This window comes from Halomonas sp. ND22Bw (genome assembly GCF_003011945.1).
In the GTDB taxonomy this organism is placed as follows: Bacteria; Pseudomonadota; Gammaproteobacteria; order Pseudomonadales; family Halomonadaceae; genus Halomonas; species Halomonas halophila.
Genome location: NZ_PXWD01000003.1, coordinates 1 through 226334, shown reverse-complemented (window position 1 = coordinate 226334; position 226334 = coordinate 1). Strand labels below are relative to the sequence as shown.

The following is a 226334-nucleotide window of genomic DNA, read 5'->3' as shown; positions in this document are numbered from 1 at the left end:
CAAGCGCGACTTCTACCATCGCTGGGCCTACGGCCGGGTCACCCGGCTGTTCTCGATCAGCGAGGCGACCCGCGCCCGCAATCTCGCGGCCTTCCCGCTGCCCGCCGAGCGCATCCGCCGGCTCTACCTCGGCATCGATCCGGCGCCCTACGTCGAGCGCCTCGCCGATGACGAGCGTGACACGCTGCGCGGCGAGCTGGGCGTGCCCGAGGGCGCGGTGGCGATCGGCCTGCCGGGGCGCATCACCCCGGGCAAGGGGCAGCGGGTGTGGGTCGAGGCGCTGGCGTCGCTCGCAGAAAACCGGCCCGATTCGGCCTGGCATGGCGTGATGATCGGCGGGCTGACGGCCGAGGAGGGCAGCAACGCGGCCTTCGTCGAGGCGCTGCGCGAGCGCGTCGAGGCGCTGGGGCTCGGCGCGCGGCTCACCTTCGCCGGCTTCCGCGCCGACCTGCCGCGCTGCCTGCAGGCGCTGGACGTGGTCTGCACGCCGTCGCGCAACGAGGCCTTCGGGCTGACGGTGATCGAGGCCATGGCCGCCGGCCGGCCGGTGGTGGGGGCGTCGAGCGGAGCGATTCCGGAGCTGGTGAGCCCGGACACCGGCCGACTGGCCGACCCCGAATCCCCCGAGGCCTGGGCCGCGGCGCTGGCCGAGCTGGTCGACGACGGCGCGCTGCGCGAGCGGCTCGGCGCGGCGGGCCGGGCGCGGGTGCTGGAGGACTTCACCCTGGCGCGCCACGTCGAGGCGCTGGTGGCGGAGTACGCCGGTCAGGCGGCGTCGCCGGCCTCGTAGCCGCGACGGATGGCGGCCATGGCGGGGGCGGCGTCGAACTTGGTCAGCGAGCGGGCCAGCCGTTCGAGGTTGGCCTCCTGCCACTGGCCGGGCGCGCGCAGACGGCAGCGGTCGAAGTCGATCAGCCACACGCTGTCGTCGTCATCGACCAGCAGGTTGCGGGCGTTGAGGTCCACGTGGTCGAGGCCGGCGTCGTGGAAGCGGCGCACCGTGGCGCCGACCCGGGCCAGCAGGGCGTCATCGGCGTCATGGAGCCGCTCGGCCAGGGCGCGGGCGCCGTTCAGGCGCACGGTGATCAGGGCGGCCTCGTAGCTGGGGCCGTGGCGTGTCGTGACCGCCGCCACCGGGCGGGGCACCGGCAGGCCGAGCGAGAACAGGTGGGCGGTCAGGCGCAGCTCGCGGAAGGAACGGCTGCGTTCGGCGCCGGTCCACAGGTAGCGCGATTCGCTGATCCTGGCCACCAGGCCACCGCGGCGGTAGGGGCGCAGCACCCACTCGGCATCGCCGGCGGCCAGGAACAGGCTGGCCCCGCGGCCGGGTGCCTCTCCGGTGACGCGGCCCTGCCGGCGCCAGTGGTCGGGATCGAAGGTGAGCGGGCCGATTTGTGGCGCCCCATCGGCGTCACATAAACTGTCCGCATCATATAAAATGTAAACCTTTCCCGTTTGAAGCGTTGCCAATCGCATGAAGCATCCTCTGCCCGCCAGCCCCGCCCATATCGGCGTGCTGCGCCTCTCCGCCCTGGGCGATGTCTGTAACCTGGTTCCGACGATCCGCGCGCTGCAGCGTCAGTGGCCCGATGCGCGCATCACCTGGATCATCGGCAAGGGCGAGCACAGTCTACTGGCCGGCATGTCGGGGGTCGAGTTCGTCGTCTACGACAAGGCCACGGGCCTGGCGGGGATGCGCGAGCTGTGGCGGCAGCTGGCGGACACGCGCTTCGACGTGCTGCTGCACATGCAGCAGGCGCTGCGGGCCAGCGTGCTCTCCCTGGGCCTCAAGGCCGACCTGCGCGTCGGCTACGACAAGGCCCGTGCCAAGGATGCCCAGCACTGGTTCACCCACCGCCAGCTGGCGCCGCACCCCCGCGCCCACGTGCTCGAGTCCTTCCTCGACTTCGCCCGGCTGCTGGGCGTCGAGGATCTCTCGCTGGCATGGGACATGCCGATCCCCGCCGCCGCCCGTGACGAGGCCGCGGCGCTGACCGGGGATGCGCCCTACCTGCTGATGAGCCCCTGCGCCAACCCGCGGCTGCGCAACTTCCGCAACTGGTCGGCGGAGGGCTACGCCAGCGTGGTCGAGCACGCCTGGGTCCAGCACGGCCTGAAGACGGTGCTGACCGGCGGTGGCAGCACCCAGGAGCGCGAGATGGGCAGCCGCATCCAGGCGCTGTCCCAGCCCGGCGCGGTGATCGACGCCATCGGTGGCTCCTCGCTCAAGGGCCTGCTGGCGCTGATCGACGGCGCCCGGGCGGTGGTGGCGCCGGACTCCGGTCCGGTGCACATGGCCAACGCCCTGAACACCCCGGTGGTCGGCCTGTTCGCCACCACCAACCCGGACCGGGCCGCGCCCTACTGCTGGCGCGAACACGTGGTGAACCGCTATCCCGACGCGGTGCGCCAGTTCCTGCACAAGGACCCCGAGACGCTCCCCTGGGGGCAGCGGGTCCGCCATCCCGACGCCATGTCGCTGATCCAGGCCGACGACGTCATTCGCCATCTCGAGGCGGTGCTGGACACCGCCGCGTCCCGTCAGGAAAGGGAGCCTTCCGATGAAGCTTGATCTGACCGCCCTGGAGCATTCCCGCCTGCTGGTGGTGGGCGACGTGATGCTCGACCGCTACTTCCATGGCGGCACCTCACGGATCTCGCCCGAGGCCCCGGTGCCGGTGGTGCGGGTCGAGGAGGCCGAGGATCGCCCCGGCGGCGCCGCCAACGTGGCGCTCAACATCGCCTCGCTGGGCGCGCGGGCGGCGCTGGCCGGCCTGGTCGGCGACGACGACAACGCCGACCTGCTGAGCCGCCGCCTCGAGGACGCCGGTGTGAGCACTCACTTCGCCCGAAGCGCCGACATACCCACCATTACCAAGCTCCGTGTGATGAGCCGCAACCAGCAGCTGATCCGCCTCGACTTCGAGCAGAGCCTCGGCGACGTGGACACCGGCCCGCTGGCGGAGAAGGTCGAGACGGCCCTGGACGCCGCCGACCTGGTGATCCTCTCCGACTACGGCAAGGGCACCCTGGCCGACGTCCAGGGGCTGATCGGCCGGGTGCGGGCCGCCGGCAAGCGGGTGCTGGTCGATCCCAAGGGCAGCGACTTCCGCAAGTACCGCGGTGCCAGCGTGATCACCCCCAACCTGGCCGAGTTCGAGGCCGTCGCCGGGCCCTGCCCGGACGATGCCACCCTGTCCGAGCGCGGCGAGGCGCTGCGCGCCGAGCTGGAGCTCGAGGCGCTGCTGATCACCCGCAGCGAGAAGGGCATGACCCTGATCCGCGAGGGCCACGAGCCGCTGCACCTGCCGACCCGCGCCCGGGAGGTGTTCGACGTCACCGGCGCCGGCGATACCGTGATCGGCGTGCTGGGTCTGGCGCTGGCCGCCGGCCACGGCTTCCCCGAGGCCATGACCCTGGCCAACCTGGCCGCCGGCCTGGTGGTCGCCAAGCCCGGCACCGCCACGCTGTCCGTCGCCGAGCTCTACACCGCCCTGCACGGCGACAAGCTGGCCGAATTCGGCGTCATCGCCGAGGCGCCCCTGATCGAGGCGGTGCGGGCCGCTCAGGCCCGTGGCGAACGGGTGGTGATGACCAACGGCTGCTTCGACATCCTCCACGCCGGCCACGTGGCCTACCTGGAGCACGCCCGCCGGCTCGGCGACCGGCTGATCGTGGCGGTCAACGACGACGCCTCCATCGGACGGCTCAAGGGACCCAAGCGGCCGATCAACCCGCTGGCTCGCCGCATGCAGGTGCTGGCCGGGCTGGGCGCGGTGGACTGGGTGGTGCCCTTCGCCGAGGACACCCCGCAGCGGCTGATCGAGGCGGTGCTCCCTGACGTGCTGGTCAAGGGCGGCGACTACCGCCCCGAGGACATCGCCGGCGGCGAGGCCGTGCGCGCGGCCGGCGGCGAGGTGCGGGTGCTGGGCTTCGAGGACGGCGTGTCCACCACGGCGATGATCTCCACCATCCTCGACCGCGAGGCCTGATGGCCGGCCACCCCTGGGTGCGGCGCGGCTACTCCGCCGCGCTGCTTGCGCTGTCGCCGCTGGTCTGGCGACGGGTGTGGAAGGAGAGCCTGCCCGGGCGCTCCCGCGTCGAGCGGCTGGGGCGCATCGTCGGCTCGCCCGAGGGCGCCCACAGCCTGTGGCTGCACTGCGCCTCGGTGGGCGAGGTGCAGGCCGCCCGGCCGCTGATCGAGGCCCTGGCGCGGCGTCATCCCGACCGCCGCCTGGTGATCACCACCATGACCGCCACCGGCGCAGAACGCGCCCATGCCGTCGCCGAACGCCTTCAGGGCGAGGCGCATACAGCCGAAGTGAGTCATCACTTCGTGCCGCTGGACTTCCCCGGCGCCGCCCGGCGTTTCCTCGATCGCCTGCGTCCCGATCTCGCCATCTTCTTCGAGACCGAGCTGTGGCCCAACCTGCTGGCCGGCTGCGAGCGGCGGGGCATTCCGGTGGCGGTGGTCAACGGCCGGCTCTCGCCGCGGGCCTTCCAGGGCTATCGTCGCCTCGGCAGGCTGATGGCCGAGGCGCTGTCTCACGTCAGCTGGCTGGGGGCCAAGTCCGAGGCCGATGCCGAGCGCTTCCGGGCGCTGGGCATGGCGGCGGAGAAGGCCGAGGTGACCGGCTCGCTCAAATTCGACCTGGCCCGTGATGACAAGGCCTTCGAGGTGAGTGAACGCTTGCGAACCGGGTTCGGAAAACGCCCGGTGTGGGTGGCGGGCTCCACCCACGAGGGCGAGGACGAGGCGCTGCTCGAGGCCCACGCGCGGCTGCGGGAGCGCTATTCCGAGGCGCTGCTGATCCTGGTGCCGCGCCATCCGCGGCGCTTCGAGGCGGCGGCCGAACTGTGCCGCCACGAGGGCATGTCGCTGGCGCGGCGCTCGCGGGACGAGGCGGTGACCGGCGAGATCGCGGTCTATCTGGGCGACACCATGGGCGAGCTGTCGGCGCTCTACGGTGCGGGCGATGCGGCCTTCGTCGGCGGCAGCCTGGTGCCGATCGGCGGCCACAACCTGCTGGAACCGGCCGCCATGGGCGTGCCGGTGCTGACCGGCCCCGAGCTCGCCAACTTCACCGACGTGGCCGAGGCGCTGCGCGAGCGCCAGGCACTGGTGGAGATCACCGATGCCGCGACGCTCGCCGAGGCGCTCGTGCGCCTGCTCGGCGACGCGGCGGAGCGGGAACGCCTCGCCGTGGCCGGTCGGGCGGTGGTCGAGGCCAACCGCGGCGCCCTGGCGCGCACGCTGGAAGGCCTCGAACGGCTTCTTTGATCGAAGTGAGCGCTCACTTCTTTGGCGGGGCGAGGCCGAGCCGGGGACCAACGGAAGCGAGGGGGTTTTGGCCATGGATGGCCAGCACCGGTCCTGCAAGCGGAGCAGGATGCGAGAGCGCCGCAGGGCCAAAGAAGCGCCCACGGATGGGTCTATAGCGCCCTCGCGCCGGTTTGCCCCGAGGCTCTCATATCACGCTTCTGGCGTTAGCCGCTCGACGCCCTGGTCGGTGCCCAGCAGCAGCACGTCGGCGCCGCGGGCGGCGAACAGGCCGTTGGTGACCACCCCGACGATGGCGTTGAGCTGCGCTTCCATGGCCACCGGATCGTCGATCATGAACTCATAGCAGTCGAGGATCTGGTTGCCGTTGTCGGTGACCACGCCCTCGCGGTAGACCGGGTCGGCGCCCAGCTTGACCAGCTCCCGGGCCACGTAGGAGCGGGCCATGGGAATCACCTCCACCGGCAGCGGGAAGTCACCCAGGCGCTTCACCTTCTTGGAGCCGTCGGCGATGCACACGAAGCGCTGGGCGCAGGCGGCGACGATCTTCTCTCGGGTCAGGGCCGCACCGCCGCCCTTGATCATCTGAAAGTGAGCGTTCACTTCGTCGGCGCCGTCGACATAGACGGGTACGGTGCCGACCTCGTTGAGCTCGAAGACGTCGATGCCGTGGCCGCGCAGGCGCTCGGCGCTGGCTTCCGAGCTGGCCACGGCGCCGCGAAAGTCGCCGCTCAGCGCGGCCAGCTGGTCGATGAAGCGGTTGGCGGTGGAGCCGGTGCCGACGCCGATCACCACGTCGCGCCCGAGCAGCGGGCGGATCTCGTCGATGGCGGCAGCGGCCACGGCGTCCTTGAGTTCGTCCTGGGTCATGGAGGGCTCGTCTGGCTGGAGGGTGGAAATGCCGCGCCATTATAGGCCATGGCGCCTCGCCGTGCTGGACGCCGTGCCGGCGCGAATGCTACCAATAGAGGTTCCCTCCGCGCCGCGTCACGCGGCCCCTCGCGCTACTATCGGAATGTCAGGATGCTCGAAGATACCGTCAAGAAGATTCTCCAGGCCCGGGTCTATGAGGCCGCCCGGGAAACGCCGATCTCGTCGGCTCCCTTCCTGTCCCGCCGATTCGACAACCAGATTCTGATCAAGCGCGAAGACCTCCAGCCGGTCTACTCCTTCAAGATTCGCGGTGCCTACAACAAGATGGCGCAGCTCAGCGACGAGCAGAAGGCCAAGGGCGTGATCGCCGCCTCGGCGGGCAACCACGCCCAGGGGCTGGCCATGGCCGCGAAGCAGATGGGGGTCAAGGCGGTGATCGTGATGCCGCGTATCACCCCGGAGATCAAGGTCGCCGCGGTGCGCGCCCGGGGCGCCAGGGTGGTGCTCAAGGGCGATGCCTTCGGCGAGGCCGCGGCCCACGCCCAGGAGCTGATCGAGGAACACGGCTACACCTACATCCCGCCGTTCGACGATATCGACGTGATCGCCGGTCAGGGCACCGTGGCGGTGGAGATCCTGCGCCAGAATCCCGGCCGGCTGGACGCCATCTTCGTGCCGGTGGGCGGCGGCGGCCTGATCGCCGGCGTGGCCGCCTACGTGAAGTACCTGCGCCCGGAGATCAAGGTGATCGGCGTGGAGTCCGAGGACAGCGCCAGCCTCAAGGCGGCCCTGGACAGCGGCGAGCGCGTGGTGCTGGACCAGGTCGGCGTGTTCGCCGAGGGTGTGGCCGTGGCCCAGGTCGGCGCGGCGCCCTTCGCGGTGATGCGCGACCTGGTGGACGACGTCATCACCGTCAACACCGACGAGATGTGCGCCGCCGTGAAGGACATCTTCGAGGACACCCGCGCGGTCTCCGAGACGTCCGGTGCCCTGTCGCTGGCCGGGCTGAAGAAGTACATCCAGCAGACCGGCGCCAGCGGCGAGACCCTGGTGTGCATCAACTCCGGGGCCAACACCAACTTCGACCGCCTGCAGCACATCGCCGAGCGCACCGAGCTGGGCGAGCAGCGCGAGGCGATCCTGGCGGTGACCATCCCCGAGCGACCGGGCAGCTTCAAGAAGTTCTGCCGCACCATCGGCAAGCGCATGGTCACCGAGTTCAGCTATCGCTATGCCGATCCCGAGCAGGCGCACATCTTTGTCGGGGTGCAGGTCAAGCCGGGCGGCGAGGACCGTCAGGCGGTGATCGACAAGCTGCGCGAGGCCGACTATCCGGTGGAGGACCTCACCGACAACGAGCTGGCCAAGCTGCACCTGCGCCACCTCGGCGGGGGCCGTCCCCAGGAACGCTTCGACGAGGAGGTCTATCGTTTCGAGTTCCCGGAGCGTCCCGGCGCGCTGATGAACTTCCTCACCCATCTGCCCCACGACTGGAACATTTCGCTGTTCCACTATCGCAACCACGGCGCCGCCTACGGCCGCGTGCTGGTGGGGATGCAGCTGCCGGAGGACGACCGCGGCCACGTCGAGGAGCACTTCGACGAGATCGGCTATCGCTACTGGAAGGAGTCGGACAATCCCGCCTATCGCCTGTTCATGGCGTGACCTTCCCCAAGCCGGTGAGTAAGCGGTCGCTTGCCCGCTGTGCTCGGCCATGACGGCGTTGTTTTTCCTCGTGCCCCGAGTATGACGGTTGTCATGCTCGGGGTCTTTCGCTAGGCTGTGGCCTCGTTCGAGACGCCTGGCCGAGCGCGTTTGCACGGTTCGTGTGCCCTCCTCGCGGTCGATCGGTCTAGAAACCGTGAACAAACGGTGTTCGATAAGGCAAATGTGCCTTTCGAGGCGATCTCGACGTCGTATAGTCGATAGCAGTCAACGTCAGCCGGCGCTCGGGAGATCCCCGAATCGCCGCCGTCACATCGAAGGGAGTCGACGATGAAGCGCAAGCCCGACCTGGTCATGATCCTGGTGCTGATCTTCGGTATCGGTGTCGTGGCGACCGGCTACGCCCAGGCGCTGGTCGGCCAGTAAGCGCCGCCGCCCAGGACGATTCCCGAAAAAAAGCGGTCGATGCTCAGGCATCGGCCGCTTTTTTCATGTCAGGAAGACCGTGAGGGCATCAGGGGCGCACCACGCGGCGATCGCTGACGATGGCGTCCAGCGGCACGTCCCAGGGCGCCACCGGCAGGCGCTCGACGCGCTGGCAGTCGTGGGCCAGGCCGATCAGGCGCGGACGCGGCCCGCTGCCACGGGTGAAGGCCAGGGTACGGTCGTAGAAGCCGCCGCCCATGCCGATACGCTGGCCGTCGTCGTCGAAGCCCACCAGCGGCATCAGGATCAGGTCCAGGGCCCAGGCCGGCGTGCGGCGGGCGCGATGGGCGCCGTGGCGGGTGCAGGGCTCCGGGATACCGAAGCGATTGGTCACCATCGGCGTGCCGGCGTGGTAGTGCACGAACCACAGGGCGTTGTGGGAAAGCGGACGCAGCACGGGCAGATAGACGCGGGCACCGCGGCCGTTCAGCCAGGGCATCAGGCGGGTCGGATCGATCTCGCCGTCGTTGGGCAGGTAGAGGGCCACGCGCCGGGCGCGCTGGACTTCGGGGAGATGCCGCAGGCGATGGCACAGTCGCCGGGCGGCCTGATATTGCTCTTGCGCGCTCAGCTGGCGGCGGCGACGGCGAAGGTCACGACGCAGGGCGCGTCGTTCGTCGTCTCTCACGGCGTGAGCGGCGGTGTCTTGCAGATCGGTCATGCGGAAAGGAGTTCCCCAGAGTGCCGCTGTCATTCTGGCCCTTGAACCCTGTGGTTCAAGGTGGGTGGCCGCAGCCGGACCGTCAGGCTTTCCGTCGCACGGACATGCACACGGGTCCGGACTAGCTGTTGGCCCCCTGGGTACTGCGCATAGGCTCGAGGGACTTAACGACTGGCGAACACCCCAGGGAACGTCTCTATCCTAGCAGAGCGAGGCCTACGTCCAAAGCGAAGAATCCTCAGCGCGAGGGCGCGTCGGCCAGCGCCTTCTCCAGGCGCGCGCTGAGCTCGCCGAGGCTCTTCTCGCCGGCGCGGCGCTCCTCGAGGGTCTCGAGCAGCTCGTGGGTGATGTTCAGGGCCGCCATGATGGCGACCTTCTCCCGGTCGACCACCTTGCCCTGGGCGTGGATGCCCTGCATGGCACGATCCAGGTAGCGGGCGGTACGCTCCAGCTTGTCGCGCTCTTCCGGCGGACAGGCGATGACGTACTGGCGCTCCAGCAGGGTGATCTCGGTGGTGGGCCGCGAGGCGTCGGTCATGGGGGGCTCCGGCGGGCCCGGACGAGCGCGCGGGATGCGGCGCCAAGGGGGCCCGATGCGTTAACATCGTGGGGTATACGTACGTCAAGTCACTATAAGAGAGCCGTTTGCGGCCGGTCAACGCGCCGCGCGGCCCTCGCACCGGATGGTCCCATGTCTCTGATCAACGAACGCCAGGATTTCTCCGACATCGCCGACACCTTCCTGTTGCACGGCAGCATGCAATCGCCGGCCTTCCTCGACGGCCGCCTGTGCGCCTCGCTGGCGCTGCACGACCTCAGCGCCGAAGGCTGGCTGGAAGTCGTGTGCCAGAACCTGGGCGTCGAGCAGCCTCGCGACGAGCCGTCCGCCGAGCGCCTGCTGGGATGGCGCCGCCAGACCGTCGAGGCGCTCTCGGCCAGCGAGATGAACTACGAGCCGCTGCTGCCCGATGACCTGTTCTCCCTGGCCGAGCGCGCCGAAGGGCTCAAGGACTGGACCCTGGGCTTCCTCGAGGTGATCGAGGATGCCGGCGACGCGCCGCGCAAGCAGTGGTCCGAGGCCCTGCGTGAGGCGGTCGACGACCTCAAGGGCCTGACCAACATCGAGACCGACCTCGATGACGACCCGGAGAACGAGAACGACCTCTTCGCCCTCACCGAGCACGCCCGCATGGCCGCCATGATGCTCTACACCGAGCAGCATCCCGGTCAGCCGCAGGTCGAGAAGGTCGACGACCCCGAGGCCTACACCAAGCACTGAGGCGGTCCGGGCCGCCGGCCCGGACCGCGAGATGTCCGGCCCCGCCGCTCGGCGGGGCTCCCGCCTGCCCGAGGAACTGCCATGCCGCCCGAGATCCTGCCTCGCCCCGCCGCCATCGGCGCAGCCGAATTCCGCGAGCGCCGCCGCCGCCTGATGGCCACGCTGCCCGACGATGCCGCCGTGCTGCTGCCCGGCGCCTCGCTGGTCACCCGCTCCGGGGACAGCGAACATGCCTTTCGTCAGAACAGCGACTTTCACTATCTCACCGGCTTCCCCGAGCCCGACGCCCTGCTGCTGCTGCTCCCCGGCCGTGACGATGGCGAGAGCGTGCTGTTCTGCCAGGATCGCGACCCGGAGATGGAAGCCTGGACCGGGCGCCGGCTGGGGGCGGAAGGCGCCGAGCGCGTGCATGGCCTCGACCAGGCCTTCGGCAACGCCGAGCGCGACGAAGCCCTCGCCGCGCTGCTCGACGGCCGCACCGCTCTCTACCTGCCGCTGGACGACAGCGAGGCGCTGCACCTGGCCGAGTCGATCCGCGCCGAGCTGCAGGCCGGGGCCCGTCGCGGCGCGCGGCCACCGCTGGCCTTTGCCGACGTGTCCGTGCGCCTGCACGAGCAGCGGCTGGTCAAGAGCCGGTCGGAGCTGGCGCTGATGCGTCATGCCGGCGCGGTCAGCGCGAAGGCCCACTGCCGGGCGATGTGCGCCTGTGCCCCCGGGCTGACCGAGTACCAGCTGCAGGCCGAGCTCGAGCATGAGTTCCGGTGGCAGGGCGGCAGCGGCCCGGCCTACGCCAGCATCGTCGCTGGCGGCGACAATGCCCGTGTGCTGCACTACATCGAGAACGCCGATGCGCTGCATGACGGTGACCTGGTGCTGATCGACGCCGGCGCCGAGTTCGACCTCTATGCCGGTGACATCACCCGTACCTTCCCGGTCGGGGGCCGCTTCGGCGAGGCCCAGCGCGCCCTCTACGAAGTGGTGCTCGGCGCCCAGCAGCGCGCCATCGAGGCCGTGCGCCCCGGCACCACCCTGGTCGCCATCCATCGCGGTGTGGTGCGCGATCTCACCGCCGGGCTGATCGAACTCGGCCTGCTCGAGGGTGAGCTGCAGGACTGCATCGAGAACGAGGCCTGGCGGCGTTTCTATCTCCACGCCACCTCCCACTGGCTGGGCCTCGACGTCCACGATGTCGGCCAGTACCGCCAGGACGGCGAACCGCGCCCGCTGGTGCCGGGCATGGTGCTGACCATCGAGCCCGGGCTCTACGTGCCCGAGGACGACGACATCCCCGCCGCCTATCGCGGCATCGGCATTCGCATCGAGGACGACGTGGCGGTGACCGAGGCAGGGCACGAGGTACTGACCGCCGACGTGCCCAAGCGGGTGGCCGATATCGAGGCGCTGATGGTCAAGGAATAACCGTTAGCAGGCTCTATAACAGGTATATTACGTAACGTACATTATGGAATATTGGCCGTGAATCGGCATTCCGGCGCCGCCCCAGCAGGGCGGCATAAGGAGCGTCGGCTGACAGGGCCGTCAGGATGAAGGTCGTGAGGATGAGGACCGTGATGACAGCCGTGATGAAAGAGAGGAGCCGGCCATGAGCGATCTGGGCGGGGGCGAGGCCCCGCGACACGTGGACATCGCCATTGTCGGCGGAGGACTGGTGGGCGCAAGCCTGGGCTGCGCCCTGGCACCGCTGATCGAGCGGCTGGGGCTGACGGTGGCGGTGATCGAGGCCGCGCCCATGACGGCGAAGCTCGACGCCCCCTGGCAGCCGAGCTTCGATGCCCGGGCGAGCGCCATCGCCCAGGGCTCGGTGGCGCATTTCCGCACCCTGGGGCTGTGGGACGGCCTGGCCGAGCAGGCCTCGCCGATCCGCCGCATCCACGTCAGCGAGCAGGGCCGCCTGGGCGCGACCCGGCTGAATGCCGAGGAGCTCGGCGGCGAGGCCCTGGGCCAGGTGATTCCCAATGCCTGGCTGGGACGGGTGCTGCACCGCCGTCTGGCCGAGCTGCCGCTGGACTGGCACTGCCCGGCCCGGGTCGAGGAGATCCGGCCCGTGGCCGGCGGTCACCGGCTGACGCTCTCCGACGGTGCCTGCCTCGAGGCCGGTCTGACGGTGCTGGCCGACGGCGGCCGCTCGGGCCTCAAGGAGCGCCTCGGCATCGAGAGCCGCGAGCGGCCCTACGATCAGGTCGCGCTGATCGCCGGCGTCGAGGTCGACCGGCCCCACGACGGCTGGGCCTATGAGCGCTTCACCGGCGACGGCCCGATCGCCCTGCTGCCGCTCAAGGGCCAGGCCATGGAGCTGGTCTGGACCCATGAGGCGGGGCAGGAGAAGGACCGCCTGGCGCTCTCCGACGGCGACTTCCTGGCCCAGCTGCAGCGCGCCTTCGGCGACCGCGCCGGGCGCTTCCGCCGGGTCGGCAAGCGCCACGCCTATCCGCTGTCTCTGGTCACGGCCCGGGAGACCACCCGGCCGGGACTGGCGGTGATGGGCAACGCGGCCCACGCGCTGCATCCGGTGGCCGGTCAGGGCTTCAACCTGGCGCTGCGCGGGGTGATGGACCTGGTGGCCGCCATCGCGGCCGGCGCCGCGCGCGGCGAACCCGCCGGCAGCGCCGCCACCCTGGGCGACTTCGAGACCCGCCGCAGTGGCGACCGCCACGACGTGATCCGCTTCAGCGACGGCCTGATCCGGCTGTTCGGGCTCGACAGCCCCCTGCTCTCCCATGCCCGGGCCGCCGGCCTGGTGGGGCTCAACCTGCTGGGGCCGCTGCGCCGGACCCTGGCCCGCCGCGCCATGGGAGTGGAGCGATGACCGAGGCGCCCGTGAAGGAGGACGACAGCGTGAAGGAGGAGGCGAGCGGCATGAACCGAGACGCGACGCCGGCCGGCGAGGCGATCATCGTCGGCGGCGGCATGGTCGGCGCGACCCTGGCCTGCCTGCTGGGCGAGGCCGGCGTGGCGGTGACGCTGGTGGACGCGCGCCCGGCGCCGCTGGACGCCGAGGCCGTGGGCCGCGGCCGCCCGGAGCGGCGGGTCAGTGCCCTGACACCGGTCTCCCAGCGCCTGCTCGAGGGGCTGGGCGCCTGGGCGTGGATGCAGGGCCGGCGCGTGACGCCCTATCGCGGCATGCGGGTGTGGGACGCCGAGGGCACCGGCGAGGTGGCATTCTCCGCCGAGGAGGCCGGCCTGCCGGTGCTCGGCCATATCGTCGAGAACGACGTGGTGGTGGCGGCGCTGGAATCGCGGCTGGCCGGCCTGCCGACGGTGACGCGGCGCTTCGGGGCCAGGGTCACGGGCCTCGAGGACGGGCCGGCGGGGCGTGAGCTGGTGCTGGAGGGCGGCGAACGCCTGAGCGCCCCGCTGGTGGTGGCCGCCGACGGCGCCCGCTCGCCGCTGCGCGAGCTGGCCGGCATCGGCGTGACGGCGAGGGAGACCGGCCATTCGGCGGTGGTGACCACGGTGCGCACCGCCAAGCCCCATGGCGGCGTGGCGCGCCAGGCCTTCCTGTCCGACGGCCCGCTGGCCTTCCTGCCGCTGACGGTGGAGGGCGACGATCATTACTGCTCGATCGTCTGGTCGACCACGCCGGAGCACGCCGACCGGCTCTGCGGGCTCTCTCCCGAGGCCCTGGGTCAGGCGCTGACCACGGCCTTCGACGGTAGGCTGGGCGAGGTCGAGGCGGTCGACGGCGCCCTGGCGGTGCCGCTGACCCAGCGCCACGCCGAGCGCTACGTGCTGCCGGGGCTGGCGCTGGTGGGCGATGCCGCCCACAGCATTCATCCGCTGGCCGGGCAGGGCGTGAACCTGGGGCTGATGGACGCGGCGGTACTGGCCGAGGAGCTCCTGACGGCGCGGCGGCGCGGCGTGGGGCCGGGCAGCGAGGCGTGGCTGTCGCGGTACGCGCGGCGCCGTCGCGGCGACAACGCCGCCATGCTGAAGCTGATGGATGGCTTCCGGCTGCTGTTCGGGGCCCGCCATCCGGCGCTGACCCTGGTCCGTAACCTGGGCATGTCCGGGGTCGACCGGCTGTCGCCGCTCAAGCGGTTGCTGATGCAGCAGGCGGCGGGGCACCGGGGGCGGCTGCCCGGCTCTTGTCGTTGAGGGCCCTTTGTCAGGCGCTGAAGGCGCTCGCCCTCCGCGGAAGGCTCCTGCCAATGAGAGGCTCTTTATGAGGCGCTGAAGGCGCTCGCCCTTCGCTAAGAGCTCTTCATGATTCGTGGAGGGCGCTTGTCGGGGCTGAGGGCTCTACGCCTGTCGCGCAGAGCCCTCGCCGTCTGCCGGGCGCGGCGCTAGCCATCGTCGGACGATTCGACCGTGGCCGCGGCGCCGCGCTCGCCCAGCACGTTCAGCGCCTTGAGCAGGTTGAGCGCCTCGCCGAGCTGGTAGTCGTCGCGCAGCCGCTCGCTCAGCTCGCTGCGGGCGTCCTTCTCGCCGTTGCCGGCCAGGTGGCCTTCCAGGTCGGCCTCGCGCACCCGCAGGCTGGTGTTGTCGGCGACCTCGAGGCGGCCGCGCACCACCTGCACGTCGGGCTCGATGCCCAGCGCCTGGATGGAGCGCCCGCTGGGGGTGAAGTAGCGGGCGGTGGTCAGCTTCAGCGCCTCGTCCTCGCCCAGCGGCATGATCTGCTGTACCGAGCCCTTGCCGAAGCTCTCGGTGCCCATCACCACGCCGCGGCGCTGGTCCTGCAGGGCGCCGGCGACGATCTCCGCCGCCGAGGCGCTGCCGCCGTTGATCAGGATGACCAGCGGCACGTCCGGTGCGGCGGTGTCGCGTCGGGCGGAGAAGCGCATGGCGCTGTCCGGCAGCCGGCCCTCGGTGTAGACGACCAGGCCGCTCTCGAGGAAGGCGTCGGCCACGTCCACCGCGGCCTGCAGCACGCCGCCGGGATTATTGCGCAGGTCGAGCACCAGGCCCTTCAGCGGGCCCTCGTCGCGCAGCGTCTCCAGGGCGTCGACGACCTGCTCGCCGGTGCGGGTCTGGAACTGGCTGACGCGCAGATAGCCGTAGCCCGGCGCCAGCAGCTCCTGCTTCACGCTCTCGGTACGAATGATCTCGCGTTCGATGGCCACCTCGCGCGGGGCGTTCTCGCCTTCGCGCATGATGGTCAGGCGGATCTCGGTGCCGGGATCGCCGCGCATCAGGTCGACGGCCTCCTGCAGCGACATGCCCTCGGTGGGGGTGTCGTCGATGCGCAGGATGATGTCCTGGGCCTGCAGGCCGGCGCGGGAGGCCGGGGTGTCGTCGATGGGGGTGATCACGGTGAGCTGGCCGTCGCGCTTGCCGACCTCGATGCCCACGCCGCCGAACTCGCCCTGGGTGGATTCCTGCAGGCTCCGGTAGGCGTCGGCGTCCAGATAGGTGGAGTGCGGGTCGAGTTCGCTGAGCATGCCGCGCATGGCGTTGCGCATCAGGGTGGCGTCGTCGACCTCCTCGACGTAGGCCCGCTTGATGCGCTCGAACACCTCGGCGAAGGCCTGGATCTCGGCCACCGGCAGGTCGTCGCCGGCCGGCTCGACGTCGGAGGCGGCCTGCAGGGGCAGCGGCAGGGTCAGCAGGGCGACCGGCAGCAGAACCGCCTTCAGGTGCCGCAGCGGGGCGTTCGTCGGGAACATGCGCTCTCTCGCGGTGTGTCGCAGATGGGTTTCCAGCATAGCGTGGCGGCGGACGCGATTGGAATAGCGTGGCAGCGGACGCTAATAAATGGTGTGGCAGCGGACGCTAATGAATGGTGTGGCAGCGGATGCTAATGAGCGGCGTGGCAGTAGACGCTAATGGAAGGGTGGAGCATCGGGCACGTTGGGAATCGTGCCCGTCGTTTGCCCGGCCGTTCTAGCGCCGGGCGATCCAGCGGTTGGGGTCGATGGGCTCGCCGTTGCGGCGCACCTCGAAGTAGAGCCCGGCGGACGACTGGCCGCCGCTGGCGCCCACCGCGCCCAGGGTCTCGCCGGCGCTGACTGCTTCGCCGACGCCGACCGCGAAGCGCTGCAGGTGGGCATGCAGGGTCATCACGCCGTCGCCGTGGTCGAGGATCAGCAGGTTGCCGAAGCCGCGCATCCAGTCGGCGAACACCACCCGGCCGGCGTGGACCGCCTCGACCGCCGTGCCCTCGCGGGCACGGATCACCAGGCCGTTGCGGTGCACGCCGTCGCCGCGACCGAACGACGAGGTCACGCTGCCCTGCACCGGCCACGGCAGGTCGCCCTGGGTGGCGGCGATGTTGGTGGAGGGCGGCGGCTGCTGCAGGCGCGCCAGGCGCTCCTGCACCTGGCGCAGCACCCGCTCGGCGTGGGCGCGGTCCTGGTCGAGTTCGGTCAGCCGCGCCTGCTCGCTGGCGAAGCGGTCGTCGAGTTTCGCCACCAGGGCTTCGCGCTCGTCGACCCGGCGGGCGAGCTCGGCGCCCTGTTCCTGCAGGGTCTCTGACAGGCGCGCCAGGCGATCGCCGCGCTCGTCGAGGGCCCGGCGATTGTCGGCCAGCGCCGCGTCGAGCCGCTCGAGCTCGTCGAGCCGCTGCCGGCGGGCTTCGGCGAGGCGGTTGAGGTAGGCCTGCAGGCGATCCAGTCGGGCCGGATCGTCCTGATTGAGCAGCAGCTTGAGCTGCGGCGTCGGCCCCAGCCGGTAGAGGGCGTCGAGCTGCTCCTCGATCGCCGTCAGCTGTGCCTGGCGCTCGTCCTCGAGGGCCTGGCGCCGGTCCTCGAGCGCTTCGACCTCGTCACGCAGGTCGCGCTTCTCGGCCTGGAGCGCGTCCAGTCGGGCATGGGTCTCGGCCAGGGCGGTCTCGACCTCGCGCAGGTCCTCGTTGGCGTCGTCCCGCGCGTCGCGGGTGGCGGAGAGGTCCTGGGTGGCCGCCTGGATGCGCTCGCCGATGGCATCCAGGCGCTGTTGCGCCTCGCGTTCGTCCACCGCCGCCGCCGGGGTGGCCAGGGCGGCGCTCAGCGCGGCGGCCATCACGAGGCCCGGCAGCCATCGCCGCCGGGCCGGGCAGCGCCGCCGGCTCACGCCTCGATCAGCACGCGGCCGGTCATTTCCTCGGGCACCGGCTGGTCCATCAGCGTCAGCAGGGTCGGGGCGAGGTCGCACAGCCGGCCGTCCTGGGCCAGGCTCAGCGGGCGCGGGCCGACGTAGATCAGCGGCACGTCGAAGGTGGTGTGAGCGGTCTGGGCGACACCGGTCTCGGGGTGGACCATCTGCTCGGCGTTGCCGTGGTCGGCGGTGATCAGGCAGGCGCCGCCGACCTTCTCGAGCGCCTCGACCACGCGGCCGAGGCAGGCATCGACGGCCTCGACGGCCTTGACCGCGGCGTCGAAGTCGCCGGTGTGGCCGACCATGTCGCCGTTGGCGTAGTTGCACACGATCAGGTCATGGGCGCCGGACTCGATGGCCTCGACCAGGCGGTCGGTGACCTCCACGGCGCTCATCTCGGGCTTCTCGTCGTAGGTCTTCACGTCCTGGGGCGAGGGCACCAGCACGCGGGTCTCGCCCTCGTACTCGGCCTCGCGGCCGCCGGAGAAGAAGAAGGTGACGTGAGCGTACTTCTCGGTCTCGGCGATGCGCAGCTGGGTCAGGCCGCGTTTCTCCATCACCTCGCCCAGGGTGTTGTGCAGCTCTTCCGGCGGGAAGGCGGCCGGGGCCGGGATGTCGGCGGCGTACTGGGTCATGGTCACCAGGCTGCCGCCGGCCAGCTGCGGGCGGGCCTGGCGCTCGAAGCCGGCGAAGTCGTCCTCGACGAAGGCGCGGGTCAACTCGCGGGCGCGGTCGGCGCGGAAGTTCATGAAGAAGGCGGCGTCGCCGTCCTCCATGCGCACCGGGGCGTCGCCGGCGAGAATGGCGGTGGCGGTGACGAATTCGTCGGTCTCGCCGCGGTCGTAGGCCGCGTCGAGGCCGGCCTCGGCGCTCTGGGCGGCGTGCTCGGCGGCGCCCTCGGTGGCCAGGCGATAGGCCTGTTCGACGCGGTCCCAGCGGTTGTCGCGGTCCATGGCGTAGTAGCGGCCGATCAGCGAGGCCACGTAGCCGTTCTCGGCGCCGACCAGCTCGGCGAGCCTGGCGTTGACGCGCTCGATGGAGGCGCGAGCGCTCTTGGGCGCGGTGTCGCGGCCGTCGAGGAAGGCGTGGACGTAGATGCGCGTGGCGCCGCGCTTGGCGGCCAGCTCGGCCATGGCGAGGATGTGATCCTCGTGGCTGTGCACGCCGCCCGGCGACAGCAGGCCCAGCAGATGCACGGCGCGGCCGGCCTCGGCGGCGGCATCCAGCGGGCCGGTGAGGATGGCGTTGTCGGCCAGCGCGCCGTCCTCGACGGCCTTGGTGATGCGGGTGAAGTCCTGATAGACGATGCGCCCGGCGCCGAGGTTCATGTGGCCGACTTCCGAGTTGCCCATCTGGCCGTCCGGCAGGCCGACGTAGCGGCCGTCGGTGTGCACCAGGGCGTGGGCGCGGGTCTCCCACAGCCGGTCCATCACCGGGGTGTCGGCGGCCAGGATGGCGTTGTCGGTGGGGTCCGGATTGTAGCCGTAGCCATCGAGGATGATCAGGGCCACCGGGCGGGGCGTCGGGGTCGAAGAGTCGGTCATGGGTCGAAGGCCTCGTGGTTGGGGCGGTACCGCCCTGGCCCTGTGGCCTCGGGCGGGGTCGCGACTTGCCTCTGCTTGCGGCATCATATCGCACGGTCCCGCCGGGCGTCATATCGCACGCCCTCGGCGGCCCCACGGCATCATGTATACTGGCGCCGCCGGCCCGGCCGGCTTTCGTTCACCGCGTACCCGAAGAAGAGTCTTTCCGAATCATGATCGATCAGCTGTTCGAATTCGTGCAGAACCACCCGCTACTGGTCGCCGCCTTCGCGCTGGTGCTGGTCGCCTGGATCGCCTACGAGATCCGCAGCGGCGGGGCCAACGGCGTGACCACCAGCGAGGCCACTCAGCTGGTCAACCGCGAGGACGCCGTGGTGCTCGACGTCCGCGACAAGAACGACTTCAAGGCAGGTCATATTGCCGGCGCCCGCAACATTCCGCAGAGCAGCCTCGACAGTCGCCTGGGCGAGCTCGAGAAGTACAAGGGCAAGCCGATCATCGTGGCCTGCAAGCATGGCCAGACCGCCGGCGTGGCGATGGCCAAGCTGACCAAGGCCGGCTTCGAGCGCGTCTACAAGCTCAAGGGTGGGATGACCCAGTGGCAGACCGACGGCCTGCCGCTGGTCAAGAAGTGATCGCACCCTCCTAACATTCCAACGACCAAAGGATTGCTTTCCATGGCGGAAGACAACAACCCGAACAGCGGCGCCAACGGCGAGGCCGCCGGCCAGCAGGACAAGCCCCAGGTGCAGTTCGCCCTGCAGCGCATCTACGTCAAGGACATCTCCTTCGAGGCGCCGAACTCCCCGGCGGTGTTCCAGCAGCCGTTCAAGCCGAAGGTCGGCCTGGACCTGAACACCACCCACCAGAAGGTCGGCGAGGATCTCTACGAGGTGGTGATCAAGGTCACCGCCCAGGTCACCCACAGCGAGGAGGGCACCACCTCCTTCCTGGCCGAGATCGAGCAGGCCGGCCTGTTCCGCATCGGCGGCATCGAGGGTGCCCAGCTCGACCATACCCTGGGCGCCTTCTGCCCGAACATGCTGTTCCCCTACGCGCGTGAGTGCATCGACAACCTGGTCAATCGCGGCGGCTTCCCGCCGCTGATGCTCTCGCCGGTCAACTTCGAGGCGATCTACGCCCAGAAGAAGCAGCGCGAGGCCCAGCAGCAGCAACAAGGCGAGCAGGCCACGCAGTAAGCGGCCGCCGCCGGCAGCATCGCGCCGGGGCAGAGCGGCGCGAGGGCATCCCCCTCGCGCAGGCCTGCTCCGGCGCGTATCGTTTCGACCGTCCTCAGGAGAGCGTTTCGTCCATGGCGATCAAGGCCCCCCGTATCCATGTCGATGCCGCGCTGACCGCCGGCGCCGACGTCGTCCTGCCGGAAGGCCCGGCACGCCACGTGGCCCGAGTGCTGCGCCTCGGCGAGGGCGCGCCCCTGAGGCTGTTCGACGGCCACGGCATCGAGGCCGAGGCGGTACTGGTCGAGGCCGGTCGCAAGCGCGTGGTGGCCCGCGTCGAGGCGCTCCATGAGGGCCGCGGCGAGTCGCCGCTGGTGGTGCACCTGGGTCAGGCGATCTCCAAGGGCGATCGCATGGACTACGCGATCCAGAAGGCCGTGGAGCTGGGCGTGGCCGAGATCACCCCGCTCTACACCGAGCACGGCGACGTGCGCCTCAAGGGCGAGCGCGAGGCCAAGAAGCTGGCCCACTGGCAGGCCGTGGCCGCCAGCGCCTGCGAGCAGTGCGGCCGCGCCACCGTGCCGCCGGTGCATCCGCCGGCGCCGCTCGCTGACTGGCTGGCCGGCCGCGACGAGGCGCTGCGCCTGGTGCTGCATCCCGGCACCCCGGGCGCGCTGGACCGCGAGGACGCCATCGCCAGTGCGGCGCTGCTGATCGGCCCCGAGGGCGGCCTCGCGGACGCCGAGATCGACGCCGCCACCGCCGCCGACTTCGCTGCCCTGACCCTGGGGCCGCGCATCCTGCGAACCGAGACCGCCCCGGTGGTCGCCCTGACGCTGCTGCAGGATCGTTTCGGCGACGTCTGAACCCCGTTCGCCCTTGCCCCCTCGCGCCCGGCGCCTTTTCCCGCCGTCGGGCCGCGCCCATAATGACGGCACACTCGCAGTGGAATCCCGATCATGTCCGACTCCCGCCGATCCGCCCCACGCGCGGCCCATTCCCGTCGTGAGCCCATGCGCCGCACCCGCGAGCCGCGAGCCAGCGTCGGCGAGGTCGCCTACCTGCCGGTGGTGAAGGTCAACGAGACCGGCGCCTTCCTCGACTGGGGCCACTCGCGGGACCTGCTGCTGCCCTTCGGCGAGCAGCGCTTCCGCCCCACGGTGGGACGCCGGGTGCTGGTGATGATCCGCGAGGATGACCGCGAGCGGCCCTTCGCCACCCAGCGCCTCGACCGCTACCTCGACGATCACGCCGAGGGCCTGGCCGCCGGCAGCGCCGTGGCGCTGGTGATCGCCGACCAGACCGATCTCGGCTACAAGGCGGTGGTCGACGGCCGCTTCTGGGGCCTGCTCTACCACGACGACGTGACCCGGCCGCTGCGCCGCGGCCAGCGCCTGGAGGGCCACGTGAAGCGGATCCGCGAGGACGGCCGCCTGGACCTGTCGCTGCTGCCGCCGGGCCCGGAGCGCCTCGACGTGGTCGGCGAGGCGGTGCTCAAGGCGCTGCGCGAGAGCGGCGGCTACCTGCCGCTCTCCGACGCCAGCCCCGCCGGCGAGATCAAGGCCCGGCTCGGGGTCAGCAAGAACGCCTTCAAGCAGGCCATCGGCCGGCTCTACAAGCAGCGCCGCATCACCATCGAGAGCGGCGGTATCCGCTTCGCGCCCGGCGGGGAGCAGGACTGAGCGCCTTGGAGTCCATGGCGGCCCTGCGGCATACTGCCAGCCATCATTCCCCGCCGGGATCGCCCGGCGCCGACGAGTAGAACGATGAGCCAACGCCCCCTCAAGGTCGGCGTGGTGATGGATCCCATCGCCGACCTCAGCTTCAAGAAGGACACCAGCCTGGCCATGCTGTGGGCCGCCCAGGACCGCGGCTGGTCGTTGCACTACATGGAGCAGGAAGACCTGTTCCTGCGCGACGGCCGGGCCCACGCCCGGATGTGCGACCTCGAGGTGTTCCGCGACGCCGAGCGCTGGTACGCGCTGGGCGAGGCCGAGGCGCGCCCGCTGGCCGAGCTCGACGTGGTGCTGATGCGCAAGGACCCGCCGGTGGACGGCCACTTCCTCAACGCCGTGCACCTGCTGGGCTTCGCCGAGCGCGAGGGCGTGCTGGTGGTGAACCCCACCCGGGCGCTGCTGGAGTGCAACGAGAAGCTGTTCGCCCAGCAGTTCCCGCAGTGCTGCGCGCCGACCCTGGTGTCCTGCCGCGAGACCGAACTGCGCGCCTTCCACGCCGAACACGGCGACGTCATCCTCAAGCCCCTCGACGGCATGGGCGGCAGCGGCATCTTCCACGTCCAGCCGGACGGCCGTAACCTTGGCGCGATCATCGAGACCCTCACCGAGGGCGGCCGGCGCCAGATCATGGCCCAGCGCTATCTGCCGGAGATCAAGGACGGCGACACCCGCATCCTGCTGGTCGACGGCGAGCCGGTCGAGTACGGGCTGGCGCGCATTCCCAGCGCCGGCGAGACCCGCGGCAACCTGGCCGCCGGCGGCCAGGGCGTCAGCCGCGAGCTGACCGACCGCGATCGCTGGCTGATCGGCCAGGTGCAGCCGATGATCCGCGAGAAGGGCCTGATGTTCGTCGGCCTGGACGTGATCGGCGACTACATCACCGAGATCAACGTCACCAGCCCGACCTGCGTGCGCGAGATCGACGACCAGCGCGGCACCGACATCGCCGGCCAGCTGATGGACGCCGTCGCCGACCGCCTCGCCGCGCGCCGGGGCTGACCCGGGAGACGCCACCGTGGCCGCCCCCGTCAACGACCCGATCCGCTATGCGCCGGTGACGCGCGCCTACCGCTACTGGCTGGCCTGGGCGGTGTCGCTGCTGCTGCATCTGGCGGTGATCGGCGTGGTGGCCAGCCGCCAGTTCGCCCCGGCGCCGCCGGAGCGCACCAGCCTCGACGTGGTGCTGGTGACGCGGCCCGCCGAGGCGCCGGTGGCGGCGGAGGCGCTGGCCGAGTCGGCCCAGCGCGCCGCCGGCGAGGCGGTGGAATCGCCGCCGGCGGAGTCCCGCGCCGCGCCCCGGGCCGAGTCGTCGGTACCGCCGGCGGAGGTCGAGCGGGCGGTGGATCCGGCCTCGCCGGCCGAGTCCGAGGCGCGTCCGGCACCGGAAGCGTCGGCCACCGCCGAGCGGCCGCGGCAGACGGCGCCCCCCGAGCCGCGCGAGAGTGCGCCCCGCTCGGCCGAGGCCACGGCCCCCGCGGCGGCCAGCGTGCCCTCGACCTCGGGCCGCGACCTGCTGGCCCAGGCCACCGCCAGCATCCGCGAGCAGGGGCTGTCCGCCGACTATGCCGGCGACGCCTCGGGGGCGGCGCGGCCGGCGGCCCAGAGGGCCGCCGAGGCGCGCTACATCGATGACTGGACGCGTCGGGTCGAGGACTACGGCAACCGCGTCCATCCGGCGCCGCCGGCGCTGGATGGCCAGCTGCGGATCCGCGTGGTGATCGGCCGCGACGGTCAGGTCAGGCGGGCGGAAGTGATACAATCCTCGGGACATTCCGAACTCGATCAGGCGGCCCTGGACACCGTCCACGGCGCCGCGCCGTACCGCCCCTTCGATGCGGGCATGGGCGAGCTGGACAGCCTGTCCATCACCCGCATCTGGCGGTTCGGCGAAGGTAACGATTACGGCGTGCGCTAGGCACCGGACGACGGCGCGCGCAGACACACGGCAGGCGCGCCCGATGCGCGCCGCCTTCCGCTGGGGAGCTCCATGCAAAGCTTGAAAAACCACTTCCTGATGGCGATGCCGCACCTGGAAGATCCCAATTTCGCCGGCACCCTCAGCTACCTCTGCGACCACGACGACAAGGGCACCATGGGCGTGATCGTCAATCACCCCATGGAGGAGCTGACCCTCGAGGCGCTGTTCGAGCAGCTCGAGCTCGAGTGCAGCACCAGCCCTCACCTGAGCGCTCCCGTCTACTACGGCGGCCCGGTGCACAAGGACCGCGGCTTCATCCTCCACGAGGGTGACAGCCAGCAGTGGGACTCCAGCCTGCAGGTGACCGACGACATCGCCCTGACCACCTCCATGGACGTGCTCGAGGCGCTGGCCGCCGGCCGCGGTCCGGAGAAGTTCCTGGTCTGCCTGGGCTGCGCCGGCTGGGAATCCGGTCAGCTCGAGCAGGAGCTGATGGACAACACCTGGCTGACCGTGGAGGGCCGTGCCGACGTGCTCTTCGAGGTGCCGCCGGAGCAGCGCCTGAGCGCCAGCGCCAATCTGCTGGGCGTCGATCTGAACCTGATGACCCGCGAAGCGGGCCACAGCTGACATGAAAGGAGCGGCCTGCGCTCGCTCAGGCGGCGTCGCCCGGAGGGACTCATGAGCGGTCAGCGCCTGATACTGGGCTTCGACTTCGGCACCCGGCGCATCGGTGTGGCGGTGGGCAACGAGCTCACCGCCAGCGCCCGGGCGCTGGAACCGCTGCCGGCCCGCGACGGCATCCCCGACTGGGACCAGATCGCGCGGCTGGTGGAGGAGTGGCGGCCCGACCTGTTCGTGGTCGGCCTGCCGCTCAACATGGACGGCAGCGAGAGCGTGATGAGCACCCGTGCGCGCAAGTTCGGCAAGCGGCTCTACGGCCGCTACGGCGTGCCCTGCGAGATGGCCGACGAGCGCGGCTCGACCCGCGAGGCCAAGAGCATCGCCCGGGAGGCCGGCCACCGCGGCAACTACCGCGAGGACAGCGTCGACGGCCTGGCCGCGGTGCTGATCCTCGAGGCCTGGCTGGCGCGGGCCGAGGGGCTGCCGCCGCGGCCCTGATCTTCTGCGCTCCCGCTCTTCCAACGGCAACGGGCCGGCATTCGCCGGCCCGTTGCCGTTTCTGGCGGCCTGTCTCGGTCCTTCCAGCCCGTCAGAACTGGGCGTCGTCCACGCCGACGGTCTTCGGCACGAACCAGGACACGTCGCGCAGGTCCTTCTCGATCTGGTCCTCGACCTGCAGCAGGGTGGCGAAGATCGCCATGCGTACCGGGATGCCGTTGTCGGTCTGGCGGAAGATCGCCAGGCGCGGGTCGCCGTTGAGGTCCACGTCCAGGTCGTTGGCATCCGGGCGGCTGTCGCGGGGCAGCGGGTGCATGACGATGGCGTGGTCGTTGACGCGCTGGTCCATGAACGCCTTGTCCACCGTGTACTCCCGCGACAGGCTGAAGCCCTCGCTCATCTCGGCGGTGAAACGCTCCTTCTGGATGCGCGTGGTGTAGACCACGTCGACGTCGGAGAAGTCGCTGGCCAGGCTCTCGCGGGTCTCGACCCGGTGGCCACGGGAGGCGACCAGCTCGATCAGGTGCTGCGGCATCTCCAGGCCGGGGGGCGAGACCAGGGTCAGGCGCATCGGGTCGTGGAGCGACAGCAGCTTGATCAGCGAGTGCACGGTGCGGCCGAACTTGAGGTCGCCGGTCAGCAGGATATGGGCGCCGGTCAGGGCCTTGCCGCGCCGCGCGAACTCCTTCTCGATGGTGTAGAGGTCGAGCAGCGCCTGGCTGGGGTGCTCGCCGGGGCCGTCGCCGCCGTTGATCACCGGCACGTTGGTGGCCTGGGCGAACTCGGCCACCGCACCCTGTTCCGGGTGGCGCATCACGATGGCGTCGCAGTAGCCGCTCATCACCCGGCTGGTGTCGTAGAGCGACTCGCCCTTGGCCATGGACGAGAAGGTGAAGCCGGTGGTGTCGCAGACGCTGCCGCCGAGCCGGCAGAAGGCGGTGTGGAAGCTGACGCGGGTGCGGGTGCTGGCCTCGAAGAACAGGTTGCCGAGCACCGCGCCCTCCAGCACCCGAGTGACCTTGCGGCGTTGGGCGATCGGCTCCATGCGCGCCGCCACGCGCATCAGGTGATCGACGTCATCTCGTGACAGGGAATCGACGGAGAGCAGGTGAGAACTCATGCGCGGGCCTCGGCTGGCGGTGGGGGTCGCGCGCTAGTGTACTCCGCGTGGCGGCTGGCTTCAGCCCTCCCGCGCCAGGATATCCTCGTCCGGCGCGGGCATCTGGGCGCACTCGTCGAAGACGCGCAGGGTGCAGGTCCGGCATACCTCCGGGTCCAGCGTCGGCACGATGGCGTCGAGCGCCTCCGCGGACGATTCGAAGAAGCGGTCCTCGCCCAGCCGGGCCAGGTCGCCGCGTCGGCGCAGCTCGTCGAGCACGGTGCCCTTGAGCGAACTGATCATCAGGTCGCCGCCCTGGTCGCGCAGGCGCTCGGCCTCCTGCAGCAGCAGCTCGACGCCGGCGGTGTCGATGAAGTTGATGCCCTTGCCGATCAGCAGTACCCGGGTGCCGGGCGCGGCGCTGAACACCCTCAGGCGACGCTGCACGTGGTCGGTGGCACCGAAGAACAGCGAGCCGTCGATGCGCAGCATCTTCAGTTGCGGGCACTGGGTGAGCTCGTAGCGGTGGACGTTGCGGATATGGCGGCGCGGATGATCCTGACGCGGCGCCACCTCCATCACCGTCGGCCGCGAGGTGCGCTTGAGGTAGAGCACCAGCGACAGCAGCACGCCGATGTAGATGGCGAACTCCAGCGCCACCAGCAGGGTGGCGGCGACGGTGGCCGCCAGCACCATCGCCTCGTGGCGGCTGGCGCGCACCAGCTGCACGATGTGCCGGGCGTCGATCAGGTTCCAGGCGATCAGCAGGATGCCGCCGGCCATGGCCGGCAGCGGCAGGTAGGCGGTGATGCCCGGGGCGAACAGCAGGATCAGCACCAGCAGCGCGGCGGCGAACACCGAGGCCAGCGGGGTGCGCGCGCCGGCGTCGTAGTTGGCGCCGGAGCGGGTGAAGGAGCCGGAGCTGGCGTAGCAGGAGAAGAAGCCGCCGACGATGTTGGACAGCCCCTGGCCGATGAACTCCTGGTTGCCGTCGATCACCTGGCGCGAGCGCAGGGCGATGGCGCGGGCGATCGACACCGCCTCGATCAGCCCCAGCAGGGCGATGGCGAAGGCGCCGGAGGTCAGGGTGCGCAGGCTGTCCGGCGACAGCTCGGGCAGCGTCAGCGGCGGCAGGGTACCGGGCAGGGCGCCGACCAGCGCGACGCCATGGCTCGCACCGTCCATCAGCCAGCAGGCCAGGCTGCCGGCGGCCAGGCCGAGCAGCAGGTGCGGGCTGCGGCGGTTGAGGCGCCGCGCGACCACCGAGGTGACCAGCGAGATCAGGCCGACGGCCAGCGCGTAGAGGTTGGTGTCCGGCAGCGCCCGGATCAGGCCGGCCAGCTCGACCAGGAAGCCCTGGCCGTCCACGTCGACGCCGAGCAGATGCTGCATCTGGCTGGTGGCGATCAGGATCGCTGCCCCGGTGGTGAAGCCGATCACCACCGTATGCGAGATGAAACTGACCAGGCTGCCGAGGCGCAACAGCCCCATGGCCAGCTGGATCACCCCGACCAGCAGGGTGACCGTGATCGCCGCGCCCAGGTACTCCGCCGGCGTCAGCGAGCCCAGGCCGCCGACCACGCTGGCCAGCACGATGGAGAGCGCCGCGGTGGGCCCCGAGACCATGTGCCAGGAGCTGCCGAACAGCGCGGCGACGGTGGCGGCGACGATGGCGGTATAGAGGCCGACTTCCGGTGGCAGGCCGGCGATGAAGGCGTAGGCGACGCCCTGTGGCAGCACCAGGATGGCGCCGGTGAGCCCGGCCATCAGGTCGGCGGAGAGCATCTTGCGGTCGAGGTCCCGGCCCCAGCTCAGGAACGGCAGGTAACGCGAGAGTCGGGACGCCATGGGGGAACCTCGAGTGTCGGGTGGATGGGAGGCGCTAGCCTAGGCAATGCCCAAAAGTGCCTGCGCTCGGCTATACGGCGTTAAACATCGGCTCAAAATGCTCATTTACCCCTCGTAAACTCCGCTTTCTCGCCAATGTTTGCCTTGTCTAGCCTTCGCTCGTCGACTTTGCGGGCATAGCCTATGGAAAAGTCGTTATCCTGAAAAACAAAATTTTTTGGCCTTCATGAACGGAAAAACCGAAGGTGGTCGCCCTGGATACTCAACTGCTGCAAACCTTCCTCGAGGTGAGTCGGCTGCGCAACTTCGGCCGCGCCGCCGAGAGCCTCAGCGTCTCGCCCTCCACGGTCAGCGCGCGCATCCGCCAGCTCGAGGCGCACATGGGCCTGGCGCTGTTCAGCCGCGGCCATCATCGCATCGGCCTGACCCCCGCCGGGGAGCGCATGGAGCGCCACGCGCGCTTCCTGCTCGACGCCTGGGAGCGGGCCTATGAGGACACCGCGCTCAGCGAGCGCCACCAGCGGCGGCTGGTGGTGGCCGGCGTCGCCAGCCTGTGGGACATCTTCCTCCAAGCGTGGCTCACCGACATCTATCGTGCCTACCCGGCGCTCGGCATCCGCGCCGAGGAGAGCACGCCGCTGCGGGTGGTGGAGAAGCTCGAGCAGAACATGATCGACGTCGGCTTCCTCTACGATACCCCGCGCCTCCGCGAGGTGGGCGTCGAGGAGGTGGCGACCCTTCCGCTGGTGATGGTGTCGAGCCGCCCCGGCCAGCGCGCCGAGCAGGCGGTGGGCGACGGCTACATCCGGGTCGAGTGGGGCACCGCCTTCGCCAGCGTTCACGAGGGCCACTTCCCCCAGCGGCTGCTGGCGCGGGGCCGGGTCAACAGCGGGCGCATCGCCCTGAACCTGCTGCTGACGTGCGGCGGGGCCGCCTATTTGCCGCGGGACATCGTGGCGCCCCACTGCCGGCAGGAGCGCCTGTTCCCGGTCGAGGACGCGCCGCCGATCGAGCTCAAGGCCTACGTGGCCTATCGCCTCCATGGGGAACATCGCGAGCTGATCCGGGAACTGCTCGGCAAGTTAAGGTGAGTGATCGCTCGCTTCGGCGGGAAGGGCGGCGCCGGCGCCCTCGTGCTTACCAGACGCCGAACAGGTAGCCACGCTCATGCGCCCTGGCCGTGTTCGTCTCGACGCGCTGGTTGCTGACCGTGACTCGCAGCTTACGATCCCGGAACCACGCGTTGAGGGCCGACTCCAGCTCACGGCATACCTCGGCATTACGACCTTCCGGCACCAGGTCCTGCAGTTCATCGGGATCATTCTGTAGATCGAAGAGCTGCGGGCGGTGATGCTCGTAGTGGACATACTTCCAGCGTGCGTCGGTGACCATGTAGGCCTTGGCCTGATCGGGGGGGAGCTGGAGGGCGAGGCGTGCCGGCCGCCAGGCGTAGTCCGACTCGCTGAAGGCATGGGTGCGCCACTCGCCGCCCTGGCCGTGCACCACCGGCTGCAGGGAACGGCCCTCGAGGCGATGGTCCAGCGCCTGACTGTCGCCACCGGCGGCATCGACGAAGGTGGGCACCAGATCGATGGCTTCCACCAGCCGGTCGTCGCGGCTGCCGCGGGTACCGTCGGCCTGGCGACGCGGGTCGACCACGATCATCGGGATGCGTGCGCTGGGTTCGTGGAACATCTCCTTCTCGCCCAGCCAGTGGTCGCCCAGATAGTCGCCGTGGTCCGAGGTGACGACGATCAGGGTGTTGTCCAGCTGTCCGCGGTCTTCCAGGAAGGTCATCAGGCGGCCGATGTGGTCGTCCAGCTGGGTGATCAGGCCCATGTAGGTGGGAATGACCCGCTGCCGGACTTCGTCCCTGGCGAACTCCCGGGACTCGGTGTGCTGCATGAAGGCACCGACCACCGGATGGGGAGAGGCGGCTTCCTGCGCCGAGCGGACGGCGTCCGGGATATCCTCGACCCCGTACATGTCGTGGTACGGCGCCGGGGCCATATAGGGCCAGTGGGGCTTGATGTAGCTGAGATGCAGGCACCAGGGGGTATCACCGGCCTCGTCGATGAAGTCCATGGCACGGTGGGTGGTGTAGGCGGTCTCGGAGTGCTCCTCGCTGACCCGTATCGGCCGATCGCAGTGGCGCATGTGCCAGCCGCTCAGGATGTTGCCGTCATCGTCTTCGGCGGAGTTGGCGTAGTCGTGCCAGGGGTTGCGGCTGTCGTAGCCCTGGCGGCGCAGATACTGGTTGTACCTGAGGTCGGGGTCGGCGGACTGGTCGGGATGCAGGCCATCGTCACGCTCGAAGGGCTCGAAGCCGCACTGGCTGACCAGCACGCCCCGCGAGGAGTCGGGCGAGATGCCCAGATGGGCCATGCCCTCGTCGTCGCGCTTCATGTGGGTCTTGCCGACCAGGGCGACCCGGTAGCCGTGCGGGCGCAGATGGTCGCCCAGGGTGCGCTCGTCGACCCGCAGCGGGACGTTGTTGTAGCTGGCGCCATGGCTCGCCGCATAGCGACCGGTATAGAACGACATGCGGGAGGGGCCGCAGACCGGGGCCTGGCAATACGCGCGGGTGAAGTTGATGCCCCGGGCGGCCAGGGCATCGATGTTGGGCGTGCGGATGCTGGGGTGTCCGTTGCAGGCCAGGTAGTCGGCCCGCAGTTGATCGGCCATGATGAACAGGATATTCGGCTGTTGGGTCATAGTGGGCCTGTTGAATGGCATCTGGGAAAATCGGTGCCTCTTACTTTCTGTTCAAGTGGCGGAGCCTGCAATCCAGCCTTTCACCAAATGAAATTCAAGGCCTGAACGAACCGGCGTCGCGCTCTGATGGGGCCAAGCCCTATGGGGAAAAGCCGGGACAGGAATGGCGATGTAACATTCCCCGATCAAGCCGGGATGGCTCGGCCGAGAAGGGGAAGGCGGGCATTACGGCCGGTTGGCGTCTTTATCCATGCGTGATGAACAAGGGTGAGATGAACAAGAAGATCAGAGCTCTGGCACGAGGCCTGGATGTGGTGGCGGCGATCAACGATGCGAATGGGCCCGTATCTCTCAGTGATTTACACCAGGCGACGGGCCTGGATAGAGCCACCATCCTGAGGATCCTGGCCACCCTGGAGGACAAGGGGTGGGTTTATCGGGGGATGGGAGACAGCCGGTATCGACTCACCTACAAGCTTCACGAGCTGGGCGGGCACGTCAGCATGGACGATGCCATCGCGCATGCCGCCGCGCCCGTGCTGGATGCCCTGCAGCAGCAGCTCGCCTGGCCGTCTGACATCTCCGTCTACGACGGTGACGGGATGGCCATCATCGAGACGTCACGGCGCAAGAGCGCCTTCGTCATCAACCGCGAAGTCGTCGGCTACAAGCCCAGCATGCTGCAGTCGGCCATGGGGCGGGCCTTTCTGGCCTACTGCGATGAACGGACCCTTAACACCATCCTCAGGCGTCTCCAGAAGCAGGGGGGAGAGGATGCAAGGCTGGCCGCCGATCAGCAGTATGTGGCCGAGACGCTCGGCAAGGTCAGGGAAAAGGGGTACGCGGTGCGGGATCCGAGCCAGTCTTCTCTGCCCTCCGAAACCTCCGAGGAGTTCCAGGCGATCGCGGTGCCCGTCATCGTGCTGGGGGATGTCCAGGCGAGCCTGAATATCGTCTGGATGAAGTCGGCCTACAAGGACGTGGCGATCGAGGATCACTTCTTCCAGTACCTGAAGCCCGCCGCCGAGGAGCTTTCCCGAATCTTCCATGAGCATGGCATCTATTGAGCCAGGCGAGGGGCGGCTCGATCGAGACAGGCCCGGGGGGCGTGGCGGGGAGGTTGCGGCCCTGCACCCGGCCATGACCGGGTGCAGGAAAGCCCTTACCGTGCCTCGGGAGGGATCAGGCTCTCGGGAATGTCGAGACCGATTTCCTCGTAGTAGCGGATGGCACCGGGATGGAGCGGCGTGTCCATGTCCTGGAAGACCGTATCGAGAGACAGGTTGCGCATCTGCGGCACCGCCTCCTGCTTCTCCGCCAGGTTCTCCCAGAAGGCCTTGGTGATCGAATAGATGGCGTCTTCCGGCATGTCCTTGTTGGTGGCCATGCCGATGGTCACGCCGATGGAGCGTGCCGGTTCGACGTTGACCTGATTCTCGCCATAGATGCCGGCGGGCAGTTCGACGACGCGATAGCCGGGCCGCTGCAGGACGCTCGCCAGTTCCCCTTCTTCCACCTCCGGGATGCTCAGGAAGCGAATCTGGTTGCTCATCGCGATCTGGGTCAGGGCCGGGCTGGGCGCCTGGGTCGGGTTGAAGTAGGCATCCAGATTGCCATCCTGGAAGCTTTGCGCCGCGGCATCCCAGCTGATGTTGACGGCCTCGTAGTCCTCGTCGGCCTTGTAGCCCGTGATGGCTTCGATGAGCGGCTCGACGGTCTTGCGGGCCTGGCCGGTCGGCGGGCCGGTGAAGACGCGCTTGCCCTCGAGATCCTCGTAGGTCTCGATGCCCGAATCCGCGAACACGACGCCATGATAGAGCCCCATCGGATAGTTGAAGAGCAGGCGCAAGTTGCCGTATAGCTCGGAGGCTTGGGGCAGCGTTTCGAACATGCCGGTGCCGTTTCGCATCAGGGCCGCCAGGCCCGGGGAGAAGCTGGAGGTGAACTGGGTCATCCCCCGGGCGGTGGTGACGGCCTGTTCGGTGCCGCTGCCGGTGGCGTCGACCTGAATCCTGTTATCCGTGTGGTTGTTCACGATATCCGCGAACACGGTCGAGACGACATAGGGCGAGCTGCCGGTGCCCAGCGTCTTCAGCCGGTAGTTCGACTGTGCCTCCGCTGCCTCGGGGCTCAGTCCGAGCAGTCCGCTCAGCAGAACGCCACCCATTAATGCCATGGTCGAAGCTTTCTTTTGCATTGCCATTCTTGCACTCCTTCTCGGGCTTTTCTTGTTCAAAGGGATTTTGACGGGGAGAGGCTGCTGCGTGATGCCGCAACCAGCGTGCCTGCTCCCAGCAGAGCGCCCACCACCTGCAGTGGCAGCAAGGGGGCCACGAGCGTGATGGACACGATGGCGGATATGGCCCACCAGGCCTGTCCCAGGACGCTGATCCTGGCGATCAGGTAGGCCGCCAGGGCGAGCCGGAGGATCGACCAGACGAACTCGACGAGCGAGAAGTCGGTGATCAGCAGCATCGAGGGGCTGTAGACGAACACGAACGGGGTCAGGAAGCCGATGAGGGCCAGGCGCCCCATGGCCGTCATGCCGATCGCCATGGGATTGGCTTGCGCGATGGGAGCCGCCGCGAAGGCGGCCAGCGCCACGGGGGGCGTGATGGCCGACAGTACGGCGAAATAGACGACGAACATGTGGGCCGCGATGGTGGGCACACCGAGGGCTTCCACCGCCGGCCCCATGATCAGGATGATGATCAGGTAGGCCGGAACGGTGGGCATGCCCATCCCCAGCACCAGGCATGCCAGTGCCATCAGCAGCAGCGAGAGGAACAGCGAGCCATCGGCCACGGCCTGCACCGATGAGGCGAAGCGCAGTCCCAGCCCCGTCAGGTTCATCACCGCGATGATGATGCCGACGGCCCCCACGGCGACCAGGATCGTGCCCCCCGCGTTGGCGCTGCTGCCGACGATGTTCAGCAGGGCCTTGAGGTTGCGGGCCCGGGGATTGAACAGCAGCCCCAGCGCCACCGCGGCGCCGATGGCCCAGAGCCCGGCCAGGGCCGGAGAGCGCCCCTGCATCATCATCACCACGATCAGGGCGAGGGGAACCACGAAGGCCGAGAGCAGCAGCCAGTCCTGACGGCTCAGGCTCGGCAGGGTGGCTCGATCGGGCGCCTTGATGCCCGCGCGACGCGCCTCGGCGCCGACGCTGGCGAACAGGCTGCCGTAGAACAGCAGGGCTGGAATCAGGGCCGCGAGGCAGATCTCCAGATAAGGAATGCCGGTCATGTCCGCCATGATGAAGGCGACGGCACCCATGATCGGGGGCATGATCTGCCCCCCGCTGGAAGCGGCGGCTTCCACGGCACCGGCGAAACGGGCGCTGAAGCCGCTCTTCTTGATCATCGGCATGGTGACGACGCCCGTCCCCACCACATTGGCCACGACGCTGCCCGAAACGGTGCCGAACAGGCCGCTTGCCATCACCGCGGCATAGGCCGCACCGCCGCGCAGCCGACCGAGGCTGCGCAGCGACAGGTTGAGCAGCACCTGGCCAATGCCCAGGGCCTCGAGCACGGCGCCGAAGATGATGAAGACCAGGATGGTGCTGGTGACCACGGCCAGGGGTTGACCGAAGACGCCGTCGAAGCTGTACCAGAAGGTCTGGAGCATCTCGGGGTAGGAAATGCCCGCATGACTGAGAAATCCCGGCAGGGCATCCCCGAAATAGGCATAGGCGCTCACCAGCAGGGCGACGATCACCAGCGGAACGCCGATGACGCGGCGCGTCAGCTCGAGCAGCGCCAGCATGCCCGCCAGGCCACACCAGAGGTCGAGCGGCTGGAGAAAGTAGAGCCCCGACTCCAGCCGCCCCGAGATGATGAAGTAGCGCCAGGCCGCGATGACGATCATCGCCACCAGGGCGATATCCAGGAGCCGCCGAAGGAGGGAGGCGGGCTGGCGCAGGGAGTGCAGCAGCAGGAACAGCGCGCCCAGGGAAAAGCCGCCGACGCGCACCAGCGCATCGTCGAACACGCCGTATTTTGCGGTATACAGGGCACCACCGATCAGCAGCGCCCCGACCAGGAACATCAGGGGGGTGATGAGCATCGTCAGCGGAGAACGGTCTCGGGGAGGAGCTGACATGGCGTTTTCCTCTTTCAAGTGTTTGTAATTATTGGTTTTTGTGTGGGATTTTCGTTTTGTGAAGATTTTAATATCCCCAACGTTAGGCAGGCTGGGGACGGGGCGCAATGCCGGTTTTCACAAGATGAAACAGGGGTGAGGGCGCCATGTCGTGTGCAGCGTCATCCGCTGTGAGTCTAGCGGCAATGGTGGCGAGCCGGCCGTCATGCCCGCTGCCGTGCTTCGCACGGCAGGGCAGCGATATCGGGCGCGTGCGCCCGGTATCGCCGAGGACGACAGGCGTCAGAAGCTGACGCTGATCCCCGTGGCCAGGTTGTCGTCGCTGTTCTGGTAGCTGGCGGCCTCGAGGAAGGCGTAGACCCGGTCATTGAAATGATGGCGGACGATGCCGGTGACGTTGCTGTTGTCGGCATCGCCCGGCTTGTCGTTCTCGGCGTAGCCGAGCGAGGCCGACCAGGCGTCGGTGAAACGCGCCGAGGCGTTCACGCCCCAGGCATCGAAGCCGCGGTTCGTGCCGTCGGCACGGTCGTCATTGTGCTCGTAGACGCCGCCGAGGCGGATCATGCCGAAGTCATAGCCGAGCCCGAAGGAGGTGCGGGTGAGGTCGTAGCCATCGCCCGCGGGCGTATCGATCCGGGTGTGGCCGATACCGGCATTCAGGGGGCCCTGATCATAGACCAGGCGCCCGGTCACCACGTCGAGCTCTTCGCCGTTATGGTTATCCGGCGTCAGAGCCGCAGCGATGAACCGGAAGCCGTGGAACTTGGGGGAGCCATAGGAGAGTACGTCCGTGCCTTGTTCAGACTGGCCGAAAATGGCGTTCTGACCCGTCTGCTTGTGCAGGCGGTTGTACTCGAAGGTATCGATGTTGCGATAGATCTGCCCCCAGAACCCCGAAGGGGCTCTCGGCTGCAATCCCAGGCTGCCGTAGTCGGTCAACAGAAAGACCCTGGCGGTGCGGACATAGATCTCGCCCTCTTCCTGGGCATGCGCCCCGGGCGTCCAGGTCTGGGCGTCCACCGAGTTGATGGCATTGGCGAAGTCGCCGACCAGCTCATAGCGGATACGCAGGTCGTCGTTGACCCGGTAGAGCCCATCCACGCCGGCTTCCGCCTTGAAGGCCCAGAGATCGCTGTCGCGATCATCGACGTCGAGGACGCCGCCACTCAGCGTGCCGGAGAAATGTGGCCCGGCGTGCGGTGCATCGGCCACGGCCTGGGCGGGCATCGTCAGGAAGAGCGCCAGGGGCGCCAGGGCTAGGCGTGTCGCGGTTGTCATTATGTATTCCCATGATGGCTGTTGTTGTCGTTGACATCGGGTGTCGCGGAGCAAGGCTCTGAAATAAGCGATCGTGGATCAATTCGCTTTTTCACTGTGTGAAAAAGCGGCGAGTCCACATGCCGTCATGGGCGAGAGGGTTTTGCCGTCGTGTCGCCGAGTGTCGGTGACATCGTGAACAAGAAGAGATTGCCGAGAGCCAATACGACTCTGCAGCAAGTGGTATCTGATCGAGCTTCAGTGAAGCCGTCTTGGGTTTTGTGCGAAAAGTTGGCGAGCGATGGCCAGGGCCAGGCCCGTTCCCGGCGGGCCAACGCACTTTCCACCTCCCTGTGGGTCGCAAGGTAAACATCGGTGAAAAGGCGGAGTTCACGTGGTGTCAATGAGGCCTTTGAGCCGATTTTTAACGCCGTATGGGCGAGCGCAGACCGTATTCGTACAGGACCCAAGACAAGCGTATCGCTTTTGATATTCCGCCATGCCTGACAAGGCTGGGCCGGCCATGTCTTCTCTTCCCTCGCCGCATCCGCGCGATGGTCTCCGGAGGTGTGACCTCGTTGTCGGAGATGGTTTCATCAACCATTTGATGCTGAAGGGAATTATTTCTTCACGGGGCCTGGGTGATGGCTGGCCGACGGGCCTTCTGCATGCCCGTTTCGAGGCCTTCGTATCGTGGAAACTCCGGGCCAGGTTGTCATGATCGACCATCGGAGGTCCCGAGGATGAATTGCCGATTTGTGCTAACGCCGGCGTCGACTGACACGCACTATGTCAGTCGATAAGAAGCTCCCGCTGAGGCTCGCCGGCCGTCATCTCGCTCGTCTCGAACCGTCGATGCCGCCAGCCCGATGCCCAGGAGCGAGTTGACGATGAGGCTCGGCAGCGCCACCCATCCACTGGCCGAGGGCCTGCGAGCTTCACACCCAACAACAAAGCGGAATTCCAGCATGGCCAACGATACCCGGATCGACTTCATCTATCTCTCCGAGCAGGACATGATCCGTGCCGGCGTCACCGACATGGCTGCCTGCGTGGACACCATGGAGGAGATGTTCGGACTGCTCTACCACGGCGACTACCGCATGGCCGGCCCCAACAACGATTCGCACGGCGCCATGATCATGTTCCCGGAAGATTCGCCCTTCCCCAACATGCCCAAGCCCACCGCCGATCGTCGCATGATGGCCATGCCGGCCTATCTCGGCGGCAGCTTCTGCACCTCGGGCGTCAAGTGGTACGGCTCCAATATCGCGAACAAGGAAAAGGGGCTGCCGCGCTCCATCCTCATGTTCACCCTCAGCGACGCCGATACGGCCGCGCCCCTGGCCTACATGTCGGCCAACCTGCTGTCGGCCTACCGCACCGGGGCGGTGCCCGGCGTCGGCGCTCGCCATCTGGCGCGCAAGGATTCGAAGGTCGTGGGCATCTTCGGGCCCGGCGTGATGGCGCGCACCTCGCTGGCCGCCTTCATCGCCGCCTGTCCCCAGATCGACACCGTCAAGGTCAAGGGACGTGGCAAGAAGAGCCTCGAGGCCTTCATCGAGTGGGTCCATGACAACTACCCGCAGCTCACCGTCCAGGTGGTCGACGACATCGAAGCGGTCGTGCGCGACTCCGACATCGTGACCTACTGTGCCTCCGGGGAAGTGGGCAATCCCGACGACTACCCGCTGGTCAAGCGCGAGTGGGTCAGCCCGGGCACCTTCCTGGCCATGCCGGCGCCGTGCAACTTCGATGCCGGCATGGAAGCGCCGGACGTGCGCAAGGTGCTCGACAACACCGGCCTGTACGAGGCCTGGTACGAGGAAGTCCCCAAGCCGGCTCACCACTGCATTCCGCTGGTCGGCATGAAGTTCATGGACATGATCGAGGAAGGCCGCTTCTCCGCCGATGGCCTCGAGGATCTGGGCGCGATCGTGGCCGGCGATGCCCCGGGCCGCCAGAACGACGACGAGATCATCATGATGTCGGTCGGCGGCATGCCGGTCGAGGACGTGGCCTGGGCCACCGTGGTCTATCGCCGGGCGATCGAACAGGGCATCGGCGTCAAGCTCAACCTCTGGGACACCCCTGAGCTCCGCTGAGACCAGGCGCAGGCTCCCCGGCCATCGCCGTCCGGCGATGGCCCCTTTTTCCATCCGATGACGTTACCGGGAGAGATCATGACCCATATCGTGAAGGTCAAGACAGGTTCGAAGTTCGAAACCCACGCCAGCTATTCGCGGCTGGTGGCCGTCGACAACTGGATCCTCGTGTCCAACACCGCGGGGCGCAACCCCGAGACCAAGGAGATCCCCGAGGACGTCAGCGAGCAGCTGCTGCAGGTCTTCGCCAACATCGAGACCGCGCTCGGCTCCGTGGATAGCGGCCTGGCCGACATCGTATCGGCGAAGATCTTCATCCAGAATCCGGCCGACACCGAGACCGTCATGACCCTCTTCGGCCAGAAGATGCGCGGCGTCGATCCGTCCATCACCGTGACCTGCCCGCCGCTGGGCTCCGAGGTCTACAAGGTGGAGCTGGAAGTGACCGCCTATCGTGGCGCCGGCCGCGCCGACGTGGAGCGGATCGACACCTCCGCCCAGTAAGGCGGCCGCTCGTTCTTGCCGCGGTGACCGGCCAACAGGGCCGGCCGCCGCGCGCTCGTCGTTCACCGACTCGTTCAGGATTCCCGCCATGGCAGCACCGACCATCGAGCCCGTTCAAACGTCCACCGACTTCCCCGCCTCGACCACCGTGGTCATCATCGGTGGTGGCATCATCGGCCTGACGGCGGCACTGGCCCTGTCAGAGCGCAACATCCCGGTGGTGGTGCTCGAGAAGGGGCGTATCGCCGCCGAGCAGTCCTCCCGCAATCTGGGCTGGATTCGCAAGACCAGCCGCCAGCTGGACGACGTGCCCCTGGCGTTGGCCTCGGATCGGCTGTGGGCCGGCATGCCCGAGCGTGTGGGCAGCGATGTCGGCTATCGTCAGACGGGCATCATGTTCCTGGCCCGCACCGCCGAGCAGCTGGCCGCTCACGAAGCCTGGCTGACGTCGGTCGAGTCGCTGTCGCTGGACTCGCAGCTGCTCAGCGCCAAGGACATCGATCAGCGGGTGCCCGGCGGCCGGGGCGAGTGGGCGGGCGGCATCTTCACCGGCTCCGACGGCCGGGCGGAGCCGACCCTGGCCTCCAGTGCCATCGCCAAGGCCGCCATGGCCAAGGGCGCGGTGATCGTCGAGAACTGCGCGGTGCGCACGGTGTCTCGGTCGGCCGGCAAGGTCAGCGGCGTGGTGACCGAGAAGGGCGAGATCCGCTGCGATCAGGTGCTGCTGTCCGGCGGCATGTGGTCCCGGCGTTTCCTCGGCAACCTCGGCGTCTCGTTGCCGGTCCTGCCGCTGATCTGTTCGGTGTTCAAGACGACGCCGATGGAAGGGCCGACGGACATCGCCGTCGGCGGCCCCGATTTCTCCTTCCGCAAGCACCAGGACGGCGGCTTCATCGTCACCCAGCGCGGTGCACTGGATGCTCCCCTGATGCTGGATCACCTGCTGGTCGGGTCACGCTACCTGGGATCGCTGCGCTCCCAGCGCCACCTGCTGCGGATCTCGCTGGGCAAGCATTTCCTGCGCGACCTGGCGCTGCCGAGGCGCTGGCGCGGCGGCAAGACCTCGCCCTTCGAGCGCGTCCGGACCCTGGATCCGGCGGCCAACTCGACGATCAACGCCGAGGCCCAGCGCAATCTCTCCGCCGCCTGGCCGATCTTCGAGCAGGCCACCGTGGAGTCGGCCTGGGCGGGGATGATGGACATCACGCCGGACTCCAACCCGGTCATCGGGCCGGTGCCCGGTATCCCGGGGCTGAGCATCGCGTCCGGCTTCTCCGGACACGGCTTCGGCACCTCGCCGGCGGCGGGGCAGCTGGCGGCCGACCTGCTGTCCGGCGAAACGCCGATCATCGATCCGTCCCCCTACCGCTTCGAGCGCTTCTGAGGGCCAGCCCCAGGCGCTCACGCCGGGCGTCGCTGCCGCATGAGGCGGCGCCTGCGGAGGGCGGCGGCCCGCTTCATGCCGGTCACGCTGCCCGCGGTCGTGGACTCCGAAGAAGGCTTGCGCATCATGAACGATCACCCGGATGCCCAGCGCTTTCAGCGTGAAACCCTGGCCTTGATCGGCCGCCTGGTCCCCCTGAGCGGTTCGGCATTCTTCCTGGTCAACCCGGACATGCGGCATGCCGGCACCCTGCTGTATAACCTGCCCCCGGATGCCGAGCGCGAGTATTGCACCGAGTACGGTGCCCTGGATCCGCTGCACCCCGAACGCTTCGCCGGCCGTGACGACACCGTGGTGACGCTGGACTCGCAGATCGATCCGCACTTCCTGAAGCAGACGCTCTATTACCAGGAGTTCATGGTGCCGCATAACCATCGTTACGTGGCGGACATGTTCTTTCGTCGCGAGGGGCGGATCATCGCGGGCATCACCATCCTGCGCGAGGCATCGATGGGGAATTTCCGGCCGCAGGAGCTGGAGCTGCTGCGCCAGGTCCAGCCGTTCATCGAATTTTCCCTCAACGCGACCTACCTGCCCCAGCGCGACCGGGAGCGGGAGGGCGTCGCCGCGACCTATGGCCTGACCGAGCGTGAGCTGGATGTGCTGGAGTTCGTGCTGCGCGGCGGCGGCAACAAGGAGATCGCCCAGCGGCTGTCGCTGGGCCTGGCGACGGTCAAGACCCACCTCCACCATATCTTCCGGAAGGTCGGCGTGCGCACTCGCAGCGAGCTGGTCGCGAGAGTGCTGGCGGACCTGAATCGTTGAACTCCACCCTCTGATGGATGCCGTCTCGTGGCGGAACACCGAATACTGGTCTCGCATTCATCGCTCGTTTCTCGCTGAGGAGGCGACTCACACTATGGCCGACGATCAGGCTAAGGATCTTCTTTCCAGAAGATATCGCGTCATGGGGCACCACTCACCGCTGTTTTACGACAAGCCGTTGCATCTGGTGCGCGGCGAGGGCGTCTGGCTCTGGGACAGCGAGGGGAAGCGGTATCTGGACGTGTACAACAACGTGCCCCACGTGGGGCACTGCCACCCCCGCGTCGTCGAGGCGATGCACCGCCAAGCCTCGACCCTCAACATCCACACCCGCTATCTGCACGACAACATCGTCGATTACCTCGAGCGGCTGACCGGCACCTTCGACGACGGCCTGCAGATGGCCATGCTGACCTGTACCGGCAGCGAAGCCAACGAGCTGGCGCTGCGCATGGCGCGCTTCTGTACCGGCGGGCAGGGCATCATCGTCACCGACTTCGCCTACCACGGCAACACGGAGGCGGTGGCCGAGATCGGCACCGGTTTCATGCCGGAGGCCCGGACCACCAGGCGCGTGAAGTCGTTCCCGATCCCGGACGCCTATCGTCCCCTCGACGGGCTCTCGGGCGAGGCCCTGGCCCAGGCCTATGCCGACCGGGTCCAGCAGGCGATCGATGAATTCCACGCCGACGGCATCAAGGTGGCCGGCATTCTGGTGTGCCCCGACTTTGCCAACGAAGGCCTGCTCGACGTGCCGCCGGGCTTCCTGGAGAAGGCCGTGGCGAAGGTCCGCCAGGCCGGCGGCGTGTTCATCGCCGACGAGGTGCAGGCGGGCTTCGGCCGCAGCGGCCGGCATTTCTGGGCCTACCAGTGGTACGACGTCACCCCCGACATCGTCACCATGGGCAAGCCCATGGGCAACGGTCACCCGCTGGCCGGCGTGGTGGCGCGTCCCGAGATGATCGAGGCGTTCAGCAAGGAGGCGATGTACTTCAATACCTTCGGCGGTACGCCGGTATCCACCGCCGTCGGCATGGCGGTGCTCGATGCCCTGGAGGAAGACAACCTGATGCAGAACGCGGTCACCACCGGCGCCTATGTGGCCGAGGGCCTGCGCAAGCTGCAGCGGAAGCACGAGCTGATCGGCGAGGTCCGCGATCTGGGCATGTTCTTCGGCGTGGAGCTGGTCAAGGATCGCGCGACCAAGGCGCCGGCCCAGGCCGAGACGCGTCGCCTCATCAACCTGATGCGCGACAAGGGCGTGCTGATCAGCAAGATCGGCGTCCATGACGCCATCCTGAAGCTGCGCCCCCCCATGCCGTTCCAGACCGAGCACGCGGATATCCTGCTGCACACCCTGGATGAGGCCCTGACGCAACTGACCGAGGAGGTGACCGCATGAGCACGTTCGACAACCTGTCCCCGGAGCATCAGGGCGTTCATCTGAAGGAGCTGGCGCAACGCTCCCTGCGTCACTGGGGGCTGGAAGGCAGCGAGCTGTCGCTGGTGAAATACCGCGAGAATGCGGTCTACCAGGTGTCCGCCGGAAACGGTGAGCGCTACGCCCTGCGCATCCACCGCCACGGCTATCACAGCCTCGCCGCACTGCAATCCGAGCTGCAGTGGATGGCGGCGCTGAACGACAGCGGCATCGCCGTCCCCGAGGTCTTGCCGACGACCGACGGCCGCCTGCTGGTCAGCGAGTCCACCGAGGTCATCACGGCGCCTCGCCATGTCGATCTCTTCACCTGGGTCGACGGGGCTCCCCTGGGGTCCGAGGAAGAGGGTCTGGGCGACAACGCCGAGCATGTCGACAAGCTGTATGCCGACCTGGGGCGGACCGCCGCCGAGCTGCACAACCAGTCGAGCCGCTGGGCGTTGCCGGAAGGGTTCGAGCGACACGCCTGGGACCATGACGGCCTGGTGGGGGAGGCGCCCTTCTGGGGGCGCTTCTGGGAACTGGAACTGCTGAACGACGCTCAGCGGCGGCTGATGGAAACGGCGCGTGACCGCATCAGCCGCGAGCTGTCGGAGGTCGACCGCTCGCCCCAGCGCTATAGCCTGATTCACGCCGACTTCGTGCTGGAAAACCTGATGGCCGATAACGGTCGTCTGCGTCTGATCGATTTCGACGATGCCGGGTTCGGGTGGCACATGTTCGAGCTGGCCACGGCCCTCTACCACATTCAGGAAGAGGCCTGCTATCCGGTCGCCAAACAGGCGCTGATCGACGGCTATCGGGAGCGCCGGGCCCTGTCGGACGACGATCTGGATCGCCTGGAGCTGTTCCTGACCGCGAGAGCCTGTACCTACCTGGGCTGGATCCGCAGCCGCCAGGAAACCCATACCGCGCGTGAGCTGGCGCCCGAGCTGATCCGTCGCGCCTGCGAGCAGGCGGAACGGTATCTGTCCTCCCGGCCCTGACGACCGGCGTGGCGCCGAGGGGCCGCTGCCACATGGCAGCGGCCCCTTGCGTTTGCACCAGCGCAGGGGAACGGTCTTCCGCCGTCGACGCCGAGCATAAAAAAGGCTCCCGGATGGGAGCCAAAAGCAGCCTCTTGATGCAAGAGGTGCCCGAGAGATGCTCGGTTCACTTACGAGAATTGATCACCTGGAGCTGGGTGTATTCCAGCAGCCCCTCGAGGCCGAATTCGACGCCGACCCCTGACATCTTGCTGCCGCCGAACGGAATGTTCGGCAGTACCTCGGCATGGTTGTTGATCCAGACGGTGCCGCATTCCAGCTGCGTGGCGAGGCGGTTGGCCAGCTCGAGATCCGATCCCCAGACCGAGCCGCCGAGACCGAAGGCGCCGTCGTTGGCCATGCTGACGGCCTGCTCGAGGTCGCGATAGGCGACGACTGGCAACACCGGCCCGAACTGTTCCTCATCGACCAGGCGATGGCCGTTGGAGACGTCCGCCACGATGGTGGGGGGATAGAAATAGCCTGGCCCCCGGGGCGCCTCGCCGCCGCAGACGATGCGTCCACCGTTGGCGCGGGCGTCCTCCACCAGTGCCGAGACGAGCCGGTGCTGGTCGGCATTCTGCACCGGGCCGAAGGTGGTGTCGGGGTCGAACCCGTCGCCGACCTTCTGCCGGGCGGCCAGCTCGGCCAGCCGGGAGCACATCGCCTCGTACTGGCTCTCGTGGACATAGAGCCGCTTGAGGGCGGCACAGGTCTGGCCCATGTTGATGAAGGCGGTATCGAAGATGCGTTCCGCGACCGCGTCCAGGTCGGTATCGGGAAGCACGATGGCGGCATCGTTGCCGCCGAGCTCCAGGGTGAGACGCTTCAGGTTGCCGGAGGCGTTGGTCATGATGCGCTGGCCGGTGGGGGTCGAGCCGGTGAAGATGACCTTGTCGATATCCTCATGCGCGCTGATCGCGCTGCCGATCTCGGCCTCGCCCATCACCACGTTCACGACCCCCCCCGGCAGCACCTCGTTGATGACCTCGACGAGGCGCAGCGTGTTCAAGGGCGTCAGGCCGGAGGGCTTGGACACGACCGTGTTGCCCGTGCGGAGTGCCGGCATGATGTGCCAGATCGCGATCATCAGCGGCCAGTTCCAGGGCGTGATCGAGGCCACGACGCCCAGCGGTTTGCGGCTGGCCGACACCTGCCGGCTGTCGCTGTCCTCGAGCAGGGGCTCGGGGATCTCCAGGTCGGCGTTGTAGCGCGTCCAGGCGGCGGCGGCGCCGACTTCCATCTGCGCGAGCGCAAGCGGCTTGCCCTGTTCCTGCACGATGATCCCGGCCAGCTCGTCCGCGTGCTCGTCGAGGCGGTCGGCGATCCGATGCATGAGCCGGCGCCGCTCCGCATCCGGCGTCTGGCGCCAGGTCGCGAAGGCGCGCCGTGCGGCAGATACGGCCTGGTCAAGCTGTTCGACGCTGGCCATGTTGCACTGGCAGATCGCCTCTTCCGTGGCCGGGTTGATGACCGAGAAGGCGTCCCCGGCGCCGATCACGGGGGACCCGTCGATGAGCATTGAACGTTGAGTCGTCATGAGTGGCAAGGCTCCTGACCTGCGAGGATGAGGGCCCGCAGGCCCTCGTCACGAGGTCGTTTCAGGGTTTCGTTTAGAACGGCACGACCGCGATCAGCTGTGCGTAGACGTTGGTGTCGTCGTTGCCGATCTGCGTACCGCCATTTTCATCGCTGTGGTCCGGCGAGTAGAACCCGACCAGCGGGCTGACGATCAGGTGCGGATTCACCACCCACTCCGCGTACAGGTCGACTTCCTGGCCATCGAGACCGCCACTGCCCCCGGTGGTGTCGCTGAAATCGAAGAACAGCGCGCCCAGGCTCAGGGTCTCCGTCGGTGAGGCCTTCAGGCCCAGGTGATGCACATCGGCATCCGAGTTGAACGGGCCGGCATAGTTGGCCGCCACTTCGCCCTGGAACCAGGTGCCGTAACCGCGGTTGAAGCCGAAGAACAGCGGGTCGAAGCCTTCGTCGAAGGTCGAGTAACGGTAGTTGACGCTGGGCGACCAGGGCAGCTCGGCAAAGGTCCAGCCGGCTTCCAGGTACCAGGCGTCACCGTCGGTGGAGTCGTCGCCCTGATCCTGGGTCACGAACTCACCCGACAGGAACAGGTTGTCGACGCCGGCATTGCCCTGATAGCGCAGGCTGACCGTCTCCTGGCCGTCCCGGTTGGCGTATCCGAAGTCCTCGTTGACGCCCAGGCCCTCGAGATAGGTCATGCCGAAGGTCCCTTCCGGGATGACGTACTCGAGGTTGAGGCCGGCCAGTTCGGTTTCCGCCTGGCCCTTGTTGTCGGATTCCAGCCAGAACAGATCGCTGCGCAGGCCTTCGCTGCCGCCGATGCGGGCGATGGCGGTGCGGTCGAAGGCCTTGCGCGCGGCCAGCCAGTAGGCGCCGCCACGGTCAAGATCGTTCCCCAGGGCATCGCCGAGGTTCAGGGCGTCGCCGTTGATCAGGAAGCCGTCGCCGATGACGAAGCTCTGGCGGCCGAAGGAAAGGTCCAGCCCATCCTGACCCAGAACCGGGATCAGGTTGCCGGAACGCCAGCCCACGTAGGCGTCTTCCAGCTCGGTCTCGGATTCATCGCCGGAGGTGAAGCCCCCCGCATCGCCATCGCCCCAGGTCGCGGAGCTGACGAGGTTCAGGGCGCCATAGAGGCTGGCCCCGGAGGAGAAGGCATGCTGGCCGGACAGGCCATACTTGAGGTAGCCCTCCTGCCAGTCGGAGCTTCCGCCTTCCGAATTGGGCCGGTAGCTCTCCTGGCTGGAGAACACCCCCAGTACCGCCTCGATATCCAGGTTCAGCTCGGTGCCCGCTTCGCTGTAAAGGTTGTAGGCGGACGCGGAGCCGGAGGCGGCGGCGATGGCGGAGCCCAGCAGGATCGCACTCACGGAGGGCTTGATGTTTTTCTTCATGAAGTTTTCCCTTGGTATGGCCGTTTTTATCGTTGAGTAGCGCGGCCTTCTAGCCGGCCACGGAGAGGCGTTGTGTCATGGCATCGGAGGCCTCGTCGTGCACAGGTTCTCGCGGCGCCGATGCCGACTCATGGAACAGAAAGAGGGCTCGCGTCCGGTGGTTGTCATGTCGCCCGTCCGCTTGAGCGCGAGACGTGGCACGGAGTCGCAGGGAAGCTGTTGTCAGGCGCCGAGCCCTTCTCATGCCCTGGAATCCCGGCGCTGGCGCAGCTGGCTCCAGGCGAAGATGCCGATCGACAGCACGATCATGATCACCAGGGTCAGGCTGATTGGCCGCTGAAGGAAGATGGTCAGATCGCCTCCGGCGACGCCCAGCGCCTGCTGCGTGCGCGTCAGGAACAGCGGCCCCAGTACCAGCCCAAGGATGATGGGAACGGCGGGGATCTGATTGCGCTTGAGCACGTAGCCGAAGATGGCGAAGCCGAGTGCGATCAGGCAGTCGCTGTACTGATAGTTCTGGCTGTAGCTGCCGATGAAACCGAGCACGAGAATGAAGGCACCGATGAAGCGCCCCCTGACGCGAGTCAGGTTGACGATCCACTTGGTGGCGAAGGTCAAGTAGGCGAACACCACCACGTTCATCATCAGCAACGAGATATACAGGCCGGAGATGAATTCCGGTCGTTCCACGAACAGCGTCGGGCCAGGGATATAGTTGTGCACCATGAAGACCGCCAGCAGCATGGCCATCAGGGCATCGGCGGGAATGCCGAATGCCAGCAGCGGCACCATCACGGAAGCGGTGACGGCATTGTTGGAAGTCTCCGAGGCGATCAGGCCAGCAGGAGCACCGTTACCGAACTCCTCCGGCGTCCTGGAGAACTTCTGTGCCAGGGTGTAGGAGAAGAACTGCGACCCGAACTCGCCCACGCCGGGCAGCAGTCCCATGATCACGCCGAGGGCGGCCGAGCGGGCGACGGTCAGCTTGTGCTTGAGCAGGTCGAAGACGCCGGAAAACAGCCCGCTGCCGGACAGCTTCGTCTCCTGCGCGTCGTTGCTGCGCTGTGACAGCAGGATGAACGCCTGCGACATGGCAAACAGGCCGATCACGGCGGGCACCAGGGGGATGCCCGAGAGCAGCCAGCTTTGTCCGAAGGTGTAGACCTGGGTGCTGTAGGACAGGTCCAGGCCGATGGTGCCGAGGAAGATGCCTACCCCCAGCATCATGGCCGCCTCGACCACGTGCTTGCGATGGGCCAGGACGACGAAGATCATGCCCAGTGCCGCCAGCATGGCGAACTCGGCGGAGCCGAACTTTCGAGCGATCTGGGACAGGGCCGGCGCCAGCAGGATCAGGGAAAAGACGCTGATCAGGCCGCCGACGAAGGACGAGGTATAGGCGATGGACAGCGCTCGGCGGGCCTCGCCGCGCTGTGCCATCGGATAGCCGTCATAGGTCGTCAGCACCGCCACCGGCGTGCCGGGCGTGTTCATCAGGATGGCGGGAATGGCGCCGCCGTACCAGGCGCCGCCATAGACGCCCAGCAGCAGGGAGACGCCGGGCAAGGGCTCCATGGCGAATGTCATCGGCAGCAGGATCGCCATGACGCCGGCGGGTTCCAGCCCGGGAATGGAGCCGATAGTGACGCCGATGAGAGCCCCGATGACGATCGCCAGCATGACGTCCAGGGTGGCCACTTCATTAAGGCCTAGCAGTAGTGCATCCATGATGCTGGAACCTCTCAGAGATAGCGGTTGGCGAAGTCGGCCAGGTGATCGGGCAGCAGCGAATACAGCCACACGTCAGGCATCCAGACGGATACGGTGACCCGGAAGATGAGCACCAGCGCCATCAACGTACCGATGGTGGCGACCAGCCAGGTACGGTTCAGGAGTCGAGAGAGCCACAGCAGCACGGTGACGAAGATGAAGGTGGCCGGCACGAAGCCGATGAGAGGCAGCGACTTGATGTAGAGGAAGAACAGCAGCGACGAGATCAGGGCCGTTCGATAGCTGTCCAGCAGCCCCACCAGCGTTTCGAGCGGGTTGCGCCGAAACAGGGGGCGGCGGCCCTGGCGGATCTCGCGTCGCGTCAGTTGCACGGCGCGATAGGCCGAGAAGATCGCCAGGGTTCCCAGGCCCAGCAGGGCTCCCATCATGGGCTGTGTGTACCAGCCTCGCCGGGTCTCTACCCAGGCGGCCTGGTCGGGAACGAGTATCAGCAGCACGACGGATACGAGGAACAGTATCCAGTAGATGTCGGCTTTGACGGTGGTCTGAGTTGGCACGGCAGCAACCTTCCGAGGCGTCGGGACACGATGGGGTGACGAACGGAGCGGGAATGCGGCCGGTCTCCCGGGCCGCATTCCCGCCGGCGGGTTACCGGCTCATGAACTCGAGCAGTGCCTCGGAGTTCTCGAAGTCCCGGGCCACCATCTCCTCGGCTTCTTCGCCGCCGATCCAGTAGATGCCGGCGCCGGTCGACTCGCTCAGTTCGCGTACGCGATCCGATTGCAGGGCCGCCTGGGCGATCTCCGCGATCCGGTCCTTCACCTCCTGCGGGGTCCCGGCTTTCACGAACAGGCCGTTCCAGGTGGTCTGAGTGATGTCCGCCTGCTCGGTCAGGGTGGCCACGTCCGGTGCGATGGTCAGACGCTCCTTGGTCAGGGAGGTCAGCAGCTTGACCTCGCCGGATTTCAGGCAGGAAAGGATCAGCTGGGTGGTCGTGTTGATGATATCGGCGTCACCGGTCGCCAGGGTGGTGCAGTTGTTCTCGTCGAACGCGGAATCCGAGGCGATACGGATGCCCTTGCGCTCCGCGGCCTGGAAGGTGACGGCCGTCGGCAGTGCCTGGTAGCCGAAGTGGCCCAGGGTGATGTCGTTATCCTGGGAGTACTCGGCCAGCTCCTCCAGGTTGTCGTAAGGGGCATCGGCTTCGGCGGCGATCACGAAGGGGTAGTCGAGGAAGATGCCGACCGGTTCGAAGGTGGAGCGGTCGTAGGGCGCGTTGCCGGTATGGATGTGGGCGGTGAGGATATCCGCGACGAAGGAGCCGATGGTCTGGCCGTCCGGGCGTGACTGGGCGACGTCCAGCGCACCCACGATGCCGGCGCCGCCGGGCTTGTTGATGACGGAGGTCGGTGTGCCGGTCTGGTCCGTCATTTCCTCGGCGATGATGCGCGTGAGGATGTCTTCCAGGTCGCCGGGCGGCCAGGGGACGACGAACTGGACGGGGCGTTCGGGATATTCCGCCATGGCCGGCGCGGTGGCCAGCAGCGGAGAGAGGGCCAGGGTGGCGATGGACAGGGTCTTTGTCAGCTTTTTCATGGTCTTCCTCTATTGTTGTAGCGTTGTTGAAGTTGGCCGGGTTTTAGCCCCCGAGGGGGACGATCAGGACCGGTATCCTTGTCTGCTGCATGACTTTCTGCGTGGTCGAGCCGAGGAATAGCCGGGAAGCGGCCGACCCGCCGCGATCTCCCATCACGATCATGTCCGCCTGCTGCTGCCGGGCAACGTTGACGATCACCTCGTCGGGGCGACCGGTGGCGACCTCGATCTCCGGCGGCTGATTCAGCCGAATGTCGTCGGGAATCTCGCAGCGCAGGAAATCGGAGATCCGCTGCTCGATCTTGTGGTGATACTGGTCCAGCAGTTGGCGGGTGTGCTTGAGCTGTGCCTGGGAAAGCAGGTAGTCGCGCACCATGTCGTGGGTATCCGTGCCCATCGGTTCGATGGCATGGAGGAAGATGAGTCGGGCGTCATGCTTGACGGCCTGCTCGATGGCCATTCGGAAGGCCGGGCGGCTGCCCTTGGTGATATCCGATGCATACACGATCGTTTTTATTGTCGGCAGCATGGCGTCGGACCTCTCTTGGATCGCAGTGTGCGGGATGAGAGGGGGTGACCCCCTGCCGTCTTTCCCCCTGGAAGCGGACATCGCGCCGCGGGTGAAAACCGGCATCCCTCGAACGTGCCTCGTTCCTGAGGCATGTTGCATGGCCGGGAACGCTGGCGTTAGCACTAATCGGCAATGTCTCTGTCGTCGGCAGCCATGGAGGTGGCACGCGAAACCGGGGCGCCGTCAGGCGCCCCGGCAGGGGGGGCGTCACCGAAGCCGTTCCGGCGAGATCTTTCTATGCCGCCTGGAGGCGGCGCAGGGTGGTGGAGGGGGGCTCCTGAAACAGGCGCCGGTACTCGCGGCTGAAATAGCTCTGGTGGAAGAAGCCCTGCTGGGCGGCGGCGTCGGCGATGCACTGGGAGGGGTCCTGCAGGAGACTTCTGCGCACCGCATTGAGCCGCAGCGCACGCAGGTAATGGACCGGCGAGAGCCCGGTTTCCACCTGGAAGCTGTACTGCAGGGTGCGGCGGGAGATCTTCAGCCGCTGACACAGGTTCATGATCGAGGGCGGATCGTCCGGCTGCTCTCGGGCCAGCGCATGGCAGCGGTCGACGATGTAGCGGCGGGTGCGGTAGCAGGTGTCGTCGAGCCGCGGTGAGCGCGAGGCGTCGCCCAGCAGCAGCTCGACGCCCTCCTCGAGCTGGCGCGAGAACGTGCGCTGCAGGGCCGGCGACGGCGCCTCCTGCGAGGCGAGCAGGTAGTCCGTCATGGCCTGCCACTGTGCCTTGACGTCGGCCAGCAGCGAGGCGGGCGCCTCGAGCCGGCGCAGACGGTGGTCGTCGCGCTCGAGCCATTCGTAGCGGTGGCGATCGATCGACACCACCAGCAGGTCGTAGTTCGCCGGTGCCACGCCCCGGAACTCTTCGCAGTGCGGCAGCACGTTGATAGCCTCGGTCTGAAACAGCGAAGGGCTCGGCCAGTGGATCGGCAGCACCAGGTGCCATTGCGATTCCGGGAAGTGCATCAGGTGCGACAGCCCGAGGTTGCCGCTTTCGCGGAACAGCCTTATTTCCTGGCCGCTGACATCGACGATATCGCCGGAGAAGTGTCCGGCTTCGATCTGGTCGTATTCCTGCTGCCAGCCGCTCAGCCGCTGGGCATGCTCGGCGACATCCTCGCAGTGATGAAGTGAGACGGTCATCGGCAACGCCTCCTGAATCGTGTTGTTGTCGTTATCGCGACCGCGAGATCGCCGGATCGCCGGCGGTCTCGCGGTCGGTGGTTCGTGCCGGGGTCAGTCTGTCATGTCCGGTTCGAAGAGCCCCTTCTTCATCTTGAGCTTAACCCAGAACAGGGCGATCACGGCGACGATGCCGAGGACCGCCCCCAGCAGGGTGTAGACGGTGGCCGTCAGGTCCGGCGAGGGGGACGCATGGGCGGCCACGTATCCCATTCCGATGATCCCGATGATCTGCGGGATGGGGTAGAACGGCGTCCGGTAGGGACGGGCGTGCGACGGCTTCCGGAACCGCAGCACGACGACGTTGATGTGGGCGACGATGTAGGCCAGCAACCAGCTGGTCGAGGCGCCGATCAGCAGCAGCACGATGTTGTCCGGGCTGACGAGCAGGAAGGGCGCCGCCACGATCACGGCCAGGAACAGGATGCCGACCCAGGGCGTGTCGAAGCGGCGGTGCTTCCGGCCCATGATGCCGAAGGCCTGGCCGTTGTCGGCCATGCCGGCGATCATCCGCGGTACCGAGGCGAGCACGGTGTTGACGGTGCTGCAGGTCGCGGTCAGGCCCATGACGGTGGCGATGATCAGCCCCACCTTGCCGAAGACGCCGTCCACCAGGTCCAGATAGGGCAGCGACGATGTCGTCAGCGTCTCTTGGGAAAGATAGCGCCCGCCGCCCAGGCTGAACAGGGCGAACAGGGCGAAGATGACGAGCAGCGACACGAACATCGCGCGCGGCACGCGGCGTTCCGGCTGGCGGATGTCCTGGATCAGGGGGCAGATGAACTCGCAGCCGACGAACAGCCACATCGCCAGCGCCGTCAGGCCGATGAAGCTGCCATCCAGGATGCCCTCCAGGCCCCAGTCGATGCCGGCCGCCGCCTGGGCGGTCGGTGCCGAGGGTGTCTCCAGCAGCGCCGTCGCCCCGACCAGCAGGATGGCCGCGATCATCGAGAAGGTGAACAGGTTCTGCAGCCGGGCGAAGACATCGGTGCCGAGGATGTTCAGCGCCGCCAGGCCGAACAGCAGCAGCAGCGGCACCAGGTAAGGGGGAAGCACCTCGGGGAAGAGCGTCTGCAGCAGGGCGTCGACCATGATCAGTTCCGCCGAGAGGCCGAACATCGCCACCACCACGTAGCCTGCGAACACCGACACGATCGCCGGGAAGTGGCCGATGGCCTTCTGCGTGTAGGTCGCCAGGGTTCCCGTGGAGGCAGGGTACATCAGGGAAAGTTCGGAAAAGCTGATGGCGTTGCAGAAGGCGAAGATCAGCGCCAGGACCATGGCCGCCAGGAAGCTCAGGCCGCCGATGCCGAAGCCGATCAGCGACGAGGCCATCGCGCCCTGTACCACCACGCAGCCGACGCAGACCGCCATCATGGTCTTGAAGCCGATCGTGCCTGGCCGCCCCACGGTACCGCTAGCGGCTGGCGTCCGGTCCACCATCGTGCTGCTCATGTCGAATCTCCTCAGGCTCTTGTGCCTTCTTTGTTGTGCCCAGCCTCTGTCGTTTCAGCAAACCAGAGAGACGTCGACTCCAATCTGCCTGCAATCGGAAGTCACGTCTTGACTGCCACTGCCAGGCAATTGGTGTTCCCTGCCAGCGGCGGGCCGGAGGCTTGCCGGTGAGCGGGACGGAGGCAACGAGGACAGGGCGTCGAGCTTGCGGTCCGGCAGTGACCGCCGAGCGGCGCCCGCGAAGGGGAAGGGGCGTGGCGGCGGGGGACATGGCCGCCCCTGGCAGGGGCGGCGGCGGGTCTCAGAACGAGGTGCGCAGGGTCAGGGTCGCGCTGCGAGGGCTGCCGTAGATGGCGCCGGCATAGAAGCCGTAGCGGTCGTAGTAGTGCTGGTCGAACAGGTTGTCGACGTTGAGGCTCAGGCGGGTGTCGTCGGTGATGTCGTAGCGGGCCATGGCGTTCCAGATCGCATAGCCCGGCCACTTGACCGCGGTGGAGCCGGTGCTGACGCCATGGCTGGGCTGCCCCGCCGGGCTCGAGACGGCATCGATATGGCTCTGGGCGTAGACGCCGCCGCCGAAGGTCCAGCGGTTGAGCCGGCCGCCGGGTTCATAGGTCGTCGACAGCTTGAACAGATGCGAGGGATCGCTGCGGCCGTCGCTATCCACCCGGCGAAAGTGCAGATAGGTGTAGCCGCCGTAGACGTTCCAGTTCGGCGTGATGGCACCGGCCACTTCCAGGTCGACCCCCTCCGTCTCGTTGCCGGTGCCGGATTTGTAGGCCTGGGCCCCATCGGGCGTGAGGTTGCCGCCATCCATCACCGCCAGGTGTTCCTGGCGGGTGCGGAAGAGCGCGGCGGAGGCGTTCAGCTGACCGTCGAACCATTCTCCCTTGATGCCGGCTTCGTAGCTGTCGCCCTCGACGGGATCGACGGTGGCGCCGCCGGTGTCGCGCTGGCTCTGCGGCGTGAAGATGTTGGTGTAGCTGGCGTAGAGCGAGTAGCGGTCCGACAGGTCGTAGATCGCCCCGGCGTAGGGCGTGAAGACGTCGTGTTCGTGACGGCTCGTGGTAGCGCCGTCATAGGCGTCGGTGTCGGTCTCGTAGTCGCTGACGCGCCCGCCAAGGATGATCGACAGCGGCTCGGTGACCTCGAGTCGCGTCGCGGCATAGAACCCGCGCAGCCGGGTCTCGGTAGTCTTGACCCGCCCGGTGCGGGAGGCATCCAGGCGGATGTCGTCGTCGACGCCGTGACGCCAGTCGGAGATCGCCAGGCCGTTGGTGGCGCGGAACATGCAGTAGGAGGAGGACTCGGAGGCCGTGCCGCTGGACATCGTGCATTCCTGCTCCGGGGTGCGCTCGCGCGTGCGGCTCTCGCTGGCGCCGAGCATCAGGTCGTGCCGCCGCCCGAACAGGTCATACGCGCCGCTCAGGTCGACCCCGACCGAGCGCTGTCGCGTCTCGTTCCTCTCGCGCAGGGCGTTGAGGATCGCCCCGCCGCCGTCCTGATCCCAGTAGCCGATGAAGCCGCCTGAGGGGCCGCGGTTGACCTTGGCCAGGGCGAGATTGTTGAGCGCGTCGGTGTCGCTCTGGGCCGCGTGAACGTCGAGGGTCCAGTCGTCGTTGAAGGCATGGTTCAGCGAGGCGAAGACCGTGTTGGTCCTGGACTCGGCATGGCTCCAGTCCGGCGCCAGGTTGGTGCTGCGCGAGAGGTGCGTCCTGCTGCCGTCGGCGAACCAGATGGGCACGTTGGCGCCCCAGCCCGCGCCGTCGGTCTTGCGATACTCGTATTGGTAGCCGAGGCCGAGGGTGGTGTCGTCGGTCGCATCGAAGGCGAGATTGGCCAGCACCGCACGACGGCGTTCGGACTCGTTGTCGCGAAAGGTGTCCCCCTCCTGCTGGGTCACCACGACGCGCGAGCGAACGCGGCCATCCTCGGTCAGCGGCACATTGAGGTCCGCCCCGACCCGCGACCGGTCCCAGCGTCCATAGGCGCCGTAGACGCTGCCGCCGAACTCCCGTTCCGGGCGCTTGCGGATCAGGTTGACCGTTGCCGAGGGATCCCCCGTACCGCCCAGCAGCCCGTTGGCGCCGCGCACGATGTCGATGCGCTCGTAGAGGTCCATGTTCAGGGCGTTGCCGCCGCCGCCGAATCCGGAATCGCCGGAGAACTGCAGCCCGTCGACCTTCCAGTTGCCGATGTCGTAGCCGCGCGCCCGGAACGACGTGCGCACGCCGACCTCGGCCTTGCTTGCCGTGATGCCCGGCGTGAGCTCCAGGGCATCCTCGATATCCACCGCCTCACGGTCGTCAAGCTGCTGCCGGGTGATGCTGGTGACCGACTGCGGCGTTTCCCGAGGCGAGAGCGCAAGACCGGTGGCGCTGCTCGTCTCGGGAATCGTGTAGCTCCGCTCGGGTGCCGCCTGGCGTCCGGCCTCGACCGTCATGGGAGACAGCTGGACGGGCGATTCGTCGTGGTTGGCATCGGTTGGTGTCTGGGCCACGACCGCCGTGCTGAGCATGCAGCCGCCGAAGGTGGCGGCAAGGGCACCGGTGAGCGGCTTTGCTGGTGTCCTGGCGGCGTTTCCGGTGGCCTGCGAGGCGCGATGTTTCATGAACGATCCTGTTCGAAATAATAATGATTAGCGTTTTACTGAATGAGAACCGACGATTATATTGACGCCTCAGGCGGAGAACCTTTGGCTCTGTGGGGCATATGTAATGGATGGTATTGACGACGCTCCGGCCTCGGCCTCCCGGGCCGGAGCGCACGATGAAAGCGCCCTCGCGCTGGTGGTGGACGACGACGACGAGATCCGTGAGCTGATCTGCGACTACCTGGCCGGCATGGGATACCGCACCCGGGGAGCGGCCAATGGCCGCGAGATGTGGTCTCGTCTGGACGAGGGCGTGGACCTGGTGATCCTGGATCTCATGCTGCCGGGAGAAGACGGCTTGAGCCTGTGCCGCACGCTGCGCGATCGGCGTGCGCTGCCGGTGATCATGATCAGCGCACGAGGCGCCTGCTCGGAGCGCATCATCGGCCTCGAGATCGGCGCGGACGACTACCTGGCCAAGCCCTTCGACCCTCGCGAGCTGCTGGCCCGGGTGCGTGCCGTCCTGCGTCGCAGCGCGCCGCGCCAGGACGCCCGGCCCCCCGCGTCACCCTCGGTTCCCGACGACGTCGAACGGCGTTTCGCCGGCTGGCGCCTGAACCTCCGGACCCGGCGGCTGCAATCGCCCGAGGGGCGATCCTTCGAGCTGCCGCGCTCCGATTTCATGGTGCTGCAGGCCCTGAGCGCATCTCCCGACCGGATCGTCAGCCGCAACACGCTGAGCCGGCAGGCCTTCGGGCGCGACCATCTTCCCGGTGACCGCGCCATCGATGTCTGCATCAGCCGCCTGCGCCGCCTGCTGGAGGATGAGGCCCGCCGCCCCCGCTTCATTCGCACTGTGCGCAACGAGGGCTATCTGCTCGAACTCTCCGCCGATGCCGGCTGATGGGGGCCGCTAACGCCTGGCGCCGGCGGTGGCCCGACTCGCTCTTCGGCCAGCTGTGCGTGATCGTGGTGGTCGGGGGCCTGTCGGCCCAGCTGCTGTTCGGCAGCCTCTGGTATGACGTGCGCTACAGCCAAGTGCTCGAGGAACCCGCCCGCCTGGTGATCTTTCGTACCGCGGCCGTCGTGAACCGGCTCGCCGACGGCAGGGCGATCGACGACCTGGCCACCGAGGTCTTCCACCCCCAGCTCCGTGCGGCGCCGCTTCCCTCACCGCCTCGCCAGGACGATGCCCGTGCGAACGTCGCCCGCCTGATGCAGGACGCACTGCGCCGTGAGACGGGAGAGGCCTTGCCGCTGTCGCTGCTCGACGTGGATATTCGCAATGACCGCGGCGACGCCAGCACCTGGGCCGGCCTGACCGGGCTCTCGCCGGTGGTCGGACACTTCGACTTCCAGCTGCGTCTCGCCCCGGGGCGGTGGCTGCGCATCCGGGCGGACCAGGCGCAGGGGTGGAACGCCCGGCCCGCCTGGATCGTGCTGGGCGACTATGCGTTGCGCGTCTATCTGCTGCGTGCCCTGGCGCTGATCGCGGTGGCGCTGGTCGTGGTACGCGTGAGCACCCGGCCGCTGCGTCGGCTGATACGAGCCGCCTCGGCGCTGGGGCAGGATATCGAGCGGCCGCCTCTGCCGGTCGAGGGGCCGAGAGAAATGCGCCAGGCCGCCGAGGCGTTCAATGCCATGCAGCAACGGCTGATCGACCTGATCCGGGAGCGCACCGAGCTGCTGGCCGCCGTCTCCCACGACCTGCGCACCCCGCTGACCCGCATGCGGCTTCGGGTGGAGGGCATCGGGGAGGATGCGCTCAGGGAAAAACTGGTCGGCAACATCGTTCAGATGGAGACGCTGATCGCGGCGCTGCTGGATTCGGTCGGCGACGGCGCGGGGCCGGAGGAGTCGTCCGCCTTCGACCTGGCCGGGCTGGTGCAGGAGGTGGTGGACGACTTCGTCGAGACGGGCAGCGATATTCGCTGGGACGGGGCCGCCGAGGCGTTCGTCCCGGGTCAGGCCGCGAGCATTCGGCGGGTGCTGCACAACCTGATCGAGAATGCGCTGCGCTATGCGGGCAGCGCCAGGCTCACGCTGCGCCTGGCCGGGCGCTGGGTCGAGCTGACGATCGAGGACGACGGCCCCGGCATCGAGGTGCAGCGGCTCGCCGACATCATGCAGCCCCGTGTGCGCGGCGACGCCGAGGCGGGCGGCGCTCTCGGCTACGGCCTGGGGCTCAGCATCGCGCGGAGCATCGTGATGGCGCACCGCGGCCGGCTGAGGCTCGAGAATCGCACCGGCGGCGGGCTGAGGGTCGTGATGGCGTTGCCGGCGATGGCATGACGATAATCGCCGGCGCACCCCCGGGAGGGGCGGGCGCCGGCCGATATCACTCGGCGCTGCCGGGAGCGGCGGCGCGAAGGTCGCCCTCGGGCTCGGGTGCGGCGAGGTTGCCGGCGAGCCGGCAGAGCGCGATGGCCGCCAGGCCGCACAGGGCCAGCACCAGGGGCATGACGTGGGGCCCCTGCACGACCAGGCTGGCCAGGTAGCCCACCGCGGCGGCGACCAGGTAATGCAGGGTGCCCATCAGGGCCGATGCCACGCCGGCCCTGGCACCGCCGGCATTCATGGTCAGCGCCGTCAGGTTGCCGAACACCAGGCCGAGTGCGCCGATCGCCACGCCCAGCAGGGTGCCATAGACCGCGAGGGTGTCCATGTCCGTCATCACGGCCAGGAACAGCAGCGCACCGGCCAGGGCATGCAGGCCGAGCCCGATGAAGGTGACGCGTGCGGGCGTCATGCCGCCGGCGGCCAGCTTGTTGGCCAGGGTGCCGCCGAGGATCAGGCCCACCGAGTTGGCGGCGAACAGGTAGCTGAAACGGGTCGGCGTCATGCCGAAGTGCTCGGTGAACACGAAGGCGGAAGCGCTGATGTAGGTGAACAGTGAGCCCAGCACGAAGCCGCCGGCCAGCGTATAGGCCATGAAGACCCGGCGGCGCGACTGGGCGAGGTAGCCGCGCATCACGCTGCCGGGGTTCAGCGGCGTGCGTCGCTCGGGGGCCAGCGACTCGGGAATGGCCGCAAGGCTCCACAGCAGGCCGATGCCGCCGCACGCCGCCAGCACCCAGAAGATGCCGCGCCAGCCGCCGTGCTCGAGCATGAAGCCGCCCATCATCGGCGCCAGCACCGGTGCGACCATCATCACCTGCATCAGCAGCGAGAAGATCCTGGCGGAACTCTTCACGTCGCAGAGGTCGGCCACGATCGCGCGCGGTGCCACCAGGCCGGCGGCCGCGCCGATGGCCTGGGCGAAACGGGCGACCAGCAGCCACTCGAGGGTTGGCGCCAGCGCCGCCCCCACCGAGCCCGCCACGAAGACCACCAGCCCCACCAGGAGCGGCATCCGGCGTCCGAAGCGTTCCAGCAGCGGGCCGTACAGGCACTGGCCCAGCGCCAGTCCGGCGAGGAACACGGACAGCGTCTGCTGGACGCTGCCGGCCGAGACCCCGAAGTCCTGGCCGATCATCGGCATGCCGGGCAGGTACATGTCGATGGCCATGGCATCGAGGGCCGTCAGCAGGGCGAGCAGCACCACCAGGGCCATGCCCACGGTGCCTTGGCGGGTCGTCGCGTCAGTCATGTCGTTCTCCTTCGTTCAGGCGGTCGATGCTGTCGCGCATCAGGCGTTCCAGGGCATGCAGGCGCGCTTCGAAGCGCTCCTGGCCGATATAGATCAGGGCCACGTGGAGGCTGTCGACCATGCCCATGAAGGCATGGCCCATGACCTCGGCGTCCCGGTCGGAGAGCGCTCCGCGAACATGGCGACGCAGCGCTGCCGTGAAGCCGGCCAGCAGCTGCTGCATGTAGCCCTCGTAGCCCTGCTGGAACTCGTGGAAGAGCGCCTCGGAGGGGATGTAGGACGCCCGCAGCAGGAAGCGGAGGTGTTCGGAGTCGGCGTAGCGCGCCCGCAGGGCCTCGCAGTAGCGCTGCCCCGGTAGCGAGGGGTCGGGCTGCGCGAAGCATTCGCGGGCGAAGCGCGTCTCGATCTGCAGGGCATCCTCGAAGACCGCGCGAAACAGCGCATCCTTGTTTTTGACATGCGAATACAGCGATGCCTTGCGAATCCCGGCATCGGCCGCGATGTGGGACAGCGAGGCCCCTTCATAGCCATGCTGGGCGAACTGCGCGACGGCGGCATTGAGTACCCGGCGCAGCGCGGGCGTCGTGGCGGATGACATCTCGTTGCTCCAGTGAATCCAGGCCTTGATGACGTTCGCCCGAGGGGGCGTGGCGTCGGGGGGCGGCATCCTAACCCAAAAAGCTACCGACCGGTAGGTAGCTTTTGAGGTCGTCAAAAAATGGCCGCCCGGGCCATTCCTCGATCGGCGCCCTGCGGCGCCTCTCGGCCGGCCCGGCCACGCGCGATGCGATCGTGGCCGGGCCGGCGGGCGTCATGCGTTTCAGAACATGGTGTTCTCGTTGGCCGACTCCTCGGGCACCGGCTGGATCACGTCCCAGTGCTCGACGATCATGCCGTCCTCGACGCGGAAGATATCGACCACGGCCTCGCCGAGGTCTTCCTCGCCGTTGGTCGAGTGGACGTGGAGCCAGACCAGATCGCCATCGGCCGCGCTGCGCACGATCTCGCTCTGGTAGTCCGGGTTGTCCTGGAAGTAGCCCGCGAAGTAGTCCACGAAGGGCGCCTTGCCGTCGGGCACGCCCGGGTTGTGCTGGATGTAGTCCTCCGCGATCACGCTGGCGCTCTCGACGGTCTCGTGCTCGTTGAAGAACTGGTTGTAGAACTCGGTGACCAGCGCCCGGTTGGCTTCCTCGGCCTCGACATCGCGCTCGGGCTGCGCCATGACGGCGGCCGGTGCGGTCAGCAGCAGCGCGGCACCGGCCGCACTCAGGGATTTCAGGATCGACATGGCAGTTCCTCGTGATGTGATGTGGTGGGGAGGGAGGCACGGCCGACGGCTCGCCGGCTGTTGGTCTAAAAGGTGGACCGTGGGCTAAACTTAGGCCAGCCCCGGGGCCGGCGCAAGACGTCATCTTCTCCTGACATGGTCACATCGAGATGACTGTTGGGCCGTTATCCTGCCACTGAACCACTCGTTGAGGGAGATATCATGACAACGCCGTCCGACGACGATGCGGTCGTGCTCGAACAGCCCTGCCCGATTCGCGACGTGCTCGACCGCATCGGCGATCAATGGAGCCTGCTGATCCTGGAGGCCCTGGCCCCCGGTACCCTGCGCTTCAACGCCCTGCGGCGCGAGATCGGCGATATCTCGAGGCAGATGCTCTCGCGTACGCTCAAGCAGCTGGAGCAGGATGGCTTCATCACCCGCACGCTCTACGCCGAGGTGCCGCCGCGCGTGGAGTACGCACTGACGCCCCTGGGGCGCTCCTTCCTCGAGCCGATGCAGCAGCTGGTGGACTGGGCCGAGGCCCATCACCGCACCATCGTCGCCGCTCGCGCTCGCTACCGGGCCGAGCGCGAGCCGGCCTGACGCCGGCGGTGGCCTCAGTCGAGGCCGCCGCCGGCGCTCAGTGACTGGCGCACGAACTCGCGAAAGACCCGCACCCGCGCGGGAGCATTCTGGCCGCCGAGGCTGATCGCATAGAGTCGCCCCTCCGACAGGCTCCAGTCCGCCAGCACCGGGACGAGGGTCCCCTTGGCGGCGTGTGCGGCGGCCACCAGGTCGGGCAGCGGGCCGATGCCGGCCCCCGCCAGCGCCAGCCGCAGCACGCTGGCGTAGTCGCCGGTGCGGATGACCGGGCGGATCCTCAGCTCGCGTGACCGCCCGCGGCGATCCGTGAGCGTCAGCTGCGTGGCGCCCGTGAACTCGTGCGAGACGATCAGGTGGTGTTCGGCCAGCGCATCGGGGGCGTCGACGGGATGGCCATGCGCCGCCAGGTACTCCGGCGCGGCATAGAGCCCCATGCGGAACGGCGCGACCGACGAGGCCCGATAGACCATGTCCGGCAGGTTCCCGTCCTGTGCCCTCAGCGCGAGGTCGATGCGATGCGCCGCGAGATCCAGGGGCGTATCGGTGATCAGCAGCTCGACGGTGATCTGCGGGTGCCGGCGGCGGAACGCCGCGATGATCTCCGGCATGAGCTCGAGGCCGATATCCACCGGTGACGTCACCCGCAGATGGCCCTGGGGCACGTCCTGGGACTGGCGTGCGCCTTCCGCCGCATCGTCCAGCCAGGCCAGGGCCTCCTGTGCCTTGGCATAGAAGGCCAGGCCTTCCTCCGTCGGCGAGACCGCCCGCGGTGCACGCGCCAGCAGGGCAACCCCGAGGCGCTGCTCCAGGCGCGACAGCCGGCGACTGATGCTGCCCTTGCTTTCACCGACCTGCCTCGCCGCGGCCGAGATGGTGCCGAACTCGGCGACGGCACAGAAGGCGCGGATATCCTCGAGGGCCCCGCCAAGAGTTGTCAGATCGTTAACCATGGGTTCCACTCCCGGCGTCTTATGTGTGTGCAGAAACTAATGCATGCTGCGCGCCTGGCCCAGTCCCATGCTGGGCGGGGCGGGTCTTGGTGGCCTTTCCCGCGCCGTCACGCCGACAGGCGGTCGGCCATGGCGGCGCTCGGCGCCGATCCCTCCGGCGGCAATGACGTCCCGCCTTCGCCGAGCGAGCGCGAGCCCTCCGGCATGCCGGCGTCACGCCCCTCTCGCCCCATCCCATCCATAGCCGCAGCGGGCCCTCGGGCACCGCACATGAAGGAGTATGCAACATGGTCACCAGACGATCTTTCCTGCTGGGTGCCGGGGCGGGGCTGGCCACCTTCGGCCTGGGCGCCGGTACCGGCGCCTTTCTGACCGCCGATGGCGGCTGGCGTCGCGGCGCCGACCTGCCCCGCGCCGAGACGGTCGGCGCCTCCGGGTCGCTGCCCGTCCAGGCGGATGTCGTGGTGGTCGGCGCCGGCATCGCGGGGCTCTCCACCGCCCACGCGCTGCGGGATCGGGGGCTGTCCGTCGTGGTCCTGGAGAAGGGCGTGGTCGCGGGCGAGCAATCCTCCCGCGCCTTCGGCTGGATCTACAGCGCGGGCTGGCACCCGGACAAGCTGGAACTGGCGAATCGTTCGAAGACGCTGTGGGCCGACTTCGCCCGGGCCAACGAGCGCGACATCGGTTACCGCCGCACCGGCAACCTGTCGCTCCTCGAGAGCGAGGAAGCGGTGGAGGGCCAGCGGGCCTGGCTGGCCGAGGCGAAGGAGCGGGCCCCCGACATGGACGTGCGGCTCGTGTCCGGCGCAGAGCTCGAGCGGCTGACCCCCGGCGCGGGCAAGGCCTACCAGGCCGCGCTCTATTCGCCCTCGGACGGCATCGCGGAGCCGACCATCGCGGCGCCGCGGATCGCCCGTGCCTTGCAGGCGAAGGGCGTACCCGTCATCCAGCGCTGCGCCGTGCGCAGCGTCGAGACCGAGGGCGGCGCGATCCGTCATGTGGTCACCGAGCAGGGCGTGGTGCGGACCTCGAACGTGGTCGTGGCCGGCGGCGCCTGGAGCCGGCTGTTCCTGGGCAACCTGGGCATGCCCTTCCCCCAGCTGGGCATCGCCTCGCCGCTGATGCGCGTCACCAGGGCGCAGGGCCCCGACGGTGCGGGCTATGCGCCCGATTTCACCTGGCGGCGCCAGATCGATGGCAATTACGTGGTGGGCGCGCTGCGCAACGTGGCGCCGGTGACGCGGGCCAGCTTCGCCGAGCTGCTGAACTTCCTGCCCACGCTGCGTCATGCGTCGGGCCTGGTCACCATGCGCTTCGGGCAGGACTTCTTCGAGTCGCTGCGGATGCCGACCCACTGGTCGAGCGACGAGGTCACGCCCTTCGAGCGCAACCGCTTCCTCTCGGCCAAGCCGTACCAGGACGAGCTGGATCGCCGCTTCGAGGCCCTGCGCGAGGCCTTCCCGGATTTCCGGGCGTCCGCGCCCATCGAGTCCTGGGGTGGCGTCATCGATGCCACGCCGGATTCGACGCCGATCATCTCCGCCGTCGACCGCCTGCCGGGCCTGTCGCTGATCAGCGGCTTCTCGGGCAACGGCCTGACCGTCGGCCCCGCGGCGGGCGAGATGATGGCCCAGATCATCGCCGGCGAAACGCCCACGGTCGATCCGGCGATCTACCGCTACGACCGCTTCTTCGACGGCTCCGACCTGACCTTCCGACACTGAGGTGCTGATGGATTCCCTGCTTCCCCCGATCGGCTTCGGCCTCGACGAGCTGGACGACCGGCAGGTCGCCCGGCTGATCCCCGCCGCCTGGCAGGCGGGCTTTCGCGCCTTCGACACGGCCCAGCTGTACGGCAACGAGGCGGCACTGGGCCGTGCCCTGAGCGACATCGGCATGGCGCGTGACGCGGTCTTCGTCACCACCAAGGTGATGAACCGCTATTTTTCGGAGACGCACTTCCTGGCCTCGGTCGAGCAAAGCCTCGACCGGCTGGCGCTGGATCACGTCGACCTTCTGCTGGTGCACTGGCCCGGCCACGGCATGCCCATCGAACGCCAGATCGAGCTGCTGAACGAGGCGCGTGCACGGGGCTGGACGCGTCATATCGGCGTCAGCAACTACAATGCGACCCAGCTCGCGCGCGCGGTCGAGGTCAGCGAGGCGCCGATCGCGACCAACCAGGTCGAGATCCATCCCTATCTGGATCAGTCGACGCTGCGCCAGCGGGCGCACGCGCTCGGCGTGCCGCTGACCGGTTTCTTCGTGATGGCCATGGGCGCGGTGCCCCGCGACCCGCTGCTGGCCCGCATCGGCGCGGCCCACGGCAAGAACGCGGCCCAGGTGGTCCTGCGCTGGGTGCATCAGAAGGGGGACGTGCCCCTGACCCGCACCACCCGCCCCGAGCGGGTCGCGGAGAATGCCGCCATCTTCGATTTCGCCCTGTCGGACGAGGAAATGGCCATGATCGACGGCCTGGCGCGCCCGCAGGGGCGCATCCTCAGCCCGGCCAATCTGGCCCCGACCTAGGATCGATAAGGGCCTTCTCCAGGGCCGCCCGATGGCATCGGCGGCCACGATGACCCAACCGACCCTTAGAGGTACCCATGATTCACGATTCCAAGCAACGCTATGGCAGCGTCAGCAAGACGTTTCACTGGTCGATGACGGCGCTGATCGCCTGGCAGCTGCTCAAGTTCGGCGACCGCATCGCCGAGGGAGAGCACTGGATCGGCCAGACGCTGGTGCCCTGGCACGTCTCCATCGGGACCCTGCTGCTCGGCCTGATCGTGCTGCGTCTTTTCTGGGTCATCGGCCAGCGCCGCCATCGCCCGCGCCAGCATCCGGCTACCGCCCGGCTGGTGAAGGCCGGGCATGGCCTGCTCTTCGCGGGCATGCTGCTGATGCCGCTGTCCGGCGTGCTGATCATGCTGGGCGGTGGCTACGGGCTGAGCGCCTTCGGCTGGGAGATCGTGCCGGAGGGTGAAGAGATCGCCTGGGCGGCCGGCCTCGGCAGCCTCCATTCGCCGCTGGCCTGGATGCTGTCCGTGCTGATCCTCGGGCATGTCGGCATCGCCCTGTTCCACCATTTCGGCCGGCGTGACGACACCCTCAAGCGGATGCTGTAGGGCGAGCGCCGGCCGTGCCTGTTCTGCTGTCTCTCCGCCGGGGCCGGTGTGCCCCGGGGCTCGACGAAAGGGGCGATTGACCCTCGAGTCCGGTGGCGCTATGTTTTAATAACATGTTAATAAAAAAATGATACCGACGCGGCCACCTGACAGGAGGTCCTGTGATCTCTGCCCATCCCCAGCAAGATTCGTTTTCCGCCTGGCTCGCCGAGCTGCAACGTACCTGCGGCCAGTTCGAGTCACGCCCTCTGCCCGATGACATGCCCTTCCACGGCTCGGTCGGCACACGGCTCGCCGGCAGCCTCGAGGTTGCCGAGATCACCACCAACGCGCAGCGCATCGTTCGCGAGCGGCCGTGCAGCGACCGTGAGGAGGACCGCCACTGCTTCCTGATCGTGCAGCGTCAGGGGCGTGCCCGGCTCATCCAGCAGGGGCGCACCATCGACATGCTGCCGGGCGAGATGGCCCTGCTGGACTCGGCGCGTGACTGCGAGATCCTGCCCCAGGGCTTCATCGAGCACAGCTCCTTCCACCTGCCTCGCGATGCCGTCATCGAGCGTTTCGCCGATCGCCGGGTGCCGTTCGGCAAGCTCAACACCGGCAATGCCAGCGGTCAGATTCTGCAGCTGATCGTCAATCGCGTGGTATCCCGGCAGCTGAGCGAGCCGTTGACCGAAGAAGATGGCATCGGCCTGCGTGATTCGCTGCTGTCCCTGCTGGCGCCGACCTGCCGGGACGACGCCGACGCGGTCACCGAGGCGCCGGCGGAGGGGGAGGAGCTCTATCGCTGTGCCCAGCAGCTGATCGAGCAGCGCCTGCAGGACGAGCGTCTCACGCCGTCCTTCCTGGCCGAGCAGCTGCACATCTCCGTCCGTCGGCTGTATCGGCTGTTCGAGCACCACGGCGACAGCGTCTGCCGCTACGTCCAGCGGCAGCGCCTGGCGCGCTGTGCCGAGGCGCTGTCGGACCCGAGCCGAGCGCGGCACTCGATCACCGAGATCGCCTACCACTGGGGCTTCACCGATTCGGCCCACTTCAGCCGCGCCTTCAAGAAGTCTCACGGCATGTCGCCGCGGGACTATCGCCGTCACCATAGCCTGCATTGACGCGCGGATCGCTCGGCGTGCCCGGGAGGATGCCTCGATGCCGGCCGGCGACAAAAAGCGCCCGATGCCACAGGGCACATCGGGCGCAAGGTGACGCGAAGCCGAGTCACGTCCAATCGATGATCAGTAGGCGATACACACCGACTTGAGTTCGGTGAAGGATTCGACCGCCTCGCGGCCGAACTCGCGGCCGATGCCGGACTGCTTGACGCCGCCGAAGGGCATGTTCGGGTCCAGGGTGACGTGGGTGTTGACCCATACCGTGCCGGCCTCGATCTCCGGGGTCAGGCGCATGGCCTGCGACAGGTCGTTGGTCCACAGGCTGGCGGCCAGGCCGAGGTCGCTGTCGTTGACCATGGCCAGCGCCTCGTCGACGTCGTCGAAGGGGATCACCGACAGCACCGGGCCGAAGACCTCCTCGCGGGCCAGGGTCATCTGCTGGGTGACGTCGGCCAGCACCACGGGCGAGACGTAGTAGCCGGTGTCATCCGGCGCTTCGGCGCCGCGCAGCACGCGGGCGCCCTCGCGCTCGGCGATCTCGAGATAGCTCAGGATGCTCTGCTGGTGGCGCTGGGAGACCACCGGGTTGAGCTGTGCCGTGGGATCCAGGCCCGGCCCCAGCGACATGCCGCTGATCGCCTGGTGCAGGCGTTCGCAGAAGGCCTCGTACTGGCGGCGATGCACGTAGAAGCGCGAGGCTGCGGCGCATACCTGGCCCTGGTTGAGCAGCCCGGCCATCAGGGCCCCTTCCACCGCCTTGTCCAGATCGGCGTCCTCGAGCACCAGCATGGGGTTCTTGCCGCCCAGTTCGAGCGAGAAGTGGGCCATGTGGTCGACGGCGGCGTGACCGATGCGTTTGCCGATATCGGTGCTGCCGGTGAAGGTCACCTTGCGCACGTCGGGGTGCTCCGCCAGGCGCTGACCGGCGGTCGAGCCGCCACCCACGACGACGTTGACGACCCCGCTGGGAATGCCGGCTTCCAGCGCCAGTTCGGCCAGGCGCAGGGCGCTCAGCGGCGTTTCCGTGGACGGCTTGACGACGATCGTGCAGCCCGCCGCCAGCGCCGGGATGATCTTCCACAGCGCGATCATCAGCGGGAAGTTCCAGGGCACGATGCCGGCGACCACGCCGACCGGCTGGCGCAGGGTGTAGGCGTGGAACTCGGCGCCTTCCGGCATGCCGATGGAGACGTCGGTGGTCTTGCCTTCGAGCTTGGTGGCCCAGCCGGCCATGTAGCGGATGAAATCCACCGAGAAGCCGACGTCGACCGCGCGGGTCAGATTGATCGACTTGCCCTGGTTGAGGGTCTCGAGCTGTGCCAGCTCCTCGGTGTGCTGCTCGACCAGATCGGCGAAGCGCAGCAGGATGCGCTCCCGCTCGGCCGGCTTCTTGCCGCGCCAGGTCTTGTCGTCGAAGCGGGCCTTGGCGACCGCCACGGCACGGTCGACGTCGGCGGTCGACGCCAGGGCCAGGCTGGCCAGCGGCTCACCGGTGGCGGGGTTGACCGGTTGAGCCTGGCGCTCGCCCTCGGTCAGGTAATCTCCGTCGATGAAGGAGCCGGTGGCCCGGGAGAGGAAAGCATCGACCTCGGGGAGCGGTGCGATCGGGAAGTCGGTCATGGTGGATGCCTCTTGCAGAGAACGACGGCTCGGAGCCGTGGGTCGGTCATGTCCGAGTCAACGCTAGCACTGGCCAGCGCCACGGGCTTGTACTTGACTGCCAGGCGCATGTCCCTGTCTGCCAGACAGCAGGCGCGATGCCGGGCAGGTGGCTCCCACGGCCGGAGGCACTCTGGGTCAAGCATGATGGCAGCAGCGTTCAATGCCATATCTTGATGACCATTATCATTATGGGGTGAAGGGATTTTTCGAGAGCCGATGCGATAAAACCGCCGTCAGGGAATGGGGGCACGGCCAGTCATTGTTGGCTGGCTTATTGGTTATAAATGGCGATGAACATGCTGGGTGTCATGGATGGCGATTGGATGCTGTTGCGCCAGTGACATCAGGATGGCGGCGGCCTCCCCAGGTTGCATCCCGCTGTCGCCATACTTTAGAGCGCTTTTTCAATGCCAAAAAAAATTCGTTCCATATCTCGGGCCATCAGGGTCATCGAAGCTTTCAACCAGCATGGCGGTGCACTGAGTCTCAATCAGTTGCACTGCATGACGCAGCTGGATCGCGCGACCATTTTACGTATTCTGGTGACGCTGATGGAGGAGGGATGGGTATATCGTGGATTAGGAGATCAACGATATCGCCTCACCTATCAGATACATGAGCTAGGGGGGCATGTCCAACCCCAGAATGAGCTGGCGTACTTGACTTCCCCCATCCTGGACGCCTTTCAAAAGGAGGTGATATGGCCTTCGGATCTGGCGATCTACAATGGCAAGAGCATGGAGATCATCGAAACCACACGGCGTCAGTCCCCCTTGTTTATCAACAAGGGGTTCATGGGATATCGGCCCAACATGCTGCAGTCCGCCGTGGGGCGTGCTTACCTGGCCTGGAGCCATCCTGCCGATCAGGCCGCTATTCTCAAGCGTTTGCGCCAGAGTGAAAGCCCCGAGGATAGGCTGGCAATCGATGAGTCATGGGTGCAGAGGATACTGCAGGAAACGCGCGAGAGAGGCTATGGCGTTCGCGACGAGCGGTATCAGGGAGGTCCTGACGACAGCAAGACCTATCAGGTAAGGGCCGCCGCCGTTCCGGTCATGGTCATGGAAGAGGTGCAGGCCTGTATCAGCCTGATCTGGTTTGAAGCCCTTGTCGCCCCCGAACATCTGGAAAAGGAGCTGCTACCCAAACTCAGAGCCGTTGCCGATCAGGTTGCTGACGAGATACTGCAGCATGAACTTTACTGAGAATGTTCAGGCCATGACATCATGAGGCCGCCTGAAATGCCCGAGTGTGTCTGAATCCCATCAGGCTGCGGGTGGCAGGAAGAACAGAAAACAGCCCTGGCCAAGGGTGGCCAGGGCTGAGGTGGGTGGTATCAGCGTCAAGAACGCGGAGATGGTGTGGCTCGGCCTGATGGATCAGTAGCCGCTGACCCAGTTCGGGATGATGACGTCGTTCTCCTCGGCATATTGCTCCCACAGAGCGCGCATCTCGGCCAGCTTTTCCGGATGTTCCTGGCTCAGGTCATGCCGTTCACCCAGGTCCTCGCCGAGATTGAACAGCTGGACCTCGTCGTCACCATACGGCTTGGGCATCATGACCAGCTTCCAGTCTCCCTGGCGAATATAATATTTGCCGAAGAGCTCGCCGCCCAGCACGCGATCCTCGACCTCGGCATTGCCCGACAGCACCGGCAGCAACGAGGTGCCGGTGATCGGCGCGATCTCGCGGCCCTTGTATTCGGTGCCGGGATGCACGATACCCGCCAGCTCCAGCAGTGTCGGTGCTATGTCCTTGACCGAGGTGAGGCTGTCGTTGATTTCTCCGCCTTCCAGACCGGGCGTTTTGAGGATGGCGATGGAGCGGGTGCCGCCTTCGGTCGGAAAGCCCTTGTGCAGGTTGAATGCCGGTGAGCCGGCCCAGGCCCAGTTCGGGCCGTAAAAGGTGTAGGAACCGACACGACCCATCTGCTCATAGCTGAAATCGTTGGTTTCGTCGATCACCCTGCGAATTTCCGGGAACAGGTCGGCCGGCCAGGTCTCGTCCAGGTCGTGCCCTTCGGCACCATTGTCAGACATGAAAATGACGATGGTATTGTCGTATAGATCGTTCTGTTTCAGGTAATCGAAAACGCGCCCGGTATGCGCGTCAAGTTCATCCACCATGGCCGCGTATATTTCCATTGCCCGAGATTCGACTTTCTGCTCTTCGCTGCTCAGGCTTTCCCATGGGCGTCCCTTGGGAGGACGCGGGGCCCCTTCGGCATCGGCCGGTATCAGCCCCATTGATTTCTGTGCTTCCAGCCGTTCGTTGAATATTTGATCGTAACCGGCATCGTATCGGCCACGATATTTTTCCATGGCATCTTCCGGTGCCTGAAGTGGCCAGTGGGGGGCCGTATAACTGAGCATGCCGAAGAAGGGCGCATTGCTGTCTTTATCGGCTTCGATGTACTCGATCATTCTGTCGGCGTAGAACTGTGACGAGTATTCGAAGTCGTCGGGAAGCTCATCCAATAGCACCCCGTCTTCGGCATAGGGTGCCTTGATTTCAGGAGACGGTGCATAAGACGGCTTCATGTCAGAGAAGTGGCTGGCACCGCCCACCAGAAGTGAAAACGAGTGATCGAAGCCACGATCAGTCGGTCGGCTTCCCTCTTCCTTGCCCAGATGCCATTTGCCGGTTAGATAGGTGTTGTAGCCGGCATCCCTGAACAGGGCTGGAAGAGCGGCGACCCGGTCGTTCAGGTGCCCTTCGTAACCGGGCTGGCCTTCCTGGTTGGGGGCAAGCTCTTCGGCCATGTTACCAAGCCCTGCCTTGTGCGGATCAACGCCGGTCAGCAGCGAGGCCCGGGTCGGCGAGCAGGCCGGTGTGGTGTGAAAGTTGGTCATGCGTATGCCGGAACTGGCCAGAGAATCGAGATTGGGTGTCTCGATTTCACTGCCATAACTTCCAAGGTCAGCAAACCCCATGTCATCGGCTACCACGAGCAGGATATTGGGGTGGTCAGGGTCAGTTGAAGCGGCGAAAGACTGACTGCACATCATCGTGGCGGACAGGGCAAAAGAGGTGGTCAGTGCAAGTTTGGAACGTGTTGTCTTTCTCATTTAGCAACTCCTGCCAGAACCAATATTGTTGGATTTGTCACGTGCAAACAGGCTCGTGAGAAGGGGGTAGTGAAAAATATAGCAGCAGGGATGGCGTTGTAAAACAGGACTTTTCACAATGTGCAAGATGCTCTCGAGGGGCGGCATGAGGGGCGTGAGAAGATGTTTTTCACAATGTGCAATCGGTGTTTGCCGGCTTCGTGTTTTGTCATCATGATGCTCGCGATGGGCGCATTTTCAATTGAATGCGTCATTTAATTACAATAAACCTGTCGGAGCTTTTTGATGAAACGGCCTGGTTCTTTTGGTTGTTCCGTTCTTTTTGCCTTTGGAAGCCTTGCCGGTTCGCCGGCATATTCCGAGAGTGGCGATCTCGCATTGACCTTCCGGACCCACTATGGGCAAGTGGACAGGCATTTTGGTCCGGAAGATAGCGAGGAGGCGAGTTTTACGACAAAAGTCGATTATACGTCGGCTTATTATGGAGGCTTTCTCGGCTTTGATGCGTCCGTGTATTCCGTTTCAAAACTCTACGCCGACAAGAACACGGCCGGACTGCCTTTGCTGGACGATGACGGAAACGGTTTCAGCAAGATAGGGCAGGCCAATATCAAGATAAGGCCGGTAGACGATCTCGAATTTCGCCTGGGGCGTATGCGCGTGATATCGCCCTTGTTGATCGATACCGCCGGCCGCTCCGAGCCCAGCACTCGTGAAGCCTTCAAGATGGATGCTCAGCTCGGCAGTGCCAGCCTGTACGGGATCTACAGCACCGCTGTGTCCAGGGCCGGGAATGATAGCTTTGAAAGCTATACCGAGGATGATGATGGCGTTGCCATTGTGGGCGGGAAGTATCGCTTCGATGATGCACTGAGCGTTCACCTGGCGCATGGTCAGTTGAAGGATGCCAAGCGCCAGACGTACTTCAATGCATCCTATGGTATTCCTCTCGGAGAAGACCGCCTGTCATTCGATCTGCATCACTACATGGCCAAGGGAATCGGCGATCAGTCGAACCTGGCAGACGCGACCGGCCCTGATGGGCAGCTGGATACCTATTTGAGCAGCCTGGCGGTCAGCTATGCGCATGAGGATGTGACCTACTCGGTGTCTTATCAGGGGGTCGGGGATGATCTCTACGAGCCTAGCTGGGATGGGTTCGAGAATGACAGGTCGGTTCTCTGGACCAATAATTCCGTGCAGATCCTCGACTTTTACAACCCGCAGCAGGAGTCGTTGCAGTTTCGAGTGGATTATGCGCCTTCTCTGGTTCCGGGCCTGAGCCTGATGACGCGCTACACCGAAGGTGACTACTCCTCCGCGGGGGAGACGCTGGAGGACAAGGAGTTCAACCTCGAAGCGATGTATGAGGTACAGCAAGGATGGGCGAAAGGGCTGTCGTTTCAGCTGAGGTATGCCGATGTGACCATTGGCGGGGTGGGCGAGCTGGAGGATGTTCGTTTGATTGCCCAGTATGCACTGGATTTCTGATGCGCCGTCTGTGCTGGCGGGAACCGGGGACTCTCCAGCATGGATCGCGACGCTGAGCCGCCTCGTCGGCTCTGCTGTCGTCGTTGCCGGTGCTCGTGGATCGAGCACCTCTGGCGCGCGGCGGAGTCCGTTGGACGGCTCCGCTGCGTGTTGTCGTGCTGCACGTGCCAGGTTGGCCGCTGCCTCTATTCCTCGGGATGCAGGTCCTGCACCTTGCGCAGCAGCTGCATCAGCGTCTTGTAGTTGTCGGGGCCCAGCTCCTGCTGGATGCGCTTGTACTGACGCACCATCTCGTCACTCATCTCGTCGAACAGGGCTTCGCCCTGGTCGGTGAGCGTGACGCACAGCCGGCGCTGGTCGGTTTCCGGCTTCCAGCGCCGGACCAGGCCGTTTCTTTCCAGGCGTACCAGCACCCCGGTCAGGCTCGGGCGCAGGATGCAGGCCAGATCGGCCAGTTCACGGCTCTCCAGGGTGCTCTCCGGCGATTGCTTGAGCATGCGGATGACGCGCCACTGCTGCTCGGTCAGGCCGTAGTGGTTGAGCAGGGGGCGAAAGAACCCCATGGCGGATTCCCGGGCCTGGAGCAGGGCGAGGGTCAGCGAGGGAGCGGGTCTGGGCATGGGTGTTGCGGAATCCTTGCGATGAGAGCGGAGCCGGCGATCGCGCCGGCTCCGATGAGCCAAGGGGGTCAGTGGATACCCAGGCACATGTACTTCACTTCGAGATAGTCCTCGATGCCGTAGTGGGAGCCCTCGCGGCCGAGGCCTGACTCCTTGATCCCCCCGAAGGGCGCGACTTCCGTCGAGATGATGCCCTCGTTGATGCCGACCATACCATATTCGAGGGCCTCGCCGACGCGCCAGGCGCGGCCGAGGTTCTGGGTATAGACGTAGGAGGCCAGCCCGAACGGGGTGTCGTTGGCCAGGCGGACGGCCTCTTCCTCGGTGGAGAAGCGGAAGACCGGCGCCAGCGGGCCGAAGGTTTCCTCGTCGGCGACCAGCATCTCGGGGGTGACCTCGCCCAGCACGGTGGGCTCGAAGAAGCCGCCGCCCAGGGCGTGCGAGTCGCCACCGCACAGCAGGCGGGCGCCCTTGTTCATGGCGTCGTCGATGTGCTGACGCACCTTGTCGACCGCCTTGGCGTTGATCAGCGGCCCCTGCTGGGCCGACTCGTCCTCGGCACCGGCGACCTTGAGGCGCTTCACGGCCGAGACCAGACGCTCGCAGAAGGCCTCGTAGACGCCGTCCTGGACCAGGAGACGGTTGGTGCAGACGCAGGTCTGGCCGCTGTTGCGGAACTTGGAGGCCAGCGCTCCCTCGACGGCGGCGTCGAGATCGGCGTCGTCGAAGACGACGAAGGGCGCGTTGCCGCCGAGCTCCATGCTCAGCTTCTTGATGTCGCCGGCGCACTCGGCCATGAGCCGCTTGCCGATATCGGTCGAGCCGGTGAACGACAGCTTGCGCACGGTGGTGTTACCGGTCAGCTCGCCGCCGATCTCGCTGGCGCGGCCGGTGACCACGTTGAACACGCCGGCGGGCAGGCCGGCGCGCTCGCCCAGTTCGGCCAGCGCCAGTGCCGACAGCGGGGTCTCGGAGGCGGGCTTGAGCACCATGGTGCAGCCGGCGGCCAGTGCCGGGCCCGCCTTGCGGGTGATCATGGCGACCGGGAAGTTCCACGGGGTGATGGCCGCGACCACGCCGATGGGCTGCTTGATCACCACCAGCCGGCGGCCGGCCTTGTCGTGGGGGATCACGTCGCCGTAGACCCGCTTGGCCTCCTCGGCGTACCACTCGATGAAGCTGGCACCGTAGGCGATCTCGCCGCGGCTCTCGGTGAGGGGCTTGCCCTGTTCCCAGCTGAGCAGGCGGGCGAGGTCCTCCTGATGCTCCATGACCAGGTCGAACCATCGACGCAGCACGGCCGCGCGCGCCTTGGCGGTCTGGTCGCGCCAGGCCGGCAGGGCGGCGTTGGCCGCCTCGATGGCCTGGCGGGTCTCGGTGGCGCCCAGCCGGGCGACCTCGGTGATGGTGGCGCCATCGGCGGGATTGGTCACCGCGAAGCGCTCGCCGTTCTCGGCGTCGACCCAGCGGCCGTCGACGTAGGCCTGGTGACGCAGCAGAGAGGAATCGTTGAGTTGCACGGTCGGGGTTCCTTCAGTAAACGCTATCACGAGAGGGGGTGTCGGGCGCCGCGGTGTCCTTGAAGGCGCCGGCGAGCTCCTTGAGCGCACCCATGAGCAGGCTGGTATCCACACCCACGGCGACGAACAGGCAGCCCAGGTCCAGGTAGCGCTGCGCGAGCTCGCGGTTGGCGGAGAGGATGCCGGCGGCCTTGCCGGCCCGCTGGATGCGGGCGATGCCGTCCTCGATGGCGGCCTGTACGTCCGGGTGGCCCGGGTTGCCGCGATGGCCGAGAGAGGCGCTCAGGTCGGCCGGGCCGATGAACACGCCGTCGACGCCGTCCACGGCGGCGATCTCGTCCAGGTTCTCGAGCCCCTCGCGGCTCTCGATCTGCACCAGCAGGCACATCTGTTCGTCGGCCTGATCCAGGTAGCCGGAGATGCTGTTCCAGCGCGAGGCCCGGGCCAGGGCGCTGCCCACGCCGCGCACGCCCTCGGGCGGATAGCGCATGGCGCGCACCAGCTCCCGGGCCTGGTCGGCGCTGTCGACCATCGGCACCAGCAGGGTCTGGACGCCGAGATCGAGGTACTGCTTGATCAGGGCGGTGTCGCCCACCGGCGGGCGCACGATGGGCTGGACCGGGTAGGCGGCCACGGCCTGGAGCTGGGCGAGCAGGCTGTTCAGGTCGTTGGGGGCGTGCTCGCCGTCGAGCAGCAGCCAGTCGAAGCCGGCGTTGGCGGCCAGCTCGGCGCAGTAGCCGTTGGCCAGGCCAAGCCACAGGCCGATCTGGGGATGCTGTTCGGCGATCGCCTGCTTGAAGCGATTGGCGGGAATCTGCATCACGAACTCCTGGTGGCGCCTGACGGGCCTAGAGACCATCAGGCGCGGTGTCGAGGGGTGAGAGGGTTACCGGGGCAGCGGGAAGATGGCGTTGATCTGGCCGGTACCGGAGCTGCCGAACGGTTCGGTGAGCACTTCCACCGGCTGGTCGTAGTCCTCGCCGCCGAGCAGGCCGAGCAGCATGGCGGTGTCGTGCATGCCGCCCTCGCCGTAACAGTGCTGGGCGTATTCCGGCAGCATGGCGCAGAACTCCTTGAAGCGCCCCTGCTTCCACAGCTCGACGACATGCATGTCGACCTGGCGGTCGAACTCGCGCGTCCAGTTGTGGAGGTTATCGCTGGCATCGCGATCGTCGGAGAAGCGATGCGACAGCGAGCCGGAGGCCAGCACCAGCACCTTGCGGTCGCTCTTCTCGATGGCGCGGCGCACCGCGGCGCCGAAGGTGAAGCTGTCTTCCAGGCGGTGCCAGGCGTTCCAGGCCGCCACGGAGACCACCTTGAAGCGCTGGTCCTCGGGCACGTCCATGTGCATGTAGCGCATCGGGACCAGGGTGCCGTACTCCAGCTCGAGGCTGGGGATGTTGTGCGACAGGGTGCGCACGTCGGCGGCGTTGGCCTCGGCGGCGATCGCCTCGCCCAGTGCCGGGCAGCCCGGATACTGGTATTCCATGTCCTTGATGAAATGCGGCAGCTCGTTGCTGGTGTAGATGCCCTCGAAGCTTTCGCCGGCGTTGACATGGAATCCGCTGTTGACCAGCCAGTGGACGTCGAACACGACGGCGGTATCCGCCCCCAGCTCGCGGGCGCGGCGGCCGATCTCCTTGTGCCCGTCGATGGCGGCCTGACGGCAGCCCTGGTGCTTCCCGGGCAGCTCCGAGAGATACATCGACGGCACGTGTGTGATTTTTGCTGCCAGAACGACTTCACCCATGGTGTGTCTCCAAGGTTGTGGCTTGAGCGGCCGCGGTCACGCGAAGTGCAGGCGCACCGATCCGAAGGGGCCGTAGTCGGCATGAATGTCCGTGCCCGGGGGGCACTCGATGGGGCCGATGAAGGAGCCCGACAGCACCACCTGGCCGGCCTCGATCCGCTGGCCATAGGTGGCCATGCGCCGGGCCAGCCAGATCAGACCGGTGACCGGGTCGTCCAGCACGCCGGCGCCCAGGCCGGTCGCCGCCACCGCCTCGTTCTGCTTGACGATGGTGCCGACCCAGCGCAGGTCGAAGGCATCGGGGGCGTGGCGCTCCTGGCCCATGACGATGCCGGCGTTGGCGGCGTTGTCCGATACCGTGTCGAAGATGGCGCGGGGCCGGCCGGTGTCGGGATCCTTGCGCAGGACCCGGGTATCGAGGATCTCGATCGCCGGCGCCACGTAGTCGGTGGCGGCGAGCACGTCCTCGCGGGTGACCTCGCCTTCCAGCGGCGCCTTCATGACGAAGGCGATCTCGGCCTCGATGCGCGGCTGGATGAAGCGCGTCTCGGGGATGGTGGCGCCGTCGTCGAAACGCATGTCGTCGTAGAGCACCCCGCTGTCGGGGGTGTCGATGCCGAGCGCATCCTGCATCACCTTGGAGGTCAGGCCGATCTTCCAACCGATGATCTCCCGCCCCTGGGCGAGCTTCTGGTCCATCTGGGCGGCCTGGATGGCATAGGCGTCATCCAGGGTCATGCCCGGGTGGGCGAGCGACAGCAGGCCGATCTGTTCGCGCGTCGCCTCGGCGGCGAGCAGCGCCTCGGCGGCCGAGGCGACCTGATCGGGCGTCAGGGTCATCATTCGTCCTCCACGCCGTTGACCAGCTTGCCGATGCCTTCGGCCTCGACCTCGACCACGTCGCCGGGCTTCAGCCAGATCGGCGGCTCGAAACGGGCGCCGGCGCCGGTGGGCGTGCCGCAGACGATGACGTCACCCGGCACCAGGGTGGTGAATGTGGAGACGTAGCTGACGATGTAGCGGAAGTCGAACATCATCCGCGAGGTGCGGTCCTGCTGGCGCACTTCGCCGTTGACCCGGGTGGTCAGTTCGATGTCGTCCAGCTGGTCGGCCGAGCGGAAGGGCACCAGCCACGGACCGATGGCGCCGGTGGCATCGAAGTTCTTGCCCTGGGTGACGTTGAACTTGGCATGACGCACCCAGTCGCGAATCGTGCCTTCGTTGCACAGCGTCAGGGCGGCGATGTGCTCGTAGGCCTTCTCGCGGGCGATGCGGCGGCCGCCCTTGCCGATCACGATGGTCACCTCGCCTTCATAGTCGAGCTGTTCGCTCTCGGGCGGGCGCACGATGTTCTCGTTGTGGCCGACGAAGCTGCGCGGGAAACGGATGAACAGCGACGGCTTGCTCGGCGCGGCCTGGCCGTCCTTGTATTCCTCGTTGCGCGAGGGGAAGTTGACGCCGACGCAGAGCAGTTTCTCCGGATTGGCGATCGGGATCAGGAAGGTCACGTCCTCCTCGCGATAGGAGGGGGCGCGGCCTTCGGCGGCGTGGAGCAGTTCGTCCAGGGCGCCGGCCTCGATGACGTCCTTGAGGCCCGGGAAGCGCTGGCCGAATTCCGGCGTCAGGTCGATGATGCCGTCATCGGTGACCACGCCGTAGCGGTCGGCGCCGTTGGCGTGGAAGGCCGCGAGACGGGCGGGGATGGAGTGGGTCATGAGCATTCTCCTGGCGATCCGTCGAAGCCGGAGTCGCCGCTGTCAGTATTGCCGAGATCGCTGCGTTCGGGCAGCGGCCTGTCGGATCGGGGCGCTGTGCCCCGGGCGTCTGCCCGGGGCTCGCGGGGCATCAGCCGAGCTTCGGCACCTGGTGGACCTGGCGCGGGAAGGCGACGTTGACGGTTTCCATGTAGAAGTCGAAGGACCAGTCACCGCCGTCGCGGCCGATACCGGAGGCCTTGACGCCGCCGAACGGGGCCGGCAGGTGGCGGACGTTCTCCGAGTTCACCCACATCATTCCGGCTTCCAGCTCGTCGGTCATGCGCATGGCCCGGTTCAGGTCGTTGGTCCACAGGTAGGCGGACAGGCCGTACTGGGTGTCGTTGGCCAGGCGCAGGGCCTCGTCCTCGTCCTTGAACGGGATGGCGGTCAGCACCGGCCCGAAGATCTCTTCCTGGGCGACGGTCATGTCGTTGGTGGCGTCGGTGAACAGGGTCGGGCGCACGAAGCAGCCTTCCTCGCCGACCTTCTCGCCGCCGGCGGCGATGGTGGCGCCTTCTTCACGCGCCTTGGCGAAGTACGACAGCACCTTTTCCTCGTGCTCGGGGTGGATCAGCGGGCCGACCACGGTCTCGGGGTCGAGCGGGTGGCCGACCTTGATGTTGTTGGCCACCTCGGCGACGCGACGGGTGAAGTCCTCGTAGATCGAGTCCTGAACCAGCAGCCGGGAAGAAGAGGTGCAGCGCTCGCCGTTGAGCGAGTAGATCATGAAGCTGGCGGCGTCGACGGCGCGCTCCAGGTCGGCGTCGTCGAACACGATGACCGGGTTCTTGCCGCCCAGCTCGAAGTGGAAGCGCTTCAGGGTGGGCGCGGCCTGGGCCATGATCATCTGACCGGTGCGGCTCTCGCCGACGAAGGCGATCGCCTTGATGTCCGGATGCTCGGTCAGCGCCTTGCCGGCGTCCTCGCCGAAGCCGTTGACCAGGTTGAGCACGCCCTTGGGCAGGCCGGCTTCCTCGGCGATCTCGACCAGCAGCTTGGCGGTCATCGGCGAGAACTCGGCGGGCTTGTGGACCACGGTGCAGCCGGAGGCCAGCGCCGGGGCGATCTTCCAGGTCGACAGCATGAACGGGGTGTTCCAGGGCGTGATGACGCCCACCGGACCCAGCGGACGACGCGAGGTCACGTTCATCTGGTTGGCGTTGCGCAGCGCCTGACCGTCCTCGGCCTCCGGCGCCTTGTCGGCGAAGAAGCGGAAGTTGGCGGCACCGCGAATCGCGGCCTTCTCCATGAAGCGCAGGGCCTGGCCGGTGTCCAGGCACTCGGTGAAGGCGATCTCCTCGGCGCGCGCCTCGATCGCCTCGGCGACCCGGATCAGGATGGCGCGACGCTCCTTGCCTGGCATCTTGCTCCAGGTCTTGAAGGCCTTGTTGGCGGCCGCGACGGCGCGGTCGATGTCGCCGGCATCGCCGCGGGTGACCGTGGCGAGGGGCTTGAGGTCGACCGGAGACAGCGTCTCGAAGGTCTTGCCGGAGGCGGACGGCACGGACTCGCCGTCGATGTGGTTCAACACGCCCTCTTCGCGGAAACGTGTCAGGTAGGCTTCGGCGCGTGACAGATTGTCGTTCAGCGTACTCATGGTGTTCCTTCCTTTATTGATGGTTCGAGAGTCGGGCGTGAATCGGGGTGTCCTTCCAGCTCAGGTCCGGGTCGATGACGCGGATCTCCAGCGACAGGGCGAAGTGAGGCGTCGCCAGCGGCGTCGCCAGGGCGGCCTGGACGGCCGTGAAGATGCGATCGCCGGCGGCCTGCAGGGCCGGCTTGTCGCGTCCGGCGCCCACCGACAGGGTCAGGGCGGCGAAGTCGTTGTCGGCCAGATCGTCGGCGACGATGCAGTGGTCGGCGGCGAAGGCGCGCACGCGGATGCCGGCCAGCGGAAAGATGCCCGCCTCCTTCATCGCCGTGTAGGCGGCCCGGCAGACGGCATCGATATCGGCGCGTTCGGCCAGCCCGGGCGAGTATTCGATTCTCAGATGCGGCAAGACCTGGCTCCTCCTGACAGTTGGGGACGGCGACTTAGACGAAAGCAGGAGACGCGGCGATCACTAAGTCGTTAACATATTCACGTTATAGGTTAACATATTCATGAAGTCAACGGCGCTTTTCACCTCGCGCCAGGCGGCTTCGGACGCGAAGGAGGGAGTGCCATGCCGGGTTCGTCGATACCCAACATCGATATCGGTGAGGTCTATGACCAGCGCTACGCCGATGCGGAGGTGCACTACGATGCGCTGGGGCGCATGGCGGAGTTTTTCGGCCACAATTCGCCGGCGCATCGCCACGACCGCTTCTTCCAGGTGCACTACGTCAAGAGTGGCATGGTTCGGGGGTATCTGGACGAGCGGCAGTTCCATCTGCAGGCGCCGATGTTCTTCCTCACCCCGCCGACGGTGACCCACGCCTTCGTCATCGAGGAGGGCTGCGATGGCCATGTGCTGACCGTTCGCCAGCAGCTGGTCTGGGACCTGCTAGAAGAGAGCGGCGAGCTTGGCGACGTGCACGCGGTGACACCGCTGTGCGTGGCCACGGGCCGGCTCGGCGGGCGCCATGCCGCCGAGGTGGCACGCGTGGAGATGCTGTTCGACGAGCTGCGCCGCGAGTTCGACGAGGCGCGGCCCGGTCGTGCCCTGGCCATGCAGACGCTGACCCGGCTGATCTTCATCGGCCTGTTCCGGCTGGCGAGCAGTGCCTTGCCCGCACAGCCGGTGCGTCATGAGGACCTCGCCGTGTTCCAGCGCTTCCAGAGGCTGATAGAAGAGCACTTTGCGCAGCACTGGGTGCTGGCCCGCTATGCCGATGCCCTGGGCGTCACCGAGAGCCGGCTGAACGAGATCTGTCGGCGTACCGCCGGCAAGCCCAGCAAATGGCTGGTCCACGATCGCCTGATGCAGGAGGCGCGGCGGCTGCTGATCTTCACCACGGCCTCGGTCAACGAGATCGGCTACCGGTTAGGGTTCAACGATCCCGGCTATTTCAGCCGGTTCTTTGCCCGCCACGCCGGAGTGACGCCGTCCCGTTACCGGCAAGGCAGCTCGACGCATTGAGCGAGTGCCTGCGCCGACGTCACGGGGGCCGGCCACGGGTGCCGAGCCCCGTCTTTCCCGACCCGCAAGGAGCCGATGGCCCTCATGACCACCTCGAGATATCAAGCTTCTCCCCCGCGCTTTCTCATCGTGCTGCTGGCCGGGCTCGTGGCCTTCGGCCCGCTGTCGATCGACATGTACCTGCCCAGCCTGCCGGTGATCGCCGAGGCCCTGGCAGACAGCGAGGCCCGGGTCCAGAGAACCATCAGCTTTTTCCTGATCGGCTTCAGCGTCGGCATGCTGCTTTACGGCCCCTTGTCCGATCGCCTGGGGCGTCGCCGGCCGCTGCTCTTCGGCATCGGGCTGTATGTGCTGGCGACTCTGGGCTGCTTCCTGAGCCAGTCCGTGGATCAGCTCCTGTTCTGGCGGGCCTTCCAGGCCCTGGGAGGTGCGGCGGCGTCGGTGCTGGCGCGGGCGATAGTCCGTGACCTGTTTCCCGTCGAAGCCGCCGCCGGGACGCTGTCACTGATGCACCTGGTCACGATGCTGGCGACCCTGGTGGCACCCCTGCTCGGGAGCCTGCTGATGGAGGTGGGCGACTGGCGAAGCATCTTTGCCTTCCTGGCGGTATACGCGATACTCAGCGGTCTGGCGGTGATGCTCTGGTTGCCCGAGAGCCATGACGGCCGCTCGCAGGCCTCTCGTCCGGGCGGCTTCCTTAACGGCTATCTGGCCGTGCTGGGCAGTCGCCGCGCCGTCGGTTACATGCTGTGCATGGGACTGTCCTTCGCCGGCATGTTCGCTTACCTGACGGCCTCTCCCTTCGTTTACATCGATGTCTTCGGCGTCAGCCCGCGGCAGTATGCCGGGCTGTTCGGGCTCAACATCGTATCGGTCATCCTCTTCACGTCGCTCAATGCCAGGCTGGTGACACGCATCGGTGCCCAGCGATTGCTGGCCTTGGGCGTCGGCGTGGCGGCCGTGTCGGGAGGGGCGCTGGGAGTGATCACCTTCCACGATTGGGGAGGGCTGCCCGCCATCGTGGTCGGGCTGTTCTTCTTCATCGGCGTGACCGGCCTGCTGGGTGCCAACAGCATCGCCAGCCTGATGGGGCTCTACCCTTCGCTGGCCGGTACCGCCGCCGGGCTGGCCGTCGCCGGCCAGTTTGGTCTGGGGGCACTGATGAGTGCGCTGACCAGTGTGCTGCATGACGGCACGCCACTGGCCATGGGCGTGGTCGTGGCCGGCTGCGGGCTGGGCAGCCTGGTGGGGTTGCTGTTGACCCTGCCTGGCGGAGCCGCGCGACAAGGTGCCATTATCAGTGGTGACGGATGAGTTCGCCGAAGCCCCATCCGACGCTGCCGCAGCCGCGTACATGAGGTATCAAGATAAAGCGATTGGCCGGGCACGCCATGGCAGCCAATGCGTTTGATGGAGGGCAGGGCCGGTGAAGCCCTTGCGTTGACGAGCGGCTGCATTCAGCCGGTCAAGTCGAAAAGACCGACATAAAAGAATAAAGACACGACGACCCTGAGGCTAGCGATGAGTGATCTGTGGAACAGCGACCCTGGCAGGGCGCAAGATCTGCAACCCTTGACAAGATTGATTGCGAACATGGGGGACGAGTTCTTTTCGTCGTCATTGCTGGAGTGCCTGGAGCATTGGGTTCAGTCCCAGCATTTCTCCATGATCCGGCTGGACAGGCCCCACCCCACGCTGCTGATGGCCGGCACACGGCATCATGATGCCGACCTGGTCTGGCGATGCTGGCAAGCCTATCACCATTACGACTATCAGAATCATGACCCTCTGCTCTTGCGCATGCATGAGGATCACTTGAGAGTGAACCAGCTCCAGGTGGGACACATGCTGGCGGAAGACATTGACTTTCTGCCTTATCGGAAAGCCATTTACCACGACAATGGCATGAACGCGAGGCTGTCGGCACTGAGCCTGGATGCTCAAGGCACCCCCGTGTTGTTCAACCTCTATCGGCATGCCGAAAGCGGATTCTTCAGGGATCAGGAGGTCGAGGCCTTCGAGCGCCTGGCGCCGGCCCTACTCCAGCTTGTGAAGGGGCACATGGCCATACGCGGTGAAGCGTCCCAGAGTGAACACAATGCGGCAGCGATGCTGCGACAACGGTGTCCGGACCTGACCGACAAGGAGCTGGAAGTCTGTCTGTTGATGCTGAAAGGGATGACGTATGCGGGTATTGCTGCGGAGAGGGGCGTCAAGGAATCGACGGTCAAGACACTACGCAATCGCGCCTTCTCCAAACTGGGAATCAACTACAGGAATCAGCTGTTTGCCATGATGAGCCATTGACGCCCTTGCGAACCGTCAGTAACGAAATAAGGCGAACGGAGAGGCAGGTCCGGCAAGGAAAGTGCTCTTGAGTAGAGGGTAGAAGAGCGTAGCACGATATACCATATTGGATGCCCAGTCAGGCTTCATTTGACTTTCACTATGGCCTTTTTGCTGGGCACCCTTGTTGACCTTGGACGATGCTTTGGCCCGTGGCTTATGCGATCGCCTCGGCATCATTCTCTTCCATGGCGCGCTTCTTGAGGTACGTCCTGGTGGCGATGGCAGGGGCGTCACTGGCGACCGACACCTCGTATACGGATTCGTCGTGCTCTACCAGCCTCTCTTCCAGAATCCCCAGTCCGACGACATCTTCGTGAAAGGCCGCGAAGAGCTGTTCATGCATGAACTCCGTGATCTCCTCGTCCTGGGTCGCGAAATCCCGGCCATGAACCAGGAAGTAATGCATGGTGCCTTGGGTTTCGGGCGTCAGGATGTGGGCCGTGCAAATCTGGAATTCCTCCCGCTCCTCCTCCGGGAGCGCCGAGTCATAGAACTTCCCGCTGACACGGTGCAGTGCAGGAGAGATGAACTCGGAGGTGATGATCCGGGCGGCGGTATCGCGATCATCGAGTCCGGTGCTCTTTCCCCAGACAGGTGACAGCGTGGTGGGCACCACATTCCGTGTCAGCTTGTAATTGCCCTCGTCAAGCTGGACTTCATACGGTGCACGCGCATAGTCCGGCGTGCCAATGGTGTCGGCATGCAAATAGGACAGGTGCGTCAGGTCCATGAGGTTCTCATGCATGCTGACATAGTTGCCTTTGTGATACAGGTAGCCGGACGAGCATTCCCAGTTCTCATCTTCCATCCAGGCCTGTCGCGGGATGCGAGACTCGTCGGCCAGCTCCGGATCGCCCATCCAGATCCACACCACCTGACCCTTTTCCACGACAGGATAGCGATGGATGCCCACGCCCCGGGGGCATTCTTTCTGCGAGGGGACTTCGATCAGATCCCCCTGGCTGTCATAGCGGAAGCCATGATAGCCACAGACGATCGTGTCGCCTTCGAGGTGGCTTTCCGACAGCGGGAAGGAGCGGTGCGGGCAGCGGTCTTCCAAGGCGACCGGGCTGCCGCCCTCCGTCCGGTAGAAGACGACGCGTTTTCCCAGGAGCGTGCGGGCCAGGAGCTCGCGCTGTATCTCGCTGGAGAAGGCGCCGACGTACCACTCGTTGTAAATGAACGGCGTGTCGCGATCCGCCATCCGGCTGCTTGCCTTGCGGGTGCTGGCGATCATTTTCGGTGAAGGACGGGTCATGATGACTCCTCTCGACTTTCGCTAGTTAAAGATCGATTTCCAGTGAGGCGCTTTTGGCACGAGATACGCAGATCAGCATGGTATCTCCGCTGGCCTTTTCTTCTTCCGAGAGGACGAAGTCCCGATGATCCGGTGTGCCGGAGATAACGGTCGTCTCACAGGTGCGGCAGATGCCGGCACGACACGAACAAGGCACCTCGACGCCCTGGTCCTCCAGTGCCTCGAGGATGCTCTCGTCCTGCTGGACACGAATGGTGCGTCCACTTTCGCGAAGTATGACGTCGAATCCGTCTTGCGGGGCGTCGTCGCTGCTTTCCTGAACCGGTACTTCGGGGGCACTGAACCACTCGAAATGCACCTGTTCACCGGGGTGATCGGCCATGACCCTCTTGACGTTCTGCATGAGCGGGTCCGGGCCGCAGCAGTATACGTGCTCGTCGGGAGCCATCTGGCTGGCGATGTCGTCCAGCTCAAGAAAGGCACCCGAATGCTCGTCATTGAAGTGGAAGTTGAGCTGTTCCGCGGAGGCTCCCAGTGATTGGAGCTCTTCGTAGAATGCCGCGCGCTGCCGACTGCGGGTCGTGTAAAACAGGCGCCATTCCTTGCCGTTGTTGATGCACCATCTCACCATGCTCAGGATCGGAGTGATGCCAATGCCGCCGGCGATGAAGCAATAGCGCTCGGCAGACGTCTCCAGCGGGAAATTGTTGCGAGGCGAGGATACCGTCAGGGTATCGCCTTCACGCACATGACCATGAATGTAGCTTGAGCCACCGGCGCTCTCCGCACTCAGACCCACGCCGATCACATAGCGGTGGTTTTCCCGGCTGTCGTTGAGAAGGGAATAATGGCGGACAAGAGAACCGTTCAACTTGACCTCCAGGTGTGCCCCCGGAGAAAAGCCGGGTAGCGGGCGTCCATTCGGGTCGCATAGCTCCAGTACCGTGACATCCTTCGCTTCCGCGATGCGCCGGGTCACCTTCAACGCGAAATGGTCTTTTCTAGACAAGCTCATACTTCCCCCCTGATGCATTCTCGGGCTTCGCCTTTGTTGTGTTTCCCACGATACCGGCTCATGCGAGAAGCCCTGATGGAGCACAAGATGACAAGAAGGCGACGGACTGTCTGTCCCCTGCGGGATGTACGACGAAGGTCATGCACGACGAAGGTCGAAGCGGGGCTCTGTCGCCGTGCGCATGGGCAAGGGGCCGCATGGGAAAAAGGGCGCGTGGGAAAGAAGGGCGCATGACGGGGATCGAGGCGTCAGGCCGTTGTCGCAGGGCCTGACTGACTAACTCGCGGGGAGGGGGACGGTGCGACGACGGGCGGCGCCCCAGAGGGCGCCGCCCGGGGCAGGCACGATATCCGGCCGTCAGGGCCGGATGCGGCCTGCGTGAAGCTCGAGTGTCATGCCGTGCCCATGGCCTTGTCGAAGAACGCGGCCAGTTCTTCCATGGCGTCCAGGGGCAGCACCAGCGAGACGTACTGATCGGGTCGTACCACGACGACGGCACCCTGGCGGTCGATGCCGCGGGCCTCGAAGATGTCCGCCTCGGGATCGATGGCGTAGACCTTCTCGTAGTCGGTCAGCTGGAAGGGACCGACCTTCGGCATGAAGATGTCGGGGATCGTCGGCCCGTGTTCGACCTCGCCATGGGGCTGCTGGTAGATCGCCTTGACGTCGAACAGGCCGTCCAGGTCGCCGCCCGCCGGGGTGTGCTTCACCACCGGCGAGTCCGGGGAGTTCAGCAGCCACTCGGCCCAGGCGGCCAGGCGGGAATCCTCGCCGGCACGGGCGCTGTCGGCGAAGGCATAGACGCGCCAGCGGCCGTCGGCCGTGGCGTGATGCCCCAGGTGCACGGGGTTGCCGTCGCAGACTCGCATGACCGGCGCCGACTTGAATCGCTTGCCTACCGGGAAGCCGGTCGCCAGAGACTGATGTGCCGTGTTGCCGGTGATCATCGACTCCCGGTACTCGGTCATGAAGCCGGCCGGGAACTCGGCGGTCTTGACATAGAAGTCCGCCAGCTCCTGGGGATCCTCGAACTCCTCGGCGGGCTTGGCCATCAGGCTGGACCACTCCCGGTCGAAATCGATCAGGTTCTGGGCGACCTCCTGGCGCTCGCTGGAGTAGGTGCCCAGCAGGGATTCCGGGGCGATGCCGGTGAGCACATGCCCCAGCTTCCAGGCGATGTTGAAGCCGTCCTGCATGGAGACGTTCATGCCCTGGCCGGCCTTGGCGCTGTGGGTATGGCAGGCGTCGCCGGCGATGAAGACGCGCGGCATGCGCGTCCCCTCTTCCTCGGTGGGCACGTCGTCGAACTTGTCGGTGACGCGGTGGCCCACCTCGTAGACGGTGTACCAGGCGCAGTCCTTCACCTCCAGGGTGTAGGGATGCAGGATCTGGTTGGCCTTGGCGACGGTGGCTTCCAGGGTGGTTTTTCGAATCTGGCGGTTGTCGTCCTCGGCCACCTCGCCGAGATCGACGTACATCCGGAACAGGTGACCGCCTTCACGTGGAATGAGCAGGATGCTGCCGCCGCTGGCGGACTGGATGGCGCACTTGGTGCGGATGTCCGGGAAGTCGGTCTCCGCGAGCACGTCCATCACGCCCCAGGCGTGGTTGGCCACCTTGCCCAGGTGCTTGCGCCCGATCGCCTTGCGCACGCCGCTGTGCGCCCCATCGCAGCCCACCACGTACCTGGCCTTGACCGTGCGTTGCTGTCCTTCCTGCTCGCCCGCGACATGCTGCAGCGTCACGGTGATCGGGTATTCCTCGCCATGATCGATGTCGAGCCCCAGGAACTGCAGGCCGTAGTCGGGCTCCAGCCGGGCCGGCGAGTTTTTGGCGAACTCGGCGAAGTAGTCCAGCACGCGGGCCTGGTTGACGATCAGGTGCGGGAACTCGCTGATCCTTCCGCCGTCATCGTCGAGGGCCACGGAGGAGCGAGCGATGCTCGCCGGCCGCTCCGGGTCCGGTGCCCAGAAGGCCATCTCGCTGATCCGGTAGGCTTCCTCGGTGATCCGCCCGGCGAAGCGGAATGCCTGGAAGGTCTCGACGCTGCGGGCCTGGATGCCGTCGGCCTGGCCGATTTCCAGCCGGCCGGGACGGCGGTCGACGATCCGCGTGGTGATGTTCGGGAACTGCGCCAGCTGGGCGGCGGCGATCATGCCCGCCGGGCCGCCCCCGACGATCAGCACGTCGACGTGTTCCGGCAGGGTGTCGGGGCGATCGATGCCGCTGCCGGCGGCCGCCTCGATGCGGGGGTCGCCGGATACGTAACCGTGATGATGGAATTGCATCTTCTCTCTCCTCGTTTGTTCTTCGGGCCGGCCGTCGGGTCGCGAGAGCGCACCACCGAGGCTGACCGTGGTGGCCGCTCGAGCGCTTCCGGCTCGAGACAGGCCGGTGTCAGGACATCTGCCATCCTCACTCACCGCTCACAGGGCGCACAGGTGTTTTCCGGAGGAGAAATTGTACTTTTCACGGGGGAGTCTTAGACCTTGGTCGCTCATGGGGGGCTTGGCTGGCCTCATCTCGAAGCGACGGTTTTCGGCCAGGTCCGTGATCCTTCCTATAGACATTGGTCTACGGCGGCAGGGGCGTTCACCGTGTATGGCTGTTCTTTTCTTGAATGTAGATGGTTGTTTTTATTCGTGTAAATGGCGTCTTCCGGATGGGAGGCAAGGCGTCGGGAGAGCGTTTGACCGGCAGCCCCGGGGCTGCTAAAAAACGTTAAGTTATTAACGTTAAAATATTAATGAAGCCGGGAGCGACGACGCAGGTCGTCATCGATGATCGATGAGAGGCGAGACATCATGAATACAACAAGCAAACGACTGTTCGCGTCACTGACGATGGGCGCCGCCCTGGCATCACCGGCGGTCCTGGCCGCCGATACGGTGACCTTGCGCATCATGCACCCCCTGCCCGCCATGTCCAATGCCCAGCAGGACGTCATCGAGCCCTGGTGCGATGACCTGGAACGCCGGTCCGAAGAGCGGATCCAGTGTCAGATCTATCCCTCGATGCAGCTGGGGGGCGCGCCTGCGCAGCTGCCCGACATGGTGCGCAATGGCGTGATCGATATCACCTGGACCGCGCTCGGCTATTCGGCCGGGCGTTTCCCGCGCAGCGAGGCGCTGGAGCTGCCCTTCATGCTGCCTGACGGCGGCGTCGATGGCAGCGAGATCGCCTGGGATTTCTACCAGCAACATGCCCAGGAGGATTTCGCGGATTACAAGGTGCTGGCGCTCCACAGCGATGGCGGCGGCAGCATTCATACCGCCGACACCGGCGTCAGCGACATGGCCGACATGGAGGGGCTGCGGATCAGGGCGTCGACACGGATGGCCTCGGAGCTGATCGACGCCCTGGGCGGAACGCCGGTCAGCATGCCGCCGGCACAGATCGCCGACACCCTGGCCAAGGGCGTCATCGACGGTGCCATGGCGGTCTGGGAGGTCGTGCCGCCGACCAAGCTGGACGAAGTGACCCACTATCACACCCAGACGGCCGACGATCAGGCGACGCCGACCGTCACTACCCTGGCGATGCTGATGAATCAGCGCAGCTACGAGCGGATGCCTGACGATCTGCGCCAGATCCTGGACGACCTCAGCGGACGTGAGCTGTCTGTCCGCTTCGGCGAGTCCTGGGATCGGGCTATCGAGTCGGTGCGCGGCGATATCGTCGCCAATGACGATCACACGGTGATCACGCTGGGGGAGGAAGAATACGCCGCCATGCGCGAGGCCTCGCGTTCGATCATCGATGACTGGGCGGCGTCGAACGACGGCGGTATCGATCGGCAGTCGCTGGTCGAGGGGCTGCGGCAGATCGTCGAAGAGAAGGCGCCGGACCTGCAATGAGCAGGGCGCTTCCTGGTGGAACTCGGGTCACGAGGGTAGTGAAGATGGAAAGAGTGTTGCGGCGCCTCTCGATCGGTTTCGCGCTGGCGGGAGGCGCCATCGTCCTGGCGCTGATCGCGATGTCACTCGTCTCGCTGGTCGGCCGCAAGCTGTTCGCCGCCCCGATTCCCGGTGATATCGAACTGCTGCAGATGCTGATCGCCGTCGCCGTGACGGCCTTCCTGCCCCTCTGCGAGATGAATGACCACCATATCCGGGTGGACCTGGTCGCCGGCCTCTTCAGGCCGGCGGTCAATCGCTGGCTGCTCGCCGTGAGTCATGTCGCGCTGGCGGGGATCGCTGCCCTGCTGGCCTGGCGCACGGCGCTGATGGCGGCCGACAGCTACAGCTACGGCTCCATCAGCACCATGCTGGGCGTGCCGCTGTGGATACCGCAGTTCGCCATGGTGCCGGGCCTGGTGCTGCTGGTCCTGAATGCACTGTATCGAGGCGCGACGAGTGTCCGTGCCCGGCGGTCCGACGACGGTCGTGAGGTGAATCCATGAGTGGACTGGAAATCGGGGCGATCGTCCTGGCGGCCCTGATGGTCATGCTGGGGCTGCGCATTCATGTCGGCGTGGGGATGCTCCTGGCGGGGGTGGGCTGCTACCTGATCGTCAACGAGGGTGATACCAATGCGCTGCTCTTCACCCTCAACAACCTGGTCTACGCGCGCTTCTCGAGCTACGACCTGGCGGTCATCCCGTTGTTCGTGCTGATGGGGCAGTTCGCGATCCATGGGGGACTGTCGCGGGCCCTGTTCCGGGCCGCCTCGGCCTTCATCGGCCACTGGCGAGGCGGGCTGGCGATGTCGGCGGCCGGCGCCTGTGCCGGCTTCGGTGCCATCTGCGGGTCGTCGCTGGCGACGGCGACGACGATGAGCCAGGTCGCCCTGCCCGAGCTGGAACGCCACCATTACGACAAGCGCCTGGCCGCCGGTACCGTCGCCGCGGCGGGCACCTTGGGCATCCTCATTCCGCCGTCGGTGCCCCTGATCATCTACGCCGTGCTGACCCAGGAATCGATCGCCAAGCTGTTCATGGCCGCCGTGGTCCCCGGGCTGATCGCCATGCTGGGCTACATGGTGGTGATCCGGCTGGTCGCGACCCGCACCATGCGCGACGCCCCGCGGGCGCCGCGGCATGACTGGCGCGAGCGGCTGGACGCCCTCTGGGAGGTGGTGCCGGTCATGCTGATCTTCGTCGTGGTCATCTTCGGCATCTACGGCGGCTGGGCCAACCTCACCGAGGCGGCCTCGATCGGTGCCGCCGCCTGTGGTGGCTACGCCTTCGTGCGCGGCGGCATGCGCGGCGCGGGTTTCTATCGGAGCCTGATCGGCACCGCCGAGGCGACGGCCATGATCTATCTGGTGGTGCTGGGGGCCGACCTGCTCAACAGCGGGCTCGCGCTGAGTCAGCTGCCCGTCGAGCTGGCCGACTGGGTGATGGGCAGTGGCCTGGCACCGCTGAGCGTCCTGCTGTGCATCCTGGTGGTCTACCTGCTGCTCGGCTGCGTGATGGACTCCCTGTCGATGATCCTGCTGACGATCCCGATCTTCTACCCCATCGTCCTGGGGCTGGACCTGTTCGGCCTGGATGCCACGGGCAAGTCGATCTGGTTCGGCATCATCGCGCTGATGGTGGTGGAGATCGGCCTGATCACGCCGCCCATGGGCATGAACCTGTTCATCGTCCAGAAGTACGGGGCCGGGACGTCGCTGGGCACCGTCAGTCGCGGCATCGTGCCCTTCCTGGTCGCGGATGCGCTGCGTATCGGGCTGCTGGTGAGCATCCCGGCGCTTTCCTTGCTGTTTCTCTAGCGAGGCGGGCCCTCGATGGCGGTGTATCGGGAAGCCGTGGCCAGGAACAAGAATGCGCGTTGCGAGGTGGAAATGAAGAACATGCTCTCTCAGCCGTCCAGCCTGTCCTCGCTCCAGGACGAATGCCTGAAAACCCTGGTCGATGTCTTCGATGTGCCGCGGGCGGCATCCTATATGGTGGATCGCCGCTCTCGGATGTTCGGCCTGAAGCATCACGGCGTTCAGGCGGGCATGCAGAGGGATTACATCGACCACTTCCAGCATCACGATCCTCTTCATCCCCACCATGTCAGGCGTCATGCCGACCGGGTCCTGCGTTCCAGCGAGGCGGTCTCGCTGAAGAAAAGGCAGGAGAATCCTTACTATGCCGACTTCTTCAAGCGTTGGGGGATTCTGGAGACGGTGGAAGTCTATCTGCATGTCGGCGGGCGCATAGCGGCGGGGATGACGCTCTTCATGGGGCCCCATCGAGGGTCGCTGTCGAGCGCGGACATGAAGAAGGTGGAACGTCTGCAGGGCTTCATGCAGTTCTCGCTGGAGGCCTGCCTCGAGGCGCCCCGCCAGCGTGATCTTGGCGACATCTGTGACGAGTTTCACCTGACGCCCAGGGAGCGACTGGTCGTGGAGCTGGTGCTGCAGGGGCTGCCCAACAAGCGCATGGCGACGGATCTCTGCTGCAGCCTTTCCACGATCAAGACGCATCTTCAGCACATCTCCGAGAAGATGCAGGTCAACGGCAAGGCGGAGATCGCTTCCTTGCTCTATTCACAGCAACGGTGCCACTGACATCGTTCGGCCGCCCGGCGTTCAGGCATCGAAGGCCGGGCGGTCTCTGATCGATCAGAAGATCGCCAGATAGTGCTTGATCATCTCATCGGACTCGATGATCCACTCCAGATTCTCTCCCTTTGCGATGTACCAGGCCTCTCCAGGTTCGAAGGTTCTGCGTTCACCGCTGACGTTATCCACCAGCGTGACGCGGCCCTTGACCAGGGTGGCATGTTCGGCAAAGTCGTGATCCACCTGGAACCGACCCCGGGTGCAGGCGAAGATGCCAAGGATCTGGGGGGCGCCTTCCTGTCCCACCAGGGCGGCACCGCTGGCTTGAGGGTCTCCTTCCAGTACCTTGGCCCCCAGGTTCGCGACACTGCCGAAGGCGGCAAGCGCGGTATTGTTGGCCGTTTCGTTGAGCACCAGCATGTTGTCTCTCCTCGTGTCGTGCTGAGTTGGTGGATCGTCCATGTCGAGACATGGCATCCGCGTCCGGGGCGGGTCAGTGAAGCTTGGCCTCGATCTGGTGCCAGCACTTTCCACCAGTGACCCAGAGTGCATTGAGAGGGCGAGCGGCGAGTATCCTCGAATGCTTGACTCTGGAAAGGATGTCGAAATGGCCCGCTTCACCGCTGATGGCCTTGGCCAGTGACTTGGCGATCAGGTGGGAGGGCGCCACGCCGAAGCCGGCGTATCCCTGGGCGAAGAAGATGTTCGGGTGGCCGGGCAGCTGGCCGACCTGTGGAAAGAGGTTGGCGCCCAGTGCCATGCGACCGCTCCAGGCGTGATCCACCCCGATATCGGCAAGTTGCGGGAACACCTTGCGCAGGTTCTTGCGAAGGTGCCCTTCCAGGTCTCTCGGCAGGTATTCGAGGAAATGCGTGGCACCGCCGAACAACAGCCGGTTGTCCGCGCTGAGACGGTAATAGTCGATGACGGGGCGGTTGTCGCATATCGCGGCGCGTGCCGGCATGAAGGCCCGTATCTGGTCATCGGTCAGGGGTTCCGTCGCGATGCTGAAGGCATTCGTGGTGACGAAGCGCTCGTCCAGGTGCGACTCGAGACCGTCCAGATAGGCATTGCAGGCATAGACCAGCGTATTCGCGGTGACCTTGCCGCCGGACGTATGCACGACGACCTTGTTGCCTTTCTCGACCCGCTCTACGGCCGTGTTCTGATAGAGGCGGACGCCGAGCGCCTGGGCTGCCGTGGCCTCGCCCTGAACGAGATTGAGGGGGTGCAGATAGCCTGATCCTCGATCCAGCAGCCCGCCGACGTAGGGTTCGCCGCGGACCACCTGATGCAGTGCGTCGCCCTCCAGCAGTCGCGTCTCGAAGGGATAGTCCTGCTGCTTCAGGAAGTCCTGCATTTCCTTCAAGGCGGAAAGCCGCTTCTGATCGTAGGCGACCGTACAGTATCCCCAGTTGAAGTCACACTGGATATCGTACTTGTCGATACGCCCCCTCAGCGTCTGGACGGCCTCCAGCCCCATGCCGAAGAGCTGCGAGAACTCATCGGAGGAGAGGTGTTGCTTGATGAGCTCCGGTTCATGCCCGATGCCGCAGATCACCTGCCCGCCGTTGCGTCCGGAACCGCCCCAGCCGATCTCGTTGGCTTCCAGCAGCACCACGTCGATCCCGCGCTCTGCCAGCTCGATGGCGGTATTGACCCCGGTGTAGCCGCCGCCGATGACACAGACGTCCGCTGTTTGATCCGAGGTCAGGAAGGCGGCATCCAAATCATAGTTCGTCGTTGTCTTGTAGTAGTTTCCTGGATCTTTCATCGTGATACCTGTGAAGCCGGATGTGACGAGGTTGAACCTCTCAAGCTCGTCATGATTCTGAAACGGCACATCCACCTCGAGATATCGGCCATATGGCTGATGTCGCGCAAGGCACCCCCCTGTCGACGCCGCCCCTGCCTTGGCTTCGACCGGCACCGAGTCCCGCGACGCCTGGAGCACGCCCCATGGGGGCGACATGCACTCATCTGGCCGCAGCGGCATGTCGCGATTTCCCAGGCTCCGGGGCGGCTTACGCGCTCAGGGGATGGTCGGCCCGACGGGCGTCATCGATGACGATGGCGGCCGCCTTCTCGGCGACAGCGATCGTCGGCGCATTGGTATTGCCACGAGGCAAGGCGGGAAAGACGGAGCAGTCGATCACGCGAAGCCCCTCGAGGCCATGTACCTTGAGCCGGGTATCGACGACGGATGAGGCGGGGGATGGCCCCATGCGGCAGGTGCCGGACGGGTGATACGTGGTCTTGCAGTACTGGCGGACGAACGCCTCGACCTGCGCCGTGGTGGTGCTCGGGGAATCGATGATGGCCTCCGCTCCGGGGGGAGAGAAGATGTCGTCGACGAGAGCGGCGAGCGAGGTGTCCTTGAGGAAGGCGAGGCCGGCCTTGAGCGCGCGGGCCTGAGCCTCGAGGTCTTCCGGGTCTTCCAGGAAACAGGCGTCGATCTCCAGAGGGGCATCCGGGGATGGCGCCGTCAGGCGAACCTGGCCGCGCGAGCTTGGCTGAAGGTGCCCTACCTTGAGCGTTATGCCATGGGTCTTGCCTTCACCAATGCCGTTGGGGTCGTCCCAGGTATCGAGAGCCGGCAGGAAGTGGATCTGCGTATCGAACCGCCCCTCTCCCTGCGTATCGAGAAAGGCGCCGGCCTCCAGGATGTTGGACGTCATCAGTCCCCGCCGGAACATCAGCCATTCGCCGCCGTGTCGCAGCGCCTTCAGGCCGCGATCTTCTCCATACAGCGAGAGGGGGTCCTTGAGGGTGGCGTTGATGGAGAGGTGAATGTGATCCTGCAGGTTGTCACCAACGGGCAGGGAGGCCCGGCAGTCGATGCCGAGGTCGTCCAGGTGCGAGGCATCGCCGATGCCCGATAGCATCAGGATGCGTGGGCTACCGATGGCGCCCGCGGACAGGATGACTTCGCGACCGGCATGGTAGTGAACCTCTTCTCCGCCCTTGATGCTCGCCACCAGCCCTGTCGCCCGATCGCCCTCGAAGAGAAGCCGTTGTACCTGTGCGGAGGTGATGACCGTGAGGCGGGCGCTATGCTTGACCGGCTCGAGATAGGCCTTGGCGGAACTGCAGCGCTCTCCCTTGAAGGTGGTGGTCTGGTAGTAGCCGACGCCCTGGCGAAGGTTGTCGTTGAAGTCGTTGACATAGGGGAGGCCGATTTCCTGCCCCGACCGAATGAAGGCCTGGGTGAGAGGGTGGCGATAGCGGTTCTCGCTGACCTTCAGCGGCCCCTGCGTACCGTGCAACTCGGAAGAGAGGGCCTCGTTCCCTTCCGATTCGATGAACCAGGGAAGAAGGTCATCGTAGCCCCAGCCTTCGCAGCCGTATTCACTGACCCAGCGGTCATAGTCTTCCCGGTGCCCGCGAACGTAGACCATGCCATTGACGGAGCTGCTGCCACCCAGCAGCTTGCCTTGCGCGATGGACATGCTGCGGTTGCCCGTCGCGGGGTGGGGAGCCGTCATGTACTCCCAGGTCTTGATCGGAATCGCCTTGCCGACGGCGGCGGGCATTCTCACCAGCAGAGAGCTGTCTTGTCCGCCGGCTTCCAGCAGCAGCACACGGGCATCGGTTTGCTCTATCAGCCGGTGAGCCAGGACGCATCCTGCCGACCCGGCACCCACGACGATATAGTCGAAATGCTTGTTCATCTTGTCTCTCCCTGAGTTCGGGCATCGTGGAGATGCCTCCCGGATTCCCAGGGAGACGCTAAGGGATGTATGGGGATTTTATTGACCCTGCCTGCCAGCGCCTTGACTCAGCGTGCCATCGGGAAAATTATCCTTTCCTTATAAGCGGTTAGGCGAATGAGACTTTGGTGGTGCGGCGATCACTCCTGCCAAGGGGCTGTCACGCACGCTGGGATGCCGCCGATGCATGGCGGATACTGGGGGAGGCGTGTGAGGAAGTGGAGAAGATGGAGAGGATGGAGAAGATGGAGAGGATGGAGAAGAGCGTCGCCTGAACGACGCCCTTCACCCTTCATCCCTGACGCATTTCGAGCTCAGCGCGCGTCCGGCTGCTCGCCCGGGGCGGCGCGCCGGAAGGCGTCGAGGGCACGGGCATTGTCGGCGATGCGTCGGATGCGTGGGTAGGCCGAGAGGTCACACTCGAAGCGCTCGGCGTTGAACACCTGGGGCACCAGGCAGGCGTCGGCCAGGGTCGGGGCGTCGCCGTGGCAGAACTGGCCGCTGCCGGCCTCGCGGCTGAGCATCGCCTCCAGCGCGGTGAAGCCCTCATGGACCCAGTGGCGATACCAGCCAAGCCTGGCGGCCTCGTCGACGCCGAGCTCACCGGTCAGGTACTTGAGCACCCGCAGGTTGTTCGGCGGGTGCATCTCGCAGGCCACCAGCTGGGCCAGGGCGCGCACCCGGGCGCGCTCGGCGGGGGCCTCGGGCAGCAGCGCCGGCTCGGGGTGGACCTCTTCCAGGTACTCGCAGATGGCCAGCGACTGGGTCAGCCGCAGACCGTCGTCGGTGACCAGCGTCGGCACCAGCCCCTGGGGATTGTCGGCCAGATAGCCTTCGCCGCGCTGCTCGCCGGCCACCAGGTCGATCGGGGCCTGGTCGTAGGCCAGCCCCTTGAGGTTCAGCGCGATGCGCACCCGATAGGCGGCGGACGAGCGGAAATAGCCGTAGAGCGTGGTCATGGCCGGCCTCCTCAGTTCGCCTCGTGCTTCACGACCCGCTGGTCGATGGCGCCGAAGATGCTCCGGCCCTCGCGGTCGAACATCTCGATGCGCACCCGGTCGCCGAAGTGCATGAAGGGGGTGCGGCTCTCGCCGTGGAGGATCTTCTCGACCATGCGCACCTCGGCCAGGCAGCTGTAGCCCACGCCGCCGTCGACGACCGGCTTGCCGGGGCCGCCGTCGGCGTCGGGGTTGGAGACGGTGCCCGAGCCGATCACCGCGCCGGCGGCCAGGTGGCGGGTGCGGGCGGCGTGGGCGACCAGCTCGGGGAAGCCGAAGATCATGTCCGGGCCGGCCTCGGGCTCGCCGAACTTCTCGCCGTTGAGGTGCACGGTCAGCGGCAGGTGGACGCGGCCGTCCTTCCAGCTCTCGCCCAGCTCGTCCGGGGTCACGCAGATCGGCGAGAAGCTGGAGGCCGGCTTGGCCTGGAAGAAGCCGAAGCCCTTGGCCAGCTCGCCCGGGATCAGGCCGCGCAGGCTGACGTCGTTGACCAGCATGATCAGCTTGATGTGGCCGGCGGCCTGCTCCGGCGTCACCGCCATCGGCACGTCGTCGGTGATCACGGCGAGCTCGCCCTCGAAGTCGATGCCGTGGTCCTCGCTGACCGCCTCGATGTCCTCGGTGGGCGCCAGGAAGCTGTCGCCGCCGCCCTGGTACATCAGCGGGTCGGTCCAGAAGGTCTCGGGCATCTCGGCGTCGCGGGCGCGGCGTACCAGCTGCACGTGGTTGAGGTAGGCGGAGCCGTCGGCCCAGTGGTAGGTGCGCGGCAGCGGCGAGTGCAGGGCGGCCATGTCGAGGTCGAAGGCGCCCTCGGCGCGACCGGCGTTGAGCGCCGTGTAGCGCTCCTCGAGGCGCGGGGCGAGCTCGTCCCAGCGCTCGATCGCCTGCTGCAGGGTGGCGGCGATGTCGGTGGCGCGCACGGCGCGGGTCAGATCACGGGAGACGACGATCAGTTCGCCGTCGCGGCCGACGTTCAGGGTGGCGAGTTTCATGGTGGCGTTCCTGTTATTGAGGTCGTGTTGAGTGCGTTGTCAGGGGGATTGGCGACGGCGGAACTCAGCGCTTGTCCGGATCGAAGTGCGAGGCCAGCCCCTGCCACACGTCGACGTAGTCGCGCTGGCGGAAGTCCGCCGCCAGCGCCGTCTCGGTGGGCTGGAAGACGTAGCGGCTCTCGAACATGAAGGCCAGGGTGTCGCCCTGATACTGGGGCTCGAGCTCGGCCTGGGTGGCCTTGTCGAAGGTCTCGGCGTCGGGGCCGTGGGGCGACATGGCGTTGTGCAGGCTGGCGCCGCCGGGCAGGAAACCCTCCGCCTTGGCGTCGTATTCGCCGTGGATCAGGCCCATGAATTCGCTCATCAGGTTGCGATGGAAGTAGGGCGGGCGGAAGGTGTCCTCGGCCACCATCCAGCGCGGCGGGAAGATCACGAAGTCGAGGTTGGCGGTGCCGGCGGTGTCCGACGGCGAGGTCAGCACGGTGAAGATCGACGGGTCGGGATGGTCGAAGCTCACCGTGTTGACGGTGTTGAAGTTGGCCAGGTCGTACTTGTAGGGCGCGTAGTTGCCGTGCCAGGCCACCACGTCCAGCGGTGAATGATCGAGCCGGGTGCGCCAGAAGCGCCCGGAGAACTTGGCCACGAGCTCGATGTCGCCCTCGACCTCTTCAAAGGCGGCCACCGGGGCCAGGAAGTCGCGCGGGTTGGCCAGGCCGTTGGCGCCGATCGGCCCCAGGCTGGGCAGCTCGAAGGGGCTTCCATAGTTCTCGCAGACGTAGCCCCGGGCCTGCTCGCAGCCCTGGGCCAGGCGCACCTGGAACTTGACCCCACGCGGGATCACCGCGATCTCGCCGTTGCCGATCTCGAGCTCGCCGAACTCGGTGCGCAGCCGCAGGGCGCCGAGCTGGGGCACGATCAGCAGCTCGCCGTCGGCGTCATAGAAGAAGCGTTCGGTCATGTCGCGGTTGCAGGCGTAGAGATGCACGCCGCAGCCGGTCTGGGTGGCGGCGTCGCCGTTGACGGCGACGGTCAGCAGGCCGTCGAGGAAGTCGGTGGGCGTCTCGGGCAGCGGCAGCGGGTCCCAGCGCATCTGGTTGGGGTCGGCGGCGGGGCGCGCCGGCGGCGCGGTCGCCACGCGGCCGGCATCGAGCGGCTCGTAGGCGCTCTGGGCCACCGAGGGGCGGATGCGATACAGCCAGCTGCGCAGGTTGTGCGAGCGCGGCGCGGTGAAGGCCGAACCGGAGAGCTGCTCGGCGTAGAGGCCGTAAGGGCAGCGCTGGGGCGAGTTCTGGCCCTCGGGCAGCGCGCCCGGCAGCGCCTCGCTGGCGAAGTGGTTGCGAAAGCCCGGCTGATGGTCGAGCGATGTTGTCATTGTGTTGCCCTCGCGGGATATGGTTTCAAATGAAACTATATGGGCAGGCTAGCTCCCATTGGTTTCATATGCAACCATCACGCGACCTTGGTAGCACGCCCGACACCGCCCCGACGAGATGCCCATGACGCCCGATGACGCCCCCGCGGAACGCTTCGACCTCGACCAGTTCCTGCCCTATCGCCTCAACCACCTGGCCGATCGCATCAGCCAGGCGCTGGCGCGCCTCTACGAGACCCGCCACGACCTGACCGTGGCCCAGTGGCGGGTGCTGGCCTGGCTGCATCATCGCGAGGAGCTGACCGCCAAGCAGATTCGCGAGGCCACGCGCATGGACAAGGCGCGAGTCTCGCGGGCGGTGCAGGGGCTGGAGGCGCGGGAGCTGATCCGCCGGCGGCCTTCGCCGGAGGACCAGCGCCGCCACGAGCTCAGGCTGACCGCGGCGGGCGAGGCGCTGCTGGCGGCGCTGATTCCCGAGGCGCGGGCCTGGGAGGCGGCGCTGGTGGCGCCGCTGTCGATCGAGGAGTATCGCCAGCTGTTCGAGCTGATGGCTCGGCTGGAGAGTCAGCTGACGAAGCTGGAGTCGTAGGCAGAAAGGCCCGGCGGTGCCGGGCGCGGATCAGGCCGGCAGCTCGTCGGCGGCGGGAATGCGGCCGCCCAGCCGGGCGGTGATTTCCTCGGCGGCCTCGCGGATCTGCGCGCCGAGCTCGTCCAGGCGCTCCTCGGGGATCCGCGCCTTGGGGCCGGAGACCGAGATGGCGGCCAGCGGAGTGCCCTGCTCGTCGTGGATGCAGGCGGCCACGCACTGCAGGCCGATGGCGTGCTCCTCGCGGTCGCAGGCGTAGCCCTGGCGGCGGATCTCGGCCAGGCTCTCGCGCAGCGTCACCGGGTCGTGGAGGGTGTTGACGGTCACCCGTGCCAGGCCGCGTTCGTCGAGCACCCGCTCCAGCTCGTCGTCGGGCAGCCAGGCCATCAGCGCCTTGCCCACGCCGGAGGCGTGCAGCGGCGCCCGGGAGCCCAGGCGGGTGATCATGCGCATCATCTGCGGCGATTCGCTCTGGGCCAGGAACACCGCGGTGCTGCCGTCGCGCACGCCGAGGTTGGCGGTCTCGCCGGTCTGGGCGGTCAGCCGGCGCAGGAAGGGCCGGCTGGCGGCGACGAAGTCGCGGGCCTCGAGGAAGCTGTTGCCGATGCGGAAGGTCTTGACGTCGATCTTCCACAGCCCGAGCTCGTTGTCCTGGGTGATGAAGCCCTGGCTCTGCAGGGCCTGGAGCAGCCGATGGGTGGTGGAGGGGGCGAGGTCGGCCTGCTCGGCGATCTCGGACAGCGCCAGGCCGCCGGGATTGCCCGCCAGGCGCTCCAGCAGGTTGAGTCCGCGCACCAGAGACTGGCTGTGACCGCCGCTGCCCTTGCCGGTTGCCGGGCGTCCCGCCGTTCTGCGCTTGCCTTCACTCACTGCCTGATCTCCTGCTGCGACTGCTCGAGTAGTCTTGCAGCATACCGCGTCATGCTTGGCCTGTCTCGCCAGCGGAAATGGTTTCCAACTCGCCGGCCTGAGCGGAAGGGACAAACGAGACGGCCGCCTCGGGCGAGGCGGCCGGGAGTGCGCCGTGGAATGGCGGGGAACGCGGTCAGACGTCGTTGCGGAACACGCGGTCGCTGCCGGGCAGCACCAGGTTGAGCACGATGGCGCACAGCGCGCCGGGGATCAGCCCGGACTCGATGATCGCCTGGACGTTGTCGGAGAGCCCGGCGTAGAGCCCTTCCTGGGCCGGCAGGCCGATGGCCGCCGACAGCGAGACGCCGATGATCACCATGTTGCGCTTGTTGAAGTCGATGTGGGACAGCATCTTGATGCCGGCGCTGGCGATCATGCCGAACATGATCAGCACGGCGCCGCCCAGCACGGCATTGGGAATGCTCGAGATCACCCCGCCGAGCTTGGGCAGCAGCCCCGCCAGCACCAGGAAGACGCCGCCGATGGCCACCACGAAGCGGCTGACCACGCCGGTCAGCGCCACCATGCCGACGTTCTGGCTGAAGCTGATCTGCGGGAAGGCGTTGAAAACGGCGGCGAACACGCTGGCCAGGCCATCGGCCATCACCCCGCCGGAGAGCTCCTTGTGGGTCGGTTCGCGATCCATGCCCCCGGCGGTGGTGCCGACGATGTCGCCGATCGACTCGGCGCAGGTCACCACCGCCAGCAGCACCACCGGCAGGATGGCGGCCAGGTGGAACTCCAGGCCGATGGTCAGCGGCATGGGCAGCGAGACCCAGTCCGCCGAGGCGATCTGGCCGACGTCCACCAGGCCGAAGACGGTGGCCGTCACGTAGCCCGCGACCAGGCCGATCAGCGGCGCGGCCTCGGACCAGATGCCGCGGCCGAACTGGTGCAGCCCCAGGGTGACCAGCAGCACCAGCGCCGCCAGCAGCAGGTTGTGCAGGGCGCCGAAGTCTTCGGCACCGAAGCCGCCGCCGGCGTAGGCGAAGCCCACCGGCATCAGCAGGGTGCCGAGCATGATCACGAAGGTGCCGGTGACCACCGGCGGGAACAGGAAGCGGAACCAGGGCAAAAAGAGCCCCACCAGCGCCATGGCGATGCCGCCACACAGCGCCGCACCGAGCGCCGCCGGCAGGCCCATGCCCACGGCGATGGGAATCAGCACCGGCACGAAGCCGAAGCTGGTGCCCATGACGATCGGCAGGCGGGCGCCGATCGGCCCCAGCCCCAGCGACTGCACCAGGGTCGCGATGCCGGCCACGAACATCGCCGCCTGAATCATGAAGGCGGTCTGGTCCTCAGGCAGGTCGGCGGCGCCGGCGATGATGATCGGCACGGTGACGTTGCCGACGAACATCGCCAGCACGTGCTGCAGCCCCAGCGGGATGGCCCGGCGCAGGGGCGGCATGGCATTGACGTCGTGGGTGCTGCGCACCCGTGGTGTAGCCGCCTCGCCGGCGGTCTCGGGGGTCGACATGGTGGTGGCTCCTGTTGTCGTTGTTGAAGCGGAAACCCTGTGATGTGTCCTGTCGCTTTACTGGTTACCGTTCGCTACGCCCTCAGCGCCCGGGCCGCGCGGTCGTGGCGGGCCATCAGGTCGGCGAGGTCGACGCCCAGTGGCTGGCCCTCGGCCACCCGCCACCGGCCGGCGACCATCACCCGGTCGGCGCGGTGGGCGCCGCACAGCAGCAGGGCGGCGACGGGATTCTCGGCGCCGGAGAAGCGGGCCTCGTCGAGGCGGAACAGCGCCAGGTCGGCCTGCTGGCCGGGCGCCAGGCCGCCGATGTCGTCGCGGCCCAGGCAGCCGGCCGAGCCGCGGGTCGCCCAGCGGATCACGTCATCGTGGCTGACCTCGCTCGGCGCGTAGCGCAGCCGGCCGAGCAGCAGCGCCTGGCGCATCTCCTCGGCGAGGTTGGAATGGTCGTTGGAGGCCGAGCCGTCCACCGCCAGGCCCACCGGGCAGCCGGCGGCCTCCAGCTCCAGGGTGCGGCACAGCCCCGAGCCCAGCACCATGTTCGACGACGGGCAGTGGGCGATGCCGGTGCCGGCGGCGCCGAGCCGGGCGATCTCGCCGCCGTCGAAGTGGATGCCGTGGGCCAGCCAGGTGCGCGACGAGAGCCAGCCGGTGGCCTCCAGATAGTCCAGCGGGCGCATGCCGAACAGCCGCTCGCAGTAGGCGGTCTCGTCCTCGGTCTCGGCCAGGTGGGTGTGCAGTCGCACGTCCCTGGCCTCGGCCAGCCGCGCGCTCTCCTGCATCAGCTCGCGGCTCACCGAGAACGGCGAGCACGGCGCCAGGGCGATGGTGGTCATGGCGCCGTCGCCGCGCTGATGATAGGCGTCGATCAGCCGCGCGCTCTCGTCGAGGATGGTGCGCTCGTCCTGCACCACCGACTGCGGCGGCAGGCCGCCGTCGTCGCGGCCCACGCTCATCGAGCCTCGGGTCAGGGCGGCGCGCACGCCGAGCCGGCGGGCGGTCGCCACCTGAACGTCGATGGCGTGTTCAAGCGCGCCGGAGAACACGTAGTGGTGGTCGGCCACGGTGGTGCAGCCGCTCATCAGCAGCTCGACCATGGCCAGCTCGCTGGCGACTTCCAGCTGCTCCTCGGTGAGGTTGGCCCAGACGTCGTAGAGCGTCGTCAGCCAGGGGAACAGTTCCTTGTTCAGCGCCGGCGAATAGGCGCGAGTCAGGGTCTGATAGAAGTGGTGGTGGGTGTTCACCAGGCCGGGCAGCAGCACTTGCTGCGAGGCGTCGAAGCTGGCATCGATCGGCATGGCGGGCGTGGCGCCCGCCGGCACGGCCTCGACGATGCGCTCATCGCGGATCACCACCCCGCCGGCGGCGGCGGGATCGCTGCAGGCACGCGGGTGGCGAATCCACAGGGTCTGGGCATTGGCGGTCATGTTGTCCTCCCGAGGGTGCGGTGGACAACAAAGGGTTACCCAAGCCCCGTCAGGCATCGGCGCGGAGTCTTGGTTCAGGTGCCTTTGTTGTGTTGTGTACGGCGCTTGTGTCGCATGCCTGAACAGTATTGTGTACAACCTGGGGCGCTGTCGAGCCCGTCTCACGACGAAAGTCTTAGAAAGTCTAACGGAGCCGGGCGTTTTCGCCCGGCCAACAAAACCGCCGCGTCGAGGACGCGGCGGTGGCGAGGGGCAAGGCCGACGGCGCCCGGGGCGCCGTGACGGCTCAGTGGGTGTCGTCGGCGGTCGGCCGGGCTGCCGGCTTCATCTGCCTCGGATCGCGGCCCAGCGGATGCGGCTCGCCGCGTTCCTTAGCCAGGCGGATCTGTTTCTGGCGCTCGCGGGCGGCGGCGCGGGTCTTCTCCGGCAGCGAGTCGAAGCAGTGCGGGCAGCTGACGCCGGGCTCGTAGGTCTCGGCCTGCTGGTCCTCGGCGGAGATCGGCATGCGGCAGGCGTGGCACTGGTCGTACTCGCCCTCGCTGAGGTCGTGGCGCACGGTCACGCGGTTGTCGAACACGAAGCAGTCGCCGCGCCACATCGATTGGTCCTCGGGTACCTTCTCCAGGTAGTTGAGGATGCCCCCCTTGAGGTGGAAGACCTCCTCGAAGCCCTCGTTGAGCATGAAGCTGGAGGCCTTCTCGCAGCGGATGCCGCCGGTGCAGAACATCGCCACCTTCTTGTGGCGGCTGGGGTCGTAGTGCGCCTTCACGTACTCCGGAAATTCGCGGAACGACTTGGTCTGCGGGTCGACGGCGCCCTCGAAGGAGCCGATGGCGACCTCGTAGTCGTTGCGGGTGTCGATCACCAGCACCTCGGGATCATTGATCACCGCGTTCCATTCCTCGGGATCGACGTAGGTGCCGACGGTGTCGTTGGGATCGACGCCGGGCACGCCCATGGTCACGATCTCGCGCTTGAGCTTGACCTTGGTGCGGTAGAAGGGGTGCTCGTCGCAGAAGGATTCCTTGTGATCGACGTCGGCCAGGCGCGGGTCGCGGGCCAGCCAGGCGAGCAGGGCGTCGATGCCCTCGCGGGTGCCGGACACGGTGCCGTTGATGCCCTCGCGGGCCAGCAGCAGGGTGCCTTTCACGTCGTGCTCGAGCATGGCCTGGCGCAGGGGCTCGCGCAGGTCTTCGAAGTCGTCGAGGGTGACGAACTTGTACAGGGCGGCAACGACGATGCCCCCCGTGGTCTGAGGTGTGGTCATGGTGATCTCCTGGTTGTCGTCCTCGCAAAGGACGGACCGGGTTGGGGTGGCGGCATTCTACCCCTCCGCCGACGCGTGCGCATCCCGAGCCCGGACGCAACGACCCCGGCGCGGGGCCGGGGTCGTCAGCGGGGCGAGAGGGCTGTCGGGCGATCAGCCCTCGAAGCTGGTCTCGGAGTAGAGCACCCGCACGCGCTTGGTGTGGACGACCTGGCTCAGGGCGTCCAGCGCCTTCTGGCCGTAGTCCTTGTTGACGTCGATCACCACGTAGCCGATGCGATCGTTGGTCTGCAGGTACTGGCCGAGGATGTTGATGTCGTTCTCGGACAGCACCTTGTTGATCTCGGACATCACGCCCGGCACGTTGTCGTGGATGTGCAGCAGGCGATGCTTGCCCGGGTGCGAGGGCAGCGCCACCTCGGGGAAGTTGACCGAGGTGATGGTGGTGCCGTTGTCGGAGTAGGTCACCAGCTTCTCGGCGACCTCGATGCCGATGTTCTCCTGGGCCTCCAGGGTGGAGCCGCCGATGTGCGGAGTGAGGATGACGTTGGCCAGGCCGCGCAGCGGGCTGACGAACTCCTCGTTGTTGCCCTTGGGCTCGACCGGGAAGACGTCCACGGCGGCGCCGTTGAGGCGGCCGGCGCGGAGCGCCTCGGCCAGCGCCTCGATCACCACCACGCTGCCGCGGGAGGCGTTGATCAGGATGCTGCCCGGCTTCATCAGCGCGATCTGCTCCTCGCCGATCATCCAGCGGGTGGAGGGCAGGTCCGGCACGTGCAGGCTGACGATGTCGGCGCGGGCCAGCAGCTCCTCGAGGCTACCCACCTGGCGGGCGTTGCCCATGCCCAGCTTGGTCACCACGTCGTAGTAGATGACGTCGAAGCCGAGCGATTCGGCCAGCACCGAGAGCTGGGCGCCGATGCTGCCGTAGCCGACGATGCCGAGCACCTTGCCGCGGGCCTCGTGGGAATTCTTGGCCGACTTCAGCCAGCCGCCCTCGTGGGCACGGGTGCTCTTCTCGGGGATGCCGCGCAGCAGCATGATCGATTCGGCCAGTACCAGCTCGGCCACCGAGCGGGTGTTGGAGTAGGGCGCATTGAAGACCGGGATGCCACGCACCAGGGCCGCGTCCAGGTCGACCTGGTTGGTGCCGATGCAGAAGCAGCCCACGGCCACCAGTTTCTCGGCGGCGCTGAACACGCGCTCGTTGAGCTGGGTACGAGAGCGGAGGCCGATGAAGTGGACGTCGCGGATCTTCTCGATCAGCGTTTCCTCGTCCAGCGAGGTCGGCAGGTGCTCGATGTTGGTGTACCCGGCGTTGAGGAAGTGGTCCACCGCGCTCTGGTGGATGCCCTCGAGCAGCAGGATCTTGATCTTGCTCTTGTCCAGGGACGTCTTGGCCATGGTCGAATCAACCCTTCTACGGTGCGCGCCGCATGCCGCTCAGGCCGGTGCTGGAGCCCTCCGGAAGGGCGGTAGCCTGAACCGCTGTCGGCTCGAAATGAGGTGGCTCATGCTACCACAGCGCGGAAATCCCAGGATGAAAATGCTGCGTCGCCGACTTGAGCCACGTGCATGATGAGGCGCGCAGCGGGACCGTCGGCCGGGATGCGCGGGGCAGACGACCCCCGGGGGGGAGCGTGTATACTGTCGCCCTCATGGTGGGAGCGACCGACGAGGAAAGCCATGGCGGAACAGCAAAGCCGTCCCCCGGACGAGGCCGATGGCCGGACCAGCGACGAGTCCGCGCCGGCAGACTTCGCCGCGACCGTCGAGCGCCTGGAGGCGCTGGTGGAGCGGCTGGAGTCCGGCGAACTGACGCTGGAGGGTTCGCTGGACGCCTTCGAGCAAGGCGTGCGCCTGACCCGTGACGCCCAGCGCCGCCTCGACGAGGCCGAACTCAAGGTGCGCACCCTGACCGAAGGCGAGGGCGGCGGCATCGACTTGCAGCCCTTCGCCCCGCCCGCGGAGGACGATGGTGAACGCTGACACCCTGGTGGCGCGACTGGCCGCCGATCGCGCACGGGCCGATGCCCGCCTGGAGACGCTCTTCGCCCGCCCGACGGTCGCCGATGCCCGCCTCGAGGCGGCGATGCGCCACGGCGTGCTGGTCGGCGGCAAGCGGCTGCGGCCGGTGCTGGTCTACGCCGCCGGCCGCGCCCTGGGCGCCGCCGATGCCGAGCTGGACGCCCCGGCCGCGGCCCTGGAGCTGATCCACGCCTACTCGCTGGTCCACGACGACCTGCCGGCGATGGACGACGACGACCTGCGCCGTGGCCAGCCCACGGTGCATCGCGCCTATGACGAGGCCACGGCGATCCTCGCCGGCGACGCCCTCCAGGCGCTGGCCTTCGAGGTGCTGGCCGAGACCGCCCATCCGCGGCTGCCGGCGATGATCGCCACCCTGGCCCACGCCGCCGGCCGCGACGGCATGGTCGCCGGCCAGGCGCTGGACCTGGCCGCGGTGGGCGGCCACCCTGACGTCACCGCGCTGGCCACCATGCATCGCCACAAGACCGGCGCGTTGATCCGCGCCGCGGTGCGCCTGGGGGGGCTGGTCGCGGTGACCGAGGACGATCCCCGGCTGGCCGCCCTGGAGCGCTACGCCGAGGCCATCGGCCTGGCCTTCCAGGTCCACGACGACGTGCTCGACGTCACCGGCGATACCGCTACCCTGGGCAAGGCCTCCGGCGCAGACGCCGCCCGCGACAAGCCCACCTACCCGAGCCTGCTGGGCCTCGAGGGCGCCCGCGCCCGGGCCGATGAGCTGGTCGAGGAAGGCGTGGCGGCGCTGGCGCCGCTGGGCGACGCCGCCGCGCCCCTGGCCGAGCTGGCCCGATACATGATCGAGCGTGACCACTGAGGCGGCCCCCGGCCGCCCTGACAGATAGAGTCTTCATGAAGCTGTTCGATGACATTCCGCGCGAGCGCCCGGCCACGCCGCTGCTCGACACCCTGGAAACGCCGGCCGCCCTGCGTGCCATGGACGACGCCCAGCTCGCCCGGGTGGCCGACGAACTGCGCGCCTACCTGCTCTACAGCGTGGGCGTCTCGGGCGGCCACTTCGGCGCCGGTCTCGGCGTCGTGGAGCTCACCGTGGCGCTGCATCATGCCCTGGAAACGCCCCACGACCGGCTGGTGTGGGACGTCGGCCACCAGGCCTATCCGCACAAGATCCTCACCGGGCGCCGCGAGGCGATGACCGGCATCCGCCAGTACGGCGGGCTGGCCGCCTTCCCGCGGCGCGCCGAGTCCGAGTACGACACCTTCGGTGTCGGCCACTCCAGCACCTCGATCTCCGCGGCGCTGGGCATGGCGCTGGCGTCCCGGGCCCGCGGCGAGAACCGCCGCGCCTGCGCGGTGATCGGCGACGGCGCCCTGACCGCCGGCATGGCCTTCGAGGCCCTGGCACACGCCGGCCACGTCGACGCCAATCTGCTGGTGGTGCTCAACGACAACGAGATGTCGATCTCCGAGAACGTCGGCGGCCTGGCCAGCTACCTGGCGCGCATCCTCGCCAGCAAGCCCTACACCAGCATGCGCGAGGGCGGCAAGAAGGTGCTCTCGCACCTGCCCGGCGCCCTGGAGCTGGCGCGGCGCACCGAGGAGCACATGAAGGGCATGGTCAGCCCGGCCACGCTGTTCGAGGAGATGGGCTTCAACTATATCGGCCCCATCGACGGCCACGACCTGCCGGCGCTGGTCCACACCCTGCGCAACATGCGCGACATGGACGGCCCGCAGTTCCTGCACGTGAAGACCCGCAAGGGCCGCGGCTTCCTGCCCGCCGAGGCCGACCCCATCGGCTACCACGCCATCACCAAGCTGGAGAAGGGCGAGCCGGAGAAGAAGGACACCCCGCCGCCGCTCAAGCCGGCGCCCGCGCCCTCACCCAAGCCGCGCAACGATTCAGAGCGCCCGAAGCCGCGCAAGTATTGCAACGTCTTCGGCGACTGGCTGTGCGACATGGCGGCGGCGGACGAGCGGCTGATCGGCATCACCCCGGCGATGCGCGAGGGCTCCGACCTGATCCGCTTCTCCCAGGAATACCCGGAGCGCTACTTCGACGTGGCGATCGCCGAGCAGCACGCGGTGACGCTGGCCGCCGGCATGGCCTGCGAGGCCATGAAGCCGGTGGTGGCGATCTACTCCACCTTCCTGCAGCGCGGCTATGACCAGCTGATCCACGACGTGGCGGTGCAGGACCTGGACGTGACCTTCGCCATCGACCGCGCCGGCCTGGTCGGCGAGGACGGCCCGACCCACCACGGCGCCATGGACCTGTCCTTCCTGCGCTGCGTGCCGGGCCTGGTGGTGCTGGCGCCGGCCGACGAGGCCGAGTGCCGGGCCATGCTCAGTGCCGCCTACCATCACGACGGCCCCGCGGCGGTGCGCTACCCGCGCGGCACCGGCCCGGGCAGCGAGATGCCCGAGCACCTGGCGCCGCTCGCCATCGGCGAGGCCGAGCCCCGGCGGCACGCCGGCGGCGAAGGCCCGAAGATCGCCCTGCTGGCCTTCGGCAGCCTCAACGGCCCCGCCGCCGAGGTGGCCGAGCGACTCGACGCCACCCACCTGAACATGCGCTCGGTGAAGCCGCTGGACCGCGATGCGGTGCTGGCCGCCGCGGCCGAGCACGACCTGCTGGTGACCCTGGAAGAGAACGTGGTCGCCGGTGGCGCCGGCAGCGGCGTCAATGAACTGCTGATGGCGGAGGGCCAGCGTGTGCCGGTGCTCAACCTGGGGCTGCCCGACGCCTTCGTCGAACACGGCAAGCCCGCCGAGCTGCTGGCCGAGTGCGGCCTCGACGCCGACGGCATCGAGGCGTCGATTCGCCGCCGGCTGGCGGGCGATGCGACCGAATCGGGAGAAGCCCCATGAGAATGATGATCTTCATCGGCGCCCTGCTGGGCTTCCTGGTCGGCGGCCCCATCGGGCTGCTGGTCGGCGGCGGCCTGGGCTACTGGCTGGCGCGCCGCCTGCGCAAGAGCATGCTCGGCAAGCTGGCCGGCATCCAGGCGCAGTTCCTCGAGTCGACCTTCGCGGTCATGGGCTGCCTGTGCAAGGCCGACGGCCGGGTCTCCGAGGACGAGCTCGAGGCCTCGCGCACCCTGTGGGACCGCCTGCGCCTCAACGAGCAGCAGCGCGCCAAGGCCCGGGCCGACTTCACCCGCGGCAAGGCGGCGGACTTCGATCTGGACGCGGAGCTGGCCAAGGTGCGCCGCATCGTCGGCGCCCAGCCGGCGCTGCGTCAGGTGTTCCTGCAGGTGCAGCTGGCGGCGGTCGCCGCCGACGGCCAGATGCACCCCGCCGAGCACGAGATGCTGATGCGGGTGATGCGCGGCCTGGGCTGCTCCGAGGAGGAGATCGCCCGCATCGAGGCGATGCTCCGCGGCGGCGGTGGCGCCGGCGCCGCGGCCGAGTCCGGGCCGACCCTCGAGGAGGCCTACCAGGTGCTGGGCGTGTCGGCCGAGGCCAGCGATGCCGAGATCAAGAAGGCCTATCGCCGTCTGATGAGCGAGAACCACCCCGACAAGCTCGCCGCCAAGGGCATGCCGGAGAGCATGCGCGAGGTGGCCAAGGAGCGCACCAGCGAGATCGGCAACGCCTACGAACGCATCCGCAAGGCCCGCGCCGCCGCCTGATCGCACGCACCTCACCAGGCACCATCACCACAAGCCCTCGGCCTCGGTCGGGGGCTTCGTGCATCGGCCGGGAGGCGAGATCGTGCTTGCCGGATCGTCCCGCGCCCCCTAGGATGCGCGGCGCCTCGCCGTGACCGCGGCGAGCGACACGACGATCCCGGAGATTCCCCTGATGTCATTCGGAGCCTTTTCCCTCCTGCCGCCCGTGCTGGCCATCCTGCTGGCGCTGGTGACGCGCAACGTCATTCCGGCGTTGTTCTGTGGTGTCTGGCTGGGCGCCACCATGCTGGCGGGCGGCAACCCCGCGGCCGGCCTCTACAACAGCTTCGGCGACTTCATCATTCCCAGCGTCGGCGACGAATGGAGCGTCACGGTGCTGATCTACTGTGGCCTGTTCGGCGTGCTGATCGGCGTGCTGCAGCGCACCGGCGGCGCCCAGGCGATCGCCCGCGCGATCTCCGCCCGGGTCGCCTCCCGGCGCGGCGCCCAGGGCGCCACCCTCGGGCTGGGCGTGCTGATCTTCTTCGAGGACTACTTCAACGCCCTGACCGTGGGCAGCGTGATGCGGCCGATCACCGACCGGCTGCGGGTGTCCCGCGAGAAGCTGGCCTATATCGTGGACTCCACCTCGGCGCCGATGTGCCTGCTGGGGCCGGTCTCCACCTGGGTGGTGTTCGTGATGGGCCTGATCGGCACCCAGCTGACGACCATGGGGCTCGAGGGCTCCGAGTACCTGATCTACCTGTCGTCGATCCCGCTCAACTTCTACGCCTGGCTGGCGCTGGGGCTGATCGTCTTCCTGGTCGTCACCCAGGGCGATTACGGCCCGATGGCCCGGGCCGAGCAGCGCGCTCGTACCACCGGCGAGGTGATGGCCGAGGGCGCCAACCCGCCTTCCGGCCACGAGGTCGAGGAGATGGTCTCGGTGCCGGAACACCAGGCCCGCAAGCGCAACATGCTGGTGCCGATCGGCGTGCTGGTGGGGATGATTCCCCCGCTCTTCCTGTGGACCGGAGGCTACCCCGAGAACGATCTGGTCACTGCCGTGGGCGAAGCCGACGGCGGCCAGTCGATCCTGATCGCCACCTTCGTGGCGGTGGCCGTGGGGCTCGTCATGGGCATGGCCCAGAAGCTGTTCGACTTCCGCGAGGCGATGGAGATCGTGGTCGACGGCATCAAGAGCATGACCCTGGTCTACATCATCCTCACCCTGGCCTGGTCGATCGGCAGCGTGACCACCGAGCTCGGCACCGCCGACTACCTGGTGACCCTGGCCGAGGCCAGCATCGCGCCGAGCCTGGTGCCGGTGCTGCTGTTCCTGATCGGCGCCCTGGTGGCCTTCACCACCGGCACCTCCTACGGCACCTTCGCCATCCTGATCCCCATCGCCATGCCGGTGGCCATGGCCATGGACCTGCCGCTGGCGCTGGCCATCGCGGCGGTGCTCAGCGGCGGCATCTTCGGCGATCACTGCTCGCCGATCTCGGACACCACCATCCTGTCCTCGGCGGGGTCGTCCTGCGACCACATCGATCACGTGCGCACCCAGCTGCCTTATGCGATCACCGCGGGCCTGGCCGGCATCCTGGCGTTCTTCGTCGCCGGCCTGTCCGGCAGCGCCCTGATCGGCGGGGCCACCGGTGCCGTCGCGATGGTGGCCACGGCCCTGGTGCTGCGTCGCTGCTGGGGCCTGCCGGCCGAGCGTGCCGGTGCCTGACCCCGCCGAGCGCTCGCACGCCCACATACGAAGAAGCCCCCGACCGAGGTCGGGGGCTTCTTGCATCGGGACGCCGGGATGCGCTCGCGATCAGGCTAGCGGCGGATGGCTGGGGCGAGGTTCCTTCCTCAGCCCTGGGTGGCCTGGCGGGCCAGCTCGGTAGCATTGTCGCTGGAGGCGATGTGGGTCTGCTGCTGGCGGGCGTTCAGCCGCAGGCGCGCCTGGGCCATGGCCTCGCTGGCGCCCCAGGTGGCGACGACGTCTTCCTGGCTGGCGTCCTGCGCCGCGGCGCTCTGGGCGGAAGCAGTGGACAGCGGCTGCTGGTTCAGCGTCAGGGCGCGTTCGGACGCGTTGTCGGCCTGGGCGGCGAGGGGCAGGGCGGCGAGCAGCAGGCTGGCGGCGATCATCTTGGTTTTCATGGGGTGTCTCCTCTCTCCAATCGGTAGTTGCTTCGTGTGGCATCCGGTGTGTCCCGGGCCGTTCGATGTGGAGAATAATAGTAGCACGCTAAACATAAACAAAGACACAGTTAGCTATAGCGTCGATAAAGCCGGCCTATCCCGACCTGGCTCGACGCCGGCGAGAGGGTGAGAAAGCGCATTCGAGAGACGCGGGCCGCGATGGCGCGGGAAGGGAATCAGCCCGAATAGGGCAGCACGTCGACGACCACGGCGGCGAAGTGGCAGGCGCTGCCGCCCATCACGCACAGGTGCCAGGCCGCGTGGTTGAAGGGGATGGCGCGGACGGCGAAGAACACCAGGCCCAGCGAGTAGGTCAGCCCGCCGCCGACCAGCAACGCCAGGCCGGTGGCGGTGAAGGCGCTGGGCAGTTCACCGGCGGCCAGCACGATCAGCCAGCCCATCAGCAGGTAGTTGCCCATGTGCAGGCCGCCCAGCGTGAAGGGGCGCGCGAGCTTCAGCGCGATGCCGGCCACGGCCAGGGTCCAGATCGCCGCCAGCAGCGGCGCGCCGACGGAGTCGCGCAGGTTGACCAGCAGGAAGGGCGTGTAGGTGCCGGCGATCAGGGCGTAGATCGCGCAGTGGTCGAGCATGCGGAAGGCGCGCTTGAGGCCGGGATGGCGCGTGCCGTGATAGAGGGTGGAGGCGGTGTAGAGCAGCACCAGGGTGGTGCCGTAGAGCGATACCGCGGTGAGCTTGTAGGGGCCGTCGTTCAGCTCGCGGCTGCCCAGGGCGATCAGCGTCACCAGGCCGGCGACGCTGAGCAGCGCACCCACGCCATGGCTGACGCTGTGCAGCAGCTCCTCGAGGAGCGAATAGCCGGGGTCGTCGCGGGGCGAGGGTCGAGGCATGACGGGTACCTCCCTTTGTCCTTCGACGGCGGCGTCGAAGGGGAGGTTCCCGTCAGTTCACTCCGCTGAGACGGTGTCCGAATGTCGTCGAGCGCAGACGCGGCTCGGGCAGCGCCTAGGACTTGCGTTCGATATCCACGTCGCTGGCTTGGGTGAAGTCGTCCAGGGCCATCATGTGACCGAGCTTGCCGGCCTTGGTGGAGAGATAGTGCTCGTTGTGCGGGTTGAGGCCGGTGGTCAGGCTGACCCGCTCGCTGACCTCGACGCCGACCCGGGTCAGGGCATCGACCTTGCGCGGGTTGTTGGTCATCAGCCGGAGCGCGCCGATGCCCAGCCGTTCGAGCATCGGCAGGCAGAGGTCGTAGCGGCGCAGGTCGGCATCGAAGCCGAGCTGCTCGTTGGCTTCCACGGTGTCGGCGCCCTGGTCCTGCAGGTGATAGGCGCGGATCTTGTTGAGCAGGCCGATGCCGCGGCCTTCCTGGCGCAGATACAGCAGCACGCCGCGGCCCTCGGCGGCGATGCGCTTGAGCGCCTCCTGGAGCTGATAGCCGCAGTCGCAGCGCATCGAGAACAGGGCGTCGCCGGTCAGGCACTCGGAATGCACACGGCCCAGCACCGGCGCGCCATCGTCAACGTCACCCAGGGTCAGGGCGATGTGATCCTTGCCGGTGGCCTCGTCTTCGAAGCCGTGCATGGTGAAGGTGGCCCAGGGAGTGGGCAGCCGGGAGGCGGCGATGTAGCGAATCGTCACGGTGTACCTCGATGCATGACCATGGCGTGGCCGATGGGTATTCCCGCATTCTATCAGGACGATGACGGGCTCACGAGCAGCCCGTGCGGTTCCGATGGGGTACAATGTCGCCACATTTTCCGTGGATGAGCGCCCGCATGGAACTCAAGAACGATCGCCTTCTGCGCGCCCTGGCGCGGCAGCCCGTGGACCGCACCCCGGTGTGGATGATGCGCCAGGCCGGCCGCTACCTGCCGGAATACCGTGAGGTACGGGCCCAGGCCGGCAGCTTCATGGACCTGTGTCGCGATCGCGATCGCGCCTGCGAGGTCACCCTGCAGCCGCTGGAGCGCTATCCGCTGGATGCCGCCATCCTGTTCTCGGACATCCTCACCATCCCCGACGCCATGGGCCTGGGGCTCTACTTCGAGACCGGCGAGGGACCCAAGTTTCGCAAGCCGGTGCGCACCGCCGAGGCGGTGGACGCGCTCACCGTGCCCGACGCCGAGCGCGACCTCGACTACGTGATGAACGCGGTCTCCACGATTCGCCGCGAGCTGGGCGGCCGGGTGCCGCTGATCGGCTTCTCCGGCAGCCCCTGGACGCTGGCCACCTACATGGTGGAAGGCGCCTCCAGCAAGGACTTCCGCCACGTCAAGGCGATGCTCTACGACACGCCGGACACCATGCACCGTCTGCTCGACACCCTGGCCCACGCGGTCACCGACTACCTCAACGCCCAGATCCGCGCCGGCGCTCAGGTGGTGCAGATCTTCGACACCTGGGGCGGGGCGCTCTCGACGCCGGCCTACCTGGAGTTCTCGCTGCGCTACATGGAGCAGATCGTCGCCGGGCTGATCCGCGAGCACGAGGGTCGCAAGGTGCCGGTGATCCTGTTCACCAAGAACGGCGGCCAGTGGCTCGAGGAGATGTCGGCCTCCGGCGCCGATGCCCTGGGCCTGGACTGGAGCACGGAGCTGTCCGTCGCCCGGGAGCGGGTCGGCCATCGCGTCGCCCTGCAGGGCAACCTGGACCCCAACGTGCTGTTCTCGCGGCCGTCGGCGATCCGCGCCGAGGTGGCGCGCATCCTCGACAGCTACGGCGAGGGCCCCGGCCACGTGTTCAACCTCGGTCACGGCATCAGCCAGTTCACCGACCCGGATCACGTCAGCGCCTTCATGGACGCCCTGCACGAGCTGAGCCCGGCCTATCATCAACGCATCGCCCATGACTGAGCCGGCTCGGCTCACTGACCTGCTGCGGCGCTGGCACGACCGGCGCCGCCTGTGGGCCTGGCTGGCGCTGGCCGCCGCGCTGACGGTGGCCTGGGGCAGCCTGGTGCCGGGCGATGCGCTGCCGCGCTCGCTGCCCTGGGACAAGCTCAACCACTTCCTCGGCTACGCCGCCATCGCCGGGCTGAGCGGGCTGGCCGGGCTGCGCCTGACACTGGCCTTCGCCGCGGCGGCGCTGTTCGGCGTGGCGATCGAGTTCGCCCAGATCGCGGTGCCCGGGCGCTTCGGCGGCGATCCCGCCGACATCCTGGCCAATACCCTGGGCGCGGGCTGTGCGGTGCTGGTGCTGTGGGGGCTTCGCCGCCGTATCATGCGCTAGACGCCGACGCTTCTGCCGGCCGCCGCGGCGGTCATGGTTTCCTTTCACTCGTCATCCTGAGGGTTTCCGATGAGCACCTCTCTTGATACCGGCCCCGACGCTGGCCTCAATCCCGGTGATTCCGGCTGGTTCACCGAAGTCTTCGACAGCCACGGCAGTGCCTTCTCGCTGAAGGTGTCCGAGAAGCTGCACGAGGTGCAGAGCCCCTATCAGTACCTCGAGGTCTACGCCACCGAGACCTTCGGCCATCTGATGGTGCTCGACGGCTGCGTGATGCTGACCGACCGCGACAACTTCCTCTATCACGAGATGATCGCCCACCCGGCGCTGTTCACCCACGCCGATCCCAAGCGGGTGGTGATCATCGGCGGCGGCGACTGCGGCACCCTGCGCGAGGTGCTGCGCCATCCGGGGGTCGAGAAGGTCACCCAGATCGATATCGACGAGGAAGTGACCCGGGCCTCCGAGCGCTTCTTCCCGGCGCTCGTCGAGTCCAACGACGACCCGCGCGCCGAGCTGCGCTTCGCCGACGGGGTGAAGTGGATCGAGGAGGCGGACGACGACAGCATCGACGTGCTGATCATCGATTCCACCGACCCGGTGGGCCCCGCCGAGGGCCTGTTCAAGACCGACTTCCTGCGCCGCTGCCATCGCGTGCTGCGCCCGGGCGGCGTGCTGGTGCAGCAGAGCGAGTCGCCGCTCTATCACAGCGGCAGCATCATCCGCGAGCTGCGCCATGACATGCGCGAGGCCGGCTTCGACAGCGTGGCCACGCTGCCCTTCCCGCAGCCGGTCTATCCTTCCGGCTGGTGGAGCGTGACCCTGGCCGGCAAGGCGACCGATGTGGCCAGCTTCCGCGAGGTGGAGGCCGCGGCCAGCGAGATGCCGCTCGACTACTACACCGTCGAGGCCCATCGCGGCGCCCTGGCGCTGCCGCCTTTCATGCGGCGGCTGTTGAATGACTGACGCTGACGTGCAGCGTTCATAGCAACGAACCCCGGCCAAGGCCGGGGTTCGTCGTTTCAGGGCGGGGCGCGCGCTGTGCGGCAGACAGCGCCTACAATCGCGGCTCGTTGGCGGGGGCCGGTTCCGCGTGGCCGCCGGCCAGGTCCAGGCTCGGCTCGTCGTGGCGACGCGGTGGCGGTGCCTGGCGCGTCACCCGGGCCGGGCTCAGCACCGCGTCCTCGGCGTCGACCTCACGGCCGCCGGCCACGCGGGCCTGATCGCGATCGTGGACCGCGGGCCGGCGCTCGATCGAGCGGGTGACCACCGCGCCGGCGGAGAAGCCGGTGCGCTGGGCGGCCAGGTGATGGGGCAGCAGCCACAGCTCGGCCAGCAGGCGCAGGGCGACCATGGCCAGCAAGGTGGCGCCGCCGCCCAGGGCCAGCTCGGGCCAGGCCGACAGCCAGTCGGTCTCGGCCAGCCAGGGCGTGTGCGGCGCCAGCCACAGGCCGCCGGCCGCCAGCAGGCCGAGCTGCAGGACGGCGTGGCAGAACAGCAGGGTGCGGCGCGGCAGGGGATGCCGCGGGAACAGGAAATGGCGCATATCGAGTCCTCCGGGAGTCGGCCGTCGGGAGGCCGGGCAGTCGTGCCGGCGCTCCGTGCCGGCGAGGGCGGCATCCTACCCCAGCCGGCGGCCGCGCGGCAGTGTCCGCGGATGCCGACGCCGTTTGACGCTGGGCGTCTGCTTGCCAATGCTGTGGGGATGGGAACGGAGTCTTCCTCCCGCTCATTCACCGCGTTGGCAAGGAGCGACTATGACGACCTATATCGTGGTGGCCGATGCCGCCAGGGCCCGGGTGTTCACCCGCGATGCCCTCAAGCTGGAAGAGAAGGACAGCCTGGTGCACGCCGAGGGTCGCCTGCACGAGGGCGACCTGGTGACCGACCGCGAAGGCGACGTGCACGAATCGTCCGCTACCGCCGCCCGTTCCGCCGGCGGCGAGAGCACGGCCTCCGACCATCACGAGGTCCTGTTCGCCCGTGAGGTGGCCGACCGCCTCTACCGGGCGCGGGTCGAGAACACCCTGGAGAAGCTGATCCTGGTGGCGCCGCCGCGCTTCCTCGGGCTGCTGCGCGACAAGCTCGACGGCCCCACCGCCAAGACGGTCATCCACTCCCTGGCCAAGGATCTGACCAAGGCCAGCGTCGAGGACATTCGCGAGGCGGTGAGCGACCTGCGCTGAGCCGGCGGCGACACGCGGCGACGGTTTTCCGCCCGGGGACGTCAAGTCTCCGGGCGGTTTGCCGATAGGGGCAGGGAACGGCGTTATCCCGCGTCGTCACAACGAACAATGGCTCGGCGCGGCCACGCGCCGGCATCGCACTTCCTTGTCCCGATACGCGAGAATTCCCATGACCCCTCATGTCCCGATGCGCGGGGTGGCCTGGCCGCCTCGCCGACCCCTGCCGAGCGTCCGCCTCGCCGGCGCCTCTTCGCCAGAACGCCAGGAGGCCGGCCATGCAGTTTAAGTCCCTGCGTACCCACGTCGCCCTGCTGGTAGGGCTGTGCATCCTGCTGGTGGCGGCGGTACTGGTCGGCTATGCCACCGTGTCCGCTTCCCGCTCCCAGGCGCTGGTGGCCGATCAGGCCGGCGAGCTGTTGAGGGAGAAAACCGAGCAGCGCCTGCGGGCGCTGGCCGAGGCCCGCAGCGAGGAGATCCAGGGCGAGCTCGAGGGCGCCCTGGCGGTGGCCCGCGGCCTGGCCAACACCAACGCCCTGATGGGCAAGCAGGACGACGAGGGCCGGCCGCGTCTGACCATGGGACGCCGCGAGCTCTCCAACCTGACTCGCGACGCCGTGGTCGAGCATCCCGACCTGCTCGACGCCTTCATCGGCTGGGAGCCGAACGCCTTCGGCGACGATGCCTACTTCGCCGACATCGAGGACGGCGGCTACGGTGACGACGGCCGCTTCATGCCCTGGTGGTATCGCACCGCCGACGGCGAGATCCGGGTGCTCGCGTTGGGCGACGGCATGGAGAGCGAGGAGCTCGACGATCTGGGCATCCGCCAGGGCGAGTATTACCTGTGCCCGAAGGAAACCGGGCGCACCTGCGTCATCGATCCGCACTATTATGACTACGACGGCGAGCGCAAGCTGGTCACCTCCTTCAACGTGCCGATCCAGGTCGACGGCGAGTTCCGCGGCGTGGCCGGCGTGGACTTCGACGTGGCCTTCCTCCAGGGCCTGCTCACCGAGGCCAACCAGGGGCTCTACGACGGCGTGGGTGACATGGCGCTGGTGGCCTCGCGCGGCGTGCTCGCCGCGGCGACCCAGGCGCCCGACGCGCTGGGCCAGGCCGCGGACGACTCTCTCGATGCCTCGACCCGCGAGCCGCTTGCCGCCGCCGCCAACGGCGAGACGATCTATCGCTTCGACGAGGACGGGAGCCATATCGAGCTCTATCGCCCCTTCACCGTCGGCGATGTGCCCGACCCCTGGGTACTGACGATCCGCCTGCCCGAGGACGCCGTGCTGGCGGGCCTGCACAGCCTAGAGGGACGGCTGGTCGAGCAGCAGCGGGCCGACTTCTGGGGCATGACCCTGGTGGGGCTGATCGTGGCCGGATTGGGGCTGCTGGCGAGCTGGCTGATGGGCAGCGCCATCGCCCGGCCGCTGCGCCTGCTGGCCGATCGCATGCGCGAGATTGCCTCCGGCGACGGCGATCTGACCCGCCGGCTGCCGATCCGCGGCCGCGACGAGAAGGCCGAGCTGGCGCGCCAGTTCAACGCCTTCGCCGACAAGGTCAACGACGTGCTGGTCGACGTGCGCGACAGCAGCGAGTCGGTCAACGTGGCGGCCACCGAGATCGCCCAGGGCGGACAGGACCTGTCGCGGCGCACCGAGAACGCGGCCTCCAGCCTGCAGCAGACCTCGGCCTCGATGGAGGAGATCACCGGCACCGTGGAGCAGACCGCCGAGTCGGCGCAGCAGGCGAGTGGCCTGGCGAGTTCGGCCAGCGAAGTGGCACGCCGCGGCGGCGAGGCCATGGGCCAGGTGCGCGAGACCATGCAGGGCATCACCGAGTCGTCGCGCCAGATCGCCGAGATCGTGAAGATGATGGACAGCATCGCCTTCCAGACCAATCTGCTGGCGCTCAACGCCTCGGTAGAGGCGGCCCGGGCCGGCGAGCAGGGCCGCGGCTTCGCGGTGGTGGCCGGCGAGGTGCGCCAGCTGGCCAGCCGCAGCGCCGAATCGGCCAAGCAGATCCGCGAGCTGATCGACACCTCGGCGACCCGTACCGAGGAAGGCGAGCGCCAGGTGCAGGTTGCCGGCGAGACCATGGAGGAGCTGGTGCAGAGCGTCACTCGCGTGGCCGACGTGCTGGGCGAGATCACCAGCGCCACCGGCGAGCAGAGCGACGGCATCGGCCAGGTCAACGTGGCGGTCTCGGAGCTGGACAACATGACCCAGCAGAACGCCGCCCTGGTGGAGGAATCGACCACCGCCGCCGAGCACCTCAAGGCCCAGGCCGAGCATCTCGCCGATCTGGTCGGCGGCTTCACCCTGGCCCAGCGCTCCACCGGCGGCGCCCCGGCCCTCGGCGGTGGCCAGGCACGGCCTGCGGCCCTGCCGCACACGCACCGGGAGGAAGCGCCGGCCTGAAGTGTCGGAGTCTTTCGCTCCCTCTGTTGAACGGAAAAGCCCGGCCATGTGCCGGGCTTTTTGGTGTCTGAAGCAAAGGCGGGGTCGCGTCAGGTGGCGAGCGCCTGAGCCCTGCGGTAGAGCGTACGGGCGCTCTCGACGGCCACGGCCTCGTGGGCGTCGAGTGTCAGCGAGGCGCTGCTGTTTACTCCGCCCTGCCGAGCAGCTTTCATCTGTTGAGCGTAGCGCTTCATCAGATGCTCCAGATTCAGGCGGATCATGGTGAGCTTCAGCTCGAACTCGGCCTTCAGCTCTTCCAGGCCGGCACGCTCGGTGGCATTCGAGCAGTGCTCGATGCGGTCTTGCAGCGTGTTGCCCACAAGCCGCTCGGTCGCCTGGAGTCTGGGGATAAGGTCGTGGGTGATGTCGTGGGCGGAGAGGCGTTCGATCATCGAGACTGCCTGATCGGGAATTGGCGGTTCCAATATCGGCGTATGCCTCATAGGCTTTAGATGTCCACCGAATCGACACCAGCGCCATGCCGATCTCGATGCATGTCTTGGGAACATTGGGGAATGGCCCTAAAGTGCTGCGTCCTTCTGCCGATAGCATCAGGAAGATTCCAAACAGCTTTCATCGCGGAGGCGATTACCATGGCAGCTATTTCAGCACTCGGCGTCGGGTCCGGTCTCGATCTCAATGGCCTGCTCGATCAGCTGCGCACGGCCGAACAGCAGAAGCTTGTGCCGATCTCGGAGCAGAGAACGGAAGAGAAGGCCAAGATTTCGGCCTATGGCAGGCTGCAATCCGGCCTCGAGAAGCTGCAGGGAGCGATCGACAAGCTTAACGACGCCTCGACCTTCACCAACCTTACGGCGAATGTACAGGGTGATGGCATGACGGCTACCGTCGGCGAGGATGCCAGCGCGGGGCGCTACGAGATCACCGTGAATCAGACCGCCCGGGCCGGCAGCCTGGCCAGTGAGGGCGTGAGTGACCCCGGCGCTGCTCTGGTCGGCGCGGGAGGCGACGAACTGACCCTTACGTTCGGTGACGGCAGCACCAGCGGCCCTATCAGCTTGGCGGAGGGCGCCACGCTGGAGGACATTCGCGATGCCATCAACGCGGATGAGACGGCAGGCGTCGATGCCTCCATCATCAATGACGGCACCAGTTCGCGTCTGGTGCTCAGCTCGCAGGAGAGCGGTGCTGCTGCGGGTATCGAGAGCATGTCCTTTGCCAATGGAACGCTGGCCGGTGATGCCAGCACGAAGCAGGCGGGCCGAGATGCTTCGCTCGATATCAACGGCATCGCCATCACCAGTACCAGCAATACCGTTGAGGATGCCATCCAAGGGGTGACGCTGGAGCTGGAGCCCTCGTCAGCGGGGGAGACCATGAGCCTGGTGGTCGAGCCGGATACCGAGTCGCTCAAGGAGTCGGTGCAGGCCTTCGTCTCGGCGTATAATGAGATGAAGTCCACGGTGGGTCGTATGACAGAGGCCACCGGCGACGTGGAGACCGCCGGCGAACTCGTGGGTGATCGAACGGTGCGCACCATCCAGTCGCAGCTCAGTCGTGACCTGACGAATCCTGTCAGCGGTGGCGATCTGGAGATCATGTCGGCCGTGGGCATTTCCCTTGACGAAAACGGCCGCCTGGAGCTGGATGAAGGAAAGCTGGACGAGGTGATCGCCGACAATCCACAGGGGCTGCAGGACTTTTTCGCCGGCACGACCGAGGAAGGCGGTTTTGCCGGGCGCTTGGCGGGCAGCCTCGACAACATGCTCGATAGCGAGGGCATGGTCCAGCGTGCCATCGATACGTCCGAGGGTCAGGTCGGGCGTCTCGAGGATCGTTTCGATCGCACCGAACAGCGGATCGAGCGTACCGTGGAGCGCTATCGCAGCCAGTTCAGCCAGCTGGATGGGCTGATTGCCCAGATGAATTCCACCAGCGCCTACCTCTCGCAGCAGCTTGCCGGGCTCAATATGCAGAATAACTAAGTCGTTCTGCTGGATGATCGCGCATGGCCCCGGCCCTCCGGCCGGGGCCATGTGTTTCGGATGACGGCGATGGCGGAACGAGAGGTGGTGAGGACCAGCAAAAAAATGCTTGTGTCCCCTAAAGTTTCCTCGCTGGACACCGTTATAGGGAGTAACGGCCAACGGCGCCGTTGTGGCAGGGCCAAATGCCGGGCCGTCGATCAAGACCCGAAACGGGCCTCCGCCACTGGAGCCCTCAACAGCTAGGAAGGTAATCACCATGTCCGTGATCAATACCAACATCACTTCTCTGATCGGTCAGAACAACCTCCGTGAATCCCAGAACATGCTGGCCAAGGCCCAGGAGCGCCTGTCCTCCGGCATGCGCATCAACAGCGCCGCCGACGATGCCGCCGGCCAGGCCATCGCCAACCGCATGAGCGCTCAGATCACCGGTATGAGCCAGGCCAGCCGTAACGCCAACGACGGCATTTCCCTGGTGCAGACCATGGAAGGTGGCCTCGACCAGATCAGCGACAACCTGCAGCGTATCCGTGAGCTGGCGGTCCAGGGTGCCAACGACACCAACACCGCGGCTGACCGCTCCTCCATCCAGCTGGAGATCGACGAGCGCGTGTCCGAGATCACCCGCGTCGCCCAGTCCACCAAGTTCAACGGCACCGAGCTGCTGAGCAACGCCACTACCCTGAGCATGCAGATCGGCGCCAACACCACTGCCGCCGACCAGATCGACGTCGATACCGTCAGCATGACTGCGTCGGATCTGAGCGTTCAATCTCTGAGCGTGGCTTCCTTTGCTAGCTCTCAGTCTGCCATCACCGCCGTCGACTCCGCACTGCAGCAGATCGACGATCAGCGCGCGACCCTGGGTGCGACTCTCAACCGCTTCGACTCTGTGGTCCAGAACCTCGAGAGCAACAGCACCAACCTGACCGAGGCGCGCTCCCGCATCGAGGATGCCGACTACGCGGAGGAGGTGTCCAACATGACCAAGGCCAACATTCTCCAGCAGGCCGGTACCTCCATGCTGGCCCAGGCCAACCAGACACCGCAGAGCGTTCTGTCCCTGCTGGGCTAAGCATCACCCGGCACCGCGGCTGATGTCGCGAACACAAGAGGCTGGCCTTCGGGCCAGCCTCTTTGTGTTTCAGGAGCGCAAAACTCCGGAAAGTGGTCGCTCTCAAGGGGTATTCGAGCGAGTGCCGTGGACGGCCAGTCGCTACTGTGGCGAGCATCCCGCGAGACCATCCTAAATCGACCGGCAAGGTGGTGTGCCCATGGCCAGGAAAAAGACAAGTCGTCCATTGAACAACCAATCTTCACAGGCTGCGAATGGCCTGAAGCAGGCTGATGCGAAGGCCTTCGAGTCGGCATTCTCTCGCGGGGACTATCCTCGAGCTCTCAAAGCAGCCAATGCTCTGGTGCAGCATTCACCCGACTCTCCTCAGGTGCACGAGTGGCAGGCCAATGCTCTGGGACGCCTGGAGCGACTGGATGAGGCCGTCGAGGCGATGCAGCGAGCGGTCGAACTCGTCAAGGAGCCGAGCGCCGATCATCGACTGAAGCTGGCGCAGTACCAGGTGTTGGCGGGGAAGGCTGCTCGAGCCGTGGAGGTGCTGGAAAGCGTCGTCGCGGATGAGCCCGAAAATGTTGTGGCCCTGGCCTGGCTAAGCCGTGCTTACCATCAGCTTGGTCAGAATAGCCGTGGCCTGGAGGTCAATGACCGTCTCATGTCGTTGGATGACCGCCATGAGGAAGGCCTTCTGTGGCGCTCTAGAATCCTTGATCAGCTTTCCAGGCACGACGAGACGATGGACACGCTTTGGAAGCTTCAAGAGGTCAATCCGAAACGGGTCGGTGTGCATAATCATATCGCTTCGCTTTTCACTAAAGAGGGCGACTATGATGAGGCTGAAGGACATTTTCATAGAGAAGTCGAGCTGGACCCGGCTAATGGGAAAGTACACTCGAATCTCTGGATGACATCGCACTACAACCCGGCTTATAGCGGCGATGATCTCTTCCGGATGGCCGTCGAGTGGGATAGGAAGTTCGGCGAGCGTTCGTCATTAGGGCGGGCCTCCACGGAACGCGATGCCGGCAAGCGGCTGCGTGTCGGTCTGCTATCGGGCGGTTTCCGTATGCATCCTGTCGGCCAGATGATCCTGCCAGCCCTGCAGAACCTGCCAGCCGATCAGTTCGAGCTGATGTTCTACAGTTCTAACCAGTACATCGACAAGCTGACCCAGGCCATGCAGGTCATGGCGCATCGCTGGCAGTCCATCGAAGGGTTGAGCGATGGCCAGCTGGATCAGAAGATTCGCGACGACGAGATCGACATCCTGATCGATCTCAACGGTGCCGGAGACGGGAGTCGGTATCGTACGTTGACACGTGAGCCCGCTTCTCTGATCGTCAAGTGGGTGGGCGGCCTCGTCGATACCACTGGGCTCGAGAGTGTCGATTACCTGTTGAGCGATCATGTTGAAACCCCAGAGGGTATCGATGATCGCTACACGGAAAAACTGATCCGATTGCCCGATGACTATATCTGCTACCACATTCCCCACCATGCACCTGACTGCAATGCACTGCCAGCCCTTACGAACGGGTATATCACCTTCGGTTGCCTGAACAATCCTGCCAAGCTGTCGGCTCCTCTGCTCGAGGAATGGGCGACTCTGCTCCATGAAGTTCCGAACAGCAAGCTGCTGCTTCGTGGTATTCAGTTCGAGAGCGAGCGTTTCCGAAACAAGATTACGGCCACCTTCACCGGACATGGTATCGGTGAAGACCGGCTCCTGCTGGAGGGGCCGGCCAAGCATGCAGAGTTCCTGGAGACCTATCAGCGGATCGATATCGCCCTGGATACCTGGCCCTACTCTGGTGGCTTGACGACCTGTGAATCGCTGCTGATGGGTGTGCCCGTCGTCACGCGGACAGGGCCGACCTTCGCCGGGCGCCATAGCGCCACGCACCTGGTCAACGCCGGCCTGCCCGAGCTGGTCACCGACAGCTGGGAAGACTTCCGAGCGCGGGTCAAGGAACTGGTCGCCGATCTGCCTAACCTGGCATATATTCGCGCCGCCCTTCGTACCATCCTGCTGGATTCGCCGATCTGTGATGGGCCGCGGTTCGCCAACCATCTGACCACGGCGCTGCGTGCCATCTGGCAGCGCCACTGTGAAGGCAAGGCGCCGGAGGCCCTGAGCTTCAGCAAGAGCGGTGCGGCGCAGTTCGCCGATGAGGATGCGCCGGTCAAGCTGGCGCTTGCCGCGCCTGGCCAGGGCTTCGACTGGCAGCTCGATAGCCCGGTTATGGCCGTGGATAACGGCGCCGTTCTGGCCTCAAGGCCGGATGCTCGCGATCTGCTGGGCAGCGGACGTGTCGTCATGCTGAGCTTCGATCCGGCCGGCAAGATGGAAACGGTGGACCATCTCGCCCAGTATGGCGAGATTCAGCACTTCCCCTATACGGCGCTGGGGAATGGCCAGCCCGCCACCCTTTTTATGAGCGATGAAAGCGAGCCGACATCGCTGTCTCCGGTCGATCCTGTCGAGGATGTGGAGGCCCATGAGATTCCTTCGGTGGCGCTCGACAGCGTCGAAGGGCTGCCGGCCATCGATGTACTCGCTCTGGATGCCCGTCATGATAGCCTCGCCATCCTTGCGAACGCGTCGGAAGCACTGAAGAACACCCTCGCGCTTCAGGTTGGTGTCTTCCTGGAGCCTGCTTCGGAACAGTATCCCGACTTTGCGAAGGTGCAGTCGCTGATGCGCAAGCAGGGGTTTCGATTCCACTGTTTCGTTGGCGAGAAGAAGAAGAGCTGGTTCCCCGATGATATGGTCGCCGAAGCTCGAATGGCCTCCGAAGTGGAGTCTGTCGAGGCGCTTTTCATTCCCGGTTATGAACGCATGAAAAACCTGAGTGATGCGCAAAGGGTCAGGTTCGCCTTTATCCTGCACGCCCTCTTTGGGGCTAAAGATGTGGCATTCCGTGTCTTGAACGATGTGGATGAAAGTCTCGCCGTACAATATCTCGAGGGTGAGCGCCTCGTTAAAGTCCGTGAGGGATCAGGGCTCGAGCCGAATTTGGCGGCTGCTTCGGTGATCGATGAAGAAGACACGATTGCCGGAGAGCTGGAAAAATTAATGAGCGAAGCATATTGAGGTGAGATGATGATGCCGCCGATCAACAAAAAGCCGAGTCTCGAAAAGCGAGGTACGGACCGCCAGGAAGTGTCAGCTGTCTCGGCACGAGAAAGTGAGTTCATGGCACTTTTGAAAACGGCAAAGAAGAACGAGCTGGCCGCCATGGCCAAACTACTTATGCCTTTCATCGCCCAGGCTGAACTAGGGCAGCTCCGTATCTGGGGAGACTCCAGTCGGCTCCATCTGGAGCAAACAACCATCTCCGTAAACGATCTCCTGGTCAATACTCGTTCTGGCCATGTCACCGTCGAGGCGGAGTGTTTCTTTGGCCATCGTTGCATGCTGCTCACAGGCACCCACGACTATACGAAGACCGGGCGTGAGCGCCTTCTTGCGGTGCCAGATTCTGGTCGGGATATCCATGTCAAACATGGTGTATGGCTTGGCTCCGATGTCACGGTGCTTGGACCGGCTGTGATCGGTGAGAATGCCGTGGTCGCTGCCGGCAGCCTGGTGACAGGAGACGTACCGGCCAACACCATCGTGGCCGGGCGACCGGCAAAGCCCGTGAAGAAGATTGACGGGACTGCGCTATGAAGCCGACCAAGAATCTCGTGTTTACCGTAACGCATGGCAGAACCGGCACCACCATGCTGACGGAAGTCTTCAAGATGTTTGATGACACGTTGTCGGAACATGAGCCGGAACCCAATTACGCAACCGTTTTTCCGGCCGTCAAGGATGATCCACGACATGCGTTCGGCTTCCTGGAAAAGAAGCTGGCACATATCGATGGCATCGCTCCGTCGAGCTATGTGGAAACGAGCAATGTCTTCGGCAAGGGCTTTTTGATTCCTCTCCTGAGATTGGGCTTGAGGCCGGGGCTGATCTTCCTGAATCGAGAATTCCGGGAAACGGCAAAGAGCCTTTATAAACGCGGCAGCACGCCGATGCGCACCGAGCGGGGCAGGCATTACTCCGCCGATCCAAGAGTGCCCGGGAGCCTCCCTGTCTTTTCTCCGGAGCAGCTGTCAGACTACCAGTTATGTTTCTGGGGCGTGCTGGATTCCTACTATCGTCAGCTCATGGCTCGCGATATCTATGATGCCGAGGGGGGCGTCTACCACTGGGTGACCGCCACCGACTTCCATGACTTCGAGACGACGCTAGAGGTGGGGCGGAAGTTCGGTCTCGGCGTCAAGGACATCGAGGCGGCCAGAGCGTTCCACGCCTCCGTCACGCAGGAGCACCACAACCCGAACCGCGGCGGGCGAAGCGCCGATGGTATGGAACTGACCGCTCAGGAAGTCGAGGTCCTCGATCGTGTCTCGTTCTTTGCGCCAGGCTTCGTCGATGATGTGCTGGGAAGCCGGTTCATTGACCAGGGAGTCGTTGATGCCATCCACGGGGGAGCGGAGAGCTAAGCACGTGAGCGTTGTCGGGCTTCCTCGTGTGTGGCTCAGATGTCACTCTTATCATTCACCATGCCCACCATCGATATCGCCTTGAGCCTCACCCCCGCCGCCTGCCTGGCCCACTACGAGGGCCGGGCGGGCGTCGTGCATACCCGCAGCTTGGACGGTCGCAGCGTGCAGTTCCCCGCCGAGGCACTTCGCCGAGTGGTGGCCCGGGACGGGGTGAATGGTGTCTTCCGGCTATATTTCTCCCCTGAGGGGCGCTTCGAGGGCATCCTGCGTCTCTCGTCCTAGTCCTTGTGCTCAAGCTTTTCCAGCACCGGCCGATAACCCTCGATCTGGTGAAAGAATGACCCGCGAGAGGCACAGGGATGGCAGAGGACGGTTACACCCGCGTCGACAACCCCATGGAGATCGAGACGCTGCTCGAGACGCTCAGTGAGCCGGGTGGCGCTTCGCTGCAGATCGGTGAGCAGGGCGAGCCGATGCCGGTACTGCTCGCCGATCTGCAGGCGGGCGAGGTGCTCGAGGTGGATATCAGCGCGGTCAGCGAGCTCGCCGGCGAGCTCCGGCAGGGCAAGGCTTTCCGCCTGCTCGGTCAGGCACAGGGCAAGCTGGTGCGCACCCCCGAGATGACCATGGAGCACTGCCGTCAGGACGATGGCCGCGTGCTCTGCCGCTGTGCCTGGCCCCATCGCCTGGAGGTGCTGCAGCGTCGCGACACCTTCCGCGCGCGGCTGCGGCTGGGCATGGAGGTCAGTGCCATCCTGCGCGATGCCGAGGGTAACCGTGCCCAGGGCGATCTCAAGGACCTGTCGCTCGAGGGCTGCCGGCTGGAGCTGCCGCTGTCGGCGACCAACCTGCTGGCCGAGGCGCCGCTGCCGCTGGATATCGCGCTGAGTTTCCCCGATGGCACGCACTTCCAGGCGCGGGGGCGAGCGCGACATCGGCGGGCGGACACCGAGCGCCAGACGTTGACGGCCGGGTTCCAGTTCGAGGGCCATGGTCCTGAACAGGAGCGCCGGCTGTGGTATTTCGTGCGCGAGATCGAGCAGGAGGCGGCCCGCCACATCGAGGGGGGCGAGGCCACGCGGCCGCCCTCACCGCTGTTCCAGGGGCCGGCCGGCGCCGAGCCGAAGGTGGGGCGTCGCGGCGCTCAAGGGTACGCCACGCCGATGACACGCCGCCTGGCCCATGTCGCCGGCTATCTGGACACCCAGCTGCTCGATCTGCGTGAAGGCGGGGAGATCGATGGCGTACAGCTGTCGCGCCATGCCGATCGCCTGTTGCGTCTACACGAGGAGGATCGCGAGGGGCTGCTGTTCGCCTGCGATGCCCTGTATGGCGAATCCTGGCTGGTGGGGCACGGTCTGGGGGTGGCGGTGCGGCTGCTCGATCTGGTCGGCAGAGACTCGGTGCCTCAGGAACTGCGCAAGGCGCTGGTGGCGTCCGCCATGGTCCATGACCTGGGCAAGGCACTGCTGCCGGATGACGTCTGGCAGTCTGCCATGCCCGACGATGGCGGTTCGCCGGAGCTGCATGAACATATCGCCCTGCTGGAAGCGCGGATGGGCGGCTGCCAGTGGCTGTCGACGGCGGTATTCACCTCGGTGGTGCGCCGCATCAGCGAACGCCTGGACGGCAGCGGCTACCCGGCCGGTGTCACCGGCGAGGTGCTCGGCGAGCTGGAACGTGCCGCGGCGGTGGTCGATGCCGTGGATACCCTGCGTCGCCCACTCGGCGAGCGCCCTGCCTGGCGCGTCGGGGCCATCTATCGCTACCTGCTCGATCTCGAGCAGGCCTTCGACTCGCGCTGGGTCAAGCGCTACATCCGCCGCTTCGGTCTCTATCCCATCGGCACCCTGGTGCGCTTCGACGGAGGTCAGCTGGCCTGGGTCCAGGGGCTCGACGATGACGGCCGGCCATCCCGGGTCCAGCTCGCCGGCGGAGTCGAATCGTCCGGCGAGGAACTGCATACGGTCCTGGGTGACAAGGCGCTGGAGGGCGAGGTGCTGAAGGGCGAGGTCACTCGTCGCCTCGGCGAGCCGCGCGAGGAAGTGCGCGTGGCTAAAGTCGCCACGGAGGCCGCCGATATCCCGAATTAGACCGTCCAGCGGGTCATGTTCGCCTGACTCGTGCCCCCGTCGGCTGTCAGACTGGCGACGGTTCACCTGCTGCAGACTGGGCGGGTTATCTTACCGATCGAAGGAGTAGCGGAATCATGGCGGCGATGAAGGGCGCAAATGCCTACGCAAGAGTGGGGGTGGAAAGCGGTGTGAATTCCGCCAGCCCGCACAAGCTGATCGTGATGCTGTTCGATGGTGCCCTGGCGGCCATTCGGGCGGCGCGTATCCATATCGAGGCCGGCAACACCGCGGAGAAGGGCAAGTCGATCAACAAGGCGCTGGATATCGTCAGCGGTGGCCTGGCGCCGGCTCTGGATGCCGAGCGTGGCGGCGAGATAGCAGCGAATCTGGCCTCGCTCTACGACTACATCGCCCGGCAGCTGCTGGCGGCCAATCTGCGTAATGACATGGCCAGGCTCGACGAGGCCGAGCGCCTGCTGGGCGATATCGCCTCGGCCTGGCGCGAAATAGAGCCCCAGGCTCAGGCTGCAGGAGGCTGAGATGACGAGCGCTCGCGAAGCTTCTGTGGAGGCGGTGATCGAAGGCTATCAGACGCTGCTGGAGTGCAGCGAGCGCATGCTGTTTCTGGCGCGCGAGGCCGACTGGCCGGCGCTGCTGGAACTGGAGGCTATCTACGTAAAGCAGGTCGAGCATGTTTCGGAGCTGGACGCACAGCATTCATTGATGGAAGCCGATCAGCGACGCAAGGCGATGCTTCTGGAGGGAATCCTCGAGAACGACCGGGAGATTCGTCAGCGCCTGGCTCAGCGCCGTGACGAGCTGGGCGAGCTGATCGGTACCTCGCAGCGTCAGCGCGATCTGCAACGTGCCTACGGTAGCGGCGGGGGGCGCGTCATCCCGGGTAGCACGCGACACGATCAGGGTGCGTCGTGAGCGGTATCACGCCGCTGATCGATACGCTCCTGCACCAGGTGCTGGGCAAGCGGGTCGATACGCCCGCGCCTCAGCCGCTCAATCAGCCTGTCAAGCCGACCTCGCCGGCCGATGCGCCGCGGGCCTTGCACAGCGACTCACGCCTCGATGCGCGGGCGCCCGGTCCCGCCGTCGGCGAGGTGGCCCGTGGCCAGGGGCGCGAGGCGCCTGCGCCACAGGCGCCATCTGGTAGTGCCCCCGGCTCGGCCCTGACCCACTTCAGCGCCACGGCGCGTACCATTGCCGACCTGCTGGGGCGCTTCCCGGCGCCGCCGTCGGCGGTGTCGCCCGCCGCGCCGCTGCTGGCCGCCGGTGAGTCGGCCACGCCCGAGCAGCTCGCCCAGCGGCTCTCGGGCAGCATTCGCGACAGCGGCCTGTTCTACGAATCCCATCTGGCACGCTGGTATCGAGGCGACATGCCCCGCCAGCAGCTGAACCGCGAGCCGCAGATGCTGCAGCTCCTGCAGCAGCTGCGCTTCACGCCGGTGGCTTCCACATCTGGCGGCTCTTCCTCCGCGGCGCTGTCCGCGGCCGCCGCTGCAACGCCGGCGTCGGTAGCCGCTTCTCCCGCTTTTTCCCCTGCCAATGTCGAAGCGCTGGCCGCGCGCGTCCAGGCGCTGCAGCCGCCGGTCCCCTTCCTGACCCGAGCCGCCATGCCCCGGGGCGAGGCGCCCGTGCTGTTGCCGAGCGTCGCGCCCGGGGCGAATCCCCGGGCGCCGTCGCCCGCGCCCATGATGCCCGGCACCGCGGCCGCACCGGCAGGGAACGAGGCGGCGTCGGCCCGAGGGGGCGTGAGCGCCGCCGATGCGGCACGTGCGGCTTCCGCCTCGATGGCCGATGAAGCCGCTCGTGTCGTCGAGGGGCGTCGCGAACCGGTCGCCGACGGCCTGCAGCACCTGGTGCGCCATCAGCTGGAGATGCTGGCCACCCCCCAGCTGCGCTGGGAGGGTGACGTCTGGTCCGGGGTGTTCATGGCGCTGGTGATCCAGTTGCCACACGGGCGTCGCGACGGTCACCAGCAAGGCGAAGAGGGCGACGAATCGCGCCAGGACGAGTCCGGCGGATGGCGTTCCCGACTGACGCTCGAGGTGGCCGGGCTGGGGCCGCTGGAGGTCTCGCTGTGGATGCGTGAGGTGCGCCTCGATATCGACGTGCAGGTTTGTGACGCCGCCGTCAGGTCGCGGCTGGAGGGCGGGCTGGAGACCCTGCGCCAGCGGCTGTCGGGGCACGGTTTCGATGACGTTCGCCTGCGTCTGACCCTGGCCGCCGAGGGGGCAGAATGACCGAACGATCCCGGGAGGCCCGACGCCAGGCGGTGGCGCTGGCCTATCAGGACGCCGAAGGCGCGCCGCGGGTGGTGGCCCAGGGCTATGGCGAACTGGCCGAGCGCATCGTCGAGGAAGCCCGGCGCCAGGGTGTCTACGTGCATGATTCGCCGGAGCTGGTGGGGCTGCTGATGCAGCTCGACCTGGACGAGGAGATTCCGCCGCGTCTCTATCAGGTGGTGGCCGAGCTGCTGATCTGGGTGCGTGAGCTGGCGGAGGCGCCCGGCGCCACGGAGTAGTGCCGCGACGGTTTCAGTCGTCGCTGTGCTTGTCGTTGAATGGCGCGATACCGCTTTAGATGAGTGCCTTCCTGGTACTTTTTCATTAGGTTGATCTAGGTCAATGGCATTGCACCATTGAGCGTTGGAGACTATACGTTGCACATGCCCCCCATCGAGGGCAGTGTTACAAAAATGAAAACAACAGGCGCTACGCTCTGCCAGACGCAGACGAAGGCTTGCCTATAACAACGAACGCGGCAAAAAGACCGTGACGTGGAATAAGCCAATAAAAGCAGGGAACTATGAAAACCAATCCGCACGTCGCCGAGATTCGCGAACTGAATCTCGGCTATCTGTTGCTCGCCCAACGGTTGCTGCATCACGATCGCGCCGAGGCCATGTTCCGTCTCAAGATCGATGACGAGATGGCCGATCTGCTGTCATCGTTGAGCGCCCAGCAGCTTTCGCGCCTGGCCAACACCAACCAGCTGTTGTGCCACTTCGGTGGCGAGAGCGCCGAGCAGCTGCGCCAGGTGGTCGACAACCCCCGCGATCAGGGGCTCTCCCATATACATTCCTCGCTGCTGATGGCCTCGCGCTCGATGCTGTCGGAAGGAGGTGGCCATGTCGACTAAGAGTCTGCTGGAGGAGTTGGAGCAGGTGCAGCTCGCCATCGACCTGATCGAGCTGGGCGCCCGCCTCCAGGTGCTCGAGACCGAGACCGACCTCAGTCGTGCCCGGCTGATCCGGTTGTTCAAGGAGGTGCGCGGCATGTCGCCGCCCAAGGGCATGCTGCCGTTCTCCACGGACTGGTTCATCACCTGGATGCCCAACGTCCACTCCTCGCTGTTCTACAACATCTACCAGCGCCTGCTCGAGGATCTCGGCTGTCAGCGCATGGAGGCCTTCATCAAGGCCTATCGGCTGTACCTGGAGCAGGTGGCGATCGACGATGCCGAGGCCGTGCTGGGGCTGACCCGGGCCTGGACCCTGGTGCGCTTCTTCGAGAGCGACCAGCTCCAGCTCTCCGAATGCGGCCGCTGTCACGGCCACTTCGTGGCTCATGCCCACAGCCCCTCCCACGACTATGTCTGCGGGATCTGTCAGCCGCCCTCCCGGGCCGGCAAGACTCGCAAGCGACGCGACCAGGCGGCCGCCGCCGATGCCGCATCGGCCAAGGTCGTACGCCAGGCCTGAAGCCGTGCTCCGGGGCGGGGATCCTCCCGCTCCGGCGCCAACTTTCTTTCCCGTTCCCCCTCAAGTCCCCGCCGATTCCGGCCGATAGCCTTCATCAGCAACATCATTCACGTGTTGGCGAAGGAACTCGTTGTGCTGATACCCCTTGGTTATCTGGTCGTCCTGCTTTCGGTCTTCGGTGGCTTCGTGCTGGCCGGTGGCAGTCTTGGCCCTCTCTTCCAGCCTACCGAGCTGCTGATGATCGGCGGTGGCGGTCTCGGCGCCTTCATCGCTGCCAACAACGGCAAGGCACTCAAGGCCTCGTTTCGCATACTGCCGCGGCTGCGGCGCTCCAAGAAGTACGACAAGGCGTTGTACATGGAACTGATGGCGCTGCAGTACAAGCTGCTCGCCAAGATCCGCCGCGACGGCATGCTGGGCATCGAGCGCGATATCGACAATCCCCAGGAGAGCGCGCTGTTCAACGAGCATCCCAAGGTGCTCGCCGACCCGACCATCATGACCTTCCTCACCGACTATCTGCGCCTGATGGTCAGCGGCAGCATGGACCCCATGGAGATCGACGAGCTGATGCTCCATGAGATCGAGGCCTTCGAGCAGGAGGCGCACATCCCCGCCGATGCCATCCACAAGGTCGGCGATGCCATGCCCGCCTTCGGCATCGTCGCGGCGGTGATGGGCGTGGTGAAGGCGCTCAGCGCTTCCAACGCCGACCCCGAGCAGATGGGCGTGATGATCGCCCATGCGCTGGTCGGCACCTTCCTCGGCATCCTGCTCGGCTACGGCTTCATCCTGCCGCTGTCGAGCCGCATCGAGCGTCAGACCAAGGAGGTCGAGAAGGTGCTGCAGTGCATGCGCGTGACCCTGCTGGCCAGCCTGCACGGCTATGCGCCTCAGCTGGCGGTGGAGTTCGGCCGCAAGGCGCTGCACAGCCAGGAGCGTCCCGGCTTCAGCGAGCTCGAGGAATACGTGCGTGAATCCAAGGCGGGTGTGGGCAGCGCATGAGTCAGGGGGACAATCGCCGGCCGATCATCATTCGGCGCAAGAAGGTCGTTCAGGGCCATCATGGTGGCAGCTGGAAGATCGCCCTGGCGGACTTCATGACCGCCCTGATGGCGCTGTTCCTGGTGATGTGGATCCTCTCCACCTCCAGCCCCGAGCAGCGCGAGGGCGTGGCCGACTACTTCAGCACGCCGCTGGTGGCGGCGATCACCAGCGGCGATCGGGCCGCCGTCAGCCAGAACGTGATTCCCGGCGGCGGGCCCGATCCGACCTATCAGGAAGGCGAGCGTGCGCGCATCGACCTGCGCCAGCAGACCCGCCCCAGCGAGCAGCAGCGCCGCGCCTTCCGCGATCTGCAGCGGCGCATCGAGGCGGCGATCGAGGCCGATCCGGACCTCAAGGAGCTGCGTGACCAGCTGCGCTTCGACATGACGCCCGAGGGGCTGCGCATCCAGCTGCTGGACAACGAGCAGCGGCCCATGTTCGAGCTCGGCAGCGCACGGGTGGCGCCCTACATGCACGATCTGCTCTACCTGATCGCGCCGCTGCTCAACGAGCTGGACAACGACCTGAGCATCAGCGGCCACACCGACAGTCTGGCCTATCTCAACGGCCAGCGCGGCTACGGCAACTGGGAGCTGTCCTCCGCCCGCGCCAACGCGTCACGCCGCGAGCTGGTGGCTGGCGGGCTGGATGCCGACAGGCTGCTGCGCGTGGCGGGCTTCGCCGATCAGGTGACGATGCCCGACACCGTGCCGAGCGACCCGATCAACCGGCGCATCGAGCTGCTGGTGCTGTTCGAGGTCGTGTCCGAGCGCATTCGCTCGCCGCGGGTGGTCGATGGCATCGGCCTGCCGTCAACGCTGGGCGGCGGCCGCCAGCCGTCGCCCGACGAATCGCCGATGGAGCGTTTCAACCAACGACTCAACGAGGCCCTGGGCCCGGCATCATCGCCCTGAGAGGCGCCATACACCCTGGGTAGGGAACCGCATGGATATCACCGATTTCTATGACACCTTCTTCGAGGAGGCCGAGGAGCTGCTGGCCGACATGGAGCGCCATCTCCTCGAGCTCGACGTCGATGACCCGGACGCCGAGCAGCTCAACGCCATCTTCCGGGCGGCACACTCGATCAAGGGCGGCGCCGGCACCTTCGGCTTCGACGTCCTGCAGCGCACCACGCACCTGTTCGAGAACCTGCTGGATCACGCGCGCCAGGGCGAGCTGACGCTGCGCCGGGATATCGTCGACACCTTTCTGGAAACCAAGGACATGCTGCACGACCAGATGGACGCCTATCGCAACGGCGACGAGCCCGATCAGGAGGCCTTCGCCCGCATCTGCGAGACCCTCAAGCGCCTGGCGCTCGAGGAGATCGGCCAGTCGCTGGACGGCGGCGAACCTGCTCCGAAGGCTGCCGAGTCTGCCCCGGAGGCCAAGCCGGCTCCCGAGCCGGCCCCTGAGACCGCTCTTGAAACCGCTTTTGAGACCCAGCCGGCGCCCGCCGAGGCGCCGTCCCAGGAGGGCGAGAGCCGCCTGACGGTCTCGCTGCTCAACGTCGGCGACGAGAATCGCGCCCTGCTGGTGGAGGAGCTCGAGCAGCTCGGCACCATCGCGTCGCAGGCGGGCGACGCGGCCTGCTATCGCGTCACGCTGGCCACCTCGGTGAGCGCCGAGGACATCGAGGCGGTGATGTGCTTCATCGTCGAGCCCGACCAGCTCAAGATCGAAACCGCGGAGGCCGAGGCGAATGATGCATCGGCCGCTGGCGAGCGCCGGCTGGTCGTGTCGCTGCTCAAGGTCGGCGACAAGGACCGCGACCAGCTGCTGGGGGAGCTCGGGCAGCTCGGCACCGTCGAGGGGCAGTCGGGCGACGCGGCCTGCTATCGGGTGACGCTCTCCACCTCGGTCAGCGTCGAGGACATCGAGGCGGTGATGGGCTTCATCGTCGATGCCGACCAGCTGAAGATCGAGCGGGAGGCCGAGTCGGCGCCCGCGGCACCGGCCGCCTCCGAGACGCCGGCGGCGGCCGAGCCGGAAGCCTCCGGCCAGGACGCGCCGCAGCCGGCGGCGAAGCCCAAGGCAGAGAAGCCCAAGGCGGCGAAAGCCGACAAGCCCAAGCCGAAGGCCAAGTCCGGTGGCGGCGAGTCCTCCTCGATCCGCGTCTCGGTGGAGAAGGTCGACCAGATCATCAACCTGGTCGGTGAGCTGATCATCACCCAATCGATGCTCGACCAGACCGTCAGCGAGCTCGACAACGTCAACCACAGCGGCCTGCACAACGGCATGAACCTGCTGCAGCGCAACGCCCGCGACCTGCAGGAAGCGGTGATGTCGGTGCGCATGATCCCCATGGATTTCGTGTTCAGTCGCTTCCCCCGCGTGGTGCGCGAGACCGCCGGCAAGCTGGGCAAGGACATCGAACTGGTCACCGAGGGCGCGGCGACGGAGCTCGACAAGAGCCTCACCGAGCGCATCATCGACCCGCTCACCCACCTGGTGCGCAACAGCCTGGACCACGGCATCGAGTCGCCGGACGCCCGCGAGGCCGCCGGCAAGCCGCGCACCGGCAAGCTGACGCTCTCGGCCAAGCACCAGGGCGGCAACATCCTGATCGAGGTGATCGACGACGGCGGCGGCCTGAACCGCGAGAAGATCCTCGCCAAGGCACGGGAAAGCGAGCTCAGCGTCTCCGACAGCATGAGCGACGACGAGGTCTGGCAGCTGATCTTCGCCCCCGGTTTCTCCACCGCCCAGGAGGTCAGCGACGTCTCCGGCCGCGGCGTGGGCATGGACGTGGTCAAGCGCAACATCCAGGGCATGGGGGGCAACGTCCAGATCATGTCCACTCCCGGCGAAGGCACCACCATCCGCATCGTGCTGCCGCTGACCCTGGCGATCCTCGACGGCATGTCGATCAAGGTCGGCGACGAGGTGTTCATCCTGCCGCTGTCCGCGGTGCTGGAGTCGCTGCAGCCGAGTCCCGACGACCTCTACGCCATGGCCGGCGACGACGTGGTGCTCAAGGTGCGCGACGAATACCTGCCGGTGGTGCCCGTGCACGAGGCGCTGGACGTCACCGGCGCCAAGACCGAGCTGGCCGAGACCATTGCCGTGATCGTCCAGGGCGAGGGCCGCCGCTACGCGCTGCTGGTGGACGAGCTGGTTGGCCAGCAGCAGGTGGTGGTGAAGAACCTCGAGACCAACTATCGCAAGGTGCCCGGCGTGTCCGCGGCGACCATCCTCGGCGATGGCAGCGTGGCGCTGATCCTCGACATCACCGACCTGCACCGTCTCAACCGAGCCAAGAAGGAGGCGCGGCGCGACGCCCGTCCCGCCGTCTCCACGACCCTGAATCCCAAGGAGGTAGAGCCGTCATGAGCATCGAGACCACCGAAGCGGCCCTGGCCGCCACCGAGGCCGAAAACCGCGAATTCCTGGTGTTTTCGCTGGGCGACGAGGAATACGCCATCGATATCCTCAAGGTGCAGGAGATCCGCGGCTACGAGAACGTCACCCGCATCGCCAACGCCCCCGAATTCATCAAGGGCGTGACCAATCTGCGCGGCGTGATCGTGCCGATCGTCGACCTGCGCATCAAGTTCCATCTGGAGAACGTCGAGTACGGCGGCCAGACCGTGGTGATCGTGCTCAACGTCGGCGAGCGCATCGTCGGCATCGTGGTCGACGGCGTCTCCGACGTCATGACCCTGACGCCCGAGCAGATCAAGCCGGCGCCGGAGTTCGGCGTGACCCTGTCCTCCGACTTCCTCAGCGGCCTCGGCAGCCTCGAGGACCGCATGCTGGTGCTGGTGGACATCGACAAGCTGCTGACCAGCCAGGAGATGGCCCTGGTCGACAGCGTGAGCGAATAAGCCGGCACGTTCGGGCGCTCACGGCGGGAGGCGACGCGCCCGGCGTGCCGGACCGTCGCGAGGGGGCCGTCATCACGTTCCTGGGCGCTGCGCTTGGCGCCCGGGCATCGACATCCTCGCGCCCGGCGCTCGTCTGCCATCCCCCGGCAAGCAAGTCGCGCTCTGCCAATAACAACACACCCGACAAGAGGTGACGCATGCGCCAGCTGACAACGACAACAAAACTGTGGGCCACCCTGGGCATCATCTGGCTGGCCATGGGCCTGATGATGGCCTGGAGCGCCTGGGAGAATCGCCAGACCATGCTGGAGGAGCGCCGCGGGGCCCTCCAGGATACCGTCCATCTGGCCCAGAGCCTGATCGCGGGCCAGGCCGAGCGGGCCGCGGCCGGCGAGATCTCGACGGACGAGGCCAAGGCCAGGGCCGCGGCGCTGATCGAGGACATGGCGTTCGACGACGGCCGCGGCTATCTCTACGTCTTCGACGACGACTTCTCGATGCAGAGCCATCCGCGCCTGGCTGCAGGCACCGACGTCGGAAGCTTCGTGAACGTCGAGGGTCGCCTGCTGTTTCGCGAGTTCGCCGAGGACGTGGCCAGCGACGACGGCTATGTCGACTACCTGTGGCCGCACACCGAGGGCAGCGAGCCGATTCCCAAGTCGTCCTACCACGAGCGCTTCGCGCCTTGGGGCTGGACGATCGGCACCGGCGTCTACATCGACGACGTCAATGCCGCCTTCATGGCGTCACTGGCCCGCTCGTTGATGGCGCTGCTGATCATCGGCGTGCCGGTCAGCCTGCTGATGGGATGGGTGATCCGTGGCGTGACCCGCTCGCTGGGGGGCGATCCCCGCTACGCCGCCGCCTCGGTGCGGGCCATCGCCGACGGCGACCTGACCCGGGAAGTGCGACTGCGCGGCGGCGACGAGCGCAGCCTGCTGTTCGATATCGAGCGCATGCGCCGGGCCCTGGCCGACACCATCGGCGACATCCATCGCGACAGTGAGGCGGTGCACCAGGACGTGGAAGCGCTGGGCGAAGGCAACGACGAGCTGGCCACCCGCACCGAGCAGCAGGCCGCGGCGTTGGCCCAGACCGCCTCGAGCATGGAGCAGCTGACCACCACCGTGGGGCACAACGCCGAGCACGCCGAGCAGGCGCGCGCGGTGGCCGACGAGACCGCCCAGGGCGCCGAGCGGGGCCGTCAGGCGATGGGCGAGGTGGTCAACGCGATCGACGCCATCAATGCTAGCGCCAGCGAGATGAGCAGCATCGTCGACACCATCGATTCGATCGCCTTCCAGACCAACATCCTGGCCCTCAACGCCTCGGTGGAGGCGGCTCGAGCGGGCGAAGAGGGCCGCGGCTTCGCGGTGGTGGCCGAGGAGGTGCGCCAGCTGGCCAGCCGCTCGGCCGAGGCGACCCGGGAGATCAAGGCGTTGATCGATCGCGCCGATGGCCAGGTCGTGGCGGGCAGCCGGCGGGTCAAGGAGACCGACGAGGTGATCGTCGGGATGGTGGACGACATCCGCCGTCTTTCCGGCCTGGTGGAGGAAATCTCCACCGCCACCGGCGAGCAGCGTCAGGGCATCGAGCAGGTCGGCGAGGCGGTCACCCAGATGGATCGCATGACGCAGCAGAACGCGGGCCTCGTCGAGGGCAACAGCGACGCCTCTCAGCGCCTGGTGGCGCGGGCACGAGGCCTGCGCGAGCGGGTGGCCCACTTCCGCTTCGTGGCGGGGGCCGACGTCGAGACGCCTGCCGCGCTGCCGGCGGCCGCGGCGCGCGAGGCCGAACCGGCCATGGCCTGATACCGAGAATTCGTGATTCGGGGCGGCAAGGACCGCCCCTCCAAGAAAGGGAGTGCGTGGTGAGGAAGCTTCTCGACAACATGACCGTGCGGGTCAGCTGGAGCCTGGTGCTGGCGCTGTTCGCCGTGCTGATCCTGGTGCTCAGCGCCCTGGGGCTCTATGCGGTGCGCTACAGCGAGGATTCGCTGCGCACGCTCAACGAGGTCAACGTGGACCAGCAGTCCTCTCTCAACCGGGCCAATGCGCAGATGCTGTTCGCGCAGACGGAACTGCGCGGCCTGCATGCCCGGCTGGGGCAGGCGGTATGGCCGGAGGAGCGCGAGTCGGTGCAGGCCGAGGCGGCCGCGCTGGGCGCGACCCTCGACGAGATCGAGGCGACCTTCCAGGACTTCCTGGCGCTGCCGCGCCAGGTGGGGCAGGACGCGCTGATCGCGTCGATCGAGGAAGACTTCACGGCCCTGATGAACCAGGGACTCAGGCCCCAGCGTCAGGCCCTGGAGGAAGGCAGCGCCCAGGCCTTCGCCGACCTGAACGAGGACGTCGACCGCCTGACCCAGGCCTTCTACACCGATGCCGTGGCCTTCTTCGAGGCCTCGGAGGCCAACGGCGCCGCTCTCTACGACGACTTCTTCGACCTGTCGCGGCTGATGAAGGGGCTGATGATCGCCGTGCTGGTGATCGCCGCCCTGGCCATCGCGGTGGTGATGTGGGGTGTGACGGCCAACGTCATCCGCCCGCTGGGCCGCCTGGTCGGCTACTTCGAGCGGGTCGAGGGGGGAGACCTGTCCCAGGATATCCCGCAGTACGGCAACAACGAGATCGGCCGCCTCTATCGCTCGCTGGACGAGATGCAGCGGGGCCTGGCGGCGACGATCGGCAGCGTGCGCAGCAGCGGCGAGTCGATCTACGCCGGTTCCCAGAGCATTGCCAGCGGCAACAATGATCTCTCGTCGCGCACCGAGCAGCAGGCCTCCTCGCTGCAGGAGACCGCCTCGAGCATGGAGGAGCTGTCCTCCACCGTCGGCCAGAACGCCGACAACGCCCAGCAGGCCAGCCAGCTCGCCGTCGAGGCCACGCGCACCGCGGAAGAGGGCGGCCAGGTGGTCGGCGAGGTGGTCTCGACCATGCACGAGATCCAGCACAGCTCCCAGCGGGTGGCCGAGATCATCGGCACCATCGACTCGATCGCCTTCCAGACCAACATCCTGGCCCTCAACGCCTCGGTGGAGGCGGCCCGGGCCGGCGAGCACGGCCGCGGCTTCGCGGTGGTGGCCGAGGAGGTCCGCAGTCTGGCCAGCCGCTCGGCGGACGCGTCCAGCGAGATCCGCGGCCTGATCGAGGCCTCGGTGAACCAGGTGGAGGCCGGCACCGCCCGCGTCGACAAGGCCGGCCAGACCATGACCGAGATCGTCGCCGCCGTGCAGCGGGTCAGCGACATCATGGACGAGATCGCCGCGGCCTCCAGCGAGCAGAGCAACGGCATCTCCCAGGTCAACGACGCCGTCACCCAGATGGATCAGGTGACCCAGCAGAACGCCACCCTGGTGCAGCAGGCGGCCAGCGCGGCCACCCAGCTCGAGGCCGAGGCCGGCCGGCTGCGCGACGCCACCGGCCGCTTCCGTCTGCCCTCGGGGGCCGAGGCACCGAGCCACGAGGCCGCCCGCCAGGACGACCTGGCGCGCTGGATGCCGTCGCTGGTGTCCGCCGGTGGCCGGGACGACGGCGCGCAGCGCCAGGATCGCAGCGCCCGGACGCCGGCGCCGCGCGATCAGGACTCGAACGAGGAGTGGGAATCCTTCTGAAGGCCGGTGCGCCGCCGGTGTCATCCGGCGGCGCTCCAACTCCATAACAAATGGCCAGCATCCAGGCACGCCGTAGGGAATTGATGACATGAGAAACAATCAGCCGATCACGCAGCGGGAGGTCGTGCTCGACGACGACCACTTCCTGATCTCGCGCACCGATCTCAAGGGGCGCATCACCTATGCCAACCCGGCCTTCATCGAGGTCAGCGGCTTCTCCAAGGACGAGCTGATCGGGGCGCCGCACAACCTGGTGCGCCACCCGGACATGCCGCCGGCGGCCTTCCAGGACCTGTGGGATACTCTGGCCGCCGGAAAGACCTGGCACGGTCTGGTCAAGAACCGCTGCAAGAACGGCGACTATTACTGGGTCGACGCCAGCGTGTCACCGATCCTCGAGGACGGCGAGGTGGTCGGCCATGCCTCCATGCGCACCAAGGCCGATCCGGCCGACATCGAGCTGGCCGAGACCGTCTATGCGCGGATGCGCGAGGGCCACAAGACCGGCTATCGCCTCGACAAGGGATGGCTGGAGCGACGCGGCCTGCGCGGCGCGCTGGGCCGGCTGAACCTGAGCAGCATGCGCGCCAAGATGGTGGCCATGGTGGCGGTGGCCGGCGGGCTGCTGGCTGTGACCGGGGGCATGGGGCTGTTCGGCATCGACGATGCCGGCCAGCGCCTGCAGACCCTCAACCGCGACGGCCTGCAGGACGTGGCGCGGCTGCAGCAGATCGACCAGGTGATCACCCAGAGCCATCAGAACCTGACCCGTCGCGAGCCCTTCGAACTGATCAACCAACGTGAGGAGGTGATCGCCGGGCTCGAAGAGGCCGAGACGCGTCTCGCGTCGCTGTGGGAGGGGTATCGGGGCGACGGTCGCAACGCCTCCGCGGTGGCCGATGGCTTCGGCGAGGAACTCGATCACTATCGCCAGGCGGGGCTTTCGCATGCGGTATCGCTGCTCAATTCCGACGACAACTTCCAGGTCTTCTCCAACCTGCCGCCTCATGCCAAGGAAATGCGCGACTGGGGCGAGGGGCTGTCGAGTGACGTCAACGAACTGATCGCCGAGGAGCAGCAGGCGGCCACGGCGCTGGCCGACGAGGCGAAGGCGAGCGAGCAGCGCATGACCCTGGTGCTGGCGATGCTGCTGGGCATCGGCCTGCTGGCACTGGGCCTGCTGGGCTGGCTGCAGCTGCGTGCCCTGATCCGGCCGCTGCGCGGCGCGCAGCAGTTCACCCTGCAGATTGCCTCCGGCAACCTCGGCGCCACCCCGCCCCATCGCCGCCGCGATGAGGTCGGGCGCATGCTCGGCGCGCTGGAGCTGATGCGCAAGAGCCTGGGCAGCATCGTCGGTGACGTCAGCAACGGGGTCGAACGGGTGGCCCCGGCCGCCCGGGACATCGCCTCCGGCAACGAGGAACTGGCTTCGCGCACCGAGCAGCAGGCCGCCTCGCTGCAGCAGACCGCCTCCAGCATGGAGGAAATGACCACCACGGTGCAGCACAACTCCGACAACGCCCAGCAGGCCAGCGGCCTGGCCTCGGACAATGCCACCCAGACCGCCGAGACCGGCGAGCTGATGCAGCAGCTGGTGGGCACCATGGGCGAGATCACCGAAGGCTCGAAGAAGATGACGGAAATCATCGACGTCATCGATTCGATCGCCTTCCAGACCAATATCCTGGCCCTCAACGCCTCGGTGGAGGCGGCCCGGGCCGGCGAGCAGGGCCGCGGCTTCGCGGTGGTGGCCGGCGAGGTGCGCCAGCTGGCCAGCCGCTCGGCGTCCGCGGCCCAGGAGATCAAGGCCCTGATCGACGGCTCGGCCCGGCAGATCGAGGGCGGCGCCCAGCTGGTCAAGCGCGCCGAGAGCTCGCTTTCCGAGGTGCTCGAGGCCTCGACCCGGGTCAACGACATCATGGGCGAGATCACCGCGGCCTCCACCGAGCAGAGCAACGGCATCGGCCAGATCAATCAGGCGGTGATGGAGATGGATCGGGTGACCCAGCAGAACGCCGAGCGCGTGCAGGCCTCCGCCCAGGCGGCCACCGAGCTCGATCAGCAGGCCGCCGAGCTGGCCCAGGCCGTGGCCGCCTTCCGCCTGCGCGGCGCGGGCCTGGAACGTGCGCCGTCGCTGAGCGAGCGGCGCGGTGCCGCCGAGCGCCAGCCGCTGCCGGCCGCCTCCGCAAAGGCCCACACCGCGTCCAGTGCCTCGGCCGAGGCATCCCGCGGGGCGATGACCTCGCAGACCCGCACGTCCCAGGCAGCGGACCTCGAGGAATGGGAGGAATTCTAACGTGACACAGGAGCTGCCCTCGTCGGGGCCGGGAAGCTGGGCGGGCGGCGGTCAGTTCGAGCGTGACCTCGAACTGACCGATGCGGACTTCACCCGCATCCGTCAGCTCATCTACCAGCGGGCCGGCATCGTGCTGGCCGAGCACAAGCGGGAGATGGTCTACAGCCGCTTGGCCAAGCGGCTGCGGCATCATGGCCTGACGCGCTTCGCCGACTATCTGGCACGCCTCGAGCGCCAGCCCGATGCCCGCGAGTGGGAGGCCTTCACCAATGCCCTGACCACCAACCTCACCGCCTTCTTCCGCGAGGCGCACCACTTCCCGCTGCTGGCGAGTCACGTGCGCGAACGCCGCGAGCCGGTGCGGGTGTGGAGCGCGGCGGCATCCACCGGCGAGGAGCCCTATTCCATCGCCATGACGCTGGCCGAGGCGCTGGGCTCGCGAGCCGGCAGCGCCGAGGTAGTGGCCACGGACATCGATACCGAGGCGCTGGAGAAGGCACGCGCCGGGGTCTACGCCCTGGAGCAGATCCACAAGCTCGACGAGGCGCGGATCAAGCGTTTCTTCCAGCGCGGCCGCGGCGCCCACGAGGGCCTGGCCCGGGTGCGTCAGGAACTCAAGGACATGGTCGACTACCAGTCGCTCAACCTGCTGGCGCCCTCCTGGTCGATCCAGGGGCCGTTCGACGCGATCTTCTGCCGCAACGTGATGATCTACTTCGACAAGCCGACCCAGGCGCGGATCCTCGAACGCTTCGCCCCGCTGCTCAAGCCCGACGGTCTGCTGTTCGCCGGGCACTCCGAGAACTTTTCCTACACCACCGAGGCCTTCCGGCTGCGGGGACAGACCGTCTACGTGCGCAAGGCGCGTTAAACAACGGGCGCGTTAAAGAACCGGGAGCGCCGGCCGATAGTGACCCCATCGGCCGGCGACGGGGGTGGCATGCCGTCCGCCGCCCGCCCGCATGGAGAGGAGACATCCCTTGAGCGCACCCAAGATCAAGGTGCTGTGCGTCGACGATTCGGCGCTGATACGCGACCTGCTGACCGAGATCATCAATCAGCAGCCCGACATGGAAGTGGTGGCCGTGGCGCCGGACCCGCTGGTGGCCCGCGACCTGATCAAGCGCCACGACCCGGACGTCATCACCCTGGACGTCGAGATGCCGCGCATGGACGGCCTCGACTTCCTGGAGCGGCTGATGCGACTGCGGCCGATGCCGGTGCTGATGGTCTCGTCGCTGACCCAGGCCGGTTCCGAGGTGACCCTGCGCGCCCTGGAACTCGGCGCCCTGGACTTCGTGGCCAAGCCGTCGCTGGGCATTCGCCACGGCATGCAGGCCTATGCCGACGAGATCGCCGAGAAGCTGCGCGCGGCGGCACGCTCGCGGCCGCAGCGCGCCCGTCGCCGTGACGCTCCGGCGCCGAAGACCCTCGAGGCGCCGCTGGTGTCGAGCGAGAAGCTGATCATCATCGGCGCCTCCACCGGCGGCACCGAGGCCATCCGCAGCGTGCTGGAGCCGTTGCCGGCGGGCAGCCCGGCGATCCTGATCACCCAGCACATGCCCGGGGGCTTCACTCGCTCCTTCGCCGAGCGCCTCGACCGGCTGTGCCAGATCACGGTCAAGGAAGCCGAGGACGGCGAGCGCATCCTGCCCGGGCACGCCTACATCGCGCCGGGGGACACTCACCTCAAGCTGGCGCGCAGCGGCGCCAACTATGTCGCGCGGCTGGACAGCGGCCCGCCGGTCAACCGTCACCGGCCCTCGGTGGACGTGCTGTTCCACTCCGCCGCCACCCAGGCCGGCCGCAACGCCATCGGCGTGTTGTTGACCGGCATGGGCAAGGACGGCGCCGCCGGGCTGCTGGAGATGCGCCAGGCCGGGGCCCAGACCCTGGCCCAGGACGAGGCCAGCTGCGTGGTGTTCGGCATGCCCCGCGAGGCCATCGCCCTGGGGGGCGCGGCCGAGGTCGTCGCCCTTGACGCGGTGGCGCCGCGGCTGCTCAAGCTGGTCGCCGCCTCCGGTCGTGCCCAGCGGGTGTAAGAAGGACTGTCATTTCGGCTCAGGAGTCGCCTCGATGCTCAACCTATTGCGCAATTTCAAGATCAGCCGGGTCGTCAACGGCGTGCTGGTCTGCTTCCTGCTGTTTCTGGTGGTGGTGGCGGGCCTGGGCTGGACGGCCAGCCGCACGGCCAGCGAGACCCTCGGGACCCTGGACCGGATCAACGTCGAACAGCTCAACGAGATCAACCGCGCCGACGCGCTGCTGACCGGCGCCCTGGTCGACCTTCAGACCGCTTCCGGCCACTTCCTGATGGGTCGCACCAGCCAGGCCGATACCGCCCTGGCCTCGGCCCAGGACAAGATCGAGCGCGCCGAGGCGCGCTACGAGAACTACGCCGGCGTGTCGCGCACGCCCCAGGGCGAGGCGCTGGGCGCCCGCGTCGAGGCAGACTTCGGCGCCATGCTGGCGCTGGTGCGCGAGGGCTACGAGGCCCTGGACCAGGTGGATACCCAGGGTTTCTCCCAGCTGCGTCAGCGCATGACGGAGCCCAGCGAGGCCCTCGAGGCATCGCTGACCGAGTTCGTGCGCTACGCCGGGGAGCGCGGCGACACCCTGATGGCCGACTACGGCGCCATGGAGAGCCGCTTCGGCGTGATCGGCCTGGCCATCCTGGCGCTGGCGGCGCTGATCATGGGGGGCATCTACCTGACCCTGCGCCGGTTGCTGGTGCTGCCGCTGCGTCAGGCGGTGCGCGATCTCGAAGGCATCGCCGAGGCCGACCTGTCCCGCGAGATCCGGGTGCAGGGGCGCAACGAGATCGGCCAGCTGTTCGCCGCCATGCGCGACATGCAGGACAACCTGGGGCGCATCGTCGGCGACGTGCGCCAGGGCAGCGGCGCCATTCACGGCCGCGCCCGGGAGATCTCCCGAGGCAACGCCGATCTGTCCTCGCGCACCGAACAGCAGGCCGCCTCGCTGGAGGAGACCGCCTCCAGCATGGAAGAGCTCACCGCCACGGTGCGCCAGAATGCCGACAACTCCCGCCAGGCCAGCGGCCTGGCCCAGGAGGCCACCAGCACCGCCGAGCGCGGTGGCGAGGTGGTCCAGCAGGTGGTGCAGACCATGCACGGCATCGCCGGCAGCTCGCAGAAGGTCGCCGACATCACCGGGGTGATCGACTCGATCGCCTTCCAGACCAACATCCTGGCGCTCAATGCCTCGGTGGAAGCGGCGCGGGCCGGCGAGCAGGGCCGCGGCTTCGCGGTGGTGGCCGGCGAGGTGCGTCAGCTGGCCAGCCGCTCGGCCGAGGCGGCCAAGGAGATCAAGGCATTGATCGACGGCTCCGTGACCCAGGTGCAGGAGGGCTCGGCGCTGGTCGAGCAGGCCGGCTCGACCATGCAGGAGGTGGTCGCCTCGGTGCGCCGGGTGACCGACATCATGGACGAGATCTCGGCGGCGTCGCAGGAGCAGAGCGACGGCATCGAGCAGGTCGGTCAGGCGGTGGGCCAGATGGACCAGGTCACCCAGCAGAACGCTGGCCTGGTGCAGGAGGCGGCCTCCGCCGCGTCCGAGCTGGAGGCTCAGGCCACGCGCCTGGAGCAGGCCGTGTCGGTGTTCCGGCTGAGCGGTGGTGAATCCGACGCCCTGCCGGCGGCCGGTCCGGCCGCGCCGCACCGTCAGGCCCCGGCGCCGCGCGCCGAGGCCGCGCCTCAATCCCGGCCCGAGCCGTCCCGCCCCGCCCCGCGGGCGGCGACCACGGCCGAGGACGACTGGGAAGAATTCTGAACATGGCCGGTGGCGTGCCGCCGGCCCCGCAACGCAATTGCCCCGACTAGCAAAAGAAGAGGAATCCCGATGGCGGACAAGAACATGAGCATCCTGGTGGTGGATGACTTCCCGACCATGCGGCGTATCGTGCGCAGCCTGCTCAAGGAACTGGGCTTCACCAACGTCGAGGAGGCCGAGGACGGTCAGGAGGCGCTCAACAAGCTCAAGGCCGGCGGCTTCGAGTTCGTGGTGTCCGACTGGAACATGCCCAACCTGGACGGCCTGGAGATGCTCAAGCAGATCCGTGCCGATGATGATCTCAAGGAGCTGCCGGTGCTGATGGTCACCGCCGAGGCCAAGAAGGAGAACATCATCGCCGCCGCCCAGGCCGGCGCCAACGGCTACGTGGTCAAGCCCTTCACCTCGGCGACCCTCGAGGAGAAGCTCAACAAGATCTTCGAGAAGCTGGGCATGTGATACCCGGCCGGGCCCTCGCGGGTCCGGCATGCAGGAGAGGCGATGATGAGCACCGAGACACAGCCTGGCGACCACCAGGCGAACGGAGACGAACTGGTCCAGCGCATCGGCCACCTGACGCGCATGCTGCGCGACAGCATGCGCGAGCTGGGGCTGGACAAGGAGATCGAGCGGGCGGCGGACGCGATTCCCGATGCCCGCGACCGCCTGAGCTACGTGGCGACCATGACCGAGCAGGCGGCGGAGCGTGCTCTCAACGCCATCGATCGTGCCCAGCCGCTGCAGGACCGCCTCAGCGAGGGGGCCGAGGCGCTGGACGCGCGCTGGGCCGAGTGGTTCGCCGAGCCCAAGGAGCTCGACGACGCCCGCGAGCTGGTCAAGGACACCCGTGGCTACCTGGCCGAGGTGCCCCAGACGACCCAGGCGACCCACAAGGAGCTGCTCGAGATCATGATGGCCCAGGACTTCCAGGACCTGACCGGCCAGGTGATCAAGAAGATGATGGACGTCATCCGCGAGATCGAGCATCAACTGGTGCAGGTGCTGATCGACAGCGTGCCCCAGGGCGAGGCCCGCGACAGCATGCAGCGTCGCGCCGACGGCCAGCGCGAGAGCGAGGCCAGGAAGCGCGACGAGGACAGTCTGCTCAACGGCCCGCAGATGAAGCCCGAGGCCGAGGACGTGGTGGCCGACCAGGATCAGGTGGATGACCTGCTCGACCAGCTGGGCTTCTGAGTCATCGCCGAACACCGTCTGCGCTCGGCCAGCCGGGGTCAGACCCCGGCGTGTCGATGTGACCGGAGACGTGCCCGATGACGGGCCGGGTGGCGTGGCCGGGGTCTGACCCCTGAGCCATGCCTACCGCCGTCCTTTCTTCCCGCTTTCCCCTTCCGGCAAGCGGCCGAGGCGCGTGGATAAGCCCACGAAAATCGGCCCTTTTCGCCTGACCGTTCCTACCTTCCTCCCCGGATAATGGCCAGGGTGCGCACGAGTGCCCGGTGACTGGCCATGGCCGACGACAGCAGCGACGACGAGAAGACAGAAGAGCCCACGGCTCGACGCCTGGAGAAGGCGCGCGAGGACGGGCAGGTGGCCCGTTCCCGGGAGCTGGCCACCTTCATGCTGCTGCTCGGCGGCGTGATCGGCCTCGGAGCCATGGGCGCGAGCCTCTTCGAGCTGGTCGGTGGCGTCATGGAGCAGGCCTTCCTGTTCGAGCGTCGGCAGGCCATGGAAACCATTCCGATGCTGGTCCAGGCGCTGGCACTGGGGCAGCGCACCCTGATCGGCATGCTGCCGCTGTTCCTGTTGCTGGCGGTGATCGCGCTGGTGGCGCCGGCGCTGCTGGGCGGCTGGGTGATCTCCGCCAAGTCGCTCAAGCCCCAGGCCAGCAAGCTCAATCCGTTCAAGGGGCTCAAGCGCATGCTGGGCGTCCAGGCGCTGGTGGAGCTCGCCAAGGCCATCGCCAAGTCGGTGCTGGTGGGCGGCGTGGGCGTGGCCTACCTCTACCTGCACCGCGGCGAGTTCATGGCGTTGATGGGCATGCCCGTCCAGCGGGCCCTGGCCGACGCCATGTGGATGGCCGCCGAGGCCTGCGGCCTGATGGTGCTGACCCTGCTGGTGGTGATCCTGATCGACGTGCCCTACCAGCTGTGGAACCACACCAAGCAGCTGCGCATGTCGAAGGACGAGATCAAGCGCGAGCACAAGGAGTCCGAGGGCGACCCCCAGGTCAAGGGCCGCATCCGCCAGCAGCAGCAGGCCATGGCGCGCGGGCGGATGATGAGCCAGGTGCCGGAGGCCGACGTGGTGATCACCAACCCCACGCACTACGCCGTGGCGCTCAAGTACGAGCAGGCCGGCATGAGCGCACCGCGGGTGGTGGCCAAGGGCACCGACGCCGTGGCGGCCCGCATCCGCGAGGTGGCCGAGGAGGCCGGGGTGCCACGCCTGGAGGCGCCGCCGCTGGCTCGCTCGCTCTATCACCATGTGGATCTGGAGGCCGAGATCCCCGCCGACCTCTATACCGCGGTGGCGGAGGTGCTGGCCTGGGCCTTCGGCCTGAAACGCGTTGCCGAAGAGGGCGGCGAGGCCCCGCCGATCCCCGAGAACCTGCCGATTCCGGACGCCGTGGCGGCGCCGGGAGCGGGCCCTGACACCGACGAGGCACGAGCATGAAGGCCCTGAGCCAATACCTGCCGCGACGCAACCTGATGGCCGACGTGCCGATGAAGCTGCTGGCCGGCCCGCTGCTGATCATCATGATCCTGTCGATGATGATCCTGCCGCTGCCGCCCTTCGCGCTGGACCTGCTGTTCACCTTCAACATCGCCATGGCGGTGATGGTGCTGCTGGTCAGCATGTTCACCCAGAAGCCGCTGGACTTCGCCGCCTTCCCCGCGGTGCTGCTGTTCACCACCCTGCTGCGGCTGTCGCTCAACGTGGCCTCGACCCGCGTGGTGCTGATGAACGGCCACGAGGGCGGCGATGCCGCCGGCAAGGTGATCGAGGCCTTCGGCCAGTTCCTGGTCGGCGGCAACTTCGCCGTCGGCCTGGTGGTGTTCGCCATCCTGGTGATCATCAACTTCATGGTCATCACCAAGGGCGCGGGACGCATCGCCGAAGTGGGCGCTCGCTTCATGCTCGACGCCATGCCCGGCAAGCAGATGGCCATCGACGCCGATCTCAACGCCGGCCTGATCGGCGAGGAAGAAGCCCGTCAGCGCCGCGCCGACGTGTCCCAGGAGGCCGACTTCTACGGCTCCATGGACGGCGCCAGCAAGTTCGTGCGCGGCGACGCCATGGCCGGCCTGGTGATCATGGTGGTCAACATCATCGGCGGCCTGCTGATCGGCCTGCTGCAGTACGACATGGCCTTCTCCGACGCCGCCCGCACCTACGTGCTGCTGACCATCGGCGACGGCCTGGTGGCGCAGATCCCGGCGCTGGTGATCTCCACCGCCGCCGGCGTGACCGTGTCCCGGGTGACCACCGACCAGGACGTCGGCCAGCAGATGATCAGCCAGCTGTTCGTCAATCCCAGGGTGCTGTTCCTGGCCGCCGGCGTGATGGGGCTGCTGGGCCTGGTGCCGGGCATGCCCAACCTGGTGTTCCTGCTGTTCACCGCGCTGCTCGGCGGCCTGGCCTGGTGGATGCTGCGCCAGCAGGAGCGCCAGCTGGTCGAGGAGCAGACCCAGGTCGCCCCGCCGCCGGCGCCGGAGGCGCCCGAGGCCAGCTGGGAGGACGTGCAGCTGGTCGACACCCTGGGCCTCGAGGTCGGCCACCGGCTGATTCCCATGGTCGACGCCCAGCAACAGGGCGAGCTGCTCGGCCGCATCAAGAGCGTGCGCAAGAAGTTCGCCCAGGAGGTCGGCTTCCTGCCGCCGGTGGTGCACATCCGCGACAACCTGGAGCTCTCGCCCAACGCCTACTCGCTGAGTCTCAAGGGCGCCGAGATCGGCCGCGCCGAAGCCTATCCGGGCCGCTGGCTGGCCATCGACCCGGGCCAGGTCTCCGGCGAGCTGGCCGGCACACCGACCCGGGACCCGGCCTTCGGCCTGCCGGCGGTGTGGATCGACACCGAGCAGCGCGAGCATGCCCAGGTCTACGGCTACACCGTGGTCGACGCCAGCACCGTGGTGGCCACGCACCTCAATCACCTGTTGCACCGCCATGCCGCCGAGATGCTCGGCCGCCAGGAGGTGCAGAAGCTGCTCGACAAGCTCGGCGAGGATCAGAAGTCGCTGGTCGAGGAAGTGGTGCCCAAGGCGATCTCGCTCACCGTGCTGCAGCGGATCCTCCAGCACCTGCTCGACGAGGACGTCTCGATCCGCGACATGCGCACCATCCTCGACGCCCTGGCCGAGCACGCGCCCCAGCAGCAGGATCCGGGTGAACTCACCGCCGTGGTCCGCGTGGCGCTGGGGCGCGCCATCACCCAGCAGTGGTTCGCCGGCCACGAGACCCTCAACGTCCTGGGGCTGGACGGCCAGCTCGAGCAGGTGCTGCACCAGGCCATGAACGGCAGCGGTGCCCTGGAGCCGGGCCTGGCCCAGACGTTGATGGACCAGGCCGAGCAGGCCCTGAGCCGCCACGAGGCCAGCGGCGAGCCGCCGGTGCTGGTGGTGCAGCACTCGCTGCGCCCGGTGCTGGCGCGCTTCCTGCGCCGCCGCCTGAATCATCTGGTGGTGATGTCCCAGGCCGAGATTCCCGATGACCGGACCCTGAAGGTCACCACCCTGATCGGAGGACAGTGAGCGACATGAGCGTCATGCGATTCGTCGGCGAAACCAGCCGCGAGGCGATGCGCAAGGTGCGCAGCGCGCTGGGCGACGAGGCCCTGATCCTGGCCAACCGACCCACCGAGACGGGCGTCGAGATCCTGGCCATGGCCGACGAGGCGGCCGAGACCATGGTGGCTTCCTCGCTTCCTGAATCCACCGCGCCGTCGCCCGCCGAGCCCGCCTCCCGGCCGCCGAGCGAGCCGGCTCCCACATCCGCGGCGCCCGACAGCGGCGGCCTGGAGGCCATGAGCGAGCGGCTGCTGCGCGAGATGCAGGACATGCGCGCGCTGCTGGCCCGGGGGGCCGCGTCGCCCGCCGCCCCGACGACATCGTCGTCCGCGGGTCGCGAGACGCTGGCCGAGACCCTGCGCGATGCCGGCTTCGGCCGCGTGGTGATCGACGAGCTGCTGCAGGGCCTGCCGGCCGAGCTGGCCGGCGCCGAGGCCGAGCCCGCCGCGGCCCAGGCCTGGCTGAGCCGCCGCCTGGCCGGTCGCCTGCCGGTGGGCATCGACCCCGAGACCTTCCTCGACACGCCCGGCATCCTGGCGCTGGTCGGCCCCACCGGGGTCGGCAAGACCACCACCACCGCCAAGCTGGCCGCACGCTGCGTGCAGCGCCACGGCGCCGAGCATGTCGCCCTGGTCACCACCGACGGCTTCCGCGTCGGCGCCCACGAGCAGCTGCGCATCTACGCCGAGCTGCTCGGGGTGCCGCTGCATGCGCTGTCGCCCGAGCAGTCCATGGACGAGCTGCTGGCCGAGCTCGCCGGCCGGCGCTGGATCATCATCGACACCGTGGGCATGAGCCAGCGCGACCGCCGCATCATCGCCCAGGCCTCCCAGCTGCAGGGCGGCGCCGAGCGGGTGCGCATGCTGCTGGTGCTCAACGCCGCCAGCCAGCCGGGCACGCTGGAGGAGGTGGTCACTCACTATCGTCAGGCCGCGCGGGCCGCGGGCGTGGCCCTCGACGACTGCCTGCTGACCAAGCAGGACGAGGCCGGCCAGCTGGGCCCGGCCCTGGACACCCTGATTCGCCACGGCCTGCGGCTGCGCTATGTCTCCACCGGCCAGCGGGTGCCGGAGGACCTGGCGCCCGCCGAGGCCGCGCCGCTGGTCGAGGCCGCCCTGGCGGCGGCGCGCCCCGGCGATGACCTACCCGCGGCGAGCGTGAAGAGCGCTCGCCCCGACGCCGACGCGCTGCTCGGCCAGGGCCGCCGCCTCGGCGCCCTGCTCGCCACGTTGCGTCGCCGGCTGACCGGCTTCGCCACCCTCGAGGCCGCCTGGGACCTGAGTGCGCTGCCCGCCTGCCTGCAGGAGGATCACCTCTCGCGCCTGCTGGACGCGCCGCCGCAGCGGGCCGGCATGCTGTGGGCGGCGCGCCGCTCGCTGCCCGGCGCCGACTGGGCGATGCCCGACCTGGGCATCGACGACCGCGGCGGCTGGGTGGTGCTGCCCGACCTGCAGCATCGCCAGCCCGCGGGCTGGCCGGCGCGGCTCGATCAGGCCCGGGAGCGGCAAGGCGTGGCCGTGCATCTGCTGCCCGGCCTGCCCGACGCCGACACCTGGCTGTGGCTGGACGAGACCCGCGCCCCCTGGCTGTGCCAGGTGCGCCCCGCCCAGCGCGTCGTCCACGACGGCGAGCGCCGCTCGCTGTCGAGCCTCGAGCCGCTGGCCGAGGCCGCCGAGACCCGGGATGCGCGCTTCCGCGGCCAGACCGTGCGCGTGCGCTTCGCGCGCCTGGCGGTGGAGGCCGGCCCCGGCGGTCGCCGCGGGCCTGTGGCCTCCTGTGCCATGACCGCCTGGTTCGCCAGCCTGGTGGACCCGGAGAGCGGCCGCGTGCTGGCGCGGCGCCAGTGGCTGACCCCACTGCCGGCCGGCGCCGACGTGCTGCCGCTGCTGATCGGCCAACTCCACGGCGAGGCCCTGCCGCGCCAGGCGCGTCGCGCCTGGGAGCGCCTGCCGTCGCTGCTGCCGGCGGAGACCGACCGTGAGCTGCGCCAGCTGCTGGCCGCCGGGCTGGCCGCCGCGGCGGGCCATCTCGACCAGTCCTCCGATGACGAGGCGGAGGAGCTGCGCGGCGATCTGCTGGCGCTGCTGGGCGGCCGTCGCCGTCGCCGCGAGGGCGCCCTGCTGGAGGCGCTGCTGCAGCTGCTGACGGCACGCGATGCCATTCGCCACGTCGGCGCCGCCGGCCTGGAGGGGCTGCGGTGATGGCCGGCGATCAGGCCGCGGGGCTGCGCGCCTGGGCGGCCAGTCTCGAGCGCCCGGCCGCCGAGGCCGGAAGCGACCTTGTGCCCGAGCCGGCGCCCGCCGTGACATCGGTCACGGCGGCATCGCGGCGCGAGGCGGCAGGCGTCGAGACATCGCCGGCCGAGGCCCCGCCGACCACCCTGGTGGTGGTGGGGCTGCCGAGCACCGCGCCGGAACAGGCCGAGCGGGTGACCGCGCTGCTCGACCACTGGGCCGAGCGAGGCCGGCGCTGGGTCGGCGACCCGCGGCGCTGGAAGGTGGTACCCGTGGCCATCTCGAGCCCGCATCTGGCCGTGCTGGCGCAAGAGCAGCCGCGCTGGGCGCTGTGGGTGGGCGCCGACGGCGAGGCCTTTCGCCGCGCGCTGGGCGTGCTCGGCCGGCTGGCGGAAGGCGGCGGGCCGCGGCGCCTGATCGCCGTGCATCCGCCGGGGATGCCGCGCCGCGGGCTGCTCGACAACCTGCGCCAGGCCGCCGGGCAATACTTCGGCATCGACCTGCTGGTGCTGGCATGAGGCGCCGCCTGATGCTCGGGGCGCTCGCCGCCCTAGCCGCCCTCGCCGGTCTCGTCCCGACGGCCCACGCCGCCGGCAGCTGGGTGGCCGAGGCGCCCTCGGTGCGTGCCGCGATCGTCGGTCGGGAGACCGCCAGCGAGGCGCTGACCCCGCCCGCCGGCACCGAGGGTCGCATCCGCGAGGTGCGCTGGCGCTTCCGCACGCCGCCCGGCCAGGGCGGGCACGCGCGGCTCTGCCATCCGGCCGGCTGCGTGACGCTGCCGGGCCCTCGCGGGCGCAGCACGGCCCTGGCGGGACTGCCCGCCGGCGAGCCGCTGAGTTTTCGCTTCTCGCCGCTGCCGGGGCAGGCCCCGCTGGCGGTCGAGGGGCTGCAGGTGATCGTGAACTTTCAGTAAGGCCCAAGGCCCGTGAGAGCAGAGAGGCGAGGCTGAGCCATGTACACAGCACAAGGCAAGATCGAACAGGACGCGCTGCTGGATGATTACCTGCCGCTGGTGCGCCGTCAGGCGCTGGCGCTGCAGGTGCGTCTGCCGGCGAGCATCGAGCTGGACGACCTGATCCAGGCCGGCACCGTGGGCCTGCTGGAGGCGCTGGGGCGTTTCGATTCGACCCAGGGCGCGAGCTTCGCCACCTTCGCCAGCCAGCGCATCCGCGGCGCCATGCTCGACGAGCTGCGCAGCCGCGACTGGCTGCCGCGCAGCGTGCGGCGTAACGCCCGGGCCGCCGACGAGGCCGCCCGCCGGCTCGAGCAGGAGCTGGGGCGCCCGGCCGAGGAGACCGAGATCGCCGCGGCCCTGGACATGGACCTCGAGAGCTATCGACGGCTGCTCAGCGATACCAACAGCGGCCAGCTGCTGCCCTTCGAGGAGCTGATGGCCGAGGGCGGCGAGGGCCGGCTGCTGGAGGACGGCGTCGCCGAGACGCCCTTCGCCCGGCTGATCGACCACCAGCAGCGGACCCAGCTGGTGGAGGCGATCGAGGCGCTGCCGGAGCGCGAGAAGCTGCTGATGGCGCTCTACTACCAGGAAGAGCTCAATCTCAAGGAGATTGGCGCCGTGCTCGGCGTCACCGAGTCCCGGGTCTGTCAGCTGCACAGCCAGGCCGTGGGGCGACTGCGCGGAAAGCTGCGTGACAACTAACCGCATCAAGCCTGGCCGGTCGAGGCCGATAACCATCCATCGGATGGCGACAGGGCTCGGAGGAAATGAGCTTTCCCGGCGCCAGACTGCTGCGAGGGCGCTGTGAACCCTTCCCTGGGCGCTACTTTTGCCCAGCGGCGCTCTCGCATCCTGCTCCGCTTGCAGGCCCGGTGCTGGCCATCCGTGGCCAGCCCGTTCGACGAGGGTCGCCTCACCCATGGCAAAAAACCCTCGCATCGGCCTGTCCCCGGCGCTCATCGGCCCATATCTCGGGTCACGAACGTCATCCACTTAATCGTCGAAACGCGACAGGGAGTCCCCCATGAACCCGTCCACCCTGATCGGGATCCTGGCCAGCATCGTGATGCTGGCGAGCGTCCTGCTGTTCACCGCCGAGTCGCCGCAGAGCTTCGTCAATCTGCCGGGTCTGGCCATCGTGCTGGCCGGTACTCTGGCCGCGACCTTCATCAGCTATCCGCTCAAGGAGGTGGTGCGGGTGGTGCGCCTGGTGGGCATCGTCTTTCGCCGCGAGAACACCTACATCCGTGACGACATCAAGGAGCTGGTGGACATGTCGCGGCTGTGGTTCAAGGGCGACGTGCGGGCCGTGGAGTCGGCCCTGGAGCAGGCCCGCAATCCCTTCCTGCGCACCGGCATCCAGCTGGTCATCGCCAACACCAAGGAGGAGGAGATCTTCGACCTGCTGCGCTGGCGCATCGCCCGGCTCAAGGCCCGCGAGCACGCCGAGGCGCAGATCTTTCGCACCATGGCCACCTATGCCCCGGCCTTCGGCATGATCGGCACCCTGGTGGGACTGGTGAACATGCTCGAGGTGATGGAGGCCGGCGACCTGAACGTCATCGGCCCACGCATGGCGGTAGCGCTGCTCACCACCTTCTACGGCATCCTGCTGGCCAACCTGGTGTTCAAGCCCATCGCGGTGAAGCTCGAGCGGCGCACCGAGGAGCGCCTGATCGCCATGAACATGGTGCTCGAGGGCATCTCGCTGATCACCAAGCGGCGCCTGCCGTCGTTCATCGAGGAGACGCTCAACTCCTTCGTCGCCAACTATCACGACGAGATCCGCGACCCGGCGAAGGGCAGCGTTCCCAGCGGCGAGGAGGCCGGGCAGCGTGCTTGACCGCGATACCCGCCAGGCGCTGGCACCGCCCGGGCAGGGCGGCGAGGAGGGCGAGAGCTGGCTGATGAGCTATCTCGACGTCCTGACCCTGCTGATCACCCTGTTCGTGCTGCTGCTCTCCATGAGCAGCCTGGCCACGGGGGAGGGGGAAAGCGAGGGCAATGAAATCGCCGCGCCGGCCATGCGGGCCGCGCTGGCGGTGGGCGAAGGGCTCCAGCCGCGCCATGCCGGGCTGCAGCCGCGCTTCCAGGGGCTCGGCATGGACGGCGTCAGCGTCGAGCGTACCCACCAGGGGCTGACCCTGCGCATCGAGGACCGGTTGCTGTTCGACAGCGGCCGCGCCCGGGTGACCGAGGGCGGCCGGCAGGTGCTGTCGCACCTCGCCGAGCGGCTGGTCGACCTCGGCGGCGAGATCTCGGTGGAGGGCCACACCGACAGCCTGCCGATCGCCACCTCGCGCTTCCCCTCCAACTGGGAGCTGTCCACCGGGCGCGCCAGCGCCGTGGTGCGCGCGCTGGCCGAGGAAGGCGTGCCGCGGGACAGCCTGCGGGCCATCGGCTACGCCGACACCCGGCCCCTGGCCGCCAACGACGATGCCGCGGGGCGCGCCGCCAATCGCCGTGTCGAGCTGGTGTGGCAGGAGCCCGAGCCCGGCGCCTGAAGGCGCCGGGGCACCGATTAGCTCTTGGCTATCGTCAGCATCACCCTATTCAATTTAACCAATGAGAGGGGGCTGGGTATTCTGTTCGCGTCTTCCCCACACACGCACTCAAACAGGAGCGACGCGATGTCCCTGCTCAACACCGAAGTCAAACCGTTCAACGCCACCGCCTATCACAACGGCGATTTCGTCGAGGTCAGCGAAGAGAGCCTGAAGGGCCAGTGGAGCATCTTCTTCTTCTATCCGGCCGACTTCACCTTCGTCTGCCCGACCGAGCTGGGTGACCTGCAGGACAACTACGAGGCCTTCAAGGCGCTGGGCGTCGAGATCTACGGCGTGTCCACCGACACCCACTTCACCCACAAGGCCTGGCACGACAGCTCCGAGACCATCGGCAAGCTCCAGTACCCGATGCTGGCCGACCCGACCCACGTCGTGTCGCGCAACTTCGAGGTACTGATCGAGGAAGCCGGCATCGCCGATCGTGGCACCTTCGTCGTCGATCCGGACGGCAAGATCCAGATCATCGAGCTGAACGCCGGCAACATCGGCCGTAACGCCGAAGAGCTGCTGCGCAAGGTCAAGGCCGCCCAGTACGTCCGCGCCAACCCCAACGAGGTCTGCCCGGCCAAGTGGGAAGAAGGCGAAGAGACCCTGGCGCCGTCCCTGGACCTGGTCGGCAAGATCTAAACGGACTGCCGATCCGTGCATCCTTTATTGGATCGCTGACCTGCGGGATTCTCCCGCTCCCCGTTACCCCGCCGAGGCGCTGCGCCTCGATCGCCCAACCAGTCGCGCAAGCGAGATCGGGACCACGTCCCGGCGGGGCCCGATTCCGGTTTTTCCTGACACGCTCCCGGGCGCGAGGCTTCGCGACCCGCACGGGGAAGTCGTGTCTGCGAGTCACATATCATCAAGGATTGCCGCCGTTATGTTGGACGACTCTCTGAAGCAACAGCTGAAAGCCTACCTTGGCAAGGTCACGCAACCCTTTGAGCTGGTCGCCACCCTGGATGACGGCGACAAGTCCAAGGAACTGCACGCTCTTCTCGAGCAGATCGCGGGCCTTTCCGACAAGATCACCCTGTCCACCGAGGGCAGCGACCGGCGCGTGCCGTCCTTCGCCCTGCACCGCGACGGCGAGCCCACCGGTGTGGTGTTCGCCGGCATCCCCATGGGCCACGAGTTCACCTCCCTGGTGCTGGCCCTGCTGCAGGTGGGCGGCCATCCGCCCAAGGCCAGCGACGAGGTCATCGAGCAGATCCGCTCCCTCGACGCCGACCTGCACTTCGAGACCTACTTCTCGCTGTCGTGCCAGAACTGCCCGGACGTGGTCCAGGCGCTGAACCTGATGGCGATCCTCAACCCGCGCATCTCCCACGACGCCATCGACGGCGCCCTGTTCCAGGACGAGGTCGAGGCCCGCGAGGTGATGTCGGTGCCGAGCGTGTTCGTCAACGGCGAGACCTTCGACCAGGGCCGCATGAGCCTCGAGAAGATCCTGGCCAAGGTCGACACCGGCGCCGTCGAGCGCGAGGCCGCCAAGCTCAGCGAGAAGCCCGCCTTCGATACGCTGATGATCGGCGGCGGGCCGGCCGGCGCCGCGGCGGCCGTCTATGCGGCGCGCAAGGGCATTCGCACCGGCGTGGCCGCCGAGCGCTTCGGCGGCCAGGTGCTGGACACCCTGTCGATCGAGAACCTGATCTCGGTGCCGCACACCGAGGGCCCCAAGCTGGCCGCGGCGCTGGAGGAGCACGTCAAGGAATACGACGTCGACATCATGAACCTGCAGCGCGCCGTCGAGCTGGTCCCGGGCGAGCCGGGCGGCGAGCACGAGGTGCGCTTCGCCTCCGGCGCCAGCCTCCGGAGCAAGACCCTGGTGCTGGCCACCGGCGCCCGCTGGCGCGAGATGAACGTGCCGGGCGAGGCCGAGTACCGCAACAAGGGCGTGGCCTACTGCCCGCACTGCGACGGCCCGCTGTTCAAGGGCAAGCGCGTGGCGGTGATCGGCGGCGGCAACTCCGGCGTCGAGGCGGCCATCGACCTGGCCGGCATCGTCGGCGAGGTCACGCTGATCGAGTTCATGGACGAACTGCGCGCCGACGAGGTGCTGCAGAAGAAGCTCGCCAGCCTGCCCAACGTCGAAGTGATCAAGGGCGCGCGCACCACCGAGGTCAACGGCGACGGCAACCGCGTCACCGGCCTGACCTACGAGGAGCGCGCCTCCGGGGAGCTGCGCGAGCTGGCCCTCGAGGGCGTCTTCGTGCAGATCGGCCTGGTGCCCAACACCGAGTGGCTGAAGGACTCGCCCATCGAACTCTCCGAGCGCGGCGAGATCGTGGTCGACGAGCGCGGCATGACCTCGGTGCCCGGCATCTTCGCCGCCGGCGACGTCACCACCGTGCCCTACAAGCAGATCGTCATCGCCATGGGCGAGGGCTCCAAGGCCGCCTTGGGCGCCTTCGATCACCTGATCCGCAGCTGATCGCCCCGCGGTTCATGCTCGACGCCCTCGCCGCCTTGCGGCGGGGGCGTCCTGCGTTGGGCGGGAGAAGAACGGCGAGGGCTCAGCCTGCGCGGCAGAGCGTCTCCATGCGGGCCAGCGCGGCGTCGGCGCCGTTCAGGCTGAAGACCAGGAACCAGTGGTCGTCCTCGGCGCGATGGAGGCGCAGGCGCAGCGTCTCGCCGCCGCGCATCTCGTCGAGCACCTCGTCGGTGTCGGGCAGCACCAGGCGCGCATAGAAGCCGCTGTTGCCGCGCTCGGTGATGAATTCGGCCCGGCTCTGGTGGACCCAGCCCTGATCGATCAGCAGGTCTGCCGGCACCCGGTTGACGGTGCCGGTCTCGGCCTGGACTTCGCCGAGTTCGACGCGCAGCTCGAGCCAGGGGTGATCGCAGGCGCCCGGCGTGGCGTTGACGCTGAACACGCTGTCGCTGTAGCTGTGCTGCTCGATGGCGCGCACGTGGCGTTCGTCGCCCAGCCGCAGCTCCAGCGAGTGCCAGTCGCCGTGGGCCCGGGCGTCGTCGACGTTGTAGCTGCCGGCCAGCGCCGGGGCGGCGAGGGTCATGCCCATCAGCGCGCTTAGCGAGAGAGGCATCAGGCAAGAGAGGAAGGGGCGTGAGGAGAACATGCGGGCATCCATGACCGTGGCGTCGGGAGACTAGCACGCGGTGTCGAAGCTGTCGGCCTTACGAGGCCTGTGAGGCGTCCTCGATATTCAGCAGCTGGATCAGCTCGGCGCGCTGCTGGCCCAGCAGGTCGGCGAGGGTGTAGCGGTCGAGCACCGACAGGAAGGCCGCCAGGGCCTCGCCGAGGATCGGCTTCAGCCGGCAGGCGGGGGTGATGGTGCAGGCGTTGTCGTCGCGGAAGCATTCCACCAGGCCGAGGTCGGGCTCGGTGTCGCGCACCAGCCCGCCCAGCGAGATCTCGGCGGGCGCCCGCTTCAGCCGCAGGCCGCCGTGCTTGCCGCGGGTGGCGGTCAGGTAGCCGAGCCGATTGAGCTCCTGCACCACCTTCATCAGATGGTTGCGCGAGATGGCGAAGCGCTCGGCGATCTCGGCGATGGTGGCGCGCGCCTCTGGATGTCCCTGTGAGTGTTCGTTGCCCTTCACGGCCAGGTAGATCAGCACGCGCAGGGAGTAGTCGGTGAAGTGGGTCAGGCGCATTCCGTTCTCCAGGCGCGGCGAGGCATCTTCTCGATTCTACCATGCTCGTGACGGCGAGCCGGGGAGGTCCATCGACGCAGTCGGCAGCCCTGCCGGAACCGACTTGATCGGCATCAACTTCGGGTGGGACGAGGCCAACGGGCGTGGAAAGGGCTGGCATAATGCGCTCAGGCGGCGATGGCCCGGGCCGCCGCCAGCGTATCCGGAGGTCCGATCATGCCCCAGCCACAGCCGTTCATCCGCCCCCTCGTCGAGAAGTACGACCGCCCCGGGCCGCGCTATACCTCCTATCCGACGGCGCCGCAGTTCCAGGCCGCCTTCGCCGAAGACGATTATCGGGCCCAGGCCGCCCAGAGCCATCGCGTCGCCGCGCCCAAGCCGCTGTCGGCCTACGTGCACGTCCCCTTCTGCGAAAGCCTCTGCTACTACTGCGCCTGCCACAAGATCGTCACCCATCGCCGCGAGCGGGCGGCCGAGTATCTCGCCCTGCTGAAGCGCGAGATCGGCCTCCAGGCCGAACTCTTCGATAGTGAGCGCACGCTTGCCCAGCTGCACCTGGGTGGCGGCACGCCGACCTATCTGAACACTGCCCAGCTCGGTGAGCTGATGGAGGCCCTGGCGGCGGGCTTTCGCTTCGCGCCCCCCGAGGCCCGGGAGTTTTCCCTGGAGGTCGACCCGCGTACCGTCACCCCGTCGCAGCTGCATGAGCTGCGTGCGCTGGGCTTCAATCGCCTGAGCTTCGGCGTTCAGGACTTCGACCCCGAGGTGCAGGCGGCGGTCAACCGCGTCCAGGGCGAGGCCGAGGTGGCCGCCTTGATGACGGCCGCCCGGGACGCCGGCTTCCACTCGGTGAGCGTCGATCTGATCTACGGCCTGCCACGCCAGACCGTGGCCAGCTTCGCGGCCACCCTGGACAAGATCGTCGCCCTGCGGCCGGATCGCATCGCCACCTACAGCTATGCCCATCTGCCCGAGCGCTTCAAGGCCCAGCGGCTGATCCGCGACGAGGACATGCCGCCGCCCGAGCGCAAGCTCGAGCTGCTGGAGCTGACCATCCATCGCCTGACCGACGCCGGCTACGTCTACATCGGCATGGACCACTTCGCGCTGCCCGACGACGAACTGGTCCGGGCCCAGCGCGAAGGTACCCTGCAGCGCAACTTCCAGGGCTACTCCACCCACGCCGACTGCGATCTGATCGGGCTTGGCGTCAGCGCCATCGGCAAGGTCGGCGACGGCTACAGCCAGAACGTCAAGGAGATCGCCGCCTATCGCGAGCGGGTCGAGGCCGGGCGGCTGCCGGTGCTGCGCGGCTACCGGCTCGACGACGAGGATCGCCTGCGCCGCGACGTCATCCACGCCCTGATGTGCCACGGCCGGGTGGACGTCGATGCCATCGAGGCGCGTCACGGCATCGACTTCGCCGGCCACTTCGCCGATGCCCTGAAGGCCCTGGCGCCGATGCGCGACGATGGCCTGATCACGCTGGGCGAGCGCTGCCTCGAGGTGCGCCCGGCCGGCCGTCTGATGTTGCGCAACCTGGCTATGGTCTTCGATGCCTACCTGGACGGCGACAAGGCGCGCTACTCCCGGACCGTCTAGGCGTGGTCCCAGGGGAGCGCGATCGCCCTGTCATCCCGGTACGAGTTTCCTGCCGTCTGCCAGGCAGTCGTATGCCTGATTCCCTCGTCGCGATAATCAGCGGCCCTTCCGATGGTGAAGCCTGCGTTCTGTGACGATGCTTAGCGTGCATGTAACAAAATGTTGTATGGCGTTATGTCGCGTCGACGGCGAGGGCCGGCGGCGGGGGAGGGCGAGATGCAAGGGTTCAAGTTGGCTGCCCTGGTCGTCGCCGTGGGCTGTCTGTCAGCCGCTGGCGTACAGGCGCAGTCGGAAATCGGCGGGCCCGGGGGCGGTACGCTCTCGGAAGACGAGATGGCGAGGGTCGCGAACGACCGACTGACCGGGTCGGCATCGCTGACCGACGCCGAGATCGACGCGTTGCTCGAGGACCTGCCGGCACCGGCCGCCGGTGGCGGCGGTGGCGGCTGCGGCGGGGGACTGCTGGACGGATGTGACGGCACTTTCCTGCCTCTGATCGCCGTCGTGCCGAGCGAGGAGGTCATTCCCGCGCCGACCGTGCCCACCACGCCCACTAGCGCACCCACCACACCAACGAATGGTGACGATGGCGGCGGCGATGGCGGTAATGGTGGCGGGGGTGACGGCGGCGGTAATGGCGGCGGTGGTGGTTCCGGCGGCGGCGGTGGTGGTTCCGGCGGCGGCGGTGGTGGTTCCGGCGGCGGCGGTGGTGGTTCCGGCGGCGGCGGTGGTGGTTCCGGCGGCGGCGGCGGTTCCGGCGGCGGCGGTGGTTCCGGAGCCGGTGGTAACGGTGGCAACGCTGGAGGAGGTGGCGGAGCCGGTGGTACCGGTTCAGGTGCCGGCGGCGGCTTCTGACGCGTGTTGCCTGATGCCAAGCCTGGCGCCCGACCTTCACGGTCGGGCGCTTTCTTTCGTCCGCGGCTCGGGCGGATGATCCATATCATGTGTGCTGAGAGTGATTTTCGTCTATATATGGTAGTCAGACATCGCGCCGTCGGGAGCGGGCCCGTGCCATGCGACCTCCGCCGCCGGGATGCTCCGCGACAGGCGGTCGTGCGCGACCGCTGCCGTTTTCACCGCACATGAGAGAGAATCGATGCGCACCACCACTGCCAAGGATGCGCCCAGCGTCGACGAGGTGCCGCTGCAGGCGCCTTCGCTCGATATCTGGGACAGCAAGTATCGCCTCAAGGACCGTCACGGCCGGCCGGTGGACGCCGACCCCGCCGCCACCCGGGAGCGGGTGGCCCGGGCGCTGGCCGCGGTGGAGGACGACGCCGAGGCCTGGCTGCCCCAGTTCCGCTGGGCGCTGGACAACGGCGCCATCCCGGCCGGGCGCATCGTCGCCAACGCCGGGGCGGAGGCCGTCAAGCCGGCGGTCAGCCTGATCAACTGCACGGTCTCGCGCACCCTCCACGATTCGATGCGTGACATCCTCGAGGGCGTGGTGGAAGCCGGCATGACCCTCAAGGCGGGCTGCGGCATCGGCTATGACTTTTCGACCCTGCGTCCCCGCGGCGCCTTCGTGTTCGGCGCCGGGGCCGGCACCAACGGCCCGCTGGCGTTCATGGATATCTACGACAGGATGTGCTTCACCGTGGCTTCGGCGGGCGGGCGCCGCGGCGCCCAGATGGGGACCTTCGACGTCGGCCATCCGGACGTGCAGAGCTTCATCGAGGCCAAGCGCGAGGCCGGCCGGCTACGCCAGTTCAACCTCAGCCTGCTGATCACCGACGAGTTCATGGAGGCGGTTCGCGCCGACGCCGACTGGCCGCTGGCGTTCCCGCTGCATCCCGCCGAGAAGGACGACGTCGACGACAGCGAACTGATCTACCGCGACTGGCCGGTGGTCGAGGAGGGCTACACCCTCGATGACCAGGGCCGGGTGGCCTGCCGTGTGGTCGAGACGGTCCGCGCCCGCGGGCTGTGGGACACCATCATGCGCTCCACCTACGACTTCGCCGAGCCGGGCTTCATCCTGATCGACCAGGTCAACCGCATGAACAACAACTGGTTCTGCGAGGAGATTCGCGCCACCAACCCCTGCGGCGAGCAGCCGCTGCCGCCCGAGGGCGCCTGCCTGCTGGGCTCGATCAACCTCACGCGCTTCGTGCTCGAGCCCTTCGGCGAGGCGCCGCGCTTCGACTGGGAGCGCTACCGCCGGGTGGTTGCGATCTTCACCCGCATGCTCGATAACGTGGTGGAGATCAGCGGCCTGCCGCTCGACGGCCAGCGCCGCGAGATCGAGGCCAAGCGCCGCCACGGCATGGGCTTTTTGGGGCTGGGCTCGGCGCTGACCATGCTCAAGCTGCCCTACGGCTCGCCGGAGTCGCTGGCCTTTACCGAGGAAGTCAGCCGGGTGCTGGCGGTCGAGGGCTGGAAGCAGGCCCTGGCGCTGGCCAAGGAGAAGGGCATGGCGCCGGTGCTGGCCGAGTCGTTCGAGCTGACGCCGCGCATGCTGCGCGAGCGCCCGGAGCTGGTCCAGGACGGCTATCAGGCCGGCGACCGGGTGCCGGGGCGAATCCTGCACGCCCGCTACAGCCGCTACATGCAGAAGGTCGCCGAGGTCGAACCCGAGCTGGTGGCCGAACTCGCCGAGCACGGCGCGCGCTTCACCCATCACAGCTCCATCGCGCCCACCGGCACCATCTCGCTGTCGCTGGGCAACAACGCCTCCAACGGCATCGAGCCGTCCTTCTCGCATCGCTACTTTCGCAACGTCATTCGCGCCGGGCGCAAGACCAAGGAGCAGATCGAGGTGGTCTCCTTCGAGCTGGCCGCCTATCGCCATGTCGTCGCCCCCGAGGCCGTGGAGAGTGACCTGCCGGACTACTTCGTCACCGCCGACGGCGTCTCGCCGGCCCAGCACGTGGCGGTGCAGGCCGCCGCCCAGGCCTGGATCGACTCGGCGATCTCCAAGACCGTCAACGTGCCCACCGATTTCGCCTACGAGGACTTCCAGGATCTCTACCTGGACGCCTACGACAGCCGGCTCAAGGGCTGCACCACCTTCCGCTTCAATCCCGAGGCCTTCCAGGGCGTGCTGGTGCGCGAGGACGATCTCAAGAATACCGTCTACGTCTTCGAGCTGGAGAACGGCGAACGGCTGGAGCTTTCCGGCGACGAGACGGTGATCTACGAGGGCGAGGAGCACACCGCGGCGAACCTGCACGATGCGCTCAAGGAGGGCACCTATGGCAAGTGGTAAACCAGGGCTCGCGACGGCCGTGAACGGCCGTCCGTCAAACGACACCGCATCGGCTTTCACAGGAGCCCCGTCATGAGCATCGAGATCACCTCCAAGATCCTGTCGTCCCGTGTCCGACAGCCCCAGGACGAGCCGCCGCCGGCCGATGAGGACCCGCTGACGCGGCGCATTCCCTCGCGCCCCGAGGGCACCCTGGAGGCGGTGTCGGAGAAGATCTCCTACGTCGGCGCCGAGGGCCGGCGCAAGGTCTACCTGCTGGTGTCCTTCATGCCGGTGGAGGGCGTGTTGAACGGCGAGCGGGTGGTCATCGAGCGCCCGGTGGAGTTCTTCCTGCCCTCCGGGCAGCTGTCCAGCGAGCACCAGTGGATCACCGCCACCATGCGCAGCCTGTCGCTGGCCGCTCGCGGCGGCTACGTCACCCAGGCGGTGGCCGACCTGCGCAAGGTGGCCTGGGACAAGGGCCGGGTGCGCTGCGGCATGAACCGCTGGGGCAAGCCGATGTTCCACGATTCCGAGGTCGCCGCTATCGCCTGGTCGATCCAGCAGATCCTCTACCGGCGGGGCTTCCTCGACCAGGACGGCCTGCAGGTGCCGGTGGAGGAGCTGGTGGCACGTCACGCCCGGCGCCTGGCCGGCCGGCCCTGGCATCCGCCCGGCCCCGAGGAGCAGGCCGAGGCCGAGCGCGCGGCCGAGGCAGGTCAGGGCGGGCCCACCGTGGTTGGCCAGTGCCCGGAGTGCGGCGGCGATCTGGTGATGATGGACGGTTGCCCGACCTGCTATTCGGGATGCGGCTGGTCCAAGTGCGGCTGAGCGCCGCAAGAAAACGCTCTGCGCTCGCCGAGTCTTCGTTCCAGCACTGATTCGCGCGCCGGACCGATGCTAATCGCCGAGCCGGTCAACGCTCGGCGAGGTGTCGGACGATCCCCGCCACGACCGTCAGCCCCGGCCGATGCCGGGGCTTTCTTGTTGCGCCGCAGCAAGGCAGATCGAATCGAACGTTTAAATGCAAGCCGGTGCGCCGGCTGCCGACTCTGGCTATGTTCGTCCTGCGAATAACAAGCACAAACCTTCTATCTACAGCTATGGAGTCAAGATCATGCGCTATAACAACAAGACGCTGATCGCCCTGTCCGTCGCGACCCTCGGCCTGACGGCGGCAAGCCACGCTTCGGCCGCCACCCTCGACGAGGTGAAGGAACGCGGTAACCTGCGCTGCGGTGTCAACGTCGGGCTGTCCGGCTTCTCCTCGCCGGACGAGAACGGCACTTGGCAGGGCCTGGACGTCGAGACCTGCCGCGCGGTGTCATCGGCCATCTTCGGCGACCCGGAGCAGGTGGTCTTCACCCCGCTGACCGCCAAGGAGCGCTTCACCGCGCTGCAGTCCGGCGAGATCGACATGCTCTCGCGCAACACCACCTGGACCGCCACCCGCGACAACTCCCTGGGCCTCAACTTCACCACCACCACCTTCTACGACGGCCAGGGCTTCATGGTCGCCAAGGACCTCGGCATCGAGAGCCTGGAGGATTTGAACGGCGCCTCCATCTGCATCCAGTCGGGCACCACCCACGAGCTGAACCTGGCCGACTACTTCCCCTCCAAGGGCATCGACATCGACACCGTGACCTTCGATACCCCGGACCAGACGGCCCAGGGCTTCGCCAGCGGCCGCTGTGATGTCCTGACCTCCGACACCTCCCAGCTCAGCGCCCTGCGCCTGCAGCTGCCGGAGCCCGACAGCGTGGAGATCCTCACCGAGCTGATCTCCAAGGAGCCGCTGGGCCCGGTGGTGCGCCAGGGCGACGACCAGTGGCTGGACATCGTCCAGTGGTCGGTGTTCGCCATGATCAACGCCGAGGAGCTGGGCGTGACCAGCGACAACGTCGACGAGATGCAGCAGAATCCGCCCAATCCCCAGGTCGCACGCCTGCTGGGCGGCGACGGCAACTACGGCGAGCAGATGGGCCTCGAGAACGACTGGGCCTACGACATCATCGCCCAGGTGGGCAACTACGGTGAGGTGTTCGCCGCCACCGTGGGCGAGGAGTCCCCGCTCGCCATCGGCCGCGGCATGAACGCGCTGTGGAACGAGGGCGGCATCCTCTACGCGCCGCCCATCCGCTGATCGGCATCGACCCTCCGTTTCCCCTCACCCCCGGCCGGGGGTGAGGGCCGTCTCATCGCATTCGAGGCTCGACATGCTGCGTTCTTCGTCTTCCGAGCGGGGGCCGCTGTGGCGCGACCCCGCCGTGCGCGCGCTGGTGATCCAGGCCCTGCTGCTGCTGGGACTGGCGGCGCTGATCGTGATGCTGGTGACCAACACCCTGGCCAACCTCGAGGCCCGGGGCATCACCACCGGCCTGGGCTTCCTCCAGGAGCGGGCCGGCTTCTCCATTCCCCAGACGCTGATCGCCTACAGCGGCGACAGCACCTACGGCCGCACCTTCGTGGTGGGGCTGCTCAACACCCTGCTGGTATCCGGCCTCGGCATCGTCGCGGCGACGGTCATCGGCTTCGCGGTGGGCATCGCCCGGCTCTCGAGCAACTGGCTGCTGGCCCGGCTGGCCGCCGCCTACGTCGAGATCTTCCGCAACATTCCACTGCTGGTGCAGATCCTGTTCTGGTACTTCGCCGTGCTCCAGGCGCTGCCGAGCCCGCGCCAGAGCCTGTCGCTGTTCGAGGCGCTGTTCCTCAACGTGCGCGGGCTGATGATGCCGGCGCCGGTGGCCCAGCCGGGCTTCGACGCCACCCTCTGGGCGCTGGCCCTGGCGGTGGCCGCGGTGGTGGGGCTGGCGCTCTACGCGCGGCGGCTGCAGGCCCGCACCGGCCAGGCGCTGCCGGTCTACCGGCTCGGCGCGCTGATCCTGGTCGGCCTGCCGCTGGCGGTGTTCCTGGTGACCGGGCGGCCGCTGGCCTGGGACGTGCCGGTGCTGGCCGGCTTCAACTTCTCGGGCGGGGTGACGATCATCCCCGAGCTGATGGCGCTGTGGCTGGCGCTGTCGATCTACACCGCCTCCTTCATCGCCGAGATCGTGCGCTCGGGCATCCAGTCGGTGCCGAGCGGGCAGGTCGAGGCCGCCCGGGCGATCAGCCTTCCCGGCAACATCACCCTGCGCAAGATCGTGATCCCCCAGGCGATGCGGGTCATCGTGCCCCAGCTCACCAGCCAGTACCTGAACCTGATCAAGAACTCCTCGCTGGCCACGGCCATCGGCTACCCGGACCTGGTGGCGGTGTTCGCCGGCACCACCCTCAACCAGACCGGCCAGGCCATCGAGATCATCGCCATGACCATGGCGGTCTACCTGCTGATCAGCCTGGTGGTGTCGGCGCTGATGAACCTCTACAACGCCCGCACCCTGATGAAGGAGCGCTGACATGGCCGAGATGGCGACACGAATCGAGATGATCGAGGCGCGACGGCCGCCGGATCTGCGCCGCGGCGTGCCGGGCTGGCTGCGCGCCAACCTCTTCGACGGACCGCTCAACAGCGTCATCACCCTGTGCGTGCTGGCGGTGCTGGGCTGGGGGCTGTGGCCGCTGGTGCAGTGGGCGCTGATCGACGCCGACTGGCTGGGCTCGACCCGCGAGGCCTGCAGTGGCGAGGGCGCCTGCTGGGTGTTCATCAGCGCCCGCTTCGAGACCATCGTCTACGGCTTCTATCCCGAGGCCGCTCGCTGGCGGGTCGATACGGTGTTCATGATGCTGGGGCTGCTGATCGCCTGGCTGGCGATTCCCCGGCTGCCGGCCAAGCGCTGGGTGGGGCTGTTCGCCCTGGTCGGCTTCCCGGCGGTGGCCTACGTGCTGCTGCTCGGCGGCCACTTCGGGCTGATGGCGGTGCCGACCCGCGAGTGGGGCGGGCTGATGCTGACCCTGACGGTGGCCGTCGTGGGCATCGTCGGCTCGCTGCCGCTGGGCGTGGTGCTGGCGCTGGGGCGTCGCTCGCAGATGCCGCTGGTGCGCGGCGTGTGCGTGGTGTTCATCGAGTTCTGGCGCGGCGTGCCGCTGATCACGGTGCTGTTCATGGCCTCGGTGATGCTGCCGCTGTTCGTGCCTAGCGAGGTGGAGTTCGACAAGCTGCTGCGGGCGCTGATCGGCATCATGTTCTTCTGGAGCGCCTACATGGCCGAGGTGGTGCGCGGCGGCCTGCAGGCCATTCCCAGGGGCCAGGAGGAGGCCGCCAAGGCGCTGGGCATGGGCTACTGGCGACGCATGGGACTGATCGTGCTGCCCCAGGCGCTGAAGCTGGTGATTCCCGGCATCGTCAACACCTTCATCGCGCTGTTCAAGGACACTTCGCTGGTGCTGATCATCGGCCTGTTCGACCTGCTGGCGATCATCCGCGCCGGGCTCACCGACAGCAACTGGCTGGGCTTCGCCACCGAGGGCTACGTGTTCGCGGCGCTGATGTTCTGGATCTTCTGCTTCAGCATGTCGCGCTACAGCCAGTACATCGAGCGGCGCCTGCATACCGGCCACAAGAGCTGAGCGGCAGGCACGGAATAACAAGCACTTAACAAACGCTTTCAAGAACGAGGAACGACCGGCATGGCGACCAACAACACGGCCAGCGCCCCCGTCGACGAGCCGATGATCTCGGTCGAGGGGCTCAACAAGTGGTACGGCGACTTCCACGTCCTGCGCGACATCGACCTGACGGTGGCCAGGGGCGAACGCATCGTCATCTGCGGGCCCTCGGGCTCGGGCAAGTCGACCCTGATCCGCTGCCTCAACCACCTCGAGGAGCATCAGCAGGGCCGCATCGTCGTCGACGGCGTGACCATGACCCAGGACGTGAAGCGCATCGAGCAGATCCGCCGCAACGTCGGCATGGTCTTCCAGCACTTCAACCTGTTCCCGCACCTGTCGGTGCTCGACAACTGCTGCATCTCCCAGACCTGGGTGCAGAAGAAGCCCCGCGCCGAGGCGGAGAAGACCGCCATGGAATTCCTCGAGCGGGTGCGCATCGCCGACCAGGCGCACAAGTATCCCGGCCAGCTCTCCGGCGGCCAGCAGCAGCGCGTGGCCATCGCCCGGGCGCTGTGCATGCGCCCCGAGGTGATGCTGTTCGACGAGCCCACGTCGGCGCTGGATCCGGAGATGATCAAGGAGGTGCTCGATGTCATGGTCGAGCTGGCCCAGGACGGCATGACCATGCTCTGCGTGACCCACGAGATGGGCTTCGCCAAGACCGTGGCGGACCGCGTCATCTTCATGGACCAGGGCCAGATCATCGAGCAGGCGCCGCCGGAGACCTTCTTCAATCACCCGGAATCGGACCGAACGAAGCTGTTCTTGAGCCAGATACTCGGCCACTGAGCCGGTTCTGGTCGGGGCTACAAAAACGGCCCGGACGCCAAGGCGTCCGGGCCGTTCTTTCATGGGAGAGGATGATCAGGCGGCGTCGAGGGGACGCGCCGGGCCGAAGTGCTCGTAGTGGCGACGCTCGTCGGGAATGCCCAGCGCCTTCAGGCTGCGGTCCACGGCGGACATGAACCCCTGGGGGCCGACGAAGTAGCAGCGCGCGCCTTCGGGCAGGTAGCGGGCCAGCAGGTCGCGGTCCACGCGGCCGAGGTGATCGGCGCCGTCGCCGCGTTCCTGAACGCTGACCGCGGTCAGCCGCTCGGGATGCTCGGCGGCCAGGGCCGCGAGCTCGTCGGCGAAGGCGCGCTGCTCGGCGTCCTGGGCGGCGTGCAGGTAGACCACCCGGCGGCCTTCGGCCAGGGCCTGGCGGGCGAGCGGCAGCATCGGCGTCTGGCCGACGCCGCCGCTGGCCAGCAGCAGCGGCTCGTCGCCGGCCACCAGGGTCAGCTCGCCGGCGGGCGGCAGCAGCTCCAGGGTGTCGCCCACGGCCATGGCGTCGTGCAGGTGCCGGCTGGCCACGCCGCCGTCCTCGCGCTTCACCGAGATGCGAACGCTGCGGCCGTTGGGCAGCGCCGAGAGGCTGTAGTGGCGATGGACCGGCTGGCCGTCGATGGTCAGGCGCACGCCGATGTACTGGCCGGGGAGATGCTCGGCCACGGGGCCACCGTCGGTGGGTTCCAGCACGAAGGAGCGGATCACCGCGCTTTCCTGGCGGGTCTCGGCGATGCGGAACTCGCGCGGGCCGCGCCAGCCGCCGGGCTGCTGTTCGAAGGTCCGGTAGCGCTTTTCCTCGAGCTCGATCAGCAGGCCGGCAAGCTCCTCGTAGAGCGCGCCCCAGGCATCGGCGATCTCCGGCGTCACGGCATCGCCCAGCACCTCGCCGATGGCGGCCATCAGGCACTCGCCGACGATCGGGTACTGCTCGGGGCGGATGTCCAGCGACACGTGCTTGCTGACCACCGTGGCCAGCACCTCGTGCACCCGTTCGGGGTCCTGGCGCAGCTGCACGTAGGCGAGCACCGCCGCGGCCAGCGCCCGCGGCTGTCCGCCGTTGGCCTGGTGGGTCTGGTTGAACAGCGGCGCGACCTCGGGGTAACGCTCGAACATCAGCGGGTAGAAGCGCTGGGTGATGGCATCGAGATGCTCGGCGACCACCGGGGCGGTGGCGGCGATCAGGCTTTCCTGGGCTTGAGTCAGCATGGGCGGCTCCTGGGCGAGAGTGGGCGGCGCGTCTCTTTAAGATGCATTTAAAATACCTCTAAAGAGGGGCGGCCCACCAGCCCCCGAGGTGGGCAAGATTGTCGCAGTCGCGTCTTGTCCTGATCTCGGTCAAGAATGGCGGCCCGAGCCTCGCACATCGTCGGGAAAGGGAGGGGCGGCTAGGCTGGTAGGCAGGCGGCGCTTCGGCGGGGAGGGCGCATGGATATCGTCAGGGTCTTCGATGCCAGCTATGCACGAGCCCTGGCCCATGAGGTCGAGGGTCAGGGGTTCTTCGATGCCTTCTACCGACGCTTCCTGGAGGGGTCGACGGAGGTGGCCGGGAAGTTCCGCGGCATCGACATGGATCGCCAGCAGGCGATGCTCAAGAAATCCTTCTATCACCTGATCAGCCTCTACGCGGCCAGCCATGACGGCGACTACCTGGCGCGGGTGGCGATTCGCCACAACCGCGCGCATCTGGACATCCGTCCGGCGCTCTATGATCGCTGGCTGGAGGCAATGATGGCGACGCTGCGAGAGTACGATCCCGAGTGCGGCGACGAGGAGGAGCTGGCCTGGCGGCTGGTGATGGCCCCGGGGATCGCCTACATGAAGTTCCACTACGAACGTGAGGCACCGGTGGGCGATAGGGACGCCGAGGACGACGCATCCGACGGATAAGGACGTTTCTTGATGCCTGTCATGGTCCGGGCCGAACGCCGCGGCGCACAATGCCGATACCCAAGTTCCAGCCTCGGATATGGTGCATGATGGCTCCTCGTTCCCTCACGACACGCCTGCCGGTGGCGGGCCTGGCCTTTCGCCCCTTCTTCCTGCTGGCCGCCCTGTTCGGCATCGTCGCGCTGATGGCGTGGCTGGCCTTCTGGCAGGGCGACGTCCTGCTGCGGCCTTGGGGCGGCATGCTGTGGTGGCATCAGCACGAGATGCTGTTTGGCTTCGGTGCCGCCGTCATCGCCGGGTTCCTGCTCACCGCGGCGCAGAACTGGACCGGCCGTCCCGGCCCGACCGGCCTGCCGCTGCTGGGCCTGGTGGCGCTGTGGGCCGTGGCCCGTGGGCTGCTGGCCTTCCCCATCGGTCTGCCGGAGTGGGGCGTGATGCTGATCGATGTGGGGTTCCTGGTCGCGGTGGCGGGCGTGATGGCGCGGATGGTCATCGCCGCCGGGCGCTGGCGGAATCTGGTCTTCCTGCCGCTGCTGGGGCTTCTGGCCGTGGCCAACCTGGCCATGCACCTGGGAGCCTGGTGGGGAGATGGCGAGCTGGCACGGGCGGGGGCTCGCCTGGCGGTGCTGCTGATCGCTGCCGTGATGGTGGTGCTGGGCGGCCGAGTGATACCGCTGTTCACCGCCAATCGACTGGGCGGCCCCCGGCCCCAGCCCCGGCGCTGGCTGGAGGGGGCGACCCTGGGCAGCATGGCGGCGGTGCTGGGGGCCCAGCTCGCCGTCCTGCCGGGGATGGCGCCGCCCGAGGGCGTGATGGCGGGGGCGCTGGCCCTGGCGGCCCTGGCCAATGCGCTGCGGCTGGCGCGCTGGGGTGGGTTGCGTACGTGGCGAGAGCCGCTGCTCTGGGGGCTTCATGTCAGCTATGCCGCCCTCCCGCTGGGCCTGGGTATGTGGGCGCTGGCGGCGCTCGGCGCCTTTCGCGTCGAGCTGGCGGTGCACACGCTGACCGTCGGGGCCATGGGGACCATGATGCTGGCGATGATGGCGCGGGTCTCGCTGGGGCACACCGGCCGCCCCATCGTGACGCTGCCGGGCATGGGGGTGGCGCTGGGCCTGCTGGCCGTGGCCGGCCTGCTGCGTGGCCCCTTGCTGGCCGCGTTGCCGGGTATCATGCATCTGACCTACAGCCTGACCATCATCCTGTGGTGCCTGGCCTATGCGATCTTCCTGCTGCACTACGCGGTCCCGCTGAGCTCGGCGCGCAGCGACGGAAAGGCAGGCTAGGCGCGATGACAAACGACCGAGTCCGGCCAGTCGTCGAGGCCCCTTCCATGGAACACTATCTGCTGATCAAGCATCTTCACATGAGCATCGCCGGATTCAGCCTGGCCTTGTTCATGCTCCGGGCCTGGTGGTCGGTGCGTGGGTCGCCCAGGCCGGCGCGTCGCTGGGTTCGCGGGCTGCCGCACCTGGTCGACAGCGCCCTGCTGGGGTTGGGTGTCTGGATGATGGTGGGGCTCTCGCTATGGCCACACCAGCAGCCGTGGCTCGCGGCCAAGCTGTTGGGGCTGCTGGTCTACATCGGGCTCGGGAGCGTGGCCATCAAGCGTGGGCGCACGCCGGTGATCCGCGGACTGGCGGCCGGCGCCGCTCTGCTGGCCTTCGCCTTCGTGGTCGGGGCGGCCATCCGCCATAGTCCCTGGTCCTGGCTGGCCTGAGACGCGGCTTCCTATACTGTGGGCGTCATTCGTCGTCAGAAGGAGTCCCACATGCCGAGACAGGAACTTCCCGCCGGTGCCGGCCGGGTCGCCGAACGTCACCCGGAGGTATGGCGCGCCTATGCGGCACTGGGCAAGGCCTGTGCCGAAAGCGGGCCGCTGGATGCCCGCACTCGCCGTCTGGTCAAGCTGGCCCTGGCGGTGGGCGCCGGCTCCGAGGGCGCCGTGCACTCCCATGTCCGTCGTGCCCTGGCCGAGGGCGAGTCGTCGGCGGCGCTGGAGCAGGTCGCGCTGCTGGGCGTTCCGACCTTGGGGCTGCCGGCCAGCGTCGCGGCCCTGACCTGGATCGGCGACATCATCGATGACGACGACTGAGGTGCCCTGCAGGACGGTCCGGGCTATTTCTCGCCCCCCATCTGCACGGCCCACACCGCCGCCTCGACCCGTGAGCGCAGCCCCAGCTTCTTGAGCAGGTGCTTGACGTGAACCTTGACCGTGCCTTCGCTGATCGCCAGTCGACGGGCGATCAGCTTGTTGCTCAGGCCTTCCGCCAGGGCGGCCAGGATCTCGCCTTCACGGGCGGTCAACGAGTCCAGCAGGTTCTCGCCCGGTCCCGGGCGAGGGCCGCTCAGTGCTTTCGCCAGCAGGCCGGCGAGGCGTGGGCTGACCGCCATGCGCCCCTCAGCGGCCTCCTTGATCGCCGCCAGCAGGTCTTCGGGTTCCATGTCCTTGAGCAGATAGCCGTCGGCGCCGGCGCGCAGGGCAGCGACCACGTCCTCCTCGGCATCGGAGACCGTGAGCATGACGATGCGAGCCTCGACGCCGTACTCGCGCAGCGCGCGCAGGGCGTCGAGGCCATCCCGCCGCGCCATGTTCAGGTCCATCAGGATCAGCGTCGGGGACAGGCGGCCCGCGGCCTCGATGGCGGCTTCCCCGTCGGCGGCCTCTCCGGCGATCGCCAGCTCGGGATCCATCTCCAGCAGCTGGCGCACCCCCCGACGGAACAGCGGATGGTCGTCGACGATCAGGATCGCGGTGCTCATGGCGTGTCTCCCGGCAATGAGGTGGCCGTCGTCTCTCGGTGGAGCTGAGGCGTGAAGTGCAGCCTGACCTCGGTGCCCCCTTCGGCCGGCTCGTGCAGCTCGAGGCGGCCGCTCAGGCTGGCGGCGCGTTCGTGCATGATGATGGTCCCGTAGTGTTCCGGCTGGTTCGATGTGCCTCCGAGACCGACGCCGTCGTCGCGGATGCTGACCGCCACGCGGCCCGCCTCGTCGGTGCTCAGGCTGACCTCGCAGCGCTTCGCCCGGGCGTGATGGACGACGTTGGACAGCGCCTCGCGAACGATCTGCAGGGTATGCACCTCCTCGTTGGGTGACAGTGGGCAGTGATCGAGGCGGTAGTCGAGGCGAAGGGACAGCTCACCGCGACGGACGAATTCGCGCACCGTCTCCTCGAGGGCGGCCTCCAGCCCGGCGTCAGACATCTTCAGGCGGAAGGTGTTGAGCAGCTCGCGGAGCTGACGGTAGGCGGCGTTGAGGCCTTCGCGCAGTTCATCGACGATCGCCTCGGTGTCGGCATGGGCCCCGCCGGCCCGGGCCTGGGCCTGCAGGCGGGAGACCTGGATCTTCAGGTAGGAGAGCGACTGGGCCAGCGAGTCGTGCAGTTCTCGAGCGATCACCGCGCGTTCGTCCATCAGCGCCAGCCGGCGCTGCTCGGCGTAGCCCTGGGAGAGCGATAGCGAGGTGGCGATCAGACCGGCGATGGTTTCGACCAGGTCGCATTGCCAGCGCCGAGGCGGCGACTCGGGCGAATATTCGAGCAGCAATACCCCGTAGTTCCGCCCCGCCTCGTTCACCGCGACCCGATACACCCAGGGGGTGTCGCCGTTGCCGTCGAGACAGGGCTGGCAGGCCGGCGCGCGACAGAAGTCGGGGCAATCGTCGGGTCGGGTGGAGAGCCGCAGGTAGGCACGCTCGGCATCGCTCTGGCTCAGGCACAGGGTGACGGGGCCCAGACCGGTGACGGCGGCGAGGTCTTCGAGCACCCGGCGGTAGCTGGCATCGCCGATGGGGGCGCCGTTGAGCTGGCGCGCGGCCTGGTAGAGCACCTCGAGCGTCTCGTTGCTGCGCTCGAGCTCGGCGGTCTTGGCCTCGACGCGCGCCTCGAGCTGACCGTAGATCCGGGACAGGCTGTCGTTCATCTGGTTGATGGTGCGCGACAGAAGGCCCAGTTCGTCGTCGGCCGCGTAGCGGGTGCGGCCGCTGAAGTCGCCGCGCCGTGAGCCATCGACGACCCTGAGCAGGTCACGCAGCGGCGGCATGACATCGGTGGTCAGCTTGTACATGGCCAGGAACACCAGGCCCAGGGTCAAGAACAGGATGACCCCCTGGAACAGGCGCATCAGCTGGATTCGCGACTCGGCCTCGCGCTGGAGCTGGTCGACCAGGCGGTCCACCTGGTCGACGAAGTCGCCGACCGGCAGCGTGGCCGGAACGCCTGCTGCTTGCATCCGCGGCCGCAGCCGGTCGTGCCATTGCGCGATGACGGTGCGGTACTGGCGGTTCAGCGGATGCCGTGGATCGTCCGCCAGGCGTCCGGTGATCGCCGGCGAGGCGAGGCTGCGCTCGAGTTCGGCGATCTGCGCCCGGCGAGCCTCGCTGTCGGCATCGGCCCGCTGGGTGGTGCTCAGCAGACGATAGGCCTGCATGCGCAGGGCGCCGGCCTGGTTGATGGCGGCCGCGTCGCCACGGGCGTTCTCGGCGATGATGATCGAGCCGAGCATGCTGGTCAGCGCCAGCAGCACGATGCCGGCCATCGCCAGGCCGGCGCGGAAGGACAGGGAACGGGGCATGACATCCGGCATCGCGCCAGGGGCGCCGCCTACCTCCAAAGAGTCGCCTTTGTCACCACGCCCGATGCAACACCGGGCGGCAGAAGCAAATGCTAGTTGAATCAGTGGGTTGTGAAAAAACTCCTGCTACCTCCAAAGAGGTAGACACGGCTAGGGTCGGGGATGGCGCTCCGAAGCGCCTTGACCCAGGTCAACGGCCTCGCCTCACCGCCGGCGCTAAGGTCCTCCTACCGCGTCTTTCGCACCTTCGGTCCGGTGGAAGGGCGCTCCCGGAAGCCTTTCACCGAGCCAGAGGGGGAGATCATGGCCAACCCCACCCCATCGACCAGGCGCGCCCAGAATCGCGCACTGTTCCTGTCCACGCTGGCGTTCACGCTGTGCTTCGCGGTGTGGACGCTGTTCTCCATTCTCGGCCTGCAGATCAAGCAGGAGTTCGCCCTGTCGGATACCCAGCTCGGCCTGCTGATGGCGACCCCGGTGCTTACCGGGTCGATCAGCCGCCTGTTCCTGGGCATCCTCACCGATCGTTTCGGCGGGCGCTGGGTGTTCAGCCTGCTGATGCTGGCTACGGCGGCCTGTGTCTACCTGCTGACCTTCGCCACCAGCTACCCCATGCTGCTGCTCGGCGCCCTGGGGGTCGGCCTGGCCGGCGGTTCCTTCATCGTCGGCGTGGCCTACACCTCGGCCTGGTTCGAGCAGGAGCGCCAGGGCACCGCCCTGGGGATCTTCGGGGCCGGCAACGTCGGCGCCGCGGTGACCAACTTCGGCGCGCCCTTCCTGCTGCTGGCGCTGGGCTGGCAGGGGGCAGCAGTGGTCTATGCCACGGTGATCGCGATCATGGGCGTGGCTTTCCTGCTGCTGGCACGGACCGATCCGCAGAGCGAGCGTCGCCGCGCCGATGCCGTGCCGCTCAAGCAGCAGCTGGCACCGCTGGTCGAGGTGCGCGTGTGGCGCTTCTCGCTGTACTACTTCTTCGTGTTCGGCGGCTTCGTCGCCCTGGCGCTGTGGCTGCCCCACTACCTGGTCGAGGTCTACGGCCTGAGCATCACCGCCGCCGGCATCGTCGCCGCGCTGTACACCATTCCGGCGTCGCTGTTCCGCGTCCTTGGCGGCTGGATGTCCGATCGCTACGGCGCGCGGCGGGTGATGTACTGGACCCTGATCGCCTCGGTGGCGTGCAGCTTCCTGCTCAGCTATCCGCCGACCCGCTACAGCGTGCAGGGTGTGAACGGCACCCTGGAATTCTCGTTCGCCATGAACCTGGTCGGCTTCGTCGTGCTGATCATGGTGCTGGGCTTCTTCATGTCGCTGGGCAAGGCAGCGGTGTTCAAGCACATCCCCAGCTACTATCCGCAGCACGTCGGCGCGGTCGGCGGGGTGGTGGGCATGATCGGGGGGCTCGGCGGCTTCTTCCTGCCGCTGACCTTCGGCATGCTCAACGACGTGGCGGGCATCTGGCAGAGTTGCTTCATGCTGCTGTTCGCGGTGTCCGCCGCGGCGCTGGTGTGGATGCATTACGCCATCCTGCGTGCCAGCCGTCAGGAGTGGCGGGCCGGCCGCGAGGTCACCGACCTGCCGGAGCTCGCCACGCCCAGCCGTTTCGTGCTGCAGGACTGGCGCCCGGAGGATCCGGATTTCTGGGCCGAGAAGGGCAAGCGCATCGCCACCCGCAACCTGTGGATCTCGATTCCCAATCTGCTGCTGGCCTTCTCGGTGTGGATGGTCTGGTCGGTGGTGGTGGCCAAGCTGCCCCAGGTGGGCTTCGACTACACCTCCAACCAGCTGTTCTGGCTGGCCGCGCTGCCGGGGCTGTCGGGCGCCACGCTGCGCATCTTCTACAGCTTCATGGTGCCGATCGTCGGCGGCCGGCGCTTTACCGCACTGTCGACCGCCTCGCTGGCGCTGCCGGCGCTGTGGATCGGCTTCGCCGTGCAGAATCCCGACACCCCCTATCTGGTGATGCTGATCCTGGCGCTGCTGTGCGGCTTCGGCGGCGGCAACTTCGCCTCGAGCATGGCCAACATCTCGTTCTTCTATCCCAAGCGCGAGAAGGGCAACGCCCTGGCGCTCAATGCCGGGCTGGGCAACCTGGGCGTCAGCGTCATGCAGTTCCTGATCCCGCTGGCGATCACCGCCGGGGTCTTCGGCGCCCTTGGCGGCGAGCCGCAGACGTTGAGCGACGGTGAGCGCCTGTGGCTGCAGAACGCCGGCTTCGTCTGGGTGCCGTTCATCCTGCTCGGCGCCGTGGCGGCCTGGTTCGGCATGAACGACATCGCCAGTGCCCGCTCCTCCTTCAAGGATCAGGCGGTGATCTTCAAGCGCAAGCACAACTGGCTGATGTGTGTGCTCTACACCGGCACCTTCGGCAGCTTCATCGGCTACTCCGCGGGTTTCCCTCTGCTGGCGTCGAACCAGTTCCCGGAGGTCGACGTGCTGCAGTTCGCCTTCCTGGGGCCGCTGGTGGGCGCCCTGTCCCGGGCCGGCACCGGCTGGGTCTCGGACCGCTTTGGCGGGGCCAGGGTCACCCTGTGGGTGTTCGCGGCGATGATCGCCTGCGTGGCCGGGGTGCTGTTCTTCCTCGGGATCAAGGACCAGCCGGGCGCGTTCTGGGGCTTCTTCGCGATGTTCCTGCTGCTGTTCTTCTTCACCGGCGTGGGCAATGCCAGCACCTTCCAGATGATTCCCGAGATCTTCCGCCAGGAGGTGGCGCGACTGATGCCGACCCTCGACGAGGCGGCTCAGCGTCAGCAGAGCGAGAAGGAAGCCGCGGCGACCATCGGCTTCACCTCGGCGATCGCCGCCTACGGGGCCTTCTTCATTCCCAAAACCTTCGGCAGCTCCATCGCGCTGACCGGGGGGGCCGAAATGGCGCTGTACGGCTTCATTGCCTTCTACGCGATCTGCGTGGCCCTGACCTGGTTCTACTACACCCGCCGTAACGCCGAGATCCGCCTGCAGGCGCCCGAGCACGCGGCGCAGACGCCAACCGCCTCGCCGAGCCGCTGAGGAGAGAGCATCCATGAGTCACTTTCTGGACCGCCTGAAGTACCTGACCCGCCGCCCCGACGACTTCGCCGGGGGACACGGCGAGACCCGCGACGAGACCCGCGACTGGGAGGACGGCTATCGCGCGCGCTGGCAGCACGACAAGGTGGTGCGCAGTACCCACGGGGTCAACTGCACGGGGTCGTGCAGCTGGAAGATCTACGTCAAGAACGGCCTGGTCACCTGGGAGACCCAGCAGACCGACTATCCGCGTACCCGCCCGGACCTGCCCAACCACGAGCCCCGCGGCTGTCCGCGCGGGGCCAGCTACTCCTGGTACCTGTACAGCGCCAACCGCCTGAAACATCCGCTGATCCGCAAGCCGTTGCTGGCGCTGTGGCGGGAGGCCCTTGCGGAGCATGGTGACCCGGTGAACGCCTGGGCCTCCATCGTCGAGGACCCGGCCAAGGCCAGGCAGTACAAGCGCGCCCGCGGCATGGGCGGCTTCGTGCGCGCCGACTGGGACGAACTCAACGGCCTGATCGCCGCTTCCAACGTCTACACCGCCAAGCAGTACGGGCCGGACCGCATCATCGGCTTCTCGCCGATTCCGGCCATGTCGATGGTCTCCTACGCCGCCGGCAGTCGCTATCTGTCGCTGATCGGCGGCGTGTGCATGAGCTTTTACGACTGGTACTGCGACCTGCCGCCGGCCTCGCCGATGACCTGGGGCGAGCAGACCGACGTGCCGGAGTCCGCCGACTGGTACAACTCGGGCTACATCATCGCCTGGGGGTCCAACGTACCCCAGACCCGCACCCCGGACGCCCACTTCTTCACCGAGGTGCGCTACAAGGGCACCAAGACCGTCGCGGTCACCCCGGACTATGCCGAGGTCGCCAAGCTCACCGACGAGTGGCTGTCCGCCAAGCAAGGCACCGACGCGGCCCTGGCCCTGGCCATGGGCCACGTCATCCTCAAGGAATTCCATCTCGACAACCCCAGCGCCTATTTCACCGACTACGTGCGCCGCTACACCGACATGCCCTGCCTGGTGGAGCTCGAGGTTCGCGAGGACGGCAGCCACGTGCCCGGCCGGCAGCTGCGCGCCAGCGACTTCGCCGACGGCCTGGGTCAGGACAACAATCCCGAGTGGAAGACCCTGGTCTGGGACGAGCTCGGCGATCGCCTCGTCGTGCCGCGCGGCTCCATCGGCTTCCGCTGGGGCGAAGCGAACGGCGACGACGAGGACGAGAGCAAGGGCAAGTGGAACCTCGAGTCTCTCGACGCCGACGGCACCGAGATCCGGCCGAGGCTCAGCCTGGCCGAGGCCCATGACGAGGTGGCTCGGGTGGCCTTTCCCTACTTCGGCGGGATCGAGCATCAGCACTTCGATCATGTGAAGAGCGGCGGCGCCAGCGACGAGCTGCTGTTCCACTGCCTGCCGGCCAAGCGGATGACCCGGGCAGACGGCCGCGAGGTGCTGGCGGTCACCGTCTTCGACCTGATGTGCGCCAACTACGGCATCGACCGCGGGTTTAGAAGCAAAGAGGGCGAGGACGACGGCGCCACCGCCTTCGACCAGGTCAAGCCTTATACCCCGGCCTGGCAGGAGAAGATCACCGGCGTGTCCGCCGATCAGTGCCTGCGCATCGCCCGGGAGTTCGCCGACAACGCCGACAAGACCGGCGGGCGTTCCATGATCATCGTCGGTGCCGGGATGAACCACTGGTACCACATGGACATGAACTACCGTGGCCTGATCAACATGCTGGTCATGTGCGGCTGCATCGGCCAGAGCGGCGGCGGTTGGGCGCACTACGTGGGCCAGGAGAAGCTGCGCCCGCAGACCGGCTGGCTGCCGCTGGCCTTCGGCCTGGACTGGCAGCGGCCGCCGCGGCAGATGAATTCCACCTCCTTCTTCTACAACCACTCCAGCCAGTGGCGCTACGAGAAGCTCGAGGTCAAGGAGATCCTCTCGCCGCTGGCCAAGGCCGAGGACTACTCCGGCAGCCTGGTCGACTTCAACGTGCGCGCCGAGCGCATGGGCTGGCTGCCCTCCGCGCCGCAGCTGGCCACCAACCCCCTGTCGCTGGCCGGCCAGGCCGCCGAGGCGGGCCAGGCCACCGCGGACTACGTGGTCGACCGGCTCAAGGCCGGCGAGCTGCGCTTCGCCGCCGAGGATCCCGACGACCCGCAGAACTTCCCGCGCAACCTGTTCATCTGGCGCTCCAACCTGCTCGGCAGCTCGGGCAAGGGCCACGAGTACATGCTCAAGTACCTGCTGGGCACCCGCCACGGCATCCAGGGCAAGGACCTGGGCGAGGCCGGCGGCCAGACGCCCGAGGAGGTCGTGTGGCGCGAGCAGGCGCCTGAGGGCAAGCTCGACCTGCTGGTGACGCTGGACTTCCGCATGTCCACCACCTGCCTGTACTCGGACATCGTGCTGCCCACGGCGACCTGGTACGAGAAGGACGACCTCAACACCTCCGACATGCACCCCTTCATCCACCCGCTGACCGCGGCCACCGACCCGGCCTGGGAGTCGCGCAGCGACTGGGAGATCTACAAGGGCATCGCCAAGGCGTTCTCCAAGGTCTGCGTGGGCCACCTGGGCGAGGAGACCGACCTGGTCACCCTGCCGCTGCAGCATGACTCCCCCGCCGAGCTGGCCCAGCCCGAGGTCCGCGACTGGAAGAAGGGCGAGTGCGAGCCGGTCCCCGGCAAGACCCTGCCGGCGCTGGTCGAGGTCAAGCGTGACTATCCGGCCACCTACGAGCGCTTCACCTCGGTGGGGCCGCTGCTCGACCGCCTGGGCAACGGCGGCAAGGGCATCGGCTGGAAGACCGAGAAGGAGGTGGAGCTGCTCGGCAGGCTCAATCAGGTGAAGTCCGAAGGGCCGGCCAAGGGGCGACCGCGCATCGAGTCGGCCATCGACGCCGCCGAGGTGATCCTCACCCTGGCGCCCGAGACCAACGGCCAGGTGGCGGTCAAGGCCTGGGACGCGCTGTCGGCGATCACCGGCCGCGACCACAAGCATCTGGCCGTGCCCAAGGAAGAGGAGAAGATCCGCTTCCGTGACGTAGTGGCCCAGCCGCGCAAGATCATCTCCAGTCCCACCTGGTCGGGCCTCGAGGACGAACACGTCTCCTACAACGCCGGCTACACCAACGTCCACGAGCTGATTCCCTGGCGCACCGTCAGCGGCCGCCAGCAGTTCTACCAGGATCATGCCTGGATGCGCGCCTTCGGCGAGAGCCTGCTGGTCTATCGGCCGCCCATCGACACCAAGGCCGCGGTCGGCCTGGCCGATGACAAGGGCAACGGCAACCCGGAGATCGCGCTCAACTGGATCACGCCGCACCAGAAGTGGGGCATCCACTCCACCTACTCCGACAACCTGCTGATGCAGACCCTGTCCCGGGGCGGGCCCATCGTCTGGCTGTCCGAGGACGACGCGGCGTCCATCGGCGTCGAGGACAACGACTGGATCGAGCTCTACAACGCCAACGGCGCCATCGCCGCCCGGGCGGTGGTCAGCCAGCGGGTCAAGAACGGCATGGCGATGATGTACCACGCCCAGGAGCGCATCCTGAACATGCCGGGCTCCGAGGTCACCGGCACCCGCGGCGGCATCCACAACTCGGTCACCCGCGTGTGCCCCAAGCCGACCCACATGATCGGCGGCTACGCCCAGCTCTCCTACGGCTTCAACTACTACGGCACCGTCGGCTCCAACCGCGACGAATTCGTCATCGTGCGCAAGATGAAGCGCATCGACTGGCTGGACGGGGAAGGCAACGACTACGCGCAGGAGGCCGTGAAATGAAGATTCGCTCCCAGGTAGGCATGGTCCTGAACCTCGACAAGTGCATCGGCTGCCACACCTGCTCGGTGACCTGCAAGAACGTGTGGACCAGCCGCGAGGGCGTCGAGTACGCCTGGTTCAACAACGTCGAGACCAAGCCGGGCATCGGCTATCCCAAGGAGTGGGAGAACCAGCAGAAGTGGCACGGCGGCTGGCTGCGCCGCAAGGACGGCCGCATCGAGCCGCGCATCGGCGGCAAGTGGCGGGTGCTGGCAAACATCTTCGCCAATCCCGACCTGCCGGAGATCGACGACTACTACGAGCCGTTCACCTTCGACTATCAGCACCTGCATACCGCCAGGCCGGGCGAGCACCAGCCCACGGCCCGGCCGCGTTCGCTGATCTCCGGGCAGCGCATGAACAAGGTCGAGTGGGGGCCGAACTGGGAGGAACTGCTCGGCACCGAGTTCGCTAAGCGACGCCGCGACGCCAACTTCGAGCAGGTGCAGGCCGACATCTACGGCCAGTTCGAGAACACCTTCATGATGTACCTGCCGCGGCTGTGCGAGCACTGCCTGAACCCCACCTGCGTGGCGTCCTGCCCCAGCGGGGCGATCTACAAGCGCGAGGAAGACGGCATCGTGCTGATCGACCAGGACAAGTGCCGCGGCTGGCGGATGTGCATCTCCGGCTGCCCCTACAAGAAGATCTACTACAACTGGAAGAGTGGAAAGTCCGAGAAGTGCATCTTCTGCTACCCGCGCATCGAGGCCGGCCAGCCGACGATCTGCTCCGAAACCTGCGTGGGACGCATCCGCTACCTGGGCGTGCTGCTCTACGACGCCGACCGCATCGAGGAGGTGGCCGGCGCCGCGGATGAGCGCGACCTCTACCACCGCCAGCGCGAGATCTTCCTCGACCCGAATGACCCCGAGGTGATCGCCCAGGCCCGCCGCGACGGCGTCGCCGACAGCGTGATCACCGCGGCCCAGCAGAGCCCGGTCTACAAGCTGGCCATGGAATGGGGCCTGGCGCTGCCGCTGCACCCGGAGTATCGCACCCTGCCCATGGTCTGGTACGTGCCGCCGCTGTCGCCGATCCAGTCCGCCGCCGAGGCGGGTCAGGTGGAATACGACGGCGTGCTGCCGAAGATCGAGTCGCTGCGCATCCCGGTGAAGTACCTGGCCAATCTGCTCACCGCCGGCGAGGAGGCGCCCGTGGTGCTGGCCCTCAAGCGGCTGATGGCGATGCGCCTCTACATGCGCGGCAAGCACGTGGAGGGTGCGGCCGACGCCGCGGTGCTCGACGAGGTCGAACTCAGCGAGGCCCAGGTCGAGGAGATGTATCGCTACCTCGCCATCGCCAACTACGAGGATCGTTTCGTCATCCCCACCGCCCATCGGGAAATGGCCGTCGACGCCTTCCCCGAGCGCGGCGGATGCGGCTTCAGCTTCGGTGACGGCTGCCACGGCGGCGACAGCGAGGCCAGCCTGTTCGGCGGTCGCAAGCAGACCACCACTCTGGTGCAGCCGGTGGCGGTCTTCGATCCTCATGCCCGGAGCGAGGACCGGCACGAAGAGAAGAGCGAGGAGGCCCGTCATGACTGATGCCGCCCGTGTCCAGCCCGAACCGGCGGACGACATGCTGAGCCTGCGGGTGCTGGCCCGGCTGCTGGATTATCCCGACCGTGAGCTCCAGGCCGCCGTCGGCGAGATGAACGCGATCCTCGACGCCGAGCGGCGGCTGCCGGGCAATCTGCGCACCGCCCTGATGGACTGGTGCCGACGCCTGGCCGCGGCCGATCTGCTGGACCTGCAGGCCGAATACGTGGCGCTGTTCGACCGTGGCCGGGCCACCTCGCTGCTGCTCTTCGAGCACGTCCACGGCGAGTCCCGGGACCGTGGCCAGGCCATGGTCGACCTGCTGGCCGAGTATCGCGCCGCCGGCTTCGAGCTCGACGCCCGGGAGCTGCCCGACCACCTGCCGTTGTTCCTGGAATATCTCTCCACCCGGCCTGAGGCGGAGATCGGCCGCTGGCTGGGTGAGATCCGCCACATCCTGGCCAGGCTCACCGCCCGCCTCGAGGAGCGTGAGGCCGATCACGCCCTGGCGATACTGGCGCTGCTGGGACTGATCGGCGCCGAGGACGACGTGAACGCGCATCGCGAGCCGGTGAGTCAGGAGGCCCGGGACGATACGCCCGAGGCCCTGGACGCCGTCTGGGAAGAGGAGGCGGTGCGCTTCTCGGCCGCCTCGGATCAGGACTGCGCCCTGCAGTCGGCGGAAGGCCGGCGCCTGGTCGAACGCAAGAAGGCGACGCAAGACGAGGCGGTCCGGATCCTCGACCCGGGCCACCCGTGGCAACAAGGAGAACCGTCATGAGCTACATGCACACCCTGCTGTTCGGGCTCTATCCCTATCTGGCCGGCAGTGTCTTTCTGGTCGGCAGCCTGCTGCGCTTCGATCACGCCCAGTACACCTGGAAGACCGGCTCCAGCCAGATGCTCAGCGCCAGGCACATGCGCCTGGCCAGCAACCTCTTCCACGTCGGCATCCTGGTGATCTTCTTCGGCCATCTGGTGGGCCTGCTGACGCCGCACTGGGTCTATGCTCCCTTCATGAGCGCCGGCACCAAGCAGCTGGTGGCGATCGTGGTGGGCGGCATCGCCGGCGTGATGTGCCTGGTAGGCGGCGCCATGCTGGCCTGGCGGCGACTGACCAACGCCCGGGTCCGGGCCTCGTCGGGGCCGATGGACACCGTCATCATCCTGCTGCTGGTGCTGCAGGTGACGCTGGGGCTCGCGACCATCATCCCCGCCCTGGGCCACCTGGACGGCGGCGTGATGCTCGCGCTCGCCCACTGGGCCCAGGCCATCGTCTTCTTCCAGGGCGGCGCCGCCGACCATCTCGTCGGCGTCGGCTGGATCTACCAGCTGCATATCCTGGTGGGGCTGACCATCGTGCTGGTCTTCCCGTTCACCCGCCTGGTGCACGTCTGGAGTGCGCCGCTGGGCTACCTGATGCGGCGCTACCAGATCGTCCGTCGACGGGCCTGAGGGAGTCATCGGGAGAGAACACCATGCAGAAGATCGATATCGAAACGGTACCGGGCGGCGCGACGCCGCCCACCATCCGGGTCGGCGAGGCGGCGATCGAGCACGCCGAGATCGCCCGGGAAATGCAGTACCACCCGGCCGACAGTGCCGGCGGTGCCCGGCTCAAGGCGGCGCGCGCCCTGGTGGTGCGCGAGCTGCTGCGCCAGCGCGCCGTGCAGCTGGGGCTGGCGGGGGAGGGCGAGGCCGACATCGAGAGTGCCATCGCCTCGCTGCTGGAGCGCGACCTGGAGGTCCCCGAGCCCGACGAGGCGGACTGCCGGCGCTTTTACGCCGCCCACCCCGAGCACTTCAGCGAGCCGACCCGACGGCGGGTGCGGCACGTGCTGCTGGCGGCGGCGCCGGACGATGCCGAGGCCCGGGACGCCGGCTATCGACGCGGACAGGCGCTCCTCGAGCAGCTACGAGAGGCGCCGCAGCGCTTCACCGAGCTGGCCCAGCGGCATTCGGATTGTCCCTCGAAGGACCAGGGCGGCGAGCTGGGGTGGTTGGCCCCCGGCCAGACGGTGCCGGAACTGGATCGTGCCCTCCAGCACCTGGCGACCGGGCTCCACGCACGGCCGCTGGCCTCCCGCTACGGCTGGCACCTGGTGAGTATCGACGCCCGCGAGGAGGGCCGGGCGCTGCCCTACGACGCGGTCGCCGAGCGGGTCCGGCACAGCCTGCGTGAACAGGCCACCCGCCGCGCCTTGCGCCACTACCTGCTGGCGCTGGAGGCAGAGGTCGGCGTGGAGGGGATCGCGCTGGACGACGATGCCGCGGGCAGCCTGATGCAGTGATGTCCAGGCCGATGGCGGCCGTCGGTGTCAGTGAAGAGATGAAAGAGGACGTCGCCATTCCGGTAGGGCGAAACGCCCGGCTCTGCTTAGATGGAAGGCGACCCTTTCACCACCCGAGGATGCCTCATGACCGCCACCGCCACGGACGTCGTCTCCGCCGACGAGATCCGCGACCGCTTCTCCCGGGCCATGTCGGCCATGTACCAGGCCGAGGTGCCGCAGTACGAGACCCTGCTCGCGCTGGTCGACGAGGTGAACCGCGAGACCCTGGCGGGTGATCCGGCCCTGGCCGAGCGCCTCGAGGCCTTCGATGAGCTGGGCCGCCTCGGCGTGGAGCGCCACGGCGCCATCCGCGTCGGCAGCGCCGAGGAGCTGGCCATGCTGCGCCGGCTGTTCGCGGTGATGGGCATGCATCCGGTGGGCTACTACGACCTCGCCGAGGCCGGGGTGCCGGTGCATTCCACCGCCTTCCGCCCGGTCGACGACGCGGCACTGGCGCGCAACCCCTTCCGCCTCTTCACCTCGCTGCTGCGCCTGGAGCTGATCGAGAGTGCCGAACTGCGCGAGCGCGCCGCGGCGATCCTGGCCGAGCGCGACATCTTCACCCCCGAGGCCCGGGAGCTGATCGCGCTGGCCGAGCGTCAGGGCGGGCTCACCGACGAGCAGGCCGATCGCTTCGTCACCGCGGCGCTGGAGACCTTCCGCTGGCACCGCGACGCCACCGTGGATCTGGCCACCTACGAGGCGCTGCACGCCGAGCATCGGCTGATCGCCGACGTGGTCTGCTTCCGCGGACCGCACATCAACCACCTGACGCCGCGCACCCTGGACATCGACGAGGTCCAGCGGCGCATGCCGGCGGCCGGCATGAATCCCAAGGCGGTGATCGAGGGCCCGCCGCGCCGCGACTGCCCGATCCTGCTGCGCCAGACCAGCTTCAAGGCGCTGGAGGAGCCGATCCGCTTCGCCGGCGATCGCCAGGGCACCCACACCGCGCGCTTCGGCGAGATCGAACAGCGCGGCGTGGCGCTGACCGCCGAGGGCCGGGCGCTCTACGACCGCCTGCTCGCCGCCTCCAAGGAAGGCACCGCCGGGCTCGCCCACGAGGCGCACCAGCAAGCCCTGGCCGAGGCCTTCGCCGACTTCCCGGACGACGAGGTCGAGCTGCGCCGCCGCGGCCTGGCGTTCTTCGAATATCGGCTCACCGACGCCGGGCGCGCCTCCGGCCCGGTCGACGCCTCGGATCCCGAGGCACTGATCGCTCGCGGCCTGGTGGTCGCCCGGCCGATCACCTACGAGGACTTCCTGCCGGTCAGCGCGGCGGGCATCTTCCAGTCGAACCTGGGCGACGGCGGCGGCGAGGCCTACGCCGGCCACGCCAACCGCGCGGCCTTCGAGGCCGCCCTGGGCGCCACGGTGACCGACGAGCTCGCTCTCTACGCCGAGCGGGAGCGCGCCTCGCTGGCCGCGGTGCGCGAGGCACTGGCCGGCTAGGCCGGCTAGGCCGGCTGGCCCGACGCGACCGGCTCGGGCGCCGCCTTGCCCCGCGGGGGCGTCGCTCGGCTATGATGGGGTTCCGCCCATGGACCGGGACCCCGCATGCCGCTCCTGTCTCTCCTCGATGCGCTGTCGCCGCTGTCCGGCGCCCTCGACCTCACGCTGATCGCTCTGTCGGTGCTGACCTCGGCCTTCACCGCGGCCTTCGGTGCCGGCGGTGGGGTGCTGATGATCATGGCGCTGGCCCAGGTGATGCCGGCGGCCGCGCTGATTCCGGTGCACGGCATGGTGCAGCTGGGGTCCAACGTCGGCCGCGTGGGCATGACCTGGCGCCACCTCGACCGCGCCACCCTGCTGGCCTTCCTGCCCGGGGTGGCGCTCGGTGCCCTGGCGGCCGCCTGGCTGCTGATCCGCCTGCCCGCCGGGGTGCTGGAGCTGTGCATCGCCGCCTTCGTGCTCTTCACCCTGTGGGGCCCGGGGCTGCCCGGGCGCGCCCTGGGCCGGCTCGGCACCCTGATCGTCGGCGCGGCCACCACCCTGCTCTCGAGCCTGGTGGGGGCCAGCGGCCCGGTGGTGGCGGCCTTCATCAAGCAGCGCCAGGAAGGCCGCCTGGCCAAGGTGGCGACCTTCTCCGCCTGCATGGTGGCCCAGCATCTCACCAAGGCCTTCGTGTTCGGCGCCGCCGGCTTCGTGTTCCATGACTGGCTGGGACTGATCCTGGCCATGGTCGCGGCGGGTTTCCTGGGCACCTGGCTGGGCCTGAACCTGCTGAAGCGGCTCTCCGATCGCCGCTTCGACGACCTGTTCCGGCTGGTGCTGACGCTGCTCTCGCTGCGCCTGGCCTGGCTCGGCGCCTCGCGTCTCTGGGGTGGCTGAGCGGCGCGTTCGAGCCGCACGTTGAAAGGCGTTCCCGCAAGGCGCCGTCATCCTCGGCGGACTTGGCGTATCTTGAAAGACATCGCCGGCACATCGTCGGCCCGACTCGTCGCTGCCGAGGCCACCCATGCGCCGTTCCCTCTCCCTTCGCGCGCTGACCGCCGTGTCCATCGTCGGCCTGATGCTGATCGTGGCCGGGGTGCTGCTGTGGCATGGCGTCCGCGGTGCCGACAATATGATGGTCCGCGCCGTGGAAGACACCGGCCGCCAGCTGGCCGTGACCACCGAGGAGCGGGCGCGGCGGCTGATCGATCCGGCCCGGGTGGTGGTGACGCTGCTGGCCCAGGACGACCTGGCGTCGCGCCAGCGGCTCGTCGATCGCCTGCGGCACCTGCCGCTGCTGGCCGCCTCGCTGGAGGCGCACTCGGCGGCCAGCGCCGTCTACGTGGGCTACGAGGATGGCGACTTCCTGCTGCTGCGTCCGGCCGGGCGGGTGCCGCAAGAGCGGCTGCCCGAGGTGCCTGACGCCGACGAGGCGGCCTATCTGGTGCAGGCGGTCGACCGCGATGCCAGCGGCAACGCCCAGGCCGAGTGGCGGCTCTACGACCGCGACCTGAACCTGCTGGGCCGGCGGCTTCAGCCGGGCGACGCCTTCGATCCCCGGGAGCGGCCCTGGTATCGGCGGGCGATGGCGGCCAGCGGCGCCTGGCTCACCGAGCCCTATGTCTTCTTCACCACCCGCGAGATCGGCATCACCCTGGCCCGGCGCAGCCGCCACGGGCGGGCGGTGGTGGGGCTGGACGCCTCGCTGGCCGATCTCGGCAGCGAGATGGACGCGCTGGGCATCACGCCCGGCACCCGGCTGGCGGTGGTGTCCCGCGACGGCCGGCTGCTGGCGCATCCCGACGTGGAGGCGCTGCTCGCCGAGCATGGCGGCTCGCCGCGGCTGGCGACGCTGGATGAACTGGACGACCCGGTGCTGCGGCGGCTCGGCCGCCTGACCCGGGACGAGGGCGCCTCGCTGGGCGCCGCGGCCCCGGGCGAGGCGGCCTCCGACGACGCCTCGTCCGGCGCCTCGGCCCGCTTCCGGGTCGACGGCGAGGACTGGTTCGGCATGCGGCTGCCGTTCCGTATTCCCGGCGTGGAGCCGGCCACGCTGCTGATGGTGGTGCCGGAGCGCGAGCTGCTCGCCGGCACCCGTGAGCTGCTGTGGCAGCGCTCGCTGGTGGCCGTGCTGCTGGCCCTGGCGCTGCTGCCGCTGGGCGTGTGGGTCGGCCATCGGCTCAGCCGCCCGCTGAATGCCCTGGCCGAGCAGGTCCGGGCGCTGGGCGATTTCGACTTCTCCGCCTGCCGCGGGGTGCGCTCGCCGGTGCGCGAGGTGCAGCAGCTGAGCGGCGCCCTGACGGGCATGGCCGAGGGCATCGCGGGCTTCCAGCGCATGACGCGGACGCTGAGCCGCGAGCCGCGGCTGGACACGCTGCTCGCCACCGTCCTCGAGGACCTGCTGAACATCACCGACAGCCGCCACGGCGCCATCTACCTCGAGGACGAGAGCGATCCCACCCGCTTCGCCTGCGAGGCCGAGCAGGGCCAGGGCGATCCCGACGATCCGCTGCCGGCGTGCCTGACCCTGAAGGCCCCCGACGAGAGCGGCATGGCGGCGCTGGAGCGCCGGGCCGCGGCCAGCGGCTATCTGGTGCAGCCGCTGTGCAATCGCAGTGGCCATCGCATGGGGCTGCTGATACTGGCGCTGCGCGCGTCGGGATCGGGCGGCGATCGTTCCTGGCGGCGCTTCGTCGAGGAGCTCTCCGGGGCGGCGGCGGTGGCCATCGAGACCCGCCGCCTGCTGGAGGGCGAGAAGCGCCTGCTGGACGCCATCGTCGAGCTGATCGCCGGGGCCACCGACGCCAAGTCGGCGCATACCGGCGGCCACTGTTCGAGGGTGCCGCAGCTGGCCGAGATGCTGCTGGAGGGCGCCCACCGCTCGAACAGCGGCCCCTTCGCCGACGAGACGCTGGATGACGACCGTCGCACCGCCTTTCACCTGGCGGCCTGGCTGCACGACTGCGGCAAGCTGACCACCCCCGACGAGGTCATGGAGAAGGCCACCAAGCTGGAGGCCCGCTACAACCGCATCCACGAGATCCGCACCCGCTTCGAGGTGCTGTGGCGCGACGCCGACGTCGCCTACTGGCGCGGGCTCGCCGAGGGCGGCGACGAACCCGCGCTGGCCGAGGCGCGCCGCCGCCGGCAGGCCGAGCTGCAGGAGGCCTTCCGGCTGGTGGCCGAGCTCAACCGCGGCGGCGAGGCGCTCGACGAGACTCGCCTGGCGCGGCTCGAGGCGATCGCCGACTGGCGCTGGTGGCGCCATTTCGACGACCGGCTCGGCGTGTCCGAGGAGGAGGCCGCACGACTGGCGCGCGAGCCCGAAGCCCCGCCCCCCGCGGAGGAGCGGCTGCTGGCCGATCGCCCCCGGGACCGCCTCGACTGGGTCGTTGCGCCGCCGCCGGTGGCCGAGGACGATCCGCGCAACCGCTGGGGCTTCGCCATGCAGCCGCCCGAGGTGGCCGGCGACCAGGGCGAGCTCTACAACCTGCGGGTGGCCCGCGGCACGCTCAACGACGTCGAGCGTTTCCGCATCCAGGAGCACATCGTCCAGACCATCATGATGCTCGAGTCGCTGCCCTGGCCGGCCCATCTGCGGCGGGTGCCGACCATCGCCGGCAACCACCACGAACGCATGGACGGTCGAGGCTATCCGCGTCGGCTGGTGCTGGCCGAGGCCAGCCTCGAGGAGCGCATCATGGCGGTGGCCGACGTGTTCGAGGCGCTGACCGCCGCCGACCGGCCCTACAAGCCGGGTCTGACGCTGTCGCGCTCGCTGTCGATCCTGGCCGCCATGGCCCGCGACGGCCACCTGGATCCCGACGTCTTCGCCCTGCTGCTCGACAGCGGGGTGTGGCGCGACTACGCCGAGCGCTTCCTGGCGCCGGCGCAGATCGACGAGGTGGACATCGACGCGCTCAAGAACGAGGCTGGATGTCCGACAATGAAAAGTGGAAATGGCGCCTCGGGCCGCGTTTCGCCCTGTACAGGGCAGGCCCCTGGGTCATAATGCACTCATAAAGCGCGTCATTCTTCAGGGGAACACCGATGCTGCCGACTCCGATTTCCGGCTGGCGAGTGAGTCTGCTCGCCGCCCTCGTCATGGCCAGCGTGCTGCTGGCACCGCTCGCCCAGGCCGAGAATCCCCGCTATGCGGGCATCGTCATCGACGCCGACTCCCACGAGATCCTCTACGCCGAGAACGCCGATGCGCCGCGCTATCCGGCCTCGTTGACCAAGATGATGACCCTCTACATGCTGTTCGAGGCCATCGAGGGGCGCAGCATGAGCCTGGGGCAGCCGCTGCCGGTGTCGCGGGCGGCGGCGGCCATGCCGGCCACCAAGCTATACCTCAAGCCGGGCGACAGCATCCCGGTGGAGACCGCCATCGAGTCGCTGGTGGTGCGCTCGGCCAACGACGTGGCGGTGGTCGTCGCCGAGGCGCTGGGCGGCAGCGAGCGCCACTTCGCGCGGATGATGACCGAGCGCGCCCGCGAGCTCGGCATGCGCCACACCACCTTCCGCAACGCCTCCGGCCTGCCGGACGATGCCCAGGTCACCACCGCCCGCGACATGGCGGTGCTGGCCCGTCGGCTGATGCTCGATTTCCCCCAGTACTACCACTACTTCTCGCTGCAGGACTTCACCTGGCGCGGCAACACCTACCGCGGCCACAATCGCCTGCTGGCCAACTACCCGGGCGCCGACGGCCTCAAGACCGGCTTCATCCGCGCCTCCGGCTTCAACGTCGCCACCTCGGCGGTACACGACGGCCGGCGCATGCTCTCGGTGGTGATGGGCGGTTTCACCGCCGCCTCCCGCGACGAACACATGGCCGACCTGCTGAATCGCGGCTTCGCCCGTGCCGCCCTGGCCGACGGTCACGGCTGGCTGGCCCGCACCGAGATCGCCGACGAGCGGCTGATGCCGCTGCCGGGCCGCACGCTGCCGCCGGCCGGACAGATGCTGGCGAGCCTCGACAGCGCGGCGCCGGCACCGGCCGCGACGGTATCCGCCCGGGCGCCCGAGCCGGCCTCGACGCCGGCGGCCAGCGAGCCGAGCCGCGCCGCCGCGCCGGGGCCGGTGGTGCAGGAGGTCGCCGCCCCCTCGCCGGACGAGGCGATCGTGGCCTCGGCGCCGAGCGCCGACGCGGCCGTCGGCGGTGCGGCGGAGGCGGATCCGCTGACCGCGCTGATCGACCGCGACGAGCGGACCGGCGGCTGGGGCGTGCAGGTCGGCGCCTTCAGCGACGCCGATCACGCTCGTCGCCTGGCCGACCGCGCCGCGGCCCGCCTGGCCGCGGAGCTGGATGACGCCCGGGTCGACGTGCCCTGGGTGGCGCAAGCCGGCGTCTACCGGGCGCGGCTGGTCGATCTGGGCGAGCGCCAGGCCCGCAGCGCCTGCCAGCGTCTCCAGTCCCAGGGCATGGACTGCATGGTGGTCCAGGCCTCGCTCTGACCCTCGGTTCCGGCCCCTCTCACCGCCCCGACGGTCAGGCCGTCGGGGCGGTGTCGTTTCCCCTCCCTCGACGCGCGCACGGAGGCGCTGCATGGCTCCCTCTCTGAAAGGCATCCTGTTCATGTGCGGCGGCGTGCTGTGCCTGGCCCTGGGCGATGCCCTCACCAAGTGGCTGGGCGCGGTGCATTCGCCGCTGCAGATCATCTTCTTCCGCACCCTGGTGTCGCTGCCGCTGATCGTGCTGATCGCGCGCTTCAGCGGCGGCCTGCGCACCCTCGGCACGCGGCGTCCGGGCGTGCACCTGCTGCGCGGCCTGATCTTCACCGCCACCATGATCACCTTCATGTGGGGGCTGGTGCTGCTGCCGCTGGCCACCGCCACGGCGATCGCCTTCGCCGCGCCGCTGTTCGTGACGCTGCTGTCGGTGCCCTTGCTCGGCGAGCGGGTCGACCGTCCGACCTGGCTGGCCACGCTGCTCGGCTTCGTCGGGGTGCTGGTGGTGGTGCGGCCCGGGGCGGCCGGTTTCCAGCCCGCCATGCTGGTGGTGGTCGCCGCGGCGCTGTTCTATGCCCTGACCATGATCACGGCGCGCCGCTACGGCGAGGGCGAGCAGCTGTGGGCCATGGTCTTCTATACCACCCTGGTGCCCTGCCTGGCGGCCTCCCTGACCCTGCCCTGGGTGTGGCAGACGCCGGCGCCGCTGCACTGGCTGGGCTTCCTGGCCGCCGGGGTGCTCGGCGTCGGCGCCATGGTGGGGATCACCCAGGCCTTTCGCTACGCCCCGGCGGCCATCGCCGCGCCCTTCGACTACACGGCGCTGCTGTGGGCGACCCTGCTGGGCTGGGGCTTCTGGGGCGAGATGCCGGATCCCTGGGTGTTCGCCGGCGGCAGCCTGATCATCGCCAGCGGCCTGGCCATCGCCTATCAGGAGCGGCGCGTCGCGCTGAACCGGCGGCCTTCCCTGTGACGCAGGTCGCATCGGCGACCCGGCGGCCCCGCGCTCTTTCGCGCGGGGCCGCCTGCGTTCGGGGATGGCCGTCCAGGCGTCAGCGGTGGAAGGGCGGGAAGGCGCGGGCGGCGGCCTCCGGGTCCGGGGTGCCACAGATCGCCGAGACCACCGCCAGGCCATCGGCGCCGGCATGGCGTACCGCCTCGACGTGCTCGACCTTGAGCCCGCCGATCGCCACCGTGGGCAGCGGGCTGGCGGCGGCCAGCGCGGCGAGGCCTCCGAAGCCCAGCGGCGCGGCATGGTCCTGCTTGGTGGCCGTGGCGAACACCGGGCCGAGGCCCAGGTAGTCGAGGCGCCCGGCGTCCAGCCGTGCCAGCTGTTCGTGGGTCTGCACCGAGAGGCCGAGGATGGCGTCCGGGCCCAGCGCGGCACGGGCATCGGCGACCTCGCCGTCGTCCTGGCCGATGTGCAGGCCGTCGGCCCGACTGGCCAGCGCGACCTCGAGGCGGTCGTTGATGATCAACGGCACGCCGCTGCCGGCCAGGGCGGCCTTCAGGCGCCGGGCCAGCGGGATCAGCTCGGCGTCGGCGGCGTGCTTGTCGCGCAGCTGGACGAGGCTGACGCCGCCGCGTACCGCGTCCCGCACGGTCTGCTCCACGCCGTGGTCGGCGCACAGCTCGGGGTCGGTGACCAGGTAGAGGGACAGATCAAGGCGCATCGGTGAGCTCCAGGTGGATACGGTCGGCCAGCGGCGTGGCGAGGGTGTCGGGGGCGAGGCCGTAGAGGGCGTCGAGGAAGGCCACGGCGAAGCTGCCGGGGCCGGCGGCGGTCTCGGCGGCGAGCTCCCCGGCCGCGGCGTAGGCGGTCAGCGCCGCCACGGTGGCCGCGAACGGGTCCTCGGCGCCGGCCAGGAAGGCGCCGACCACGCCGGTCAGGGCGCAGCCCATGGTGGTGACGCGAGGCATCAGCGCATGGCCGCCGGAGACCCGCGCCAGGCGTCGGCCGTCGGTGACCAGGTCGACCTCGCCGGTGACCGCCACCACGGTGGCATGCTCGCGGGCCAGCGCCACGGCGGCGCGCTCGGCGCTGTCGGCGCTGTCGGTGCTGTCCACGCCGCGCCCGCCGCCGCCCTGTCGGGCCAGCGCCAAGATCTCCGAGGCGTTGCCGCGGATCGCGGTCGGCCCCAGCGCCAGCAGCCGGGCGCCGGCCTGGCGACGAAAGCGGGTGGCGCCCACCGCCACCGGGTCGAGCACCCAGGGCGTGCCGGCGTCATTGGCGGCGCGGGCGGCGGCGTCCATGGCGTCGAGCCAGTGGGGCGAGAGGGTGCCGATGTTCAGCGTCAGGGCGGTGGCCAGGCCGGCGAACTCGGCGGCTTCCTCGCGGGCGTGGACCATGGCGGGCGAGGCGCCCAGCGCCAGCAGCGCGTTGGCCATGAAGTTCATCGCCACGTGGTTGGTGATGTTGTGAACCAGCGGGGTGGTGCGGCGCACGCGCGCCAGATGCGGCGCGGGATCGAGGGAATGCATCGGGCCTCCTGGCGACGGGAGGCGCGGCCGCGCAGGGAGCCGGCACGACTCCCTCCGCCGGCATTATCCGGGTCAGGTGGTGAGGGTGCCTCTCAGCCGCGGCGGATCATCGCCCCGGCGCCCCTGTCGTCGGGCCTCACTATCCCTCTTCGCCCGGAGCATGTAAAGCCGGCGGGCGTCGCCTCAGGCGGCCAGCTGGAGCACGGCCAGGGTCAGCAGGCTGGCCTGGGAGACGGTCTGGAGATCGGCGGTCATGCCGTTGCCTTCCTCCTCGGGTTCGAGGCGCAGCGCCGCGTTCAGGGGGCGAAGCAGCAAGGCGGCGCCGGCGGCCAGGGCGACCAGCGCCAGTGGCAGGCTGCCCACGCCCCAGGGGCTGATCAGCCATTCGACGACGAGCAGCAGCACGCCGCCCAGGGCCAGCCACAGGGGGCGGCGCAGGGCGGCGTCGAGAGAGGTCGGGGGCATGGCGTGCATGTCGATGTCTCCTTTCCGGTTGTCGTTGGGCGATCCAGCCCACCACCGTAACGGCGTTGGCTTAAAGTCGGCTTACACCAACGCTAAGGGAGCGACATGACGATGCCGTGTCAGGCGCGGGGCAGCCGCACGCTCACGCGCAGCCCGCCACCGGGGGCGTCGCCCAGCGTCAGGCGGCCGCCGTGGCGCTGTACCAGACGGTCGACGATGGACAGCCCGAGGCCGGCCCCGGCCCCCGCACCGCCGCGGTGGAAGCGCGCCAGCGCCTGCTGGCGGCCGTCCTCGGGGATGCCGGGCCCGCTGTCGTCCACCCGCAGCACCAGCGCTCGCTCTTCCGCCGTCAGTGCCACGTCGATGCGGCTGCCGGCGGGGGAGTGACGGATGGCGTTGCCGACCAGGTTCTTGATCAGGGTGGTGACGGCGCCGGGCTCGGTGGTCAGCGCCCAGTCGGCCCCCTCGTCGGCCTCCAGGTGCAGGCTCTGGTCGTGGTCGGTGGCCAGCGGCATCAGCTCGGCCAGCGACTCGCGCACCTCGTGCAGCAGGTCGATGCGCTGATCCGGGGCGCCTTCCTGCTCCGGGTCCAGGCGTGCCAGGGTCAGCAGCTGGCCGACCAGCCGGGTGGCGCGGGCCAGGCCGTCGCGCAACAGGGTCAGCGCCTCGCGCCGATCCGCCGGATCCTCGGTGGCCAGGGCGTTCTGGGCGTGCAGGTCGAGCACCGTCAGCGGGGTGCGCAGCTCGTGGGCGGCATCGGCGATGAAGCGTTTCTCGCGGGCCCGCAGGGTGCGGATCCGCGCCAGCAGGCCGTTGAGGGCGCCGACGATGGTGGCCAGCTCGCGGGGCAGTGGGTCGTCGGGCAGCGGGTTCAGGCGCTGGGGGTCGCGGGCTTCGATCTGGGCGGCCAGCCGTGACAGCGGCCGCAGCCCCCAGCCGATCGCCCACCACAGCAGCACCGCCAGTGCCGGCAGGCCCACGAGGTCCGGTACCAGGGTGCGCAGGGCGATGCCCCGGACCAGCTCGCCGCGCACGTCGCCGCGCTCGCCGACCAGCACCCGCAGGTCGTCGTCGCCGAGGACGAAGACGCGCCACTCGCGTCCGTCCAGGGTCGCGTCGCCGTAGCCGGCACGACGCTCGGTGAACGGCGCGGTCGGCGCGCCGGCGGAGCGCAGCAGCAGCAGCTCGTCGCGCCAGACCTGGAAGGCCACCTCGCCTTCGTAGCGGTGGCCGCCGTCGGTGCCCGGCGTGTTGCGGCGCAGGGCGTCGTCGAGGCTCGCCAGCAGCGCCTCGCGCCGGGCCTCGGGCAGCGGCGTGCGCACCAGGCCTTCCATCAGCCGGGCCTGCTGGGCCAGGCGGGCGTCGAATAGCGCCGCCACTTCGCGGGCGGCGTCGCGATAGCTGGTCACGCCGATCGCCAGCATGCACAGCGCGACCACCAGCAGCGCGATGCCCAGGGTGCGGCGGCGGATGGAGCTCATGGGATCCTGTTCCCGGGGGCCTCGTCCGCCGGGGCCTTGTCCATGATGTAGCCGATGCCGCGCAGGGTGCGGATCAGCTCCGGGGCCAGCTTCCTGCGCAGGTGGTGAACGTGGACCTCGATGGCGTTGCTCTCCACGTCCTCGTCCCAGCCGTAGAGCAGGCGGGCCAGGGTGTCGCGGGTGAAGGCGTGGCCGGGGTGGCTGAGGAATTCCTGCAGCAGGGTGAACTCGCGGCGCGACAGCGTGACCGGCTGGCCCTGGTAGGTGACGCGGCGGTTCTCCGGGTCGAGCACCACGCCGCGGTGGCGCAGCTCGCTGCTGACCAGGCCCTGGCTGCGGCGCAGCAGGGCGCGCAGCCGTGCCTTGAGCTCGTCGACCTCGAAGGGTTTGGTCAGGTAGTCGTCGGCCCCGGCATCCAGGCCCTGGATGCGCTGCTCGATGCCGTCGCGGGCGGTCAGCACCAGCACCGGCACGCGATGGCCGCCGCGGCGCAGCCGCGTGAGCAGGTCGATGCCGTCGAGCCGGGGCAGGCCCAGGTCGAGGATGACGGCATCGAAGGGCTCCTCGTCGCGCAGGGCGTTGAGGGCCTCGATGCCGTCGCCGAGGATGTCGACGGTGTAGTGCTCGGGTTTCAGCGCCAGGCGAATGCCCGACGCCAGGCTGGGATCGTCTTCCACCAGCAGTATGCGCATGGGCCTTCCTTGTCGGTGCTCCGGTCATGCCGATACTCGCCTCGGAGGCCGCGCCTGTCGACCCTGGCGGCTCAGGGTGGCGGGGCGATGAAGCGGCGGATGGTGGGCAGCTGGCGGCGCAGGGCGCGATCGATCAGCCCCGGCCACAGGGCGTTGAGCCGCGCGAAGATCGGTTCGGCGCGGCCCAGGCGGGTCTCCTTGCGACCGCGTTCGATGGCGCGGCGGATCTGGACGGCCACCGTCTCCGGATCGTCCATGGCGTTGCCCAGCGCCCGGTTCATCTCCTCCATGGCCGGGGCGTTCATGGCGGTGCGGGTGGCCCTCGGGGCGATGTAGTGCACCGCGATCGGCGAATCCGCGAGCTCCCGGCGCAGCGCCTGGGTGAAGCCGTAGAGCGCGAACTTGGTGGCGCAGTAGGTGGCCTGGCCGGGGTAGCCGATATGGCCGAAGGCCGAGCCCAGGTTGACCACCAGGCCCTGTTCGGCGCGGCACAGCGGCGGCAGCATGGCGCGGGTCAGCTGCAGGGTCGCGGTCAGGTTGATCGCCACCAGGCGCTCGATGGCCTCGTCGTCGCTGTCCTGGAACAGCTCGGCGCGGTTGGCGCCGGCGGCGTTGATCAGCATGGTGCATTCCAGCCGCTCGGCGACGGCCACCAGCCGGGCGCGATCCTCGGCGCGGGTGAGGTCGGCGGGCTGGGCCGTGATCTGGCCGGGATGCCGTCGGCACAGCCGCTCCAGGACCTCGGCGTCGCGCCCGGTGACCAGCAGCTGGGCGCCGGCCGCGGCAAGCTCGTCGACCAGCGCCTGGCCGATGCCGCCGCTGGCGCCGGTGATCAGCACCCGCTGGCCGGGCCAGCCCTGGGTGAGATAGTGCGGTTCAGACCAGCGCATCGGTCAGCTCCCGGGCGGCTTCGCCCCCCGTGCAGCGGGCGGTGATGCCCCGGAACATGGCGCCGTAGAGGCGATAGACCATGCGCGCGCCCTCGATCACCGCGTTCAGATCGTCTTCCTCCAGGCGGTCGATCAGCGTCTCGAAGAAGGCCAGGTGGCCGATATCGAGGCTGCCGTGGGAGCTCAGGTAGCGCACGGCGTCGTCGGGCAGCCCGAGGCTCGCCTGGAGCTGTTCGGCGGCGCGGGTGGCCACCGCGGTGCTGGTGCCCTCGAGCACCTGGACCATGCCGAAGAAGGCCACCGGATTGCCGTGCTCGATCCGGTCGCGCACGTAGGCCACCATCAGCGTCGTGGCCGGGTCGGGCGTGGCGGCGGCCGCCGCCTCGGGGTCGCCGCCGGCGGCGCGGATGTCGTCGAGGATCCACTGCTCGTGGCCGTATTCCTCCTCGACGTACTCCACCAGGGCGCCGCGCAGCCAGCCCAGCCGGTCGGGCAGGCGGGCGCCGCAGGCCATCATCAGCGGCACCGTGAAGCGCACGTGGTGGTAGGCCTGGCCGAGGAAGGCCAGGTACTCGTCGCGCCCGATCTCGCCCTGCATGGCGCGGGTCATCATGGGCGTGTCGAGCAGCCATTCGCGCTCGGCGCGGGTGGCGTCCTGCAGGCGTTGATAGGCACTCATGAAGTCACTCCTCGGTGGTCGTGATGGGTCGGTCGTGATGGGGCGGGCAGATGCGTCGGTCGTGGTGTCGTCCGCGCCGGGGCGGGTCAGCCAGTCCCGGTAGGCGGCCAGGATGGCCGCGCGGCGCAGGCGGCCGTTGGCCGTCAGCTGGTCGTTGTGCGGGGTGAAGGGCGCGCAGCGGCGCCATTCGCTCACCCGGGCGTAGTCCGGCAGGGTGGCGTTGGCGGCCTTGATCTCGGCGTCGATGGCCGCGTCGGACAGGCCCACGGCGGCGGGCACGATCAGCGCCCGGTTGTGGGCCAGGGCCTCGCCGTGGACCAGGGCCTGGCCGATGCCCGGCCGGGTGGCGAGCACGCCCTCGACCCACTGGGGATCGACGTTGCGCCCATAGGCGGTGATGAAGACCTCGCGGCGGCGGCCTTCCAGCACCAGGCCATCGCCCTCCCGGCGGCCGAGGTCGCCGGTGGCGTGCCAGCCGGCGACCGGCGGCTCGCCCAGATAGCCGAGCATGGTGGCGCCGCTCACCTCGACCTCGCCGTCGGCGCTCAGGCGCACCCGGGCGTGGGGCAGCGGGCGGCCGACGCCGTGGGGCGTCTCGCCGGGCCGGTTGAGACACACCACCGAGGCGCACTCGGAGAGGCCGTAGCCCTCCGCCACCGGCCAGCCGGCGGCCAGGGCGCGCTCGAGCAGCGGCGCGGCGACCCGGGCGCCGCCCACCGCCACCAGCCGCAGCCCCTCGGGTGCGGTCGGGGCGGCGTCCACCAGTGCCTGGAGCTGCTGGGGCACCAGGATCAGACTGTGCGGCCGGTAGCGTTCGATGGCGGCCAGCGCGGCTTCGGCGTCGAAGCCGCTGGCGCCCTGCCAGCCGAGCTCGGCGGCGCCGGGCAGCGCCACCCCGGCGCCGAGCCACAGAGGCAGGTAGAGCCCGCCGAGGTTCTCGAGCAGGGTGGCCAGCGGCAGCATCGCCAGGTGGCGCTCGATGCCGGCCGGGGCGACTGCCTCGGCGAGGCTGATCGCCACCGCCAGCACCGCCTCGGTGTCCAGGCACACGCCCTTGGGCGCGGCGCTGGTGCCGGAGGTGAAGGTGATGCGGGTGGTGCCGGGATGCAGGGCCGGCGGGGCCGCGACCGGGCGGGTGGCGACGCCGCCCGGGCCGGGCGAACCGAAGCCCAGCGCCTCGCCGCCGGGGCCGATCCAGGCGTCGAGGCCGGCACGTTCGACCAGGTGGCGGCGCTGGGCGTCGCCGAAGAAGGCCGGCACCGGCACCGCGACACGTGAATCGGCCAGCAGCGCCAGGTCCCACAGCGCCCATTCGATGCCGTTGTCCAGCGCCAGGCCCACGCGGTTAGCGCCGGCCGCCGCCAGCCGTGCCCGACGCTCGTCGATGGCGGCGGCCAGCTCGCCGTAGCTCAGCCGCTGCGTGTCGTCCCACAGCGCCGTGGCCTCGGGGGCGCGCTCGGCGTGGGCGGCCAGGCGGTCGAGGAAGCGCTCACGCCGGTCGGACATGGTCGCCCTCCCGCCGCGTCGAGAGCAGGCCGGCGGCGCGCAGCCGCTCGCGGGCCAGGCGCAGGTCGCCGGCCATCACCCAGGGGTGCTGATCGTAGTAGTGGCCCCAGGCCTCGCGCTCCTGGCCCAGCCAGGCCGGATCGGCCAGGCGCAGCGGCATCAGCTCGATGCCCAGCCGGCGGATGCCGTTGATCACCGCCGGGATGGCCGTGAACAGCACCCAGTGCAGGCCTTCCTCGGCCAGCTGGTCGATCAGGTAGGGAAACAGCACCCGCTGCAGCCCGCGCCGGGTGCTCACCAGGTTGCCGATCTCGGCGATGCCGCCGCGGGTGATCGGCGTGCCCAGGGCCTGGGTCAGGCTGGCCTCGGCGGAGGCGTCGAGATAGCCCTCCTGGAACAGCCGACCCTCGTCGGCGCGCCGCACGCCCACCGCGGCCACGGGCCGATCCTGCTGCCACAGGCCGAACAGGCGCGGCAGGTACTGGGTGATGCGGGCATCGTGCTGGGTGGCGAAGCAGTGGCTGACCAGCTGCTCCAGTCGGTGGCGCTCCGACCAGTGGCGGGCTTCACGCCACTCGATCGGCGACTCGGGGGTGGGGCGTATGACGGTCAAGGACATCGGGGTGTCTCCGTGACGATTCCCCGACAGTGTGAGCGGCACAACTTAACCGGCGCTTAATATCGCCAAACGCGTACGAAAACGCCGGCCCGAGGGCCGGCGTCATGAGGGCAATGTGCTTGGGAGCGTTACTTGCCGGGCTGCTTGACCAGCCGCAGGTAGGGTTTCTGCTCGTCCCAGCCCTCGGGGAACAGCTTGGCGGCTTCCTCGTTGCTGAGCGCCGGCACGATGATGCAGTCGCCGCCCGGCTGCCAGTTCACCGGGGTGGCCAGCTTGTGCGAGTCGGTCAGCTGGAGGCTGTCGAGCACGCGCAGGATCTCGTCGAAGTGGCGACCGGTGCTGGCCGGATAGGTCAGCATCAGGCGGATCTTCTTGTTCGGGTCGATGATGAAGACGCTGCGCACCGTCAGGGTGTCGTTGGCGTTGGGATGGATCATGTCGTAGAGGTCGCTGACCTTGCGGTCGGCGTCGGCCAGCAGCGGGAAGTTCAGGGCGCAGCCCTGGGTTTCCTGGATGTCGCCGACCCAGGCCCTGTGATCCTCCAGCGGGTCCACCGACAGGCCGATGGCCTTGGTGTTGCGCTTCTCGAACTCCGGCTTGAGCCGCGAGACCTCGCCGAGCTCGGTGGTGCACACCGGGGTGAAGTCCTTGGGATGGGAGAACAGGATCACCCAGCTGTCGCCGGCCCACTCGTGGAAGTGGATCGGACCTTCGGTGCTTTCCTGGGTGAAGTCCGGGGCGATGTCGCCGAGTCGCAGTGCCATGCTGACCTCCTGAATCGTGTTCGAAGTTCGATGCGTCGGGTGGCATCGCGGCGCGATGCCGGGAAATCGGAGAGGGCGAGCCCTCAGGGCGCCGGAGCGGCGGCGCCCAGGAAACGCTCCTGCCAGTAGTCCAGCGCCAGCGAGGTCACGCTGACCCGCCGACCGCGGCCGGGGGCGTGGATCATCTCGTCGTCACCCAGGTAGATGCCGACGTGGCTGGCATCCCCGCCGCCGGCGGTATCGAAGAACAGCAGGTCGCCGGGGCGCGCCTCGTCGATCGGTGGCAGCTGCTCGAACTGGCGGCGCGAGGTGCGTGGCACGGGGATACCCGCCCGCGAATAGACCCGCTGCACCAGGCCCGAACAGTCCAGCCCGCTGGCATCGGTGCCGCCGAAGCGATAGGGCGTGCCCAGCGACTGGCGGGCTTCGGACAGGATCATCGCCCGATCCATCGACAGCCCCTCGGCGTCGCGGGTGGCGAGCTGGGGGCCGGCGCAGCCGGCGAGCGTCAGCAGCGCCAGCATCACCAGCGGCATCAGTCGCTCGAGGCGTATCTCGACGCAGGGCGCCGGGGCGGATGAGGCTGGCGTCGCTGGCATGGGCATCTCTCGGGGCGTCCGTATTCCCTCTCGTCGTTCCCAGCCTAGCCGTCCAGCCCGCGGCTGTGAACATCAGCGGAAGGCGATTCTGGTGCCGTGGGTCAGCATCTCGTCCGGGGTCATGGCATGGCCGGGCACGCCGATCATCTCGTCGCCGCACTGGTCGGCCCAGGTCAACACGCCGTGGCTCAGGCCCAGATCGCCCAGCAGGTCGCGGATCTCGCCGGTGCCGAGGAAGGTGAGGGTCTTGCCCTGCTTGTCGGAGAGGGTGGAGATGCCGTTGGCGTGGTGGAAGCGCACCGTGTAGATGCCGTCCATGGACTCCACCTCGACGATCGGCGAGAAGCCGTGGCCGAGGGCATGGGCGAGCTCCTTGAGGGTGATGTGGTCTCCCAGGCTCTGGTCGATGTTGGCCATCTCGAACTCCTGACGCGTGGTGGGTTGTACAGACAATGTAGAATCGGGAGCCGCCCCTCGCCAGTGGCGATCCTGCATGTCAGGATACGAGAACAGGCGCAGCAGGCGTGGGCGGGGTGTTTGGCGTGGAAATCAGTATTTGTACAATATCTGTATCGGAAAATCTTCGCGGTGGCATGACGCTCGGGGTGGAAAAGTCGGCATCTTGCCTCCATACCTGAGGCATCGCATCGCATCGATTCGACGACGTTCGAGCCCTGACCAGGAGATCCCATGAGCTTCAACGGCGAGCAACATCCCGGCGTGAAGACCGCCACCGGTGACACCGACGGCTTCCGCCTCAACCACACCATGCTGCGGGTCAAGGACCCGGAGGCCGCGCTGGCCTTCTACTCCCGGGTCTTCGGCATGCGCGTGCTGCGCCGCCTCGACTTCGAGGAGATGCAGTTCTCGCTCTATTTCCTCGCCAAGCTCGAGGACGGCGATCAGGTGCCGGAAGACACCGACGAGCGCACCGTCTGGACCTTCTCCCAGAAGGGCCTGCTGGAGCTGACCCACAACTGGGGCACCGAGAACCAGCCCGACTTCGCCTATCACGACGGCAACGCCGAGCCCCAGGGCTTCGGCCACATCTGCTTCACGGTGCCGGACCTGGACGCCGCGGTGGCCTGGTTCGACGCCAACGAGGTCGAATTCATCAAGCGCCCCGACCAGGGCAAGATGAAGGACGTGGTCTTCGTCAAGGACGTGGACGGCTACTGGATCGAGGTGGTCGAGGCCGCGAAGATGGTCGGCAAGGGCGACTGAATCGGGCCCGGGTCGTCGACGAGCGTTGACGGCCTGGCTTGTCGATATAGCCCAGGGGCATTAGGGTCTGCGACGTGTTTCACCACGGCGCATCCCGCCAAGGAGTCCCTATGTCCCTGTCCCGTCGTCCCCTCTCTCTCGTGCTGGCCGGCTCCCTGCTGGCCGTGAGCGGCTTCTCCCAGGCCGCCGAACCGGAACAGGTTCGCTTCTCCGTCCCCGCCTGGCCCGGCGTGACCGTCAAGACCGCGCTGGCGTCCACTCTGCTCGAGACCTTGGGCTACGCGCCCCAGTCGGCCGAGCTCGGCTCCACCATCACCTACGAGGCGCTGGCCCAGAACGAACTGGACGCCTTCCTCGCCGCCTGGCTGCCGGGCCAGCAGAGCATGTACGAGGCCGCCCTCGAGCGTGAGTCGATCGTCGACCTGGGCAACAACGTGGACGGTGCGCGTCTCGGTTTCGCGGTGCCGACCTACGTCTACGAGGCCGGCCTGACCTCGGCCGAACAGCTCGACGATCCGGAGTATGCCGACCAGCTCGACAGCGCGATCTACTCCATCGAGGCCGGTTCCGGCATGAGCGAGATCCTCAACGGGGCGGTGGACAACGACACCTACGGCCTGGGCGACTGGCATCTCTCCGAGACCTCCACGCCGGGCATGCTGAGCGCGGTGAAGAGCGCCATCGATCGCGAGGAATGGATCCTCTTCGCCGCCTGGACGCCGCACTGGATGAACATCGAATACGACGTTCAGTACCTCGACGACCCCGAGAACATGTGGGGCCCGGACGAGGGCGCCAGCGACGTGAAGACCCTGGTGACCCCGGCGTTCGCCGAGTCCAATCCCAACGCTTCCAGGCTCCTCGACCAGCTGACCTTCAGCGCCGACGACCAGAGCGAGATGATCCTCGGCTTCAGCTATCAGGAGCGTGAGCCGGACGCCGTGGCCCTGGAATGGCTGCGCGCCAACCCGGCCAAGGTGCAGGCCTTCCTCGACGGCGTGACCACCCGCGACGGCGAGCCGGCCTGGCCGGCGGTGCAGCAGGCGCTGGAGATTCCTGACGCCTGATGCGCGATGCGCCATCGCACGACGCGACGAGGCCGCCCTTCGGGGCGGCCTCTTGCGTTGAAGGGGCATCGGGGTCAGCCGAAGGCGTAGAGGTCCATCGCCAGTACCCCGTGCTCGACGCTGTGGTGCAGCCGCTCGGCGGGCCCGCCGGCGCCCATGGCCACCAGTAGCGGCTGGAAGTGCTCGGGCGAGGGATGGTTGTCCCGCGCCCGGGGCGCGGCCTGCCAGTCGAGCAGGGCCTCGCGGTCGCCGGCGGTGAGGCGCTGGTGGGTCCAATCGGCGAACTCGCCGACCCAGCCCGGCATCGGCGCGTCCAGCGCCTGGGTCGAGCGCAGGTCGTGGGTCAGGCTGCCGGAGCCGATCACCAGCACGTTCTCCTCACTCTCCGGTTTTCTCAAGAGCGCCTTGAGCCGATCCCCGAGCGCCACCAGCTCGGCGTTGGACCAGTCAGTGGGCAGCGACAGCGAGACCACCGGCACGTCGGCCTCGGGGAACATCAGCGACAGCGGTACCCAGGCGCCGTGATCCAGGCCGCGCTCCACCGGCACGGCGTTGAGCTCGCGGGCCAGGCGCCTCGCCAGCTCGGGCTCGCCCGGGGCCGGGTACTGGCACTCGAACAGCGCGCGCGGAAAGCCGCCGAAGTCGTGGATGGTCTCGGGCCGCTCGCTGACGCTGACCATCAGGCGTCGGCTGGCCCAGTGGGCCGACACGACCACCACGGCGGCAGGTTTCAGGTGGCTGCCCAGCTCGCGCAGGAACTCGTGGGCCGGCGTGCGCGTCAGCGCCAGCATCGGCGAACCGTGGGAGATGAACAGGCTGGGTAACATGAGCACGGCCTCCTGATCGGGAGCGGGAGAAGGGCTCGACGCCGCCCGGCGGGCGGCGTCGTCCCGGTTCGGTCGAAACGCGGCTCAGGCGAAGCGGCGGCTGAGCACCAGGCGCCCTCCGCCGAGGCCGGCCTGCACCAGCAGCGCCACGGCCCAGAACAGCGGGAATTCCCAGCCGCCGCCCTCGTTGGAGAACATCCAGCCGTTGCCGGAATGTACCCAGGTGGCGCCGAGCAGCGTCGGGATCATGGCCAGGGCGACCCAGCGAGTGTAGACGCCCAGCAGCAGGGCGGCGCCGCCGCCGATCTCGGCCAGGATCGTCAGGTAGGCGAACTCGCCGGGCAGGCCCAGCGACTCGAAGTAGCCGACGGTGCCGGGCACGGTGAACACCAGTAGCTTGAGCAGGCCGTGGGCCAGTGCCATGACGCCGAGCGACAGGCGCAGCAGGGTGATGGCCGCCGGCTGGAGGCGGTCGAGGGCGTTCGGCTGGGCGGCGGTGTGGGTCGTCATGGTGTCTCTCCGTCAGCGGGATGTTGTCGTGATGGACGGACACTCTAAACGCGGGCGAGGGCGCGATAATCCGCTGCTAAGACACATTACTGTTGCTTTTTTGGCAACAATGTCGGCGGGAAATCTGGCGATCAGAGACCCAGCTCGTGTTCCCAGCAGGGGGGATCGCTCCAGGCATCGGCGAGCAGGGCCAGGAAGCGGTCGACCTTGGCCGGCAGGTGGCGGCGGGCCGGGTAGAGGCCGTTCACGTCCAGGACCGGCGCGGCCTCCTCGAGCTCGAGCGGCACCAGGCGGCCCTCGCGGATGCTGTCGGTGACCAGGAAGCTCGGCTGCTGCGCGATGCCGAGCCCGGCCTCGGCGGCGTGAGTCAGCACGTCGCCGTTGTTGCTCTCCAGCGGCCCGTTGACCCGGAAGCGGCTGTCGACGAACTGCCATTCCCCGCCCCGGCCGCCGGGTCGGTAGCGCAGGCAGCGGTGCCGTTCCAGGTCCGCCAGACGGCGCGGGGTGCCGTGCTCGGCCAGGTAGCCCGGCGAGGCGCACAGCACCAGCTTGCAGCGGGTGAGGCGGCGGGCGACGTGGGTGGAGTCGGGCAGGTGGCCGATGCGGATCGCCAGATCGTAGCCCTCCTCGAGCAGGTCGACCCGGCGGTCGTTGAGGTCGAGGCGCACCTCCAGGGCGGGATGCTCGACCATGAAGCGGGCCACCAGCGGCGCCAGGTGGCGGGTGCCGAAGCTCATCGGCCCGTTGAGGCGCAGCCGGCCGCGCATCTCGCTGGCGCCGCTGCCGACCTCCGCCTCGGCCTCCTCCAGCGACTGCAGGATGCCCTGGGCGCGCAGCAGGTAGCGCTCGCCGGCCTCGGTGAGGTGCAGCCGGCGGGTGGTGCGCTGGAGCAGGCGCACGCCGAGATGATCCTCGAGCTCCATCACCTGGCGCGAGACGCGGGTGCGCGACAGGTCCAGCGCCTCGGCGGCGCGGGTGTAGCTGCCGAGCTCGGCGACCCGCACGAAGGCGGTCATGGCATCCAGCAGGTTCATGGGGGGCTCTCCCTGGCGTGGCCGACGAGGCTATCTTCGCACGACCGCCCCCGAAACGACGACGGCGCCACCCGAGGGCGGCGCCGTGTGGAGCGAGCCTGGGAAGCGGCTCAGTGGTCGTGGTCGGCGTGCTCGTGGGCCGCGTCTTCGGCGGCCAGGGCGTCGTGCAGCAGCCAGGCATTATGGCGCATCATGCCCAGCCAGGTGCTGGCCTCGCCTTCGGCCGCCAGGGCGCCGGAGTAGAGCGTGCCGGCGATCGGCAGGTCGGCCTCCTCGGACAGCTGATCGATCATTGCCGGGCTGGTCATGTTCTCGTGGAAGAGGGCATGTACCCCGCTGGCGTTGATGACGTCGATCAGCCGCGCCATGTTGGCGGCACTGGGCTCGCTCTCGGTGGTGAGCCCCGCCGGCGACAGGAAGTCGACGCCGTAGGCCCGCGAGAAGTGGCTGAAGGAATCGTGGCCGATGATCACCGTGGTGTGCTCGGGCAGCTCGTCCATCAGGGCGTGGACCTCGGCGTCCAGGGCGTCGATGCGTTGCTGATACTCCGCTGCGCGCTCGCGGTAGTCGGCCTCGTGGGCCGGGTCGACGGCGATCAGGCCGTCGCGGATGTTGTCGACGTAGAGCTCGCCGAGGCCCAGGTCCAGCCAGGTGTGCGGGTCGAGGCCGTCATGGGCATGGCCATGATCGTCGTGGGCGGCCTCCGCAGGCTCGCCATGGCCGTGTGCGTCATGACCATGTTCGTCGCCAGCGTTCTCCTCGTGACCGTCGTCTGCATGGCCGTGCTCGTCGTGAGCGCTCTCCTGGTGACCGTCGTCTGCATGGCCGTGTTCGTCCTCGTCCGCGTGGGCGGCCTCGCCGAGCGCCTGCTCGATGCCGGCGGTGGCCACCACGGTCGGGCCCGCGTAGTCGCTGGCCTCGACCAGACGCGACATCCAGCCCTCGAACTGCAGGCCGTTGAGCACCACCAGGTCGGCCTCGGCCAGGCCCTGGGCGTCGCTGGGGCGCGGGGAGAAGACGTGGGCATCGCTGTCGGCGCCGACCAGCGAGGTGACCTCGACGTGGTCGCCGCCGATCTGCTCGACCATGTCGGCGAGCACGCTGAAGCTGGTGAGCACCTGAACCCGCTCATCGGCCTGGGCGGCGGGCAGGGTCAGCAGGGCGGCGGCGCCGGCGGCGAACGCAGTGGGCTTGGCGAAGGGCATCGGTGAAGCTCCTTGTAGAGGTGTGAGGCGTCAGTGGGACGCGGTCGGCGCATTCAGCGGTGCGGCGCGGCGGCGATAGCGGGCGGCAAGGCTGTGCTGGCGGCCGAACAGTGCCGAGGCCACGTAGGCCACGCCGGCCATCAGGATGATCGCCGGGCCGGACGGCAGGCTCAGGTGGTACGACAGCAGCAGGCCGCCGGCGCTGGCCGCCATGGCCACGCCGATGGCGATGACCATCAGTCCCTCCAGGCGATTGCTCCAGAAGCGCGCGGTGGTGGCCGGCAGCATCATCAGGCCCACCGCCATCAGGGTGCCCAGCGTCTGGAAGCCGGCGGTGAGGTTGAGCACCACCAGTCCCAGGAAGACGCCGTGCACCAGGCCTCCGCGCACGCCCTGGCCGCGCAGGAACAGCGGGTCCAGGCATTCCACCACCAGGGCGCGGAAGATCACCGCCAGCGACACCACGATCAGGCTGGCGATGCCGGCGATCAGCAGCAGCGCGGTGGAGTCCACGGCCAGGATCGAGCCGAACAGCACGTGGGTCAGGTCGACGCTGCTGCCGCCCAGCGACACCATCATCACCCCCGCGGCCAGCGAGATCAGGAAGAAGCTGGCCATCGCCGAGTCCTCGCGGTGGCCGGTCATCTGCGACACGCTGCCGGCCAGCACCGCCACCAGCAGCCCCGAGAGGATGCCGCCGAGGCTCATCATCGGCAGCGAGAAGCCGGCGAACAGGAAACCCAGCGCCACCCCGGGCAGGATGGCGTGGGACATGGCGTCGCCGATCAGGCTCATGCCGCGCAGCATCAGGAACACGCCCAGCGGCGGGGCGGCCAGCGACAGCGCCATGCCCGCCACCAGAGCGCGCTTCATGAAGCCGTAGTCGAAGGGGGCGGCGAGCCAGGCGTCAAGCAGAGCCAGCATGGGAAACCTCGGGAAAATCGAAGGGCAGGCGCGGGGCGCGGGCGGGCTGGCCGGAGTTGTACTCGAGCAGCGCCTCGGGGCTGACCCAGCGGCCGTGGCCGCCGGAGAGCATCAGCACGTCGTCGGCCAGGCGCGAGAGCTGTTCCATGTCGTGCAGCACCACGATCAGGGTGGCGCCCTTGGCGGCCATGTCGCGCAGCACGTCCATCAGCACCTCGACGGTCTCGGCGTCGACGTTGGCGAAGGGCTCGTCGAGCAGCAGCAGCTCGGCCTCCTGCATCAGGGTGCGGCCGATCAGCGCGCGCTGGCGCTGGCCGCCGGAGAGCTCGCCGAGCTGGCGGTGGGCCAGGTGCGAGATGCCCAGGCGCGCCATGATCTCGCGGCCGCGGCGATAGTGCGGGCCGCAGTAGCCCTTGAAGGCGCCGTGGCTGGGCCAGGTGCCGCTCATGATCAGTTCTTCCACGCTCATCGGGAAGGACAGGTCGAGAGCCAGCTGCTGGGGCAGCCAGGCGCGGCGTTCCTTGGGCACCTGGCTCTCGACGCGACCGGCCACCGGCGTCAGCATGCCCATGATGGCGGCGATCAGGGTGCTCTTGCCGGCGCCGTTGGCGCCGATCAGCGCGGTCACCGCGCCGTCCTGGAAGCGGCCGTCGAGGTGCTCGAGCACCGTCTGGCCGCCGCGGGCGAGCTGAAGGTCGTGCAGTTGCAGGCGTGCCATCAGGCGAAGCCTCCCGTGGCCCAGGCCACCGCCAGCCACAGGATCGCCAGCGGGGCGGCGACCAGCAGCAGCCGGCGCGGGGCGGACAGCGACATCAGAGAGAAATGGCAGGGCCCTTCGGGGCGATGGCGATGGGATCGATGCGCCATGGTGATACATCTCCGCGAAAGTGGCATGCGTTATAACATAACAATACAGGGGCTCGCCAGCGCCGTCTCCCGCGACTGGCGCGGCATCGACGCATGTACGGCGCCAGGCCCCTGATCCTAGCACCGCGACGAGGCGCCGGGCCGGCCACGGGCGGCGGGCACCGCACCACCAGCGACCTGACCCGCCGGCGGCCGGCGCGCTACACTGCGCGCTCACTCCCTGTGCTCGGAAGGAATCGTCATGACCCTCAAGACGCCCCTGCGCTCCCTGCTTGCCGCCACCCTGGCCACCGGCCTGGCCGTGACCGCCGCACCCGCCTTCGCCACCGGCGCCACCGGCCTCTACCTGGGCGGCGGCCTGGGCCAGATGCACGGTGATAACGACTTCGACGACGAAGCCGGCATGTATAAGCTGACCGCCGGCTACAACGTCGGCTGGCTGCCGTTCCTCGACCTGGGCGCCGAGCTCGGCTACGTCAACGGCGACAGCCTGAACGGCGACGTCGACGGCCGTTCCGGCACGCTGGAGGTGGAGGCCTTCGAGGCCATGGGCGTGGCCGGGCTGAGCTTCGGCCCGCTGGGCGTCTACGCCAAGGCCGGCATGGCCGACTGGGACGCCGAGCGTCGCGGCCGCGGCCTGACCCGCGACGACTCCGGCACCGACCCGGTCTACGGCCTGGGTGCGCGCGTCGAGCTGCTCGACCTCACCGGCCGCGTGGAGGTGGAACGCCTCGACACCGACGAGATCGGCGATATCGACATGGTCACCGCCGGCGTCGTCTATACCTTCTGACCGCGCCGCCGTGGCCGAATGACGCGGGGCACGCCGATGGCGTGCCCCGCGTCTTTGTTTCCGCTTTTTTTACCCGGGCTGGGCTCAGTCAGGCGTCGAATTCCTCGGTGTCGACGTCCGCCTGCGCGGCCGTGCCGTAGCGGCCGCCCTTCACTTGATCGGGCGTCAGCAGGGTATCCAGCCGGGCGACGGTCGCGGCGTCCAGGCGCAGCGATGCCGCCGCCAGGTTCTCGCGCATGTGCGCGACGGAGCGCGATCCGGGAATGGGGAGGATGTCGTCGCCCTTGGCCAGCAGCCAGGCCAGGGCCAGCTGGCCGGATGTCGCGTCTTGCTCTCGCGCCACGGCCTTGAGGTCGTCCAGCAGGCGCAGGTTGTGCGGGAAATGCTCGGCGCTGAAGCGCGGCATGCTGCGGCGCATGTCGCTCTCCTCCAGGCGCGCCGGGTCTTCCACCGCGCCGGACAGGAAGCCCCGGCCCAGCGGGCTGAACGCCACCATCGCCGTGTTCGACTCGCGGCACGCCGCGATCAGCCCGATCTCCGGATTGCGCGTCCACAGCGAGTACTCCGACTGCACCGCGGCGATGGGGTGCTCGGCCCGGGCACGGCGCAGGGTCGCGGCGGAGACCTCGGACAGGCCCACGCCGCCGATCTTGCCTTCCTCCACCAGGCGCCCCAGCTCGCCCACGCACTCCTCGATCGGCACGCGCTTGTCCCAGCGATGCAGGTAGTAGAGGTCCAGATGATCGGTGCCCAGCCGCGCGAGGCTCGCCTCGCACTGCCGGCGCAGCGTCGCCGGGCGGCCGTCGATCACCTTCTTGCCCAGCTCGGGGTCGATGGCCATGCCGCACTTGCTGGCCAGCAGGATCTCGTCGCGCCGGCTCGCCAGCGCCTTGCCCACCAGCGACTCGTTGGCCGTGGCCCCGTAGAGAGTCGCGGTATCGACATGGCGATAGCCCATGTCGACGGCCGCCTGCAGGGCGCGTACCGCCTCGGGCTCCGGCATCGGGCTGCCGTACCCGTGGGAGAGGTTCATGGCGCCCAGGCCGATGCGGGGCGAAGCGACTTCCTTGAGGCGAGCGAACACGGTCGACATGGTGACTCCTCGTGGGGGATGGGGCTAAGAGAGAGGGCAAAGCGGAAGAGGGCATCATGCCGGCTCAGGCCCGGTTGATCCAACCGGCACGTCGACGTCGGGCTGCATCAAGCACCCCTGAAACGTTGGCATCAAGAGGCGGGTGACGGTGGCGGATTTTGATTAAGTCTGCTTTGCTGGTTGCGTCGTTCCTTATGGGCTCGCCGGTATCCCGACAGGGAACGGTATCCTTGTTATGAAGCCGGCACGGTGGCGGGTGTTATGACGCCTAATGCTGGTTAATTCCATTATTTTTCAATGGCTTGAGAGAAAGGTGCTGGCGGTATAACCCGAATGAACGTGACGGCACGTTCAAGTGAAAAAACGAGCTGGCCACCTAATACCTGTTATGGATAAGTGAGCATGGACTGGAAGACGTTTTTCGCACAGATAATCGATTCCCTTGCTTGGCCAGCGGTGGTTGTCTTTGTCGTCTTTTTGTTGCGAGACAAAATTACGGACCTTCTCCCTCGTTTAAAGAAGTTTAGGCACAAAGAAACCGAGATTGAGTTTACCGAGGGTGTCACTGAGCTGGTGCAAGAACGGCAAGCTCAAGGGGTTCAAAACAATGAAGTCGAACAGACAGACGAGTATCAAGATCAATTCAGCTTCTTGTTGCGATTAGCAGAGATATCGCCAAGATCCGCTGTTCTTGAGGCTTTTCGTATAGTTGAAGCGGCCGCCGCAAAAAAGGCGGCACGAATATACCCGGACCTTGAGAGCCGGTATGCCAAGAGTCCTCTTCATTTGCAGAAGCTACTCAAAGGTGAGGTCCTAACCAAAAACGAATTCCACCAGTTTGATCAGCTTCGAAGGCTCAGGAATGAAGCCGCACACACAGAGGAATTCGGTGTGAAAGGGATGCCAGTTGAGGCTTACATCGATATCGCTTTATCCATGGCTTCCCGACTGGAAGCTGAAAATCCATAACCAGTGCAGGCAAGGGACGCTCCTGACGTCGCGCCCCTGCTGCAAGCGTTATACCGGAGAAAGCCCTCAGCTCTGGCCCTCTCCGGCTTTTCCTTTCGAGCCTATCCAGCTTTTACTCCACCAGCCCGCTCAACCGATCCGGGAAGTTGGTGAACATCCCGTCCACGCCCCAGTCGAGCAGGCGCTGCATCTGATCCACGTCGTTGATGGTGTAGGGATGCACCAGCAGGCCGTTGTCGTGGGCCTGCTCCACGAAGCCGGCGTCGATCACGTCCTCGCCGTCGTAGACGACGTTGGGGCCGATGCCCACGGCGTAGTCGGCGATGGCCTGGAAGTCGGCGTCGGTGATCTCGGCGGGCGGCGGGGTCACGCCGGTCCATTCGGTCAGGCCGCTGCCGTTCTCGGCGGGGGAGTACCACACCAGCTGCACCAGCGGGATGTCGGCGTTGAGCGCGTGGACCTGCTCGAGGCTGTCCTGGCTGAACGACTGGATCACCACCGAGCCGGAGGCCACCAGCCCCTCGGCCTCGAGGGTCTCGACCAGCGCACGCTGCAGTTCCGGGTAGCGCTCCGGCGACTTGGTCTCGATGTAGTAGCGAACGTCGCTGCCGTAGCGGTCGATCACCTCGTCGAGGGTCAGCAGCTCGGCGCCGGCGTAGGCTTCCTCGGCGCGGTCGGTGTGGCTCTCGTTGAACCAGCTGCCGGCGTCCAGCGTCTTGAGCTCGGCCAGGGTGTGGTCCTTCACCTTGCCGCTGCCGTCGGTGGTGCGGTCCAGGGTGTCGTCGTGGATCACCATCAGCTCGCCGTCGGCGCTCATGTGCAGGTCCAGCTCGAGGTAGTCGGCGCCCATCCGGCGGGCCTGCTGGTAGGCCGGCCAGGTGTGCTCCGGCGCGTGGCCGCTGGCCCCGCGGTGGGCGATGATCTGGAAATCCTGCAGGTCGTCGAGCTGCTGCTGGAGGGCGTCGGCCTGGGCCGCGAGCGGGGCGGCGAGCCCGAGGGCCAGGGCGGTGGCGAGGGGAAGGCGGATGGCGATCTTCATGGGAATCCTTTTATTGAATGATCGTACAATAACGTAGCGCGCCAGGGCCGAGTGAGCAAACGGCCGTTCGACGTGCGGGCTGTCAACGCTGCCTCGACATGCTTCCATGGGAAGATGACCGCTTCGCGGCCGTGCCATCACGCTTTCATCACCCTGCCATCAGCACGAGGAGACACCATGAGCGATTCGTCCCCCTGTTCGTCCCCCTATGAGCGGACCCAGGCCGCGCTGGATGCCCTGCACGCACAGGACCCGCGCCGGGTGGAGGTGGCGGGAGAAACGCTGCCGCTGGAGCTGTGGCACGCCGGGCGCATGAGCGACTGGCTGAACGTGCTCGACGAGGCGCCGGACGAGCTGGTGCGCCTGGCGGTGCACAACCAGCACCTGCAGCGCTGGCAGGTGCCGCGCAGCGACTACCCCGAGGGCCGGGTGGGCTACCTGACCTGGCGCCGCGACCAGGGCAAGCGCGCCGGCGAGACGACCGCCCGGGCGATGCGCGAGGCCGGCTACGCGGAGGAGGACGCCGAGCGGGTGGCGGCGATGATCCGCAAGCAGGGCCTGGGGCGCGACGCGGGCACCCAGGCGGTGGAGGACTGCGCCTGCCTGGTGTTCCTGGAGAACTACTTCGCCGATTTCTCGAAGCAGGTCGATCACGACCACCTGATCCGCATCGTGCAGAAGACCTGGAAGAAGATGTCGCCCCGCGCCCATGAGCTGGCCCTGGGGCTGCCGATGAGCGACGAGGCGCGTCGGCTGGTGGAGGAAGCGCTGGCGGGCTGAGCGCCGGGCCGTCGACACGGGCGCGCCGCCGCCGGATTGCCCGGCGGCGGCGCAGGGCTCAGGCCCGTTGGGGCTCCAGCACCTGGCGATGCAGCGACTGGCCGGCCGCGTCCTTCAGGGTCACGGTCAGGGTCTCGCTCTCGCCGTCCAGGTCGACCTGACCGAAGAACTGGTAGCCGTCGGAGGGCGGCAGGTTGGCCTGGCCTTCCGGCGGCGCCTTCTGGAACACCACCTCGGGGCCGAAGGTGGCGTCGAGCTCGCCGGGGCCGAAGGTGCCGGCGTGCAGCGGGCCGCTGACGAACTCCCAGAACGGGGCGAAGTCCTGGAAGCTCGCGCGCTCGGGCGAGTAGTGGTGCGCCGCCGTGTAGTGCACATCGGCGGTCAGCCACACCACGTTGTGGATATCTTCATCGCGGATCGCCTTGAGCAGCTGGGCGATCTCCTGCTCGCGGCCCAGCGGCTGGCCCGGATCGTCGTTGGCCACGGCCTCGAAGTGCTCGCCGTCGCGCACCACCAGCCCGATGGGCATGTCGGAGGCGACGATCTTCCAGGTGGCGGTGGAATCACGCAGCGAATTCAGCAGCCAGCGCAGCTGTTCCGCGCCGAGCAGGTCGGCGCCGCGCTCCTGACGGTTGCGGTCGTTGGCGCCGCGGAAGGTGCGCATGTCGAGCATGAACACCTCCAGGCCCGGGCCGTAGACGAAGCGGCGGTGGATGCGCCCGGGCGCCTCGGGGCGCTGACGCAGCGGCATGTGCTCGAGGAAGGCCTGGCGGCCGCGGGCGGCCAGCAGCGAGGCGTTCTTCTCGGTGTAGCGGTCGTCTTCCAGCAGCTCGCCGGGATACCAGTTGTTGGTGGTCTCGTGGTCGTCCCACTGGGCCAGCATCGGCACCTCGGCGTTGAAGCGCCGCACGTTGGCGTCCAGCAGGTTGTAGGCGTGCTGGCCGCGGAATTCCTGCAGGGTCTCGGCCACCTTGAGCTTCTCCGGCGTCACCCGGTTGCGCCACAGGCTGCCGTCGGCGAGCTCGACGCTCTCCTTGAGCGGGCCGTCGGCGTAGACGGTGTCGCCGGAGTGGATGAAGAAGTCGGGGCGCTGGTCGAGCATGGTGGCGTAGGTGGTCATGCCGCCGCGCGACTCGTCGATGCCCCAGCCCTGTCCCGCGGTGTCGCCGGACCACACGAAGCGCACGTCGCGTGGCGTCTGCGGCGGCAGGCGCAGCCGGCCGGTGACCGGTTCGCTGATCGCACGGTGGTCGCCCAGGGCGGCGAAGCGCACCCGGTAGTGCACCTCGTCCATGCCGCCGAGCCCGGTGGCATCCAGCTTCGCGGTGAGGCCGCCGGTCGGCAGCGCCTCGGGGCCGTGCAGCTGGCGGGCGGCACGGAACTCGGGGTTGTCGGCGATCTCGAGCAGCATCCGGGCCGGGCGGTCGGCCCGCGACCACAGCATGGCGCGGTCGGCGAGCATGTCGCCGCTCATCACGCCGCCGTCGACGACCGGGCGCCGGCCTTCGGCCAGCACGATGCCGGGGGCGACCAGGCCGGTGCCCAGCGTGGCGCCGCCGGCCAGGCCGAGCTTGAGTACGCCGCGTCGCGTCATGCGCATGATCCGTCTCTCCTCAGGGGGTGAATCCCCGAGGATGGCGGCGGTCGATGACGCTGGCTTGGCAGCCGTGTGACGTCGCGGTGACCTTGACCTGCGTCATGCCATCGTTGCCCTTGCTTGACAGATCGGCCCCTCCCTCCCCATATTTGCACTTGATAATCGTTATCATTAACTGGCCCTATCGGGAGGGTGACATGGCCTATCACATCCGGACGGCGTCTCGCGGCACCAACCCCAGCCTGCAGATCTGCGATGTCAGCGCCTGCTCCGTGCGCATGGCCTGGCAGCCGTGCGTGGCGTCGGGCGAAGAAGAGGATGAGGCCGAGCTGGAGGCGCTGCGCCGCGATGAGGCCATCGCCGAACACCTGCGCCGCTTCCTGCGCACCACCGAGCGCTATCTCAAGGGCGAGCTGGATGGCATGCCTCGCCTGGGCGCCTGGCGCCGAAGCTGAGCGAGCAGCCGAGCCGGCGCTCAGGCGTCGCCGAGCGTCACCGTCAGCGTGTCCTCGCCCTCGCAGGGCTTGCCGTGGCGCAGCACCAGGCGCCGCTGGCGCAGGTTCATGACCACCGCGAACAGCGTCTCCATGCGTTCCTCGGCCGGCTGGTCGGGGTTGAAGTGGCGGCAGATCGAGAGCGGGGCGTTGTCGTGGTCGGCGAGCATCGCGAACAGCGCCTCGGCGTCGACCGCCGCCCCCAGCGGCAGCCGTTCGCGCAGTAGCTGGTCGATGCGCGTGAGCCGGGTGCCGGAGTCCGGCCGCGGGAAGTCCTCCACCTGGCAGGTGGCGGTCTCGGCGTAGAGGTGGTTGGTGTGGGTGACCGCGCCGCCGCGGGGCTCCAGCACGCCGGGCAGGCCGGGATGCACCTCGAAGCCGGCGGAGCGGCCGTCGCCGCTGGCGATCAGGAAGTGGGCCGGCGAGCAGACCCGGTCGTGGGTGACCACCCGGGTCGCCGCGTCGAACGACTCGGCCTCGAGGATCTTGCGCAGCGCCACGTGGATCGGCAGTCCCTCGCCCAGGGTCCGCGAGCGAATGGCGTTGAGGCACACGCCCACCCCGTGCTCGTTCAGGCCGATCTTGGCCACCATCCCCGCCTCGCCGACGCTGACCAGCGCCGGGGCGCCCGTCGGGCGCAGCTCCATCGCCACCACGTTGTGCAGCTGGTCGCTGCGCCAGTCCCAGTTCTGGGCCAGCCACTGGGTGCCGTCGCGGTTGATCGAGAGCGCGGTGCAGCCGCCGCTGGCCTGGGTCAGCGAGATCTCGCTGCGGCAGTTGAGGGTGAGGATGTCCTCGAGGTCCAGCCCGGCGCCGCGGGCGATGCCGGCCATCTCGTCGAGCATCTCGGGGAAGCCGCGTTCGATCATCGGCACGAAGCGCTCGGCGACGCGGCGGGCCTCGGCCCAGCGCAGGCCGACGAAGTCGTGGAACAGCCGGTCGTAGACCTCGAGGCTCGAGGTGATGAGGGTGGCGTGGGTGCGGCCGTGGGCCTCGCCGATCTCGGCGCGGGAACCGGAAAAGACGCTGAGCATGCTGGCCTCCAGAGCAAGAGAGGGGATGCGCTCAGCCTAGCAGGGACGCGAGGGGCGCCGGGCGGAAGCCTCGCCCGGCGCGCCGTGTCCTGCCGAATGGCGGGAAGTGTTCAGCTCTTGCGCGGGGCGTTGTAGACGCTTTCGTCCAGCTCGCCTTCGCTCTTGCCGACCAGGGTGGTGACCATCAGGTCGCCGGCCACGTTGACGCTGGTGCGCGCCATGTCGAGCAGGCGGTCGATGCCGGCGATCACCGCGATGGCTTCCAGCGGCAGGCCGATCTGGGCCATGACGATGGACAGCATCACCAGGCCGGCGCCGGGCACGCCGGCGGTGCCGATCGAGGCCAGGGTGCCGGTGACGATGATCATGCCGTAGTCGGCCAGGCTCAGGTCGAAACCGATCAGCTGGGCGATGAACACCGCGACCACGCCCTGATAGATGGCGGTGCCGTCCATGTTGATGGTGGCGCCCACCGGCAGCACGAAGCCGGACACGCCCTCGGAGACGCCGAGGTTGTTGCGCGCGCAGCGCAGCGACACCGGCAGGGTGCCGGACGACGAGGCCGAGGAGTAGGCCACCACCAGGGCGTCGAGGATGCCCTGCAGGTAGCGCAGCGGGTTCAGCCTGCCGATCAGCGCCAGGAGCCCGGAGTAGACCAGCAGCACGTGCAGGGCGCTGGCCAGGTAGGCCACGCCGATCACCTTGGCCAGCGGCAGCAGCACCTCGAGGCCGTAGCTGCCGGCCACATGGGCGATCAGGCCGAATACGCCGATCGGCGCGAAGGCCATGACGATGTTGGTCAGCTTGACCATGGCCTCGGCGAAGCCTTCGAACACGCGCACCACCGGCTCGCCCTTGTCGCCGATCAGGGTCAGCGAGATGCCGAGCCCGATGGCGAAGACGATGATCTGCAGGATGTTGCCGCTGGCCAGGGCATCGATCGGGTTCTGCGGTACCAGGCCGACCAGGATCTCGCGCAGGCTGGGCGCCTCCTTGGCCTCGACGCCGCCGTCGAAGCTCATCTCCAGGCCGGTGCCGGGCTGGAACAGCCACGAGGCGAACAGGCCGATGGCGATGGCGAAGGCCGTGGTCAGCAGGTAGAGAGCGATGGTGCGCGCGCCGATGCGGCCCATCTTCTGCGGGTCGCGCATGGCGGTGATGCCGACCACCAGGGTCGAGAACACCAGCGGCACGATCAGCATCTTGATGGCGTTGATGAAGATATCGCCGAGCGGCTTGAAGAGGCTGGCATCGTCGCCGAGCAGGGCGCCGGTCAGGACGCCGAGCGCCAGGCCGGCGAGGATCTTCTGCCACAGCGGGATACGCCGCCAGAGGCCGCCGCCGGTGGTCGTCGTGGAATCGGTCAAGGGAATGGCTCCTTTCTGTTTTATCGGCTTTTAGTAGCGGGAAATCATGCCGGAGCGCGATTCTACAGAAAGGAGTATTTAAAAACTTACGTAAGTGCGGCAGTGATTCACTGCTGTGGCAGCACCTCGTCCAGCAGTGCCATGAAGGCCGACCATGAGCGCTCGTCGGCGCGCTGCCGATAGCGGTCGGTGTCGAGGACGGTGAAGGCGTGGGGCGCGCCCGAGTAGATGCCGATCTCGTAGTCGACGCCCGCGCCTTCCAGCTGACGGGCCAGCGATGTCACGTCTTCCAGCGGGATGGCCTCGTCGGCGCCGCCGTGGGCGATCAGGATCGGCGGGGTGTCCGGCCCATAGCCCTGGCCCTCGGGGGTCGCCAGGCCGCCGTGGAAGGTGGCGTAGCCGTGCACGTCCTCGGCCGCGCCGCTGCGCGCGAGCTCCAGCGCCACGGCGCCGCCGAAGCAGTAGCCCATCACCACGGTCGGCGTTGCCGCGCCCTGGGCGCGGGCCTCGGCCAGCCCGGCCAGGGTCAGCTCGCGCATGCGCTCGCGGTCCTGGTAGAGCTTCGCCGTCTCGGCCTTCTTGGCGTCGGTTTCCACCGGGCGGTTGCCCTGGCCGTAGAGGTCGAGGGCGAAGGCGTCATAGCCCTGTTCGGCAAGCATCTCGGCGCGCCGGCGCTCGTAGTCGGTCAGGCCGTCCCAGTCATGGACGATCAACACCGTGCCGCGGGGGGATTCGTCGGCCGGGGCGAAGTAGCCGGTGAAGGCTTCGTCGTTCACGCGATAGTCGATTTCCCGGCCGTCGGCCTGGGCGGTGCTGGCCAGCGCGGCCAGGGTCAGAAACGTCAGCGGTCGCATCGTGGGGCTCGGCGATGGAGGAATGGAACCTCAGTATAGGCGGCCAGCGTTGAAGCGCTCGTTCGATCGCTGATACGCGGGAAGGGAGGCTTGCCAATCAAGATGTTGCAGGCGGCTTGGCGGTTTCCAGCGTTGGCAGCCACGGGTTGTGTTTTAGGCGGAGGCCTTCCAGATTGAGGGGGTGTGATTCGCGCAGCGGATGATTCGAGCAACCAGAGCGAGACCAACAATCATGAAGAAACGCGTTCTAGCATCGGCGGTGGCCGCGACGACCCTGGCCCTCTCCGGCATGGCCCAGGCCGAGGTCAAGATCGGCTTCCTCGGCGGCTTCACCGGCGGCATCGAGAGCCTGACGCCGCCGATCTTCGACGGCGCCAACCTGGCGGTACAGCAGATCAACGAGCAGGGTGGGCTGCTGGATGGCGAGGACATCGTCATGCCGACCGGCGATACCACCTGCTCCGACGCCTCGGCGGCCTCCAACGCGGCCGACCGCATGGTCAACACCGAGCAGGTCACCGCCATCGTCGGCGCCCTGTGCACCGGCGCCACCGTGGCCGCGGCCAACAATGCCGCCATCCCGGGCGGCGTGACCATGGTTTCCCCGGCGTCCACCGCGCCGGCGGTCACCGAACTGGATGACAACGACCTGGTCTTCCGCACCGTGCCCTCCGACGCCTTCCAGGGCGAGATGCTGGCCAAGCTGCTGCTCGACAAGGGCATCCAGGAAGTCGCGGTCACCTACGTCAACAATGACTACGGCCGCGGCCTGGCCGATGCCTTCGTGGCCGCCTACGAGAACGGCGGCGGCATGGTGCTGGAGAACCTCGCCCACGAGGATAACCGCGCCGACTACCGCTCCGAGCTCGGCTCGCTGGCCGCCACCGGCGCCCAGACACTGGTGGTGCTGGCCTACGCCGATACCTCCGGCCAGACCGTGGTCCGCCAGGCCTACGAGAGCGGCATGTTCACCCAGTACGTGGGCGGTGACGGCATGGTCGGCGACAGCCTGGTCGAGGCCATCGGCGCCGACGTGCTCAACGGCATGATCGCCACTCGTCCGGGCAGCCCGGAGCTGCCGGGCACGGCCATGTTCAACCAGCAGGCCAACGCGGCCGGCATCGATCCCAGTGCGGTGTTTGCCGCCCAGGCCTACGACGCCGCCTTCCTGCTGGGTCTGGCCATCGAGGAAAATGGCAGTGCCGACCGCGAGGGTCTGAACGAGGCGCTGCGCAGCGTCGCCAGCGCTCCGGGCGAGGTGATCCTGCCCGGTGAATGGGAGAAGGCCAAGGAGTTGATCGCTGCCGGCACCGAGATCAACTATGAAGGCGCCTCCGGCACCCACGAGTTCGATGCCAACGGCGACGTGCCGGGCGTCGTGCAGGAGATGCTGGTCGAGGACGGCACCTTCACCATCCAGGGCTACGTCGACGCCGAGGAATAAGCGCGACCGTACCGTTCCCACGAACGCCCCGCCCTCGTCGTCAGAGGGCGGGGCGTTTTTGGCTGCGGCCGCTTCGCCACGACACGGGGCGAGGGGGCGACCCGTTCGGGAGGTCGGATCAGAAAGTCCTTGCACTATCCCGGTGATAGCCCGTAAAGTACGCATCCGCTGCCGGCGACGGGCAACGTTGCAGGCGGTGATGAGTGGCAGAAGCGCTTGTTTTTCTTGAGGTTTTTCGGCGATTGTCGAAATCGCTCGATTGACAGGGTCAGCGGAATCGGTAAAATGCCCGCCACTCGCTACGGTAGCCCGCTGAGGGCTCGATCGGATGTCGCTTCACTCGCTGAAGACGACCGCTCGGTCATCCGCTTCGCTCTTCCGAGAACTCGAAGATCACCGGTTGACACGACGCGCCGATCACGTAGAATATGCCTTCCTTGCGAGGCGCTGGTCAAGCGGCCGGTAACGCAAGATGCTCCCCTCTTTATAGAGCCCGGAGCTGCTCTTTAACAATCGATCAGATAATTCATGTGGGCGCTTGTCGGGATGTCGGTGACCAGTCACTAGATA

At 68.0% G+C, this 226334-nt stretch carries 201 protein-coding genes, 1 other RNA gene and 1 riboswitch (1 of these 203 running past the window's edge); of the genes, 117 read left to right on the top strand and 85 right to left on the bottom strand.

The window, feature by feature from the left end; all coding sequences use genetic code 11:
- A protein-coding gene (locus CVH10_RS06100; RefSeq protein WP_369335742.1) for a glycosyltransferase family 4 protein crosses the window boundary here: on the top strand, window positions 1–790 show its 3' portion. The gene continues 353 nt to the left of window position 1, outside the view; the window shows 790 of its 1143 coding nt (coding positions 354–1143); its start codon lies beyond the left edge, outside the window; the stop codon is at window positions 788–790.
- Here CVH10_RS06100 and CVH10_RS06095 read toward each other — a convergent pair.
- Window positions 766–1476: a 3-deoxy-D-manno-octulosonic acid kinase gene (locus CVH10_RS06095; RefSeq protein WP_106488121.1), complete on the bottom strand. Its 711-nt coding sequence runs from the start codon at window positions 1474–1476 to the stop codon at window positions 766–768. The two genes, CVH10_RS06100 and CVH10_RS06095, sit on opposite strands and share 25 nt — an antisense overlap.
- Here CVH10_RS06095 and CVH10_RS06090 point away from each other — a divergent pair.
- From CVH10_RS06090 to waaA, 3 genes are read left to right on the top strand one after another with little or no spacing between them, the layout of a single operon-like run.
- Window positions 1475–2572 (top strand): glycosyltransferase family 9 protein, encoded by a 1098-nt coding sequence (locus CVH10_RS06090; protein ID WP_035594607.1) that lies wholly within the window; start codon window positions 1475–1477, stop codon window positions 2570–2572. The two genes, CVH10_RS06095 and CVH10_RS06090, sit on opposite strands and share 2 nt — an antisense overlap.
- Window positions 2562–3992, top strand: coding sequence for a bifunctional D-glycero-beta-D-manno-heptose-7-phosphate kinase/D-glycero-beta-D-manno-heptose 1-phosphate adenylyltransferase HldE (gene hldE / locus CVH10_RS06085; RefSeq protein WP_035594610.1), 1431 nt, complete (start codon window positions 2562–2564; stop codon window positions 3990–3992). Before CVH10_RS06090 ends, hldE begins: the two co-directional genes overlap by 11 nt.
- Complete coding sequence (gene waaA / locus CVH10_RS06080) at window positions 3992–5281, top strand: lipid IV(A) 3-deoxy-D-manno-octulosonic acid transferase (protein WP_106488120.1); 1290 nt, start codon at window positions 3992–3994, stop codon at window positions 5279–5281. The genes hldE and waaA overlap by 1 nt, the downstream gene beginning before the upstream one ends.
- A 192-nt stretch (window positions 5282–5473) precedes the next feature.
- On the opposite strand, the gene rpiA is transcribed toward waaA, so the two are convergent.
- The gene (gene rpiA / locus CVH10_RS06075; RefSeq protein ID WP_035594616.1) at window positions 5474–6151 is read right to left on the bottom strand and encodes a ribose-5-phosphate isomerase RpiA; all 678 of its coding nucleotides are present in this window, start codon (window positions 6149–6151) and stop codon (window positions 5474–5476) included.
- A 48-nt stretch (window positions 6152–6199) separates the two neighbouring features.
- Between rpiA and ilvA the strand changes: the two genes are divergently transcribed.
- Complete coding sequence (ilvA, locus tag CVH10_RS06070) at window positions 6200–7819, top strand: threonine ammonia-lyase, biosynthetic (protein ID WP_369335741.1); 1620 nt, start codon at window positions 6200–6202, stop codon at window positions 7817–7819.
- Between the two features lie 514 nt (window positions 7820–8333).
- Here the strand turns inward: ilvA and CVH10_RS06065 are convergent.
- The 3 genes from CVH10_RS06065 to CVH10_RS06055 form a co-directional block, all read right to left on the bottom strand.
- Window positions 8334–8966 (bottom strand): 5-formyltetrahydrofolate cyclo-ligase, encoded by a 633-nt coding sequence (locus CVH10_RS06065; RefSeq protein WP_106488118.1) that lies wholly within the window; start codon window positions 8964–8966, stop codon window positions 8334–8336.
- 8 nt (window positions 8967–8974) lie between these two features.
- Window positions 8975–9159, bottom strand: a non-coding RNA gene (gene ssrS / locus CVH10_RS06060) — 6S RNA.
- 45 nt (window positions 9160–9204) lie between these two features.
- The gene (locus CVH10_RS06055; protein WP_035594624.1) at window positions 9205–9504 is read right to left on the bottom strand and encodes a cell division protein ZapA; all 300 of its coding nucleotides are present in this window, start codon (window positions 9502–9504) and stop codon (window positions 9205–9207) included.
- Between the two features lie 153 nt (window positions 9505–9657).
- On the opposite strand from CVH10_RS06055, the gene CVH10_RS06050 reads away from it, so the two are divergent.
- The 4 genes from CVH10_RS06050 (at window position 9658) to CVH10_RS06035 (ending at window position 14361) form a co-directional block, all read left to right on the top strand.
- Window positions 9658–10245: a UPF0149 family protein gene (locus CVH10_RS06050; protein ID WP_035594627.1), complete on the top strand. Its 588-nt coding sequence runs from the start codon at window positions 9658–9660 to the stop codon at window positions 10243–10245.
- An 81-nt stretch (window positions 10246–10326) separates the two neighbouring features.
- Entirely contained in the window at window positions 10327–11664 is a 1338-nt protein-coding gene (pepP, locus tag CVH10_RS06045; RefSeq protein ID WP_035594629.1) for a Xaa-Pro aminopeptidase, read from the top strand.
- 184 nt (window positions 11665–11848) lie between these two features.
- The gene (ubiH, locus tag CVH10_RS06040; RefSeq protein ID WP_035594634.1) at window positions 11849–13072 is read left to right on the top strand and encodes a 2-octaprenyl-6-methoxyphenyl hydroxylase; all 1224 of its coding nucleotides are present in this window, start codon (window positions 11849–11851) and stop codon (window positions 13070–13072) included.
- 50 nt (window positions 13073–13122) lie between these two features.
- Complete coding sequence (locus CVH10_RS06035) at window positions 13123–14361, top strand: UbiH/UbiF/VisC/COQ6 family ubiquinone biosynthesis hydroxylase (RefSeq protein ID WP_106488209.1); 1239 nt, start codon at window positions 13123–13125, stop codon at window positions 14359–14361.
- 188 nt (window positions 14362–14549) lie between these two features.
- On the opposite strand, the gene CVH10_RS06030 is transcribed toward CVH10_RS06035, so the two are convergent.
- From CVH10_RS06030 to gpmI, 3 genes are all read right to left on the bottom strand, one after another.
- Complete coding sequence (locus tag CVH10_RS06030) at window positions 14550–15872, bottom strand: S41 family peptidase (RefSeq protein ID WP_106488117.1); 1323 nt, start codon at window positions 15870–15872, stop codon at window positions 14550–14552.
- A 217-nt stretch (window positions 15873–16089) separates the two neighbouring features.
- A complete protein-coding gene (locus tag CVH10_RS06025; RefSeq protein WP_035599931.1) occupies window positions 16090–17205 on the bottom strand; it encodes a murein hydrolase activator EnvC in 1116 nt (371 codons plus the stop codon).
- A gap of 47 nt (window positions 17206–17252) precedes the next feature.
- The gene (gpmI, locus tag CVH10_RS06020) at window positions 17253–18824 is read right to left on the bottom strand and encodes a 2,3-bisphosphoglycerate-independent phosphoglycerate mutase (protein ID WP_106488116.1); all 1572 of its coding nucleotides are present in this window, start codon (window positions 18822–18824) and stop codon (window positions 17253–17255) included.
- 212 nt (window positions 18825–19036) lie between these two features.
- On the opposite strand from gpmI, the gene CVH10_RS06015 reads away from it, so the two are divergent.
- The 8 genes from CVH10_RS06015 (at window position 19037) to ruvX (ending at window position 24778) form a co-directional block, all read left to right on the top strand.
- Window positions 19037–19459, top strand: a complete 423-nt coding sequence (locus CVH10_RS06015; RefSeq protein ID WP_035599925.1) for a rhodanese-like domain-containing protein — start codon at window positions 19037–19039, stop codon at window positions 19457–19459.
- Between the two features lie 42 nt (window positions 19460–19501).
- The gene (gene secB, locus CVH10_RS06010; protein ID WP_035599928.1) at window positions 19502–20023 is read left to right on the top strand and encodes a protein-export chaperone SecB; all 522 of its coding nucleotides are present in this window, start codon (window positions 19502–19504) and stop codon (window positions 20021–20023) included.
- Between the two features lie 113 nt (window positions 20024–20136).
- Window positions 20137–20868, top strand: coding sequence for a 16S rRNA (uracil(1498)-N(3))-methyltransferase (locus CVH10_RS06005; protein ID WP_106488115.1), 732 nt, complete (start codon window positions 20137–20139; stop codon window positions 20866–20868).
- Window positions 20869–21015: 147 nt separating this feature from the next.
- Window positions 21016–21684 carry a S1 RNA-binding domain-containing protein gene (locus CVH10_RS06000; protein WP_106488114.1) on the top strand — a complete coding sequence of 223 codons (669 nt, stop codon included), beginning with the start codon at window positions 21016–21018 and terminating at the stop codon, window positions 21682–21684.
- Between the two features lie 84 nt (window positions 21685–21768).
- Window positions 21769–22737 (top strand): glutathione synthase, encoded by a 969-nt coding sequence (gene gshB, locus CVH10_RS05995; RefSeq protein ID WP_106488113.1) that lies wholly within the window; start codon window positions 21769–21771, stop codon window positions 22735–22737.
- A gap of 16 nt (window positions 22738–22753) precedes the next feature.
- Window positions 22754–23653: an energy transducer TonB gene (locus tag CVH10_RS05990; RefSeq protein ID WP_106488112.1), complete on the top strand. Its 900-nt coding sequence runs from the start codon at window positions 22754–22756 to the stop codon at window positions 23651–23653.
- A gap of 72 nt (window positions 23654–23725) precedes the next feature.
- Entirely contained in the window at window positions 23726–24286 is a 561-nt protein-coding gene (locus CVH10_RS05985; RefSeq protein ID WP_035599298.1) for a YqgE/AlgH family protein, read from the top strand.
- A 51-nt stretch (window positions 24287–24337) separates the two neighbouring features.
- On the top strand, window positions 24338–24778 hold the full coding sequence (ruvX, locus tag CVH10_RS05980; RefSeq protein ID WP_106488111.1) for a Holliday junction resolvase RuvX: 441 nt from the start codon (window positions 24338–24340) through the stop codon (window positions 24776–24778).
- Between the two features lie 91 nt (window positions 24779–24869).
- Here the strand turns inward: ruvX and pyrB are convergent, their stop codons facing one another.
- The gene (gene pyrB / locus CVH10_RS05975) at window positions 24870–25898 is read right to left on the bottom strand and encodes an aspartate carbamoyltransferase (protein ID WP_106488110.1); all 1029 of its coding nucleotides are present in this window, start codon (window positions 25896–25898) and stop codon (window positions 24870–24872) included.
- A 60-nt stretch (window positions 25899–25958) separates the two neighbouring features.
- Complete coding sequence (locus tag CVH10_RS05970; RefSeq protein ID WP_106488109.1) at window positions 25959–27725, bottom strand: SulP family inorganic anion transporter; 1767 nt, start codon at window positions 27723–27725, stop codon at window positions 25959–25961.
- Between the two features lie 245 nt (window positions 27726–27970).
- Between CVH10_RS05970 and CVH10_RS05965 the strand changes: the two genes are divergently transcribed.
- The gene (locus CVH10_RS05965; RefSeq protein ID WP_106488108.1) at window positions 27971–28816 is read left to right on the top strand and encodes a LysR family transcriptional regulator; all 846 of its coding nucleotides are present in this window, start codon (window positions 27971–27973) and stop codon (window positions 28814–28816) included.
- 46 nt (window positions 28817–28862) lie between these two features.
- On the opposite strand, the gene CVH10_RS05960 is transcribed toward CVH10_RS05965, so the two are convergent.
- The gene (locus CVH10_RS05960; RefSeq protein WP_106488107.1) at window positions 28863–30440 is read right to left on the bottom strand and encodes a sulfatase-like hydrolase/transferase; all 1578 of its coding nucleotides are present in this window, start codon (window positions 30438–30440) and stop codon (window positions 28863–28865) included.
- Window positions 30441–30712: 272 nt separating this feature from the next.
- Between CVH10_RS05960 and CVH10_RS05955 the strand changes: the two genes are divergently transcribed.
- A complete protein-coding gene (locus CVH10_RS05955; protein ID WP_181244361.1) occupies window positions 30713–31507 on the top strand; it encodes a helix-turn-helix domain-containing protein in 795 nt (264 codons plus the stop codon).
- Window positions 31508–31602: 95 nt separating this feature from the next.
- Here CVH10_RS05955 and CVH10_RS05950 read toward each other — a convergent pair whose 3' ends face one another.
- The 3 genes from CVH10_RS05950 to CVH10_RS05940 all read right to left on the bottom strand — a co-directional run bounded on the left by CVH10_RS05950 (window position 31603) and on the right by CVH10_RS05940 (window position 35822).
- Complete coding sequence (locus CVH10_RS05950) at window positions 31603–32616, bottom strand: TAXI family TRAP transporter solute-binding subunit (protein ID WP_181244360.1); 1014 nt, start codon at window positions 32614–32616, stop codon at window positions 31603–31605.
- A gap of 56 nt (window positions 32617–32672) precedes the next feature.
- Entirely contained in the window at window positions 32673–34544 is a 1872-nt protein-coding gene (locus CVH10_RS05945; RefSeq protein WP_369335740.1) for a TRAP transporter permease, read from the bottom strand.
- Window positions 34545–34826: 282 nt separating this feature from the next.
- Window positions 34827–35822, bottom strand: a complete 996-nt coding sequence (locus CVH10_RS05940; protein WP_106488103.1) for a porin — start codon at window positions 35820–35822, stop codon at window positions 34827–34829.
- 947 nt (window positions 35823–36769) lie between these two features.
- On the opposite strand from CVH10_RS05940, the gene CVH10_RS05935 reads away from it, so the two are divergent.
- From CVH10_RS05935 to CVH10_RS05910, 6 genes are all read left to right on the top strand, one after another.
- The gene (locus tag CVH10_RS05935) at window positions 36770–37906 is read left to right on the top strand and encodes a tyramine oxidase subunit B (protein WP_106488102.1); all 1137 of its coding nucleotides are present in this window, start codon (window positions 36770–36772) and stop codon (window positions 37904–37906) included.
- Window positions 37907–37984: 78 nt separating this feature from the next.
- Window positions 37985–38410, top strand: a complete 426-nt coding sequence (locus CVH10_RS05930; RefSeq protein WP_046078975.1) for a Rid family hydrolase — start codon at window positions 37985–37987, stop codon at window positions 38408–38410.
- 88 nt (window positions 38411–38498) lie between these two features.
- Window positions 38499–39794, top strand: a complete 1296-nt coding sequence (locus tag CVH10_RS05925) for an FAD-binding oxidoreductase (RefSeq protein WP_106488101.1) — start codon at window positions 38499–38501, stop codon at window positions 39792–39794.
- A 126-nt stretch (window positions 39795–39920) separates the two neighbouring features.
- A complete protein-coding gene (locus CVH10_RS05920) occupies window positions 39921–40619 on the top strand; it encodes a helix-turn-helix transcriptional regulator (RefSeq protein ID WP_237022336.1) in 699 nt (232 codons plus the stop codon).
- A gap of 94 nt (window positions 40620–40713) precedes the next feature.
- On the top strand, window positions 40714–42021 hold the full coding sequence (locus tag CVH10_RS05915; protein ID WP_106488100.1) for an aspartate aminotransferase family protein: 1308 nt from the start codon (window positions 40714–40716) through the stop codon (window positions 42019–42021).
- Window positions 42018–43043, top strand: a complete 1026-nt coding sequence (locus CVH10_RS05910; protein ID WP_106488099.1) for a phosphotransferase enzyme family protein — start codon at window positions 42018–42020, stop codon at window positions 43041–43043. The genes CVH10_RS05915 and CVH10_RS05910 overlap by 4 nt, the downstream gene beginning before the upstream one ends.
- Window positions 43044–43209: 166 nt before the next feature.
- Here the strand turns inward: CVH10_RS05910 and CVH10_RS05905 are convergent, their stop codons facing one another.
- From CVH10_RS05905 to CVH10_RS05865, 9 genes are all read right to left on the bottom strand, one after another.
- A complete protein-coding gene (locus CVH10_RS05905; protein WP_369335739.1) occupies window positions 43210–44622 on the bottom strand; it encodes an aldehyde dehydrogenase family protein in 1413 nt (470 codons plus the stop codon).
- 73 nt (window positions 44623–44695) lie between these two features.
- A complete protein-coding gene (locus tag CVH10_RS05900; RefSeq protein WP_106488097.1) occupies window positions 44696–46015 on the bottom strand; it encodes a hypothetical protein in 1320 nt (439 codons plus the stop codon).
- Between the two features lie 240 nt (window positions 46016–46255).
- A complete protein-coding gene (locus CVH10_RS05895) occupies window positions 46256–47743 on the bottom strand; it encodes a tripartite tricarboxylate transporter permease (protein WP_106488096.1) in 1488 nt (495 codons plus the stop codon).
- 14 nt (window positions 47744–47757) lie between these two features.
- The gene (locus tag CVH10_RS05890; protein WP_106488095.1) at window positions 47758–48303 is read right to left on the bottom strand and encodes a hypothetical protein; all 546 of its coding nucleotides are present in this window, start codon (window positions 48301–48303) and stop codon (window positions 47758–47760) included.
- 91 nt (window positions 48304–48394) lie between these two features.
- Window positions 48395–49342 carry a tripartite tricarboxylate transporter substrate binding protein gene (locus CVH10_RS05885; protein WP_106488094.1) on the bottom strand — a complete coding sequence of 316 codons (948 nt, stop codon included), beginning with the start codon at window positions 49340–49342 and terminating at the stop codon, window positions 48395–48397.
- Window positions 49343–49385: 43 nt separating this feature from the next.
- Window positions 49386–49871: a universal stress protein gene (locus tag CVH10_RS05880; RefSeq protein WP_106488208.1), complete on the bottom strand. Its 486-nt coding sequence runs from the start codon at window positions 49869–49871 to the stop codon at window positions 49386–49388.
- Between the two features lie 277 nt (window positions 49872–50148).
- A complete protein-coding gene (locus tag CVH10_RS05875; RefSeq protein WP_106488093.1) occupies window positions 50149–51054 on the bottom strand; it encodes a helix-turn-helix domain-containing protein in 906 nt (301 codons plus the stop codon).
- A gap of 93 nt (window positions 51055–51147) precedes the next feature.
- A complete protein-coding gene (locus tag CVH10_RS05870) occupies window positions 51148–52548 on the bottom strand; it encodes an APC family permease (protein ID WP_106488092.1) in 1401 nt (466 codons plus the stop codon).
- 301 nt (window positions 52549–52849) lie between these two features.
- Window positions 52850–55159 carry a TonB-dependent siderophore receptor gene (locus CVH10_RS05865; RefSeq protein ID WP_219924683.1) on the bottom strand — a complete coding sequence of 770 codons (2310 nt, stop codon included), beginning with the start codon at window positions 55157–55159 and terminating at the stop codon, window positions 52850–52852.
- 106 nt (window positions 55160–55265) lie between these two features.
- On the opposite strand from CVH10_RS05865, the gene CVH10_RS05860 reads away from it, so the two are divergent.
- Both CVH10_RS05860 and CVH10_RS05855 read left to right on the top strand, forming a co-directional pair.
- Window positions 55266–56045, top strand: coding sequence for a response regulator (locus tag CVH10_RS05860; RefSeq protein WP_106488091.1), 780 nt, complete (start codon window positions 55266–55268; stop codon window positions 56043–56045).
- Complete coding sequence (locus tag CVH10_RS05855; RefSeq protein WP_106488090.1) at window positions 56045–57433, top strand: ATP-binding protein; 1389 nt, start codon at window positions 56045–56047, stop codon at window positions 57431–57433. Before CVH10_RS05860 ends, CVH10_RS05855 begins: the two co-directional genes overlap by 1 nt.
- Window positions 57434–57479: 46 nt before the next feature.
- Here the strand turns inward: CVH10_RS05855 and CVH10_RS05850 are convergent, their stop codons facing one another.
- The 3 genes from CVH10_RS05850 to CVH10_RS05840 all read right to left on the bottom strand — a co-directional run bounded on the left by CVH10_RS05850 (window position 57480) and on the right by CVH10_RS05840 (window position 60018).
- Window positions 57480–58730: a multidrug effflux MFS transporter gene (locus CVH10_RS05850; protein ID WP_106488089.1), complete on the bottom strand. Its 1251-nt coding sequence runs from the start codon at window positions 58728–58730 to the stop codon at window positions 57480–57482.
- Window positions 58723–59328 carry a TetR/AcrR family transcriptional regulator gene (locus CVH10_RS05845; protein WP_181244359.1) on the bottom strand — a complete coding sequence of 202 codons (606 nt, stop codon included), beginning with the start codon at window positions 59326–59328 and terminating at the stop codon, window positions 58723–58725. Before CVH10_RS05845 ends, CVH10_RS05850 begins: the two co-directional genes overlap by 8 nt.
- 222 nt (window positions 59329–59550) lie before the next feature.
- Entirely contained in the window at window positions 59551–60018 is a 468-nt protein-coding gene (locus CVH10_RS05840; RefSeq protein WP_106488087.1) for a nuclear transport factor 2 family protein, read from the bottom strand.
- Between the two features lie 201 nt (window positions 60019–60219).
- Between CVH10_RS05840 and CVH10_RS05835 the strand changes: the two genes are divergently transcribed.
- The gene (locus CVH10_RS05835) at window positions 60220–60603 is read left to right on the top strand and encodes a helix-turn-helix domain-containing protein (protein WP_106488086.1); all 384 of its coding nucleotides are present in this window, start codon (window positions 60220–60222) and stop codon (window positions 60601–60603) included.
- Between the two features lie 14 nt (window positions 60604–60617).
- Here CVH10_RS05835 and CVH10_RS05830 read toward each other — a convergent pair whose 3' ends face one another.
- Complete coding sequence (locus CVH10_RS05830; RefSeq protein ID WP_046078991.1) at window positions 60618–61553, bottom strand: LysR family transcriptional regulator; 936 nt, start codon at window positions 61551–61553, stop codon at window positions 60618–60620.
- Between the two features lie 287 nt (window positions 61554–61840).
- On the opposite strand from CVH10_RS05830, the gene CVH10_RS05825 reads away from it, so the two are divergent.
- The 4 genes from CVH10_RS05825 to feaR all read left to right on the top strand — a co-directional run bounded on the left by CVH10_RS05825 (window position 61841) and on the right by feaR (window position 65787).
- Window positions 61841–63277, top strand: coding sequence for an FAD-binding oxidoreductase (locus CVH10_RS05825; protein ID WP_106488085.1), 1437 nt, complete (start codon window positions 61841–61843; stop codon window positions 63275–63277).
- 7 nt (window positions 63278–63284) lie between these two features.
- Entirely contained in the window at window positions 63285–64082 is a 798-nt protein-coding gene (locus CVH10_RS05820; protein ID WP_106488084.1) for an aldo/keto reductase, read from the top strand.
- Window positions 64083–64159: 77 nt separating this feature from the next.
- Window positions 64160–64681 carry a cytochrome b/b6 domain-containing protein gene (locus CVH10_RS05815; RefSeq protein WP_181244358.1) on the top strand — a complete coding sequence of 174 codons (522 nt, stop codon included), beginning with the start codon at window positions 64160–64162 and terminating at the stop codon, window positions 64679–64681.
- Between the two features lie 161 nt (window positions 64682–64842).
- Complete coding sequence (feaR, locus tag CVH10_RS05810; protein ID WP_106488083.1) at window positions 64843–65787, top strand: transcriptional regulator FeaR; 945 nt, start codon at window positions 64843–64845, stop codon at window positions 65785–65787.
- A gap of 123 nt (window positions 65788–65910) precedes the next feature.
- On the opposite strand, the gene CVH10_RS05805 is transcribed toward feaR, so the two are convergent.
- Window positions 65911–67407: an aldehyde dehydrogenase gene (locus tag CVH10_RS05805; RefSeq protein WP_106488082.1), complete on the bottom strand. Its 1497-nt coding sequence runs from the start codon at window positions 67405–67407 to the stop codon at window positions 65911–65913.
- Between the two features lie 449 nt (window positions 67408–67856).
- On the opposite strand from CVH10_RS05805, the gene CVH10_RS05800 reads away from it, so the two are divergent.
- On the top strand, window positions 67857–68654 hold the full coding sequence (locus tag CVH10_RS05800) for a helix-turn-helix domain-containing protein (RefSeq protein WP_106488081.1): 798 nt from the start codon (window positions 67857–67859) through the stop codon (window positions 68652–68654).
- A 174-nt stretch (window positions 68655–68828) separates the two neighbouring features.
- On the opposite strand, the gene CVH10_RS05795 is transcribed toward CVH10_RS05800, so the two are convergent.
- Window positions 68829–70517, bottom strand: coding sequence for an arylsulfatase (locus CVH10_RS05795; protein ID WP_106488080.1), 1689 nt, complete (start codon window positions 70515–70517; stop codon window positions 68829–68831).
- A gap of 285 nt (window positions 70518–70802) precedes the next feature.
- Here CVH10_RS05795 and CVH10_RS05790 point away from each other — a divergent pair, with 285 nt between their 5' ends.
- Window positions 70803–72008, top strand: a complete 1206-nt coding sequence (locus tag CVH10_RS05790; RefSeq protein ID WP_106488079.1) for an OprD family outer membrane porin — start codon at window positions 70803–70805, stop codon at window positions 72006–72008.
- A gap of 185 nt (window positions 72009–72193) precedes the next feature.
- On the opposite strand, the gene hpaR is transcribed toward CVH10_RS05790, so the two are convergent.
- The 8 genes from hpaR to CVH10_RS05750 form a co-directional block, all read right to left on the bottom strand.
- Window positions 72194–72628 carry a homoprotocatechuate degradation operon regulator HpaR gene (hpaR, locus tag CVH10_RS05785; protein WP_106488078.1) on the bottom strand — a complete coding sequence of 145 codons (435 nt, stop codon included), beginning with the start codon at window positions 72626–72628 and terminating at the stop codon, window positions 72194–72196.
- 68 nt (window positions 72629–72696) lie between these two features.
- Window positions 72697–74148: an NADP-dependent succinate-semialdehyde dehydrogenase gene (gene gabD, locus CVH10_RS05780; protein ID WP_106488077.1), complete on the bottom strand. Its 1452-nt coding sequence runs from the start codon at window positions 74146–74148 to the stop codon at window positions 72697–72699.
- Between the two features lie 13 nt (window positions 74149–74161).
- Complete coding sequence (gene hpaI / locus CVH10_RS05775; RefSeq protein ID WP_106488076.1) at window positions 74162–74968, bottom strand: 4-hydroxy-2-oxoheptanedioate aldolase; 807 nt, start codon at window positions 74966–74968, stop codon at window positions 74162–74164.
- Between the two features lie 66 nt (window positions 74969–75034).
- Window positions 75035–75898: a 3,4-dihydroxyphenylacetate 2,3-dioxygenase gene (hpaD, locus tag CVH10_RS05770; RefSeq protein ID WP_106488075.1), complete on the bottom strand. Its 864-nt coding sequence runs from the start codon at window positions 75896–75898 to the stop codon at window positions 75035–75037.
- A gap of 36 nt (window positions 75899–75934) precedes the next feature.
- Window positions 75935–76741 carry a 2-oxo-hept-4-ene-1,7-dioate hydratase gene (gene hpaH, locus CVH10_RS05765; RefSeq protein ID WP_369335738.1) on the bottom strand — a complete coding sequence of 269 codons (807 nt, stop codon included), beginning with the start codon at window positions 76739–76741 and terminating at the stop codon, window positions 75935–75937.
- Window positions 76738–77613, bottom strand: a complete 876-nt coding sequence (locus CVH10_RS05760; RefSeq protein WP_106488074.1) for a fumarylacetoacetate hydrolase family protein — start codon at window positions 77611–77613, stop codon at window positions 76738–76740. Before CVH10_RS05760 ends, hpaH begins: the two co-directional genes overlap by 4 nt.
- A 130-nt stretch (window positions 77614–77743) precedes the next feature.
- The gene (hpaE, locus tag CVH10_RS05755) at window positions 77744–79252 is read right to left on the bottom strand and encodes a 5-carboxymethyl-2-hydroxymuconate semialdehyde dehydrogenase (RefSeq protein ID WP_046079003.1); all 1509 of its coding nucleotides are present in this window, start codon (window positions 79250–79252) and stop codon (window positions 77744–77746) included.
- A 13-nt stretch (window positions 79253–79265) separates the two neighbouring features.
- Window positions 79266–79655 carry a 5-carboxymethyl-2-hydroxymuconate Delta-isomerase gene (locus CVH10_RS05750; protein WP_106488073.1) on the bottom strand — a complete coding sequence of 130 codons (390 nt, stop codon included), beginning with the start codon at window positions 79653–79655 and terminating at the stop codon, window positions 79266–79268.
- Between the two features lie 165 nt (window positions 79656–79820).
- Here CVH10_RS05750 and hpaA point away from each other — a divergent pair, with 165 nt between their 5' ends.
- The 3 genes from hpaA to CVH10_RS05735 all read left to right on the top strand — a co-directional run bounded on the left by hpaA (window position 79821) and on the right by CVH10_RS05735 (window position 83024).
- The gene (gene hpaA, locus CVH10_RS05745) at window positions 79821–80717 is read left to right on the top strand and encodes a 4-hydroxyphenylacetate catabolism regulatory protein HpaA (RefSeq protein WP_046079005.1); all 897 of its coding nucleotides are present in this window, start codon (window positions 79821–79823) and stop codon (window positions 80715–80717) included.
- A gap of 129 nt (window positions 80718–80846) precedes the next feature.
- Window positions 80847–82031, top strand: coding sequence for a Bcr/CflA family multidrug efflux MFS transporter (locus CVH10_RS05740; RefSeq protein WP_369335737.1), 1185 nt, complete (start codon window positions 80847–80849; stop codon window positions 82029–82031).
- 207 nt (window positions 82032–82238) lie between these two features.
- The gene (locus tag CVH10_RS05735; RefSeq protein WP_106488072.1) at window positions 82239–83024 is read left to right on the top strand and encodes a helix-turn-helix transcriptional regulator; all 786 of its coding nucleotides are present in this window, start codon (window positions 82239–82241) and stop codon (window positions 83022–83024) included.
- Between the two features lie 196 nt (window positions 83025–83220).
- On the opposite strand, the gene CVH10_RS05730 is transcribed toward CVH10_RS05735, so the two are convergent.
- From CVH10_RS05730 to CVH10_RS05720, 3 genes are all read right to left on the bottom strand, one after another.
- On the bottom strand, window positions 83221–84324 hold the full coding sequence (locus tag CVH10_RS05730) for an aromatic ring-hydroxylating dioxygenase subunit alpha (protein WP_106488071.1): 1104 nt from the start codon (window positions 84322–84324) through the stop codon (window positions 83221–83223).
- Between the two features lie 25 nt (window positions 84325–84349).
- Window positions 84350–85339 carry a PDR/VanB family oxidoreductase gene (locus tag CVH10_RS05725; protein ID WP_106488203.1) on the bottom strand — a complete coding sequence of 330 codons (990 nt, stop codon included), beginning with the start codon at window positions 85337–85339 and terminating at the stop codon, window positions 84350–84352.
- A 392-nt stretch (window positions 85340–85731) separates the two neighbouring features.
- Window positions 85732–87627: an FAD-binding monooxygenase gene (locus CVH10_RS05720; protein WP_106488070.1), complete on the bottom strand. Its 1896-nt coding sequence runs from the start codon at window positions 87625–87627 to the stop codon at window positions 85732–85734.
- Between the two features lie 516 nt (window positions 87628–88143).
- Here CVH10_RS05720 and CVH10_RS05715 point away from each other — a divergent pair.
- From CVH10_RS05715 to CVH10_RS05700, 4 genes are read left to right on the top strand one after another with little or no spacing between them, the layout of a single operon-like run.
- On the top strand, window positions 88144–89196 hold the full coding sequence (locus CVH10_RS05715) for a TRAP transporter substrate-binding protein (RefSeq protein ID WP_106488202.1): 1053 nt from the start codon (window positions 88144–88146) through the stop codon (window positions 89194–89196).
- Between the two features lie 44 nt (window positions 89197–89240).
- The gene (locus CVH10_RS05710; protein ID WP_106488069.1) at window positions 89241–89741 is read left to right on the top strand and encodes a TRAP transporter small permease; all 501 of its coding nucleotides are present in this window, start codon (window positions 89241–89243) and stop codon (window positions 89739–89741) included.
- A complete protein-coding gene (locus tag CVH10_RS05705; protein ID WP_106488068.1) occupies window positions 89738–91054 on the top strand; it encodes a TRAP transporter large permease in 1317 nt (438 codons plus the stop codon). The genes CVH10_RS05710 and CVH10_RS05705 overlap by 4 nt, the downstream gene beginning before the upstream one ends.
- 15 nt (window positions 91055–91069) lie before the next feature.
- Window positions 91070–91840: a helix-turn-helix transcriptional regulator gene (locus tag CVH10_RS05700; RefSeq protein ID WP_106488067.1), complete on the top strand. Its 771-nt coding sequence runs from the start codon at window positions 91070–91072 to the stop codon at window positions 91838–91840.
- Window positions 91841–91894: 54 nt separating this feature from the next.
- Here the strand turns inward: CVH10_RS05700 and CVH10_RS05695 are convergent, their stop codons facing one another.
- The 6 genes from CVH10_RS05695 to hmgA form a co-directional block, all read right to left on the bottom strand.
- A complete protein-coding gene (locus CVH10_RS05695; RefSeq protein ID WP_106488066.1) occupies window positions 91895–92254 on the bottom strand; it encodes a cupin domain-containing protein in 360 nt (119 codons plus the stop codon).
- 73 nt (window positions 92255–92327) lie between these two features.
- Window positions 92328–93830 carry an FAD-binding oxidoreductase gene (locus tag CVH10_RS05690; protein WP_106488065.1) on the bottom strand — a complete coding sequence of 501 codons (1503 nt, stop codon included), beginning with the start codon at window positions 93828–93830 and terminating at the stop codon, window positions 92328–92330.
- 28 nt (window positions 93831–93858) lie between these two features.
- Complete coding sequence (locus CVH10_RS05685; RefSeq protein WP_106488064.1) at window positions 93859–95505, bottom strand: GMC family oxidoreductase; 1647 nt, start codon at window positions 95503–95505, stop codon at window positions 93859–93861.
- A gap of 353 nt (window positions 95506–95858) precedes the next feature.
- Window positions 95859–96503: a maleylacetoacetate isomerase gene (maiA, locus tag CVH10_RS05680; protein ID WP_106488063.1), complete on the bottom strand. Its 645-nt coding sequence runs from the start codon at window positions 96501–96503 to the stop codon at window positions 95859–95861.
- An 11-nt stretch (window positions 96504–96514) separates the two neighbouring features.
- On the bottom strand, window positions 96515–97534 hold the full coding sequence (locus CVH10_RS05675; protein ID WP_106488062.1) for a fumarylacetoacetate hydrolase family protein: 1020 nt from the start codon (window positions 97532–97534) through the stop codon (window positions 96515–96517).
- 64 nt (window positions 97535–97598) lie between these two features.
- Window positions 97599–98906, bottom strand: a complete 1308-nt coding sequence (gene hmgA, locus CVH10_RS05670) for a homogentisate 1,2-dioxygenase (protein WP_106488061.1) — start codon at window positions 98904–98906, stop codon at window positions 97599–97601.
- Between the two features lie 124 nt (window positions 98907–99030).
- Between hmgA and CVH10_RS05665 the strand changes: the two genes are divergently transcribed.
- Window positions 99031–99495 (top strand): MarR family winged helix-turn-helix transcriptional regulator, encoded by a 465-nt coding sequence (locus tag CVH10_RS05665; RefSeq protein WP_035599282.1) that lies wholly within the window; start codon window positions 99031–99033, stop codon window positions 99493–99495.
- Between the two features lie 30 nt (window positions 99496–99525).
- Here CVH10_RS05665 and CVH10_RS05660 read toward each other — a convergent pair whose 3' ends face one another.
- From CVH10_RS05660 to serA, 5 genes are all read right to left on the bottom strand, one after another.
- Window positions 99526–100362, bottom strand: coding sequence for an IclR family transcriptional regulator (locus CVH10_RS05660; RefSeq protein WP_035599279.1), 837 nt, complete (start codon window positions 100360–100362; stop codon window positions 99526–99528).
- A gap of 175 nt (window positions 100363–100537) precedes the next feature.
- Window positions 100538–101884, bottom strand: a complete 1347-nt coding sequence (locus CVH10_RS05655) for a uracil-xanthine permease family protein (protein ID WP_106488060.1) — start codon at window positions 101882–101884, stop codon at window positions 100538–100540.
- Window positions 101885–101958: 74 nt separating this feature from the next.
- Window positions 101959–103308 (bottom strand): 8-oxoguanine deaminase, encoded by a 1350-nt coding sequence (locus tag CVH10_RS05650; RefSeq protein ID WP_106488059.1) that lies wholly within the window; start codon window positions 103306–103308, stop codon window positions 101959–101961.
- A 286-nt stretch (window positions 103309–103594) separates the two neighbouring features.
- A complete protein-coding gene (locus CVH10_RS05645) occupies window positions 103595–104575 on the bottom strand; it encodes a rhodanese-related sulfurtransferase (protein ID WP_106488058.1) in 981 nt (326 codons plus the stop codon).
- Window positions 104576–104728: 153 nt separating this feature from the next.
- On the bottom strand, window positions 104729–105979 hold the full coding sequence (serA, locus tag CVH10_RS05640) for a phosphoglycerate dehydrogenase (RefSeq protein ID WP_106488057.1): 1251 nt from the start codon (window positions 105977–105979) through the stop codon (window positions 104729–104731).
- 282 nt (window positions 105980–106261) lie between these two features.
- Here serA and CVH10_RS05635 point away from each other — a divergent pair, with 282 nt between their 5' ends.
- From CVH10_RS05635 to CVH10_RS05615, 5 genes are all read left to right on the top strand, one after another.
- A complete protein-coding gene (locus CVH10_RS05635) occupies window positions 106262–106564 on the top strand; it encodes an exodeoxyribonuclease VII small subunit (protein ID WP_035599268.1) in 303 nt (100 codons plus the stop codon).
- Window positions 106551–107438, top strand: a complete 888-nt coding sequence (gene ispA / locus CVH10_RS05630; RefSeq protein WP_052052587.1) for a (2E,6E)-farnesyl diphosphate synthase — start codon at window positions 106551–106553, stop codon at window positions 107436–107438. Before CVH10_RS05635 ends, ispA begins: the two co-directional genes overlap by 14 nt.
- Window positions 107439–107473: 35 nt before the next feature.
- Window positions 107474–109453 carry a 1-deoxy-D-xylulose-5-phosphate synthase gene (gene dxs, locus CVH10_RS05625; protein ID WP_106488056.1) on the top strand — a complete coding sequence of 660 codons (1980 nt, stop codon included), beginning with the start codon at window positions 107474–107476 and terminating at the stop codon, window positions 109451–109453.
- Window positions 109450–110217, top strand: coding sequence for a co-chaperone DjlA (gene djlA / locus CVH10_RS05620; protein WP_035599263.1), 768 nt, complete (start codon window positions 109450–109452; stop codon window positions 110215–110217). The genes dxs and djlA overlap by 4 nt, the downstream gene beginning before the upstream one ends.
- A gap of 172 nt (window positions 110218–110389) precedes the next feature.
- Window positions 110390–111934 carry a Na+/H+ antiporter NhaC family protein gene (locus CVH10_RS05615; RefSeq protein ID WP_035599261.1) on the top strand — a complete coding sequence of 515 codons (1545 nt, stop codon included), beginning with the start codon at window positions 110390–110392 and terminating at the stop codon, window positions 111932–111934.
- A gap of 128 nt (window positions 111935–112062) precedes the next feature.
- Here the strand turns inward: CVH10_RS05615 and CVH10_RS05610 are convergent, their stop codons facing one another.
- The 3 genes from CVH10_RS05610 to ribA all read right to left on the bottom strand — a co-directional run bounded on the left by CVH10_RS05610 (window position 112063) and on the right by ribA (window position 113994).
- Window positions 112063–112353 carry a hypothetical protein gene (locus CVH10_RS05610; RefSeq protein ID WP_035599259.1) on the bottom strand — a complete coding sequence of 97 codons (291 nt, stop codon included), beginning with the start codon at window positions 112351–112353 and terminating at the stop codon, window positions 112063–112065.
- Window positions 112354–112571: 218 nt separating this feature from the next.
- A complete protein-coding gene (locus CVH10_RS05605) occupies window positions 112572–113243 on the bottom strand; it encodes a hemolysin III family protein (RefSeq protein ID WP_106488055.1) in 672 nt (223 codons plus the stop codon).
- A gap of 115 nt (window positions 113244–113358) precedes the next feature.
- Window positions 113359–113994, bottom strand: coding sequence for a GTP cyclohydrolase II (ribA, locus tag CVH10_RS05600; protein WP_035599739.1), 636 nt, complete (start codon window positions 113992–113994; stop codon window positions 113359–113361).
- A 137-nt stretch (window positions 113995–114131) separates the two neighbouring features.
- Here ribA and hemE point away from each other — a divergent pair, with 137 nt between their 5' ends.
- The 3 genes from hemE (at window position 114132) to speE (ending at window position 116550) form a co-directional block, all read left to right on the top strand.
- Window positions 114132–115208: a uroporphyrinogen decarboxylase gene (hemE, locus tag CVH10_RS05595; protein WP_035599742.1), complete on the top strand. Its 1077-nt coding sequence runs from the start codon at window positions 114132–114134 to the stop codon at window positions 115206–115208.
- Window positions 115201–115584 (top strand): hypothetical protein, encoded by a 384-nt coding sequence (locus CVH10_RS05590; RefSeq protein WP_035599744.1) that lies wholly within the window; start codon window positions 115201–115203, stop codon window positions 115582–115584. The genes hemE and CVH10_RS05590 overlap by 8 nt, the downstream gene beginning before the upstream one ends.
- A gap of 69 nt (window positions 115585–115653) precedes the next feature.
- Window positions 115654–116550, top strand: coding sequence for a polyamine aminopropyltransferase (speE, locus tag CVH10_RS05585; RefSeq protein ID WP_106488054.1), 897 nt, complete (start codon window positions 115654–115656; stop codon window positions 116548–116550).
- 91 nt (window positions 116551–116641) lie between these two features.
- On the opposite strand, the gene CVH10_RS05580 is transcribed toward speE, so the two are convergent.
- Entirely contained in the window at window positions 116642–117130 is a 489-nt protein-coding gene (locus CVH10_RS05580; RefSeq protein ID WP_106488053.1) for a hypothetical protein, read from the bottom strand.
- A gap of 211 nt (window positions 117131–117341) precedes the next feature.
- On the opposite strand from CVH10_RS05580, the gene CVH10_RS05575 reads away from it, so the two are divergent.
- Window positions 117342–117770 carry a host attachment protein gene (locus CVH10_RS05575; RefSeq protein WP_035599752.1) on the top strand — a complete coding sequence of 143 codons (429 nt, stop codon included), beginning with the start codon at window positions 117342–117344 and terminating at the stop codon, window positions 117768–117770.
- A gap of 275 nt (window positions 117771–118045) precedes the next feature.
- Window positions 118046–120193, top strand: a complete 2148-nt coding sequence (locus CVH10_RS05570; RefSeq protein WP_106488052.1) for a methyl-accepting chemotaxis protein — start codon at window positions 118046–118048, stop codon at window positions 120191–120193.
- Window positions 120194–120282: 89 nt separating this feature from the next.
- On the opposite strand, the gene CVH10_RS05565 is transcribed toward CVH10_RS05570, so the two are convergent.
- Window positions 120283–120624 (bottom strand): hypothetical protein, encoded by a 342-nt coding sequence (locus CVH10_RS05565; protein WP_035596900.1) that lies wholly within the window; start codon window positions 120622–120624, stop codon window positions 120283–120285.
- A 201-nt stretch (window positions 120625–120825) separates the two neighbouring features.
- Between CVH10_RS05565 and fliD the strand changes: the two genes are divergently transcribed.
- The 35 genes from fliD to ahpF all read left to right on the top strand — a co-directional run bounded on the left by fliD (window position 120826) and on the right by ahpF (window position 161047).
- On the top strand, window positions 120826–122178 hold the full coding sequence (gene fliD / locus CVH10_RS05560; protein WP_035596903.1) for a flagellar filament capping protein FliD: 1353 nt from the start codon (window positions 120826–120828) through the stop codon (window positions 122176–122178).
- Between the two features lie 259 nt (window positions 122179–122437).
- On the top strand, window positions 122438–123256 hold the full coding sequence (locus CVH10_RS05555) for a flagellin (protein ID WP_035596906.1): 819 nt from the start codon (window positions 122438–122440) through the stop codon (window positions 123254–123256).
- Between the two features lie 199 nt (window positions 123257–123455).
- Window positions 123456–126347 carry a tetratricopeptide repeat protein gene (locus CVH10_RS05550; protein WP_106488051.1) on the top strand — a complete coding sequence of 964 codons (2892 nt, stop codon included), beginning with the start codon at window positions 123456–123458 and terminating at the stop codon, window positions 126345–126347.
- Between the two features lie 6 nt (window positions 126348–126353).
- Complete coding sequence (locus tag CVH10_RS05545) at window positions 126354–126926, top strand: acyltransferase (protein WP_081945854.1); 573 nt, start codon at window positions 126354–126356, stop codon at window positions 126924–126926.
- A complete protein-coding gene (locus CVH10_RS05540) occupies window positions 126923–127753 on the top strand; it encodes a hypothetical protein (RefSeq protein WP_035596915.1) in 831 nt (276 codons plus the stop codon). Before CVH10_RS05545 ends, CVH10_RS05540 begins: the two co-directional genes overlap by 4 nt.
- A 39-nt stretch (window positions 127754–127792) precedes the next feature.
- On the top strand, window positions 127793–128038 hold the full coding sequence (locus CVH10_RS05535) for a DUF2835 domain-containing protein (RefSeq protein WP_307725213.1): 246 nt from the start codon (window positions 127793–127795) through the stop codon (window positions 128036–128038).
- 77 nt (window positions 128039–128115) lie between these two features.
- Window positions 128116–129849: a PilZ domain-containing protein gene (locus CVH10_RS05530; RefSeq protein ID WP_106488050.1), complete on the top strand. Its 1734-nt coding sequence runs from the start codon at window positions 128116–128118 to the stop codon at window positions 129847–129849.
- Window positions 129850–129965: 116 nt separating this feature from the next.
- Window positions 129966–130370: a flagellar export chaperone FliS gene (fliS, locus tag CVH10_RS05525; RefSeq protein ID WP_106488049.1), complete on the top strand. Its 405-nt coding sequence runs from the start codon at window positions 129966–129968 to the stop codon at window positions 130368–130370.
- A gap of 1 nt (window position 130371) precedes the next feature.
- Entirely contained in the window at window positions 130372–130764 is a 393-nt protein-coding gene (gene fliT / locus CVH10_RS05520) for a flagellar protein FliT (RefSeq protein WP_106488048.1), read from the top strand.
- Window positions 130761–132086 carry a flagellar hook-length control protein FliK gene (locus CVH10_RS05515; RefSeq protein ID WP_106488047.1) on the top strand — a complete coding sequence of 442 codons (1326 nt, stop codon included), beginning with the start codon at window positions 130761–130763 and terminating at the stop codon, window positions 132084–132086. Before fliT ends, CVH10_RS05515 begins: the two co-directional genes overlap by 4 nt.
- On the top strand, window positions 132083–132367 hold the full coding sequence (locus tag CVH10_RS05510) for an EscU/YscU/HrcU family type III secretion system export apparatus switch protein (RefSeq protein WP_106488046.1): 285 nt from the start codon (window positions 132083–132085) through the stop codon (window positions 132365–132367). Before CVH10_RS05515 ends, CVH10_RS05510 begins: the two co-directional genes overlap by 4 nt.
- 284 nt (window positions 132368–132651) lie before the next feature.
- Window positions 132652–132984 carry a flagellar transcriptional regulator FlhD gene (gene flhD / locus CVH10_RS05505; RefSeq protein ID WP_035596929.1) on the top strand — a complete coding sequence of 111 codons (333 nt, stop codon included), beginning with the start codon at window positions 132652–132654 and terminating at the stop codon, window positions 132982–132984.
- Complete coding sequence (gene flhC / locus CVH10_RS05500) at window positions 132974–133546, top strand: flagellar transcriptional regulator FlhC (protein WP_035596932.1); 573 nt, start codon at window positions 132974–132976, stop codon at window positions 133544–133546. Before flhD ends, flhC begins: the two co-directional genes overlap by 11 nt.
- A gap of 132 nt (window positions 133547–133678) precedes the next feature.
- On the top strand, window positions 133679–134551 hold the full coding sequence (gene motA / locus CVH10_RS05495) for a flagellar motor stator protein MotA (RefSeq protein ID WP_035596935.1): 873 nt from the start codon (window positions 133679–133681) through the stop codon (window positions 134549–134551).
- Complete coding sequence (gene motB, locus CVH10_RS05490) at window positions 134548–135507, top strand: flagellar motor protein MotB (protein WP_035596938.1); 960 nt, start codon at window positions 134548–134550, stop codon at window positions 135505–135507. Before motA ends, motB begins: the two co-directional genes overlap by 4 nt.
- 31 nt (window positions 135508–135538) lie before the next feature.
- A complete protein-coding gene (locus CVH10_RS05485; protein ID WP_106488045.1) occupies window positions 135539–137929 on the top strand; it encodes a chemotaxis protein CheW in 2391 nt (796 codons plus the stop codon).
- Window positions 137926–138423, top strand: a complete 498-nt coding sequence (gene cheW / locus CVH10_RS05480; protein ID WP_035596940.1) for a chemotaxis protein CheW — start codon at window positions 137926–137928, stop codon at window positions 138421–138423. Before CVH10_RS05485 ends, cheW begins: the two co-directional genes overlap by 4 nt.
- A gap of 197 nt (window positions 138424–138620) precedes the next feature.
- Window positions 138621–140234, top strand: a complete 1614-nt coding sequence (locus tag CVH10_RS05475) for a methyl-accepting chemotaxis protein (RefSeq protein ID WP_106488044.1) — start codon at window positions 138621–138623, stop codon at window positions 140232–140234.
- Between the two features lie 59 nt (window positions 140235–140293).
- Window positions 140294–142036: a methyl-accepting chemotaxis protein gene (locus tag CVH10_RS05470; RefSeq protein ID WP_369335736.1), complete on the top strand. Its 1743-nt coding sequence runs from the start codon at window positions 140294–140296 to the stop codon at window positions 142034–142036.
- 88 nt (window positions 142037–142124) lie between these two features.
- Entirely contained in the window at window positions 142125–144332 is a 2208-nt protein-coding gene (locus CVH10_RS05465; protein ID WP_106488042.1) for a methyl-accepting chemotaxis protein, read from the top strand.
- Between the two features lies 1 nt (window position 144333).
- Complete coding sequence (gene cheR / locus CVH10_RS05460) at window positions 144334–145203, top strand: protein-glutamate O-methyltransferase CheR (RefSeq protein ID WP_035596948.1); 870 nt, start codon at window positions 144334–144336, stop codon at window positions 145201–145203.
- A 109-nt stretch (window positions 145204–145312) separates the two neighbouring features.
- The gene (locus CVH10_RS05455; RefSeq protein ID WP_035596951.1) at window positions 145313–146374 is read left to right on the top strand and encodes a chemotaxis response regulator protein-glutamate methylesterase; all 1062 of its coding nucleotides are present in this window, start codon (window positions 145313–145315) and stop codon (window positions 146372–146374) included.
- 34 nt (window positions 146375–146408) lie between these two features.
- The gene (locus tag CVH10_RS05450; protein ID WP_106488041.1) at window positions 146409–148121 is read left to right on the top strand and encodes a methyl-accepting chemotaxis protein; all 1713 of its coding nucleotides are present in this window, start codon (window positions 146409–146411) and stop codon (window positions 148119–148121) included.
- A 69-nt stretch (window positions 148122–148190) separates the two neighbouring features.
- Window positions 148191–148580, top strand: coding sequence for a chemotaxis response regulator CheY (gene cheY, locus CVH10_RS05445; protein ID WP_035596957.1), 390 nt, complete (start codon window positions 148191–148193; stop codon window positions 148578–148580).
- Window positions 148581–148622: 42 nt separating this feature from the next.
- Entirely contained in the window at window positions 148623–149315 is a 693-nt protein-coding gene (gene cheZ / locus CVH10_RS05440) for a protein phosphatase CheZ (protein WP_106488040.1), read from the top strand.
- Between the two features lie 273 nt (window positions 149316–149588).
- Complete coding sequence (gene flhB, locus CVH10_RS05435; protein ID WP_106488039.1) at window positions 149589–150755, top strand: flagellar biosynthesis protein FlhB; 1167 nt, start codon at window positions 149589–149591, stop codon at window positions 150753–150755.
- On the top strand, window positions 150752–152833 hold the full coding sequence (gene flhA, locus CVH10_RS05430) for a flagellar biosynthesis protein FlhA (RefSeq protein WP_106488038.1): 2082 nt from the start codon (window positions 150752–150754) through the stop codon (window positions 152831–152833). Before flhB ends, flhA begins: the two co-directional genes overlap by 4 nt.
- Before the next feature lie 5 nt (window positions 152834–152838).
- The gene (flhF, locus tag CVH10_RS05425; RefSeq protein ID WP_106488037.1) at window positions 152839–155070 is read left to right on the top strand and encodes a flagellar biosynthesis protein FlhF; all 2232 of its coding nucleotides are present in this window, start codon (window positions 152839–152841) and stop codon (window positions 155068–155070) included.
- Window positions 155070–155621, top strand: coding sequence for a hypothetical protein (locus tag CVH10_RS25590; RefSeq protein WP_181244356.1), 552 nt, complete (start codon window positions 155070–155072; stop codon window positions 155619–155621). The genes flhF and CVH10_RS25590 overlap by 1 nt, the downstream gene beginning before the upstream one ends.
- Window positions 155618–156016, top strand: a complete 399-nt coding sequence (locus tag CVH10_RS25585) for a flagellar protein FlhE (protein ID WP_181244355.1) — start codon at window positions 155618–155620, stop codon at window positions 156014–156016. The genes CVH10_RS25590 and CVH10_RS25585 overlap by 4 nt, the downstream gene beginning before the upstream one ends.
- 39 nt (window positions 156017–156055) lie before the next feature.
- On the top strand, window positions 156056–156760 hold the full coding sequence (locus CVH10_RS05415; RefSeq protein ID WP_035599885.1) for an RNA polymerase sigma factor FliA: 705 nt from the start codon (window positions 156056–156058) through the stop codon (window positions 156758–156760).
- Between the two features lie 322 nt (window positions 156761–157082).
- Complete coding sequence (locus tag CVH10_RS05410; RefSeq protein WP_106488035.1) at window positions 157083–157901, top strand: motility protein A; 819 nt, start codon at window positions 157083–157085, stop codon at window positions 157899–157901.
- Entirely contained in the window at window positions 157894–158562 is a 669-nt protein-coding gene (locus CVH10_RS05405) for an OmpA family protein (RefSeq protein WP_106488034.1), read from the top strand. Before CVH10_RS05410 ends, CVH10_RS05405 begins: the two co-directional genes overlap by 8 nt.
- 126 nt (window positions 158563–158688) lie before the next feature.
- A complete protein-coding gene (gene ahpC / locus CVH10_RS05400) occupies window positions 158689–159252 on the top strand; it encodes an alkyl hydroperoxide reductase subunit C (protein WP_035599890.1) in 564 nt (187 codons plus the stop codon).
- A 241-nt stretch (window positions 159253–159493) separates the two neighbouring features.
- Window positions 159494–161047, top strand: a complete 1554-nt coding sequence (ahpF, locus tag CVH10_RS05395) for an alkyl hydroperoxide reductase subunit F (protein ID WP_106488033.1) — start codon at window positions 159494–159496, stop codon at window positions 161045–161047.
- A gap of 82 nt (window positions 161048–161129) precedes the next feature.
- Here ahpF and CVH10_RS05390 read toward each other — a convergent pair whose 3' ends face one another.
- Together CVH10_RS05390 and CVH10_RS05385 are read right to left on the bottom strand one after the other, a co-directional pair.
- Complete coding sequence (locus CVH10_RS05390; RefSeq protein ID WP_369335735.1) at window positions 161130–161693, bottom strand: hypothetical protein; 564 nt, start codon at window positions 161691–161693, stop codon at window positions 161130–161132.
- Between the two features lie 58 nt (window positions 161694–161751).
- On the bottom strand, window positions 161752–162228 hold the full coding sequence (locus CVH10_RS05385; protein ID WP_035599895.1) for an Rrf2 family transcriptional regulator: 477 nt from the start codon (window positions 162226–162228) through the stop codon (window positions 161752–161754).
- A gap of 216 nt (window positions 162229–162444) precedes the next feature.
- Between CVH10_RS05385 and hemN the strand changes: the two genes are divergently transcribed.
- The 8 genes from hemN to CVH10_RS05345 all read left to right on the top strand — a co-directional run bounded on the left by hemN (window position 162445) and on the right by CVH10_RS05345 (window position 172357).
- Window positions 162445–163830 (top strand): oxygen-independent coproporphyrinogen III oxidase, encoded by a 1386-nt coding sequence (hemN, locus tag CVH10_RS05380; protein ID WP_035599898.1) that lies wholly within the window; start codon window positions 162445–162447, stop codon window positions 163828–163830.
- A 333-nt stretch (window positions 163831–164163) separates the two neighbouring features.
- Entirely contained in the window at window positions 164164–164685 is a 522-nt protein-coding gene (locus tag CVH10_RS26525; RefSeq protein WP_219924682.1) for a hypothetical protein, read from the top strand.
- 241 nt (window positions 164686–164926) lie between these two features.
- Window positions 164927–167038: an adenosylcobalamin-dependent ribonucleoside-diphosphate reductase gene (locus CVH10_RS05370; RefSeq protein ID WP_106488032.1), complete on the top strand. Its 2112-nt coding sequence runs from the start codon at window positions 164927–164929 to the stop codon at window positions 167036–167038.
- Between the two features lie 72 nt (window positions 167039–167110).
- Window positions 167111–167848, top strand: a complete 738-nt coding sequence (locus CVH10_RS05365) for a hypothetical protein (protein WP_035596286.1) — start codon at window positions 167111–167113, stop codon at window positions 167846–167848.
- Window positions 167849–168134: 286 nt separating this feature from the next.
- Entirely contained in the window at window positions 168135–169163 is a 1029-nt protein-coding gene (locus CVH10_RS05360) for an amino acid ABC transporter substrate-binding protein (RefSeq protein WP_106488031.1), read from the top strand.
- Window positions 169164–169236: 73 nt separating this feature from the next.
- Window positions 169237–170415, top strand: a complete 1179-nt coding sequence (locus CVH10_RS05355) for an amino acid ABC transporter permease (RefSeq protein ID WP_106488030.1) — start codon at window positions 169237–169239, stop codon at window positions 170413–170415.
- A gap of 28 nt (window positions 170416–170443) precedes the next feature.
- Window positions 170444–171526 (top strand): amino acid ABC transporter permease, encoded by a 1083-nt coding sequence (locus tag CVH10_RS05350; RefSeq protein WP_369335746.1) that lies wholly within the window; start codon window positions 170444–170446, stop codon window positions 171524–171526.
- A 60-nt stretch (window positions 171527–171586) separates the two neighbouring features.
- Window positions 171587–172357 (top strand): amino acid ABC transporter ATP-binding protein, encoded by a 771-nt coding sequence (locus tag CVH10_RS05345; RefSeq protein ID WP_369335734.1) that lies wholly within the window; start codon window positions 171587–171589, stop codon window positions 172355–172357.
- 75 nt (window positions 172358–172432) lie between these two features.
- Here the strand turns inward: CVH10_RS05345 and hmpA are convergent, their stop codons facing one another.
- Window positions 172433–173602 (bottom strand): NO-inducible flavohemoprotein, encoded by a 1170-nt coding sequence (gene hmpA, locus CVH10_RS05340; protein WP_106488028.1) that lies wholly within the window; start codon window positions 173600–173602, stop codon window positions 172433–172435.
- Window positions 173603–173821: 219 nt separating this feature from the next.
- Between hmpA and CVH10_RS05335 the strand changes: the two genes are divergently transcribed.
- The 4 genes from CVH10_RS05335 to CVH10_RS05320 all read left to right on the top strand — a co-directional run bounded on the left by CVH10_RS05335 (window position 173822) and on the right by CVH10_RS05320 (window position 176375).
- A complete protein-coding gene (locus CVH10_RS05335) occupies window positions 173822–174283 on the top strand; it encodes a globin (protein ID WP_106488027.1) in 462 nt (153 codons plus the stop codon).
- An 86-nt stretch (window positions 174284–174369) separates the two neighbouring features.
- Window positions 174370–175566: an NnrS family protein gene (locus CVH10_RS05330; protein WP_106488026.1), complete on the top strand. Its 1197-nt coding sequence runs from the start codon at window positions 174370–174372 to the stop codon at window positions 175564–175566.
- Window positions 175567–175613: 47 nt separating this feature from the next.
- The gene (locus tag CVH10_RS05325) at window positions 175614–176000 is read left to right on the top strand and encodes a SirB2 family protein (protein WP_046077910.1); all 387 of its coding nucleotides are present in this window, start codon (window positions 175614–175616) and stop codon (window positions 175998–176000) included.
- A gap of 51 nt (window positions 176001–176051) precedes the next feature.
- Window positions 176052–176375 carry a carboxymuconolactone decarboxylase family protein gene (locus CVH10_RS05320; RefSeq protein ID WP_046077909.1) on the top strand — a complete coding sequence of 108 codons (324 nt, stop codon included), beginning with the start codon at window positions 176052–176054 and terminating at the stop codon, window positions 176373–176375.
- Window positions 176376–176398: 23 nt separating this feature from the next.
- Here the strand turns inward: CVH10_RS05320 and narL are convergent, their stop codons facing one another.
- On the bottom strand, window positions 176399–177043 hold the full coding sequence (narL, locus tag CVH10_RS05315) for a two-component system response regulator NarL (RefSeq protein WP_106488025.1): 645 nt from the start codon (window positions 177041–177043) through the stop codon (window positions 176399–176401).
- A complete protein-coding gene (locus CVH10_RS05310) occupies window positions 177040–178851 on the bottom strand; it encodes a histidine kinase (protein WP_181244354.1) in 1812 nt (603 codons plus the stop codon). The genes narL and CVH10_RS05310 overlap by 4 nt, the downstream gene beginning before the upstream one ends.
- 303 nt (window positions 178852–179154) lie before the next feature.
- On the opposite strand from CVH10_RS05310, the gene CVH10_RS05305 reads away from it, so the two are divergent.
- The 11 genes from CVH10_RS05305 (at window position 179155) to CVH10_RS05255 (ending at window position 197439) form a co-directional block, all read left to right on the top strand.
- Complete coding sequence (locus tag CVH10_RS05305) at window positions 179155–181857, top strand: MFS transporter (protein ID WP_106488199.1); 2703 nt, start codon at window positions 179155–179157, stop codon at window positions 181855–181857.
- Window positions 181858–181870: 13 nt separating this feature from the next.
- The gene (locus CVH10_RS05300; protein WP_106488023.1) at window positions 181871–185665 is read left to right on the top strand and encodes a nitrate reductase subunit alpha; all 3795 of its coding nucleotides are present in this window, start codon (window positions 181871–181873) and stop codon (window positions 185663–185665) included.
- Window positions 185662–187251, top strand: coding sequence for a nitrate reductase subunit beta (narH, locus tag CVH10_RS05295; RefSeq protein ID WP_106488022.1), 1590 nt, complete (start codon window positions 185662–185664; stop codon window positions 187249–187251). The genes CVH10_RS05300 and narH overlap by 4 nt, the downstream gene beginning before the upstream one ends.
- Window positions 187244–188026 carry a nitrate reductase molybdenum cofactor assembly chaperone gene (gene narJ / locus CVH10_RS05290; protein ID WP_106488021.1) on the top strand — a complete coding sequence of 261 codons (783 nt, stop codon included), beginning with the start codon at window positions 187244–187246 and terminating at the stop codon, window positions 188024–188026. Before narH ends, narJ begins: the two co-directional genes overlap by 8 nt.
- Window positions 188023–188700 (top strand): respiratory nitrate reductase subunit gamma, encoded by a 678-nt coding sequence (gene narI / locus CVH10_RS05285; protein ID WP_106488020.1) that lies wholly within the window; start codon window positions 188023–188025, stop codon window positions 188698–188700. Before narJ ends, narI begins: the two co-directional genes overlap by 4 nt.
- A 23-nt stretch (window positions 188701–188723) precedes the next feature.
- Window positions 188724–189536: a peptidylprolyl isomerase gene (locus CVH10_RS05280; protein WP_106488019.1), complete on the top strand. Its 813-nt coding sequence runs from the start codon at window positions 188724–188726 to the stop codon at window positions 189534–189536.
- A 126-nt stretch (window positions 189537–189662) separates the two neighbouring features.
- On the top strand, window positions 189663–191030 hold the full coding sequence (locus tag CVH10_RS05275; RefSeq protein ID WP_106488018.1) for a VOC family protein: 1368 nt from the start codon (window positions 189663–189665) through the stop codon (window positions 191028–191030).
- A 105-nt stretch (window positions 191031–191135) separates the two neighbouring features.
- Window positions 191136–191909: a sulfite exporter TauE/SafE family protein gene (locus tag CVH10_RS05270; protein WP_106488017.1), complete on the top strand. Its 774-nt coding sequence runs from the start codon at window positions 191136–191138 to the stop codon at window positions 191907–191909.
- A 127-nt stretch (window positions 191910–192036) separates the two neighbouring features.
- Window positions 192037–195024: an HD domain-containing phosphohydrolase gene (locus CVH10_RS05265; protein ID WP_106488016.1), complete on the top strand. Its 2988-nt coding sequence runs from the start codon at window positions 192037–192039 to the stop codon at window positions 195022–195024.
- Window positions 195025–195062: 38 nt separating this feature from the next.
- Complete coding sequence (locus CVH10_RS05260) at window positions 195063–196472, top strand: serine hydrolase (protein WP_106488015.1); 1410 nt, start codon at window positions 195063–195065, stop codon at window positions 196470–196472.
- 91 nt (window positions 196473–196563) lie between these two features.
- On the top strand, window positions 196564–197439 hold the full coding sequence (locus tag CVH10_RS05255) for a DMT family transporter (RefSeq protein WP_035599520.1): 876 nt from the start codon (window positions 196564–196566) through the stop codon (window positions 197437–197439).
- 79 nt (window positions 197440–197518) lie between these two features.
- Here CVH10_RS05255 and thiE read toward each other — a convergent pair whose 3' ends face one another.
- The 11 genes from thiE to CVH10_RS05200 form a co-directional block, all read right to left on the bottom strand.
- On the bottom strand, window positions 197519–198139 hold the full coding sequence (gene thiE, locus CVH10_RS05250) for a thiamine phosphate synthase (protein WP_035599522.1): 621 nt from the start codon (window positions 198137–198139) through the stop codon (window positions 197519–197521).
- A complete protein-coding gene (gene thiM / locus CVH10_RS05245; RefSeq protein ID WP_035599524.1) occupies window positions 198129–198947 on the bottom strand; it encodes a hydroxyethylthiazole kinase in 819 nt (272 codons plus the stop codon). Before thiM ends, thiE begins: the two co-directional genes overlap by 11 nt.
- A 32-nt stretch (window positions 198948–198979) precedes the next feature.
- A riboswitch (TPP riboswitch) is annotated at window positions 198980–199082 on the bottom strand.
- Between the two features lie 48 nt (window positions 199083–199130).
- Window positions 199131–199421, bottom strand: coding sequence for a hypothetical protein (locus tag CVH10_RS05240; protein WP_035599531.1), 291 nt, complete (start codon window positions 199419–199421; stop codon window positions 199131–199133).
- 110 nt (window positions 199422–199531) lie between these two features.
- Complete coding sequence (locus CVH10_RS05235; protein WP_106488014.1) at window positions 199532–200893, bottom strand: ATP-binding protein; 1362 nt, start codon at window positions 200891–200893, stop codon at window positions 199532–199534.
- Window positions 200890–201585, bottom strand: coding sequence for a response regulator transcription factor (locus tag CVH10_RS05230; RefSeq protein WP_106488013.1), 696 nt, complete (start codon window positions 201583–201585; stop codon window positions 200890–200892). The genes CVH10_RS05235 and CVH10_RS05230 overlap by 4 nt, the downstream gene beginning before the upstream one ends.
- 71 nt (window positions 201586–201656) lie before the next feature.
- Entirely contained in the window at window positions 201657–202475 is an 819-nt protein-coding gene (locus CVH10_RS05225) for an SDR family oxidoreductase (protein ID WP_106488012.1), read from the bottom strand.
- The gene (locus tag CVH10_RS27225) at window positions 202462–204660 is read right to left on the bottom strand and encodes an AMP-binding protein (protein WP_106488011.1); all 2199 of its coding nucleotides are present in this window, start codon (window positions 204658–204660) and stop codon (window positions 202462–202464) included. Before CVH10_RS27225 ends, CVH10_RS05225 begins: the two co-directional genes overlap by 14 nt.
- Window positions 204644–205279 (bottom strand): thermostable hemolysin, encoded by a 636-nt coding sequence (locus CVH10_RS05215; protein WP_106488010.1) that lies wholly within the window; start codon window positions 205277–205279, stop codon window positions 204644–204646. Before CVH10_RS05215 ends, CVH10_RS27225 begins: the two co-directional genes overlap by 17 nt.
- A 128-nt stretch (window positions 205280–205407) precedes the next feature.
- Window positions 205408–206043 carry a peroxiredoxin gene (locus CVH10_RS05210; RefSeq protein WP_035595747.1) on the bottom strand — a complete coding sequence of 212 codons (636 nt, stop codon included), beginning with the start codon at window positions 206041–206043 and terminating at the stop codon, window positions 205408–205410.
- A gap of 83 nt (window positions 206044–206126) precedes the next feature.
- Entirely contained in the window at window positions 206127–206642 is a 516-nt protein-coding gene (locus CVH10_RS05205; RefSeq protein WP_369335733.1) for a C40 family peptidase, read from the bottom strand.
- Between the two features lie 72 nt (window positions 206643–206714).
- Entirely contained in the window at window positions 206715–207059 is a 345-nt protein-coding gene (locus CVH10_RS05200) for a DUF6482 family protein (protein ID WP_035595751.1), read from the bottom strand.
- A 273-nt stretch (window positions 207060–207332) separates the two neighbouring features.
- On the opposite strand from CVH10_RS05200, the gene gloA reads away from it, so the two are divergent.
- The gene (gene gloA, locus CVH10_RS05195) at window positions 207333–207866 is read left to right on the top strand and encodes a lactoylglutathione lyase (RefSeq protein ID WP_035595753.1); all 534 of its coding nucleotides are present in this window, start codon (window positions 207333–207335) and stop codon (window positions 207864–207866) included.
- A 110-nt stretch (window positions 207867–207976) separates the two neighbouring features.
- A complete protein-coding gene (locus CVH10_RS05190; protein WP_035595755.1) occupies window positions 207977–208933 on the top strand; it encodes an ABC transporter substrate-binding protein in 957 nt (318 codons plus the stop codon).
- 74 nt (window positions 208934–209007) lie between these two features.
- On the opposite strand, the gene CVH10_RS05185 is transcribed toward CVH10_RS05190, so the two are convergent.
- The 7 genes from CVH10_RS05185 to CVH10_RS25575 all read right to left on the bottom strand — a co-directional run bounded on the left by CVH10_RS05185 (window position 209008) and on the right by CVH10_RS25575 (window position 214300).
- On the bottom strand, window positions 209008–209760 hold the full coding sequence (locus CVH10_RS05185) for a dioxygenase (RefSeq protein ID WP_106488009.1): 753 nt from the start codon (window positions 209758–209760) through the stop codon (window positions 209008–209010).
- Between the two features lie 84 nt (window positions 209761–209844).
- On the bottom strand, window positions 209845–210270 hold the full coding sequence (locus CVH10_RS05180; protein ID WP_035595758.1) for a DoxX family protein: 426 nt from the start codon (window positions 210268–210270) through the stop codon (window positions 209845–209847).
- A gap of 131 nt (window positions 210271–210401) precedes the next feature.
- Window positions 210402–211304 (bottom strand): LysR family transcriptional regulator, encoded by a 903-nt coding sequence (locus CVH10_RS05175; RefSeq protein WP_106488008.1) that lies wholly within the window; start codon window positions 211302–211304, stop codon window positions 210402–210404.
- 110 nt (window positions 211305–211414) lie between these two features.
- On the bottom strand, window positions 211415–212509 hold the full coding sequence (locus CVH10_RS05170; protein WP_035595762.1) for a metal ABC transporter solute-binding protein, Zn/Mn family: 1095 nt from the start codon (window positions 212507–212509) through the stop codon (window positions 211415–211417).
- Window positions 212510–212539: 30 nt separating this feature from the next.
- Complete coding sequence (locus CVH10_RS05165) at window positions 212540–213433, bottom strand: metal ABC transporter permease (protein WP_035595764.1); 894 nt, start codon at window positions 213431–213433, stop codon at window positions 212540–212542.
- A complete protein-coding gene (locus tag CVH10_RS05160) occupies window positions 213417–214151 on the bottom strand; it encodes a metal ABC transporter ATP-binding protein (RefSeq protein WP_106488007.1) in 735 nt (244 codons plus the stop codon). Before CVH10_RS05160 ends, CVH10_RS05165 begins: the two co-directional genes overlap by 17 nt.
- Window positions 214151–214300: a hypothetical protein gene (locus CVH10_RS25575; RefSeq protein ID WP_172977630.1), complete on the bottom strand. Its 150-nt coding sequence runs from the start codon at window positions 214298–214300 to the stop codon at window positions 214151–214153. Before CVH10_RS25575 ends, CVH10_RS05160 begins: the two co-directional genes overlap by 1 nt.
- A gap of 241 nt (window positions 214301–214541) precedes the next feature.
- Between CVH10_RS25575 and CVH10_RS05155 the strand changes: the two genes are divergently transcribed.
- The gene (locus tag CVH10_RS05155) at window positions 214542–215093 is read left to right on the top strand and encodes an outer membrane protein (protein WP_106488006.1); all 552 of its coding nucleotides are present in this window, start codon (window positions 214542–214544) and stop codon (window positions 215091–215093) included.
- A gap of 88 nt (window positions 215094–215181) precedes the next feature.
- Here CVH10_RS05155 and CVH10_RS05150 read toward each other — a convergent pair whose 3' ends face one another.
- Entirely contained in the window at window positions 215182–216186 is a 1005-nt protein-coding gene (locus tag CVH10_RS05150) for an aldo/keto reductase (RefSeq protein WP_106488005.1), read from the bottom strand.
- Between the two features lie 402 nt (window positions 216187–216588).
- Between CVH10_RS05150 and CVH10_RS25255 the strand changes: the two genes are divergently transcribed.
- Complete coding sequence (locus CVH10_RS25255; RefSeq protein WP_146142909.1) at window positions 216589–217155, top strand: hypothetical protein; 567 nt, start codon at window positions 216589–216591, stop codon at window positions 217153–217155.
- A 112-nt stretch (window positions 217156–217267) separates the two neighbouring features.
- On the opposite strand, the gene CVH10_RS05145 is transcribed toward CVH10_RS25255, so the two are convergent.
- Window positions 217268–218194 carry a glycerophosphodiester phosphodiesterase gene (locus CVH10_RS05145; RefSeq protein ID WP_106488004.1) on the bottom strand — a complete coding sequence of 309 codons (927 nt, stop codon included), beginning with the start codon at window positions 218192–218194 and terminating at the stop codon, window positions 217268–217270.
- A gap of 177 nt (window positions 218195–218371) precedes the next feature.
- Between CVH10_RS05145 and CVH10_RS05140 the strand changes: the two genes are divergently transcribed.
- Window positions 218372–218974 carry a DUF4202 domain-containing protein gene (locus CVH10_RS05140; protein WP_106488003.1) on the top strand — a complete coding sequence of 201 codons (603 nt, stop codon included), beginning with the start codon at window positions 218372–218374 and terminating at the stop codon, window positions 218972–218974.
- 58 nt (window positions 218975–219032) lie between these two features.
- Here the strand turns inward: CVH10_RS05140 and CVH10_RS05135 are convergent, their stop codons facing one another.
- Window positions 219033–220574, bottom strand: coding sequence for an alkaline phosphatase (locus tag CVH10_RS05135; protein WP_106488002.1), 1542 nt, complete (start codon window positions 220572–220574; stop codon window positions 219033–219035).
- 194 nt (window positions 220575–220768) lie between these two features.
- Between CVH10_RS05135 and CVH10_RS05130 the strand changes: the two genes are divergently transcribed.
- Window positions 220769–221026: a hypothetical protein gene (locus tag CVH10_RS05130; RefSeq protein ID WP_035595779.1), complete on the top strand. Its 258-nt coding sequence runs from the start codon at window positions 220769–220771 to the stop codon at window positions 221024–221026.
- 20 nt (window positions 221027–221046) lie between these two features.
- Here CVH10_RS05130 and CVH10_RS05125 read toward each other — a convergent pair whose 3' ends face one another.
- The 3 genes from CVH10_RS05125 to CVH10_RS05115 all read right to left on the bottom strand — a co-directional run bounded on the left by CVH10_RS05125 (window position 221047) and on the right by CVH10_RS05115 (window position 224320).
- Window positions 221047–222099, bottom strand: a complete 1053-nt coding sequence (locus tag CVH10_RS05125; RefSeq protein WP_106488001.1) for a C45 family peptidase — start codon at window positions 222097–222099, stop codon at window positions 221047–221049.
- A gap of 110 nt (window positions 222100–222209) precedes the next feature.
- Entirely contained in the window at window positions 222210–223466 is a 1257-nt protein-coding gene (locus CVH10_RS05120; RefSeq protein WP_035595784.1) for a dicarboxylate/amino acid:cation symporter, read from the bottom strand.
- 107 nt (window positions 223467–223573) lie between these two features.
- Window positions 223574–224320, bottom strand: coding sequence for a dienelactone hydrolase family protein (locus CVH10_RS05115; protein ID WP_106488000.1), 747 nt, complete (start codon window positions 224318–224320; stop codon window positions 223574–223576).
- 229 nt (window positions 224321–224549) lie between these two features.
- Between CVH10_RS05115 and CVH10_RS05110 the strand changes: the two genes are divergently transcribed.
- On the top strand, window positions 224550–225764 hold the full coding sequence (locus tag CVH10_RS05110; protein ID WP_035595788.1) for an ABC transporter substrate-binding protein: 1215 nt from the start codon (window positions 224550–224552) through the stop codon (window positions 225762–225764).
- Window positions 225765–226334 lie beyond the last annotated feature (570 nt).

Excerpts from the sequence above, each read along its gene's own strand:
- CVH10_RS06090 (WP_035594607.1), top strand. The coding sequence starts at position 1,475 with ATGAAGCATCCTCTGCCCGCCAGCCCCGCCCATATCGGCGTGCTGCGC.
- CVH10_RS06095 (WP_106488121.1), bottom strand. The coding sequence starts at position 1,476 with ATGCGATTGGCAACGCTTCAAACGGGAAAGGTTTACATTTTATATGAT.
- hldE (WP_035594610.1), top strand. The coding sequence starts at position 2,562 with ATGAAGCTTGATCTGACCGCCCTGGAGCATTCCCGCCTGCTGGTGGTG.
- waaA (WP_106488120.1), top strand. The coding sequence starts at position 3,992 with ATGGCCGGCCACCCCTGGGTGCGGCGCGGCTACTCCGCCGCGCTGCTT.
- rpiA (WP_035594616.1), bottom strand. The coding sequence starts at position 6,151 with ATGACCCAGGACGAACTCAAGGACGCCGTGGCCGCTGCCGCCATCGAC.
- ilvA (WP_369335741.1), top strand. The coding sequence starts at position 6,200 with ATGGCGCCTCGCCGTGCTGGACGCCGTGCCGGCGCGAATGCTACCAAT.
- CVH10_RS06065 (WP_106488118.1), bottom strand. The coding sequence starts at position 8,966 with ATGACCGATCTGCAAGACACCGCCGCTCACGCCGTGAGAGACGACGAA.
- CVH10_RS06055 (WP_035594624.1), bottom strand. The coding sequence starts at position 9,504 with ATGACCGACGCCTCGCGGCCCACCACCGAGATCACCCTGCTGGAGCGC.
- CVH10_RS06050 (WP_035594627.1), top strand. The coding sequence starts at position 9,658 with ATGTCTCTGATCAACGAACGCCAGGATTTCTCCGACATCGCCGACACC.
- pepP (WP_035594629.1), top strand. The coding sequence starts at position 10,327 with ATGCCGCCCGAGATCCTGCCTCGCCCCGCCGCCATCGGCGCAGCCGAA.
- ubiH (WP_035594634.1), top strand. The coding sequence starts at position 11,849 with ATGAGCGATCTGGGCGGGGGCGAGGCCCCGCGACACGTGGACATCGCC.
- CVH10_RS06035 (WP_106488209.1), top strand. The coding sequence starts at position 13,123 with ATGAACCGAGACGCGACGCCGGCCGGCGAGGCGATCATCGTCGGCGGC.
- CVH10_RS06030 (WP_106488117.1), bottom strand. The coding sequence starts at position 15,872 with ATGTTCCCGACGAACGCCCCGCTGCGGCACCTGAAGGCGGTTCTGCTG.
- CVH10_RS06025 (WP_035599931.1), bottom strand. The coding sequence starts at position 17,205 with ATGGCCGCCGCGCTGAGCGCCGCCCTGGCCACCCCGGCGGCGGCGGTG.
- gpmI (WP_106488116.1), bottom strand. The coding sequence starts at position 18,824 with ATGACCGACTCTTCGACCCCGACGCCCCGCCCGGTGGCCCTGATCATC.
- CVH10_RS06015 (WP_035599925.1), top strand. The coding sequence starts at position 19,037 with ATGATCGATCAGCTGTTCGAATTCGTGCAGAACCACCCGCTACTGGTC.
- secB (WP_035599928.1), top strand. The coding sequence starts at position 19,502 with ATGGCGGAAGACAACAACCCGAACAGCGGCGCCAACGGCGAGGCCGCC.
- CVH10_RS06005 (WP_106488115.1), top strand. The coding sequence starts at position 20,137 with ATGGCGATCAAGGCCCCCCGTATCCATGTCGATGCCGCGCTGACCGCC.
- CVH10_RS06000 (WP_106488114.1), top strand. The coding sequence starts at position 21,016 with ATGCGCCGCACCCGCGAGCCGCGAGCCAGCGTCGGCGAGGTCGCCTAC.
- gshB (WP_106488113.1), top strand. The coding sequence starts at position 21,769 with ATGAGCCAACGCCCCCTCAAGGTCGGCGTGGTGATGGATCCCATCGCC.
- CVH10_RS05985 (WP_035599298.1), top strand. The coding sequence starts at position 23,726 with ATGCAAAGCTTGAAAAACCACTTCCTGATGGCGATGCCGCACCTGGAA.
- ruvX (WP_106488111.1), top strand. The coding sequence starts at position 24,338 with ATGAGCGGTCAGCGCCTGATACTGGGCTTCGACTTCGGCACCCGGCGC.
- pyrB (WP_106488110.1), bottom strand. The coding sequence starts at position 25,898 with ATGAGTTCTCACCTGCTCTCCGTCGATTCCCTGTCACGAGATGACGTC.
- CVH10_RS05970 (WP_106488109.1), bottom strand. The coding sequence starts at position 27,725 with ATGGCGTCCCGACTCTCGCGTTACCTGCCGTTCCTGAGCTGGGGCCGG.
- CVH10_RS05960 (WP_106488107.1), bottom strand. The coding sequence starts at position 30,440 with ATGACCCAACAGCCGAATATCCTGTTCATCATGGCCGATCAACTGCGG.
- CVH10_RS05955 (WP_181244361.1), top strand. The coding sequence starts at position 30,713 with ATGAACAAGAAGATCAGAGCTCTGGCACGAGGCCTGGATGTGGTGGCG.
- CVH10_RS05950 (WP_181244360.1), bottom strand. The coding sequence starts at position 32,616 with ATGGCATTAATGGGTGGCGTTCTGCTGAGCGGACTGCTCGGACTGAGC.
- CVH10_RS05945 (WP_369335740.1), bottom strand. The coding sequence starts at position 34,544 with ATGTCAGCTCCTCCCCGAGACCGTTCTCCGCTGACGATGCTCATCACC.
- CVH10_RS05940 (WP_106488103.1), bottom strand. The coding sequence starts at position 35,822 with ATGACAACCGCGACACGCCTAGCCCTGGCGCCCCTGGCGCTCTTCCTG.
- CVH10_RS05935 (WP_106488102.1), top strand. The coding sequence starts at position 36,770 with ATGGCCAACGATACCCGGATCGACTTCATCTATCTCTCCGAGCAGGAC.
- CVH10_RS05930 (WP_046078975.1), top strand. The coding sequence starts at position 37,985 with ATGACCCATATCGTGAAGGTCAAGACAGGTTCGAAGTTCGAAACCCAC.
- CVH10_RS05925 (WP_106488101.1), top strand. The coding sequence starts at position 38,499 with ATGGCAGCACCGACCATCGAGCCCGTTCAAACGTCCACCGACTTCCCC.
- CVH10_RS05920 (WP_237022336.1), top strand. The coding sequence starts at position 39,921 with ATGAACGATCACCCGGATGCCCAGCGCTTTCAGCGTGAAACCCTGGCC.
- CVH10_RS05915 (WP_106488100.1), top strand. The coding sequence starts at position 40,714 with ATGGCCGACGATCAGGCTAAGGATCTTCTTTCCAGAAGATATCGCGTC.
- CVH10_RS05910 (WP_106488099.1), top strand. The coding sequence starts at position 42,018 with ATGAGCACGTTCGACAACCTGTCCCCGGAGCATCAGGGCGTTCATCTG.
- CVH10_RS05905 (WP_369335739.1), bottom strand. The coding sequence starts at position 44,622 with ATGACGACTCAACGTTCAATGCTCATCGACGGGTCCCCCGTGATCGGC.
- CVH10_RS05900 (WP_106488097.1), bottom strand. The coding sequence starts at position 46,015 with ATGAAGAAAAACATCAAGCCCTCCGTGAGTGCGATCCTGCTGGGCTCC.
- CVH10_RS05895 (WP_106488096.1), bottom strand. The coding sequence starts at position 47,743 with ATGGATGCACTACTGCTAGGCCTTAATGAAGTGGCCACCCTGGACGTC.
- CVH10_RS05885 (WP_106488094.1), bottom strand. The coding sequence starts at position 49,342 with ATGAAAAAGCTGACAAAGACCCTGTCCATCGCCACCCTGGCCCTCTCT.
- CVH10_RS05880 (WP_106488208.1), bottom strand. The coding sequence starts at position 49,871 with ATGCTGCCGACAATAAAAACGATCGTGTATGCATCGGATATCACCAAG.
- CVH10_RS05875 (WP_106488093.1), bottom strand. The coding sequence starts at position 51,054 with ATGACCGTCTCACTTCATCACTGCGAGGATGTCGCCGAGCATGCCCAG.
- CVH10_RS05870 (WP_106488092.1), bottom strand. The coding sequence starts at position 52,548 with ATGAGCAGCACGATGGTGGACCGGACGCCAGCCGCTAGCGGTACCGTG.
- CVH10_RS05865 (WP_219924683.1), bottom strand. The coding sequence starts at position 55,159 with ATGAAACATCGCGCCTCGCAGGCCACCGGAAACGCCGCCAGGACACCA.
- CVH10_RS05860 (WP_106488091.1), top strand. The coding sequence starts at position 55,266 with ATGGATGGTATTGACGACGCTCCGGCCTCGGCCTCCCGGGCCGGAGCG.
- CVH10_RS05855 (WP_106488090.1), top strand. The coding sequence starts at position 56,045 with ATGGGGGCCGCTAACGCCTGGCGCCGGCGGTGGCCCGACTCGCTCTTC.
- CVH10_RS05850 (WP_106488089.1), bottom strand. The coding sequence starts at position 58,730 with ATGACTGACGCGACGACCCGCCAAGGCACCGTGGGCATGGCCCTGGTG.
- CVH10_RS05845 (WP_181244359.1), bottom strand. The coding sequence starts at position 59,328 with ATGTCATCCGCCACGACGCCCGCGCTGCGCCGGGTACTCAATGCCGCC.
- CVH10_RS05840 (WP_106488087.1), bottom strand. The coding sequence starts at position 60,018 with ATGTCGATCCTGAAATCCCTGAGTGCGGCCGGTGCCGCGCTGCTGCTG.
- CVH10_RS05835 (WP_106488086.1), top strand. The coding sequence starts at position 60,220 with ATGACAACGCCGTCCGACGACGATGCGGTCGTGCTCGAACAGCCCTGC.
- CVH10_RS05830 (WP_046078991.1), bottom strand. The coding sequence starts at position 61,553 with ATGGTTAACGATCTGACAACTCTTGGCGGGGCCCTCGAGGATATCCGC.
- CVH10_RS05825 (WP_106488085.1), top strand. The coding sequence starts at position 61,841 with ATGGTCACCAGACGATCTTTCCTGCTGGGTGCCGGGGCGGGGCTGGCC.
- CVH10_RS05820 (WP_106488084.1), top strand. The coding sequence starts at position 63,285 with ATGGATTCCCTGCTTCCCCCGATCGGCTTCGGCCTCGACGAGCTGGAC.
- CVH10_RS05815 (WP_181244358.1), top strand. The coding sequence starts at position 64,160 with ATGATTCACGATTCCAAGCAACGCTATGGCAGCGTCAGCAAGACGTTT.
- CVH10_RS05805 (WP_106488082.1), bottom strand. The coding sequence starts at position 67,407 with ATGACCGACTTCCCGATCGCACCGCTCCCCGAGGTCGATGCTTTCCTC.
- CVH10_RS05800 (WP_106488081.1), top strand. The coding sequence starts at position 67,857 with ATGCCAAAAAAAATTCGTTCCATATCTCGGGCCATCAGGGTCATCGAA.
- CVH10_RS05795 (WP_106488080.1), bottom strand. The coding sequence starts at position 70,517 with ATGAGAAAGACAACACGTTCCAAACTTGCACTGACCACCTCTTTTGCC.
- CVH10_RS05790 (WP_106488079.1), top strand. The coding sequence starts at position 70,803 with ATGAAACGGCCTGGTTCTTTTGGTTGTTCCGTTCTTTTTGCCTTTGGA.
- hpaR (WP_106488078.1), bottom strand. The coding sequence starts at position 72,628 with ATGCCCAGACCCGCTCCCTCGCTGACCCTCGCCCTGCTCCAGGCCCGG.
- hpaI (WP_106488076.1), bottom strand. The coding sequence starts at position 74,968 with ATGCAGATTCCCGCCAATCGCTTCAAGCAGGCGATCGCCGAACAGCAT.
- hpaD (WP_106488075.1), bottom strand. The coding sequence starts at position 75,898 with ATGGGTGAAGTCGTTCTGGCAGCAAAAATCACACACGTGCCGTCGATG.
- hpaH (WP_369335738.1), bottom strand. The coding sequence starts at position 76,741 with ATGATGACCCTGACGCCCGATCAGGTCGCCTCGGCCGCCGAGGCGCTG.
- CVH10_RS05760 (WP_106488074.1), bottom strand. The coding sequence starts at position 77,613 with ATGACCCACTCCATCCCCGCCCGTCTCGCGGCCTTCCACGCCAACGGC.
- hpaE (WP_046079003.1), bottom strand. The coding sequence starts at position 79,252 with ATGAGTACGCTGAACGACAATCTGTCACGCGCCGAAGCCTACCTGACA.
- hpaA (WP_046079005.1), top strand. The coding sequence starts at position 79,821 with ATGCCGGGTTCGTCGATACCCAACATCGATATCGGTGAGGTCTATGAC.
- CVH10_RS05735 (WP_106488072.1), top strand. The coding sequence starts at position 82,239 with ATGAGTGATCTGTGGAACAGCGACCCTGGCAGGGCGCAAGATCTGCAA.
- CVH10_RS05730 (WP_106488071.1), bottom strand. The coding sequence starts at position 84,324 with ATGACCCGTCCTTCACCGAAAATGATCGCCAGCACCCGCAAGGCAAGC.
- CVH10_RS05725 (WP_106488203.1), bottom strand. The coding sequence starts at position 85,339 with ATGAGCTTGTCTAGAAAAGACCATTTCGCGTTGAAGGTGACCCGGCGC.
- CVH10_RS05720 (WP_106488070.1), bottom strand. The coding sequence starts at position 87,627 with ATGCAATTCCATCATCACGGTTACGTATCCGGCGACCCCCGCATCGAG.
- CVH10_RS05715 (WP_106488202.1), top strand. The coding sequence starts at position 88,144 with ATGAATACAACAAGCAAACGACTGTTCGCGTCACTGACGATGGGCGCC.
- CVH10_RS05710 (WP_106488069.1), top strand. The coding sequence starts at position 89,241 with ATGGAAAGAGTGTTGCGGCGCCTCTCGATCGGTTTCGCGCTGGCGGGA.
- CVH10_RS05705 (WP_106488068.1), top strand. The coding sequence starts at position 89,738 with ATGAGTGGACTGGAAATCGGGGCGATCGTCCTGGCGGCCCTGATGGTC.
- CVH10_RS05700 (WP_106488067.1), top strand. The coding sequence starts at position 91,070 with ATGGCGGTGTATCGGGAAGCCGTGGCCAGGAACAAGAATGCGCGTTGC.
- CVH10_RS05695 (WP_106488066.1), bottom strand. The coding sequence starts at position 92,254 with ATGCTGGTGCTCAACGAAACGGCCAACAATACCGCGCTTGCCGCCTTC.
- CVH10_RS05690 (WP_106488065.1), bottom strand. The coding sequence starts at position 93,830 with ATGCCGCTGCGGCCAGATGAGTGCATGTCGCCCCCATGGGGCGTGCTC.
- CVH10_RS05685 (WP_106488064.1), bottom strand. The coding sequence starts at position 95,505 with ATGAACAAGCATTTCGACTATATCGTCGTGGGTGCCGGGTCGGCAGGA.
- maiA (WP_106488063.1), bottom strand. The coding sequence starts at position 96,503 with ATGACCACGCTCTACGGCTATTTCCGCTCGTCCGCCGCCTATCGGGTG.
- CVH10_RS05675 (WP_106488062.1), bottom strand. The coding sequence starts at position 97,534 with ATGAAACTCGCCACCCTGAACGTCGGCCGCGACGGCGAACTGATCGTC.
- hmgA (WP_106488061.1), bottom strand. The coding sequence starts at position 98,906 with ATGACAACATCGCTCGACCATCAGCCGGGCTTTCGCAACCACTTCGCC.
- CVH10_RS05665 (WP_035599282.1), top strand. The coding sequence starts at position 99,031 with ATGACGCCCGATGACGCCCCCGCGGAACGCTTCGACCTCGACCAGTTC.
- CVH10_RS05655 (WP_106488060.1), bottom strand. The coding sequence starts at position 101,884 with ATGTCGACCCCCGAGACCGCCGGCGAGGCGGCTACACCACGGGTGCGC.
- CVH10_RS05650 (WP_106488059.1), bottom strand. The coding sequence starts at position 103,308 with ATGACCGCCAATGCCCAGACCCTGTGGATTCGCCACCCGCGTGCCTGC.
- CVH10_RS05645 (WP_106488058.1), bottom strand. The coding sequence starts at position 104,575 with ATGACCACACCTCAGACCACGGGGGGCATCGTCGTTGCCGCCCTGTAC.
- serA (WP_106488057.1), bottom strand. The coding sequence starts at position 105,979 with ATGGCCAAGACGTCCCTGGACAAGAGCAAGATCAAGATCCTGCTGCTC.
- CVH10_RS05635 (WP_035599268.1), top strand. The coding sequence starts at position 106,262 with ATGGCGGAACAGCAAAGCCGTCCCCCGGACGAGGCCGATGGCCGGACC.
- ispA (WP_052052587.1), top strand. The coding sequence starts at position 106,551 with ATGGTGAACGCTGACACCCTGGTGGCGCGACTGGCCGCCGATCGCGCA.
- dxs (WP_106488056.1), top strand. The coding sequence starts at position 107,474 with ATGAAGCTGTTCGATGACATTCCGCGCGAGCGCCCGGCCACGCCGCTG.
- djlA (WP_035599263.1), top strand. The coding sequence starts at position 109,450 with ATGAGAATGATGATCTTCATCGGCGCCCTGCTGGGCTTCCTGGTCGGC.
- CVH10_RS05615 (WP_035599261.1), top strand. The coding sequence starts at position 110,390 with ATGTCATTCGGAGCCTTTTCCCTCCTGCCGCCCGTGCTGGCCATCCTG.
- CVH10_RS05610 (WP_035599259.1), bottom strand. The coding sequence starts at position 112,353 with ATGAAAACCAAGATGATCGCCGCCAGCCTGCTGCTCGCCGCCCTGCCC.
- CVH10_RS05605 (WP_106488055.1), bottom strand. The coding sequence starts at position 113,243 with ATGCCTCGACCCTCGCCCCGCGACGACCCCGGCTATTCGCTCCTCGAG.
- hemE (WP_035599742.1), top strand. The coding sequence starts at position 114,132 with ATGGAACTCAAGAACGATCGCCTTCTGCGCGCCCTGGCGCGGCAGCCC.
- CVH10_RS05590 (WP_035599744.1), top strand. The coding sequence starts at position 115,201 with ATGACTGAGCCGGCTCGGCTCACTGACCTGCTGCGGCGCTGGCACGAC.
- speE (WP_106488054.1), top strand. The coding sequence starts at position 115,654 with ATGAGCACCTCTCTTGATACCGGCCCCGACGCTGGCCTCAATCCCGGT.
- CVH10_RS05580 (WP_106488053.1), bottom strand. The coding sequence starts at position 117,130 with ATGCGCCATTTCCTGTTCCCGCGGCATCCCCTGCCGCGCCGCACCCTG.
- CVH10_RS05575 (WP_035599752.1), top strand. The coding sequence starts at position 117,342 with ATGACGACCTATATCGTGGTGGCCGATGCCGCCAGGGCCCGGGTGTTC.
- CVH10_RS05570 (WP_106488052.1), top strand. The coding sequence starts at position 118,046 with ATGCAGTTTAAGTCCCTGCGTACCCACGTCGCCCTGCTGGTAGGGCTG.
- CVH10_RS05565 (WP_035596900.1), bottom strand. The coding sequence starts at position 120,624 with ATGATCGAACGCCTCTCCGCCCACGACATCACCCACGACCTTATCCCC.
- fliD (WP_035596903.1), top strand. The coding sequence starts at position 120,826 with ATGGCAGCTATTTCAGCACTCGGCGTCGGGTCCGGTCTCGATCTCAAT.
- CVH10_RS05555 (WP_035596906.1), top strand. The coding sequence starts at position 122,438 with ATGTCCGTGATCAATACCAACATCACTTCTCTGATCGGTCAGAACAAC.
- CVH10_RS05550 (WP_106488051.1), top strand. The coding sequence starts at position 123,456 with ATGGCCAGGAAAAAGACAAGTCGTCCATTGAACAACCAATCTTCACAG.
- CVH10_RS05545 (WP_081945854.1), top strand. The coding sequence starts at position 126,354 with ATGATGATGCCGCCGATCAACAAAAAGCCGAGTCTCGAAAAGCGAGGT.
- CVH10_RS05540 (WP_035596915.1), top strand. The coding sequence starts at position 126,923 with ATGAAGCCGACCAAGAATCTCGTGTTTACCGTAACGCATGGCAGAACC.
- CVH10_RS05535 (WP_307725213.1), top strand. The coding sequence starts at position 127,793 with ATGTCACTCTTATCATTCACCATGCCCACCATCGATATCGCCTTGAGC.
- CVH10_RS05530 (WP_106488050.1), top strand. The coding sequence starts at position 128,116 with ATGGCAGAGGACGGTTACACCCGCGTCGACAACCCCATGGAGATCGAG.
- fliS (WP_106488049.1), top strand. The coding sequence starts at position 129,966 with ATGGCGGCGATGAAGGGCGCAAATGCCTACGCAAGAGTGGGGGTGGAA.
- fliT (WP_106488048.1), top strand. The coding sequence starts at position 130,372 with ATGACGAGCGCTCGCGAAGCTTCTGTGGAGGCGGTGATCGAAGGCTAT.
- CVH10_RS05510 (WP_106488046.1), top strand. The coding sequence starts at position 132,083 with ATGACCGAACGATCCCGGGAGGCCCGACGCCAGGCGGTGGCGCTGGCC.
- flhD (WP_035596929.1), top strand. The coding sequence starts at position 132,652 with ATGAAAACCAATCCGCACGTCGCCGAGATTCGCGAACTGAATCTCGGC.
- flhC (WP_035596932.1), top strand. The coding sequence starts at position 132,974 with ATGTCGACTAAGAGTCTGCTGGAGGAGTTGGAGCAGGTGCAGCTCGCC.
- motB (WP_035596938.1), top strand. The coding sequence starts at position 134,548 with ATGAGTCAGGGGGACAATCGCCGGCCGATCATCATTCGGCGCAAGAAG.
- CVH10_RS05485 (WP_106488045.1), top strand. The coding sequence starts at position 135,539 with ATGGATATCACCGATTTCTATGACACCTTCTTCGAGGAGGCCGAGGAG.
- cheW (WP_035596940.1), top strand. The coding sequence starts at position 137,926 with ATGAGCATCGAGACCACCGAAGCGGCCCTGGCCGCCACCGAGGCCGAA.
- CVH10_RS05475 (WP_106488044.1), top strand. The coding sequence starts at position 138,621 with ATGCGCCAGCTGACAACGACAACAAAACTGTGGGCCACCCTGGGCATC.
- CVH10_RS05465 (WP_106488042.1), top strand. The coding sequence starts at position 142,125 with ATGAGAAACAATCAGCCGATCACGCAGCGGGAGGTCGTGCTCGACGAC.
- CVH10_RS05450 (WP_106488041.1), top strand. The coding sequence starts at position 146,409 with ATGCTCAACCTATTGCGCAATTTCAAGATCAGCCGGGTCGTCAACGGC.
- cheY (WP_035596957.1), top strand. The coding sequence starts at position 148,191 with ATGGCGGACAAGAACATGAGCATCCTGGTGGTGGATGACTTCCCGACC.
- cheZ (WP_106488040.1), top strand. The coding sequence starts at position 148,623 with ATGATGAGCACCGAGACACAGCCTGGCGACCACCAGGCGAACGGAGAC.
- flhB (WP_106488039.1), top strand. The coding sequence starts at position 149,589 with ATGGCCGACGACAGCAGCGACGACGAGAAGACAGAAGAGCCCACGGCT.
- flhA (WP_106488038.1), top strand. The coding sequence starts at position 150,752 with ATGAAGGCCCTGAGCCAATACCTGCCGCGACGCAACCTGATGGCCGAC.
- flhF (WP_106488037.1), top strand. The coding sequence starts at position 152,839 with ATGAGCGTCATGCGATTCGTCGGCGAAACCAGCCGCGAGGCGATGCGC.
- CVH10_RS25590 (WP_181244356.1), top strand. The coding sequence starts at position 155,070 with ATGGCCGGCGATCAGGCCGCGGGGCTGCGCGCCTGGGCGGCCAGTCTC.
- CVH10_RS25585 (WP_181244355.1), top strand. The coding sequence starts at position 155,618 with ATGAGGCGCCGCCTGATGCTCGGGGCGCTCGCCGCCCTAGCCGCCCTC.
- CVH10_RS05415 (WP_035599885.1), top strand. The coding sequence starts at position 156,056 with ATGTACACAGCACAAGGCAAGATCGAACAGGACGCGCTGCTGGATGAT.
- CVH10_RS05410 (WP_106488035.1), top strand. The coding sequence starts at position 157,083 with ATGAACCCGTCCACCCTGATCGGGATCCTGGCCAGCATCGTGATGCTG.
- ahpC (WP_035599890.1), top strand. The coding sequence starts at position 158,689 with ATGTCCCTGCTCAACACCGAAGTCAAACCGTTCAACGCCACCGCCTAT.
- ahpF (WP_106488033.1), top strand. The coding sequence starts at position 159,494 with ATGTTGGACGACTCTCTGAAGCAACAGCTGAAAGCCTACCTTGGCAAG.
- CVH10_RS05390 (WP_369335735.1), bottom strand. The coding sequence starts at position 161,693 with ATGTTCTCCTCACGCCCCTTCCTCTCTTGCCTGATGCCTCTCTCGCTA.
- CVH10_RS05385 (WP_035599895.1), bottom strand. The coding sequence starts at position 162,228 with ATGCGCCTGACCCACTTCACCGACTACTCCCTGCGCGTGCTGATCTAC.
- hemN (WP_035599898.1), top strand. The coding sequence starts at position 162,445 with ATGCCCCAGCCACAGCCGTTCATCCGCCCCCTCGTCGAGAAGTACGAC.
- CVH10_RS26525 (WP_219924682.1), top strand. The coding sequence starts at position 164,164 with ATGGCGAGGGTCGCGAACGACCGACTGACCGGGTCGGCATCGCTGACC.
- CVH10_RS05370 (WP_106488032.1), top strand. The coding sequence starts at position 164,927 with ATGCGCACCACCACTGCCAAGGATGCGCCCAGCGTCGACGAGGTGCCG.
- CVH10_RS05365 (WP_035596286.1), top strand. The coding sequence starts at position 167,111 with ATGAGCATCGAGATCACCTCCAAGATCCTGTCGTCCCGTGTCCGACAG.
- CVH10_RS05360 (WP_106488031.1), top strand. The coding sequence starts at position 168,135 with ATGCGCTATAACAACAAGACGCTGATCGCCCTGTCCGTCGCGACCCTC.
- CVH10_RS05355 (WP_106488030.1), top strand. The coding sequence starts at position 169,237 with ATGCTGCGTTCTTCGTCTTCCGAGCGGGGGCCGCTGTGGCGCGACCCC.
- CVH10_RS05350 (WP_369335746.1), top strand. The coding sequence starts at position 170,444 with ATGATCGAGGCGCGACGGCCGCCGGATCTGCGCCGCGGCGTGCCGGGC.
- CVH10_RS05345 (WP_369335734.1), top strand. The coding sequence starts at position 171,587 with ATGGCGACCAACAACACGGCCAGCGCCCCCGTCGACGAGCCGATGATC.
- hmpA (WP_106488028.1), bottom strand. The coding sequence starts at position 173,602 with ATGCTGACTCAAGCCCAGGAAAGCCTGATCGCCGCCACCGCCCCGGTG.
- CVH10_RS05335 (WP_106488027.1), top strand. The coding sequence starts at position 173,822 with ATGGATATCGTCAGGGTCTTCGATGCCAGCTATGCACGAGCCCTGGCC.
- CVH10_RS05330 (WP_106488026.1), top strand. The coding sequence starts at position 174,370 with ATGATGGCTCCTCGTTCCCTCACGACACGCCTGCCGGTGGCGGGCCTG.
- CVH10_RS05325 (WP_046077910.1), top strand. The coding sequence starts at position 175,614 with ATGGAACACTATCTGCTGATCAAGCATCTTCACATGAGCATCGCCGGA.
- CVH10_RS05320 (WP_046077909.1), top strand. The coding sequence starts at position 176,052 with ATGCCGAGACAGGAACTTCCCGCCGGTGCCGGCCGGGTCGCCGAACGT.
- narL (WP_106488025.1), bottom strand. The coding sequence starts at position 177,043 with ATGAGCACCGCGATCCTGATCGTCGACGACCATCCGCTGTTCCGTCGG.
- CVH10_RS05310 (WP_181244354.1), bottom strand. The coding sequence starts at position 178,851 with ATGCCCCGTTCCCTGTCCTTCCGCGCCGGCCTGGCGATGGCCGGCATC.
- CVH10_RS05305 (WP_106488199.1), top strand. The coding sequence starts at position 179,155 with ATGGCCAACCCCACCCCATCGACCAGGCGCGCCCAGAATCGCGCACTG.
- CVH10_RS05300 (WP_106488023.1), top strand. The coding sequence starts at position 181,871 with ATGAGTCACTTTCTGGACCGCCTGAAGTACCTGACCCGCCGCCCCGAC.
- narH (WP_106488022.1), top strand. The coding sequence starts at position 185,662 with ATGAAGATTCGCTCCCAGGTAGGCATGGTCCTGAACCTCGACAAGTGC.
- narJ (WP_106488021.1), top strand. The coding sequence starts at position 187,244 with ATGACTGATGCCGCCCGTGTCCAGCCCGAACCGGCGGACGACATGCTG.
- narI (WP_106488020.1), top strand. The coding sequence starts at position 188,023 with ATGAGCTACATGCACACCCTGCTGTTCGGGCTCTATCCCTATCTGGCC.
- CVH10_RS05280 (WP_106488019.1), top strand. The coding sequence starts at position 188,724 with ATGCAGAAGATCGATATCGAAACGGTACCGGGCGGCGCGACGCCGCCC.
- CVH10_RS05275 (WP_106488018.1), top strand. The coding sequence starts at position 189,663 with ATGACCGCCACCGCCACGGACGTCGTCTCCGCCGACGAGATCCGCGAC.
- CVH10_RS05270 (WP_106488017.1), top strand. The coding sequence starts at position 191,136 with ATGCCGCTCCTGTCTCTCCTCGATGCGCTGTCGCCGCTGTCCGGCGCC.
- CVH10_RS05265 (WP_106488016.1), top strand. The coding sequence starts at position 192,037 with ATGCGCCGTTCCCTCTCCCTTCGCGCGCTGACCGCCGTGTCCATCGTC.
- CVH10_RS05260 (WP_106488015.1), top strand. The coding sequence starts at position 195,063 with ATGCTGCCGACTCCGATTTCCGGCTGGCGAGTGAGTCTGCTCGCCGCC.
- CVH10_RS05255 (WP_035599520.1), top strand. The coding sequence starts at position 196,564 with ATGGCTCCCTCTCTGAAAGGCATCCTGTTCATGTGCGGCGGCGTGCTG.
- thiE (WP_035599522.1), bottom strand. The coding sequence starts at position 198,139 with ATGCGCCTTGATCTGTCCCTCTACCTGGTCACCGACCCCGAGCTGTGC.
- thiM (WP_035599524.1), bottom strand. The coding sequence starts at position 198,947 with ATGCATTCCCTCGATCCCGCGCCGCATCTGGCGCGCGTGCGCCGCACC.
- CVH10_RS05240 (WP_035599531.1), bottom strand. The coding sequence starts at position 199,421 with ATGCACGCCATGCCCCCGACCTCTCTCGACGCCGCCCTGCGCCGCCCC.
- CVH10_RS05235 (WP_106488014.1), bottom strand. The coding sequence starts at position 200,893 with ATGAGCTCCATCCGCCGCCGCACCCTGGGCATCGCGCTGCTGGTGGTC.
- CVH10_RS05230 (WP_106488013.1), bottom strand. The coding sequence starts at position 201,585 with ATGCGCATACTGCTGGTGGAAGACGATCCCAGCCTGGCGTCGGGCATT.
- CVH10_RS05225 (WP_106488012.1), bottom strand. The coding sequence starts at position 202,475 with ATGCGCTGGTCTGAACCGCACTATCTCACCCAGGGCTGGCCCGGCCAG.
- CVH10_RS27225 (WP_106488011.1), bottom strand. The coding sequence starts at position 204,660 with ATGTCCGACCGGCGTGAGCGCTTCCTCGACCGCCTGGCCGCCCACGCC.
- CVH10_RS05215 (WP_106488010.1), bottom strand. The coding sequence starts at position 205,279 with ATGTCCTTGACCGTCATACGCCCCACCCCCGAGTCGCCGATCGAGTGG.
- CVH10_RS05210 (WP_035595747.1), bottom strand. The coding sequence starts at position 206,043 with ATGGCACTGCGACTCGGCGACATCGCCCCGGACTTCACCCAGGAAAGC.
- CVH10_RS05205 (WP_369335733.1), bottom strand. The coding sequence starts at position 206,642 with ATGCCAGCGACGCCAGCCTCATCCGCCCCGGCGCCCTGCGTCGAGATA.
- CVH10_RS05200 (WP_035595751.1), bottom strand. The coding sequence starts at position 207,059 with ATGGCCAACATCGACCAGAGCCTGGGAGACCACATCACCCTCAAGGAG.
- gloA (WP_035595753.1), top strand. The coding sequence starts at position 207,333 with ATGAGCTTCAACGGCGAGCAACATCCCGGCGTGAAGACCGCCACCGGT.
- CVH10_RS05190 (WP_035595755.1), top strand. The coding sequence starts at position 207,977 with ATGTCCCTGTCCCGTCGTCCCCTCTCTCTCGTGCTGGCCGGCTCCCTG.
- CVH10_RS05185 (WP_106488009.1), bottom strand. The coding sequence starts at position 209,760 with ATGTTACCCAGCCTGTTCATCTCCCACGGTTCGCCGATGCTGGCGCTG.
- CVH10_RS05180 (WP_035595758.1), bottom strand. The coding sequence starts at position 210,270 with ATGACGACCCACACCGCCGCCCAGCCGAACGCCCTCGACCGCCTCCAG.
- CVH10_RS05175 (WP_106488008.1), bottom strand. The coding sequence starts at position 211,304 with ATGAACCTGCTGGATGCCATGACCGCCTTCGTGCGGGTCGCCGAGCTC.
- CVH10_RS05170 (WP_035595762.1), bottom strand. The coding sequence starts at position 212,509 with ATGCCCTTCGCCAAGCCCACTGCGTTCGCCGCCGGCGCCGCCGCCCTG.
- CVH10_RS05165 (WP_035595764.1), bottom strand. The coding sequence starts at position 213,433 with ATGCTGGCTCTGCTTGACGCCTGGCTCGCCGCCCCCTTCGACTACGGC.
- CVH10_RS05160 (WP_106488007.1), bottom strand. The coding sequence starts at position 214,151 with ATGGCACGCCTGCAACTGCACGACCTTCAGCTCGCCCGCGGCGGCCAG.
- CVH10_RS25575 (WP_172977630.1), bottom strand. The coding sequence starts at position 214,300 with ATGGCGCATCGATCCCATCGCCATCGCCCCGAAGGGCCCTGCCATTTC.
- CVH10_RS05155 (WP_106488006.1), top strand. The coding sequence starts at position 214,542 with ATGACCCTCAAGACGCCCCTGCGCTCCCTGCTTGCCGCCACCCTGGCC.
- CVH10_RS05150 (WP_106488005.1), bottom strand. The coding sequence starts at position 216,186 with ATGTCGACCGTGTTCGCTCGCCTCAAGGAAGTCGCTTCGCCCCGCATC.
- CVH10_RS25255 (WP_146142909.1), top strand. The coding sequence starts at position 216,589 with ATGGACTGGAAGACGTTTTTCGCACAGATAATCGATTCCCTTGCTTGG.
- CVH10_RS05145 (WP_106488004.1), bottom strand. The coding sequence starts at position 218,194 with ATGAAGATCGCCATCCGCCTTCCCCTCGCCACCGCCCTGGCCCTCGGG.
- CVH10_RS05140 (WP_106488003.1), top strand. The coding sequence starts at position 218,372 with ATGAGCGATTCGTCCCCCTGTTCGTCCCCCTATGAGCGGACCCAGGCC.
- CVH10_RS05135 (WP_106488002.1), bottom strand. The coding sequence starts at position 220,574 with ATGCGCATGACGCGACGCGGCGTACTCAAGCTCGGCCTGGCCGGCGGC.
- CVH10_RS05130 (WP_035595779.1), top strand. The coding sequence starts at position 220,769 with ATGGCCTATCACATCCGGACGGCGTCTCGCGGCACCAACCCCAGCCTG.
- CVH10_RS05125 (WP_106488001.1), bottom strand. The coding sequence starts at position 222,099 with ATGCTCAGCGTCTTTTCCGGTTCCCGCGCCGAGATCGGCGAGGCCCAC.
- CVH10_RS05115 (WP_106488000.1), bottom strand. The coding sequence starts at position 224,320 with ATGCGACCGCTGACGTTTCTGACCCTGGCCGCGCTGGCCAGCACCGCC.